We start from the raw sequence: 230,686 nt of genomic DNA, 5'->3' as shown, positions 1-230,686 counted from the left end.
TATAGGCCCGGTCTTGTGAGCTACTGTACTGCTCTTCACGTTCATTGGTTAGGTTCAGCGCTTCTGCTTGCAATTGCCATTGGTCATTCAATTTAAAACGTACACTGGCATCAAGGTACATGGTTTGATGAAACCCTGTTTCATCTTCGTCTATTAAATTCGCACTGTTAACACGATATATATACCTATCACGATAAGTAGCCGAAAGACGGGCGTTTAGCCGCTCGGTTTCATAATATAGGGTGAGTGACGCAGTATGTTTTGATAAATTTGGAATGGCTTTATCAAACAGAGGCTGTGCGGTTAATTCATTGTAATAAGTCATCTGACCATCGGTGAAAGCATAGTGACCAATAAACCCCATATTCCCCCAAGGCTTAGGCAAGTCAGGGCGCTCATAACGCAGCATAGTTTCAATACCGGCGATGCTTGCCCGTTCCTGATTGGTTTTATTGACCAAGGTGACAAGGGTTGAAGCGTCTAAGTTGGTATCGGCCCAATGATTAGGAAAATTTGTTTCGCCAAAGGTGAATTGGGTAGCTTGCGGTACAATAAAATCGGTAATGTTTTTATAAAAAGCGTTAACCGAAATGGAGGTATGTTGTTCAATATACCGTTCTACGGCAATGTCGACATTGTTTGATGTATACGGCGACAGTTGATGATTGGCGCCATACACAATCTGATTTTGCTCATCGTATGTTAACTCGCTGCTTAAATCGTCAAACGACGGAAAGCCAATATTACGTGACAAGCCTAAACGCAGTATCCATTGTGCGCGAGGTTGAAAAACCAGATTTACACTAGGCAGCCATTGTTGATGCTGCTCTGCAGAGCAACATGCTTCAATTGAATCAAGCGTAACGTTGATTTTCTCTTGTTGATAACGCAAACCTGCTTGTATTGTTAACCTATCCGTTTGCCAATTGGCGCTAATATAAGCTGCACTTTTGTCTTCCCTTAGCTGGCTTTTTTTGTTTGTTATGGCATAGGGATTTGCGGTTAAATTATATGGGTTTAGGGAAAAAAACTGAATCGCTTGATTCGTTTTTAACCCTAACCAACTGACGTTCGAATGACTATTTAACAGCCGCGTCATGTTGGCAGGTAAGGCGGTGTCATTGCTTGCCCATTGCTCTTTTAATAGGTCTGTCTGATAGGTCGACGATGAGAACGTTGTAAAGCGATTAAACTCTAGGCCCCACTCAATATTAAGCGAATCAAAAAGCTGTTGGCTAACAGAGGTTTGAGCATGACGGTAGCGCGTGGCGGAAGCATATTCTTCAAGGTCGATTTCACTCATGTGCCACATACTGTCTTGGCGTAAATCGCTAGCATATTGGATATCAGCAAAGTAGCGGTCATCGCGATAATCAATGCTGACATCACTGATCCCCCGGGTATAAATTTTATTGCTAATGGGTATGTTAAAGGTCGATTTTTCTTCCCCTATAAGTATTTTCCAGCGACGGTATTGGGATACGTTAAGCGTTGCGCTTACAACGACTTGGTTGTAATCAGTTTGGGTTTGTTGATAGCGGCTTTCCGTAGCCACCCGACCATTTTGATAAGCGCTATATTCCAATTCGCTTTGTTCATTGATTTGGGCATCAGACAATTGCGTTACGCCCACAATGATGGGCGTAGATTGATCGCCTCTGGGATATAAGTGGAACTCATCGCGCTGTGAATCTAGTCTGGCGTGCAACAGATCTACATTCACCTTTACCTTTTTCCCGTTATATTCAAGGCCACCTCCTATGCCCAATCGACTTTGTTCACTGCGCCAAATAGAATAGCGATTGCCTCTGGGAATAATAACTTCCCCCTGAGTGAAAGCTGATTGCAGCTCAGGCGACAATAATGCGACTGAACTCTGCGGTAAGGAGATTTTGCGCCATCGAATAGTATTTGCGCCTTGCTCTTCAACCAACCGCTTGCCATATGACACAGATAAAATCGCTCCCCATTCGCCCCACGTATTCGACACCATACTGGAGAACCGCTCAGCGGGCTGTTCAGTGTATTGGTTGTAGCTCACTTGAGGTGTCAGCACGAAGTTGAAACCTTCTCGATCAAAGGGTCGTGTTGTGCGCAGCGCCAATGTGCCTGCTAAACCACCAGCAGGCTGGGCAACAGAGTATGCTTTAAACACCTGGGTTTGACTAAACAGCTCAGCAGAGAAAAGGTTGAAGTCAAACGAACGATCATGCTGCTTTTGTACACGGCTATCCATGGGGGAATCATTGTTGGCTAATACGGGCATACCGTTGACTGTTACTAAAGTAAAATCAGGGGAGAGCCCGCGCAATGACACTTGCCGACCTTCCCCCGCTTCTCGGGTAATAACAACCCCTGGGATCCTTTGTAGTGCTTCAGCAGTGTTAATGTTGGGATAGGTGGCGATATCTTCGGCTACGATGACGTCTGAAATTTCTACCGTGGCTTTTTTTAATGATTGAGCACGTAAGAGTGATGCTTGAATACCGGTAACAACCACTTCATCTATGACGCTATCTTGTTTGGCAGGCTCAGAAGCGACGCTGGCAGTAACAACGATTCCGTATTCTGTGACTTGGTAAGAATACGGCGTCTCTTTAAGAATTTTTTGCAGCGCCTGCGTGACACTATATTGGCCCACTAGATCAATCGCTTGCGGCTTAGTGTAAGTTCCTCGAGATGCTACAAACGCCACACCAAATACTCGCGAAAGCTGATTAAATGCATCTGCAAGGTTGTTTACTTGCAAATGAATATATTGTTGTTTTGCTAACTCGTCGGCATGCACTGTGGGGCTGACACAGGATAACAGAGTCAGAAGAAGTAATATTTTACGCATAATGCTGCTAATTTTAACCACTGCCTGGTAGCCAAAAATAACTGGAGGGCTCTATCCTAGGGTGAAGTGACCCAACTGAGACACTAATTGCGCTGAAGCACAAAGCGCTCAGGCTCACTTACTAACGCTAGTTGATGAGCACTGGCGAGTAATGTTAAAGCCTGTTTTGGGTCGTCTAACGAGAAACGGCCGACTATAGGAATATTCTTTAACTCGGGTGAAGAAAGCTCAACAGGCTTGGTTAAATAACGTTGCAATTTTTCGACGACTTGAGCCAAAGGCAGATCATTCGCCTCAAGCCAGCCACTTCGCCATGAAGGCAACATACCCAAGTGACCGTCGCGTTCTAAGCGTACGTCGTCATTCGTAATTTTAAGGGTTTGCCCTGCCGTTAAATTGATTCTTTTTCCTGCCGTGACTTGCACATGGCCTTCGTAAACACTAATGGTGGTAAGTGACGCTGAATAATCAATATCAAAAGCGGTGCCTAACACAGTGACGGTGGCTTGCCCTACGTCAATCACAAATGGTCGATTGGGGTCTTTTGCTACATCAAAATACACTTGGCCACTGATTAATAGCGCATGCCTTTGCGCGATGTTTTGCTGTATTTGCACCGCACTGTTGGCGTTGAGATGTAATTGGGTGCCGTCGATGAGTACCTTCGAGCTGCGTTGTGCTAAGGGCGACTCGAGTTCCAGCTGATACACGTTGGGCGAAGCCACAATGACGGTGGGGTTAGATTTTTCTGGCTGTTGCCCTGAAATGAAATATACCAACACCCCCAAACAGGCAACAGTTGCCGCCATAGCTAAATGCGACATATATTTTACAGGCTGCTTTTGTATGCTGACGTCCCGCCGCTGTGCAGAAGATGTGAAAGCCGTTTCGAGTACGTCAGATGACATCACTGCTTTCATTTGCTGATAGGCTGCGGCATTTTCTGGGTCATTCATCCACGCTAGGAACAACGTGTGCTGTTGTTCGCTCAATTCATTTTCTTGGTCAAGCCAGTCGGCGGCTTGTGCAAGTCGTTGTCTATTCATATTTAATCTTACGTGCTGTTAGTTATCGAGAAGAACTACTCATTTGTATAACGGAAATTGGCAAAAAAAGGTGACATTTATCGCTAAAATTCCCAGCCATGTTTTTGTGCACAAAAGGTTACGTCTACCATCGCGCGATTGATGTGTTTTTTCACCGCTTCAACAGATAGATCTAATTCTTGTGCTATATCTTCTCGACTCTTTCCTTCTAAACGCCTCATTTGAAATACTTTACGTCGCAATGGCGGCATGCTGTCTATTAACTGGGCGACTATCTTTACTTTTTCGCTATTTAAATATTCGCCTTCAATATCCGCATGATGTGCTTGGTGCTCAGTTAGCTCTTCTGTCATTTGGTGCTTTTTTTCGATGCGCCAATGATCAGACAGTACGGATTTTGCCACAGTCATCATATATGCGAGGGGGCTTTGCAACGTTTCGCTAGGTGCTCGGCGAAACGTTCTGAGCATCGTTTCTTGAATCACATCATTGGTTAAGTCAGTGCTTTTGGTTTTATTCTGTACAAACCTTCTCACCTTGGGCATAAAAGGAATGAATGATTCGTTTTGTTTCACAAGAGTCACTGCCTAAACGCGATTGAGCACAACCTAATCAGCGTTATGCATTTTGAAAATTAGATTTCTTCCTATACTGCCATATTCGACAATGCCAAATGCACAGACTAATAAGCTTTTGCATCCAACGGAAAAACCCTTTTAATTCAGCTGGTTAACCACTCATCTTAAAGATTAATTATGACAAGTTTATGACTATTATCCTTTTTTAAAAAATATAAAAAACTTTGTCCCCTTATCTGATTTCAGCTCGTCTGTTGCACATGATCTTCAAGTAAAGCTTGAGGAGAACCCTAAACCACACGACCGTATTGATGATAAAGGAAACCTGAATGAAGCTTCGACATTTTGTACTTTCACTGGCGGCCATTAGTGTCCTAAGTGCATGTAATTTAACCGACGACAACGATAAAGAAGTGGACGCGCTTGAAGAACAAGTTGCTGCGTTGCAGGCGCAACTTACTTCACTCAATGCTGCTAGCGAAACCGACCTAGCAACCTTACAGGCCACTGCTGATGCCATGCAGGCTGAACTAAGCACCATGGAAGCTGCGCTAGCAGCCCTTCAAGCTGAGACGAATGCTTCTACCACAAGTGATGACATTGTTGCTCTGCAAGCAGAGATTGATACATTACAAGCGACTTTAGATGCATTGATGGCTGCTGCGCCTGTGCTAGGCAGTGCAGGTACAACAGGTGCCAATGTGTTAACTAAAAACGCCGATAAGATTTTACGTTTTGCCATATTCCCTGATACACAGGGTCGTGACGACGACAACATGAGCGTATACGCTGAAGTCGATCGCGACGGCAATGCCTTAGCGGTAAAAGAGTATATAGGCGTCGATTATAACGGTGATGGCTATTACGACGCTGGAACAGAAAGCCAAAACGACAGCGTAAAGGCTGGGGATTGGGACGAAGACGGTATTAGTTACTTGGTAAATGTTTCTGACCCGTATCATCCATTTATAGAGACCGACGATTCTGGCGAACCCATTGTGGTTGCCCCAGAAGATCGCAAAGACTTTGGTCCAGACTGGAAGGTACTGCCTCTACCATTGGTTGAAGCCGTTACTGACAAAATGATCGAGCTCGATGTAGATATTGTATTAGCCACCGGTGATATCACCGAGTATCGCGCTGAATCAGATTACGTGCAGTGGATGGAAAAGGTCGCCCAACCGTTAAAAGCTGCAGGGGTGAGTATATTTCCTGCTCGTGGCAACCATGAAATAGTTAACGGGCGTAACTGGCCGGCTTGGTTTACCAATGAACAAGAGTGGGAACGCCAATCGGTTAATAATGTGTATAACGATATCAATCCTTACGATGGTTACGAAGCCGTTGATTTCGATCAAGGGTATCGTCTATATCAATCTTATACTGGCGCCTTGGTGCAAGAACATTTAGATGCGGGCACAGCAATTGGCTTCCCTGGCGCTGAGGACTTGGTTTATTACGTGATCCAAGACAAAACCTTATTTATCGCGTTAGATTTTTATTTTGCTGAGTTATATAGCAGCGCTTATCGAGGTACGTGGACCATTCTGCGTGACTGGTTAACTGAGGTCATTACCACCAACGCAGCAAATGTTGATCACATCGTTGCTTTTGGACACGAACCCTTATCCACCAAAAAGCGCCCACAAACGTATCAAGTCGAAATTTATGATGCTTATGTTGCCGAGCGTTTATCTCTTGAAGCGGCATTAGAAGAAGCACAGGCGACATTGGATAATGCTGTTGACGGCGGCGCATCGGCTGAGGAAATCGCGGTCTACTCTAATGCGGTTGAAGCTGCCACCAGTGCCTATGAAGAGCTAGAGGAGCCTAGTTTAAATGGTTACGATATTGGCCAATTAGGTTATCTGCAACTACAGGATGAAGCAGAACCGGGCTTGGCCAGTGATATATTAAACTTATTTAACGATTATAAAGTGACCTATGTGGCAGGTCATGACCATCAATATGCTCGCAGCCTTATTCACCCATCAGCGGAGGATAAAGATAGTGCAAATGGCTTTACCCAAATTATTGGCGGTAACGCGTCATGGAAGGCCTATGAAGACTTGTACGGCATGCACGACGAGCATGAAACAGGTTTGTTTATTAATAACTTTTACGACACCATCACCGGTGGCAATCTAACCAACAGTGAAGGCACAAACTACGCAAGTGTAACCTCTGATTTGGGCAATGGTATTTCATTTGTGGTGGTTGAGATCAATGGACGTCAAATTACCACTAAATCCTATTTTGCTGAGCATACGCTAACCGAAGTAGATATGAACTTAGGGGCACATTACGACTACGCCCAAAATGCGTGGTGTACCTACAGCGGTGATTATATGGTGACAGGTTCTACCACCACAGAAAGCTGCGCTGAAGTTGAGTGGCAAGTGCTGGATGAAAATACGCGTACCACAGATGCAACCGTGCGCGTTGTAGCACCAGATCAAAACTACTATGCACATTCAACAGCCAGTGCAGACGACGGTTATATCGGCTCAGAAGCAACGATAATTGACGGTTACAACCTTACCTACAACAGCTCATATGCTGCCACTGTCGGTGAAGTAGAACGCTTACGTGAATTACTTTCGTTGAGCTGGTTTGTAGATGATGATGCAACCACCCTTTCGGACGTCTTGTTGATAAGTGGCAACCAAACTCAAGAGGGCTCGTACTTTGACCAATACGGTTACGTTAGCTTACCCACTGTCGATGTTGACAATGGTACGTTAGCTCAAGGCGAGTCGGCTTCATTAACCTATGTTAACCAAAATGGTGAACAGGTGAACAACGCCACTCACGTAGCTCGGGATGGTGTGTTTAATAAAGGTACTGATGTTGAAGCATCACTTAACCCAGATATTGCCAACGGTAACCCTAGTGGTAACAGTGCCAATTGGACAGAGCGCTACCTTGACGATGGGTTAGATTTTGCTGATGCCATGACATTGGTCTTCGCCGCGCCAGAGGGGACAACCCTTACCGATTTAACCATTGGTCGTTATGACGAAGCGAGCGAGTCATGGGTGCCCGCTTTTACTGATGAGTGCTATATTGAAAGCGGTTATTCAGACCATTACTCTGTTTACTATCGCTTAACAGATCAACACCCCGAAGGTGGATTTCAGGTCAGCAACTGCCAGCAGCGCTATTGGGGTTATGTGAAAGACAGCCACACCATTTGGGGCTTTATTCACACCGACGGTAAATTTGCAGTGATCGAAAAATAACGTTTTAGGCTTCAACCTAACAATGTAAATACCTAAAGGAAAAACAAAGCCTTTTGCTAATATCTTGGCAAAGGGCTTTTTATATTGCGCGAGCATTAGACTTGGAAAAAAAGCACCTCTATCGCCTGCCACATAAGGTTTATAGATAACAGCGATAGGACTATCTGCACTGCGCGCTGAAACTTTTCGGCGGGGATTTTATGTAAAAGCTTCAGCCCTAGCCAGGTGCCAACTGCGCCAGAAGCAATCATGGCAATCACCAAAGGCAACCATTGCCAAAAGGCAAAACCCGCTGCGCCGTACACCAGCGCTTTCAATGAATGTTGCATGGTCATGCTTGCTGAGAATGTGCCGGTAAAACGCATTTTGTCGTAGCCTTTACTGTGTAAGTAGCTGCCGACCAATGGCCCGCTTGCACCGACAAACATAGATAAAAATGTGGTTATCAAACCTGCTAGGGCTTTACCCAAGGGGCTTGATTCTTTTATTTTTGGTTTCTGGCCCCACAGCAAAAATAGGACAAACCCGCCCACAGCGAGCTTCATCCAATCCAAAGGTAAATCACTGACCACAAACGATGCCGCTAATGCACCAATAAGGCCACCAGCGATGAAATAGAGCAGCATGCTTTTATCGATATATTGGTAGGTCAGTAGCATACGATTGGCATTAGAGCCTAGCTGCACCAAGCCATGTACCGGTATTACAGCGGCCATGGGTATAAAAGACGCCATCGCGACCAACAATAATAAACCTCCACCGGCCCCTAAAGCGGCGGTCAAAAAGGACGTAAAACCCGCCAAGACGATTAGGAATAGGCTCAGTAGAGGGGTTATGAATTCACTGCTGAAAAAGTCCAAAGTGGCAACATACAATTAAATAAGGGTGTTGCATCATAGCGTGATGCCGCCCTGCCATTCAAACTAGCTTGCTGGTAAACCCAACTTAAAAAGGTAGCCAAAACTAACACGCATTAAGCTCAATTAAGGTACTGACCCATTAATGAGCCTCGATTAACTCGTGCTATATGGATACTACTTTTACCGGTGGATTCGCTATAACAGGCTTGAATACAGGCATTAAACTCAAAAGCGATTGACACATCCCATACTTATAGTATTTTGTTATATAAGAATTTTTTAACCACACAAATAATAGCCCTATTCAAATATGACCCACCGATTTTCGCTTTTTATCTCAGCATTCTGTTTGCTCACGCTTAGCTGGGCAACCACACTTAGCGCTGAAACCGAGGATAAACTAAAGTTCTCAGGCTTTGCTCGGGTCATTATGGGTTACCTTGATGATGAAAACGCCGAGTATGTCGGCTACGACAACAGCGTTAACCTTAATCAACAGTCGCTATTGGGTTTACAAGCGGACTATAGATTAAGCGACGATTTTTCTGTTACAGGCCAAGTTGTGGGGTATGCGAGTGACCAGCGTAATTCTGGGCTAGAATGGTTATACCTGACTTACAGCCCCGACAGCGCACTGCAAGTTAAGCTTGGCAGACAACGAATTCCTTTTTTCACCTACAGTGACAGCCTTGATATTGGCTTTGCTTATCCTTGGTTGACCCTACCGCAACAGGTTTACGATACAGCTTTCTTTTCTACGTTCGATGGTGCATTAGCCAGCTACGAATTTGCTATTAGCGACTGGGTTATTAACTACGAAGGCTACTGGGGCCGGTTCGACGACAAAATATATTTGGCTAGTCAGAATATTAATACCCAAGTAATTGGTCTCTTTGGTGTGAATGCTTCCGTGGGATATAAGAATTTCATTTTGAGGGCATCTTATGGTCAAGGCGATATTGATATTGAACAGGATGAAGTTGAACAATTTAGTCAATTGCTACGTCAATTTGGGTTTACTAAAAATGCTGATTGGCTGAACGCGAATGGATTACTGCAGTTTTATCAATTAAGTGCAAACTATGAAGATTTAGATTATTTCGTGCGTAGTGAGTTTGCAATGGTGAAAGGTGAAGGTGGTTTATTCGCAGATATTAATAGTTTTTATATCTCCGCAGGGTATAACTTCTACCCCTACACAGTTTATATCTCGTACAGTAAAAAAGATCTTCATTTTGACCATATAGCCAGTGAAATACCCTTTGGAATTTCGACTGATTTAGATGTACTCGCAGCAACTTATCTTGGGGTACTCGCAGCCTTCCCTGATGATAAATCAGCCGGTACAAAGCTTGGTTTACGATGGGATTGGCGTACCAACTTAGCATTTAAAGCTGAAATGACCTTTGTTCAAGCCAAGGATACCATCAGTAATGATTATGCCGTAAGAGACTTAGGCAATTTTGATGGTCAGGCCGTTTTATATCAGCTTGGCATTGAATGGGTATTTTAATGAAAAAATATCTTACCCTACTCATTTTATGTTCAATTAGCTTTGCAAAGATAGGGTCTGCAGAGGCCATTGTCGTGTTGGCGAATACCGCAGATAAATCCATTCAACTCAATCGTCAGCAAGTGCGTAACCTCTTTATGGGTGGCGTAATACCCTATGACTTACAAGCGGTTGCCCTGCCTCCTAAAAATCAGACTCGGGTATTGTTTAACACTAAAGTTGTTGGCTTAACAGAATCACGCATTCAGTCATATTGGGCGCAAATGCGCTTTACTGGTCGTAAAAGAGAGCCCAAAGAAATCGATAACGAAAGCTCGGTTCTGGAATATCTTAAAAACAACGAAGGTGCTGTGGGTTATTTACCTGCGGGGATCTCTATTCCTGCTAACTTAACTGTGATTTACACCATAAAATAAGGCCAATTAATCACCCTACAGACCGTGTGCTACTTCAATATATACGTAGTTCGGTTTAATGACATAACCATTGCAAAAAGCTAGCTAAGCTAACAAATCAGCGTTCTTTAAACATTCCTACCCATGAGGTTACAGATAATAAGATTTTGGCCGATATTACCTTTGGCACTTCAATAGGAATATGTCGGTAATTATATGATAAGCGACAGTAAGTAGTCAGAAGCGAATGGCCCTATTGTCATAGCAGTTTGTTTATTAAGCACGTATTTACCCTGAAAAAGTCAAACGGATTAAAAGCATGATCAGACGAGTATTTCATCTTATATCAGCAAGTTGCATTATTTTGCTGAGCTGGGCACCTGCAGTACATGCAGAGGATGAAGATAAACTCCAGTTCTCAGGGTTTGCGCGCGTGATCATGGGCTATTTGGATGACAAAAATGTTGAGTATGTTGGTTACGACAATAGCGTTAGTTTTGACCAACAGTCATTATTGGGGCTGCAAGCAGATTACCAGTTGAATGAAGATTTTTCTTTTACTGGCCAATTGGTCGGGCACACAGGATCCCAGCGCGATTCGGGTTTAGAATGGCTTTACCTTACCTATAAACCCAACAATTCTTTTCAAGTTAAACTCGGTAAACAGCGTATTCCGTTTTTCAATTACAGCGACAGCCTAGATGTCGGTTTTGCCTACCCGTGGTTAACGTTGCCCCAACAGTTTTACGACACGGCTTTCTTTTCAACATTCGAAGGTGTGTTAGCCAACTACGAGTTTTCGCTCGACGACTGGGTGATTAATTACGAAGGATATTGGGGTTATTATAACGACCAGTTTTACTCTGGTAGTCGTACGATTGATATCAAAGCCACCGGACTTTATGGTATCAGCACGACTTTGGGCTATAAGCATTTATCTCTCAGAGCGTCATATAATCAAGGGGATGTACAGCTGGGTTTTCCAGAAGCCAGTCAACTTTCTGAGCTATTAGACCAATTAGGCTTTAGCAACAATGCAAATTGGTTGAACCCAAATGGGCCCTTTCAGTTTTATCAATTAAGCGCCAATTACGAAGATCTAGATTATTTTGTGCGTAGTGAAGCGGCTAAAATAGCCGGTGAAAGTGGTCTGATACCTGATGTCAACAGTTACTACATTTCCGCAGGTTATAATTTCTACCCTTACACGGCTTACATCTCCTATAGTGTAAGGGATGTTAAATATAGGCACATTCCAAACGAAATCCCTTACGGGGTGTCGGATCAGCTGGATGTACTTGCCGCGACGTATGATCTCGCTTTATCCCAATTCCTCGATGAAAAAACTAATGGAAGCAAAATCGGTATTCGCTGGGACTGGCGATCTAATGTCGCTCTGAAAGCAGAAATAACCTTAGTCAGGGCTGATAGCAAGGTCAGTAATGATTCCGCCTTACAGGATTTAGGTAACTTTGACGGCCGAGCTGTTTTGTATCAGCTGGGGATAGATTGGGTATTTTAATGGCAAAATATCTTATTTTATTTATTTTCTCTTCCCTGAGTTTTGTATACAACGCGAGTGCTTCTGAGGGCATTATTGTGGTGGCAAATACAGCTGACAAATCAATTAAACTCAATCGCCAACAAGTGCGAAATCTATTTATGGGAGGGGCTGTGCCCTACGAATTAGAGGCGATTTCGCTGCCCTCTGATAATCAAACGCGTGTTTTATTCAACACCAAAGTGGTGGGCTTAACAGAATCACGCATTCAATCATATTGGGCACAAATGCGCTTTACTGGTCGTAAAAGAGCACCGAAAGAAATGGATAGCGAAAACTTAGTTCTGGAATACCTTAAAAACAATGAAGGTGCTGTCGGTTATTTGCCTGCGGGTATCTCTGTACCTGACAGTTTGACGGTGGTCTATACCATACAATAAGGGTAGTTAATGACACTGAATACGCGTAGTGTGTTTGTCGACACAACCATTTCGATAAGCAACGTAAGTTAACAAATGAGTGTGCCTTAAAAATACCTTCGCTTGGGTGTTACAGATAATAAGATTACAGCCGATATTACCTGTTGTGCCCCAATCGAACTATCTCTGCCATCATCCTGCAAACTACTACAGGAGTCAGAAGATAATGATAACTCTTGCCAGAGTAGTTTGTTTATTGGGCACGTATTTACCCAGAAAAATTCAAATGGATTGAAAACATGATCAGACGAATATTTCCTCTTATATCAGCGAGTTGCATTATTTTGCTCAGCTGTATACATGCAGTACAGGCGGAAGATGAAGATAAACTCGAGTTCTCAGGGTTTGCGCGCGTGATCATGGGCTATTTAGATGATAAAAACGCTGAGTATGTGGAATACGACAACAGTGTTAGCTTTGACCATCAGTCATTGTTAGGGTTGCAAGCAGATTACCAGTTCAATCAAGATTTTTCTGTTACCGGCCAAGTAGTAGGACATACCGCAACCCAGCGCGCTTCAGGTTTAGAGTGGCTTTACCTTACTTATAAACCCAACAATAGTTTACAAATTAAACTCGGTAAACAACGTGTTCCTTTTTTCAATTATAGCGATAGCCTAGATGTCGGTTTTGCTTATCCGTGGTTAACCTTGCCCCAACAGTTCTACGACACGGCTTTCTTTTCAACATTCGAAGGTGTGTTAGCCAACTACGAGTTTTCGCTCGACGATTGGGTGATTAGTTACGAAGGTTATTGGGGTTATTTCGACGACGAATTTTATTCTGGTAGTCGTACCATTGATACCAAAGTAACTGGCTTATTTGGCCTCAGCACAACTTTAGTATATAAGCATTTATCCCTTAGAGCGTCATATAATCAAGGGGATGTGCAGCTGGAGTTGCCAGAAGCCACTCAGCTGGCAGAGCTTTTAGACCAATTCGGCTTCAGCAACAATGCAAATTGGTTGAATCCAGATGGGCCCCTACAGTTTTATCAATTAAGCGCTAACTACGAAGATTTAGATTATTTTGTGCGTAGCGAAGCGGTTAAAATCGTTGGTAAAAGTGGCCTAATACCTGATGTTAACAGCTACTATATTACCGCAGGTTATAATTTCTACCCTTACACCGCTTATATTTCCTATAGTACGAGGGATGTTGAATTTAGGCACATTCCAAATGAAATCCCTTATGGGGTGTCAGACCAGCTGGATGTACTTGCCGCGACGTACGATTTTGTTTTATCCCAATTCCTCGATGAAAAAACCAATGGAAGCAAAATCGGTATTCGCTGGGACTGGCGGTCTAATGTTGCCCTGAAAGCAGAAGTAACCTTAGTCAGAGCTGATAGCAAGGTCAGTAATGATTCCGCCTTACAGGATTTAGGTAACTTTGACGGCCGAGCTGTTTTGTATCAGCTGGGGATAGATTGGGTATTTTAATGACAAAATATCTTATTTTATTTATTTTTTCTTGCCTAATTTTTATACACGACGTGAGTGCTTCTACGGGCGTTATTGTAGTGGCAAATACAGCAGATAAATCGATTAAACTCAATCGCCAACAAGTACGAAATCTATTTATGGGAGGGGCTGTGCCCTACGAATTAGAAGCTATTTCGCTGCCCTCTGATAATCAAACGCGCGTTTTATTCAACACCAAAGTGGTGGGCTTAACAGAGTCACGTATTCAGTCATATTGGGCACAAATGCGCTTTACCGGTCGTAAAAGAGCACCAAAAGAAATGGATAGCGAAAGCTCAGTTCTGGAATATATCGAAAATAATGTGGGCGCGGTAGGCTACCTACCTGAAGGCACTGCTATACCTGATAATTTAACGGTTATTTATTCCATTTCTCTTGAATAAATAAACGCGCAGAACACACCGTTAGATTGTCGATATGAAATGTTGCGGTCCGTAGTATGAGCCTTCTAAAAAAGTAACATAGCGCAAAATAGTTTTTTAAAGCATTTAGCTTAGCTAACGTAATTGCGCTATTTTTTAAGCACAACAACAAGTTTGGTAAATGTATTCAAAATTGATATCAGTCGTTCAATTACCAAGCAAAAATACAGGGTGTTTTAGCCTTACTACTTACCCAGTTAAATGCTAAAAATACTTGTAAATTAGTCTAGTTTTGAGCAAAAAACTTTGACACTCGATTGGGCTATAGTATTTTCATTAGTAAGAATTTTTTTAACCATACAAAAAGCAGACCTATTTAAAATATGACGTATCGCATTCCTTATTTGTTGTTGGTAAGCAGTTTAGTCTGGCTTTTTTTTACTCCCTCACTTTATGCTGAAACCAATGATAAGCTTCAACTTTCTGGTTTTGCTCGGGTAGTAATGGGCTATCTTGACGATAAGGATGCCGAATACCTTGGTTATGATAATTCAATCAGCGTCGACAAAGAAAGCCTTATCGGCTTGCAAGCTGACTATCAGATTTTAGATAACCTTGCCATTACCGGGCAACTTATTGGGCATACGGCTGAGCAACGAGACTCAGGCATCGAGTGGTTATATTTAACGTATACCCCCACAAATTCACTGAGGTTTAAGCTAGGCAGACAACGTACCCCCTTTCTAAATTATAGCGATGTAATTGATGTGGGGTATGCCTACCCTTGGGCTACCTTGCCGCAACAAACTTATCCTCGACACTTCTTTTCTACATTTGACGGCTTGATGGCGAATTATGAGATATCTAACAGCCTATTTGTGATGGATATCGAAGGTTATTGGGGCTATTTTGAAGATGACGTCGTCATAGCAGAGCGTCAGATGAAGGCAAAAACGGACGATTTTCACGGTTTAATCAATACTATTCACGTTAACAATTGGACGTTTAGAGGCTCGTATCATCAAGGTAAAACGAGTGTTGAAATTGACGATATAACACAATTCAGTAACCTTCTTAGTCAGATTGGTTTTAGCGAAAGTGCAGAGTCCCTGGCAACGGATGGTACAACAGAAGTGTTTCAATTAAGCGCAAGTTATGAAACCCTAAATTACTTCGTCCGGGCTGAGTTAAACCACATACACGCTGATCTTGTTTTTGTGCCCGAAACCGACGGTTATTTCATCTCCACCGGATATAATTACTTTCCCTTTACGTCTTATATTTCTTACTCAAAAAATGTCACCGAGTATGAGCAACCTGCCAGTGATATTCCCATCGGTCTGAGTCCACAACTGGATCAACTAGCCTATGGTTACCTCGCCATATTTGATCAATTGCCCGTTGATAGCTCAGAAGCTTTTACCCTTGGTACCCGATGGGATTTACAAGCGGGATTAGCCTTAAAAGGCGAAGTAAGCTTAATAAGAGGTAAAGCCGATGACAACGCGTTCTTTACTTTTGATGATGCTGATTTTGATAGAAAGGCCCTGTTATATTTATTAGCATTGGAGTGGGTGTTTTGATTAAAACCTCTTTATTGCTGATTGGCACCATATTTAACCTAACTGGTAATATTTGCTTTGCAAATGACGCTATCACTGTTGTTGCCAATACCCAAGACAGATCAATACTTTTAAATCGCCAGGAAGTGCGCCATTTATTTATGGGCGGGGCACAGCACTATGGCTTACACGTGATTGCTTTGCCGCCTGAAAACCAAACTCGAGTATTATTTAACACTAAGGTTATTGGCTTAACCGAGTCTCGCATTCAATCGTATTGGGCACAAATGCGCTTTACCGGTCGTAAAAAGGCCCCTAAAGAAGTGGATACTGAGCGCTTAGTAATCCAATACATAAAAGATAACGAAGGGTCTGTGGGTTATTTGCCTGCGGGTGTATCTCTGCCTGACGAATTAACTGTAATTTACACCGGTTTATAAAGCCTTGGCAAAAATGAAAATTTGAAAAGTGATTGAAAAATAGCCATAAAACACTTCAATAGTGAGATTATTTGCCACTGAATCAGCCTAAGGTAGTTTGAATAGTGGGCGTTGAATTTTAATTAGATTGGAAAAGTCATCATTTAGAGTATGAAAAAGCAAATTGGGAATTTAATTTTCGTCTGTGGTGTGTTGCTTTTTAGCCGCGTGGAAATATTGCATGCGCAGACCGAAGACAAACTAGCGCTTTCTGGATTCGCCAGAGTGGTGGCAGGTTATCTTGATGAAGATAATGCTAACTTTATCGGCTACGAGAATGAAATCAGCCTAGGAGAGCAATCGCTTTTAGGTTTGCAAGCAGACTATCAACTCACCGATCGTTTTTCAGCTACGGCTCAAGTTATAGGCCGTACGGGTGGTGACTCAGATTCCGGTATCGAATGGCTTTATGTTACGTATACACCAACTAAATCATTAAGGTTTAAACTCGGTCGGCAGCGTACACCGATGTACAGCTACAGTGATTTTTCAGATGTAGGCTTTGCTTATAACTGGGTCTCGTTACCACAACAGGTTTATCGCCAATTCCTATTTCCAAATTATGATGGATTACATGGTCAATATGATTACGTTGGGCGGAATGTGTCTTTATCGATTGAGGCCTATACAGGCGGCATTGATAAAACGTTTATGGTCGACGGTGAATCTTTTACCACTGATATTCAAGATTTGTACGGCATTGTTGGCACTCTAGGTTATAAGGGCTGGACATTTAGAGCCTCTCACCACGGTGGCGACGTGGATATAATACGCCAAGAATTAACTGACTTTACATCACTTTTAAGAATGTCTGGTTTTGTTCAAAGTGCTGATTCTCTGTCAATGTCAGGAAAGGGTAAATTCTCTCAAGTTAGCGCATTTTACGAAGACCTAGACTATTTCTTTCAAACTGAGATGATGCAGATAAATACCGAGTTATTTTTAGCGCCCGATACAAGCGCTTATTTCATATCTGGCGGCATGAATTTCTATCCAATATCTGTGTATGTATCTTTTTCAAGAGACACTAATCGCTACAGTAAACCGAGCGCTGAAATTCCCTTAGGCGTAAATGCCCAATTGGATCAACTCGCGTATGGTTATCAACAAGTATTCAGTCAAGTAGGCGACAATAGCAGCGTCAGTTATACAGCTGGGGCTCGTTGGGATTGGAAAGAAAATGTAGCCCTTAAAGCGGAAGCGACTCTTTTAAAACAAAGAGAGGGAAATCAAGACCTGTTTAACAATATAAAGGGTGGCTTTGACGGTAAAGCGATGTTGTATCAAGTTGCTTTGGAGTGGGTATTTTGATGAATATCAATCTACGCCCAATAGTTTTAACGCTTACATTGTTTTGTCATTTTTGTTGGGCGAATAGTCCTATTATTGTTGTCGCGAACACTCAAGATAAAACGATTACTTTAAGCCGGCACGAAGTGCGTAATTTATTTATGGGCGGCGCACTAGGCCATGATTTTAAGGCAGTTGCGTTACCTCTTGAAAACCACACACGCATCTTGTTCAACACCAAGGTCGTTGGGCTAACTGAATCACGTATTCAGTCCTACTGGGCACAGATGCGCTTCACTGGGCGTAAAAAAGCCCCTCAGGAAGTCAACAATGAGCAATTAATGCTGGAATACCTCAAGAATACTGCAGGTGCGGTGGGGTATTTACCTGCTGGTATTTCAATTCCTGAAGAGTTAACGGTGGTGTATACTGCTCCTTAGTGTTTAAGCAATGCCAGCAAGCTCATAGGTTTAGCAAATAAGTAACCTTGCAGCTGATGGCAACCGTTAGCAATTAAAAAATCTGCTTGTTCACGGGTCTCTACCCCTTCTGCACAAATTTGTAAGTTCAATTGCTTGGCCATTTCGATGATCGTTTTGGTGACCAGCGTGCTGCGTTTTGAAACATTCAGGTTATCGACAAATTGTTTATCGATTTTCAGCGTATTGAGATGAATTTGTGTTAAATATCCTAAAGACGAATACCCTGCCCCAAAGTCATCAAGGGCGATTGAGCAGCCCATATCGCGTATTTGCTTCAAAAACTCATTCGCTATATCAAAGTTTTCTAAATATGCCGATTCTGTTACTTCAAACTCAATATGGGAGGTTTGTACGTTATAACGCACGAACATAGAACGAATGTAATCAATCAATAAGGTATTTTTAATATCGTGAGCAGATAAATTTACCGACACGACTATCTCCCCCGGATGTATAGCCAGTAATTGATCCAGCTCTTGACAGACTTTTTTAATCACCCATTTGGTGATAGAGAGAATTTTTCCGCTCTGCTCAGCAATGGGAATAAATTCAGCTGGCGACACCGTGCCCATGGATTCGCTATTCCAACGGATCAGGGCTTCGTAGCCTACTATAACTTCATCAGCGGACACTTTACCTTGATAGTGAACACTAAACTCATTGTGCTTAATCGCATTGGAAATCGAGTTAGCAATAAGTAAGCGACGCTTGTTATCTTCCATCATGTCGGGCACAAAAACGGTATGCGTGCTGCGACCGGCCATTTTAGAGCGGTACATGGCAATATCTGCATTGCTAATAAACTCGCTCACGTTGAAATTCGAATCACTGGCGCGAGCGATGCCGATGCTGACACCAATTTGCACCTCCCAAGTCTGGATGGCAAATGGCACGTTCAACCCATTAACTAACCGTTCGGCTATTTCAAATAGCTCTAATTCATTCGGCTCGTTGTGCAAAAGAATCAGAAATTCGTCACCACCTAGACGTGAAATAAGGTCGCCGTCGCGTAAAATGGATTTAGTGCGTCGGCAAACCTCCATTAACAATAAGTCACCGACTTCGTGACCAAATGCATCGTTAACACCTTTAAATCCATCTAAATCGAAGTACATTAAAACCAAGTTACGTTCATCTCGCTTGGCTTTGGCTAGCTCTAGCCTGAGGGTTTCCATAAAAAATTGGCGATTGGGCAAGCCGGTTAACCCATCAAAATTAGCGAGGCGCTCCATGGCTTTCTGTTGCTCTTTGAGCTGATCTGTATACTGACTGTTCTTCTGGGTTTCGCAATTGATGGTTTCCATCATACTGTTGATATCTCGGCTTAATTCTGTCACTTCTTGCTTGCCATCGATATTAATTCGCAATGAATAGTCATGGGTTTCTTGAATTTTTTGGGCGAAACGAGATAACCGGCTAAGAGGCAAAAACAATTGTCGTTGAATAAACAATGAACCCACAATTGCTACAAAAAGAACCAACAACACGAGAGGTAAAACGCGTTTTAATAGCGTGAGTTTACTTTTGTTAAGCGGGCCTACAGCATCGTTAACAATCAGTAAATAACCAAGTGGTAAACGAGCATCGCCCACTAACTTTAAGGCAATAAGCTCACCGTCTTTCACCCTTACTCCTAAGGGACTTAACTTAAGCCTATCGAGGTCGATATTAATTTCGGAAGCACTAGGCGTGAATAAAGGGCCGAAATACATATTTAGACGCTGCCAGTGACTGTCATATACTACGGCATATTTCACATTCTCGTAGCGGTCTAGACGTAATAAAGTCGCCGTCACTTCAAACGTGTCGGGCTCTGTAGTAATAAGAGAAACAAGATCGTTCGCTAAATTTTCAGATAAACCTTCAAGATCACCTCGTGTCGATTCCAGATACAACTTCTCGTATTCCTCAACAGAAGACACCAAAACTGCCGCACAGACTAAAAAAATAGCAACAACGGTAAGGGTAGTTGTGGTGTTCTTGATTGTTCTAAACAGCATGTATCAATCCTTTATTACACCAATTTTCGACTCGCTACTAACGACAATATGTACAGTTTGGTTTGACTTATCAATTCATTATAAGTCTTACACTATCTGAACAACTAGAAAAAATGGAAACGTTAATCTCGTTATAGTGTAGTGATTATCGCCAACTTGCGATATTAATCAAATGGTTAACTTTTGAAATTAAATTTACCTTTCTTATTCTTCAAAAATACATCGCTGCAAAGCGCTGTGCAAAGTTAAAAATAATCGAGGCTTGTTATTCACGCCCCTTATTTTTACCCAAGCAAACCTCTTCAATTGAACTAAACTCACTAAATGCAACGTAAATACACATTTTCGCAACATTTATAACAAATATAAATAGTTGAATTTATTGAATTTAATTTTTATTTGCTATAAATGTGAACTTTTTGTAAGCGAAAACAGTTGACGATGTTAAAGAGTTAAGGGAATATGCTCATCAAGCGGGCACATACTCACATTAAAGACGTTAAATCAGAGTTTGGGCGTATGCCCCGAGTTCTAATGGCGGTTAAAGGATGTATCGGCGTTAGATGATTTCCATTGAAATCTTTACTACCACACACAAAACTTACTTTAATAGGACTCTATTATGTTAAAAAACATACGAAAAACACTAGCTTTGTCAGCCGCCAGAACAGAACTTCATACCCCTAACATTCAACGCATAACTAAATTAGGCGTAGTCGCTGCAGCCGTTATGGCTGCGTCTGCTCCTTCATACCTACAAGCTGCAGAGTTTCTTGATGGACGTGCTGAGGTTAACTTCCTCGCAATGCAAAACTACCAAGCAATACAAGCCAAAGAAGGGGCATTTCGTCCGGTGGACGAAGAACAGTCATCTGGCTTTGGCCGTATCAGAGCCAACCTAATGCTTAAGTTCCACATCACTGAATTCATCTCAGCCGATATCGACATCGCTGAAGAGCCAAATGATTTCGGTAACAACGGTGACCGTGATTTCTCATTCCACAATGATTACTCGGGTATCGAGTTTGACCTATTTGGTCTTACTGAGTACGAGCGTGAAAACGCCAACCTAACGCTTCGTTTAGGTAATATAGGCGGCTCGCCTTTCCAATTTAAGGGCTTTCAAGACGGGGCCGACAACCAAGGCAATGCCCTTATCGGTAATGGAATAACAGATTACGCAACAGCAGAAAATGGCGCGCAATTACGATACACCCAGACATACGATGAAGGTGTGGTTCGCAGTTTCAACGTTGTTGGTCATGTTACCACCTCAAGTTTTGGCGAAGCGTTTCAAGAAGACCGAGGTTTTAACTACCTATTACAAGGTGCCGTCGAGTTTACGGGTGGCTTTAAAGTCGGTTTGAATTTCTTACAAGCAAATCAAGGTGATCAGTTACGTTTTGAAAACGGCGTAGCAAGCCTTGATGGTTTAACCACCACAAACTATCGTTTTGGTGATGGTGAAAACTATAACTTCTCAGCTTCACCTAGCAGCGAGCGTGATACCCATGTGGGTGTTATGCCAGGGCTTGACCAAACAACCATTCAGTTAAACTTAGCGTATCAACCGTCACCTGAAACTAGCTTGATTTTTATGATTGGTAAATCCAGTGACGATTTTACCTTCGCAGATACAGCAGGAAACGCAGTAGCCGGTATTACTTACTTTGGCATAGACGGCGTGGTTGATCCGACAGGAACAACTTTCGATTCAAATAGCGTGATCAAAGGCGATACGTCGGTTGAGTACTGGACAGTTGAGGCTCAGCATTATGTTATCCCTGGCAAATTCTATGTAGCCGCGCGTTACGCAGAAGCTGAGAACACCTCAGATCTTATCGCCCAAACAGATAACACTGTAGAGCGCCTTCAAGTAGCAGCAGGTTATTGGTTTAACGATAAAACGCTTTTGAAAATCGAATATGTTGACCAAGACGAAGGCATTAACTCAGGTGGCCAAATTGGTACTGGGTTTGACGGCATCACATCTGAAATTTCGGTTAAGTTTTAGGTATCAGCCGACTTCTGTCGGCTTTATCTAATTGTAAGCTAATATAAATTATAACAACTGTCTCATTTACCTATCGAGTGAATGAGACATCTAACTTTGTACATAAGGGGAATGCCCGATGTTAAACAAATTGACTATGCTGACTTGCGTCGCGTTAGGTATGAGCGCAACAGTTGCCGCTGAAACCATCACCATCGCCACGGTAAATAACGGCGACATGATCACCATGAAAGAACTCAGTAGCGATTTTGAAAAGAAAAATCCTGATATTGACCTTCAGTGGGTCACGCTAGAAGAAAACATTTTACGCCAACGCGTTACCACAGATGTTGCCACTAAGGGCGGTCAATATGACGTCATGACAATTGGTACGTACGAGGTGCCTATCTGGGGTAAGCAAGGTTGGTTAACTGAACTTGACGGCTTAGGCGCGGATTACGATGAAGAAGACTTACTTCCCGCTATCAGAAGTGGCCTGTCGGTAAATGACAAATTATATGCAGCGCCTTTTTACGGTGAAAGCTCAATGGTCATGTACCGTAAAGACTTGATCGAAAAAGCAGGTCTTGAAATGCCCACCAAACCTAGCTGGGAATTTATCCGCAAAGCGGCTAAAGCCATGACAGATAGTGACGCTGGTGTATATGGGATCTGCCTGCGAGGTAAAGCTGGCTGGGGTGAAAACATTGCGTTGATTACCGCCATGTCAAATTCGTTTGGTGCCCGCTGGTTTGATGAAAATTGGAAGCCACAATTTAACACACCCCAGTGGAAAGACACCCTGCAATACTATGTTGACATAATGACAGAATCTGGCCCTCCTGGCGCATCTTCAAACGGGTTCAATGAAAATTTGGCATTGTTTCAAACAGGTAAGTGCGGCATGTGGATAGATGCCACTGTTGCTGGTGCCTTTGTGACCAATGAAAAAGATTCTGAAGTCGCCGATAAAGTAGGCTTTGCCATGGCACCGGATATGGGCTTAGGCAAGCGTGGAAACTGGTTATGGGCTTGGACACTTGCGGTACCTTCTAGCAGCGAAAAAAGCGCAGCAGCCATGAAGTTTATTAGCTGGGCAACATCTAAAGAGTACCTCGCTCTAGTCGCAAAAGAAAAAGGTTGGGCTAACGTACCCCCAGGAACGCGTACATCTTTGTACGCTAATCCTGAATACCTAAATGCAGCACCTTTTGCTGAAATAACTCTGGCGTCTATCGAGTCAGTTGATCCGAAAAATCCAACCGTGCAACCCGTGCCTTATGTGGGCGTGCAATTTGTTGCCATACCTGAGTTTCAGGGTATTGGTACTGCCGTAGGCCAACAATTTGCCGCTGCATTGACTGGGCAGATGACGGTAGAGCAAGCATTGGCTAGTTCGCAACGCTTGGTCGAACGCGCAATGCGTAAAGCACGTTATCCAAAATAGTTAATTTTTGATGGGGGGTAAGTGCATGTCACTTACCCATGGTTTTCACTTGAAGAAGGTCTAGATTATGGCGACGATGCAATCTCGTAACTTAGCTAGAATGATGTTATTTCCATCCGTCGTATTGTTGTTGGCATGGATGATAGTACCGCTGTGCATGACATTGTATTTCTCATTTTTAGATTACAATCTACTCACACCCGGAAGCGAAGAATTTATTGGTTTTCTAAACTATGAGTTCTTTCTCACAGATCCTGCTTTTTTTGCCTCTTTTTTCAATACACTGTTGCTCGTAGGCGGTGTACTGCTTATCACCATTTGTGGTGGTATTGGCCTGGCCATTTTGCTTGACCAAGCTATTTGGGGACGAAATTACGTTCGCATTATGGTGTTAGCGCCGTTCTTTGTTATGCCGACCGTTTCTGCTTTAGTGTGGAAAAATATGCTCATGAATCCGGTGAATGGGTTATTTGCACACTTTGCCATGTGGATTGGTGTCGAACCCGTCGACTTCTTTGCGCAGATACCGTTGTTGTCAATTATCATCATTGTGTCATGGCAGTGGCTACCGTTTGCAGCATTAATATTACTCACTTCTATTCAGTCCCTTGACCGTGAGCAATTGGAAGCCGCGGATTTGGATGGTGCCGGTCCGTTTAGTAAATTTATTTATATCGTTATGCCGCATTTATCTCGCGCTATAACAGCCGTAATTTTAATCGAAACCATATTTTTACTGTCGATATTCGCTGAAATATTGGTCACAACCAGTGGTGGGCCGGGCTATGCTTCGACCAATCTTACCTACTTGATTTACACGCAATCATTACTTCAATTTGATGTTGGCGGAGGCTCAGCGGGAGGTATTGTCGCAGTCATCATTGCAAATATTGTCGCTATTTTCCTTATGCGCCTAATTGGCAAAAACCTGGAGGACTAAATTATGGCTATGAATAACAGTAATAAATCTAAAATTATTTATACCGCTTTAGCCTGGGGCATAAGTGGAATGATCTTTTTCCCCATTTTATGGACCTTGCTAACCAGCTTTAAAACGGAAGCTGAGGCAATATCAGCCAACCCCAGTCTATTTATGTTTGATTGGACACTTGAAAACTATTCAGACGTACTGGCGCGTTCCCCCTACTTTAACCATTTTTGGAATTCTGTAGTGATTTCAATTGGTTCTAGTTTACTAGGTTTAATCATAGCCATACCCGCAGCTTGGTCCATGGCGTTTGTGCAAACTAAACGCACTAAACATTTATTAATGTGGATGCTGTCGACCAAAATGTTACCGCCGGTCGGTGTACTGATCCCTATTTATTTGATGTTTAGAGATTTCTCTTTGCTCGACACTAAATTGGGCTTGGTCATTGTTATGACACTGGTCAACTTACCGATAATGGTGTGGATGCTTTACACCTATTTTAGAGAGATCCCACATGAAATCCTTGAAGCATCACGTATGGACGGATGCAGTATTGGTGAAGAGATATTTCATGTGTTACTACCGCTTGCACTGCCAGGTATTGCTTCTACGCTACTGTTAAACGTTATTTTAGCGTGGAATGAGGCTTTTTGGACGCTTATATTGACCGCAGCAAATGCAGCGCCGCTAACGGCATTTATTGCCAGTTATTCAAGTCCAGAAGGATTATTTTACGCCAAGTTATCAGCAGCATCGGTGATGGCCATTGTGCCCATACTTATACTTGGTTGGTTTAGTCAGAAACAATTAGTGCGCGGATTAAGCTTCGGCGCAGTAAAATAGGAGCGTTATCATGGGCAGCATTACTTTAAAACAGGTCACGAAAAATTTCGGCGACGTAAATGTAATTAAACCAATAGATCTACAAATTCACGATGGCGAATTTATCGTATTTGTTGGTCCATCGGGTTGTGGTAAATCAACTTTGTTGCGGATGATCGCAGGTTTGGAAGATACCACCAGCGGTAATATTGATATAGACGGAAAAGACGCCACTAATACGCCTCCGGCAAAGCGCGGCTTAGCCATGGTGTTCCAATCCTATGCGCTGTATCCACATATGTCGGTACGTAACAACATTGCGTTTCCATTAAAACGCGCAAAAGTGCCCCCTGCTGAAATTGAGGCAAAAATTGCCTCTGCGGCAAAAATACTGAATCTGGGGGATTATCTGGATCGTAAACCCGGACAGTTGTCAGGCGGTCAGCGTCAACGAGTTGCAATTGGCCGTGCGATAGTGCGTCAACCTTCTGCATTTTTATTTGATGAACCACTGTCTAACTTAGATGCATCATTGCGCGTTAACATGCGCCTAGAAATTTCTGAGTTACACAAAACCCTTGATACTACGATGATTTATGTCACCCACGATCAAGTAGAAGCGATGACCATGGCAGATCGCATTGCGGTATTTAACGCCGGTGTGATTGAGCAGGTCGGGACCCCCCTCGAGTTGTACCAAACTCCGGTCAATCGCTTTGTTGCTGGTTTCATTGGTTCGCCAAAAATGAACTTTATTGATATTGAACCGGTTGACGGCGATCCAACCAGTTGCGTTGGTGTACGTCCGGAGCATTTAAAAGTGACACAAGATAAAGGTCTTTGGACGGGTAAAGTGGGTGTAATTGAGCATCTGGGGTCAGAAACCTTTCTACATATTCATGTTGATGGCGTGGGTCCGCTTACGCTTAAAGCTGATGGTGATTGCCCATTGAAATACGGCGACGATGTGAACTTGACCGCACCGCAAAACAAAATCATGCATTTTGATGCCGCGGGTAAGACTCTGCCACCCACTCCATTTTCGGGTAACTAGACTAAACAGCGAGACACACCCTTTTTAGGTTTGTCTCGCTATTTTCAACCGCGAAATTAACCAACCTGATTTGTATTAGCATTTTGCTACATAGCATAGGAGCTCAATTCAATGACTATTAAACTTGGCCTTGACACACTTGATGCCTTACCACCAAACGTGTCTAAACCCAATTATCAACGCGCAATGCTTTCACCCGGTATTATTCACATTGGTGTTGGTAATTTTCATCGTGCTCATCAAGCGGTTTATTTAGACAAACTATTTAACGCAGGTCTGGCCTATGATTGGGCTATCAGAGGAGCAGGCATTAAATCCTACGACTCGGTTATGCGTGAGAAGCTGAAAGCTCAGGACTGGTTAACGACCGTGGTAGAACTAGACGCAAAAGGACTCACCGCTAGGGTTTGCGCTTCAATGCTCGATTTCATCGAAAATGATGCCAGTACGTTAATTGACGCGCTCACCGATAGTCAGATCCGCATAGTGTCGCTGACGATTACCGAGGGTGGCTACTTTATGGACGATAAAACGGGCGGGTTCAACCTTGCCCATGATGAAATCCAAAGGGATATCGCTAATATTGACTCCCCCACAACCGTATTTGGCTTAATGATAGCCGCGCTTAAACGTCGTAAGGAACAAAACAAACCGGCTTTTACCATTATGTCCTGTGACAATATTCCTCATAACGGTAAAATTGCCAAACGCGTAGTGAGTGAAATGGCAGCAGCGATCGACGGCGATTTAGCCCAGTGGATCGACCAAAACGTTACCTTTCCGAATTCTATGGTTGACTGTATTACCCCGGCAACATCAGAGCAAGAGCGCCAACGTCTGGTGACTTTATTTGATATAGAAGACCAAGCCCCTGTTTTTTGCGAACCATTTAGACAATGGGTACTAGAGGATGACTTTGCCAATGGACGCCCTCCCCTAGAAGAAGTTGGTGTCGAATTTGTTGCAGATGTAGCCCCTTTTGAACTGATGAAGTTACGTATTTTAAATGGTGGCCACGCGGCAATTGCCTATCCAGGGGCTCTATTCGGCATTCACTTTGTACACGATGTTATGGCCCACCCGCTTATAAGCTTGTACTTGAAAAAACTGGTTACCCAGGAAGTTATTCCTACTTTACCTAGTGTACCTGGGGTCGATTTTGATGACTATTTTGCCGTTATCGAATCTCGATTTGCTAATCCTGAGGTGTGCGATACTGTGCCGCGCCTCTGCCAAGATGCATCAAACCGCTTACCCAAATTTATTTTGCCCACTATTGTGGCGAATTTAGAACAAGGTAGAGATTGTGCTGGACTAGCGTTAGTTGTGGCATTGTGGTGTCGACTTTGTGCTGAAGGCGATGTTGCCAATAGCAAAATAACTATTGATGACCCACAAGCTAAAAGGCTTATAAAACAAGCCTCTATGGCAAAAGTGGAACCAGCAATATTTTTGCAAATGACGGACATATTTGGGACACTCTCACGCAACACCGTATTTGTTAATCATTTTACGTCGATGTTAGAAATGCTCTGGGCTTCAGGTACTGAAAAGACCTTAGAGTGGTATTTAAAACAATAATAATAATTGTCGGTTATTGAATGACTCCTTCCCACACATCACTTTTGCAGTACCCCATAGAATTAATCATTTTTGATTGCGATGGGGTACTGATAGATAGTGAAATTATCAGTAAACGCGTATTGCTACAAATGCTCTTGGAGCTTGATGTGGCCATATCCGATGAATATTTTGAAGCGAACTTTCTTGGACATAGTTTTGAGCATGTCACGGCCAAAATTTTCGCTGACTTTAACGTAACATTGGCAAATTCGTTTTCCCAAGACTATCAAACTAAATTAATGCAGGTTTTCGCTTTGGAGCTTGAACCCACAGTTGGACTAGAGCAAATGTTATTAGAGCTCAAAGTACCTTATTGCGTGGCGACCAGTAGCAGCCCTCAGCGAGTCAGTCGAGCGCTAGATATAACGCGTATTGGCCACTACTTTGGGGATAACGTTTTCACTGCTTCTGAAGTAGAAAACGGTAAACCCGCTCCTGATTTATTTTTATACGCAGCAGAAAAAATGGGGGTTGATCCTCAATATTGCCTAGTGATTGAAGATTCCCCTGCAGGCATCGAGGGGGCCAAGGCCGCCCAAATGCAGGTTATCCGGTATGCTGGCGCAGGCCATATGCAGCAATGGAGGCAACCCGTCGAACCCTCTGTTGATAATTTGACGACAATCCAAAATTGGCAAGATCTCTATGCGCTTGCACCGACGCTCAACACAATACCTAATATGCGAGATAAACGTGGTTAAGCTTTCCAGTGCCGAAAATAGACGATTAGACGACGCCGCTCGAGCCGGCTGGTTATATTATGTTGCGGGTAATACCCAAGATGACATCGCAAAAAAGCTCGGAATTTCTCGCCAATCTGCTCAGCGCATGGTGGCATTATCCGTCAGCGAGAAGTTAGTAAAAGTAAGACTCGATCATCCCATTGCTAAGTGCATGGACTTGGCTGAAAAAATTGCTAACCGGTTTGGACTACTTTCTTGTGAAGTGGTGCCAAGTGACCTTAGCGATCCTACTTCGACCGTGGGTTTAGCCCAAGCTGGAGCTAACGAAATTGAACGCCATTTAAAATCAACAGAACCCAAAATATTGGCTATGGGAACTGGCCGAGTATTGCGCGCCTGCGTAGATGAGTTGGCCCCACTTGATTGCACCCAGCATAGAATTGTTGCCTTACTTGGTAACATGACATCTGATGGAGCGGCGTCTCCTTACGATGTAGTCGTGCGTATGGCCGAACGCGTAAACGCTAAGCATTATCCTATGCCGCTGCCCGTATTACCGCAAAGTGTGAAAGCAAAAAATCAGTTACATGTTATGCCGCATATTGCACAGAATATGGCATTAGCTCGACAAGCTGACGTAACCTTTGTAGGTGTAGGGAATTTAGGCACTAATTCGCCACTACATTTAGATGGTTTCGTTACGCCTAAAGAGTTAGACGAGTTGCAAACTGGCGGCGCAGTCGGTGAAATTATCAGCTGGGTTTTTGACAAAAACGGTCAGTTGCTTGACTGTGGCATCAATCAACGGGTCGCTAGTACGCCCCTTATTGTTGCCTCCAGCAAACCTGTATTTGCCATAGCTGCCGGTGAAGATAAGGTTTTCGCAATTCTAGGCGCCCTGCGTTCAAAGTTAGTTAACTCATTGATAACCAATGAATATACCGCAGAGCGACTTTTAAGCATCGACTAAATTTGCTGTATTTAAAAAAGCCAACATTAAAAAGGGACCATCAGTTACTGAAGGTCCCTTTTTAATGGTTAATTTAATACTAACCATCTGATTAGTATTAAATTTTATCTATGCTTTGTTTTTAACTACGAACGTCATGGCATTAACTTCAGGTAAGGTGGGTAACGCCGTCATTGCGCCAATTTTAGCGCATACTAAACCACTTACTTTTCCGGCAAACTCAATAAAACCTTTGAAGTCGTCCTGATAGAAGTTTTCGCCTGGCGCACTTTTCGCCATTTGAAATAATATTGCGCCAATAAAAGAATCTCCGGCACCAGTGGTGTCTACTGCATTAATCTCATAGGCTGGGACAATATATTGCTGACCATTTTGTGAAATTAAGCAGCCATCTGGACCTAGCGTAACCAATACAACTTTGACACCTAAATCATGAAAGTACTGGCAACCCTTTGCCATATCATCCTGATGTGAAAGCAAAACTAGTTCTTCGTCACTGACTTTTACAATATCAGCTAAGGCAAAGTAAGTATTACAGATATCTCTGAATTCAGCTTCGCGGCCACGCCATAAATCTATTCTGAAATTAGGATCGAAACAAATAATATTGCCATTCTTCTTGGCTTGCTGAGCGATACGCAAATAACTGTCGCCTAGTTCACCACCTAACAATGCAGTGGCTGAACCAAGATGTAAAATTGAGTCACTCAACAATGTGTCTATCGTTGCGTCATCTAGATTAAGCTGTTCGTCAGCCCCTCTATTAAAGGCAAATTCACGCTCGCCATTATCACCTAATGATACAAAGGCCAAAGTAGTAGATGTGGACAAAGACGCAACATGATCAGTGTTAACCGCATAACGTTTTACTTCTTCAATTAAAAACGCGCCGAACGGATCATTACCAACTGAACCAACTAAAATTGGCTCACCACCTAATTTACCGATGCAAGCTGCAACGTTTGCTGGCGCACCACCTGATTTTTTTACGTAATTAACGCCATTTACCAAACCCTTGTTGGTATCTGTACACACAAAATCGATGAGCATTTCACCAATGCAAATTACCTTCATAATCTTTTTCCGTATAAAATATTGCACACTATGGATATGACGAGAAACTGCATAAAAGAACGCCGAACGTATCGGTGTTACAGACCTTTAAAAACTGATTGCATACACCTCGATTTAATCAAACATCGACAGTGAAAAGCTACTTTTACAATGCAGCCAACAGTTGCGTTTTTCGTTGCGTAGACCAATTAAGATTATACGCAAAACAAAAACCAATTAATATCTTTAGCCCTTTGTTTATCTATATTTTACAATTATTAATAAGATTAAAAGGAAGCTCAAATTACAGCATGTTTAACACACATTAACGACAAGCAGTATGTTAGTTTAACGTTATCCGAACTTTCCGTTATTTACCAACTGAGTAATAGAATTTAGAGGATCTTAGCGACAGATTTTGCTTCGTAAATATAATTCAGTAGGCACGCCCGAACGATATAACCAAGGGGTGAGGTAATGCGCTTCAATACAGCCTATTCTTAGCGTAAGCACGTATGAATAGGCAGAAAAATAATATTAAGTCGGCAATTAAGAATTACGTGGAAAACTCGTTAATGCTAATTTTGCTACGTCAACGAGTTGGTCTTCGGTGGCGCCACTGCTGGCTTGAATGGCTATTCCTTGTATAACGGTACTGATAAAACGAGCCAATGTGCCAACGTCAATATCTTTTGCTAAGTCACCCTGTTCTTTGGCTAATTGGAAACGATCACGCACTTGCTCTTCATTTTGCTGACGGCGCTTAGTTAACTCTTCTTTTACACCAGCAGCAGCTTCACTGCAGGCCAACGCACCTTGCACCATAACGCATCCTTGAGGATGCGATGGGTCAGACATATTTTTAGCCGCGCCTAACAACATATATTCCGCTACTTCATAAGCGGTTGGTTGCGCTAAAGCGGGCTTAAAAAAACCACAAGGGCGATTTTCATAAAACTCTATCGATTTTAAAAACAGCTGCTCTTTGTTACCAAATGCAGAATACAAACTGGGCTTGTTGATACCCATCGCACTGGTTAAATCAGACAGTGAAGCACCGTCGTAACCTTTGGCCCAAAAAACCTCTAACGCTCTTTCAAGCGCAATTTGCATGTCAAAAGCGCGTGGTCTACCCACTGCAGCATTACAACTAACAGCACTCATTATTCGGCTCCTGATATAATTATGCTCACATAATAAACAGGTAATTAACCCTTGTCTATAAGGGGTTATTTACTAGTAAGTACAGAAAATTGGTTATTTCCAATTTATAGAATTAGGCAATAATCTTGCAGCTTTCGGCATTCATATCACCCAGCCCTTTGCGTACTATGCGTTTCATGGTTAGTCAGACTAAATGAAGCAAAGTTCAAATTTCACGGCGCCTATCAATCAAATACTCTCGTTTAAAAGAGAACTCATCAAAACGGTTATTAGTTAGCACAAAAATAAATTACCAATCGGTACATAAATAGATTGACTGTGTAAATCACATCTATATTCTTACCGACCAGTACATAAGTATCAAATTTTACAAAGAATCAAATTACCAACAGCGTAAAAATTAGGAAAACTAGGCTCATGAGCACAAAACACAGCATGAAAAATTGGATATTAGGCATAGCCGCTAGCATTGTTTTGGTAGCTTGCGGCGATCCAGATACACCTAAACAACCCACAGCTCCAGCGGCACCTCAAGTAACCGTTGCTAAAGTCGTGCATGAACGCATTACTGAATGGGACGAATTTACCGGCCGCCTTCAGGCGCCGCAAACAGTAACCTTGATTCCACGTGTATCGGGTTACATTGAAAACGTTTTGTTTGAGGAAGGTGCGGTTGTTGAAAAGGGTGACGTTCTATTTCAAATAGACCCACGCGCTTTTAAAGCAGAAGCTGATCGCCTAAAAGCAGAACTTCAAAGTGCGCAAAGCGCATATATACAAGCACAAAACGATTTTAATCGAGCTAAAACCCTAAGCGAACAACGCGCTGTATCAATAGAAATTCTCGATGGGCGCTTAGCGCGTAAGCAACAAACGTCAGCAACTGTCGCATCAGTATCGGCGGCATTGGTACGTGCTGAACTTGACTTGTCTTATACACAAGTAACAGCCCCTATTTCAGGCCGTGTTTCTTATGCTCAGATAACTCAAGGTAACTTTGTGACAGCGGGGCAAAGCATACTAACCAGCTTGGTATCAATGGATAAAATGTACGCCTACTTCGATGTTGATGAGCAAACTTATCTTAAATACGTTCAGCTCGCTCAGTCGGGAAAACGCAGCAATACCCGCGATGCTAGTGGAAACCCTGTGTATATGGCTTTGGCTAACGACATTAACTTCGACTATGCAGGTAACATTGATTTCGTTGACAACGCAGTGAATCAACAAACTGGCACCATACGTATTCGCGCGACGTTCCCTAATCAAGATCATGCATTGCTACCAGGTTTATTTGCCCGAGTTAAGTTGGTTGGCAGTAACTCTTATCAAGGTATTTTAATTGATGAAAAAGCGGTGGGTACGGATCTAAACAAAAAATTTGTGTTGGTTGTAAAGCAAGATAATCAACTTGAATATCGCAACGTTGTTTTAGGCGAAAAAATCAATGGATTACGCATAGTCACCGACGGTTTATTCCCCCAGGACACCATCGTAATAAATGGCTTACAGCGCGTACGAGCCAATATGCAAATACAACCCAAAGTTGTCGATATGACCTCGCAAGAGATCCTTACCGCACTGCGCCAGCAACAAAAATCACTCGACCAAACTAGCAATGAATTGACGGCGCAAGCCAACGAAACACTTGTAGATCGCGGTTAAGGGGACGATTATGTTTTCGCAGTATTTTATACGTCGTCCCATATTTGCGGCGGTTATATCTCTTATATTCTTTATCGTGGGTGCAATCTCAGTATGGCAACTGCCTATTACTGAGTACCCTGAAGTAGTACCACCTACCGTAGTTGTGACCGCTAATTATCCGGGTGCCAACCCTAAAGTTATTGCCGAAACGGTGGCTTCGCCACTGGAACAGGAAATTAACGGCGTTGAAAACATGTTGTATATGTCTTCTCAGGCCACATCTGATGGGCGCATGACCTTAACCATCACATTTGCTATTGGCAGTGACGTGGATTTAGCCCAAACCCAAGTACAGAGCCGGGTTGAGCGCGCTAAACCGCGCCTACCGGAAGAAGTTCAGCGCTTAGGTGTAGTAACCGAAAAGTCGTCGCCAGATTTAACTATGGTCGTGCATTTAACCTCGCCAGATAAACGCTACGATATGTTGTACTTATCAAACTATGCGGTGTTAAACGTAAAAGACGAATTAGCACGAATAGAAGGCGTTGGCCAAGTACGTGTATTTGGTGCAGGCGACTATAGTATGCGCGTATGGCTAGACCCCAACAAAGTCGCGGCCTTAGGTTTATCACCAGGTAACATTGTTAGCGCTATCCGTGAACAAAACCAACAAGCTGCCGCCGGTAGCTTAGGCGCGCAACCAAGTGGGAATAGTGATTTTCAACTTTTAATCAACGTCAAAGGTCGCTTAACCAATGTTGAAGAATTTGAAGACATAATTATCAAAGTTGGTGAACAAGGCCAGATAAGCCGGTTAAAAGATGTAGCACGAGTAGAATTAGGCGCTTCGTCTTATGCATTACGTTCAATGTTGGACAATCAAGATGCTGCTGCAATGCCTGTTTTTCAAGCATCTGGCTCAAATGCGATTCAGATTTCAAACGATGTACGCAGTAAAATGACCGAATTATCGCAAACCTTCCCTGATGGTTTAAGTTACGACATTGTTTATGACCCAACGGTATTCGTGCGCGGTTCGATTGAGGCAGTCGTTAAAACCTTATTTGAAGCCTTGTTGTTAGTCGTTCTGGTAGTGGTGTTGTTTTTACAAACGTGGCGCGCTTCGATCATTCCATTAGTGGCGGTACCCGTATCATTGGTCGGCACATTCGCCTTTATGCATCTGCTAGGCTTTTCGTTAAATGCGTTATCATTATTTGGCTTGGTTTTAGCCATAGGCATAGTCGTGGATGATGCCATAGTGGTGGTAGAAAACGTCGAGCGTAACATTGAAGAAGGTTTGTCTCCTGTTGCTGCTACCCAAAAAGCCATGAAAGAAGTCACTGGCCCTATTGTGGCAACGACATTGGTACTCGCTGCGGTGTTTATTCCAACAGCGTTTATGTCTGGTTTAACAGGTCAATTCTACAAGCAATTCGCGTTAACGATTACTATTTCAACTTTTATATCAGCAATTAACTCGTTAACGTTAAGCCCTGCTCTATCAGCCTTACTACTTAGAAGCCCTCACGAGAAAAAAGATCTTTTGACTCGTGCCATGGACAAATTATTAGGCCGTTGGCTGTTTAATCCGTTCAATCGTTTCTTTACGCGTTTATCAAACGGTTACGGCTGGGTAGTTAAAAAAGTGTTGCGCTTCGGGTTGTTGGTAGGTGTGATTTATATTGGCTTAGTTGGTTTGACGGGCTTGCAATTCGCAACCACGCCAACGGGATATGTACCCGGTCAAGACAAACAATATCTAGTGGCGTTCGCCCAATTACCTGATGCTGCATCACTGGAACGCACCGAAGCGGTCATTAAAGAAATGTCTCGTATTGCCCTTGAGCAACCCGGCGTTGCCCACTCAGTTGCCTTCCCTGGTTTAAGCATCAATGGTTTAACTAATAGCACTAATAGTGGGATTGTGTTTACTCCGCTCGATGATTTCGCAGATCGCACCGACCCATCGTTATCGGCTGGCGCTATAGCGGCTGCGCTTAATCAAAAATTTGCGGCCATTGAAGATGCCTACATTGCCATATTCCCGCCCCCGCCAGTACAGGGTTTAGGCACGATAGGTGGCTTTAGATTGCAAATTCAAGACCGCGCAAATTACGGTTACGACGAGCTCTATAAAATCACCATGCAAGTGATGCAAAAAGCATGGGCTACCCCTGAATTGGCGGGTGTTTTCTCAAGTTATCAAATTAATGTACCGCAATTAGATGTGGACATCGATCGCACTAAAGCAAAACAACAATCTGTTTCTTTAGATGAGTTATTTACGACTTTGCAGGGATATATGGGCTCGGTATACGCCAATGACTTCAACCAGTTCGGTCGTACATACCAAGTTAATGTACAAGCAGATGAGCAGTTCAGACAAACCCCTGAGCAAATTGCCCAACTGAAAGTACGTAACAATCGCGGTGATATGGTGCCAATTGGCTCGTTTATTAGCGTTAACAATACCGCAGGCCCTGACCGAGTTATGCATTACAACGGCTTTACCACTGCGGAGATTAACGGGGGTGCCGCGCCAGGATTCAGTTCTGGTGAGGCCCAAGCGGCTATTGAGAAGATCTTAGCCGAGACCTTACCTAACGGCATGAGCTATGAATGGACAGAACTAACTTATCAACAAATTCTGGCGGGTAATGCGGGTATGTATATTTTCCCGTTGATCATATTGTTGGTGTTTATGGTGTTGGCTGCTCAATACGAAAGCCTTAGCTTACCGCTGGCCATTATTTTGATTATTCCCATGACGTTATTGTCAGCTTTAAGCGGTGTACTTATCGCAGGGGGTGACAACAATATATTCACCCAAATCGGATTTATTGTACTGGTGGGGCTGGCAACTAAAAATGCAATCTTGATTGTGGAGTTCGCAAAAGATTTACAAGACGAAGGCAAAACCGCCAGAGAAGCCATATTAGAAGCCGGTCGACTGCGTTTACGTCCCATTTTGATGACATCAATTGCATTTATTATGGGCGTAGTGCCAATGGTGCTATCAACGGGCCCAGGGGCTGAAATGCGTCAAGCTATGGGCGTAGCAGTGTTCTCAGGCATGATCGGCGTGACCCTATTTGGCCTATTGCTTACCCCATTATTTTACTACGTACTGGCTAAACGCGGTGAGCAAAATGCACTTAGTTCCACTCAATTAAACACTGCCAAACAGGAGGCTGACCATGGGTAACATTAAAAAAATCGGCACACTCGCGGGACTACTTGTAGTCCTTAGCGCCTGCGCTGTAGGGCCTGACTATCAAGCCCCAACTAAGGTAAAAAATATTGCGTTAACAGACTCATATCAACAAGCAGATAAGCTAACCAATTGGTGGCAGGCTTTTGGTGATGAAGATCTGAATCAGTTAATTAATGTCGCATTAGAAGAAAATCGTACGTTGTTTCAAGCTCAAGCTAATGTGCTGCGTGCCTATGCGATATTTCGTAACAGCGCTAACGATGTATTGCCTAAAGGTACCTTGGACGCAGGCTACCAAGCGGCTAAAAATCCAACCTTACTAAGTACCGATAATAATACCATCACACGTGGTTATAATACGGGCGCTAATTTGACTTGGGATGTGGATTTATTCGGTAAAGTACGCCGAGCGATTGAAGCATCACTGGCCGAAGCAGAGCAAGCCGACATTTTATGGCACGATGCTCAACTACAAATTATCAGTCAAGTGGCAGCGAGTTATGGTGACTATCGAGGTGCACAATTCCGCTTAAAAGTGGCCGAGCAAAACCTCGCTAATTTGCGCCAAACACGCACCATAGTCAAAGCACGTTTTCAGGCGGGCTTTGCCTCTGAATTAGAAATTGCGCGCATTGATGCGCAGGTATTTCAAGTTGAGGCCAGCCTGCCTCAGATGCAGACATTGTTAGCGCGCGCCGATGCAACGTTATCTGCCTTGCTGGCAAAAAAACCGGGGCATTTAGCTCTGATTAGCGAACCGAGTTTACCTCAATTATCGCAACCCGTTGCGTTGGTACAAGGTGAAAACTATCTTCGTTATCGCGCTGATGTAGCCAGTTCAGAACGGGCTTTAGCCGCCAGTACTGCTCGTATTGGTGTAGCGACCGCAGATTTATACCCGAACGTTTCAGTGAATGGTTTTTTAGGTTTTTTGTCTGGTCCAGGACTAACTCTCGGTGGTAACACAAAAAGTTGGAGTGTCGCCCCGACTCTAAGCTGGCAAGCTGCTGACTTGGGTTCGGTTAAAGCGCGTATTCATCAGGCCGAAGCAAGTTCAGATATTGCTCTAGCCCAATTTGAGCAACAGGTTTTTGATGCCCTAGCTGATATGCAGTTTTCATTGCAAAGCTATAACTTTAGTCGCCAACAGCAATTAAGCACAAAACATCAATGGCAGGCTAGCGAAAAGGCCATGACTATCGCTAAACAACGTTTTGAAGTAGGTAGTGGCGAGTTTATTGAGCTATTAGAAGCACAACGTGATGTATTGCAAAGCCGCGATCAACTTGCCTTGCTTGAGCAACAAAGCTTCAACAGATTAGTAGATATATACCGCGCATTTGGCGGCGGAATAAGCGTTATTTAGGCTTATGTTGCCATCATGCAAAGACATAATGACAGAGCAAGGTAGTAAATGCAGAGCATTATGTCGAAGCAGGTGATTGTAGACAATCGCCACTAATCACTGGTGGCTTTGTTGAATTTAGCAATCAAAAGACCTAGCAAATCACCAGAGCTGAATTCACTTACTGATCGCAAAATCGCTTCAGAGGGTCTGAAGTAGCGAGAAGCTTAAGCAACAACCTTTTGCGGGCATATCAACGCGCGAATAATTGGGCACTAACGGCGGCAAATAGATCGTCATCGTTCATTGCTTTACTAACCAACATGGCACCTTCAAGCAAGGAAATAGCAGCGACAGCCTGACTTTTTGCTTGCTGCTCAGTGTTGTCAGTGCCAAGTGTATATGCATGGGTTAACCACTGGATGTTTTGCTCAAAGAAACGTCGAGTCTGTAGCTTAACCTTTTCAGGTAAGCCGTCAGTCTCCGCCCCCAACAAACCACAAAGGCACATTTTTTTATCTTGCGTTAATGCATGTTGGAATTGTTGAGAGTACACCTCAATGGGGTTTTTACCATGGGTAATAAGCTCGTCGGGCGAGCCCAGATTTGCAATAAAATTATCCGTGTATTGGCGCGCTAATTCTGCGCCCAAATCAGCTTTGGTAGGAAAGTGATAATGCACGCTGGAGCTTTTGATACCGATTTCATCCGCTAATTCTCGAAAGCTAAAGTTGTTGTAACCACCGGTTCTAACTTTATTTTCGGCCGCTTTAAGTAACTGCTGCTTTTTGCTCATGCACACTCCCTTTTTCGGCAATTATCTATCAGTAGATACATGGGTACAAGTCGAAACATCTCCTTGACCGTTTTCCGTTATTTTCTACCGATAACCCTGCTTAGCTAAGCAATTTCCATCAATACGCGTATCGATTACCTATGGATAATTCACGTGTATAGCTTTTTGGTTAGGTGGTTTGCCCATAAATTAAAACAAGCTAATCATGACTTGTAACCATCTGAATTTATTATAATAAAATATTTTTCAAAAACTTCATCACGCCAATTTTGATAAATTTTGACCTAATAAATTTGACACCAGTTAATTAGATCCCTATAACTACCTACCAGTAGATAGGTATAGTAATGATTTCCATATTACTACTAAGATAATTATTTGTAACCAACCCATTTTATTTACTTTAAGGTAGACCCTATGATTATTCACGATGTAGAAAATTTCCCTAATCCTCTTCGCGTTCGTATCGCTCTAGCTGAAAAAAATGCACTTGATGCAGTGACTTTCAAGTCTGTCGATCTCATGAATGCAGAGCATAGAAGTGAAGCTTTTTTAGCAAAAAACCCCTTTGCTGGCGTGCCGGTGCTTGAACTTGACGATGGCACATTTATCGCTGAATGCCCTGCTATCATCGAATATATTGACCATCATTTTGCTGGGCCATCTCTTACTGGCGTGACGCCTAAAGAACGTGCGGTTATCAGTATGATGCAGCGCCGTGCTGAAACCCAAGTACTGGATGCCATTGCCAGCTATTTTCACCATGCGACAGATGGTTTAGGCCCAGCACTGGAAACAAATCAAAACAAAACATGGGGCCAAGATCAGCAAGCTAGAGCTTTCAAAGGTCTGGCATACTTTGATTCCGTACTGGCTAAACATGCTTATGCGGCAGGTGAGGAATTTAGCGTAGCCGATATCACCTTGTGGTGTGGGTTAGTGTTCGGGGGTTTCTGTAATATACAGATACCTGCTGACTTAACGCACCTACAAGCTTGGCACGATGGTATGGCTGTGCGTCCAAGTATTGCGGCTTAATGTGAAACGCACAGATTTTTGTGCCTAATAGGAGCCTGAACATGAATATAAATGCAGATTTTAGCCAACGCGTCGTTGTTCACAGTCAGCAGCAACCGTGGATAGCCTCACCTATGGTAGGCGTTGAACGTCGTCCATTGGATCGCGTGGGTGATGAAGTTGCGCGAGCGACGACTATTGTCCGTTACGCGTCTGGCAGCCACTTTTCGCCCCATGTTCACAGTGGGGGTGAAGAGTTCATTGTGCTGGAAGGCGTATTTCAGGACGAGCACGGTGACTATCCCGCTGGCTCTTATATCCGTAATCCGCCACAATCATCACACACACCGGGCTCGGCACAAGGGTGCGTGATCTTTGTAAAGTTGTGGCAGTTTGACCCGCAAGACAGACGGCATGTGAATATAGGTGTTACAGCTTATAATTCGCACCTAAGCTACGAATTCGTTCCACCAGCCCAAGGTTACAGCCAAAAAAATCTATACAAAGATGCATTTGAAACCGTCACGATATTTGAATTAGCAGCCAATAATGTACTGAACCTAGATGCCTCAAACGGTCTGGAGCTTTTGGTACTTGAAGGTGAATGCATTGAAGGAAACGACACCCTTATTAAATATAGCTGGCTTCGTTTGCCAATAGGTAGCACGTTCAGTGTAAGAGCAGGTAAAGAAGGCGTACGTTTGTGGATTAAAACTGAACATTTACCCTTTGTAGATGAGCAAATCAAGCGAGTAAAAAGCGCTCCGTCATAACCCATTATTCAAATATAATCCCTGATTACAGATGAAAACGCCCCCTAAACCGGGCGTTTTCAATTAACCAACAAGCAAAATATCACTCAACACCACCCACCTCCTTCTATGACTCTAATAATTTTTATCATGACACCCATAATAACTTTTGTGTCATTTGCGTCTATCTTTCCATAATTTCAATCAAGTTCACTCTTCTATAATTTTTATCATGACACCCATAATAATTTTCATATTATTTGCATTTATCTTTCCATCATTTCAATCAAATTAACTCTTCTATGATTGAATGATAATTCGGACGTTTCCCAAGAGAAGTAATTTTTATCATGACACCCATGATAATTTCCATATTATTTGCATTTAGCTTTCCATCATTTCAATCAAATTAACTCTTTCATGATTGAAGGATAATTGGGACATTTTCCAGAGGAATAGTGATATTCGTTAATGAAGGATACTTTGACTAAGGATTAGACACGTGTAGCCAAATCATGCGTTTTTTATGAGTGGTTTTACTCGGTTAAATCGCTAATACTAGATTAGCTTCGATTGAGTAACGCTTTTGCTTTACCCATGCCTCGTAATCGTTGATGTTGAGTGTGGCGTTTAAAAACGTGCATTATTTGCTCAGCCCCAGCGGCAGAAAAAAAATGTTTTTCAAACTCAGTAGTAAGGGACATCCATTGCTCAACAGTTAAACCAAGTGATGTTAATAAAGGACTTTGTTTTTGTTCTAAATAACTTTTTTTGCTGTATCTAATTTGGTTACCTGTCGCATCAACTAATTCACAATAATCCTTTAACGCAAATGCGATGCCTTTGGGCATATTAATTCTGTGGTTACCAACAAACGGCATAAGATTTTTAGGCTGCCGTTGTTTAGCCTTTAACGCGACTGTACGCATTTTAATGCTAGTGTATTGGGAGGTTTGCGCGCTTTCTTCGATACTCGCTCTTACTGGGTTTAAATCTACATAGGCCATACACGCTAATAGTGCGCTTTCGTCTAACAGGGCTTGTGATTTAAACCGACCTTCCCAAAATCGGCCTGTGCAACCGTCTTCCTTATTGGCCTGTCTAGCAATATTCTCGTTCAAATCGCGCATTAGCCAGCTAATGTCATACAATCTTCGGCGATAAATGTCAGCCGTTTCATTAAAAGTAATTCGCTCTGCCGCTGAGAGCTGATCACCAACGAGGTATCTTTGCGTTAACACAGTCCCTTTATGGATAAGGTGATAGCGTGTAAGGACTTCATCTACTCCCCAACTCATTGCACGAGCTTTATCTACGTGTAACACAAGGTGGGTGTGATTACTCATCACAGCATAAGCACATATATCTATCGCAAACACGGTTGATAAAAACAGCAATCTGTCTTCCACCCATCCCCGGCGGTGTTCGTAACTTTGGCCTGTGTATTTATCAAAACCACACAAAAATGTACGACGTACACAGCGAGAAACGCAATGGTAATAGGATGTGTCCGATAAACTAATTTGGCTTTTGCGAGTCTGGGGCATGACGCACCTTCCCGATATATGATGAAAGACCTGGTAAGTGTAGTTTATTAGGCGAAAATTACTGTTTTGCTATGGGTGTCATGCTTAGGAGAGCGTTTTGTTATGGGTGTCATGCTTAGGAGAGCGTTAGAAAGCTTATTTCTGGGTGGGGTGGTGGATATGAAAAAGCCTCGGCTGGGGAAAGCTGAGGCTTTAGATTACTGAGATGTTTTTATCACATGTTATCGATCCGTGAATGATTAAAATCACATGGATCTGCGGTAATAATCATTAATTCAGTGTGACAAATTCTTCTGCGCTGGTGGGGTGAATAGCTACACAAGCGTCGAAGTCGGCTTTAGTTGCGCCCATTTTCATGGCTACGCCGAAGCCTTGTAAAATTTCATCCATACCGTAACCGATACCGTGAATACCCACGACCTTTTGATTTTCGCCAACACAAATCAGTTTCATGCGTGTCATTTGTCTGTGGCTCGTCAGTGCAGTGTACATAGCGGCAAAGCTCGAGTTATATACTTTAACATTGTCTTTACCAAACTCCGCTTCGGCCTCAAGCTCGGTTAACCCCATAGTACCAATTGCAGGGTGACTGAAGACCACTGTTGGGATCAATGTATAATCCATATGCGCGTCTGTTTGACCATTAAATATGCGCTCTGACAATAAACGTCCAGCCTTTACCGCAACAGGGGTAAGCTCGACTTTCCCTATATTATCGCCAACGGCGTATATGCCGTCCACACTGGTGTTTTGATATTTATCAACCGCGATATACCCTCGCTGATTAACTTTTACACCTGCTTTTTCAAGCCCCATATTATCGTTTGCCGGAGCACGACCTATTGCCCAAATAACACAATCAGCTTCAAGCTTTTCGCCACATTCAAAGGTCAACGTCAGACTATCATCATCATTTTTTTCCAGTTTTTCTGGAATACGATGAGTATGCAAAGTTGGGCCATCTTGCGCCATCGTTTCGACTAACGTCTCACTCAACATCGTATCGAAGGAGCGTAGCGGCGCATGCTTACGCACCACCAAATGGGTTTCGCTACCAAGTGAGTGCAAAACGCCAGCTAGTTCAACAGCGATATACCCTGCTCCTACTACCACTACGCGCTTAGGTTGCTCAGTTAGCTCGAAAAAACCGTCAGAATCTATGCCTAAATCTGCGCCAGGAATACTCGGGGTAACGGGACGACCGCCGGTCGCGATAAGAATGTGATCTGCGGTGTAATGTTTACCATCAACTTCGACCGTATTTTTATCAACGAAACGCGCAAAACCGTTAATGACGGTAATGTCGTTGTTACCTAATACACGATCGTATGAGGCATGAATACGCTTAATATAGGCTTCGCGACTATCGACTAATTTTTTCCAATCGAATTTATTCACCGTTACATCGAAACCGTAATCTGCTGCATAATGATTTATCGCTTCAGCAACTTGGGCACCAAACCACATAGCTTTTTTCGGCACGCACCCTACGTTTACACAGGTGCCACCAATATGACGCGCTTCAATTAACGCCACTTTTTTGCCGTGTTTAGATGCGCGGTTCGCTGATGCAATTCCACCACTTCCACCACCGATACAAATATAATCAAAATCTGCCATTTCTATTTTTCCTAAATTAATTAGTTCTGACTACACGATATAAGGTTAGCCACCACAAAGACAAATGAATTTTCTAATCAGCTTAATCGTTATTGATAAACCAGTGCAAAATAGACCGAGCATCGATGAATTAACTTACACAGTAAATAAATGACGAGAATGCTTTGTTCAAACCACAATCATTTTAATCAAGTTTTAGCCAACCACTTGAATTTAAACCTCGCCCCCCTTATTTACTACTCATCATTTCGTCGACCAAAGAGTTCACTATGTCCCTAAGCCCGCTGCAAGATTTATCTGGATTACCGCGTTTTTCAGACATTACACCAGAGCAAATACAGCCCGCCGTTGAGCAAGCCATTAATGACGCAAAGCAAACGATAGAAACATTACTCGCCCAGCCGTCTTACACCTGGGACAACTTTGCCGCCAAGCTTGAGGATAAAGACGACGAACTCGGTCGTATGTGGTCGCCTGTTTCTCATATGAATTCAGTGGTCAGTAATGATGACCTAAGGGAAGCTCACGACGCTTGCTTGCCGCTCTTGTCTGATTATGGCACATGGATAGGCCAGCATAAGGGTTTGTACCAAGCCTACCTGCAAATCCAGAACAGTGACGAATTTGCTGAACTAGATGAAGCAAAACGTAAGGTCATTGAAATCACAGTCCGTGACTTTGAATTGTCAGGTGTTGGCTTAGACGATGAGAAAAAACAGCGTTATGGCGAAATCAAAAGCCGTCTGTCTGATTTGTCGTCCACCTTTAGCAATAATGTAATGGATGCCACTTTAGGTTGGCAAAAACATATTACTGATGAATCACAGCTCGAAGGCTTACCTGAGTCAGCCCTTGGCGCAGCTAAACAATTAGCTGAAAGCAAAGAATTAGACGGTTGGTTATTCACCCTAGATATACCCAGCTATCTGCCTGTAATGATGCATGCTGATAATCATCTACTGCGTGAAGAAATGTATCGTGCATTCACCACCCGCGCCTCGGATCAGGGTCCGAATGCAGGCAAGTGGGACAACGGTCCGCTTATTGATGAAACTATGGCTTTGCGCCAAGAATTGGCCCAGTTGTTAGACTTTGCTAACTATGCAGAGCGTTCATTGGCAACCAAAATGGCTGAATCGACTAGCCAAGTTAAGGGCTTTTTACATGACTTAGCAGCCCGCTCTAAGCCGCAAGCTCAGCAAGACCTCGCTGAACTAGCCGACTTTGCAAAAAAACAATTTAACAAGCCTGAACTTCAAGCGTGGGACTTTGCCTATTATAGCGAAAAGCTCAAGGAGCAAAAGTACGCCATTTCAGACGAGGCTTTACGCCCTTATTTCCCTGCTCATAAGGCGGTAGACGGATTATTTGAGGTAGTCTCTCGCTTGTACGGACTGCAAATCGCTGAACGTGACGGCGTTGACACTTGGCATGACGATGTTCGTTTTTTCGATATCAAAGATGCCAGTGGTGAACTTCGAGGCAGTTTTTATCTCGATTTATACGCTCGGGAGCATAAACGAGGCGGCGCATGGATGGACGAATGCCAGACCCGCCGAGCTAAACCAGATGGATCGGTGCAGTTACCGGTTGCTTACTTAACCTGTAATTTCAGTGGACCAGTTGGTAACAAGCCAGCGTTGTTTACCCACGACGAAGTTATTACCTTATTCCACGAATTCGGCCACGGAATTCACCACATGTTGACCCAAATTGACGTCGCTGGCGTATCGGGTATTAATGGTGTGGCTTGGGACGCAGTTGAATTACCGAGTCAGTTCCTTGAAAACTGGTGTTGGCAGCCTGAAGCCTTAGCATTTATCTCTAGTCACTATGAGACCGGTGAATCTTTACCTAAAGATTTACTGGATAAAATGTTAGCGGCTCGTAACTTCCAGTCGGCCATGCAAATGGTTCGTCAGCTGGAATTCAGTCTGTTCGATTTTACCTTGCACGAGAAATACAGTAGCGAGGAAAAAACGTCTGTTCAGGCCTTACTCGATGATGTGCGCAGTGAAGTTTCGGTGGTTATGCCTCCTGAATTTAACCGCTTCCAAAATAGCTTCGGGCATATTTTCGCTGGTGGTTATGCTGCAGGTTATTACAGCTATAAATGGGCAGAAGTACTTTCTTCAGATGCGTTCAGTCGTTTTGAAGAGGAAGGGATCTTCAACCAACAAGTTGGTCAAGATTTCTTGAATAACATTCTTGAAAAAGGGGGCAGCAAAGAGCCCATGGAGCTATTTGTTGCTTTCAGAGGGCGGGAGCCAAAAGTAGACGCACTATTAAGGCACAGCGGCATTGAAGAATAAGTAAAGTAAATCTAATTAAGCAGGAGTCAGGGTGAGCGAAAACGTTTTAGCAAATTTGGAAAATTATCAGGCCATTTATCAACGAGCCTGTGAACGAAAAGGCGGCCCTGACGCCGTCGAAAGCTTACTTAGTGATCCTTTATCAGCTCATGACGTCGCCCAACTGGGTGATGATCGTTTTTTGGCTGAATTTAGTAAAAAAGTTTTCCAATCCGGCTTTGTATGGCGTGTAGTACGTAACAAATGGCCGGAGTTTGAACGGTTGTTTTTCGAGTTTAATCTGGACAAAGTCTTGCTTATGCCAGAAGAGATGTTGGAAAAACGCGCTCAAGATCCGGCCATTATTCGCAACTATAAAAAAGTCAAAACAATTCAAGAAAACGCGATGATGATTGACTCGGTACGTCGAACCCACGGTAGCTTCGCGCAATTTGTAGCGAACTGGCCTGCCACCGATATCATTGGTTTATGGGCTTACCTTAAAAAACACGGCGCCCGATTGGGTGGTAATACTGGCCCCTACGCTTTGCGTGCCTTAGGCAAAGATACCTTTATACTCAGTCGCGATGTCAGCAGCTATTTTACTCAGCGCGGTATAATCTCCGGCGGGGTCAATTCGAAACGTAGCCTTAACGCAATCCAACAAGCATTTAATCAATTGCAACAAGAAAGTGGGCGTTCGATGCAGGCACTTAGTATTTTGATTGCTATAAGCGTTGGCGACAATCTCTCAGCGTAAAGTTTTAGACATAGATTATTGATGATAGTGGCTGGTTCGTAGGGTAAATAATCTTTTGCTACAAACTGCACGTATAACAATGTAATTTTTTTAGATTGGCACTGTTAATTTCGTTACACTAGCGCCAAGAGTTTATTAAGGAATTGACATGAGCGTCAGTGAGAACAATGCCACTACAGCGGCCAATCCAAGTGCTAGCCAAGAGCAAGCCTCGGAATCTTCAGAAAAAACCCATTTCGGTTTTCAGCAAGTAGATAAAAATGCCAAGGCTTCTATGGTTGCCGAGGTTTTTCAGTCAGTTGCAGCCAAATACGACATTATGAATGATGTGATGTCCATGGGTATTCATCGTTTATGGAAGCGTTTCACCATAGACTGCAGTGGTGCTAGAGCTGGCCACAAGGTGCTTGATTTAGCGGGCGGCACTGGCGACTTAACCGCAAAGTTCTCACGCATAGTGGGTGAAAGCGGCGAAGTCGTATTAGCTGATATTAATGATGCGATGTTGCGTGTGGGCCGTGACAAATTACGCGATAAAGGTATTGTGGGTAATGTTCAATACGTGCAAGCCAACGCTGAAGCCTTACCTTTTCCTGACAACAGTTTCGATATTATTACCATTGCCTTTGGGTTGCGTAACGTAACCGATAAAGACAAGGCCTTAGCATCTATGTATCGAGTCCTTAAGCCCGGTGGACGTTTATTGGTATTGGAGTTTTCCAAACCAACGAGCGAAGTATTAAACAAAGTATACGATGCCTATTCTTTCCATTTGCTGCCTAAAATCGGTGAGTTAGTGGCAAAAGACGGCGATAGTTATAAATATCTTGCGGAATCGATTCGCATGCATCCAGAACAAGACGTGCTTAAAGGCATGATGGAAGATGCTGGCTTTGAGCAAGTGACTTATCATAATTTAACCGGCGGTATTGTTGCGTTACATCGCGGGTTCAAATTTTAAATGTTAGTCGGGCAACTGCTAAGCGCAGGCATTGAATTCACCCTTAACCAGCTTATACAGCTCGACCCTGATTGCCAAGGACGACTGAAAAAGTTATCTAATAAGCAGCTGCAGGTCACAGTAAAAGAATTACCCTGGTCACTGCTGTTTAGTTTTTCCCAGCAAATTGACGTTAGCACGCTTACGCCTAGCGACCAGGAGACGCCATACGAATCGACAGCTGATTGCCATATCACGTTAGACATTAGTACTCTGGGCGAGCTGAAAGATAGCAGTAAAATCAGTCAACTTATTCAACAGGGGAAGTTAGATTTAGCCGGTGACATAAATGTCGCACAAGGCTTTAGCAACCTAATGAAAGAACTCGATATTGATTGGGAAGAACAGCTATCTAAATATACTGGCGATGTAGTCGCTCATCAAACATTTAGCAGCGTTAAATCATTTTATACCACCGCCCAACAAGAAATTGAAAAGTTAGCTGATCAGTTTAGTACACGGCTAACGCAGCCCGACGCAGTTGCCGTTACACCAGCAGAGGTGGAAAACTTCTGTGAGCATGTGAACACTTTACGCAGTGGCTACGACAGGCTTGAAGCCCGTATCGATAATTTAATAGCCTCACAACAGGACGACAAGTAACCCGTGCGGATCCTTCGTTTATACCAAATCAACAAAGTTTTTTTACAATACGGCTTAGATGAGCTCATTCCAGAAAAATGGCTACCTTGGTATGCCAAGCTCGGCCGCTTCGGTTTTTTTTGGCTGCGAAATAAACATAAAGATAAATCCCAGGGCACACGAATTAGGCTTGCTCTGCAGTCATTAGGTCCGGTATTTATCAAATTCGGCCAGATGCTGTCTACTCGTAAAGACTTATTAAGCCTTGATGTAGCCAACGAACTAGCTATATTGCAAGACCAAGTTGCCCCATTTGATAGCGAGGTAGCCAAGCAAACCATCCGTCACGCCCTTGGTCTGAAAGATTTAAGTGAGTTGTTCAGTGAATTCGATAGCACCCCCTTGGCATCAGCGTCCATTGCCCAGGTGCACGCAGCTAAACTAATTGGTCACAGCGAAGAAGTTGTTGTGAAGGTTATTCGTCCAAATATTGGCTCGGCTATTCATGCTGACATCCAATTAATGCGCACTTTCGCTAACGCTTTGCAAAAGTTATTACCTGATGGCAAGCGTCTTCGCCCAGTTGAAGTGGTAGCTGAGTACGAAAAGACCATCGTTGGCGAACTCGATTTACTCAATGAAGCAGCCAACGGTATTCAATTTAAACGTAATTTTGAAAATTCTACCGCCCTATATGTTCCACATATATACAGTGATTATTGTCATGCAAATGTGATGGTCATGGAACGAATTTACGGCACGCCCATATCAGATATAGCCACCTTGGAGGCACGTGGCACAAATATGAAAAAACTCGCGGAGCGTGGTGTTGAAGTATTTTTCACCCAAGTATTCAGGGACAGCTTTTTCCATGCGGACATGCATCCTGGAAATATTTTTGTCGCATTGGACAACCCCGAAGATCCACAATATATCACCATTGATTACGGCATTGTAGGCACCTTAAACAGTGAAGATAAGCGCTATCTTGCTGAGAATTTTATTGCCTTCTTCAACCGTAATTATCGTAAAGTTGCTGAATTACACGTGGATTCAGGCTGGGTACCTAGCAACACCAGTATTGACGAGTTTGAAGCGTCTATTCGCCGTGTATGTGAGCCTATTTTTCAAAAGCCGTTAGCGGAAATTGAGTTCAGTAATGTGCTATTACAACTGTTTAATACTGCTCGGCGTTTTAACATGATTATTCAGCCACAATTGGTGTTATTACAGAAAACATTGTTATATATCGAAGGCTTAGGCCGCCAACTTTATCCACAATTGGACTTGTGGAAGACCGCAAAACCTTTTCTTGAAAATTGGATGCGTGAGCAAATCGGCGTGAAAGCCATGTATAATAAAGTGTCAGCAAATTTACCATTTTGGTCTGAAAAACTACCTGAAATTCCTGATTTGGTGTACGACTCGCTGCGCCAAATGAAGCGCTACCCTGAACAGCAAAAGTTGCAATTTGAAAAGCAACAATGGCAGGTTAAACAACAACAACGTCGCTTAGTTTTTACCATTATCGGTGCCACCTTATTGATCGTGTCCAGTGTCATGCCTATCTATAGTCAACATTGGTGGTTACCCGCAGGTGTGGCAACAATAGGCATAGTAAGTTGGTTGATCGCATGGCGCTGCCGAGTCGCAGAATAATCTTAAAACGAAACGTGCGTGCCATAGTGACCTGCTGCCTATTTAATGCACGCTGCGTTTAGGTATGGCCGAAAAAGCCTTCAACTCTTAAAGCTAAACCATAAGATGGAGCAAAGTGCTCATCTCGCCGCATTAAAATAAAAGGTTCTACTTCATAAAATAGCCACTTTCTTAGGGCATTCTGACGCCAACGCACACTGACATAATGTTCGTTTAGTTGGTAGTTTGGCCGACTCAAACCCTCAATATAATAACCACTGATAATGGCTGTTTTCTCGTCAAACTGATGTAGGCTTTGCCAGCTATGCCGCCACAGCCAGTCTTCAGTTTTGTCGCGGTAGTAAAAATTATTGTCGAAGCGGTATAAGGTTGCTGCGGTTGCACTGTAATCAAATTTAGTTGAAAAGTGACTGCCAAAACCATCATCACTGTAATAATAAATTGAGCCTTCGACACGCATTAAGGTATCAGTCGTCAAAGAATAATGATTACGATAGCGACTTTTTACGAAAGTTTGGAATCCGCGGCCCACTCCAATTCGATGGGAAAACCCACTATTTGGCCGAGACCGCCAGCGTAGTGCGAGATTTAATCTGTCTTTATCACCAAAATTATCGTCTTGACCTAAACGTTCATTACCTAGCTCAGTTTCATCATCATAGTCTGACAACACCACATCTAAACGGTTTTTAAGATTCGGTAAACGCACCCTTACTCTGAAGCGATTTTGAAATTGATTGAGTGAACGAGTACGCGGCTCCCAGCCAAGCCGAATGCGGGCTTCAGCCTGAGCAGTTTCTTGATGCATTACCCCGTCGAGAAAAAAGAAATCATCAAACCATATCGCTGAATCTTGTACTGACTGAGCAATATTTTCATGCATATCATCGAGCCAAGGATAATCTGGCTGTGGCTCGTTTTCTTCCCCGTTGCAGTAAAATGCGCTAAACATAAACAGCAAAACAACGTGTTTTATTTTCAATACCGCACTCCCTGTTTTTTTAACTCTCACTGTGCATTGAAATGTTTGCTTAATCAAATCCAGTGACCTTTTTAATTTGCTACGTATAATGGGGCCAAATATTTAAGAGGAGTATGTTATGTTCGGTATTAGCCCAATGCAGTTGATCATCATTTTAGTGATTGTAGTTTTACTTTTTGGCACTAAAAAACTTCGTAATATGGGCGGAGACTTGGGGTCTGCAGTCAAAGGATTTAAGAAAGCAATTTCAGATGAAGACAAAGAAAAAGACGCTGATTTTAAAGCAGATGGAAAAGTCGAAGATACCACTACTGACAAAGAAAAAACGGTTCAAAATAATGTCAAAAGTGAATCAGATACAAAGGCTAAAAGTGAGTAACGCGAGCATTATCCATGTTTGATATCGGCTTTTTAGAATTATTAGTCATTGGTGTTGTTGCCTTGTTGGTGCTTGGACCTGAACGTTTGCCTGGTGCAATTCGTTCAACCCTGCGCACTGTGCGCAGTGTCAAAAGTATGGCCACTGGTTTTCGTCAGGAGGTTGAGCAACAATTTAAAATCCATGAGTTGCATGAAAACCTGAAGAAAGCTGAGCAGCAAGGTCTTGAAAACCTATCGCCAGAGCTGCAAAAATCCGTTGATGAACTGCGTGATGCAGCGAAGTCTGTTCAAAAACCTTACGAAAAAAAGTAGTCACGGATGTCAGATCCAAATAGCTTAATTGCCCACTTAGTTGAATTACGGGGCAGAGTTTTAAAAGCGGTATTGAGTGTGTTTGTGGTATTTTTATGTCTGGTGTATTTTGCCCAAGACTTGTATCACTGGCTCGCCACCCCGCTATTAGAGACTCTGCCAGAGCACGCAGAAATGATTGCCACAGATGTAGCATCACCATTTTTTGCCCCTTTTAAATTAACACTCGTACTATCATTTTTTATCGCCATACCTGTGGTGCTATATCAGATTTGGGCATTTATTGCGCCAGGCCTGTATCGCAATGAAAAACGTTTAGTCGCGCCGTTATTATTTTCCAGTACCCTGCTTTTTTACTCCGGTATGGCCTTTGCTTATTACGTGGTATTTCCTTTGGCTTTTGCGTTTTTTACTGGCGTTGCCCCCGAGGGTGTAACAATTAATACTGATATCAGTAGTTATCTCGATTTTGTGCTAAAAATCTTTTTTGCCTTTGGTTTATCGTTCGAAATACCGGTGGCTATTGTACTCATGTGTTGGACGGGAGTGAGTACCCCTGACGCTCTGCGGGCGAAGCGCCCTTACGTGATCGTAGGTGTGTTTACTTTGGGTATGTTGTTAACCCCTCCCGATATTATTTCGCAAACCTTGCTGGCCATTCCAATGTGGATACTGTTTGAAATCGGTATTTTGGTTGGGGGTTTTTATGCAAAACGCAAAGTAGAGCCTGAAGAAGAAGAACAAAAAGAAAACGAACAGGAGCCATTATGAAAATTTTTGTTATCACACTAGGATTACTTTTTAGTGCGGTATCCAGCGTCAACGCGCAAGATATCATTAGCGAATTAAACGTTTGCCGTGCTGAAAGTAGCAATACGCAGCGTTTGGCTTGTTATGACAAACTATCATCAATAAATCCGAAAGATATTAAAAGTCATGTCCAAGCGGATGTTATCAACAAAACGGATACAGCTGTTTCAGCCCCCTTACCTGTTGTAAAAAAAGAAACCGCAAAACCTGTTGCATCACAAAGCTACGCTAGTCGAGACAATCAGGTCAAAAACTTCGGCCTTGCAAAAATAATTGAACCAGAACAGAAAATCGAAAAAATCACTGCAGATGTTATTGATACTAAAAAAGATCCTTACGGTAAACTTATTGTTAGCTTAGAAAATGGTCAAGTATGGCGGCAAACGGGTAACTCTACCTTAAGAATCAGAACTGGTGATCAGGTTTACGTTGAAGAAGGCATGCTAGGTTCATATTTTTTAAGCAAGGAATCGAGCAATAAACGTATTCGAGTGAAGCGGTCTAAATAGCGTGCAATGGTTTGATGTTGGCGTAAATGTTCCTAGTGACGCAAGTACATTAGCCCCTATGCTTCAGCGTGCTGTTGATGTTGGTGTCACGCAAATAATGCTAACGGGTACTAACATCACTATCAGTCAGCAGGCTGCTGACTTGGCGCACCTGTACCCAGAGCAAGTTTTCAGTACTGCGGGCATTCATCCTCATTATGCTGAGCTTGCTCCCAATGACTTTATTCAAAAAATTAGAACATTAGCCAAGCAACCACAAGTTGTTGCTATTGGCGAGTGCGGTCTAGATTTCAATCGTGACTTTTCTCCTAGAGACATACAATTAGCGGTTTTCGAACAACAACTTATTCTCGCCTGTGAGTTGGGCTTGCCGGTATTTCTTCATGAGCGCGACGCATTTAATGCGCAATACAGGTTGCTTGAAAAATACAGCAAGCAGTTGAATGGCGCCGTAGTACATTGTTTTACAGGCAATAAGGAACAGATGCAGGCTTATTTGGCATTAGGTTTTTATATTGGGATTACAGGGTGGGTAACCGATGAGAAGCGTGGTACCGACCTTAGAGATGCCATGGCGTATTTACCCATCGAGCGTTTAATTTTAGAAACAGATGCCCCCTATCTCAAGCCGAAAAAATTATCCAGCGACAAAATTGTCGGCGTAAAGCAGAACGAACCTTGTTATTTGCCCGTTATCGCCAAAACATTGGCTGCGTTAATGGATACTTCAATCGAATCATTGGCTACGCACAGCAAACACAATACTCAACAGCTATTGGCGTTGGGTTAATTACATTGGCTATAAACGCGTTATTCCGCAACGTACTTACCCAGCGCGCTGCGGTTCAGTTGTTGTCAATTACCTGTATCTTATTATTTTTGAGTACGGTGTTTTCAATAAAACTGCAGACACCGGCACAATTATCGCAAAGCACATTGCTATATTTACAAGACGCTAAACAGCAATATCAAATACACACCTTACCAGAACCTTCGAGTAATGAGTGGCTCGTGGCCCAAGGGTTTCAGCTGGGTTTAGACATCTCAAAAACGCCGTATTGGTTAAGCTTTACCGTTCCCGCGCTTGATCCTGCCGAGCATTGGTTGTTGGAGCTAAACAACCCACTTATCGATCAAATATCCGTGTGGCTTTTAGAAAACGACCAGTTACTCAACTTATACCAAACCGGCGACGCATTAAAGTTTTCGTCTAGGCCTATGCCATACGAAACTTTTTTATTTCCACTGCCTAAATACGATCAACAATTACGAATTATTATGCGTATTAGCAATGAAGGAACGCTGCAATTGCCTATAAACCTATGGCCTGAATCACGATTTTTAGTTTTTAATGGTGAGCACAGCATTCTAATGGGGCTATTTTTTGGTGTGCTGGTCACTATGGGCCTAAGCAGTCTTTTCATTTTTGTTATTAGTCGCCAACCCGTATTTCTGTTCTACGCTGGTTATGTTTTTAGCTTCGCTTTACTCTTAGCCTCAATGCAAGGCTTGGGGTATAAATATGTATGGCCAGATAACCCATGGCTGCAGCAACACAGCGTGGCGATCTGGGCTAATGCCACTGCATTTTGTACCATCATATTCACCAATATATTGCTCGATATAAAAAGCATCAGTAAACGACTACATAAAATCCTGAATGGAATAGCTATATTTTTTGCTATTAGCTTAGTGCTTTCTTTATTAATACCAAAAGCCTGGTTTATGGCACCGTTTTTATTCGCTCTGGGCGCTATTTGTGTGCTTATGTATGGCTTGGGTATTTGGTGTTGGTACAAACAAGTCCATTTAGCACGCTTTTACACTTTGGCTTGGACGTCACTATTAATCAGTTGCCTGATTGCTTGTTTAGATCACCTAAACTTTATCTCGCTAGCTATTTCATCAAATTATTTATTGATGTTGGGCGTTATCATCGAAACGTTCTTACTCGCCTTAATGTTAGGCCTGAGTGTAAATCGTCAGCGCAGGCAATTGTTCAGCGTGCAAAAAGAAGCCCTGCGCAAAGAACGCGATATGCGAGCGGTGCAAGAGGAAGTGTTGGAGCAACAAAATAACGCTCAAGAAGCGCTTGAATATAGTGTGCAAGAACGCACGTTAGAACTAGAAATTGCTTTGCGTGAATTATCCGAAATTAACCGTGAACTAGAAGAAAAGAATACCCTCGATGCATTGACCGGTATTCGAAACAGACGTTATTTTGATAAAAAATATCTTGCAGAAGTGCGCCGTAGCCGTCGAGAACGCACAGAACTGGCGGTCGCTATGATAGATATTGATCATTTTAAGCGTGTGAATGACGAGCATGGGCATTTAGTAGGCGATGACTGCATTAAGTTTGTGGCTGAGCGCTTGAAAAAAGCCTTAAAACGCCCCACTGATGACGTATGTCGTTACGGCGGCGAAGAGTTCGCTATTATTATGCCTAGCACCGATTTAGCGGGCGCTAAAGATTTATTAGAGAGAGTACGAGCGGATATACATGATAGTCCCGTATACAGCGCTGGGGTATCTGTAAGCTTGACCGTTAGTATCGGTTTAACAAGCGCCGTAATGGATCCTCAGCAAAGTGAAGACACATTGATTGGCTTTGCCGACCAATTGCTCTATCAAGCCAAGAATAACGGACGAAACTGTATTATCACCACGCAGTACTCCAATACCGACCAATCTCAATAGGACAGCAACCATGGCCGAAACTTTCCCAAATATTCGTATGCGACGCATGCGCCGTCATACCTTTACCCGAGATTTAATGGCGGAACACCAGCTAAGTGTCAAAGATCTTATTTATCCTGTTTTCGTGTTAGAAGGTAAAAACCAACGTGAGAGCATTGCATCTATGCCCGGTGTTGAACGCTTATCAATTGATTTACTGGTAGAAGAAGCGAAAGAGTTATATGCCCTTGGCATTCCAGCGCTGGCGTTATTTCCCGTTACTCCCCTGGAGCGGAAAACTGAATGTGCTAGCGAAGCTTTTAACCCGGATGGTTTGGCTCAACGAGCCGTAAGAGCTATTAAAAGCGCACTACCAGATATGGGCGTTATCACTGACGTAGCCCTTGACCCATTCACATCACACGGCCAAGACGGGCTACTGAATGATGATGGTTATGTGTTAAACGATGAAACCATTGAAGTATTGATTCAGCAAGCATTGTCTCATGCCCAAGCAGGTGCCGACATTGTTGCGCCATCCGATATGATGGACGGCCGTATAGGTGCTATTCGTCAGGCACTTGAGAGTCATGGTTTTATCAATACATGCATCATGGCTTATTCCGCTAAGTATGCTTCCCACTATTACGGACCGTTTCGTGATGCAGTCGGCTCTGCGGGCAATATCAAAGGCGGCAATAAAAAAAGTTACCAAATGGATCCCGCTAATTCTAACGAAGCGATAAGGGAAATTGCGCTAGATATAGCGGAAGGTGCCGATATGGTAATGGTTAAACCTGGTATGCCTTACTTGGATATAGTGCGTCGCTGCAAAGACGAATTTTCGGTACCGACTTTTGCTTACCAAGTCAGTGGCGAATATGCCATGCACAAGGCGGCCTTTTTGCAAGGTTGGCTGGACGAAGAAGCAGTGATTATGGAATCATTATTGGCCTTTAAGCGCGCTGGCGCAGACGGCATTCTGACCTATTTCGCCAAACAGGCTGCGCAGATTTTAGCGCGAGATAAGTAACCTAGATTTAATATGAAGATTAGCTAAAAGGTTAGCTGAAAGATTAATGACAGGCTGTACGGTGCGCTGGCAAATTTGCCGGCGTTCACCTTCTTAAGGTCTTAACCCTACTCTCATTACTCGCAGGTTAAATGCCAGCCCATTTTATGCTGTTGAAACTTTTCGTTGGCTAACTCAGCATCAATCAAAGGATGAGCTTTAAGCCATTTTTCGGGGAAGGCAAGATGCCAATCATCGCCGTCAACATCTAACCTAAAGACGGGTAACAAGTTATCTTTGCGACGTATCGATAAAATACACGCTAAGCGTAAAACGCGCACAAGACTGCGCATTACGTCACGCACTTCACTGTGATTTTGCTTAAATAGGTTAGGACATATCTGCTGACGGTGATTCAACACTAAGGTTTTTATCCCGTCACGTTGTAAATTGGTAAACCCCACCATTGGCACATAACCTAAAATATACGCACCGTGTTTATGGTGTAACTTGTACTCTATATGCAAGCCTGTTTCATGTAGCATGGCGGCTGCCGTCAACATCGCTTCGCCATCAACGCCACTCACATCTACCTGCTCACTGAGTTGATGGAACAATAGCAACGCCACGTCTTTGACTCTTTCTGCTTGCTCACTATCAATGTGAAAATGCAGCATATGCTGATGAATAGTTTGCATACGTCGATCGTTTTGCTGCATGTTTTCAAGCATGCCGTAAATCAGACCTTCGCGCAGTGCACCGCCAGATATTTGCATATCTTTAATATTAAGAGATTCGAACAAGGCGATAAGAATAGCTAAGCCGCTAGGGAAAATAATCCGCCGGGACTCTTCGAGTCCCTCAATAATAAGATTATCTAAGGTTGCACAGTCGATGCATTGTTGGCGTAAATTATATAAATAATCGAGCCTAATAGCGTCACTTATACCTAGCGCGACTAATATTTCGGTAATCGCCTGAGGTGTGCCAGAAGCACCCAAACATTGCTGCCAGTCAAAGTTAATGAATTTGTCGGCTACCCCATCTACTAGTATTTTAGCAGCCTGAATCGCATTATCAAAATTGGTTTCACTGAGTATGTCATCCACAAAATAACGTTCTTTAAACGTTACACAACCCATGTTCAAACTAACTAGGTTAATGGGATCCATATCATTACCGATTATGATTTCAGTACTCGCCCCGCCTATATCAATAACAAGAGAATTACCTTGATTAGCAGAGGTATAAGCCACGCCCAAATAAATTTGACGAGCTTCTTCTTCACCACTAATTACCGTTAGTTTGTGCTTGAGGATTTTTTCAGCTTTGGTCGTGAAGACTTGAGCATTTTTTGCTAGGCGCAAAGTGGCTGTTGCCACCACACGAATATTATCACTGGGAATATCTTGCAGACGCTCGGAGAAGGTTTCGAGACAGCTCCAGCCGCGCTCTAAGCTTTCATCGTCAAGTATCATGTCATCGCCTAGCCCTGAGGCTAGGCGGACTTTTTGCTTAACTTTACCAATGATTTGTACATTACCCGCTACGACCCGAACGATGACCAAATGGAAGCTGTTTGAGCCTAAATCAACGGCTGCATATAACTCCTCAGGATGGCTCTGGGGCAAGCGAGTAGATGTAATCATGGCTTCCTACGGTTACGCGAACTCGATTGACGCTTCTGTGGGCTGCGACCATTTTGCATACGCTTTTTATGGCGCGGCTTAGGTGCCTCAACATCACGAAGAAGTGCATCCGGTTTGTATTCGGTTACTGGAATAGCATGTTCGATGTAGGTTTCAATCGCTGGTAAATTCAGTGCATAGCGCTCACACGCGAAGCTAATTGAACTTCCACTTTGACCGGCGCGACCGGTACGGCCGATACGATGCACGTAATCTTCCGCATCATCAGGTAGGTCAAAGTTAAATACGTGGCTTACCATAGGAATGTGTAATCCACGGGCAGCAACGTCGGTAGCCACTAGCACGTCTAATTTGCCTGAGGTGAAATCCTCAAGAATTTTCAAACGCTTGTTCTGCGGAACATCACCGCTTAATAAACCCACGCGATGTCCGTCAGATTGTAACCAATCAGATACTTTCTCGCAGCTGTGCTTGGTGTTGGCGAAAACAATGGCTTTATCAGGCCACTCTTCTTCCATCAAGCTTAGCAATAAGGCAATTTTATCTTCATCAGAAGGATAAAAAAGCTCTTCTTTGATACGTGTACCGGTTTTGCGCTCAGGCTCGACTTGCACGTGCGTGGGATTATCCATGTGCTCGTAAGCTAGCTCTTGTACTCGATACGACAATGTCGCCGAGAACAACATGCTTAAACGCTCTGTTGGTTGAGGCATACGATTGAAAAGATAACGGATATCTTTAATAAAGCCTAAATCAAACATGCGATCAGCTTCATCAAGTACTGCTACTTGAATACCAGCCAAAGAAAAGATGTTCTGTTTGTAATAATCAATGATCCTGCCAGTAGTGCCGATAATAATATCTACACCTTCTTGCAGTTTTTCCCGTTGACTTTGATAACCTTCGCCCCCATAAATCAATCCGAGAGACAAACCAGTGTGTTGACTTAGCAATTCTGCATCGTTAAAGATCTGAACTGCCAACTCTCTGGTTGGCGCCATAATAATGGCTCTTGGTTGTTTTTTAGTGGGCTGCGGGTTACTTAGCAAGTAATGAAAAGTTGCCACCAAGAACGCGATAGTTTTACCGGTTCCGGTTTGCGCTTGACCTGCTATGTCATGCCCTTCTAATAAAGGGGGCAAGCTTAACGCTTGTATGGGCGTGCAGTGACTAAAGTTTGCGGCGGATAACGCCTTAACGACTTGCTCATTAATTGGCAAGTCCGCGAAATGTGTTTCGGTTAAATGAGTTGTTTGCATAGCTTATAGCTTATCAGTGCTTGCATTAAAAAACAGTTTCTATATAACAATCACGATCACGCTGAATTAAATCGGCGCTAGAATAAATGACGGAGAAAAGAATGAGCGACAAAATTATCCAATTATCGGACGATAGTTTCGAGGCAGATGTTATCAATGCGACTGGTCCTGTACTGGTTGACTTCTGGGCGGAATGGTGCGGTCCGTGTAAGATGATTGCGCCAATTTTGCATGAAATTGCTGACGAATTCGATGGCAAGTTAACAGTTGGCAAGCTAAATGTCGATGAAAATAACGAAACACCACCTAAGTACGGTATTCGTGGTATCCCGACTTTACTTTTATTCAAAGGCGGTAACGTAGCTGCGACTAAAGTGGGCGCACTATCTAAGGGCCAATTAGAAGAGTTTCTTAACGAAAATATCTAATAATAGGTACTGAAATTAAGCCCGATTACTTCGGGCTTTTTTATACTTTGCGCAATCCATGTTCAATGTACGACGATTAAAAGCACTATTTTCACTAGACGTACTGTAATTTTGGTGCTAAATTTTCATTGTTCTCACCTGAACAGACCTGTATTTTCGTACCAATCAAAGATTTTAAAAGTAATTAACTTTGAACCATTCAATCAATTTTTGCTGTTACAGCGAATTTTCCAAGCATAAAAAGACCCACCAATATGAACCTAACGGAACTCAAGAATAAACCAATCAGTGAGCTAGTTGCACTGGCCGAGAAAATGGGCCTAGAAAACATGGCCCGCGCGCGTAAGCAAGACATCATATTTTCGATATTGAAAACCCACGCTAAAGGCGGAGAAGATATTTTCGGCGACGGCGTATTAGAAATCCTTCAAGACGGCTTTGGATTCTTGCGTTCTAATGACGCATCGTATTTAGCAGGTCCTGACGATATTTACGTCTCACCGAGCCAAATCCGCCGTTTTAACTTACGCACTGGCGATACCATTTCAGGTAAAATTCGCCCACCTAAAGACAGCGAGCGCTACTTCGCCCTGTTAAAGATTAGCGAAGTCAATTTTGATCGCCCTGAAAATGCGCGTAATAAAATATTGTTCGAAAACTTAACGCCACTGCATGCCAATGAGCGTTTAATCATGGAACGCGGAAACGGCAGTACCGAAGACATTACTGCTCGTGTACTTGATTTAGCAGCACCTATCGGACGTGGTCAGCGTGGTCTTATCGTCGCACCACCAAAAGCCGGTAAAACCTTATTATTGCAAAACATCGCTCAGTCAATTGCCGCTAATCATCCAGAATGTTTATTGATGGTGTTACTGATTGATGAACGCCCAGAAGAAGTCACCGAGATGCAACGCCTTGTTCAAGGTGAAGTTATTGCTTCTACATTCGATGAGCCAGCGAGTCGTCACGTACAAGTGGCCGAAATGGTTATCGAGAAAGCAAAACGCTTAGTTGAGCATAAGAAAGATGTGGTTATCTTGCTTGATTCAATTACCCGTTTGGCCCGTGCCTACAACACTGTTATTCCATCATCAGGTAAAGTACTAACCGGTGGTGTGGATGCAAACGCATTGCATAAACCAAAACGTTTCTTCGGTGCTGCACGTAATATCGAAGAAGGTGGCAGTTTAACTATTATCGCCACAGCGCTTATCGATACCGGCTCTAAAATGGATGAAGTTATCTACGAAGAGTTTAAAGGTACTGGTAACATGGAATTGCACCTTAACCGTAAAATTGCGGAAAAACGTGTTTTCCCAGCGATTGATTACAACCGTTCAGGTACTCGTCGCGAAGAGTTGCTGACCACTCAAGATGAATTACAAAAGATGTGGATTTTGCGTAAAATCGTCCATGAAATGTCAGAAATCGATGCGATGGAATTCCTTATTGGTAAGTTGTCTATGACCAAAACCAATGACGAATTCTTCACTGCGATGCGTAAGCAAAGAAGCTAAGCATGTAGCACAAATTGCATTATAAAATCCGCTGTTGGCTTGCCCACAGCGGATTTTTTGTTTTGCGCTTGGCCTGTTTCAACTCACTAAGGGCAAAGCACTTGAGCATGAGCTATTTTATGCTCAATTATTGATGGATTAACGCACAAACGGGACTCGCTCCGTGATTTGGGCTACAATCCGTTTCCAAAATTTTATGGCTGACGACATCTTGATTGTTAGGGCGACATTTTATGTGCCGACTCAAGTGCGTTGATACCTTTTAAACCGATGTTAAGTGAGAGTGAAAATGCCTCAAGTTGCGATTGTTATGGGATCCAAGTCTGATTGGCCCACTATGGCCCAAGCGGCAAAAATGTTAGACACGTTAGGTGTGAGTTATCATGCTCAAGTAGTATCAGCTCATCGCACCCCAGCACTGTTAACTGAATTCTCAGAAAGCGCTGCCGACAAAGGCTATCAAGTGATTATTGGTGGCGCAGGCGGCGCAGCGCACTTACCCGGTATGATAGCCGCTCACACTCACCTACCCGTTTTTGGCGTACCCGTGCGCTCAAGCCAGCTAAGTGGTGTGGATTCCTTATATTCAATCGTACAAATGCCCAAGGGTGTGGCGGTTGGTACCTTAGCCATCGGAGAAGCAGGCGCAGCTAATGCAGGCTTATTGGCCGCACAAGTCATTGCCTTACAAGATACAACTGTACGGGACGCCATCATTCAGTTTAGACAAAAGCAAACTGCTGACGTGCTTGCACAGCCCCCATTGGAATTGCCTGAATGAACGTACTGATCTTAGGCTCAGGTCAATTAGCCAGAATGATGGCATTAGCCGGCGTGCCGCTTGGTATCGAGGTACGCGCAGTCGACGTGAGCAATCACAAAGTGGTCAATCCGATAGATAAACAGGTGCTAAACATACACCTTGAAACTGCTATTGAAGCCGCCGACGCCATTTCAGTGGAATTCGAACATATTCCCGAAGCACTTCTTGAGCAAGTAAACCGCAGTGGTAAGCTAATGCCCAGTATCGAAGCCATCGCAGCGGGTGCTGATCGAGTTAAAGAAAAAGCCTTATTAGATAAACTAAATATTGCTAATTGCCCCTACGTGATTGTTGATAACGTTGATCAACTTGATCAAGCCGTTGAAACTCTTGGCGAAAAGCTGATTATTAAATCGAGCCGAGACGGTTACGACGGGTACGGCCAGTGGCGCTTATCCAGTAAAGACCAGCTACCTGAAATCAAACAAGCATTGGCTGAGCTGGATCTAAAAAAAGTCCCATTAGTCGTCGAAAAGATGCTCAACTTTGAACGTGAAGTGTCGTTAGTGGGTGCTCGGGGTAAAAATGGTCAACTGGCCTTGTATCCTTTGGTTGAAAACCTACACCATCAGGGACAATTACATACTTGTGTGGCCCCTGCCCCGGCTATTACGTCAGTATTAACAGCCCAAGCCAAGGATATATTCAGCGCACTTGCCAATGAGCTAAATTATATTGGCGTATTAGCGGTAGAGTTCTTTCAGATGGGCGATACTTTGCTAGTCAATGAAATTGCCCCACGGGTGCACAACTCTGGGCACTGGAGCATGCAAGGCGCGGATACCTGTCAGTTTGAAAATCACTTACGGGCGATTTGTGAGTTACCCCTGGGCTCAACCGAAGTTATTGCCTCCAGCGTGATGCTAAACGTGATTGGCTGCGATTTACCTTCTAGAGAACTATTAGCTGTACCAAGAACGCATTTGCACGGTTATATGAAAACCCCACGCGCAAAACGCAAAATGGGCCATATAAATATTACCGCGAGCAACTATGCTGAGCTTGGCGCTAAGATGCAAAAAATACAAAAATGGTTACCCGATAGCTATTTCCCAACTCTAAATAGTGAAGCGGAACGTCTTTTACAGATAAAATAAGATCTTTTGGTTGACAACAAAAGTGGAATCAATAGAATGTCGCCTCGCTCTAGCACATGGCTGCCTAGAGCGGGAATCTAGTGTGCCGACTTAGCTCAGTTGGTAGAGCAACTGACTTGTAATCAGTAGGTCACCAGTTCGACTCCGGTAGTCGGCACCATTTCCCTTCTTTGCATTAACTTCCCTATTTTTAAGCCCTTCGGGTGCTTTTTTGCTATCCACTTTGCGAACTTCATGATTTTCAGGCATTTATATACCGCGTTCACTTATGCGCGATGCTGTTAGCGCCACCGCCAATGAACGCATACTAGCCTTCGATGCTCTGGGAGACATCAGTCGAAAATAAAAATGCCCCTTCATCGATTTAAAATTTTTAATCTTGAGGGTCAAAGTAAACGTAGCACAACTCAAACATTAAAAAACGAGCTTGATTTAGCTGACTTCCAATACTTTGCATGGTTGCAACTGAATCGACTTATTGACTGAGCTCTATTGGGTCATACATGGCGAGAAATTCTTCTGGCGGCAGTGGTTTGGGAAGGGCCAAAATATATACGACTCGCTCTTCCACCGCCCCCTCTGCATGTAGCACTTTGGCTGGGATCACGATTTTATCCCCTGCTTTTACTTTCGTTCGGGTACCACTTTTGGCATCTAAGAAGTCGGTTTCACCTTCCATAATATAAGCATGTACTTCATCTGCATGCCAGTGTTCATGGAGCCCTTCAGACGGCCCAGACACAAATGTTGTCGGCCATGTATCGTTTTTTATTACGTCGTTAAGTACATCCGCTGTGGAGTTGAAAAAGTCAGTATAAAATTGCAAACTCATCGTATTTTCCCTAAAAGTTGAAACGTATATGGCAGACAACCAAGCCATTGCATGTAATTGAGCTTAACTATTGTTGCTCGTTTGATAAACCCACCTATACTCATGACTTTAGTGTACGGAATGCATGAATGGATTTTGAATCTGTACGAGTATTTGTAGATGTTATGAAGCGTGGTAGCTTTGCTGCCGTTGCTCGTCAACGCAACGTTGACCCTTCATCTATTTCCCGCTCTGTTGCGAGCTTGGAGTCTCAGTTGGGCTTCCGGCTTTTCCAAAGGACCACCCGAAAGCTCTCGCCTACCGAAGCAGGCAATGAGTATTTTTCTCGCGTTCAAAATCTCATGGGTGAATTTGACCGAGCCGGTGAAGCCGCTTTAGATTTGGTTAGCTTGCCTACGGGTACATTACGAATAACGGCTTGCACCTCCTTTGGGCAAAGAGTCTTGGCGCCGATTTTGCCAGAATTTCGCGCTTTGTACCCCGACCTGACGCTCGAACTATTATTAATGGACAGCCATGTGGATCTCGTTAAGGAGCAAATTGATGTTGCTATCCGGTTCGGGCAACGACCTGTGGGTGATTTCATTTCACATAAATTGGTTTCCAGGCGATTCCATGTTTGTGCGAGTCCTACGTATATTAAAACGCACTGTAAGCCGAAAGATCCTACTGCTTTGAGTGAGCTTGATTGTCTTTTGTTTTCGATGCCTGGGTATCGCAGCACATGGAAATTTCGCGATTTACACAATAATACGTTGGATGTGCCTGTGACCGGCCATTTACTGATTTCCCATGGGCTCACCATGACAGCTTGTACTGTGGCAGGCCTTGGTCCCGCTCTTCTACCCGACTGGCTTTGCCAAGATGAGATACAAAACGGGCTGCTTGTGGACTTGTTCCCTGATTACGCATGCACCGCAACAGAATTCGATACTGCCGCTTGGCTGGTCTATCAGAGTCGCTCATATTTGCCGTCAAAAGTACGGGTATTTGTTGATTTTTTAAAAGCTAAAGTCTCAGGTCAGGCCTAACGATATTTACTTGGTCGGGGGCACAGAGAACATAATATTTGTTTGTAAAACAGAAATTAACGGGACCGCCATGCTGAAACCCTTTTGATATATGGGTTTCTATTTGAGGTCGCTAGATTATTATGACAGCGAACTGTCGAATTTGAACGTATTGATACCGTGATATATAGGCAAAAAACACCTACCGTATTGGTAGGTGTTTTTTGATGATCACCTTTGCTAGATGACGACTGAATTGTATATCAGTCGGAATACGCCAAGCGATTAAATTTTTGCTGCTGGTAATCGGCATCACCGAAGGTGGTGTTAATTATCATCAGGCGCTTCACGTAATGGCCTACATCTAGCTCATCAGTTAGACCCATGCCGCCGTGTAATTGGATGGCTTCGTCACCAATCAATTTTCCGTTTCGGCCTATCATCACTTTTAATGCAGCAATGTTTTTAGCTAAATCATCTGCACCACTTTCTGCTGCACATACCGCGCGATACAATATTGACTTGGCTTGTTCGCCCGCCATAAACATATCGACCATACGATGTTGCAACGCTTGAAAGCTACTGATCGCCACGCCGAATTGCTGACGGGTTTTGGTGTATTCAATTGTGGTGGTATTTAATTTTTGCATGATGCCCATCGCTTCAGCACATAAGGCAATAATAACCTCGCCAACCACAGCTTCAATAATGGGGTAAGCTTTATCGACGTCACCTAGCACATGGTCGCTCGCCACGCGTACATCGGTGAGTTTAATATTGGCAACCAATTGGCCGTCCATTAAACGATAAGACGTACGTTCTACACCAGCAGCGTCAGTATCAATTAAGAACAGCGTAATGCCCTCTTCGTCGCATTGTTCGCCCGAAGTTCTCGCTGAAACCACCACTTTGTCAGCAGCGGCACCATTAAACACAACGGTTTTTTCGCCATTGAGTACAAAATCATCACCGTCGCGTTTGGCTTGAGTTTTCACATCAGCCAACTCAAAACGACTCTGACGTTCCAAGTAGCCAAATGCGCCCTGTAGTGAACCGTCAATAATTTTTTCGATATAGGTATCTTTTAATGCTGTATTGCCACTTTTATTAAGCAAGCCACCGAAGGTTAATACGGTTGCTATAAAGGGCTCAACCACTAAGCCTTTGCCCATCTCTTCCATTACGGCCATAACGTCGGTCGCACCACCGCCAAAACCACCATGGGCTTCGTCGAAGGGAATAGAAAGCCAGCCAAGCTCAGCAAAAGTTTGCCAATTTTCAGGGTTAAAACCTAGTTCGTGAGCAGCATTGCTGCGACGACTTTCAAAGTCATATTCGTCTTGCACAAAGCGCGCAACGCTGTCTTTGAGCATGTTTTGTTCTTCAGATAAATTAAAATTCATGATTAAAGACCCAGTACGTATTTAGCGGTAATGTTTTTCTGTACTTCGTTCGACCCACCGTAAATAGTGGCTGCTCGTCCGTACATGTATGCTTTTCTTGCGTCATGACCAAAGGCGTGACCGATGCTTTCAGCCGTTTCTTCACCGTGAATAATTCCGCTGTAGTAACCCGCCAAATCCATATACATTTGCTGGATTGCTTGTTGAATTTCAGTGCCTTTAACTTTTAGTAAAGATGATTCAACACCTGGCCCTTTGCCGTCAGCCGTAGATGCCAATACGCGCAATTCGGTATACTCTAATGCCATCAATTCAATTTCAGTGTTCGATAAACGATTCTGGAATTGAGTATCTTCAATAAGTGGGCGTCCACCAGTGATTTCTTCACTGAGTAGCTTGCGCAAGTCACGTAACCGGCGTTTTGAGTCAGCCACTGCTGCGATAGAAGTACGTTCGTGAGCCAATAGAGCCTTTGCGTAAGTCCAACCTTTGTCTTGTTCGCCAATGCGGTTAGCAACGGGTACACGGACATTGTCGAACACCACTTCGTTAAGGCTATGATGATCATCGATAGAAGAAATTTTATTAACCGTAATGCCCGGGCTTTTCATATCAATTAATAAGAAACTAATGCCATCTTGTCGCTTACCAGAAGAATCGGTACGTACCAAACAGAAAATCCAATCGGCATACTGGGCATATGTAGTCCAAACCTTAGCACCATTGACAATATAGTCATCACCATCCAATTCAGCCTTGGTTTTCAATGCCGCAAGATCTGAGCCTGCACCGGGTTCTGAATAACCCTGGCACCACCAATCTTCGCTTTTAAGAATGCGTGGTAAAAAGCGCTTTTTCTGTTCTTCACTACCAAAGCCATAGATAACCGGCGCAACCATTTTCAGACCGAATGGCACCACGTCTGGGGCGCCAGCTAATGAACGCTCTGTTTCAAATATGAAGTTTTCTGTTACCGACCAGTCAACACCACCGTGCTCAACGGGCCAGCCTGGAGCCAACCAGCCTTTGTCATTCAGTTTGTTCTGCCATTCAATTTGGGCAGCCTTAAACTCTTGGTCTTCACCACGAATTCTGGTGGCTAAATCTTGCGTCCAATTCTCAGACAAAAATGTGCGCACTTGGTCACGAAAGGCCAATTCCTCAGCCGAAAAGGTAATATCCACTTAATGTCTCCTCTTTCAATTGTTCATCTCGGGTATATTCCCCAAGTAAGCCACTACTCTACGCCCCTTCTTTCTCCTTGTACTTAGGGTAAAATGCCACATAATAAGGCATATGTGCCAAATAGCGTACGCGGAGTAAATTGTATGCCTAGAGCAAAATGGCGAGTGGCCTTACTAATTTTCAATGGAGCTTGGGCATCTACTGTATATGGCTCACTGGAGTTATTTCACAGCGCTAATTTACGCCAACCAAAAGATAGGCAGTTTCACTGTGACTTGCTAAGTGCAGACAGCAATCCGGTTCAGCTCTATGGTGGCCAGTCGATCCATGGCGATGTAATCATCGGAGAAGATGCATACGATCTCATTATGCTGGCGCATTACTGGGGGGATTTCGAACAGCTCACCAAGCAATATCCTGGTATTCCGCCTTGGTTGGCTGAGCAGCACGCAAACGGGGCACGTATCGCTGGGATCAATAGTGGAATCTTTTGGGCGGCTGAGGCAGGCTTGTTGAATGGGGGGCGAGCAACCACTTACTGGCGTCATTTGAGAGAATTCGAGCAACGTTATCCCGAAGTTCAATGGCAAGCCAACCAAGCGAGTGTCGAACATGCTGGCATCTACAGTTCAAATGGCCAAAATGCATCAATGGATTTAAGTATGCATCTACTGGAAAAATTTTGCGGTCCATCAATAGCAGCCAGCTTAGCCAGAGATATCAGTTTTGATAGCAGACGAACCTACGATTTAAACCTAATTAATATCGCTGGTTTTCGGCAACACAGAGATGTGGGTATTCACCGGGCTCAGGACTGGCTAGATGAGTATTTCACTCAAAGTGTAGAGCTGCAGCATCTCGCCAAAAAAATTGGTATGAGCAAACGCACCTTTATCCGTCGATTTCAAAAAGCGACGGGAGAGTTGCCCTCTCGTTATCTGCAGCGTCTTCGAGTCGAGGCGGCTAAACACCGCTTGGGCAATACGCAAGACAGCATTAAAACCATTGGCATGGGAGTGGGTTATCGGGATATTAGTTCGTTCTCAAAGGTATTTAAGTCGCTAACGGCTGTGACACCACGAGAATTTCGTTCTCGGCTTCGTCCGGCGGGTACTAGGAATATTTCAAAAGCCGATTAAAAATGCCTTCAATATCTTTTAGATTACGACAAGGTTCAACACTGGAGCACCATGGTGAATACTGCGACATAATTGAATCGCCAGAATCCCAACTATTGCGTTGTTCGGGGTTAAGCCATAATACCCGCTTACTTTGACGAAAAACCTTTTGCCAAATGTCTGTTCGACCATCGCCTTGGTTATTGCGCGCATCACCTAGCAGGATAACCGTCGTTTTTTTATCGATACTTGCCAAAACTTGTGTCTGAAAATCTGCCAGAGCCTTGCCATAGTCCGTTGATAAGCCGCCCCAGCGCTGCATTATTTCTTCCAGCGCTAACTCAATATTCTCTTGCTCCAATAGCTGTGTTACTTCGATCATCTCAGAAGCAAATACAAAAGAGCGGACTTTCGGCATGACGTCCTGTAGCGAGTAAAGAAACAATAAAAGAAAACGCGCAACACGGCTTACCGAACCGCTGACATCACAGATTGCGACAATTTTAGGTCGTTCTATGCGTGTTGCCTTCCAACGAGTGTGAAATAGAGCCCCGTCAAAAGCCGCATTAGCAGCAATAGTTTTACGCACATCTAACAAGCCTCGCTTACGTGTTAATCGTCGCCGGCTATGCTGAGCTGCTAATTTACGGGCAGATCGTTGCACCAAGCGTTGCATTAACGCGTAATCAACATGCTCAATTTGACTTAATTTTGCCTGCTGTAAGTGTTCTTCACGGAACTTAGCGCCCTTGTGTCGTGCAAAAATCAGGTATTGCTGTTCCACATAGTCTTTCACTTGCTCAAGCAAACGCGCTCGAAATTCTATCAATTCGTTCTGACTTTTTTTCTGCTCAGGATTCTGGGTTTCTGCGTGAATTTCAGCACTTAGGGCTTCGTCACCCATGCGTTGCATTATTTTGTAGGCAAAGTGATTTTTTTGGGTAAAGAAAACGATAGATGACAAATTCTCTGCCATTGCAGCCTGGGTAATTGCCAGGCGCATATCTTGCTTTTGACTAAGTGACTGGCCCAACGCTGAGCTAGCCGCGTACTCGTCAGCGCTACTTTCTTGCTCATTTTCGCCTAAGCCCGCCTCGCTTGTTGTTTTTTGCTCTTCAGGCACAAGCTGGTCGCTATCCGTTTGCTTAACTTGTTCAACACCAGTGAAATACAGATCAAACAATTGGTCATAAATAACTTGATCTGTCTGGCGTTTAACCAATGTTAAAGCCAAAACTGTTTTGGTCGTTTTACGGTTTTCGAGGCCTAACAACTTGATAGCGTTGAGCGCATCCAAAGACTCTGCTGGTGACACGGGCAATCCCGCTTCACGCAATGCCCCAATAAAGTCGGCAACAAAACGCACCTAAGATACCCGCTTCAACAAAGCTGCAATTTCAGGCTCGACCAATTCAATATCATCCTGAAACTTCAATAATAAATTCAAGGTTTCTTTTACCCAATGGGGATCAAGTGTTTCAACATTGAGTAAAAGCAGTGCCCTTGCCCAATCAATGGTTTCACTGACTGCAGGGGATTTTTTCAAAGGCATATTTCTCAGTTCGCCTATCAATGCCACGATCTGTTCTCTTAGCTGTGTCTCTAGCCCTTGCACTTGCGTTGCCAAAATACGGCTTTCTAAAGCCGCATCAGGAAAAGGAATATACAGATGCAAACAACGTCGCTTCAAGGCATCACCGAGCTCTCGAGTATTGTTACTGGTAAGCATCACTATGGGTGTCGATTTTGCTTTTACCGTACCAATTTCTGGAATAGACACTTGATAATCCGATAATAATTCTAGTAGGAAGGCCTCAAATTCTTGATCAGCCTTGTCTATTTCATCAATTAATAACACAGCGCCGTCGTCACTTTGCAAAGCTTGCAATAAGGGCCTAGGCTCCAAAAAATCCTGCGAATAAAAGATATCGCCAAAATCATGCAACCGAGCAATAGATTCGTCTAAACCGCGAGCGCCTCTGAGTACATCTCCCAGTTGCTCTTTAAGTACTTGGGTGTAAAGCAGTTGTTTGCCGTACTTCCACTCATAAAGTGCTTTTGACTCATCAAGGCCCTCATAGCATTGCATACGGATCAGCGGAGCATTTAGATAAGTAGCCGTTATTTTTGCCAATTCGGTTTTTCCTACACCGGGTGGCCCTTCAATTAAAATAGGTTTTTGCAAGTGACAAGCGAGGTAAATTGCAGTGGCAACCGAATGGCTGCATATGTATCCTAAAGCCTCGTATTGGCGTTGAATAACCTCTGGTGAGGCAATTTTTTCTTGATGCTTTATGATCACAAATATCCAGCATTTTGGGGGAATATGCAGCATTATTCGTTTAAAGCCCAGTCAAAAGCAAATCGTTCTGGCTGTTGATAAACAATCAATGCGCTTAATATATGCCGTACAAAATCACCCAAAAAGAGTTATTGTAAATGAGCTAAATAGTGTGCCAAATGACCAGAAGCGCCATACTAAATTGGTATTTATGGGTTAGCTTCCAAGCAAAAGCCGCAGATGATAAAATCAGTCTATCAAACCATTCGTTAATGCCATTTCGAAGACGTGGCTATGCTTCCATAGCCATTTTTCATTCGTACTACTATCACGTCTATTTACCCTTAAGAAGGTGGGAGCATTTTGGCCATACATTTAATAACAACCAAACAAACAGACAACTTTAACGACTCGTCTATTGTTGCTTCAATTAAAAATCTTTGGCAGAAAATCGAAAAGAACCATAAAAAAAACGATACAAAGAAGAAGAAAATAACGCAGCTGTATCAAAGTTTTCAGTCTAATGTGCTGCCTCACGAACAAGAAATGTGCATTCAAGTGCAAACCCTAATCACCACGTTAATACCTTTTGTTTCACGTAAATCTTTGAGTGAAGCACACCGTGAGGAGTTATTGGATTGGATCAATCAAGAACTGTATTTCATTGAATCGAATCCCTTTGCCCAGAATATTGAAATAGATAGTTTGCGTGATGCGCTGCAACAACAATTATTAATTTTGGCTGAAAGAAATCCTTTTGAAGAAAGTGCAGAGAATCTACAACAATTAGCCATGATGTTAGAAGATTTGTTTGGTGACGAACTAAATCTAAACGCCGAAGAGCTCAGTAACGTTGCCAGGGATCCGGACGAATTACAGCAATACATAGACCGTATGCATAAAAAATCACAAGAAGAGCAGGACGCTAAGCAGCGCGACGGTGATCACAATGAATGGCAAGACGAGCAATATGATCAGGTTGATCAGAATGGCCAACGAAAAAGTGAACGACTCGCGTTAGACAAATTGTTTAAACGCAGCGAGTTGAACAAAATTTATAAACGTTTAGCGGCCAAGTTTCACCCTGATAAAGAAATGGATGACGCAAAAAAAACCCATAAACATAAACTGATGCAGCAACTGTCAGAAGCTCGAAAAACCAACGATGCCTTTACCTTATTATTAATGTATCAACAGCATTATGACGACACCGACTTGATTTTTGATGACGCTACGATGCAAGCAATAGAAAAGTTACTGCGCCAGCGCATACATTTATTGGAGCGTGAAAATCATCAACTGTCATCAGCAAACACCCCAGAGGGCATGGTATGGCAACAATTATCTGGGCGAAGTAAAAAAGCCACTGCAAAAAACATCGAATCATTGATTACTGAGCGACAAGAAATTGCTGATAACTGCCAAGCAATAGTTAAAGACATCACTAACCTAAAAATGCTCAAGGAGTATTTGAACGAACGATTAGATAATGCGCCACTTGCGGATACAGACCTCGATACTTTTAATAAAATATTTTCCTGATGGTTGTTGTTACCAATCGTGGTTTGTACATAAATTAATAGTTGCACGATTACTTTGGTTTTTAATGCCGGTTTATTTAAACTGGTCGATTGTGGTTCGTATCTAAAATGAAATATAACGATAAAAGAGACCACCGAGACAAGTAGTACACGTTATTAAAATAATGTAATGCTACTGCCCATGTTTGCCTCATATCTCAAGGCTGAAAGCCTGCTTAGCATCATCCAAGAAGAAAAAGATAAGCGAAAGCGCTTGCTGAAATTGAGTGACACCGGCCAAAGGTTGAAGCTTAAGGCTACCGATATTTTAGATATAGTCCTGTGCAACTTTCCAGGGATCACGCCTTCACAAACTCTGCAGTTGATGGATTTGCTTGATTGGGTGATGGAGCCGTCACCTACTACTCTGATTAGCAGCTATTCTGTCTACTTTACATTTCGTGAAAACTTAAATTAAGCTATAAAAATCAGCAGGTAATAAGGTTACACTGTTATTCTATTTTAGTTTTAGGCGAGTGATTTCATTGTGCAGCAAGCGCTAACTTATTTGGGCACCTTAGACGATGTGGTGCAACGCTACCCATGGAACATTGAGATGGGCCAACAGCAATTCAATCAGATGTTGATCCGCAAGGCTTTATTGGGCGAAAAAATTATTATCAATGACGGATATCTGTTAAATCATCCGTTTGCACGCCACGCATTACTCAACCCGACCTCGTCTCCGCTAAAAGCACTAGTAGAAGCAAACTTTGTACAAATCATGTCACGCAGCGGTTCGCTGTTAGACGTGGCAGAGAAAATGTCTGCCCAGGGTGTCGAAAGCTTTCAAACATTACAAAAGAGTGCCGACTGGCCTGCGCTTCGAACAATGCTAAAGCAGTGGGAGCCGGGGTTACAGCGCATCGAAAACTTCATTCCTTGGCCGAAAAAACATATTAGTCATGGGTTTGATAATATGCTGTGTCGCAGTCGGCATTTACACGTTGAAAACCTAGGTATGACTGCAGTTACTAATGATGACTTTCAACGCGTATTTGATTTATATACATTGAAAAATAAGTCTGACAAAGAAGCAACGCGGACTCGCTGGGAGCAAGCCTGTATAAAAGTGTTAGGCGATACGCCTAATGCTAAGGAAAAAATAAACGAGCTAATGGGACTCGCCAGTGAAGCGTATCACTATAACTTTGCGGTCTGTCTGAGCGCACAATTTAGCCAGCGTAAAATCTTAGTTGAGACTCGCTATAGCCGTGCGTTCGCCGATTTAATTCAACTAGGGCAACCCACTGAATCAGAACTAATTGATATCCCGTCAATTCAAATTCCGCAAAAACTAAGCTTCGATCGCCCTCAACTATGGAAAGAGTTAGTCGACCCTTTTAGCGACGTAGCGGGCGTACAAAAAGAGTATCAGGATGTGATGGAACAGTTCTTCGCTGGCCAAGTAAACGCAAAGCTAGTAGAAGAGGTTTCATTAAAATACTCTAAAGCCCTGTCTGCACATTTTGAAAATGACGAGCAAGACGGCGGCATTAAAAAAGTTGCATTGAGTATTGGCTTTTTGGGCTTAGGTTTGGTGGCCGGTGGGCCTGTTACCGCAGGCTTACTATGGCTTGCTGAAAACAGCTTACTGCCCACCGTTACTCGGGTATTTAAGCTGCGAGATAAAGGCTTTTTTAAAAAAAAGACACCGAATCAGTCATTAGATCTCTCTCATCAAAACACCTTAAGTTCAGTGTCTATCTCATTGCCGCTAGCAGAAAAGTTAGCCAAAGATATTCCTGACTTTACTTAGGTTTATTGGGGGCATGGTTTTGGTTACTCAGCATGCCCCAAACAATTTAGATTGGCTGAATACCTGATTGACGTTCAACATTGAGTATTTCAATTAACGCATCGAATGCACGTTGGGGCTCAGTGTGGCGACATATTTTAACCGCTGGATTATTTCCGCCAATGTGCGTTATCCCGAAAGTAGCAGGGTCGTAATGAGAGCGCGTCTTGCCTGCTTCCGTGATTTTGGGCATGCTGGTGTCTGTCCATTTACCTCCTGATTTTACTTCACTAAATTCCACCCAGACTGATTGCAACTCTCCTTGACATAGCTCTGGCTCAACTACCACAAGCGCTGCTAGTACGTCCCAGAAGTAGTATTCTTCTGACTCGATAAACCAGTCATTGTCATCTAGCACTTTATCCCAGAACTTAGCGGCTGGTGTTCTGACTTCACTTTTAAAACGTTTGGCGTATTCGGGGGTCACTTTCACTTGGTTGGTTAAATCTAATCCGACAACTTCAACGGCCAAATTAGAGGCAAAAACCTGCTCTGCGGCCACTGCATCCACGTAAATATTCCATTCTGCCTTTTTGTTAGGGTGGTCCCCTGTAAAGCCTGGCACGATAATATTACCAGGCGCATCAAAGCCGCCGCCCATCATCACAAGGCGCGATACTTTAGACATATCTTCTGGGTATTTATGCAACCACTGGGCAATATTGGTTAAGCTGCCCGCACTGAGTAATACCACTTGCTCATTTTGTTGGCTAAGCAGGTGATGAATAAGCTCTACCGAGTCCATGTCAGTTGGTTGGCGATTTGTTTTTGGTACAGGTACACCCGAGAGCGTATCAGCCTGCTGACGCCAAGGAGCGGGAAAGGCAAAATAACCATCAATCGGGTAATGATCGCCGCAAGCAAAAGGCACGTCAGGTGAGTTTGACAGCGCAAGCAGTCCCGGAATATTCACCATATTTTCAGCACAATCGCCTTCCCCAACGCCATTAGACGTCACGCCAAGCAATTCAATTTCTGGGTGATTTGCCACCACTAACATAGCCGACCAATCATCAATACCCATATCGGTATCGTAAATGACCTTTTCGGCTGATACGGAAGAACAAAAAATAGCAAAAATAACTGCAAGTGACGCGTTTGATACGCGGGCAAAACGTTGGAACATCTCAATACCAATAACAATTTATAGAGGGGGCGGGAATGTAGCAAAAAAGACGCCACTATTCTCATAAAAAACAAGCCGTTAAATTAAAGGCTTTACACCATGCATAAAATACAAGCAATGCGACTTATGCACCAAGGAATCAAAACTTGCACCAAAAAAAAACCTAAACCATTGTCATGGTTTAGGTTTTTAATTCACTTTGCGTTTTGCAATGTGTCACCCGATTTATCAGCTAAGCACATTTAGCCAATAAACGGGGTACTTGGACTACTTACTCAGATGCATATCTGTGATGTATATACGGTTTCCTTGCCCGCCTCCCACACCAAAAATGGCAATTTGGGTAAGCTTCGATAGGTTTAGCGGTATATCCGCTAAATTGATGGTCACCTCATTCCAATTACTGTTTACTGAAAGTGGTACTTTGTGCTCTGAGCCATCAACAACAAAATCTAACGTGTATTCTGAGAACCCACCAGCAGCGGCGATTTTAAAGTTGAGGGTTTGATAAGCGGCAACATCGATGCTGTATTGCTGCACATCACCATATATATCACCCGCTAAGGCCAGTACCGCCCCCCAACTACCTGAGCCGCGCACTAACTCAAATGCACTTAGTCCGTTGTACATCACATCAGAGTTAAAGCTTGTGCCGGTTGACCATTCACCAATAGTCATATTGCCATTGTGCGCATAGTCATCACCGTCAAACAGCATATCGCTGTCTTCACCGCTTGATGAAAAGAATACAAACTTGTCATCTGAGCTGTCTTTATCAGCCAAGGCTACTTTGCCTGAGTCATACATAACCAAATCTGTAATGTATAAGCTTTGGCTAGCCGAGCCGCCGTCATACACGCCAAAGAGTGCAATTTGGCTAACATTGGATAAATCGACTCCGTACATACCAAGGTCAATGTCAATGTCATTCCAATCAGCTTGGTTCGTTAGCGCGAACCCGACTTCCTGAGCAGACTCTTTGCCGTCAATAGCAGAGACTATAGACACGGCGTACCGCTCAAAAGCACCCTGCGACGCCGCCTTAAAACGAAGGTTTGTGTAGGTCGAGAAATCCGTATCATAGTTATCAATACTATTACCATCTGAGATATCACCTTGTAAGGCCAACACTGCACCCCATGAGCCACCAGCAGAAAGTCGTAAGCCATTTAAACCATTATACTGGGTATTTGAGATCCCCGTACCCGTGCTCCACTCACCGAATATTACGTTACCCACATCGCTGTAATTATCGTTATCAACAATTAGATCAACACTTATGGACGCATCCGATGAGATAAACACGAAATCGTTAGTGGTGTCAGTTTCAAACTCGATGGCACTGTCTTTCACTAACGAGAAGTCCGTCACGTAAATGCGTGACACTCCGGCTTGCCCACCAATGCCATACACGGCAATCCAATCGACTTTGGATAAATTAAGTGGAATAGCTTTCGTATCCAATGAAATACTCTGCCATGTGGAAACAGATTCATTTACCGGTATCGCAATTTCCTTGCTAACACCGTTGGCCGAAATCGCCACTTTGTATCCGCCTGCGTAATGACCTGTCGTGGCGACTTTGAGGTCAATGCGGTTAAATAAACCGAAATCACCGTCTATTCCATTTTGAAAGGCCAATACCGAGCCCCAATTCCCTTGTTCCGGAGAGTTTGAGCTAGAAATCAACTCCCAACCACGCAGACCGTCGAACATAACGTCGCTTTGCAAGGTTGTACCCGTGCTCCATTCACCTACCGTATTGGGAGCGAAGTTGATATCTGTTTCTTCGGTCGCTGAAATCAAGACGAATTCGTCTTCAGTGACTGGCTCACCATCCCCGCCGCCATTTGTGGCTTGGAGCACCACACTCACATCATCGATTTGCACGATACCTATGTCAGCACCAAGGTCAAAGAATACGCGGCTGTTGTCATCTCCAAACCCATTCACAGTGAACGTGTATGAAAAAGTCTGCCAATCCGTTGTCAGTGCAGCATTCTCGGTTACGTTGCTCCAAGGATCGTGGTTTAGCCCAAGTCCAACGACGATATTACGCAAAATAGACGCCTTCGCTTTGAATGTCACCACATAGGTTTCATCCGCGATTAAGGTCATGACTTGGCTTAGGTTGACATCCCATGAGTTACCCGCAGCGGCAATATCCGCCTGGAACACATAGTTGCTTGCCTCTTGAATGACGTTCACGTCTCCCGTCCACCCTTGGACGCCATTGTCAAACGAACCATTGGCGACCAATTCATCACCGACTTCAGGATCGGTTACACCACCACCGTTATCCCCATCATCGCCGCCTGTGCCGTCATCTTCACCCTGCAAAAATTGCACGTTATCAACACGGAACACCGCGCCCTCTCCTTGTCCCCAATCGGGGAAAAGCATCACCACGTCTATTCCATTTAACATCAAACCGCCTTGTTTAAGGGTCGATAACGCAATGGAATAGTGCTGCCAATTCGCAGTCGGAGTAACAAGCGTAACAACCGCTTCACTGGCCGCACCGCCCTGCTCCACCTTCAAGTTCCAGGCTGCTGAAGTATTGGTGCTCGGCGTAACAAGTTTCAGATCAAATTCCAACGTACCACTATTGGCAATTGGGGATGCATCAAAAGGCGCTGGCACTGTGGCCAATGTGGTGTTGAATCCCAATACGGTTGGAATGTCACCTACCGCGAATTCAATCACCTGAGACTGAAGCTCATCATCGAACACCACCACTGGTGTTGACTCGCCACAACAATCCCATGCAGGCCAAGCATCGTTTAACATGTCGTCAAATATCACTAAATCACGAGCGATACCATCTGATTCCGGCACAGGGATAGGCGCCGCGCCATTTATTAAGGTTCCGCCATTTGCAACAGACTCTGCATAGCCATCCGTTACAGTCGCGCAGCCATGACCATTGCTAGGTGATGTTGAGCACTCATAAACCCGCACATAATCCACTTCGAAACGATTGGCTGCGCTAAATGCGGAAGCATCGACACCGCCTTGATTTACCGCTTCAGGCCAAGCGCCACCTACTGCGAAATTAAGCAATAAATGAAAGCGCTCATCGAAAGGCGCGTTATTCCACAAGGTTTCGCCGCTTTGCTCGGTGTACCATCCACGATGACTCAAACCATTCGCGGTACCGTTAGCGTCGTAACTGACGGTTGATTTACGCTGTGTTTCATACAAGACCCCATCCACATACCAGCGTAACTCACCTTCTTCCCACTCAAGTGCGTAAATATGAAAGTCATCTGCCGGATTAGCGTCTTCTGGTAAGGCATAACTAAGGCCGGAATTATCGTTATTGGGCCAACTTTGACCATAATGGATTGTGCCGTGTACATTCGATTCCACGGCACCTGTGCCATCATTCAATGGCACACCAAGATTCACTGCTTCAAATATATCGATTTCACCCGAGTGTGGCCAACCGCCGTAGATGTAATCTGTAGGCAGCATCCATATTGCAGGCCACGAGCCTTGTCCACTTGGAGCCTTGGCGCGTATTTCGAAACGACCGTATGTCCAATCACCTTTGTTTTTAGATATTAAACGGGCAGAACTGTAAGGCAAAGGTTGTCCCGTTTCTGGTTTGGCGACGATGGTTAACACACCGTTTTGGACAAATGAGTTATCACTGCTGGCGGTATAACATTGCTTTTCATTGTTGCCGCCACCGTCGCAATTGACCTCGTGAGACCATTTTTCTTGATCGATTGACGTGCCATTAAATTCGTCATTCCAGACTAAGTTCCAGTCTGACGTAACATTGACCACACAACCCGTGGCATCAACGATGCTATTGGCTGGCGTATTAAGACATTGGTCAATATCATCGGCTACACCGTCATTGTCAGCATCATTGCCGTTATCACCACCGTTCCCCTCATCTGAAGAAGCAGGCAAGGTCAGGTCATCAAAGTAGAACGTCCAGTTAGCTGGGTCTGCTTCGGCATTCCCCATTTCGCCCAAATCAAAGATTAAAGTGATAGCCGTCGTGCCGCTGCCGGTCATACCACTAAAATCAAAGCTGAGTTCTTCCCAGCCTAAGCCAGAATGTGGGGCGCTAATCTCACCCACAACGCCACCTTCCAATTTAAGCAATACATTAACCGCTCTTGGCGACCAAACTTTTAGAGTGATCACTGTGTTCTCAGCAATATCTATTGGATTGTTTAATGCTAATGTTGTGCCTCCCCAAGGTTGCCCTGCAAACTTCTGCATTTGTCCAACTTGCGCACTGGTATTAATGCCGGACATATCTGGATTTGCCGCGATAGTCGCCACCCCTCCATCGAAGTCAGTAAAAGCGTAGGTTGCCCCCTCAAAATCATGAACATCAGAGCCGGTAGCACCACCATTGCCGTTGTCACTTCCTGCGTCATTGCTATCAACTAAGCGTATGTTATCGAAATACACTACGTTGTTTTGCGTCCGTGTATTAAAATCAAAATCAGGGAAGACAATGATCTGGTCAATATCGATGGCTTCAACAAGACCAATGTAGCCGCTAAAATCAAAGGTAAGTTCTTCCCACTCGTTGATTTTAGTATTGGCCACTTTTATCTCGCCTTGAGCCCCACCGTTTGCGATCGCAAACTTGATACCCACATCGCTTAGCACACTTTTGTATACCATGATTTTAACGAAGCTATTGGATGGGTCTAGGGTGAAAGGTGTTATTTGGCCGTGCTGGATCTCCGTACCGACCCATGGCGCACCTTCAACTTGCGCGGTGAGTTTTGCCACTGTGGATGAGTTATTAATGCCAGAAGGATTGGGATTAGACACAAATTCGAGCGGGCTATTGTCGCCATTTTCAAATACGTTCCAATTCAATTGGGCACCAAAACCTTGTGCTTCAAAATCGAACGCGGTTAAGTCACTGCTCCCACCTTGGTCCCCACCACCATTATCTGTCGTATCTTTGACTGTGACACTCACATCATCAATATACACAGCACCGGTTTCTGCGCCTAAATCGAAGAACACTCGGCTGTTATCATCCCCAAAATCAGTCGGGGTAAGGGTATAGGTAAATGTTTGCCACTGGGTGCTCAGCGCCGTAGTCTGAGTTACATTGCTCCAAGGATCGTGATTAAGCCCCAACCCCGCTATCACGCTGCGCACAACCGACGCTTTTGCTTTGAACGTAAGCTCGTAGGTTTCGCCGGGCACCAAGGTCAGAATTTGACTGAGGTTAACATCCCAGGGGTTACCCGCAGCAGCTACATCGGCCATAAATACATTATTGCCGTTGTCTGTTATAACGTTGACTGCGCCAATCCAGCCATCAGTACCATTGGTGAAATCACCATTATTAACTAGCTCGCTTACCGGTATAGGATTTTCATTGCCGTCATCGCCACCGCCGCTTTCATCATCATCGCTGCCGAAGAATCGAATGTTATCGAAGTACACTATGTTGTCTTGTGCTCGGGTGCTGAAGTCAAAGTCGGGAAAAACAATAATTTGATCGATATCTATCGCTTCAACTAACCCAATATAATCGCTGAAGTCGAATGTAAGTTCTTCCCATTCATTGACTTTCTGATTAGCAACTTTAAGTTCGCCTTGTGCTCCGCCGCTGGCGATTGCGAATTTTAGGCCTACATCACTGATGACGCTTTTGTACACCATGATTTTAACCAGACTGTTACTGGCGTCTAACGTGAATGGTGTAAGTTGACCATGCTGTATCTCAGCGCCAACCCAAGGTGCACCAGCCACTCGCGCGGTAATTTTTGCTACCGTTGATGAGCCATTAATGCCTGCGCTATCAGGATTAGCAACAAGTTCTATCGGCGGGTTATCACTGTTCTCAAACACATTCCAGCTTAACGATGCGCCAAAACCATCTTGCTCGAAGTCAATGGCCGTTAAATCGCTTTCAACTTCTCCACCTGAATTCCCCTCGTCAGCTGACTGCAAAAAAGCGACATTATCAACTCTAAATACCGCGCCTTCTCCTTGTCCCCAATCTGGAAACAGCATAACGATATCAATACCATTTAGATTCAGACCCGCATTGCTAAGGGATTTTAAAGGGACTGAATAATGCTGCCAAGCAGCCGTTGGGGTAGCAATGCTAATTTCCCCGGCCGTTGCGGCGCCGCCTTGCTCAACTTTAAGATTCCAACCAGCTGCATTATTATTAGGGGGTGTAACGAGCTTCAAATCAAATTCAAGCACACCCGCTTCATACATAGGAGATGCATCAAAAGGGCTAGGATTCGTTGCTTGATTGGTATTAAAGCCCAGCACCGCCGGGGCACCATTTACTTCAAACTCAACCACTTGAGACTGACTTTCATCATCAAAAATCACACGCGGGCTTGTGTCTCCGCAACAATCCCAGGCAGGCCATGTGGGCAGCATTTCATCATCAAAGATGATCAAATCTCGCGCAATGCCATCTGACGGTGCGGTAGGAACCGGCGCTGCGCCATTGACTAAGGTGCCGCCGTCGGCAATAGGATCTAAATAGTTGTCTGTTACCGTCGCGCAGCCTTCACCTGTACTAGGTGAAATTGAACACTCATAGACCCGCACATAATCCACATCAAAGCTATTTTGCCCGTCAAACGCAGATGAATCGACCCCACCCTGATTGACCGCTTCAGGCCAACTGCCACCTACGGCAAAGTTGAGCAATAAATGAAAACGCTCATCAAAGGGTGCGTTATTCAATAAATTTTCGCCGTCTTGCTCGGTAAACCAACCTCGATGATCAAGGCCATCTGCTTGACCATCAGTGTCGTAGCTAACTTCTGATTTCAATTGCGTTTGGTACAACACACCGTCAACATACCAGCGTATTTCACCTTCTTCCCACTCTACCGCATACACATGAAAATCATTGGCGGGATTAGCGGCATTGGGCAATGCATAGCTTTGCCCTGTGTAGGAATTGTTCGGCCAACTGGCTCCATAATGCAGCGTGCCATGTACATTGGACTCAACAGCACCGCTGTCATCGTTCAAAGGCACCCCAAGGTTTACCGCTTCGAAGATATCGATTTCCCCCGAGTGCGGCCAACCACCGTACTTGTAGTCGGTAGGCAGCATCCATATTGCTGGCCATGCACCTTGGCCACTAGGCGCTTTTGCGCGTATCTCAAAGCGGCCGTAAGTCCAGTCACCTTTTTCTTTACTGATTAGGCGAGCTGAGCTGTAGGGTAAAGTTTGATTGGATTCAGCTTTGGCTACTATTTTCAGAATACCGTTTTCAAGATAGGCATTTTCTGCGTTGTCGGTGTAGCACTGTTTCTCGTTGTTACCCCCACCGTCACAATTTACTTCATGAGTCCATTTAGTGTCATCAATAACGCTGCCATTAAACTCATCACTCCACACGAGTGTCCAATCAGAGTCATTGGTTACTAGCGAGCAACCTGTCTCATCAACCTCTATGCCCGTGGGCGTTTCAAGACACTGATCGATGTCATCATTAACACCATCATTGTCTTCATCAAGCTCTGCATTGCTTTGTATTGCTAAATCGAAAGTTAGTCGTGTCCGTCGCTCGTACTCAAAACGCACGTTTACCGATATGGTTTCACCTGGGGCGATGTCTCCCAGTAAAAAATCAAAATATGGAACACCTTCGTCTGTCTGTCCGTCGGCGTCCTTTACGGTTAAGCTCGCGTTATCCACCAGCACTCTAAAAGGCCCACGAATGGATTGCGAACTGCTGTTGGTCGCTTTAACCTGCACTATATATGCGCCTTCACCGCGCACATATCGGGCGCTGGATTGAGATACGCTTATGGTATTGTCTAACGGACCCCACTGAGCGGATGCCGAACAAGACGCAAAGAGTAAAAGGGCACCGAGTACCCCGCTCATATCGTTTCTAATTTTCATTGGCTTATCTCAACAGTGGTTTGCGCGTTTAGAGATCTGGTTTGCAACGATTTACTGGAAAATGCTTGAGAGATTTTTTTACGACTCAACACACCTGCACAGCCCAGTAGTAAAAATGCTAAAGTTGATGGTTCAGGCACATCTGTCGCCACCTCTTCTAGGGCAGTAAAGCTAATAGATACAGAAGATTGATTATCATCGACAGCAAAACCGTCGAACATATAAAACGATAGTGACCAGTCTTGATTAACGTAACTGCTCAGCTCAGATGCTTGTATCGCTAATGATTCAGTAAAGCTCTGCATAGACACGATGGGCATGGAGAATAACTCCACATAGTCAAAATCTTGATTAAAAAGACTGATAGAAAACTCGTCATCGAATGTCGAGTCAATCAGCGTGGTGTCGACACTAAAATTAATATTTAAAAGATAATCAGTGCCACTAACTAATGACAATCCTTGTGATAGTTCGGCTTCAAAATCAACCGTATCATTGACACTTAAGGTCGCGGCACAATTACCTGGCGTGCCACTAACCGAGACATTTCCAAATTGATCCCAGGCACTGACATTACAGGTATTAGAGAAATCGCCACCTGTTAACAAAGTGGCCATTGCTTGGTTAGAGGTCAGCAAAATACTGGTGGCGAGAGCGATGTGTTTAATGGTTTTCTTCATGTGTTTCTCCTAGACTTATTTCTTGTGATCTGCCCTGTACAAGCGCATTTTTAATATCGACTACTTGTTAAACTAGGCTGGTCGAATCCGGCGTCCTGCCAATCACAGGATGTTTGGTAACACACGACAAAGCCCAAATATCGTTTCACTAATTTTTCTGTTTTAGTTAACCCCTAAGCACTTCATGCTTTCGTCTCTAAATTTGCTTCGTTAATTAAGGCGTTTAATATAAATATGAAAGCGCTTTCATTTTGCAACGTAGAGATAAACCTGCGTGAATAGTCGAATACTCACAGAGATAAATAATTAACAGCTAGGAAACAATATTTTTACAATAGCAAAGGCTTAACCTTAATGAAAGCGCTTTCATTGATCTTTATTTGACCATTAGGCAAGCGTGTTTACGCATTAGGTAATGACTAAGCTAGCTGGAGATCGATAAAAAATAACAAATAGAGGGTGTGCTGATGCTGATTACACATATCAATTAATGAACGAAAGTACATTGGTGCGTAAAGTGCTTTCTTTAAGTCACTATCAAAAAACAAGAGGAGGGAAAACAGAGCGTTGTGAAGCGTTGCCGTTACTTTGCGCGGACAGAATTAAAAAAGTTAATGAGAAAAATTTTAGCGTGGAATCCGCTAGGCCTACAAACAAGATTGCAGCCCTAGCGCAATAATGAATTAAATCCCTTTATTTACGCTTACCCGATACTCGAGCCCACTCCCCATCAATCTCGATAGGCTCCATGTCGAAATCTTGGCTGTAGAGGTCATTTATGTCTTGAGCTTGTTCAGCCAAAATACCGGACAATACTAGCTTGCCACCTGATTTACAGTAAGCCGTGATCACTTCTCGTAAGTCCCGCAGTGGTCCAGCAAGAATATTAGCCAGCACCACATCAGCTTGCAGTTCAGGTTGATGTTGCGGTAAATATAGCTCGATTTTATCACCAATGTGATTGCGGTCGGCATTGGTCTGGCTCGATAACAAGGCTTGCGGGTCGATGTCGATACCCACTACACGTTCAGCACCTAGTTTAATCGCGGCGATACCTAATATGCCAGAGCCACAGCCAAAGTCGACTACCAACTTATTCGTTAGCTCTAAGGCATCTAACCAACGTAAACAGAGAGCTGTTGTTGGGTGCGTTCCGGTACCAAATGCTAATCCAGGGTCGAGCATAACGTTAACCGCTGAAGGGTCAGGTACATCACGCCAGCTTGGGCAAATCCATAATCGCTCGCCAAAACGCATAGGATGAAAGTTATCCATCCATTCTCGCTCCCAGTCTTTATCTTCTAACTGGTCAAGTTTATGAGGAAAATTAGCGCCTAGCACTTTTGATTTACTAAGCCTGGCAACTACCCCATCCATATCGTGATCGGCTTCATACAAACCCACCACTTGGGTTTCAGGCCACAACATCACTTCGCCTGGTTTCGGCTCGTACATGGGTGTGTCTTTCGCGTCAACAAAGGTAACAGCTTGGGCACCATTGGCACTTAGCATGTCGCCGACTTGTTCAGCATCTTTGGCTTGTGTATCGATAATGAGTTGGATCCAAGGCATAGCGGGTCTTATCAAATGGCAAAGAAGCCAGTATAACATTAGTTATTTAGCGGATTCTGCGTAAACTAATATCTTGGCGCAGTTACATGAACTTTTATGCTAGTAAATGCGTTCTTATGCTTATCTTTTTTGTATTTTCGGAGCTATTTTGTCCTCATCTCGCGACTTAACTCGCCCGCCCGTTCACAAGGTATTGGCTAAACTCACTTTACCTATGATCCTTGGCATCATCGCTGTGTTATCGGTGTCATTAATTGATACCTACTTTGTTAGCCAGCTCGGTACAGAACATCTTGCCGCCTTGTCGTTTAGCTTCCCAGTTACCATGAGTATATCTAGCTTGGCTATTGGCTTAGGCGTTGGTGCAGCCTCTGCCGTGTCGCGCGCAGTCGGCTCGAATGATACAGATCACGCAAAACGCTTGTCTACTGACAGTCTACTGCTGGGTATAGTCGTAGTCATGGTGGTTGCTGTGGTCGGTTATCTCAATGTTAAACCGCTGCTTAGTTTGCTTGGGGCCTCATCAGACGTATTGGAGCTTGGTGCCCGCTATATGCGTATTTGGTTTATTTCAGTACCATTTTTAGTGGTACCCATGATTGCCAATGCGTTAATACGGTCTGTAGGTGATGCTTTTTGGCCAAGCTTAGTGATGATTGGATCAGCGGCCATTAATATTATTTCTACGCCAATTTTAATATTCGGCTGGGGCGTCATACCTGCCTTCAATATAGAAGGCGCAGCATTAGGTACTCTATTCGCTCAGGTACTCACTTTATTTGCTTCGTTAGCCATACTGGTTATCCGCGAAAAGCTAATAAGCTTTCATCTTGCCAGTAAAGAAGAGCTCTTAGCTTCATGGCGCTCGTTGCTATCAATAGCAGTACCTGCAGCAGCCGGCAATATGGTGAATCCACTGTGTATCGCCATTGTTACCGCCATTATCGCTTCGTTCGGCGAAAAATCTGTTGCGGCCTTTGGTTTAGCGACTCGAATTGAATTTTTTGCGGTCATTCCTATGCTCGCATTATCTTCAGCCATAGGTCCGTTGGCAGGACAAAACTGGGGAGCACATAAAATACTCCGCATCATCGATGGGTTAAAAATAAGCTATTGGGTATGTCTCGCCTGGACAGGACTGCTAAGTGTTTTTTTGTGGTTCTGGGCACCCGCCATCATCTCTGGATTCTCGTCTGATCCTGCGGTTACCGATGACGCACTTTTATATCTGCGTATTATACCCATCAGCGTCTGGGGTTACGGTATTGTCATTGTCGCAGCTGCTGCTTTTAATTCGATCGGTAAGGCGAAAGTAGGCTTAGGCTATTATATTATTCGCTCGGCATTATTTTATGTGCCTTTGTCATGGTTAGGCGCAATGTATGCCAAAGTCGCTTATGTCTTTATTGGCATAGCACTAGCCAACGTGGTGTCTGGCATTGCGATAGCTGTCTACTCGATATGGTGGTTAAAGCGCACTGCTGCAAAAAACTCACAAACGTAAAAATAAAAAAGAGCGCCGAAGCGCTCTTTAAAAATCATCAATGTGAAGAAGATATTAGTGACCGCCTAGGCCCAATTTCTTTTCAAGATAATGAATGTTAGCACCACCAGCGGCGAAGGCTTCATCTGCCATAATACGCTGCTGAAGTGGGATATTCGTTTTAATTCCTTCAATAACCAACTCACCCAATGCATGACGCATGCGGGCAATCGCCACTTCACGGGTTTCGCCGTAAGTGATCAATTTACCTATCATAGAATCATAGTTAGGCGGCACGGTATAACCCGCATATATATGCGAATCCCAGCGCACACCTAACCCACCAGGAGAATGGAACATATTGATTTTACCTGGGCTTGGAATGAAGGTATCTGGATCTTCAGCATTAATACGACATTCAATCGCATGACCACGAATATGTACCTGATCTTGAGTGATGGATAATTTTTGACCATCAGCGATACGCAGTTGCTCTTTAATCAAATCGATACCAGTGATCATTTCTGATACAGGGTGCTCAACTTGAATACGCGTATTCATTTCGATGAAATAGAACTCGTCGTTTTCAAATAAGAACTCAAACGTACCCGCTCCACGATAACCTATATCAACACAAGCTTGGCAACAACGCGCGCCAATTCGAGCACGCATCTCTTCGGTAATGCCAGGTGCTGGCGCTTCTTCAACGACTTTTTGATGACGGCGCTGCATAGAACAGTCACGCTCACCTAAGTGAATCGCGTTGCCTTGCCCATCAGCCAATATTTGAATTTCAACGTGGCGTGGGTTCTCAAGGAATTTTTCCATGTACACAACGTCATTATTGAATGCTGCACCAGCCTCACCTTTTGTCGCCGCAATTGATGAGATTAACTCATCTTCGTTGCGAACAACACGCATACCACGACCACCGCCGCCGCCTGCAGCTTTAACGATTATCGGGTAACCGATGCGCTTTGCAATTTCTTTGTTACGCTCTTCATTGTCGCCTAAAGGTCCATCAGACCCAGGAACACAAGGTACACCAGCGGCTTTCATTGATTTAATCGCTGACACTTTGTCACCCATCAAACTAATGGTTTCAGCTTTTGGTCCAATAAAGATAAAACCACTGCGTTCAACTGCCTCGGCAAAATCTGCACTTTCTGCAAGAAAGCCGTAACCAGGGTGAATAGCAACAGAATTAGTAATTTCTGCAGCCGCAATAATACGTGGAATATTTAAATAACTTTCGGTTGCGGATGCTTTACCAATACAAATGGTTTCATCAGCCAAAAGCACATGTTTCAAACTTTCATCAGCGGTGGAGTGCACTGCAACTGTCTTGATGCCCAGTTCTTTACAGGCACGCAAGATGCGAAGTGCTATTTCACCGCGATTGGCAATCAGTACTTTATCAAGCATTATCAGTAACCTGCTTATTCAATGATGAATAGGGGTTGATCGAATTCAACCGGCTCTTGGTTGTCGACTAAAATCTCTTTAATCACACCAGATTTATCTGACTCAATCTGGTTCATCATTTTCATTGCTTCAATAATACATAAAGTGTCGCCTACTTTGACACTTTGACCAACTTCAGCAAATGCTTTCGAGCCAGGAGAAGATGAACGGTAGAACGTACCCACCATAGGTGATTTTACACGGTGGCCACTAGTTTCAGCGACAACAGGCACGGCTTCAACTAGCGGTGCCGCTGCAGGTGCAGCATGTTGGATAGGCGCAGAATATTGTACTTGAGCTGCCGGTTGGCCGCTGCGATGAATGCGCACAGATTCTTCACCTTCGGTAATTTCAAGCTCGGAAATGCCTGATTCTTCAACTAACTCAATGAGTTTCTTTATTTTACGTATATCCATGATGTTATCTCTTTTTGATTTGTATACATAAGCGACCGGCAGCAAACCGACCACGGCAACTAATTAGGTTTACTATTTATATGTTGTTGTGCAGCGCTCAAAGCAAAAGCATAGCCTTGCTCACCCATACCACAAATAACGCCTAGTGCCACATCTGACAAATAAGAATGATGACGAAAAGGCTCGCGGGCATGAACATTCGATAAATGCACTTCGATAAAGGGAATCGATACGCTTAACAATGCGTCACGTAAAGCAACACTCGTATGGGTAAACGCGCCAGGATTGATAATAATGAAGTCAATTTTTTGATAAGCACTGTGGATAGCATCAATTAATACATGCTCAGCGTTAGACTGAACATGACTCATCGCTATGTTCAATTCGCCAGCACGTACTTGTAACGTGTCCACAATATCTTGTAGGCTACGTGAACCGTATACTTCAGGTTCACGTTTGCCCAACATATTAAGGTTGGGTCCATTAATTAATAAAACTTTCAAGAATAAGCCGCTATCTTCGTTAAAATAATAATTATCTTTCATTATTAGCAAATAAGTATCTGTTTGGCGACTAATTTCGCCTAAATTTCCTACTCATTGCACTCAATTGGGGTCATTATAGAGCTAACTTACAAATTAGCAGCAAAATACTGGTCTTATCAGCGAAGATTGCGCCCAAGTTTGCGTATTTTATCTCAATACTAGGTATATTTTTGCGCGCATTGACGCCAAAGCGATATCAAGGTCAAATATCACTATGAACTATATTGCACATATCCACCTCGCCAAACATACGCATACCAGCTTGGTAGGTAATTTTCTGGGTGATTTTATAAAGGGCAGTGTGTTAGACGATCTGCCTTTAAATCTGCAGCATGGCATCCGCTTGCATCGCCATATCGATGTATATACTGACTCACATCCGATTGTGCTTGCGTTAAAAAGTGACTTTCCTAAATCGATTCGTCGCTATGCAGGTATTGTGCTTGATGTATATTTCGATCATTTATTGATACAGCACTGGCAACAATTTTCTAGCCCTGCGTTGGAAAAAAATCAGCTATTCAGTGAGTTTTATCAAAACTTGGCACAATTAGATATGGATATAAGTCCCCATTTCTCGCGGGTTAGAAGCGGGCTTTTAACGCATCAATGGTTAGCAGATTATCACGAGTTAAGTGCATGCTTGCGTGCTATGCATGCCATTGAGAATCGCTTCTCACGTAAACTTCAATTCGCTGAACAAGCCATTATATATATCACTGCAAATGAGCATCAGTTAAAACAGTCTTTTTTACATTTTTATCCTGATTTACTTGGGCACAGTGAGCGGTTTGTCAGTAAACTTGAAAGATAGATAATATTTCACGTTCGAGGTACTTTGTGTCAGTTAAAGAAATCAATCATCCCTTGGTTCAACATAAATTAGGCTTAATGCGCGAAGCCGGTATTAGTAGTAAAAATTTCAGAGAGCTCGCCAGTGAAGTCGGCAACTTACTAACTTATGAAGCAACGCGAGAGTTAGAAACGGAAACGGTGGAAATAAACGGCTGGAACGATGAGCCTATCCTAGTAAAGAAAATCAAAGGTAAAAAAATCACGATTGTACCTATTTTACGGGCAGGCCTTGGCATGTTAGACGGCGTAATGCAGCTTATTCCTAATGCGAAGGTAAGTGTAGTTGGCTTATATCGCGATGAAGAAACACTACAGCCAGTCGCTTACTTTGACAAAGTGGTAAAAGACGTTGATGAGCGCACAGCACTGATCGTCGACCCAATGCTCGCGACAGGCGGCACACTCATCGCAACGATTGATTTGCTCAAACAAAAAGGGTGTCAGCATATAATGGGGTTATTCTTGGTCGCAGCGCCAGAAGGTATTAAAGCCGTTATGAACAAACACCCAGATGTAGATATTTACACCGCTGCGGTGGACGAAAAGCTTAACGAGCAAGGTTATATTTTACCGGGATTGGGCGATGCTGGCGATAAAATATTCGGTACCCGTTAAGGGCTAATGTCCGCACGTCGTAAAAATCATATCAAGTCGGTAATGACAATTTGTTATTACCGGCTCATCGCATAGCCACTTTTTATAAGGTATCGATTAACCACTGTAGTGTTTGTTTGATTACGCGCTCGTCATAATGACTTTTTGGATTATACGTATCGAAGATATGATCTGCGCCTTGCAGCACTCGCGCTTCAGCAAGCGCGGATGACGTTAATGGGAATAGGGTTTTCTCAATCGGTTTAACATAGTCCTCACTGCCTCGAATTGATAGCAATGGTCCCTTATAAGCGCTTAAATTTTGGTAAATATCGTAACCCATCATCCCTAAAACATGTTCTTTGGTGACCGTCAGTGTTTTCCATGTTGGCACTTTCACTTCACCTGTTTCAAGTACGTGACGCATTTGCTCTGGCGACAAAATACTTTGCCCTACCAGCGATGGGTCGCCAGCACTAGACCAGAGCACAACGCTGTTAATATCTGCTGGATGTAAGCCCATCAATCTGATCGTGGTAGAGCCTCCTAAACTGAAGCCGACCACCCCTGTTGGCTTATCACTGTACTGCTGTCGCAAAAATGCCAGCCCTGTCTCGGCGTCAGTAATGCGAGAAGCGAAAGTGCTGGTCAACCGATATCCAGTACTTTCACGTTCGCTCTCTCCGCGTATATTGATTCTAAGGGACGCAATATGATGCTCAGCTAACTGCGCCGCTAAGCGTTTATACATATCGCCCACTTCATCCATATTCCCAGCCCAACCGTGGATTAACAATACGCTGCCCTTTGCCGCCCCCACTGCTGATGTATGCGTAGCCTGTAATGAATTGTCCAAGGTAATAACTCGTTCAGTAGTCCCTTGGGCATTGAAGCATAAACTGGTCAAAAACAGGACGGCACTTAACCGCCTAAGTAACAGGCTGCTAAATAAGATTTTTATGCAAATGTTGTGATTAATCATACCTGTAGTCCTTACTCTTACCGTAATGGCGAGCTTCATTTTTATAAAATACTATTCACATGATTAGCAAATGCAGGAGCCTGCATAAAACCCGTTACCCGCGAACCACTTATCTCGTTGCCTTGGGTATCAAAAAACAAAATCGTCGGTAACCCCAGAATTGAAAAATGATCCTGAAACGCAATATTGGTCGCGGTATTATCTGTTAAATCTATTTGCATCCATACTGTATTACCAAGCGCTTCAACCACGTCGGCATCTGGAAAGGTATACTTTTCAAACTCTTTGCATGCTACGCACCAGTCTGCGTATAAATCGACCATTACCGTTTTACCTTGCGCATTAGCAGCAGCCAATTTTTGCTCGAAGTCGTTTAAATCTTTGACCACGTCAAAAGTAGGATGACTCTGTTGAACCTGATTATGAACAGCCGATGTTTGTGAGAACAGTACCTGATAGCCGTACATGGCAGATGCGAATAAACCCACAAATATCACCAGCGCTCGCGCGCCTTTGGCAAAACTAACTTGGCTAGCTTGATTCATCACAAAGAAATAACTAAACGTGACTAAACCTAATATTGCCCAAGCAATATCTGTTACAACGTGATTCACTAAGCGCTCTACGAACATTAAAGCCACCGCTAGCATCATAAAGCCAAAAGTGACTTTAACTATGTTCATCCACGCACCAGCTTTGGGTAGCAGTTTGCCACCGGTAATACCAAATAAAATTAACGGTATGCCCATGCCTAAACTTAATGCATATAACGCACTAAATCCCAGTAGCAGGTCTCCGCTTTGTGCAATATATAATAGGATCCCCGTCAGTGGTGCTGTGGTGCAAGGCGAAGCAACAAGACCCGATATAGCGCCCATAAGCAACACCCCAAAATAGCTTCCGCTTTTTTGTTTATTGCTCATACCGTTGAGCTTTTCTTGCCATCGTGACGGTAACTGCAATTCGTAGGCACCAAACATCACCAGAGCTAGCAGTACAAAAATAACGATTAATGCACCTAAAATTGCAGGATGTTGTAAGGCGGCTTGAAATTTCACTCCGGCCGATGCCACAACCAAGCCCAATAAAGAGTAAGTCAATGCCATACCCTGCACATAAACAAATGAGAGAATAAAGGCTCTTGAAGTGCTTATTCCTTTACCTTGGCCAATCACAATGCCGGATAAAATGGGGTACATGGGAAATACGCAAGGAGTGAATGCAAGCCCCACCCCTAAGGCCAAGAAAATCAATAACACCCATACTAGGCTTTGTTCACCGGTAAGTAAGTCAACTAATTCAAATTGCTGTGAGACAGACGTACTTGCGTCAGTTTTTTGAGCCGCAGCCCCAGACTGATCAGTTGTCACGCCCGCGACGGCATTCAGATACACCACTTGGGTCGTCGGGGGGTAGCATAAGCCGGCTTCTGCACAGCCTTGATAACGGATTTTTACGACGGAATCATCTTCTGACTGCAAGATCGGATAGGTTATAGACACACGATGATGATAGACCTCTTGAGGTTCATCAAAGAATTCATCTTCTTTCATTTCCCCTTGGGGGAAAATAGGTTCTGCTAAAGTGGCATTTTTTGCTACCGCTTTAAATTGCTGCTGATACAGGTAATAGCCATCAGCCACGTCCCAAGTAACGATAAGCTCATCGTTGTTTTGCACAAAATCAAACACGAATGCTTGTTCAACTTTTAAAAATTCTGGCTCATCGCTAAACAGAGAATCAAAGGAATTAGTCTGGGCTGCGTTAGCACATGACCACAGCAACATCAGCATAAACACTGAGAACGATTGGATTAACTTCATTTAAGACTACTTATCATCAGTTCAACATTTGTAATATAGATTAAGGCAGCATGCTTAAGCACACATTAAGCCTTCCTTTAGGAACGCCAATATAGACCTTATCACTCATCGCTGTCTTTCAAAAAGACCATAATTGAACAAAGTTTATCATTAAGCATGTACTCAAAGAGCGGTTGCCATACTTTGTAACACTGTTACTCTTGGGAAACGGCATTAAGACGCCATTACATTCTTTCATATAGTAAATAAAGAGACCGCTTTGGGTAAATTATTCTTATTGTTTGTATTGATACCGATCGTTGAAATATCATTATTGATAAGTGTCGGTGAGAAAATTGGCGGATGGAATACCGTCGCAATCGTCATTGCTACGGCGTTGATTGGCTCGTATATAGTACGCCAACAAGGCTTAACCACGCTTATTAATGCGCAGCAGAAAATGCAACAGGGCGAGATCCCAGGTCAAGAAGTTGCTGAAGGCTTACTGTTGGTTATTGCGGGTGTGATGCTAGTGACTCCTGGCTTCGTAACAGATTTTATCGGATTTTTATTCTGCTTACCTATGACCCGTCCACTCATTGCCAAAGGCTTATTATCAAAGCTTCAAATGCAAGTAGTGAGTCAGGCACAAGGTGGTTTTAATGCTCAGCAGGGATCGGCCAACCGTTCAGCGAATGATGACATCATTGAAGGTGAATTCGAGCGCAAAGATGAATACAAGGCTGATACAGAGCGTTTAGACAAACCTGACTAATGGATAAATGTGGGGCTATACTCTCGAAAGAGAAACAGACATAAAAAAAGCGGCTAAAGCCGCTTTTTTTATTTTAAAACATTACTATAACTTATACGTCGACGGTACCGCAGAATCGATAACCTTCACCGTGGATGGTCACGATTAATTCATCAGCATTAATCTCTGACTCGAAGTGCTTACGGATACGACGGATTGTAACGTCTACCGTACGGTCATTCGGACGTAATTCACGACCCGTCATTTCCATAATCAATTGCTCACGAGTCAGAATTTTTCCAGGGTTACTCAAGAACAAGTGTAACGCTCTAAATTCACTGCGCGGCAATCTGAACTCTTTTTTGCTGGGCGAAATTAAACTACGACTGTCGCTATCTAATATCCAGCCATTAAAGCTAACCCGGCTTGGCAAGTCATCATCTTCAGCGTTATTTAATGTACGCGTTAATAAGTTTCTTGCTCTAATCGTCAACTCACGTGGGTTGAACGGCTTAGTAATATAATCGTCAGCGCCAATTTCCAGTCCTAGGATACGGTCTACATCATTGTCACGACCAGTTAAAAATATCAGACCGATATTTTTGCGGTCACGAACTTCACGGGCCAAAATCAAACCATTTTTGCCGGGTAAGTTAATGTCCATAATAACTAAGTTTATTGCATGATTTTCAAAAAAATCGTGCATCTCACTGCCGTTTTCAGCTTCGAAGACATTGTAGCCTTCTGCTTCAAACAAACTTTTAAGAGTTGTTCTGGTAACAACCTCATCTTCTACAATCAAAATATTGGGCGTCAGCATCGTATTCACACCATGTTTAAAAAATATGGATAAAAGTCTATCAGAAAATATCTAAAAATCAGGGTTTTATCTAGATTAAATTTTAACTAATGCAAACAACCCACCTAACTCTGCATTTATGTTTGCAGATATCGTACCTGTTTACCACGTATTCAAGATATTTTCTGGCACGCAATTGATGTGGGGATTGTTATACAAAAAGCAATACAACCCAAAGTTTAGTTCAAATGAGATGTACTCTGTGTGGCTTTTTTAACGGGAAATAATATAGTGAATTCAACGCCCTGACCTTCTTCACTAGTAAGTGAAATTGAGCCGTTTAAAGCCTGAGTAATCAGATTATAAACTAAATGCATCCCTAAACCGCTGCCACCTTGTCCACGTTTGGTTGTCACGAATGGGTCGAAAATACGCTTGCGCAAATATTCAGGGATACCAGCACCATCATCAGTAAACACAATTTTAATCTTGCGCTGTGCCACCAAACTTATTGTAATGTTTATCACACCTTGGTCTTTACTTTCAAAACCATGAATAATGGAATTCATAATAAGATTAATAATAATTTGATTGATGGGCCCAGCTTTCGATTCAATATATAAATTTTCTGGGCATTGCACGTTAATTACATGCTTCATGCTTTTCAATTTAGGCCGCATCGATAACAGAATTTCATCCATTAATTTCGAAAATGAGAAAACACGGTCTAACTCAGATGATTGGTCTACCGCTACCTGTTTAAAACTGGAGATCAACTCGGCGGCACGATTTAAGTTGCGATAAATGATATTTAGGTTTTCTTGCCCCTCGGTAATAAATTTAGATAACGAACTGGCTTTTAACGTTTTGTTCTCGAAATCTTTTTCCATCGTCGCTAACCGATCTAACATCATGGTTGATGCTGTCACGCCAAGTCCGATTGGGGTGTTTACCTCATGCGCGACCCCAGCAACCATATCGCCCAGTGAGGCCATTTTTTCATTTTGCACCATTTGGCGTTGAAACTGATGGAGCTTCTCTAAGGTCTGTATCAGCTCACTGTTTGCTTCTTTTAGTGCAAGAGTGCGCTGAGTCACTTTTTCTTCAAGGCTACTATTAAGTCGGCGATATTCTTCTTCAGCTTCGTTTTGACGCTGCAAGTGCTCTTGCGTGCGTTGCATCATGGCATTGAAGGCTTCACCTAAAATATCCAGCTCTTTTACACCGCTGGGCTTGGCTCGCCCAGAATAATCTTTATGACGAGAAATTCGTTGAACTAAATGGGATAAATTGCTAATGGGTCCGGTAATCGCACTCTGTAATTTGAGCGTCAGCAAAAAACACAACAGTAACGATAGCAGTAAAACCCCAACCGCAATAACTATCGAGCGCGATATTAAACGCTCAAGGCCATCAGCAGAAGCACGTACGTACGTATAACCTAACAATTTCCCGTTATCTTGTTTAATTTCTCGGATAATTTCGACCGTACTGCCGTCAATAGTGGGCGTAGATAAAGAGTCAACGCGATCAAATTTGGCATTCACTGGGGCAACACCGTCTTTGTTATAACTGGCAAAAAATTCTAATTTTCCATCTTCCACAAAACGATAAATATGCACGTTTTCCAGGATATCGGAGGCACTGAGACTGCTTAGATTACGCTCTTCATTGAAATTCAACTCATCATCGATGGTAGATACTGCATTACGGCTGATAAGTTCAGAAAAAATATTGACGTTGCTAATCAGTTGCTGACGATAACTGCTAATTTGGCCATACAAATTAATGCATGTAGCCATAAGCAGTGCCAACGAAGTAATCGCCATTACAACCCAAATAATCAGGCTTTTAATCGACAAAAAGTTACTTTTAGCATCCATGTTTAGAATAATTATTACCCTTAGATAAGCTTAGTAATCATATTGAGCTAAACCATGTAAAAATGAAACTGTTAATCGTGCTTGAGGTGAGTTTCTTACGCTTTATCTCATAATATGCATCGACTATTTGCGGATCAACAACAGTAAATCTTGCTCCGTGAGTCCCCATTGTTGAGCGAAACGTGTCAAGGTAACTTGAAGCTCTGGTGTATTCAATTGGGCTTGATGTGCCGCACGTATGCCGCTTACGTCAGAGAGACACAAACACACCATATCGCCAGCAATAACGTTAAGTTCATCTATATCAACTGGTGATTTTTTATACATAAGATGGGCACAAGGCTCGCTTCGAGCTTTCGATTGCAAACATTGCTCGGGCAAAGCTTGAGCAGATGCACAAAACAAAAAATTTACGAGAAGTATTAACGCGGCTCGCATCATTTCCCCCTACTAGAATCGGCAAGACGACACCCGTTAGCACTATCCACCGATTGCTGCATGGTAAAGTGCCAAATATTGTTCAGCCGCTTGGTGCCAGGTAAACCGGCTGTGCATAGCACGGGTTTGCGTCGCTTTGAATTTATCGGGGTATTCGTGATAGAACAATAGTGCTCGATGAATACAGGCCAGCAGCGCTTGACTGTCAGGCTGTTCAAACACAAAACCGGTGGCGTGCTCTGGTGCATCGGCTAAATCGATAACAGTATCTTTTAAACCACCGACACCGCGCACGATTGGTAAGGTACCAAAAGCCAAGCTATACATTTGATTAAGCCCGCATGGCTCGAACAGTGACGGCATTAAGAAGAAGTCGCTTCCCGCCTCTAGCATATGTGCTTTTTGTACACTAAATGCCTCAATAAACGCAAACTTACTCGGGTAACGTTCTGCTACATCTCGTAACGTGCGACTTATTTGTGGATCGCCGGTACCAATAATAACCAACTGCACATTGTGCTGCATAAGCTGCTCAAGCATTGGCAAAATATAACCAAAGCCTTTTTGCTCAGTCAGCCGGCAAACCATGCCAATCAGCGGTATAGATAAATCTTCAGGTACGTTAGCTTCTTTTTGTAAGTCGATTTTGCAGCTAGCTTTGCCGCTCATATCGTCAGCCGTATACGTCTGAATAATATGTGGGTCATTGATGGGATCCCACTGACTGTAATCGCAGCCATTGAGTATGCCGCTTAGATCACTACGGCGCTGCTGAAACTCGTGGTACAGATGATGTGAGCCCAACGGCGATAACAACTCTTGGGCGTAATTAGGGCTAACAGCATTAATTTTATGAGCGTAGCGAATACCCATGCGAACAAAATTCAATGCATCACCGTCTAATTGTGAATGCAGTAAGTAATGAGGTTGTAAAAACGGAATATCCGAGAATCGATGTGTGCCTTGGTATGCGCCATTATGAATGGTGAAAATGCTGCGACTGCGATTGAAGAAGTCACTGTCATCAATACTCATAAAATAAGGTGTTAACGCTGTGTGCCAGTCGTTGCAATGCACTATGTCTGGCTGAAAATCTACCGCTTTAGCCACTTGTAGCGCGCCTTGAGCAAAAAAGGCAAACCGTTCAGCGTTGTCTGAGTATGCGTGGTAGTTATCTGAATATAAACCGTCTCGGCCAAAGTACTCAGGATAATCCAAGGCAAAAACGGGTACATTGCCAACTTGTAAGCGCTTTATACTGAAATTGTAGGGTTTATCGCTGGCAAATAGCACCTGTGGCTCAGCCCAATTTTCCCCTGGGTGTTGTTCGGCAAGTGTTTTGTAATAAGGCATAACGATACACACTTCATGACCCATTTCTTGCAAAGCGATGGGCAATGCTTTGGCTACGTCAGCTAGCCCGCCCGTCTTAACCAGATCTTCAACCTCTGATACAACGAATAATATTTTCATTAACACTATACCCCATTGGATTTTCGATTCATTGCCCTATTGGAAAATCATAGCGATACTGATTAACGTGGACTTTAAAACATATATATCTTTACAAGCACACTAATATAACTTTATTCAACGACGACAACAATAAACACTAAATTTGCTTGTTTCTGCCAGTGCGCGCACAGACTTAAACTGTTTTTCAAGCTCTTCGGCGTAGCGTAAAAACTTATTTGCTACCAAGATTAACGTTCCGTTATCTTGTAAATTACCTTTCAACTGCTGCATAAAATTCTCAGTAACTGAGTAATCTGTTTTAATACCCGTGTGAAATGGAGGGTTGGTGAAGACCTGAGCGAACTTACCCGATAAGGAACGTAAACCATTAGAAGGTATGATATAGGCATTCAGTTCATTCAGCTTAGCGCTTTGCTGTGAACAATAAATTGCCAGTGCACTCACGTCGCTCATGACCACTTGGCACTTAGGATTTTTGAGCCCAACAAAACAGCCAATAATACCGGCACCGCAAGCGAAATCTAATACACGTCCAGATACAACTCGGTCAATGCTGGTCAGCAACAACTCTGTGCCTAAGTCCAATTCGCCATGGCTAAACACCCCGGGAAGTGAACATACCTTAAAGGTTATTTCGGCGACTTTATGCTCAGAAATGCTCTGCCACTGAGTAATATCGAACGCTGCCACGGGTTTATCAATAACAGCGGCAAACATTGCGCAGTGACGGGCAGTATCTATTTTATTCACACTATCTGAGTATGGTGTTAACAGTTTCGCGGCGCTTTTAATACCGCCTTTATTTTCCCCTACCACCAATAATGTCGCACCAGGTTTCAAACATGCTGCAATGTTAGCCAATAACATTTGACCATGGGCTTTGGCTTTAGGTAAGTACAGCACCGCGCCATCGAATTGGGCATCGCTGTTATAGGCAGCTACAAATTGATGCTGTGTTTCGCGCCCGTTGGCAAGTGCAACACTTTGCTCGAAAACATCAAAGAACTGATGAAAACCATGTACGTCAGAATTATCCAATTCTGAGAAGACATACCCATCAGTTGGATTAACGATTAACCACTTACCTTGAGCGAGTAGCTCGGCACTGCGTAATAAAACTTGGCTTGCTGGTGTTAACATTAGGCGTCTCTCTCGAACATTAGATCCCAAACTCCGTGACCTAGGCGATGTCCACGTTGTTCAAATTTAGTCAGCGGGCGTTGCTCTGGACGTGGCACATAATCATTGGTGGAGGATAAATTTTTATAACCTGGCGCAACAGACATAATGTCGAGCATATGCTCGGCATAATTTTCCCAGTCGGTGGCCATATGAAAAACACCTCCCAACGCTAGTTTTTTACGCAATTTTTCTACAAATTCAGGCTGTACGATACGGCGTTTATGATGGCGTTTTTTATGCCATGGATCAGGAAAAAACAATTGCATACGGCTTAAACTGCCATCAGGGATACAATTCGCTAACACCTCAACCGCATCGTGCTCGTAAACGCGTAAATTAGTCACGCCTTGCTCTTCGGCATCGGCCAAACATGCGCCGATACCTGGGCGATGAACTTCGATACCAATAAAATCTTTATCTGGTTCATTTTTAGCCATAGTGACTAAAGATTTACCCATACCAAAACCAATTTCTAAGACCACAGGTGCAGTACGACCGAATACGTCTTCCATATTCAGTAAACCTGATTTGTGCTCTAAGCCCAAGGTTTCCCAATTGCTTTGAATGGCCTTCTCTTGGCCTTTTGTTAAACGACCTTCGCGCTTAACAAAGCTCTGGATCTTACGGATATAAACGCCGGATTCGGCGGCTTCTTCTTGGGTTTTAAATTGGCTCATGGCTCTTCTCATATCTCGCTGTACTTAGCAGCCGCGCATTATGCCGCCCAGAACAGGTATTGCAAGGCTATAAAGATAAATTAGCTGAAATTTTCAACAAAATAGTTGGCAAGTGCAACAGGCTGTTCAAGAGGTAACATATGAGCAGCATTATCAAAAATATGCAGTTGGCTATTAACTATCTGGTTACTCAAGCTGGATATTTTATCTGGAGGCGCTATTTGGTCTTGCTCACCCACCAGTAAATGCACTTTAAAAGGTGCGGTAGCAAGACGTGCTGTTAGGTCCTCTCGATCACTTAACGCACTCATCTGGGTTGCCAATACGCTAGGACCTAAATCGCTCTCCATGGCCTTTATGGCATGTAGCACTTGAACGTTATCAAGCGAGAAAACAAATTTTTGCATGCGAGCATCGCTCATTCCTTGATACTTTTTACTTTGAATGGTTTCAATGATCGATTTACGGGCTTGGCGTTCTTGTTCATCAAACTGACCTGGATAACTGCCAATAAGAGTTAGCGATGCAACTTTGCTGGGCTGCTGCAAAGCAGTTAACGCTGCCACATAACCACCCATCGAAAAACCAACTAAATGTGCGGGTTCGTCAAAATAATCCAATCTGTCGCCACTCAGTGCAAGCATCTGCTCTAGCGTTTCAGCCCATTGTAAAGGCACAAACGCGCGCTTAGGTATGTTCATAGCTTGCCAACAAGGCATGAAAACACGTTCGTCGCACAAAGTACCAGGGTAAAAAATTACAGGCTGTTCTAGGGGAATAAATAATGTAGGTGCGAGGCTAGTCTTTGTCATTTCAAGTGAACCATTTATCGATAATTAAGGTATGATCACGCTATTATTTTACAGCGCAGAAGCAGTATACCACCCGTGCAATCTCAGTCTCAGCTAACATCAACTTTTGCAAACCGAATTCTGGCTTGGTTTGATAACCATGGTCGCAAAGACTTACCATGGCAGCAAGATAAAAACCCATATTCCGTGTGGGTTTCCGAAATTATGTTGCAGCAGACCCAAGTTAAAACCGTGATCCCCTACTACCAGAAATTTATGCAGCGCTTTCCCAATATTTTAAGCCTGGCTAACGCCCCTCAAGATGAAGTGCTGCACCACTGGACCGGGTTAGGTTATTACGCACGGGCTAGAAATCTGCAAAAAGCCGCACAAATGATCCGTGATAATTTCAATGGGGCTTTCCCCCCTGTTATTGATGACGTTATCTCGTTGCCTGGAATAGGCCGTTCAACTGCCGGTGCTGTATTATCATTGGCTTGTGGGCAACATCACAGTATTTTAGACGGTAATGTAAAACGCGTTTTAGCCCGCTATTTTGCAGTGGACGGTTGGCCCGGTAAAAAGAATATTGAGCAAATTTTGTGGCAATACGCTGACTCACTTACCCCTGAACTGCGCACAGATGATTACACCCAAGCCATGATGGATATGGGCGCCACTATATGCACACGCAGCAAGCCCAAATGCGATAGTTGCCCTTTGCAACAAGACTGCTTAGCTTTTGCACAAGGTCGTCAGAGTGCTTTACCGTCGAAAAAACCTAAAACGACCATACCGGTCAAAAGCACAGTGATGTTGATCCCCATGTGGCAATCGCAAATACTCATTTATCAGCGTCCGCCCAGCGGTTTATGGGGTGGTTTATGGGGGTTTTATGAGGCGGATTCAATTGACACAGTAAACATACGCGCCCAAGAACTCGCATTGGCCAATTATTCAACCATCACCTTAGCGCCATTTCGCCATACGTTCAGTCATTTTCATTTGGACATTCAACCGGTGATATTACAACTTGAAACACCCGTGACGAACAAGATAAACGAGGCGCAGCAAATGTGGTACGACTTGCTATCCCCGCCAAATGTCGGTCTGGCTGCACCAACCAAAAAGTTACTTTCAGTGTGTAAAACGCAGCTTTAATGTCGAACCGAACATACTAGTCCATTTTAGCTATGCGCAAAAAGGGACTATTAATTAGCATATATAAAAAGTTATCCACTAACACAGCAGCACGTTCGCTCAGAGCAAAACTCGTGGGATTAAGTAACCAACTGCTAATAATCCCTGTAAAATAAACATTTTCCGTTACCGCAACGAGTTTAATATCAACGTCTGGGAATAACTGGCCACATTTAATGGCTTGACGGTATGCGCGCTCCATTCGCATTAAAAACTCTTATTGTTTTTCTATGTTTAGCCGCACTTTACGAAAATTGGAGTATTCCCATGACGGTCATATTAGTGGTTTGTGCTGGCTGTGTTCTTCGTTCCTTTATTTTTTGTTTTGGTGTACAAACTAGCGGGAGATCGCTCTCATAAGGAAACGCCATGATCGATCCCCAATTTTTACCTTTGATGTGCGTCACAATGGCACCTGTGTTGTTTTATTTTTTAGGTGCAATAATCGTCGGTCAGTTTTTTCGGATAAAAGAAAGCTGCTCTGTGCGCTAATGGGTAGAGTACAATCTCTCCCTCAAGGCGATGAATTTGCTAGAATGTACAAAACGAGGCTAGTGCACACTGGCCTTTCACTGACAATACGAGGATTAGTATGAGCAGAACGGTATTTTGCCAGCACTTAAAGAAAGAAGCAGACGGCTTAGACTTTCAACTTTACCCAGGTGAACTAGGTAAAAGAATATTCGATAATATTTCCAAAGAAGCATGGGCAGGTTGGCAGAAGAAGCAAACCATGCTGATAAATGAAAAAAAATTGAATATGATGGAGCCAAGCGCACGTTCTTTTCTCGAAACGCAGATGCAAGCTTATTTATTTGAAGGAAAAGAGCCTGATATTGAAGGTTACGTTCCCCCAAAAGCTTAGGAAGTTAGACCTAGATTCACAGTAATTGTGCATAACATAAGCAGCTCAGTATATTTTTCATGCAAACAGACCTAAAAGCGTAAATAATTTGCATAAAGTAGTTGACTTGAATGCCGAGAATCCGTTTAATACGCACCCACAACGAAGCAGGCACAAGCCAGCCAAGTTAACAGATTTGCCCGGATAGCTCAGTCGGTAGAGCAGAGGATTGAAAATCCTCGTGTCGGTGGTTCGATTCCGCCTCCGGGCACCATTATTAAAGAAAGCCTCAACGTTACCCGTTGAGGCTTTTTTGTTTTTGATGTCTCATTCTATAAAATACCGCTCAGAATCAAGCTAAAGCGAGTCATGTGTAGCCTAGCTGTATCAAGCTAAACACTCATGCATTACCCGGGGCCATACATACGTCGTAACCCCACCCGATTTCAGGGACGAGGCTAATTCAATCTCTAGTACGTTTATTGCCGAGAGCCACTCGTAGGCTCTATTTTGCAACTAGGGGGACTGAGGACTTACGTCAATATCGTCTGGAAAAATTATCCTCCTTCAATCTTGTAGTAAGTCCTACTTGATTCCACTAGCTAATTTTCGTCCCTTAGCGCAATACTATCAATGGTATTTTGCTGTGCTCAAGCATTTTCATAGTATTGCTACCTACAAAAAACTGCCGAAGTTTGGAATGCCCGAAAGCCCCCATTACAGTGAGTTCAATTTGATTGGTCTTCTGGTATGCCATTAATGAGTCATGAATATTACCTTCGATATAAGACGCAATGACATCAAATCCTTTTGCCTCTAATTTCTGTTGTGCTGAAGTAAATTTTTCTTTCAAGTTTGCTTCATTATTTTTCACAGAAACAAGATGACATTGAAGACCATGCAATAGTCCACCATCGATAATTCTTTGCAGTGCTTTGTCTGCGACCTCTCGACCGTCATAAGCAATCATAAATGAAACAGGCGCTTTGAATGCTTCAGGAATAAGCAATACTGGATTTTCAGCCTTACGCAGCAAGGTTTCGATATTCGACCCTAAAGCGCTGACATCATCGGTATGGCCCGTACCACAACGGCCGATAATAATAAGCCGCGTATCCTCTTGCATATCGACAATTGAATCTACCAGCTCCCCATGTCTTTGCAATGCGGTGACATTCTGAACACCTGCCACTTGTGCCTGTTCCACTGCGTCATCAAGTAAATGCTTGCCTAACTGCAGGGCAACTTTACCGCGTTGCTCATCTAGCTTTGTCATTTCCTCAAGCAGGGCTGAACGGGCACCGAGACCAATAGCACCAGTGTAATCGTCAGCACCATGCTGTTGTTCTTTCGCTAAGGTATGTAAAAATAGAATAGGTTTATTGAGTTTTTTCGATGCCCAAACAGCAGCGGTTGTCACTGCTGAAGTAATAGCGGAGCCGTCTAAACAGGTAATTATACTTTTCATCATTATCTCCTTAATGTCCGCCAAACAGTTTTTCAACTTCTTTGGGGTCATTGTGCACGCCAAACTTATCGACGACCGTTTCTGTCGCTTGATTCATGCCAACGATATTCACGGTAGCTCCTTCCCGGCGGAATTTAATAACCACCTTATCCAATGAAGATACAGCGGTAATATCCCAAAAGTGGGCGTGAGTAAGGTCGATAACTACTTTTTCAGCGACTTCTTTAAAATCAAATGCATTAACAAATTGTTCCGCGGAGGCAAAAAAGACCTGACCGACTACTTCGTATGTTCGAACATTGTCAGCTTCGCTATATAGCGATTTCACTACCATAAAGCGGCCGATTTTGTTGGAGAAGAACAAGGTAGCCAAAAGTACGCCTATTAATACCCCAATGGCCAGGTTATGTGTGGCCACAACAACGATGACGGTACTTAACATAACAATACTCGACGATAATGGGTGGGTACGTAAATCTTTGATGGATGACCAAGAAAACGTACCAATAGAGACCATTATCATGACGGCGACGAGCGCTGCCATCGGGATTTTTTGCACCCAATCATCAAGAAAGACGACCATAATAATCAGCACTAAACCAGCGACAAAAGTTGATAATCTTCCCCTACCGCCAGATTTCACATTAATAATTGACTGCCCTATCATCGCACAGCCCGCCATACCGCCAAAAAGACCCGCTCCGATATTCGCAATCCCTTGACCCCTACATTCCTTATTACCGTCACTGGTCGTGTCGGTAAGATCGTCAACAATCGTCGCGGTCATCATTGATTCAAGCAAACCAACCACTGCAAGTCCCAATGAATAAGGTAAGATGATCATCAGTGTTTCTACATTCAACGGCACATCAGGCCACAAAAATATCGGTAAGGTGTCTGGTAACTCTCCCATATCTCCCACTGTGCGAATATCTAAGCCGAGTGCTAGTGACGCGATGGTAAGAACAACAATACACACCAGTGGCGAGGGGATCATTTTTCCTACGGTGGGAATGTAAGGTAAAAGATAAATGATCCCGAGGCCCGTCGCAGTCATCGCGTATACATGCCACGTCACGTCCGTTAACTCAGGTAATTGCGCCATAAAAATCAGAATAGCCAACGCGTTAACAAATCCAGTTACCACTGAGCGTGAAACAAATCGCATCAGGTTACCTAGTTTCAGATAGCCCGCCACTATTTGCAGTACCCCTGTGAGTAACGTTGCCGCCAGCAAATACTCTAGCCCGTGCTCTTTGACAAGGGTGACCATGAGTAAGGCCATTGCACCAGTTGCCGCGGAGATCATACCTGGCCGTCCGCCTACAAACGCGATGATGACGGCAATACAGAATGAGGCATAAAGACCCACCTTGGGGTCAACACCGGCGATAATTGAAAAAGCAATGGCTTCAGGTATTAGGGCTAATGCCACGACAATACCGGCAAGCACATCACCACGAATATTAGAGAACCAGTCTCTTTTCATATGTTCGAGCATGTAAATAACCTAATGTTAGATGTTTCCTCAAGGTCGAGGAAAGTGGTTGTTTATATTTAAAAAACCGGAAGATATTCGCCAATTGCGCGATAAGTTTCACACGCAACTGTCAGCGCCTATGATAAAGACAAATGCTTAGGGTGGCGTAGGATTCAAGGTCATATTCCTTGGTTATTTAGCGGTATGAAGTAAATGATATCGCCTTTATATTGCTGTCACAAATAACGATATCGCTAAAGTTCGCACGAGCAATATCGTTGCTCGATTGAGCGTAGCTTGATCAAAAAAATTAATACAAATTATTCCAAACTAACACTTATGAACTAGGCTGTAAATTGAGTTACATCCATGGAAGGTTTGAATATGTTTCGTTTCCTGTTCGGTTTCATGCTGTATTCGTATGCACTTTATAGTTATCCACTTTTTGGCCAAATACCGCCCGCCATTGAACTGGCTAATCGCTATCATGAAGACATTGCAATAACGGATTACTTGGTCAGTGAAAAACTAGACGGCATTCGGGCCCGCTGGAATAACGGGCAGCTCATCACCCGTTCAGGCAATCCCATATCCGCACCTGATTGGTTTATTCGCGGTTTTCCCACCCAATTTTTAGATGGCGAACTGTGGATAGCACGTAAAAAATTTGAGAAAACCGCTTCTATCGTTTTAACGCAACAACCCGGCGACGGATGGTCTGACGTAAAATTTATGATATTTGATTTGCCTGAAGATCTAGGACCGTTTAGTGAACGGTTCAGTAAGTTAGAGGCGTTAGTAGGCCAAGCTAACCTACCTCAACTAAAGGCCATTGCTCAGCAACGATTTTCCAATACATCAGCTCTTATGGAGGCGCTAGACGACGTCACTGCAAAAGGCGGGGAAGGATTGATGCTACACCATCAAGATGCACTGTATGTATCGGGTCGTAGTAATAACGTACTAAAGCTTAAAAAACATTTTGATGCAGAAGCCACTGTGTTGGCGTATTTACCGGGAAAAGGTAAATACTTAGGCATGATGGGATCACTTATTGTACAAATGAGCAATGGAAAAAAATTTAAAATCGGCACCGGCTTTTCAGATGATGAACGGCTCCATCCTCCAGCGATAGGTTCGGTAATCACCTACAAATATTATGATTTCACCGTGAATGGGATCCCCAAGTTCGCCAGTTATATCCGACAAAAAACACTAAAGTAGGATAATTTGTGCAGTATAAATGGTTGTTCACACTAAATTAGTCGTTATAATCCAATTCATAATATTATCCGTAAGAATGACAGGACTACCCCCTGACGTGGAGAAAATAGTGAAACGTAAAATTTTGTTGTGCATGTTTGTTGGTTTAGCCTCGATTTTCACGGCGCAAGCTGCGATTAACTCCGATGACGATATAAAATCACGTATTGCACCTGTGGGCAAAGTACATATTGCCGGCGCTAAAGCAGAAACGGCTTCAGCAGGTGGCCCACGTTCAGGTGCGGACATCTACTCATCAGCATGCGTCGCATGTCATAGCTCAGGTGTATTAGGTGCGCCTAAGTTTCAGAATGCTGCTGACTGGGCCCCTCGCTTAGAGCAAGGCTTCGACACGGTATGGCAACATGCAATCAATGGCTTAAACGCAATGCCTCCTCGTGGTACATGTGGTGATTGTTCCGATGATGAAATTAAAGCCGCTATTGAACATATGATCGAAGGTCTATAATTAATCGTTTTAAAGCAAAAAATTGTTAGTAAAAAGGCCACCCTAAGGTGGCCTTTTTGTAACAAATAGTTTATTTTCAACTCTATAAAAATAATAAAAAATAGAATTTCTGTGCACGCAATATCGTCTCGTTCCGAAACTACCAACATCTCTGACAACTTATCTATTGAAGAGTTACGTGAACTGATCCCTCAGTTGCAACAACTCACCGATAAATATAAGCACTCAGAAGCTATTCAAAAATCACTTTTTGATATCTCTGAACTTGCGAGCTCAGTCAATGAATTATCCCGCTTATACCCTGCTATCCACGACATCATCGGACGCTTTATGAATGCCCAAAATTTCTATGTGGCATTTTATGACCAAATAAACGAAGTGGTTGATTTCGTTTATTTTGTCGATCAATTTGACGAAGTTGCATTACGGCAGATCCCTGCCAGTCAATTAATGGAAGGTTTTACCGGCTATATTCTGCGCAGCGGAAACCACCTTTTTTTAACGGAAGAAAATCGCGAACAGCAACTCAAAGAAATTAACGTCCAACAAATCGGTTCAGGCCCAGTAGATTGGATTGGTGTGCCATTAAAAAGAGGCAACCAAGTCATTGGCGCTATGGTGGTGCAGAGCTACGATAAATCGATACGCTATATCCAAGAAGATTTAGACATCCTATTGTTCGTCTCGCAACATATCGTCAATACAGTCGATCGCGTTAAAAGCCGCGAAATGAACGAATTAACGATCCGCGAACGTACCAAGCAACTGCAAAATATCAACGAAGAACTCCAAGAAGAAATAAACGAACGACAAAAAGTTGAGTCGCTACAAAACGCATTATTTGAGATATCAGAGTTATCAGCGTCTGTTGACGGCAACATGGCAGACTTCTACGCTTCCTTACACGAAGTTATCGCCAGATTAATTAGTGCACCGAACTGTTATATATCAACTATCAGCGCAGATAAAAAACGACTCGAATTTCCTTATTATTCTGATGAAATGAACTCTCAAATCGAATCACGCGAGGTGGGACTTGGCTTAACGGAATTCGTATTGCGCTCAGGTACTGCAGAGCTAATCAATCCTTCAAGAGTCAAAGAGTTAACCGCAAAAAATGAGCTCGATGCTGTTACAGCAAAGAACATGCTGGAACAAAATAATTCTTGGCTAGGCTCACCTTTAGTCGTTGACGGTGAAATATCTGGCGTCATTGCAATACAAAGCTATAGCCAAGATGAACATTACTCATTGCGCGACTTGGAGCTACTGCGTTTTGTCTCCCATCATATTGCGGTGGCATTGGAGCGCAAGCGCTCTTCAGACGCGATACATGCTTATAATCAGCAGTTAACTGAGAAAGTTAAAGAACGCACAGATGAGCTAAACAAAACCAATCAATATTTACAAAAGCAAATTGAAGAGCGCAAAGCAATTCAGCAAAAATTAGTACATGACGCCCATCATGATGCCTTAACAAATTTACCCAACCGCACTATGTTCAACGCTCGTTTAAGTCAGGCGTTAGCAAATAAAAAACGCTATCCACATAATAACTTTGCTGTGGTCTTTATCGATTTAGATCGTTTTAAACAAATTAATGATTCAATAGGCCACCACGCCGGCGACTCATTTTTGATTGAGGTAGCCAGGCGTATTGGTCTTTGTATACGTAGTCATGATTTACTCGCCCGTCTTGGTGGTGATGAGTTTGTTATCTTATTAGACAATTTCGACTCCCCAGATGACGTAGAAGTGATTTCTGCACGAATTATTAATTCTATCGCTGCGCCGTTTGTACTCGACGAGCGAGAGATTTTTTCTGGTGCCAGTATCGGTATCGCTTATATTGAAAGCGGTTATCAATCAGCCAGTGAAGTAGTACGTGATGCAGATGCTGCAATGTATCAAGCTAAATCCCAAGGCCGCGGCCAATTTGTGGTTTTCGATTTGACTATGCGCAAGAAACTACTTGAAGAACTGGAAGTTGAAAGTGAATTTCGTAATACATTAAAAATTGGCGCTTTTGAAGCTTACTCTCATCCTGTTTTCGATATGCGAGACTCCAGTCATCTGTATGACGAATGTCGCATTCGGTGGATGCACCCTAGGTTAGGTGCTATGGATCGCGATAGTTTCTGGCAAATTGCAGAGCACAGTGGCCTCGTAGTAGAGATGGACAACTACATGCTGAATTCAGCTTTTGCTATGTTAAGCAAAAAACTCACGCCTTATGCTAAACAAGAAAACTATCGAGTAGCGGTTAATCTTTCTATTCATTATCTAACGCAAGCAGAAGCTGCCGTGCAACTGATACAAGATATTAAAGCTAAGCAGATTGATCCTAAACGTTTAGTCTTTGAATTTGATGAAAACGATTTGAATCGCCGCGCCGAGTTTAGCCTACCAGCGATAAAGCACTTAAAACGCTCTGGTATAAAACTTGTACTTGATAACTTTGGTAGTGGTCTTGCCTCGTTAAGTTATTTGTATTCTTATCCGTTTGATTTTGTCAAAGTGGATCATCGGTTTGTTAAAACCATATCTCGCTCAGAACGGAATTTGAAGCTCATACAATCGGTGTTAGCGATGTCTCAGCACCTGAACTTTAAACTCATCGTTTCCGGTATTAGTGACAAAGAGCAAGCAGATTTATTGCGTTCGATCGGCTGTGAACTCGGCCAAGGATCCTATTTAGAGGAACCAACAGCCATCTCAATCGAGCGCTAAAACGTCACTTTTTATTCATCATATCCCGCAGGTGAGCAATGCCCGTATGGCCTTTTTGCTGGCGGGCTTCAGAGCTAACTTTAACTTTTTTTATCTCCCAGATGACATCATCAGCGGGTAGTTCATGTAGAAATCGACTCGGTTCGGGCTGAATCACTTCACCATATTGGCGACGCTCCTTAGCCAGGGTGAAAAAAAGCTCTTTCTGCGCGCGGGTTATCCCTACATAGGCCAAGCGACGCTCTTCTTCTATATTGTCTTCATCAATGCTGCTTTGATGAGGCAGCAAGCCTTCTTCCATCCCGACCATAAACACATACGGAAACTCTAAACCTTTTGATGAGTGTAACGTCATGAGTTGAACTTGATCGGTTTCTTCGGTGTCTTCACCGCGTTCCATCATATCGCGCAAAATTAGGCGGTTCACCACTTCTTGCAAGCTCATTGGGGGGTCTAACTCTCCACCTTCGAGCATGTCACTCACCCAGCCAAACAAGGTACTGATATTCGCCATACCCATTTCAGCAGCTTTAGGGCTAGTGCTGGTTTCGTAAAGCCATTCTTCGTAGCCTATATCTTTAATCATTTGACGAATAGCAGCTATGCTATCGCTACGTTTAATTTCGTCGGCTAGCTCTACAACCCACCGGGAAAAACGCTCTACTGCTTCTAACGACTTACCGGTTAATATGCTGGACAACATAGGAGAACATGCCGCCTCAAACATACCTGTGCGGTTTTCGTTAGCAAAATTACCCAGCTTTTCCAGGGTCACACGACCAATACCACGGGTGGGCGTATTGATGACCCGCAGCAAGGCATTATCATCATCTTGATTCACCAGTAAGCGTAAATAGGCCATGATGTCTTTGACTTCTGCACGGCCAAAAAACGAGGTGCCACCATTGATTTTGTAAGGTATGCGGTTGGCCATCAGGACTTTTTCAAACAAGCGTGATTGAAAGTTTCCCCGGTATAATATGGCGTAATCTTTAAAGCTAGTGCCTTGCATAAACTTATGGGCTATCAACTCGGCAACGACACGCTCTGCTTCATGCTCTTCATTTTTAGCCGTAATAATACGCAACTCATTGCCATAGCCTAGTTCAGAAAAAAGCCGTTTTTCGAATACGTGTGGATTGTTTTGGATCAGGATATTCGCGCAATGCAATATACGACCTGATGAACGATAATTTTGTTCTAATTTGATCACCCGCAAGTCGGGAAAATCCTTGCTCAGTAGAACCAGATTTTGTGGTCTTGCACCGCGCCAAGAATATATAGATTGGTCGTCGTCCCCAACCACGGTAAATCGAGCACGCTGGCCAACCAGTAAACGCACCAACTCATATTGACTCGTGTTGGTATCTTGGTACTCATCTACCAGCAGATAACGAATACGATTTTGCCATTTCTGTCGCACCGTTTCATTGTGCTTAATTAACAAGGTTGGCAGCAGAATTAAGTCATCAAAATCAAGGGCATTGTATGCTCGCAAATGATTCTGATAACGCTGATAAAACTCTGCAAATTCGGTTTCTCCTGCTGATGTGGTGCGTTTTAGCAATTGTTCTGGTAACAAAAGATCGTTTTTCCAGTTCGATATACAGCTTTGCAACAGTTTCAATTGATCTTTATCACCGCCCAGTTCAACATCCGTTAAATCCTTAAGTAGCGCCAAACTATCTTTGTCGTCGAACAGCGAAAATCCCGCCTTTAGTCCTAACGTTTTCACCTCAGCCTTAATAATTCTCAGCCCCAAAGTATGAAATGTAGAAACCTTTAACCCCCTAGCCTCCTTTTTACCTAACGTTTGCGCGACCCGCTCTTTCATTTCTCGAGAAGCTTTATTGGTAAAGGTTACCGCAGCAATATAGCGCGCCGGAATATCACATTCGCGCACAAGGTAGGCGATTTTGTTGGTGATTACGCGGGTTTTACCACTGCCTGCCCCCGCCAATACCAAGCAAGGGCCGGATATGTAATTTACTGCGTCATTTTGGCCTGGGTTGAGTTTCATGAATTTCACTTTTTTATTGGGCAGCGAATTGTAATATCAATCCACCCTAAAAGGCGAACAATCAGCCTCAAATTATGCATTTCTGTGTGTGATTTGTAGATTAACGGCACAGATAGTTTTTATGCTGCCAAGCGTCTTAGTATTCGCTACAATAGGGGTTCAATCTTATGACGGAGCCCAAGATGCTTGACCCAAAAAAATTAGAGGATATTGCTAAACAAATCACGGATGCCATTCCTCCTGGCGTGAAAACAATGGCTGAAGGCGCAGAGTCAAAGGTTAAACAAGTGCTACAAAGCCAGCTCAATAAATTGGATTTTGTGAGCCGTGAAGAATTTGAAATTCAAAGCAATGTGCTCATACGCACACGAGAAAAGCTCTCCGTTCTGGAAGCCAAATTCAACGCATTAGAAAAGAGCTTACAAGAAAAATAAGGTCTATTTACCGGCCTTTTTGTAGCTGAGCCAACTCATTTTTGAGGCTATTAACCACGACTAGCAAATCCTCTGCAGAGTGCTCAGTTTCTTGAGCCCCTTTCATAGTTGACTCAGATATGGCAGCAATTTCTTCGACTTGAGATGCAACGGAGTTGGTGACATTCGATTGTTGTGTCGCCAATTCGGATATCTCACCACTCATATTGTTGATAGTGCTGATCACTTCGGTAATGCGCTGTAACGATGCCTCAACCACCGCACTCTCTTGAACACTCACATCCATCTGAACACGGCTTTGCTCCATGCTCAATTCTGTGTCTTTCGTTGCCTGTTGTAGTTTACTGATAATGTCATGAATTTGATTGGTTTGGTCTTGAGTACGCTTAGCCAATGTACGTACTTCGTCAGCGACGACCGCAAACCCTCTACCATGTTCGCCTGCTCTAGCGGCTTCAATCGCTGCGTTGAGCGCAAGTAAGTTTGTTTGATCAGCAATGCCGTTTATTGCATTTGACACTTGACCAATATTTTTACTGTCTTCCACCAGCCGATTTATCGCTTCTTGTGAACGACTCGACTCCGATTGCATATCACGCATCACAGATTGTAAACGTCCGACTAACTGCTTACCCTGTTGTGCTTCACTTTGCGCCACCTCTGCGGATTCAGTAGCGGTTCCTGAGTTCTTATCAACAGCATGTGCAACTTGAGTTAATTGCTGCATAGATTGAGCAATTAACTCAGTCCCAGATTTTTGCTCTGTCACATCTTGCTTGGTCTTGGCGGTTATTCCTTTGAGGCTTAACGCCGACTGACTTAAGGTCTCTATAGCGTCACTGATACGCGCAACTAAGGTCTGTAAGTTCTCAGTCATATGATTCATATCATCGGCAATATCGCGCATTTCATCTTTACCGGACACCGCAACACGAGAGCTTAAATCGCCATCGGCAATACTGTGTACAGCCGTTACTACTTGTTTGATATTCTCGGTAACTGACAAATACATTCCAATAAACAGGTAAAAAGCCAACAAAACGGCGATCACTGACACACTCAAAATAACGTAATTTTTAAATTGAGCTTGGGCAACTCGCTCATATAGCAGCCCATCTAGGATTGGTAGCAAAGATGAAGCGAAATCACTTAACTGTTGATTTACCGCTTTGCTACTTAATAAGAGTTTGTTACTGGTGATGTTAATACTATCGGGGTCGAGAATTTGTTGCTGAATAACGCTTTGATGAGCAACCAAACTACTTTCAAGGGCTTGCCATTGTAGAGCAGCCGCTTTTTCTATCTCAGGGTTTGCCTGCAAGCTCACTTGAATGCTTTGTTCCACGCCCTCAAGCATAACGGGAAGCTTTTGATTGGCGTTTGATAACCCGATATATGAGTCTGGGGTAAAACTACCGGACTGGGTAACCTGCAGAGCTAATGAACTAGTTATGGCCAGCTGATCTTGCATTTGCGGTAAACTACGAACCAAAGTAGTAATGAGATAACTCGTGTCGAGGGCTAAATCAAGCTCCAGATTAGTCACATCTGAAATCGCCTGCGACAAAGTCGCTAATGCCTTAAATGCGCCTTCCTTATCACCGTTATCTAGTGCCTGCTGGTATCGTTCAACGCTTCCATTGACTCGCGTTGAAGCAAGCTCATCTAATGCTTTTTGCTGCACAGATAATGTAGAAGTAAAGACTGATTTAGCATCAATAATGTTGCTAGCTAGATTGAGCTGCTCGTCTTGCAGAGCTTGAATAAAAGCGACACCCTTACGCTCTTGATCAATAAAATTAATGTCTTCACTGTATTCGTATTGCAGTAAAGCTAGACTCAAAATCAATGGAACCAAGAAAATAATACTGATGATAGTGAATTTAACCGAGTAACGAAACTGCGACATTAATGTTTTAGCTGGGTTACAAATGGCCCCAATCAGGTTATTCATATCATCTCCGGTAGATGTGATGCTAACTAGCGTGTCACATAAAGTAATGTCCAGCTATACCCAACGCGATAGCCATGCCCACATAATTGTTATTTAAAAAAGCCTTAAAACAGGCTTGTCTATCTCGGTAAAAAATCAAACGCTGCTGATGTAAAAATAAACCTGCCGCTACCAAGACGCCAAGATAAAACGGCAGACTCAACTGCAAATATCGCCCTAGCACCATAAGCATCAAAACGACACTCAATTGCAGTAAACCAACTATAAACCTGTCGTATTGACCGAATAAAATAGCGGTAGATTTCACACCAATTTTTAAGTCATCACTTTTATCCACCATGGCATATTGCGTATCATAAGCAACAGTCCACAAAACATTAATGGCAAATACACCCCACGCCCAACTCGGTACTGTCGCGTTAACAGCCATAAACGCCATGGGTATTGCCCAACCAAACGCGGCGCCCAACACCACCTGAGGCAAATGGGTATAGCGTTTCATAAATGGGTAAACACTGGCTAATACGAGTGCACCTATTGATAAAACGATGGTCTGCCAATTTAAGGTCAGTACGAGTAAAAAAGCCACCCCTACTAAGGTCGCAAATAATCCCAGAGCTTGCTTTTCGGTCACAATGCCACTCACTAACGGACGCGCATTTGTTCGGGCCACCTTACCGTCTACCTTACGGTCAGCATAATCATTGATTACACACCCAGCTGAGCGCATAACAAAAACCCCAGTGACAAAAACTACTGTGATCGACCAAGGTGGTAAGCCTTGTGCAGCTAACATCAGTGCCCATAGCGTAGGCCACAGCAACAAATAGGAGCCTACCGGCTTATCAGCGCGCATTAACAACCAAAAACCGGTGAACGTAGTGCGATTAAACAGCTTACTGCTCAAAGCTTGCCCCTCTATATACCGGCGCCTGCGGCAAAAATAGTTCTGCAACCATCATGGCATAATCTTGATAATGAAAAACCGATCGTCGGCCCCACATCGTTGCAATAGCAGGTAAGTCATAATGGTGTAAAAACGCATCACTAGGTTGCATACACATCAACTGAAATGGTTGACGCTTAAACCTGTTATCGTTAAATATCAGATGTCCTAAAGGTTTATCGCCTAAATTTAGAAAATCTCTTTCACAAAGAGCTTGCGGGATCACTGAACGCGCGAGCACCCAAGGTTGAGTATCGCCATGCAATATCACCTCACGTATTTGCCAATCTTGCTTGCGGCACTGCTCAGGTTCCACTCCAAGCTGCCGATATTCATCTAGCGTTGCCAATGCTTGGTACTGACCGACCACTTGAACATTAAATTCTGCGCAATGAGTTTTTAAACGCTGAGTTAACGAGCCTGTATTCAGTAACCAACTTTCTAAATGGGAATTGGGGATAGATATGTGCCCTTGGTTATTCCAAGTCACAGCATCATCTAAAGGGAAGGCACTTTTATGAGTATTTTGCATAGCCACGCATAATAACAATTGCCGCAGCTAGACTAAAGAGCGAATAAATAGTTTTAACGATCTGGCTAAATATTGGTAAGCTATTGACACAATAGAAATTAAAACACCATCAGCAAAGAGGCAAAAATGCGTATTTTTCGATCGTTTTGCATTTGTTTAATATTGTTAAGTGCACTAAGCACCTCTGCTTTTGCTCAGGAGCCTGCTGGTAAGCAATTTGCCTATTTTGGTTTAGAGCCAGACATAGTGACTAACTACTTAGGTTCTAATAATCGCAAGTTAGGATATGTTCGCATCACGATCGAATTGATGCTTGAAGATGCAAGTGATCTAGAATTAGCTGCGCACCATGCACCGTTATTGCGTGCAACGGCCATTGAAATTCTGGGTCGTCAACCAGAAGAGCGAGTTAGATCGCTCACCGGACGAGAAGACATTCGCCGTAGTCTTATAGAAAATATGCGCAAGTTAATGAAGAAAGAAACGGGGTCAAATATGATAAAAGATGTTATTTTTACCAAGTACATTTATTACGGCTAAGTCTAGCTGTATTGAATAAGGCGACTGTTCTATTATCTCTTCAGACCGAATATCCAAGAGTCATAAAAATCAGTCGCGATAGCATTTATAGATATCAACTAATTCTCAGCACACCAGAGCCCTAAGCCATATTTAGGCTCTAGACTTTTTCACTGACAACCTGCTGAGCACAAATGCAAATGCGCAACCGGTAAATAAGCCGACGGTGTGAGCAGTATTTGCCATACTGACCCAAAGAATATCTGCATAACCAATCACTAGCCATACTAACAAAAAGCCCACCATGGGTTTAGGTATCATCAAACCCCAAGCTGGACGCAACCAACCTAACCACCAAACGCAGCCAACTAACGCATAAACTACTCCAGACAAACCACCAAAATTCGGCCCGCTAATCAGTAACTGCCCAATATTAGACAACAAAGCCGAAACCAAAAATAATACCGTTAAGGTCGTTTTACCTAAACGACGTTCAATTTGGCCGCCCAATGTCCACCACCAAAGTAAGTTAAAGACTATATGCAGCATTGAGAAGTGGATCAGCGCAGGACCGATTAAACGCCACCACTGATGATTATTCAACAAATCATCAATGGGTTGAATAACTAAGACTTCGTAGGGCCAAATGACGCCAACCATGGCAAATAAATAGATGCCTAAACACACTAACAACACACTGGTAGTGACAGGCGTATCACGAAGTTGTTGCCAAATACCGGTTAACGAAATACCTGATTGCCCCTGGCGTAAACTTACGGTTTGACCGCTATCCCAAGCTGCTTGCTGGTACTTGATGTCTTTGGGAGCTTGAATAAATTCACCCGCTATAACACTTGCTTGATCTTTATCTGCTTCATTTAACAGCTCTACGCCGTGTTCATGGCCATCGTGTTGCAAGGAATATTGGGCTGAAATCCCTTTGCTATTCAGATAATTAATCAATAATAACGCAGCACGTTCCTGACTAAATTTGACCAATAAAAAAGGCACTGACATCGTTTACTCACCGCTTATAATAGGAAGGCTCTGGCGCCACGCTTCAAACCCACCATCCATGCTGTACACCTCATCAAATCCTTGATGTATTAAAAACTGAGCAGCTTGTTGGCTGCTCACGCCATGGTAACAACATACAATAACGGGCGTATCAAAATCAGTTTCTTGAGTGAAATTAACTAAGGTGCCATTCGTTAAGTGTACGGCACCTTCAATATGACCCGCCACAAATGACTGCTCATCACGAATATCAACGAGACGAGCTTGCTTTGCTTCAAGTTTTTGCTGTGTATCCTGCACGGAAATATGTGCGAATTGATCCATGATCCTACCCTTTGATTACCAATTTAATATTACTTTGCCAGATTGGCCTGAGCCCATGGTATCAAATCCTTGCTGAAACTCATCGATATTAAATTGATGGGTAATAATCGGCCCGAGATTTAAGCCACCTTGAATAAGACTGGCCATTTTATACCATGTCTCAAACATTTCACGCCCATAAATACCTTTAATCACTAACCCTTTAAAGATCACCTTATTCCAGTCAATGGCAACGTCACCCGGCGGTATACCAAGCATCGCTATCTTTCCGCCATGGTTCATTTTGTCCAGCATATCGCGAAAAGCCGCGGGCACACCTGACATCTCGAGTCCTACATCAAAGCCCTCGGTCATGCCTAAATCATTCATCACGTCTTTAAGACTTTCTTTAGCCACATTAACTGCACGAGATGCTCCCATTTTACGTGCCAGCTCTAAACGGTATTCATTGACATCGGTAATCACCACATGGCGTGCACCAACATGTTGTGCAACTGCTGCAGCCATGATGCCAATGGGCCCGGCCCCTGTGATCAATACGTCTTCGCCAACCAAATCAAACGACAAAGCTGTGTGTACGGCATTGCCGAACGGGTCGAAAATTGACGCCAAATCGTCTGAAATATTATCGGGGATTTTAAATGCATTAAACGCTGGAATAGATAGATACTCCGCAAAAGCACCGGGGCGATTGACTCCAACGCCCGATGTATTGCGGCATAAGTGACGACGCCCCGCTCGGCAATTACGACAATGCCCACATGTAATATGCCCTTCGCCGGACACCCGATCTCCAATAGAGAAACCACGTACTTCTTCCCCTATCTCGACCACTTCGCCCACATATTCATGGCCAACAACCATAGGGACGGGAATAGTATTTTGTGCCCACTCATCCCAGTTATAAATATGCATATCGGTGCCACAAATAGCCGTTTTGCGAATTTTAATCAGCAAATCATTATGGCCGACCGTAGGTAAGTCACTGTCATGCAGCCAGATACCCTTTTCGGATTGAAGCTTCGCTAACGATTTCATTGGATCACCTTGAGCTCTTTACCCACTTCAATAAATGCGTCAATAGCACGATCAATTTGTACAATACTATGAGCTGCAGACATCTGCGTACGAATACGCGCTTGCCCCTTGGGCACCACGGGGAACGAGAACCCCACCACATAGATACCGCGCTCAAGCATTTTTTCAGCCATTTCACTGGCTAGTTTTGCATCCCCAAGCATCACTGGAATAATCGCATGATCTTTGCCAGACAACGTGAACCCTGCTTGCTGCATTCGCTCACGAAAATGCGCGCTATTACGCGTTAACTGGGCACGTAGTTCATGCCCTTGGGCGAGCATATCAAACACTTTTAGAGACGCCGAGACAATCGGAGGAGCTACTGAATTTGAAAATAAATACGGGCGAGAACGTTGGCGTAACCACTCAACTACTTCTTTTTTACCCGAGGTGTAACCACCTGATGCACCACCAAGTGCTTTGCCTAAGGTACCGGTAATAATATCGACCCGCCCCATTACATTGCAGTATTCATGGCTACCACGACCTTGCTCACCGACAAAACCGGTAGCATGGCAGTCATCGACCATCACTAACGCGCCATACTGATCTGCGAGATCACAAATACTAGCCAAATCAGCAATGACTCCGTCCATGGAAAACACGCCGTCAGTGGCAATCAATATGGTTTCAGCGCCATCGTTTTTGGCTTTTTCTAACTGAGCTGCTAATTCCTGCATATTGTTATTGGCATAGCGATAACGCTTAGCCTTACATAAGCGCACGCCATCTATGATACTGGCATGGTTAAGTGCGTCAGACACAATGGCATCATCTGGCCCCAATATAGTCTCGAATAAACCACCATTTGCATCAAAACAAGACGGATACAAAATAGTTTCTTGCATGCCGAGGAAGTCACTGATTTTGTTTTCTAAGGCCTTGTGAATATCTTGGGTACCGCAAATAAAACGAACTGATGCCATCCCAAAACCATGGCTATCTAATCCCTCTTTAGCTGCGCTAATTAACTCTGGGTTATTTGCTAAACCAAGATAGTTATTGGCACAGAAATTTAACACATTCTGCCCACCGGATACCTGTATATCGGCACTTTGCTGTGACTGAATGATACGTTCGGTTTTATAAAGCCCCTGAGCTTTGGTTTCGCTAATTTGCTGTGCTAAACGATCATAGAACGCTTGTTTCATGAGCTGACCTCTTGGAAAATTAATATGGCGGGATAATAAAGGATAACCCCCTGTGCATGCGAATAATTGGTGCAATTGGTATGCTCAATGAACAAAGGGAACGTCATAGATTTTTTACAACAACTGAAAACTAAAACTGCAGGTCGAGCTTATTCCACACACCGTCGTCGAGTTTCGTAGGCAATGCTTGATAGAGATCATCTTCAAATATAGGCTTAGAAATATAATAGCCTTGGGCCACATCACAACGCATTTCTTTAAGCATATTGAGTTGCTCAGCGGTTTCGACACCTTCAGCAACCACTTTCATACCTAACTTACGCACCATAGCCACTGTGGACTTCACGATCTGTTTATCAGCACTATTACCACTCATACCGGCAATAAAGCTACGATCAATTTTGATGATATCCACCGGTAACTGCGACAAATATGCTAGTGATGAGTATCCAGTACCGAAATCATCAATGGAAAAACTAAAACCTAATTCTTTTAATTCGTGCATTTTACGCAGCGTTTGCTCTATGTCTGCCACAACTGTGCGCTCAGTTAGCTCTAACTCAACCTGTTCTGCCCCTTGTTCGCTCTGCGCTAATTGCTCGCGCATAAAGTTAATTAGGTTGGGATCTAAAAACTGACTTGCCGATAGATTAACCGCAACGCGATAACCACGAAATCCAAGGCTTTCAAGATGCGCCAATATCGTAAAAGCACGTTTTATGCCCCAATAACCAAGGGTTATCATGCTCTCCGAGTTTTCCATGATAGGTATAAATTCGTCAGGCATAATATAGCCATTTTTCGGATGCAGCCAACGAACAAGCGCTTCAAAACCAATTAACTTACCCGTACTGATTTCTATTTGTGCTTGAAGGGCAAACTTGAACTGTCCATCTAATAAGGCATCTCTTACGTCGTGCTCAATCTCAATACGGCGCATAACTTTCGTGCTCATACCTTCGTTAAACATACTATAGCGATCGCCACCAGCATCTTTCGCAGCATACATCGCTATGTCCGCTTGACGCACTAAGTCATCTACTGTCAAGTTTTGTCCTTCACAGGTAGTGATCCCTAAACTTATGGAGGTATAAAAACGTTGAGCACCGATTTCAACCGGTTCACGAAATTTAATGACCAACTTCTCAGCAAGCGTGATGGCGTTACTGACGTCATCCATTTCCTGAAGCACAATAACAAACTCATCCCCACCAAAGCGGCTAATAACATCAGATTCTCGCAAACTGCTTCGCAAGCGTTGTGCTGCAACCATCAAGAATTCGTCACCTACACCATGCCCATAACTATCATTAATTTTTCTAAAGTTATCAAAATCTAGCAATATAACGACTAATGGTTTAGGTGTGCGCGCTAAAGCCGCTATTTTTTTGCGCAGTATAAAGTTCAACATATTACGATTAGGTAACCCTGTGAGCCGGTCATACATGGCGATATTTTCCAGCTCTCTGGTGTTTTGCTCAATCTTGCCGTCCATGGACTCCAATTGTTCTCCGAGCAGATTCGTTGAACGCTGAACTTCATCGATTTCATCCAGAAACATTAGGCTATGCTTGAATTTCATGTCATTGAATTCGTCATACTTCTTTTGTGCTAACAGTGGCAGACGTTTTGCTAGAATCAACAAACGCCTGCGTAAGCGCTCAGCCATCAAAAAAAATGTCAGCGCACATAAGGCTACAACAATAGCCGAGATGGTAATGACACCAAGCTGATAACTGTCGTGCCTTGCCCACTCTTCACTAATGTCATGTACTGCAAGTAGATAAGCCGTATCGGCAACATCGTTATCAACAGGTAATAAATTTATTAAGTAGGCTTGTTCGTTCATAACCAGCCGGTATCCCTTGTCTAGCACCATATCGAGGGTGATATCTTGAGGAATAAGCTTAAGTAAAGCATCGAGGTTCTGACGTTTTATGTAAGAAATAGGGGCTTGTATCTGTGCATCACGAAGTGGCGCCCCCTTTATTCCCGATGGCGTGACAACCAATGCAAGCTCAGCCGATGTGGAGCGATTCAATGCCGCCATCATTTCCAGTAAAGACGCACTGGCGGTTAACACCAATAAATCGCCATTCGCTGATAAAATCGGCATGCTAATCAACTGAAAACAGGACTGTACACAACGAATTTGTGACACGGAAGACTGGTTTTTTAGCGTTTGTGCTACACCATCTTTTACATAATCAGGTATGTATTGATGATTTGCATAAATCACCCGCTGTTCGCTATCAAATAACCATAGATTGTTAATCTGCCAATTTAGCTGCAGATAATCAAACTCTTCGCTAATAAAGTCTCTCGTTGCATCTGGATTATCAGTTATCCCTTGTTGCAAATGAATAAATGACTCAAACCAGAGCTCCAAGCGATTGCTTAGCATTTCTCTGATTAAATGCATTTGATTTAAATCTCTGTCGTGTAAAGCTTGATGCTGACGGAGGTAATCTTGATCGTTTTTATCAATCCAAACGATAGTCAATAAACTGCTGGCGATCAGTAAAAAACCGATCAACAGGCTCATGATTTTCCATGGAAGGCTGATAAAAATTTGCATGCTTAAAACCAATAAATAATTTGCAGCGCCCATATATCCCAATACTGGGAATCATTGGTCACAGTATCAGGAATAAAAACCGGCGCTAAACGAGCGCGCCCATCAATTTTGTGATATTCGGCCCGAACTCGCCAATTTGTTGAAAAATCCCATGACGCACCAAGTGTTAACTGATCTCGATAGGCAAAATAATTCGGAATAGTACCGCCGCTGTTCTGCTGATATTTGATTCCATTTCGGTCATCCCTATTGGCATCAAACGTATCGAACCTTACCAATAACGTCACATCAGGGTGAATAAAATATCGCCCCTGAATATACAAGCCTTCGGATATCCCATTTTCGTCTCTACCTTCAGGAAATAAACCTTTGAATTTGCTTTCTTCATGCATCGCTTCCGCATTGATATCCCAATATTCAGCGCTATAGGAAAGACTCAACATGATCCTGCTTAAACGAGCACTCCCATCGGTGAAAACATCATTATCACTCGAATGGTAACTAAATTTAGTTTTTAGCAGACTCATGCCCAATGATAAGCCACTGCTAAGAGGGCTAAAAGACACGCTAAACTGCGTATCAAAATCATGTTCAAGATCACCAGTAGCCAGTTTAGACATTAAATTTTCAGTTTGCTCATCCTTAACACGTGAGCTGCCGTGGCTCAATCGTACGTCCCATTCGCCAAGTGAATTCAAGTGTTGCGCAGTTAAGGAAAGACCATCGCTGCCTAAAGACACATCGCGAAATGCATCAAAATATGACGACTGAGGCAAAACAATAGAGGGCATGGTGTGTGGTACATCGCGTGTTGCGGAATATAACCAATGGTAATTTTTATAACGTCCTAGATGCGCGTTAATATTCCAACTGTTGGAGTTAAGCAGCTGATAATCTAGAAATAAATAGTCTATTCGCAATCCTTCACCAAACCGATTACCACCATTGATATAGATACCCTGAGCTGACACTCTTAGCTTTTGATTAATACGATAAGATGCATTAAGCCCCACTTCAGTTAAGCGTAACGATACATCACCGCTGTCATTAATATAATTGCTGTCGCTGGACTGGATAATGCCTTGCGCACCAAAGCCGTGCCATACAACGTCACCAGCCGAACTCACACTAGGGTGAGTAAGCGAGAAAATGAGAAACGAAAAAAGTATGCTTGATTTGATCACCTTACCCCTCCTTGAGAATACGTACAGCGTGTGTGCTTGGCGGTAATGTGTTCGATAGAATATAACCAATGGCGCCTGGTTGTTGACTAATCATCTCGATCATTTCTTGGCTATCACTCACCAAAATAGGTTTTTCTCCCAAACCAGAATAAGCTAATTTATTCCACGTACGCTCAAGTTGGTAAGGGAACATACCCAGAACGTTTTTACAAAAAAATTGATGGGCAGGATCTTGTTTATTTAGCACATACACTTTTATTGCAGAGCCATCCTCCCAGGTAGTTTGGCGCATTGAAAAAATCCAGCGCACGCGGCTTTCAGTCAATGAGGTTACATTGACACTACTATTGGCAATCACCTGTAATTTTGGTTGTTCAGCGTAGGTAGTATTGGCGCAAAACAACATCAATAAAGCGAGTGCGAATCGAAACCCTATGTGATGGATATTTTGCAAAAATGACTCCTAATCCAATACCGTTTCCGTGCGATAAAAAGCAACAGGGAGTATAACTCCTTTGATTCTTAGTAAGTTATAAGGTGAGTATTACTTGTTATGGTGATTTATTACAGGAAATTTTTTATCCTATTTAAAAGATTTAACAGATAACTATTGCTCACAAGCTTAGTCTAAAACTATTAGAATACTGTTAAAATGCCAATTGAACCTATTTGCTGGCGATATAATGAACATCACCTTATCCTCAAAACGAAAAGAGCGCTTCAGTCTATGGGGTTATACTCTAGTGCTGTGGATTTTGTTACCTTTTTTGTTTTTGCATTTTTGTTACCAATTTTTGACTAAAAAATTAGCCAATTCAAAAACTCGCATTCAACGCTTTGGATTCAATTTGAGCACAGCAGTACCCGGCGGCTTGTTGATCCATTGTGTCTCGGTGGGAGAAGTAGTCGCCGCAGCCAACGTCATCAGCGCAATTCGCAAAACACACCCAAACATCCCTATAACATTGACCACTACGACTGTTACTGGCGCCAAACAAGCTAACGATTTATTCAAAGATACTATTACCCACTGTTATTTGCCGATCGATACTGGCTGGATGATGCGCCGCCTCCTCAAGCGCGCCGCCCCATCTCAGGTCATCATCACAGAAGTAGAGCTTTGGCCCAATATGATTCACCAATGTTGGCGCCGAGATATTCCTGTATCGGTGATTAATGCACGCATGACAGATCGCTCAGCGCGTACCTATGGAAAAATATCAGCACTCTTTGTGCCTATGCTGCATAAATTGAGTAAAATCTGCGCCCAAGGCGAGCGAGATTTTAGTAATTATCAAATGTTAGGTGCGCCAACCAATACCTTGGTGCTGACCAATAATATTAAATTTGAGCAGCCTGCTCGGCCTGAGGCCCATCATCAAGCGGAAGATTTCGCCAATGCTTTTGGTATTTCCAAGCGCCCCATCATTGTTGCGGGCAGTACTCATGCTCCTGAAGAAAAAGTGCTACTCGTCGCCCACCAGCGAGTACTCGACCAACACCCCAATGTATTGCTAGTGATTGTACCCCGCCATCCACAGCGCTTTAATGATGTGTATCAGATTTGCCAAGCAAGTGGGCTGAACTGTATACGCTCGTCTGATGGCAGCCAGAATGGGGGGGATCCTGACAAAGCACAGGTATTGCTAGTCGATGAAATGGGCAAACTACAAGCCTTATATGCCTTAGCCATTATCGCTTTCGTGGGTGGCAGTATCGCCGATCGGGGTGGGCATAATGCATTAGAGCCTGCCGCCTATGAAGTCCCCATTTTAATGGGCCCCCATCGCTACAATAATCCTGCGATATGTCAGGTTTTAGCGGAAAAAGGCGCACTGTTCGAGGTCAATAATGCTGAGCAAATTTATCAGCTGGTAACGGCGTGGCTAACCGATGAAAGTGCACGTAAACATGCGGGACAAGCAGGAAAACGTGTATTACAAGAAAACAGTGGCGCGGTTAACGCCACATTAAAAGCCTTAGGATTTTCCTAAGCCAATACGCATATTGTTATTGCAAACTTTTGAATAAATCGACCAAGGCTTTTGCTTCACGCTCAACGGTATAATGCTCTAATACTCTAGCACGGCCAGCTAGACCTTTTTCATGTAACACTTTGGGGTCTGATAGTAGAGAATCCATTTTTGCCGTGACTGCCGGCAAGTCATTAACAGGCACTACATGGCCATCTATGTCTTCACGAATTATTTCTTCCCAAGCCCCCGCCTGAGTCGCCAAGACCGCTGCACTGCAACTCATCGCTTCAAGTACCGTTAGCCCAAAACCTTCATTATCACTTAACGCAGATACCATGGACAAGGCGCTAAAAATAGGTGGTATGCGTGCAAACGGTAATTCTCCAGTAAATACAATACGCTCACTCAAACCTGCTTTAGCAATTTTAGCTTTAAGCTCATCGACAAACTCTTGGTGACTGGATGATATCGCCCCCACTACCACAGCAGTGTAATCTGGGTATTTAGGCAATACTTCGATGCAGGCATCCACGAATAAGTGCACGCCCTTTTGCTTTCGCACTCGCCCTAAAATACCAATGCCGTATTTGCCCCCGTAACCTAATGCTTGCCAAGCCTGCTCTTTGTTGTCAGCAGGAGCGAAATTTTCAATTTGAATGCCATGAGGAATAATGGCATTTGGCGGCTCAGCTAAATACTTGGCAGATGCTTTACTTATCGCCACAACAGCGTCCATTTTTCGGGTCAGCCATAACGTAGAGCCAGAACGAAATCGCTGGGCAGCGGAGCTAAACACCATTTTAATTTTTGCGCCAAAGATATATTTGAGCACAACCGCTTGGATCATCTCATCCACTCGTCGCGCATGAAAAATCCGATACTTACCATTTTTCAATGGCTTACGGCACATTTTTGCCACTTGCCAAAATGTCATTGCCTGAGTTTCATCAGGCAAATAGTGTGTTCCCATAACCCGCAAGTTCATCAACTTTCGCTGATAAGACATAACCTGCAACATCGTTGAGGTCACACCAGAGAAATTGGAATTTGAGTTTCCTAAAATCAGCTCGACTTCTTCATTTCTCGAGACGTTTGCTTCACCGTGATCCATAGTTATTACATACTCACTAATTTATGATTGATTGTTGACAGCCATCGCTTGCCACCTTGCGCAGAAACTCGCATTCATACACGGTACAGGTATACACTAAGCCAAATTTTGCAACGCACCTTGTGTTTCATGCCCAACATTCAGCAAATAACCAAAGACAGCAGCACCATTATATTTGATGCTGAAATATTCGCAGCCCCTGATTTAACTATTTTTGATAGTCAATATTGGCGGTCTCAGCAGCAACTTACCGGCAGCGCCACTGGGCGTGGCACGACCTATTTTTTCGAACACGCTGACAACGAATATGTATTGCGACATTATCGCCGCGGGGGGCTCATTGGTAAACTGATCGATGACCAATACCTGTTTCGTGGAATTTCGCGTACCCGCCCATGGCGTGAGTTCAAATTACTAGGCGATATGTTCAACCTTGGCCTACCCGTACCTGAACCAGTGGCAGCCCTAGTTACGCGTCAAGGTTTGACGTATCGCGGCGATATTATTATCAAGCGAATTGCCAATAGTAAAGACGTATTTAGCCGGCTGTGTGAAGGTCCTCTACCCGATAAGATATGGCATGCTATCGGTGCCTGCATTCGCCAGTTCCACGATCATAACGTGTATCACCATGACCTGAATATTCATAATGTCATGCTCGATGAAAATAATAAGGTCTGGTTAATTGATTTTGACAAGTGTGCCATTCACGCCAGCAATAACTGGAAGCAAGCAAATGTAAAACGTCTGCTACGGTCATTACATAAAGAACAAAATAAACAGCCAACGTTTTATTTCAATGAACAAGACTGGCAAACGTTGATGGCAAGTTATGGTATTACCCCTTAACTAAAAAACATTCAGCCAAGCGCTCTGATTCATATGGTGAATACCCAATACAAAGCACAATACAATTTAAGAGCGAATTGTTACACTCGATTTTTTGTTACTTGTTCTTTTGGAATAAAATAATACATGGTTCGTTATTGGATACTCGGCTGTTTACTTGTGGCCTCACATGGATGGGCAAAAGGCTTATCACCTTATTTGCCATTACAAATTTCCCCTGAAGTTGAATCTCAAATCGAAAAGGTTATGGCGTTAACGCCAGGTCCCCCCTTGACCAGACCGTACAAAGCAATTGACGTGATGCGTCGCAATAAGCTTATTCAAACACGGTTTCCTGAGCTTCACCGGTCTGTTGAAGCTTATCTTGCAAGATACAAAGACACGTTTAGTCTGACCCATGTCAGTGCGTCAGTATCAGCAAGTGACGACGCGAGTGCTCCTCTACCCAATCAGCGTGGTATAAAACGTGATTCCAGTTATCAAGTTTCAGCATCAGGCGTAGCCTACATTTCACCCTTTGCTTATGTGGCAGCTGGGGCCGTTTATGCAAACGGCGAAGATATTACGTTCTACAATACTCACGTAGCTTTTGGGTATGAATATGCACAAATTGAGGCAGGCTACCGCGAACATTGGTTTTCTCCGATGCAGAATTCCGCGCTACTAACCAGTACCAATGCGAAACCTAGCATTTCGATAACGGTCAGTAATGCCACCCCTATATCCGACTGGGATATACGCTACGAACTGTTTTATTCAAAACTCGATGACACCATTGGCATTAGTCAACGAGGGGAGCTGTTTAGCGGTAAGCCTAATTTAGCGGGACTGCACTTGAGCGTATCGCCCGTTGAGGCATGGACGATTGGCCTAAGCCGCACAATTAAATTTGCCGGTGCGAATAACAATCTAAGTGTAGGAGATGCCTTGCAGGATTTGTTCAGCTCAACCAGTAAAGACCCATCCTCAGCGTTATCTCCTCAAGCCCTAGCCAGCGATCAAAAAACAGCGATATCCACTAAGATTAATTTACCTTTCGCTTTGCCTGTTTCACTCTACGGTGAGCTTGCCTTCGAACATGCCCCTGAACTTGATGAGCAAGAGCCTAATGACAAAGGCCTTGCTTTCGGGGTGTATTTCCCTATGGTAACCAACAACCTGTCGCTGCGTTATGAATTCACTCGCTTGGACGAACTGTTTTATCAGTCGGACTTTTATACTGCGGGTTATACCAATGAAGACCAATCACTTGGTCACTGGGTTAATGACTTGTTCCTTGGACAAGAACAGGTACAGAAAACCAGCCACTCGCTGAACATGAACTGGAAATTCGCCCAGGATCAAGTGATTGATGTGACATTCACAGCGGCAGATAGCGACACTAATTCTAGCGCCCAACAAGCGTATAAAGAATTAAATTTGCGCTATAGCTTCGCCACACGCTTTGGTTTTTGGGGCGTAGATCTTGATGTAGGTGAAGATCGTCTTGGGGAACAATTTAAACGACTAAGTGCATTTTACCGTTGGTAAGCATGTAACGATGCCACAGTTGCTGTAGAGCCATTAGCTAAATGGAATGCGGCAGAAGCGGCCATATTGATAAGGTATAAAAGTATGCACACAAAAGCTGTTTATCCGGGCACATTTGATCCGATTACAAATGGCCACGCAGATTTAATCGACCGAGCAGCCAACATGTTTGCTCACGTAATAGTAGGGATTGCAGCCAATCCCAGTAAAAAACCTTTGTTCAGTTTACAAGAACGGGTTGCGCTAATTAAAGAAGTCACCGCTCACTTGTCTAATGTTGAAGTCATTGGTTTTGAGGGTTTACTGGCCGATTTCGCGGACAGTCAAGGCGCTACAGTACTTATTCGTGGCTTGCGTGCCGTATCTGATTTTGAATATGAATTTCAGTTGGCTAATATGAACCGTCGTCTAAATCCCAACCTAGAAAGCATTTTCTTAACCCCTGCAGAAGAAAACTCGTTTATCTCTTCCACATTAGTTAAAGAAGTCGCATTGCACCGCGGTAAGGTTGATCAGTTTTGTCACCCAGCGGTACAGGCTGCATTAAAACTCAAGCTGCAAAAATAAATCAAAAGCGGCATTCGTTTACGCCGCATTAGATCACAATCACGTATCCTATGTTGCGCGCCTTATAAAAGCGCGCAACATCCAATGAGCATAAGAGGACCCATGGCTAAACGTTATTTATTTTACATATCAGAAAACTATGCCTTTCAAATACTGCGCCCCATGCAGGATGAAATTCATAAACGTGGCGATACTGTCGCATGGTTTGTAGAAGGGAGTAACATTAACCGAGAATACTTTAAACCCGATGAACAACAGTTAGCTAGCGTGCAGGCCGTTATAGACTACGAACCTTGCGCGGTATTTATTCCAGGCAATATGATTCCGTCGTTTATACCCGGGCTGAAAGTCTGCGTTCGTCACGGCTTTATTGGTTTTAAAACGCGCGTAAAAGACGGATTAAACTATTCTTTTATTATTCGTGATTGTTTTGATTTGTACTGCACTCATGGCCCGTCTATGACAGATACATTTAAACAACTGGAAGCGAAACATCAACACTTTAAAGTAGTCGAAACCGGTTTTTGTAAGATGGATCCATTTTTCAAAAACTCTGCTGCGGCTCATAAAACGGACGATCGTCCAGTAGTATTATTTTCGTCAACGTTTTCCCCTAGAATGTCTCAGGCGGAAGCATTGCTGCCAACGATTAAACGGTTGTCACAAGATAAAAAGTGGCGCTGGTTGGTCACTTTTCATCCCAAAATGGCACAAAGCACAGTAGACGCCTATAAGGCAGCTCAACATGAAAATTTAACCTTTATTGAAACCGATAATGCGATGCCACTAATGCTTGAGGCAGATTTAATGTTAGGAGATAACTCATCCATGTTGGTTGAGTTTTTGATGTTGAATAAACCTGTGGTCACAGTTAAAAACGAGCACCCCAAGCCACACCTAATTAATGTAACCGACCCAACTGAAATTGAAAGCAGCATAGAATATGCGTTAACTCGCCCAGTAGAGTTGATGTCTAAAATAGAAGACTATGCCGCCCAAACACACCCCTACACTGATGGCCTATCGAGCGCACGTATACTCGACGCCACAGAAGACATGCTAGCCAACTCGCCTCACTTAAAGAAAAAGCCGTTTAATGTGATCCGCAGCTTGAAAATGCGTAAAAAGCTCGGTTACTGGAAATGGTAAACCAGTGTTAAGCTGAAATAGATGACGGGCTAAACCAAGCCCATCACTCTGAGATTGCTTATTTTTGGCACTGTTCGCAGAAAAACGTATTCCGTTGACCCAGCGTGACTGATTGTATTTCACTATCGCACACTTCACAGGCCTTACCTTTACGCCCATACACGCGCAAGTGCTGTGCAAAGTAACCTGGGCGACCATCCGCTTGGGTAAAGTCTTTTAACGTCGTACCGCCCTGCTCTATGGCTTTGGTCAATACTTGCTTGATGATGACGCCTAAGGCCAAGTAACTTTTTTTACTGACCTTTTTCGCGGCCTTACGCGGGTCGATCCCCGCAATGAATAATGACTCGTTAGCATAAATATTGCCTACACCAACCACCACTTTGTTATCCATAATGAAGTTTTTCACAGCAACACTCTTACTGCGCGACAGATCATATAAACGCCGACCATCGAATTCGTCTGTGAGGGGCTCAGGCCCGAGGGCCGCTATCATACTCATTTCAGGCTCGTTGGCATTTTGCCATAAGCACGCTCCAAAACGTCTGGCATCGTTAAAGCGCAGGCACACACCGTTAGTTAATACGATATCCACGTGATCGTGCTTGATCACTGGCGTATCAATATTCACCACCCTCAGCTTGCCCGACATGCCTAAATGTAAAATGATGCTACCTATAGTTGTATCAATAAATAGATATTTAGCTCGGCGACGTACATTTTTAATGATAAGCCCTTCGGCTAAATGCACTTCTTCGGGCACTAGCCAACGTAACTGTCTGTGTCGCACAACGACCTGCTTTATTTGCTGACCGATCAAATGTGGGCTGATACCTAAACGGCTAACTTCGACTTCTGGTAACTCAGGCATGGGGTATATCCATCAAAAAAAGTTGCGGCCACGTCATGTTAGTGACTTTATATAATTGCGTGCCTAGCACAGGGTATTGTACGAACATGTCGCCAGCCATTTGGAAAAACAAATACCTGCGCGGCGCGCTTTGTCCAGCTAGCCAAACATTAACTACCTTGGCACCTGTCAGCGAATCGTGCTCAATGGGCTCAAGCTTAGCGCTCTGCCAATGACTTATCGCTTCACTTAGCACCTGATTATCAATCCCTTGCTCAGCCGGCAACAAACGCCAACCACGTCCTACTCGCTCAAGGGTGGTCGACCCCATGTCAATACTAGTAATCACTTCGCCACTAGGTATTAAATCCTCTAAGACCTTATCACTGGGGCGACTATCTGAAAAAATATTCCCCGTTAAGTTGAACATAATAATGAGCAACAGCATTGAAATAATAAGCACATTATTCCAGCCACGGGAGGTAAGTCTAATCATAATTTTGCTAGCGAAGGTAAAAGATTCATCTGGGGATTATGGCACGTTGAATACGTGAAAAAACAATCTATTTGGTGAGTTTAGCAAGATTAACATAACGCAAAAAACCCGACATAAGCCGGGTTTTTCGGGAGACAAAACAAGTATTAATTACTTAATTTTGGCTTCTTTAAACAAAACGTGCTGACGTACTTTAGGATCAAACTTTTTGATCTCCATTTTGCCAGGCATGTTACGTTTGTTTTTATCTGTGGTGTAGTAAAAACCGGTACCAGCAGAAGACACTAACTTGATTTTATCACGCATAATCTGTGTTCCTTAAATTTTTACGCCATTGGCACGGATATCAGTTAATACTGAATCAATACCTTTTTTATCAATAATACGCATACCTTTAGCGGTTAAACGTAATTTCACGAAACGGTTTTCGCTTTCAACCCAAAAACGGTGGGTTTGTAGATTTGGCAAAAAACGACGACGAGTCGAGTTTTTAGCGTGTGAACGGTTGTTACCTACCGCTGGACGCTTGCCTGTCACTATACATACTTTGGACATCGTATTTGTCTCCAAACAATTCTAAAAATATTTAGCTCTGACAAGCATGTAAATACACGTGCCAGCTTTAGCTATCAACAAGAGGGCGCATTTTATACAGCAAACAGCTAATTAATTCAACGATTAACTGATAAAAAGCCTAGTCTTTTATTATACCAAAAGCAGTACGGGTTAATTCCTGCGTTTTTGTCTCGGCTCGAATGGCTTTATTTCTGGCTAACATCTCAGGGGTAACGTAGCTGTGATCATGCTCTAAATGCAGACAAACTGCGGAGTAGCGCACTTGGATTCCCCGTACCCCAAAATTAATTAGTCGTTCGCCAAGCTCTCTGTCTTGACCACCGTATTGCATTCTCTCATCAAAACCATTCACCGCAAAGATATCTTCACGCCAGCCGGATGCATTATGGCCATTCCAGCTAGATTTTGCCGGAGTAACAGAATTCATGATGGCGCGTTTCCATTGTAACGTCGTCAATTTGCTTAATTTACGACTCCTTTTTACCCCGTTCTCAATCAACCAGTTGCGATCAAAAGCTTGGCCGTTTTGAATATGCTGTTGATTAATCAAAATACTGGTTGGCATCGGTAATTTACAATAACCTCCGGATAAAAACCGGCCTGGCTGCGCACGCGATTTATGTACTTGTACAAAGTCTTGCCGTGGAATGCAGTCGCCATCGGTGAACAAGACATAATCGCAGGTGCTTGCCAACAATGCTTTGTTCATTATGCGTGACTTTTGAAAGCCCTGGTCCTCCTGCCACACATGGGTTATCACCAAGTCAGACTGCTGCATAAAACGTTCAATACAGGCCTTGGTATCAGGCGTTGAGCCGTCATCGGCAATGATAAGTTCGAAATGTTTATCACTTTGATAATGGAAGCCCCACAACACTTTCTCTAGCCAAAGAGGGGAATTATAAGTCGTAAAAATAACGGATATTTTCATGATGCTCAGCCAAAAATAGGGTACGACTTCATATCTAATCGCAAGCAGTTGACAGCGACATGAACAAAGCATGACATTTTTGTGGCTCTGGCGATTTCAACTCAGAAAATTGTCGGCTAAATAAGTGATTTATTTAAATAAGTCCGCGTTCAGCAAACGACACTGCTACACCATCTCCCACAACTAAGTGGTCGAGCACCTTGATGTCCAGTAAATTCATGGCACTGATGATACGCCCAGTAATCTGCTCATCCGCTTGGCTTGGCTCAGCGATACCTGACGGATGGTTATGCGTTAATATAACCGCTGCTGCGTTGTCCTCTAACGCCTGTTTAACCAGCACCCGAGGATAAACCGAAGCGCTATCGATAGTCCCGAAAATAGTAGTCTTAAAAACATACTATTTAAGAATAAACTTATATAATTCAATTCCTTATATGTATTATCTGTACTATTTAACGCTTACTAAAGAATGAGTCACGGGATTTGCATTGTTTATTTTATTTCGCTCAATTGGAACGCATATGTGTGGGAATTTAACCTACTCATCTAACTTTATTCCAGTCACACCATGCATCCTCATGAAGGCACACCCAGATTCTGTTCCATACGGTAGAGTAATGTACAGAAATAAAATAAATAGATTTGTTGCTAAGTATCTAGATACTTTACAATAAAAAAAGGCTTCTGAATGTGGGATATATTGTCCATAAAAGCAAAAAATACGGATATAAAAGAGATTAAATGAGTAAAACTGCGAAAAAAAGAAATAAAAAAATTAATTCAAAGAGGGCATTAATATCCGAATCTTATAGGGATTTAAGAAGGGTAAAGAATGAGGATGTTTTTTTAATTTCGTTAAAAAAATTGATTAAAAACCCTTTCACTAGACCTAATTTTTTACCAAATAAAAAAAATTTCCAAGATAATCTAGTTGATGAAAAAATGTATTGTCGTGGAGAAAGTCTTAATAATGATTTAATCTGGACTGTCGAAGTAATAACGTATCTAGCAGAAAGCTTGAGTTCTTATATTTCTGTTAGAGAACAAGTTGAAGAGAAAATTCTAAACGGTGACTATTCAGGAGCCTTAATATTAGTTGAAGAAATAAAAGAGCGTTTTGGATTTTCATATTGGTACTTAGAGAATAAGTTCTCCTTATTAAGTCGCCTTGGAAGAGAAGAAGAATTATATGTTTATCTCCGTGAAATTAAGAAGAGTTTTACTGAATATTCAGGAAGAGACGCTTCATTACTGATGGAGAAGTCGCTTGTGAAAAAATCGACATCTCGATTTGAATTTATGATTCAATCAATTTTAGATAATGTTGAAGAAGATAGTATAGACTTTGATGCAATTAGCTTTATATTTAAGTTTGATGTAAACCAAAAATATAATTTTAGCAACTTATTCAGAACCGTAATACATTTAAATATTGTTGATATATATAACAGTTTTATACGAATAACATCTTATTCATTAGTCAATAATTTAAAACTCTCAGATGTTTGTATAGAATATTTAAAAGAAATAAAAAATATTTTAAAAGACCCAAAAGTAGATAATCTTTTACAATACACAAACCATGAATATGACACTTCTTCTGACTATCATGTAATGTGTGAAAACTACATATCAGGTGATTTTGAAAATGTAATAATATCTTTTGAACATATGGAAAAACCTCTAACATTCCGTGTTGTATTTATCGAGCTTTATGTAAAATCTTTAATTTATCTAAATAGAGAGCCAAAGCATTTTTTTGACGGGGTATTTGATGAGTTAATAGATTACGCGTACCAAATCACTTGTTCATTTGATGAGTGTCATAATCAAACACTTGACGATGTAGCTTGTCAATTTACCCAAAGTGATTATCCATACTCGTTGAAGATTCTTAAGTTGAAAATGACTAACAGTAGTAAAGAGTCTGTTGATCGAGAATATCGACTTGTAGATATATTAATAAATTATAACAACCCTTTTAGACCCGAAATTGAATTGACTAATAGCATTTGTTCTGGATATACAGCAAAAAATATTAATAATTTGAGTGATAAGATCCCAAAATTCAGATTTAACAAATGGAAAGGAGATGAGTTGTTTGATGCTTGTGCATATGTTGGTGCACTTGAACTTTATGAACAGATAAATGATGTGCCTAGATATCTGCAACTTGAAATACTTGAGAAAAGAATATTAATTCATTACGAATTAGGGAACGTGAACGACGTTGTTAGTATTATAGTCGATTTATATTTATCTGAAAATCTAACCTTAAAAAGGTTACCACTTTTTGATATTAAAGAAAAAGTACTAAATTCAGAGTCTTTAAATCGAAAATCAATAAACACGCCAATTTTTGCTTATGTTTTGAAATTAATGGGGTTATCTAATAATCAGAAAGTAGCATTGTTGTGTGACGATTTTATTTATCTCAATAAATTAACTACAGCAAAAGATATTACAATTATAGACGATAAGGTAGAGTTCCTATTTCTAAAAGTGATGTCTGTAGAGGTGCTAAATCGGCAGGACTTTAAAGATCGAAATCTAGATGATTTTATTAATCGAGCATTATTACTACATAAAGTTTTAAAACAAAGAGATAATTCCGAATCTCTCAGTAATGAGATAGAATATTTGGTTTCTCAATACTCACGAAAATTATTCAAAAATGAGCTAGGTAGAGGGAAGATAAGCATAAATATCGACGCTATAAAACTCATTATAAAAAATAAATTTAACAATGATTTTTTAGATATTCTTAAAACCGACCTCAATGTTGATAATGAAAACAATGTTGAATTTTCTAGTGCATATCTGAAAATACGGGAGTTTGTACTCAATGTTCGTGATTTATACGCAACACACGAGGCTTATGGGTTGGAGAATAGCTTAAATACAGATATTAGACATAATGGGATAGTGCCCACCTTAAGAGTAGTTTTTGAAGAAAATGAAGTTATTTGCAATAAGAAAAAAGACACATATCTGAATAATTTAAATTATGAAAAAAATTGCAAAAATAGCTTAAATTACCGAGGTTACAATTTATTTCAGAGTAAAATAAAAGAATTTTCGGAGCAAATTGATACTTTATTAAATAGTCTAAAAAGTAAATATTTACACGTTTTCACTAATGATTTAGATGAAAAAGAAAAACTATTTAAATTAACGATAGATCATAATGATGTTTTGGATGTAATGAAATTTGTAAAGTCGACTCAGGACTTAAGTTTGGCCATTGACTATATATTTGAATTGTTAAATAAAAAAACAGCCCAAGCTATGAATGCCGGGGCTGCCGTACTTCAATTAGGTATAAAAAATAAGGTTGACGGATTTATTAGCAGTTTGATTGATGGCCTAAACAAAAGCGCAAAAGTTAATAGTGGATTTATAGAAAACCTAAGACATGCCAAAAATCAATTTTCACATGTTATTTTTGAGGTCTCGGATTGGTTAGACTTTTCTAAAAAGTCTGCTGATGACTTCCCATTGCAAATTCCGATAGACGAAGCTTTAGATTTTGTTAAAAAGACTCACCCTATGATGAATATTACATTAGAATATTCTAATCATGAGAAACCATACAGGAATGATTATAAAGGTGAGTATCTAGCTACATATATTAGAATGTTTTTGATTTTATTTCAAAATGCAGCAAAAAGTAAAACTAAATCTTCAACTTGTAGGTTGAAAGTTGATTACGTCGTTAATAATAATGTTGTATCTATATCTGTAAGCAATGATTATGATTCTATTGATTTAGATTTAATTGATAAAATCAAGTCATCTTTGAATGAAGGTAAGATATTAGAAGGCGCATCGAAAGGTTCGGGAAGTGGTATATTCAAAGTTAAAAAAATGCTGGAGTATGAATTAAAGGTAGACAACAAATTGAATATCCGAGTCGATGAAGTCAACAAGATTTTTAATTTGGTGATTAGCTATGATTCAACTAAAATCCGTGAGGCATAAAGTATGAAGTTTCTTATTATTGAAGATGATGAAGATAAAGCTAACGCTATTAAGGAATATATATCTTCTTTAGAAGATTCTTTGGATGCTTCTTTTGATGTTAAATCTAATTACTTGGAAGGAAAGATAGCGCTTACAAATTCATACGATTTCTTAATTTTAGATATGACTTTACCTCTTGATGATACTTCACTAGATAATAAGGTATCTACTGCAGGAATTGATATTCTAGAAGTAATGAAACATCGAGGAGTATTAAAACCATGTGTTATTCTTACTGGGTATGACACATTTGGAAAACATCAAAATAGAGTTAATCTAGACTCTTTATCGAATAGAATTGAAAAGGAATACGGCGATATAGTTAAAGAAGTGCTTTATTATGAATCGAAAGATGGAGATTGGAGGGAAAAACTAAAATCAGTATTAGAGGAATTAAATTGATAACATTTTTGATTGTAGAGGACTGTCATAATAAACTGTCTGCCATAAAACAAAAACTAAATGGATTAGGCGTTAGTGAATTTAGGATAAAAGAAACTAATAATAAAAATGATGCATTGAACTTTCTGAAAGAAAGTATTTTTGATTTTCTAATATTAGATATAAATATATATGCTAGCGCGGATTGTGTAAGTATAACTAAAAATGCGGGAGTTGATTTATTAATAGCAATTGAAGACTCTATTTTTAGCCCTCGTAAAAAATATAATATTCCTAATACTATATTTGTCATGAGTGAGTATCCTGATGCTATTACTAATAATGGAGAGTCTTTTAATAAATGTAAAGTAATTCCCTGTCAATATAGTTCTGACTCTGAAGATTGGATGTTGGAATTAGATAGGGAGGTCAAGTTAGCTGAGTTAAAACAACAATCAGTTATTGATAGAAAATCTAACGATATTGTCGTTTATTCAGTACATGGAATTCAAACGTTTGGTGGTTGGCAAGGCAAACTAGACAGAGAGTTGAAATCGCATACCGAAACCAAAGTTCTTGAGCATATCCCTTATAAATACCATCACTTTCCAATAATTCATTTTTTGAGAACAGGTAAAAGACTTAACGAAGTTAATAAGTTTTCGAAGGAAATTAAATTATTAGCAAATAGATCACCTGATACTAGGATTTGTTTAGTTGGGCATAGTTTTGGCACATACATCATTGCAGAAAGCCTTAAATCCTTGGATGTCAGGATTAACGTAGAGAGCATAGTACTATCAGGAAGCGTTCTACGTTCAGATTATGACTGGTCAGAAATAATATCAAGGCATAACATCAAGACTATAATTAATGACTGTGCTTCCAATGATCTGGCTTTAGTGGCATCTCACTTTTTTGCTAGAGGTCTGGGAAAGGCTGGTATCGAAGGCTTTTCTCCTCATGGTGGCATAGTTCAAAACCGCTACTTTAATGGAGGTCACTCACAATTTTGCAATAATAAGACATTAAAGGAGTGGTGTTGTTTGATCCATGGTGAAGAAATAAATATTGTGGATGAACGAAAAGACGCTGGGTTATATGATTCGTTTATCAGTTGGTTTACGAAAACTTCTCGACGTTGGATTTATACCATTTTTTTTCTTATATTCATGTCAATATTATGTTTTTTTATCATATGAGCTGTGATCTTCCCCTAACTTTGTAGACACTTTTTACTTAGAAACTGAAGTAAGGTAAAAAGTGTTATGAATAAAAAATATCCCGATGAATTTAACCAAGAAGCCGTTCGCCAAGTGGTTGAAAAAGGCTATTCTGTACCTGACGTTTCTAAACGTTTAGGTATATCAGATAAGTCACTCTATTACTGGGTGAGTAAGGTAAAAGTACCCGCTAGCCAATCGGCAGAGCAAGAAGAAATACGCAAACTTAAAGCTGAAGTTAAGCGCCTGACAGAAGAGCGTAACATCCTAAAGGAGGCCGCCGTGTACTTTGCAAGCGAGTCAAAGAAAGGTACACGTTCATAAAATCCCGACTCCATGTTTATCGTGTCAGTACCATGTGCCGTGTGTTAAACGTTCATCGTAGTGGATTTTACGCCTGGTCGAAGCAACCATTATCAAAAAGTGCACAGGACAATGAGCGCTTGCTTGAACGCATCAAAGAAAGTTATGTGCAAAGTGGGCTGTTTATGGCAGTCCTAGGATCACGCATGATCTTAGGCGACAAGGTGAAAGGTGTGGTGTGAATCGTGTTGCTAAGTTGATGAAGCAGGCCAAGCTCAAAGCTAATATTGGCTATAAGCGACGCTACTTCAAGTCTTCTACACCTCATATTGCAGCAGATAACCATCTACAACAGCAATTTGTTGTGAGCGAGCCTGATACCGCTTGGGTATCAGATATAACGTACATCAAAACCTATGAAGGCTGGCTGTATTTGGCCGTGGTGTTGGACTTGTTCTCACGAAAGGTTATTGGTTGGTCGATGCAACCTACCATGACATGAGATATCGTGATTAAAGCGTTACTGATGGCGATATGGAGACGACCTGCGGTATCAGAGGTGATAGTACACAGTGATCAGGGCAGTCAATATGCCAGCGGTGACTATCTAGACTTTTTAAGTGTTCATAATCTGATACCCAGCATGAGCCGCCGAGGCCATTGTTTAGATAATGCGGTTGGAGAAAGTTTTTTTCACTCACTTAAAACGGAGCGAGTGAAACGAAAAGTGTACGTGAACCGAAGTGAAGCCAAAGCGGATTTGTTCGATTACATTGAGGTGTTTTACAATCGAACTCGACTGCATAGCCACCTTGGACATGTGCCCCCAGATGAATATGAAAATACATATTCACAGGCAAGTTAAGTGTCTACGAAACCGGGGGAAGTTCAGTTGTTACTTATCGCACTATATTATCAAGCGACTGTACGTCTCGCTGGAGATAAATATTAATCTCTTTGCTTACAAGCCTTTACCATTCTGTTGACGATACGCTGCTCGAATGGGATAAACGCTAATGCATACTTAGTCATTACGTGGTTAAAACGCCCTATATATTCACATCGGTATGGGAGATTAGGTGGGAGCCACTCATCAAGTCCTTTAGCCCCTTTTTGACGGTTTAAAGACGCCTGAACGAGTATGAGGTTTTCGACATCATTGGCAAATAATGCTTTGTGCTGTCTACTCCATTTATCTCCACCATGACCATGGGCAAATTTTAGCGGGACGATGTGGTCGAGATCTAACTCTTTGGACACACTATAAGTGTCACCTGAGTATGGGTCATACCACTGCCCTAACAGCACATTGCACAGCTTCTCCGATTTAAAAGAGACAGGTTTTGTTGATGTCTGAATGAGCAATTCATGTCTCGTATTCTGACAGTCTTTATCGCTGTCTAACCAGTGCGGCCAATCGCTTCTATCATAAAGCTCTACAAAGCTTCTGTTTTCTTCGATTGCTTCCTTAGTCGCCTTATCTATAGAGTTAGTTTTTGATTTTGGTAAACGACCTCCCCTGTTTATACATGCGGCAACAGTATCGAACGCCACGAATTTTTTCGTGCGATGATAAGATGAACTCGTTTTATCATGGCATATTCCAGAAGATGACTGTTTAACCATCGGAGAGGTTTGCGCTGAAATGTCAGCCTGACCACATGCGTTCAGGCTCAAAAGTACCGCTAGAACTGAACTGGTCAAAATAGTTTTCGTTTTCATTTTATTCTCAAAAAAAGCTTCATTTATAACGCTGTAGAATTCCCTCTCAGCGGCAATCTACCATTATCTCAGGCCTAGCTAAGAATAGGTAACTCATTTCCTGATATTCATTCCAATCTATGGTAGAAAAGCCAGTGACTGAGAACGTTACTCATCCGTTCGGGTTTGTTCATCTCGCTTCCGTTTTCTAAACACATTGTATATTTCGTGGGAATTGACCAATATAGGCAAGAAGAAAACATACTTGTAGCTGACTTCATATATTAGGAGTATGTCATGTACGAAGAGCTTATTTTTCTCATCCCTTTGGCAATACTAGTTATCGGTACAGCATTGGTTATACGCTATCCGAAGAAATCAGAGCGTGGCGACCGTCGCTAAGACCGCCCCACTATGTTGTTCTTAATTTATTTTATCTAACTAACAAATAATCTTGGGTATGTCGCTCCACTTGGTAGTGTATTGGGGCGAGAGGAACGCTCGTCGCATAGCAAACTTTTGCTCGAAGCCTTTTGCGGCTATTTGAACGGTCGAACGACCATACCTGGCATTAATATTATCCATACACGCCATAAGCTTGGTATTGTCATTCGATTGGCTGAATAGGTCGTATTGAAACAACCCTTCGTCATGTAAATCCATCAAACCGACACCGTATTTGTAATAGCGGACCCCTGACTTATAGAGTTGCCCTATGGCTATTTCAATCACTTTAACGATGTTGCAAATATCGTTGGTGGGCACCGTAAATCGATGAAAGTGTGAGCGCCGAAAATAGCCTTCAACGTCATGATGTGAGCTAGTAGCGAACAGCGTCATACTTCCGGTGAGACTCTTCTGCCTAAGTTATCTCAACTAAAAGCAGATACCATGCAGGCTATGAGTCATTTAGTTGCAAGACGAAATCAATTTCTCGTCATGCAAACGATGGAAAAAAACCGTCTTTAGATTATTCCAAAAGAACTCGCTATGACCATCAAAACTATTCTCACCGTTTTTAAAAACCAGATAACCAAAATTGAGAATAAAATCGTCGCGCTCATAGAATCGTGCCCTGATTATCAAGCGAAGAATTGCATCTTACAAAGCATGAAAGTAATAGGAAAAATAGCCTCCGCTTCCATCATCAGTAACCTGCCAGAGTTAGGTTATATGACCAACAAACAAGCCTCTACATTAGTCGGCGTGGCACCCATGAATCGGGAAAGTGGACGCTATAAAGGACTGCGGAAAATTCAAGGAGGCAGGCATCAAGTCAGAACCGTTTTATACATGGCGATGATGTCAGCGATACAAAGTAACCCCGTATTCAAGGAAACATATCAACGATTAGTCGCTGCGGGTAAGCCTAAGAAAGTCGCGATTATTGCCTGCATTAGAAAGATGGTCGTCATATAAAATTCAATGCTGAGAGATGGGGTCATGTGGGAAGCGCCAAAGGCTCCAAATTAGCTATTGACGCCATAGTCTTTTCTTATGCATTTCTAACCATTTCCTCCATAGCTTTTAATGTTCTCTCTTCAGAGATAAGGTCTGTTTCCATTCGAATGGTTAGGCGCTCCACATAAGCCAAAGCGGAATTTGATAATTCTATAGGCTTGCCTATGTTTGGATCGCTGAGCCATTTCTCTACTCTAGGTTGGTCTTTTTCTTGGTATTTCAGAGCATCAAGGCAAAGTATTAATCTCTCTTTCTCTTTTGGGTATTTTTCTTCCAAGCTTGGATAAGTCGAAAGTAGCTTATGTTTTTGCACTACTGCAAAAATTAATTTTTTCGTTACTGACAACTTTTTTTCCTCAGCAATCATCATGTTTTTTCTTCTCATAGCGGCTTTTTCGAGGTCGCTTTTTGCAGCATTTTGATTTGCTAATTTATTTGCTTTGTAAGAATTGAAGCCAGCATATAGTGAAACAATTAAAGCTAAAAAAGCGATTACCTCAGAAAGGTATTTTAGTAAAATCTCCAATGCTTAAATTTTCCTTTCATGCATAACGCCTTGCTCATTTGCGCAGCGGTTGTGGTGTATTTTTGTGCAACAATGAGCGTAGCGAGTGCACAAAAAGAACGTAGGCCGTTGCGTCAAATCGAGCAATTTGTTAGGTGATTCTGCTCTAGACATACAAACTAAGCATGAGTGCCAACCAAGTAAGAACAAATAAAATTAAACTCGTTTCTTCCACTTCGTTGTTAATATGTAGAAATAACAACGTAAAGAAGAAAGCTAGCGGAGTATTCACTATTACTGAATATTCAGCAGGTATGTCACGTTCGCTAAACCCCATGATAACTCGTCCAATTAACCCAAAGACTGACACGAGAAAGAAGGCCCGTATCATCCACAATCTCAAATTGTGATCAGATTCTATTGGACGAACCCTCTTCAACTGAAAGACGTCTTTAAGAATTACAATTATCTCTCGATCAATCTTGTTCATAAGGATACGACCGAACCATAGCTTCACCTAACACCCAAATAATGAGCAAATATCAGTTGGTTAAAATAAGCGACGCAGGAGCAAAAACCAACTGCTATTTGTCCTGATTAATTTGCTTGTTGGGTGCGATTATCGCGTTTTGTACCTTTTTAAAAAATATGAATACAACTATAAAGGCACCAGAAAATATATAAGTGTATATTGGAGATAAGCTATAAAAATAAGCCCCAAAGCCAATTAAATAGCTTAACAAGGAAATAAGTAGAACAAAATGGTGAATTGACGTTGCTTTATCATTGCTTGTATTACTAAGAACTATCATTTCTTTAAGTATGGATAGAGAACCAAATGAAAATGTTAGTGAAACTATAAATGCAATTAGAGAAACCATTTTAGCGTATACGTTTACCTCGCTGAGGCTTGGTATAAAAATCAATAAAGCAAGTGACGTAGCTGCAACCCCAGCACTTAACCAAGTGAAAAATTCTATACGTGGACTCGAAATCAATTTAGCACCTAACGCCCTGTTTAATAGGCAATAAAATTGTTGGCTAAAATTAGCGACGAAGGAGCAAAAGCCAACTGTTTTTTGTCCATGTTTGACAGCTTGTTAGACAATACTTTTATCTAACCCATCAAGATATTGAATATGAAATACTTTATATGATTTAGTATTACTATCAAAATATAATTTAATTCTCTCCGCACCTACTGAATTACTTTTAGAATCAGTACTTAGGAAGTCAATAGCGGTTTCATAGGCTTTTATAAAGTATTTTTCATTAAACGATTCTGCCTCAGATTCAGGAGAAGAGCGATCAGGAGTAAAATACAATTGAATTAAGTTAGAGCCATATTCGATATGCTGCACTAGGTCGACGGGGATTATTAAAGGAGTCCTATACGTGAATGGTTTTATTTCTGTTGTTTTTATTTCTGTTGTTTTGATCTCGTATTTGATTGTCATTTATTGATAGTTAATTCATTTATCTTGTAGGTACAATAAAGAATATTCTCACCATGTAAAATGTGTATAGTTAGAAAGTGGCACACATACTTCTGGCATCACACAGGGCGAACATCAGAGCTGCTTCTTAAAGGGTCGATGTAAGCGAATGGAGCGCGTCACCACGCCCTCTATCTGAAAGTCGTCACCTTCTTGCAAAAAGTACGGTGGAAATCGTTTACTGGAAGACAGCAAACAGCGCTGCACTTTATCAATTTTTTTACACACGAATACGCCGTTAAGGTTAGCCACCACCACGTCTTGGTCTTTAATTTCTTGCGCGCGGTCTACAATCAATAAGTCACCCGAGAAAATACCATCGCCTTTCATGGACTCCCCCTGGGCAAATCCGATATAGGTTGCAGAGGGATGGTCAATCAGTAGCTGGTCTAAATCTAGGCTAAGCTGTGTGTATTCTGCCGCAGGTGACTCAAAACCGACGATACCCGCAGAAGCTTTAATAGGAATAAATTTCAACATATACTGTTATTATATACAGTATCATTCTATTTAAAATTAACTTCGTTATACTTTTTTAGGTGAAATATGTGTGGAAGACTAAACATAACGGATGATGAGTTTGTAAGAGGGCAGTGTATCTCATTAGGTATTAACTTAAATCGTACACCTATCATCCCCAATCGATTTGTAAGGGCAGCTAGCGAGATGCAAAACTCTCCAATAAACTTGAAAGATATGCTATTTCGAAAGCGTTATTAATTTCCTTTTGGAAAAAACATCCTTTCAAGCTTTAGACTTTTATAAAAAAAAAGGCTAAGTTCTACTTACATAGATAGTAGATATGCCTCCAACTTTTACAAGTTACATTTAAAAAAATTTGCGTATACAAACCGTCCAAGGCAGAACGGCTAAAGTTTGTGTCGGTCTCGCTCCGCTACACCTTTTAGTCAAAAATTATCAGGGCGTCATGACCCTAAGGAGATAGTAATGGACTCAATTTCCATCAACAACTTTACAGAGGCTGCAAAGGGATGCCAAAAGACAATTTTGTTAGCCTCGGTTGTTTCCATAACTCTGATGTCCTTTGCACTTGCTATTGATTTTCAAAATGTAAACATACCTGGATTGGGAGTAGAGTTTGGCGGGAAGGCTGCGTTAGGGATGTTGTTTGCTGTTTTTTTCTCGCTCGGGGTATATTTAGGAATTCAACTAAGAATGGTCAAATCGAATTACGATGCCATTGATTGCGAGAAAACTCAGAACGCCCTACTAAGATTTCCATCAATTGTTTGTGGTAACAAATACCTAAGACAGTTTTTCATTTGGCTTCCGTCCACTCTGATGTTTTTAGCGATGTATATCGCGTTTTCTGGAAGTGTGCTTTTAGCTCTTATTTTGGTTTTTATATGCTCAATTCCCTATTTCTTCGCTGCTCAAATTGCGTTTAATACTGGAAAATAACATATTGAACAAATTAGTTGCAAAAAAGTGGCTAGAGAAACTGCTCATTCGGCTTCGGCTAACCATGTTCACATTTCCCCGTTTACTTTGAGAAATGCACTTATTATTTGAATTTCGGTTTACCTTATGAGATTACCTAAAACTACTGAGTCAATTCAAATTTTTAATTATGTTGAGCATGGAGACGTCATATTGCATCTTAATATCAACTGGTATGGCAGTGGAAATTCCGTTTAAAGTAACAAGTTTCATCGCCACCTCCCCACAGGATCTTTCCAATTCCCGCGCAACATCCGTGATCGTTAAAGAGTGTTGAATCATTTCAAATAAGATATCTTCTTCGTTAGGGTTCCATACTTTTCCACTATTTTCTGGTAAGAAAATCCTTTTAGTTATAAAACGTTGGTAGAAATCTTCTATTTCTCCTATGTAAAAATCAGAAATAGGTCGTCCATTGCAACATTTTTTATACTTTTTTGAGCGCGGCCAGATCATCCAGCTTTCTCCTCGACAGAAAATTAAATACCTTTCACTGTCTATCTTTTCCCAAGATACTAGAGAGTGATGAAAAATTTTTTTCATTGTTTGACGTCTTGACATAGATGAAAGCAAATATTATTGGCGAAAGTGAGTAAAATGAGAGTTATATCCCGTGGCCTTATAAACATCAAGTGTTGATAGTTCTGCCTTTTGGGCAAAACTTTAATGAAAGACGAAAGACTCGTAAATTTTGGTAGGTCTGTTCGCAATGTGAGAAAGTTAAAAGGGCTTTCACAAGAGGCATTGGCCAATTTGGCAAACATTGATAGAAGTTATATGGGCCATATAGAACGCGGTGAAAAAAATGTGACTTTAACGAAGATTTATCAGATAGCGGATGCACTAGACATTTCAGTGAGCAAACTGCTAAGTTAAGATATCTTCCGCATGCCCCAAGTGAGATATTATATGTTACCAATAACCCTGATGTATGGATTTTTGTTCCTTAATATTTTTAGCGGTTTAGTAGCCATTTTTTACGCTCACAGATATTTAAAAAGCACACGATTTTCCAAAGAATAATTTACTCTTAGGTAAAATTAGCACTCCTGCTAAAAATTTAAAGTTCCTAACTTTTTTGATCTCCCCATAGAGGAATATTAGATTTATCTGCGATTTCGTAGAACGTATCAGCTACAGCTCTAGAACGTTCAGGATCACACATATATCTTGATGACAGCTTTGATGATATTTTGTCTTTATACTTTTCTAAATTTTGCGCCACCCACTTATCCTTAAATATCTTCAAAGCTAAATGACTGCTTTTGTCTTGATTGCATTTTTTGTGAGCAAGCACGAAATTGTGAGCTAAATCATAATTATATTTTTTAAGTGGTATAAAATGATCGACGTGAGCGTCTCCCTTTATTTTTTTTTCACAGTAAAAACAGTAACCTCCCTGGATTTTTTCCAGTAGTTCAGACGCATACTTCAAAGATACCCGTTTACTGCCAAACAAAAAATCCGCTAACTCGCCGGACTTTCCCAAACTAGCTTGATTTGACTTAATAGATGCAATTTTATCAGCCCACCCTTGCCTTACGAGTTTTACGACTATGTCATGAAAAAATCGAAAACTATCAGCTACCCCCTCGTTCAACTGAATATAGCTTTTACCTTTTTTATGCTCATACAGAAATGGCACGATGTTATTTTCGATTAATTGTAAACGCCACAAAGGCCCTTCTCTAATGGATTTTTTTGCACTATTAAATAACTCAACCCACTTTTTTTCGTTTAATTTTTTAGCCACCGTCAGATTATCACCACCTCTACCTTTTAGTGTACGAATTGTTTTAATTACAGTTGGCTCCTTATTCGTACTTTGGTGCAAAATGCTTTCACGAGATATTATCTCTTTGGAATCATTAGTTTCTGAACTATCAATTTTGAAAGGTTTGGCATGTTGCCAATATAGACTGAAGATTCTCTCTACCAAGTCATCTACTTCTATTTTAAGTTTGGGTTTTTTACTTATATCACTCTCAATGCAGAGATCTGCTAAGGCATGTAATAAAGCAAATTTATAAGTTGAGGATGTTTCAGTATTTTCCAACAAACGTTGTATATAGGAAATGAATTCAATTCTTTTTTGATAGATACAAGTCATTCAAATTCCTTTAAAAATCTAAGCTTATTTAAAACAAGTCAAGGTAGTGTAATTAATTTCTCTAGATTATATAGTGTTAAACTTTAAGTCCAAAATTTTTTGGATTGCAGAAACAAACCCTCGCTCGAAAATGATACTTCCACTTTCATTTATGATTGCTCCTCGAGAAGTCTTGACCCACCTGTTTCGATCAATAAAGCTGTCATCTATAGCCAAACTAAGGGCATCGATTTCGCTTTCCGTCCAACTAAGTAATTTTTCGGTACTATGTAAATCAGAATTTTTTTGTCTTAAGTCAACTTCTAACGTTTTAACAGACTTGACGAGTTGTAATTCAGAGTACAGGTGCCGGTTTTTCGATAATAAATCGTATACTAAATATCGAATAGTTGGCTCCTTAATACGCTCTACCCACTCCCTACCTTTCACAGATTTTGTAACAGTATGTGGAGAGTAAGCCTCTTGCCAAGCTTTAATTAGCAATTTATAGGGTTGGCCCGATTTATTCCTAATAGATTGAGCTTGCGGAACGCCTAACTTGCCGCCGACGCGAGATATAGTAGAGATGGAAAAGTCTTTAGAACCCCGTTCCAACTGCTCTTCACATACTTGGTTTATTATTTTCAAAGTTTGCTTCACTCGCGCACTTTTTGTTTCTCGGAGCAATGTATTATAAACGTCTTCAATCATTATATATTTCCTTCTAGCAAAACTTTATTTGCTGAACTCATTAATCGATGAAATTTTGTCGATAATAATTTGCAATCATTACTGCGATCCAAGTCATCAAATAACAATTCTCCGCTAAACAACTTTTCAATATCTTGCCAACTGGAAACATAGCTTTGAATAAGAACAGACGCTTGATTTCCAACAATGAGTTGCTCTTCTTCTGACAATCGATATAGGAGTGGATTTAGACCATTCTGCGTAGCAAGTCTATCTATCATCTGAGAACGTTTAGGAATGGCTCTAGATGCACTCGAGGTGGAATAAATCGTTGCATTTTCACAAATTTCATTGAGTAGCTTAAAGTCAGTACCTGGCTCCTCTAGTCTGAAGTCCATTTCAACTAGTGAGGTAGGAGCAATTAATAGCTTTCTATCAATAGCATTTGACTCTCGCATGATAATCCGGCTTTCATTCATTAAATTTTGAGTAGCTGCAAAATCTGAAATAAATACATCAAGCTTCATTGTTTTTTCTTCAATATCAGCTTCATTTCGTCTTAGAATATTAGTCTTTAAAAAAAAGCCTCCGGCTTTCTCGACATCATACTTTTCATCTTTCAGAGCATCAGCTTGTCTTTGTAACTCTAGCTGTTCAATAGAAACCGTCTTTATTTCCAATAGCAGTTCGTTACACAAAGCTCCCAACCCCCCCAAAAAAGCGGGCCCGGTAATGAAATATCGACACCTTACACAGTTTCGCTTTCCTAGATAACCAATTAACACAGGGGAGTTATCAGCCTCTCCATATTCGTTTGTCCCACCAGTATCGCAACCTCCCCCACCCATTGCACAGATTCCCTTATCCGTAAATTGGTAACTTGCTTTGGGCCACGAGTCAGTAACGTCATTTAAAAAAACACTATCTCTCGCATAAAGTTCTCCTTTAGCTTTTTCGATGCTGTCACTAAGAATTGTGTCCTCTAAGCGATGCACACATTCTTTTAATGCTTTTTTCTCTGCTTTACAAAGCTCCTTACGCATTGTTCCGTGACCAATTTTCGTATAGTAAATAGTCATTACAATAGAGGCGTGACCAACTAATTTTGATATCACGTGTATCGGTACGCCACCGTCAACAACATACGCAGTAATCAAACTTGTTCTCATCGAGTGTGGTGTATATTGGCTTCTATAAATGCCTTTATCGATATGAGCTAAATTCTCATTTCCATTTTGTATTAGATACAATAAGCGGGGTAGTGAACGCGTAAAAGCCATGCTTGTATTTATCGGATCTCCATTTGGCTTTGCCGGATTTCTGAACAAAAACGCCGTTTCTCCTCTAGCTGTAAGGATTCGCTCATTAATTTTCCTAGGCAGCTCCACTTCAGTCCATTTGGTCATTTCTTTCAAAGGGTTATATTTTGACTGCCAATTCCTCAATCTGATAACTAATAGAGCTAAGTCGTGCGGGATGTAAGGTACGCTGTAACCGCCCTCTCTAGCTGAAGTTTTATTCGTAGTGATAAACATTCCTTCAGCACCGTCACTCAACTTTTTAATAAAACCTCGCTTGTTTACTCGGCAGCGAGATAAACCAAGAGAGTTTTTGACCCACTTTATTGCGTTAGGCGATACTTCTAAAGGAATCTCGTCGTCGCCTTCGCCAGAATCCAACCAAAGTATCTGCTGGCCTCTCAAAGGTACTTTTAACAAAGTATAAAGTGCTACCGCTTTTACAGGGCTCCATATCTGATATTGAAGTGTACTCTCAGGCTTAATTCTCCAAGCACAGTCATCATCTGCAAAATCAATAGATTTTTTATCGATATCTAACCAATCTTTCTCAAAAAAGTTATGAAGATGCGTAGCGGATTTGAATCCACTAAACTGGTTCCCAAACAGATACATCCTTGCAGTCTCTACAATGCTTAAAGGTAAGACCGGTCTGACCGATTCTGTCGGCACCCTTTTGGGTAAACCCATTTTTATATTACCCATTAGAGTTTTAAGAGGGTTCCTATATCCCGGTAGTACTAGCTCTTCGTATTCATCCTTATCTGTGCAGTAATTATCAATAATCCAATCAAAAAATAGCACCATGATATTATGAAACCGCAACTGGCTAGTACTTGCCTGATCGGAAATTAGAGCTTCATAACGTAATACGTCAAATTGATAATCACGATGGAGCATTTGTGAAGGCAGTTGAGTAGGCTCAGAATCCCTGAAAAAACAGTCATAATACTTTGAAATAACGCTATTTTTTGTGTCTATCCCTTGTTGTGTTCTTAGAAAGGCTTGGGTTGCTACTTTCCATCCTTGGTTAAACTTTAATAATACTTCTTTACTCAGAAAATTACGCCAATCAATCCAAGCATTAGGCTCATGAGTTTTAGGAATGCAATAGAGCCTTGGATCTTCTTTGTACCTGTGGCTATATTCTACAGATGACGATATATGTAATCTGACTGCAGAGACAGAAGCCTCTTTGAGAGTTTTATATTTCTCTGGTAAATTTAAAAATTTATTCCACGACTGCCATTCTACTTTATAAAACGTCTGTGGATGTCTAGGTAATTTGTTATCATCTTTACAATTTTTTAAGTATGACCTACATGAATCAATACCTAGAGCTAAGGTCGCTCGTGATGCCTCACGAATATTTTTATATTTGTGTATCTCTGTATTTAAGAAGGCGCCGAACCCATTCCATTCACTTAAATAATAATTACGAGGATCATAATGTAGTTTAGGATCACATTTAAATTTTTTTCCGTATTCTCTTCCTGTCTTGATTCCTAGCGAAATAGCAGAATCAGAAGCCTCTTTCAGAGTAATGTAATAGGTTTTTTTTCTATTCAGAAATTCACCCCACCCCTTCCATAATTTTGAATAGTAAAGCGCTGGACAACTGGGCAATCTAGGATCTTCTCGATATAATTTATAATAATCACTTTGACCCTGTATTTTTAATTTTATCGCCGCGTCTGAAGCTGTTTTCAAACAGGCATATTTCGAAACAGGCTTAACTTGTTTCAAAAATACAAACCAATTGACCCATTCTTTGGCATAGTCCTTATCTGGAGAATAAGGCAGACGAATATCTTTTTTGTATTGACGGTGATATTGCCATTCACTTCGAAAACCGAGCTTTATTGCCGCTTTGGAGGCTTTTTGTATAGTCTCGTAAATTGGGAACGCTGTTTTTAAGTAGACTTTCCAAGAAACCCAATCATCTTTATATTCCCTAGATGGATTACTTTGCAATTTGGGATCTTCTTTGTAGCGGCGCTTATATTCTTTTTGGGTTTTTATGTTGAGATTGAAACTTGCATTAGAGGCTTTAAGTAGAGTTTCGTATTTTTCAACTACAACAATTCCTAGATAGTGCGACCAACTAACCCACTCTTTCGAATAAGTACGGTCCGGACTCTTTCTTAATTTAGCATCTACTTGATAACCGAGATAATAGTCCTTACGCGTTTGAATGCCCAGACGCTGGGTTACTTTAGATGCCTCTTTTAAAGATCTATATCGAGGTTGCGGTTTTGTACGATTAAGCACTGCGTACATATCACATTTATAATTCCTCATAGGAGTCGAAGGCAGCCTAGGATCCTCTTTGTACCGTGTTTTATATTCGAGACCACTTTTAATACCTAATTTGGTACACGCGGCACGAGCTTCTTCTAAAGTCTGATATTTTTGCAGTCCAGTTTTGAAGAACTCTGGCCAACAGCTCCACTCATTGACATAGAATCTATAGGGATGTGCTGGCAACCTTGGATCTTCTCTGTATCGGATACGATATTCTTTCTCAGTTGAAATATTTAATTTGGTTACCGCTTTTGAGGCTAAATCTAACGTTGAATAAATTGGCCCTCTGTAGCTCTTCATTCTGGCATTACTACCGATGCAGTTAGGAGTTCTTCAGCTTCCACCAACTGTCTTCGAAGCTCTTTGTCGGATGGTTTAGTATAAGTGTGTTGGCTTTCAAGGCTTTTATGATGCATAGCATTACGAATAGCTACCGGTGAGACGCCACTTTCAGCTAAATTTTGCCCATATCGATGTCGGTCGCCATGGGGTGTTGTTCCTTCGTTTTTACAGTAAACAAGCCCAATTCTCTCTACGGCTCGCTTACGTGCCTCATAGTAAGACTTAATTGAGTAAGGTGAACCGTTTTTTGATGTAAAGGCATAGGGGTGCATTGCCGTCGAAGGAGCGCCAACCCTTTGATAAATAATATAAAGCCGCCAAAATTCAAAGAATAACTCACCGGCTTTTTCCGGAAAAAAGTATACAATGAAAAAACGATCTCTAGCATTGGAAAGTGACGGATTTTTCCACCCCGCAAATTGTTTTGAACTGACATCATAGTTACAGCGAGGTTCTAAGCTATATTGCTCTAGTAGGTATTGTCTTCTAGTAATATTTTCTTTGCATGGGGCCCTACCAAAAATAGGATCATACACTTTAACAACTTTTGATAGTGCTTGGTTTTTTACTTCGGCGATATCCTCAATGTATATATGGGCTGTCTCGCTAATTCGCAATCCACCGTAATACATGAGTAACGTTATTAACACATCTCTAAGGTTTATACGTTCATGGAGTTGTTCTTTGTGCTCGGATTTAGGAATTAGAAAACCTTTATAAAGTAACGCATTTATCTTTTCTTTAGGGAAGGCTTTTGAGTCATCATTAAAATGCGATGATGCCGTAAATCGTCTTAATCCTAACTGCCTCACTCGAAGAGTTGACTGGTTTACAAGTTCAGGTTTCCAAAGATGTGACAAAAACGCCTTATCTTTTTTGTTCAGAAGGGATGCCCATATCAGTTTTTTTTCAAAACTAGACGCTTTTCGAAAAGGATTTAACTGTAAATCTTTATTGTTATTAACTACCGACAACCAATCTGTGTAGTGGGTGATAAGACTAAGAATAAAGTTAGCGTCATCAGGTTTTCTAGATTTCCAAAAAAGATTAGAAGGATCCTGATTGGTTTTACTAATTGTTCCAGTAAATAATATGTGGCTAAACTCCCTGAAAAGATCTAGAGGTTGAGCAAACACATTTTTATTTGCGTCGATATAATCTATCAGTAGCCGATTTGCAAAGATCGATCGACTTTTCCAACTTTCGCTTTTATAGCGATTATCCAATAAATATTTGAGGTAGCTGAGCAAGACTCCTTCTCTCGTCACGATGCACTTTGAATTAACAACTTGACCAGTATTATCTAAGATAACATTCACTTTTAATGTAGAACTAGAGAGCATTTCAACTCCTCATACTCTAAAATGCACTTATATTTTCACCAGAATCATAACCCAAATTTTTGCGCTGAGCTTCGTAGAGAAAGACAATATGATGAACACTTTCAAGTTTTGTCTAATGGTAAATAAATAAACCCCATCATTTCAAAAAGAAATGAAAGGACATGTGGGGGAAGGCAGTGAAATTTCAACAAATAACGAAGATAAACTGCCTTAAAAAAAGAGAATGTGCACCAATGTCGGAGCAAAGTGAGTTGCGGTGCAGAAAGCCGACAAAAGCAAGCTTAGTACTTTAAAACAATAAGTTCAAATTGAATTTTCAAACCCGAAACGTGAATATTTCTCACCCACTTGTAACTAATTTTTATAGATTTTATATTACAGTTGAAATGTTATGAGGGGATAAATTTGAAAGAAATCTTAGAAAAAATCGAGAAAACTTTTTCTAATTTTAAGACATAATTCGTCACGAGTTACTCTTCGCTTTACCTATTTTTTACCAGTTATATAGTAGCTATTATCCGGTGCTATTAAGCAAATCGTGAAATTAAATATTACATTTTTTATACCCTAAGACAACTAAGTCCCACGATAGTTATTACAAATATTACATTGAGAGAAGGGTACTATCCGAAGAACATCTTGCGGAATTTAATTAACTGATGCTGGCTATCAAGTAATAACATGCCAAACACTTCGTTCGGTTCATCTCGTAGCTGGGCTATTAAAAAATGTTTTGTTTGTTGGGCGCTATTAAATACGGTTTCGCGTTGCAACTGCTCAGTGAAAAAACGCTGGCTTAGCTCTATTGATGCTTGTAATTGAACAAATTTTGCTTGCCCTAAGCCTTTAGCAAGACAAAAGTCTTGCTGACTTGCACCAATCAATCCGCGCAGCGAACCAAAGGTATTAAGTAAGTTACGAGCAAGATCAACAGCGCTAAGCCCTTTGGTACCCGTTCGTAAAAATATAGCCAATAGTTCTGCATCGGATAAAGCTGTAGGCCCTTGTGCTAATAGTTTTTCTCTTGGTCTTTCATGGCTTGGCCAATCGGTTATTTTCATACGTCCCTGACTATTCTCGAGTTTCTTTTTTGTGTCTACGAGGGACACAAAATCGAAAACAATTGAAAATTAAGCCTAGCAAAAGCGGTCTATTCCAGCCAATAATGACCACATAAAATACCTAAGACAGCAAAATGATCCCTATGCAATTAACTCAGCAAAAGATTCTTCTCGGCATAACAGGCGGTATAGCGGCTTATAAAACCCCAGATTTAGTCAGGAAATTAACGGCTCTTGGGGCACAAGTACGTTGTGTAATGAGCACTTCAGCAAGCGAGTTTGTAAGCCCCTTAGCGCTGCAAGCGGTCTCAGGGAATCCAGTCGGTGATAACCTGCTCGATCGAAATGCAGAAGCAGCCATGGGCCATATTGAATTGGCTAAATGGGCTGACAAAGTGCTTATAGCGCCAGCTACAGCGAATTTTATGGCTAAGTTAGCACACGGCCTAGCTGACGATTTACTCTCTACGCTTTGCCTAGCCACCAGCGCACCGTTATATATCGCGCCAGCAATGAATCAACAGATGTGGCACGCTCCAGCTACGCAAGCTAACTTAAACGTGCTTGTACAAAGGGGTGTCAAGGTTTTGGGCCCAGCTCCCGGTGAGCAAGCGTGCGGTGATGTGGGTTTAGGTCGTATGTTAGAACCTGTCGACATTGCTAACATGTTAGCCCAAAGTCCAATGGATCCCATTTTAGCCAACAGGCATATTGTGATTACAGCAGGGCCAACCCGGGAAGAAATAGATCCCGTACGCTTTATCAGTAATCACAGTTCAGGGAAAATGGGCTACGCACTAGCGCAAGCCGGATTAGCTCTTGGTGCTAAGGTTACCTTAATATCTGGACCGGTTAATTTACTTCGCCCAACAGGCGTTGAAGTAATAGACGTGGTTAGTGCCGAACAAATGCATAAAGCTGTGATGAAAGTGGTGCCGGATTGCGACATTTTTATAGGTTGCGCAGCTGTTGCTGATTACAAACCACAACAGAAAACACAACAGAAAATTAAGAAGTCCGATTCGGAGTTAACACTTACTTTTACTAGAAACCCTGATATTCTTAGTGATGTTGCACATTTAGCTCAGCCTCCTTTCACGGTCGGTTTTGCCGCTGAAACGCAAGACGTCGCCCATTACGCTCAAGATAAACTCAAACGTAAGAAGCTTGACATGATCGCTGCAAACGATGTGTCCCAAGCAGGTTTAGGTTTTAACAGCGAACAAAACGCGCTTAATGTTTATTGGAATAATGGTGAAAAAAATCTCGGCGTGGCCGATAAGAGTCAGTTAGCGTTAACGCTAATGACACTTGTTGCACAACGTTATGTACAGAAAACGACGTAAATAAACCAAGGACATGCTCTTTAGGTAACGAAGAACACAGAGGTCACTTTAGGATAGAAAATGGCAATAGCAAAAAAAATAAATCGCCGCGCACAAATATTACAAGCACTCGCCAGTATGTTACAAACCAATCCAGGCCAACGTATCACTACGGCTAAACTGGCTGCACACGTGGGTGTATCAGAGGCTGCGCTGTATCGCCACTTTCCCAGTAAAGCACGGATGTTCGAAGGATTAATCGAGTTTATCGAAGAAACACTCTTTTCGCGTATCAACAAAATCATAAACGAAGAAAAAGACTCTGAGACCCGTTGCCAGTTAATTCTGCGTTTAATACTAGGATTTGCCGAGAAAAACCCAGGCATAACGCGCATCTTAAACGGTGACGCATTAATGGGCGAACAAGACAGACTGCGTGACCGCATAACCCAACTATTTGAACGCTTAGAAACTCAGTTAAAACAAGTTCTTAGAGAACGAAAGTTACGAGAAGGTAAAACCTTACCAGCAGATGAAGCGATTATCGCCAACTTCCTTATCTGCTACGCGGATGGTCGCATTAACCAGTTTATTCGCAGTAAGTTTACGCGTCGTCCTACCGAGGGCTTTAACGAGCAATGGCAGTTTATTAGCACTCAGTTCTTTTTGAATTAATTTAATAGTTGGTATCACAATCAAAAAAGCCAGTTTAGTTACCTAAGCTGGCTTTTTATTAGCTAATAATTGAGAATTAATACGGCTTATTAGAGCGCCTTTTTCTCACTGACTACCCAAGCTTTTACTTTTTGCTCGAGAATATTCAGTGGCACTGGCCCATCTTTTAATACTTGGGCATGAAAGCCACGAATATCAAATTGCTCGCCTAGCTCATCACGCGCCCATTCACGTAACTCCATGATTTTAAGTTTACCGATCATATAGGCTGTTGCCTGTCCCGGCATCGCAATATAGCGCTCAATCGCTTTTACCGAATCATTTTTGGGGTTAGGGGTATTCTCAATTAAATAGTTAATTGCTTGTTCACGACTCCACTTTTTACTGTGGATCCCCGTATCGACAACTAATCGACAAGCACGCCATAACTCCATTGCCAAGCGGCCAAAATCAGAATAAGGGTCTTGATAAAACCCCATGTCTTTCGCCAGTTCTTCTGTGTATAGGCCCCAGCCTTCAGTGTAAGCAGTGAATGAACTGTATTTCTGAAACTCCGGAATGCCCTCGAGCTCTTGCGCTATAGCGCGCTGCATATGATGACCAGGAATGCCTTCATGGTAGGCTAAAGCTTCCATTTGGTAAGTCGGCATATCGTTCATATCGTATAAATTAGCGTAGTAAATACCTGGGCGAGATCCATCTTTGGCAGGGCTTTGATAGAAGGCCTTACCGGCTGATTTTTCACGAAACGGCTCTACTCGCTTAACCATCATTTCTGCCTGGGGGATCAAACTAAAATAATCGGGCAGCTTCTCACGCATAGTATCGATAAGCGCCTTGGCTTCAACTAAGTACGCTTCACGCCCGTCGTCAGTATTGGCGTAATAAAACTGTTTGTCTGTGCGCATAAATTCAAAGAAGTCTTGCAGGCTGCCTTTGAATTCGACCTTTTTCATGATGCTACGCATGGCTTGATGAATGCGCTCAACATTCTGTAAACCGATATTATGCACCTGATCAGCCGTTAAATCGGTAGTGGTAAACCATGCAAGACGGTTCTCATACCACTTTTCACCATCGGGTAGCCGCCACACACCATCCCCTTTAGGTGTTAAATCACGTTGTACGGCCAGTTCGCTAATTAACGCTTGGTAAGCTGGTTTTACAGACTGTAGTAACGCTGTTTTGGCATCATCAAGTAAAGACTTTCGCTCACTGACGGATATATCTAGCTTGGCGACCTTGTCTTGAAAATCTTGCCAAATACTGGATACATCATCGCTTTGCTCAAAAGGCGCACCTGAAATCACATTTTTTGATGCTTGTAACATTTGATCATATGACCATTTCGGCGGAAATACACCCATCTCTTGCCTGATACGTAGCTGCTCAATCACTTGCGCAAATAAGTTATCTACGCCTTTTAAGCGGCTAATATAAGCCTGCGCATCTTCTATGTTGTCAACGCGATGTACGTTAATTAAAAAGCTAGGCACCATAGTGTGATAAGCACTGAATTGATCCATGATGTAGGTATGATGGCGAAATTTGTCATTCGCTAACTGGCGCTCCAGCGACACTTTATTAAGCGCTAAGCTAACCTTCTCTGCTTGGCTTAACTTGCTTTCATCAAAACCGTTCAAAGCACTTAACTGAGCCTCAGCTAAGGCTTGGCTTTGCTGGGCAAAGCTTTCACTGATGTTATCCCACTTATCGTAATCCCATTTGTATCCCAAATAGCTTTGAAATAATGGCGAGCGGTGCAAGCGTTGTTCGAAGTTATCGGCAAAAAATGCGGCTAAACGTTCTGATTCTGTTTGCAGTGCTTGTGCCGTCTGTATATTTGCTATTTTATTTTGATTTGCTTGGGCTTGCACATTCAACGACGAAAAAGTCACTGTTGCTGCAGCAAGCGAAAGGGCAATTATTGATAGTTTCATATTGGCTCCCTGATATTTTTATTATGTATTTGCGTGTCCGGTGAAGTCGGCTTCAGGCCTGTCAGCAGGCATATGAATGACCACACAAAATAAAATGAGCACAAGGTTTGTCCTTGCGCCCTCTCATCTATTAACTGATTAGGCAATTGTTCGCCTTGCCACTCATTTACTTGGAGAATGTATCACCAAAAAAGTCGCCTTCGTTCCAACTTGAACGCTCAGCTTGATTAGCTAAGGTGAGACCGATGTAGTAATTCACTTCAGCAAATTTAGTGGCTGCCTTCCAATTAAATGGCTGATTAAAATCATCACCGGGTTTGTGATAATTAGTGGCCAGAAACTCGCCAAACTTTTTACTGCCATCAACCGCAGGATCAGCCGATTGTAAGCCTGGCACTAAAAAGACAGACGGTATGCCTTGTTTCACGAAGCTGTAATGATCAGAACGCGTAAATAAGGCTTGGTCTGGCCAAGGGTCAGGGCTAAGCGTTAACCCAACCTTTTGTGCCGCCAGGCTAACCGACTCTTTCAAATCACTGTGATCCGCGCCAAAGGCAATCACATCGTTAAATTCGTAAGTCAAAATCGGCATGTCTAGATTGACGTTGGCGATCAAGGCCTCTTTTGGCACAGTCGGGTTTTGGGCAAAATAATCAGAGCCTAACAAGCCTTTCTCTTCACCGGTTACCGCCACAAATAAAATGGAGCGCTTAGGGCGCTGTGGCATTTGACTAAATAAACGCGCGGTTTCAAGTAACACCGAAGTACCCGATGCATTATCCATCGCACCATTGTTGATTTTGTCTTTCTTAACGGTTTTGGCGATACCGATATGATCAGAGTGAGCTGAGTAAACAATATATTCATTTTTCAGTTCTGGGTCTGAACCTTCCAATATGGCGACCACATTGGGACTACTAATCGTTTTGTGCTCACTACGTTTACTAAAATCGATGCTAACAGGTAAAGCAAAACCTTTTGGAGATTGGTCTTCTTCGAGTAATTGATACACCTGCTCTAAATTCATATCTGCATTGGCGAACAAAATTTCAGCGGCTTCTTGACTCAAATACGCGCTGTTTTTAAGGGCGGGGTACACATTTGCGGGTTGACCACTTTTATCTAGCCAGCGCACCGTGGGAGTATGAATGTAATTCAATAAATTCTGATATGGGCGTACTTTTTCAGCCGTAGGGGTTGTAATGGTTATATAACCAATGGCACCGTGCTCTGCCGCATGACGTTTCTTTTCATTGGTTGAGCCAAAATGCGCACCTTCTTCGCTAGGGAAAGAGGCTGGCTTACCAGATAAAACAACCACGACTTTACCTTTAACGTCTAAATCAGCGTAATCATCATGTTCTAGTTCAGGTGCAACAATACCGTAACCAGCAAAAACCAGTTGGCCTTTGACGCTCGCAAGCTCACTGACGGGACTGGCACTGGTGATGTATTGCTTGGGATACGCTAAATCTACTTTACCTTTAGCTGTTTCAAGCACCAGAGACGGTGAAGATTGCTCGAGTGATGCTTGGCGAAACTGGGCGCGTTGCAAAAAACTGCCGTTGTCTCCCCCGGGCTTAAGGCCGTAACCTTCTAGTTCTGTAGCGATATACAAAGACGCAATTTCATGACCACGGGCGCCGGTGTCACGACCTTCCAATAAGTCATCAGATAAAAAACGTAAGTGAGATTTGATTCGCCCTGCATCCGCTTTTACGTTTTGTGCTGACGCGGCGGTTTCCGGCATTGCATTTTGATGTGAAGATTGACAACCAGCGAGCAATAGCCCTGCTGAAAGCATCCCTAAATACATGATTTGGCGCATTTTTATTCCTTTCTATCGGTGTATTTATATTATTTTGTCAATAGATTGACCAGCCCTGTGGGCGTTCGCAAGTTTACAGGGTAAATTAACGCTGACCCTGCTGTTAGCAAAATTGTACGATATCACTAGCAGCAAGCAAAACCCCCTGCGCTCAGTGGCAGATTATATCGGATCGCTTAACGGCAAAACTTAAGTGCAACGTGCAATACTGGCTATCAGGTTTATGTTTGGTTCGACCGATAGGGCTTGGCGATACGCATAGGACTGGTTAGACTGCAGCACTTTCATTTTCCACACCTTATGTAAAAGCATTATGTCGAATAACACCTCATTGTTTAGAATTCAATTTATCGCTAATGGCGTGCGCTACGAGCTGTATGTGCGCGAACTTTGTCAAGGCAGCCTATTTGGTTTTATCGAGATTGGAGATTTTGTTTGGGACAACCATACCAGCGTCGTCGTTGACCCAAGCCACGAAAAACTCAAAAATGAGTTTGCCGATGTCACCACCACTTACATTCCTATGCACAATGTTTTGCGTATCGATGAAGTAAAAAAACAAGGCACAGCTAAAATCAGCGAGTTATCTGATAAAGTAACCGCTTTCCCAAGCCCAATTTATACCCCGAAAAAATAAACGACTTGGCACTAAATAGATAACGAATGTAACGACTGAGTACGTTAGCCAAATGCATAATAAGGAATCACTATGTTCAAACGCGGTTTATTACTAAGTACGGTACTTTTTAGCCTATGTTTTCAAGCGCTAGGCGCGAGTGAGCCGTCACAATCTCGTAAATTAAGCGCTTTACTTGAGCAAATTTGGCAGTACGAATTATCAGTCGATCCCATAAAAGCCACTCGCTATCAAGACAATCGTTATAACGATAAACTCAAAGATCTTTCCCCTGAGGCATTAGAAGCAAATTATCAGCGTAATCAGCAGTTTTTAAAGCGCTTGCAAGCAGTAGACGACAACGCCCTAAACCACCAGCAGAAAATCAGTAAATTGATGCAATTGCGTGAACTGCAAAATGATATTGATTTGTACCGTTTTAACGCACACTACATGCCCATTACATCAGAGTCAGGCTTTTACAGTGCACTGGCTTTTTTACCTGCATCAGCACCGTTTAAAACGGAACAAGATTATCATCATTATTTAGCCCGCTTAGGGCAATTCCCACGTTATTTTAAGCAGCAAATAGCATGGATGAAAAAAGGCATAGAAACCGGACGAGTACAGCCCAAAGCTGTGCTAAATGGATTTGCAGAAAGTATTCAAAAATTTGTTACTGCGGAGGTACATGACAGTCAGTTTTTTACCCCCTTTAAGCGCCTTGCTGATTCAGGCTTTAGCCCAGCGATTCAAGCCAACCTTTATACTCAAGGTGAAACTACGGTTAATCAAAGTGTACTGCCTGCCTATCAAGAGTTTTATGATTTTTTAGTCGACGAATATATTCCTAGTGCAAAACAAAATATTGCAGCTAGCACTTGGCAAAACGGTGCCGAATTTTATCAAAATCGCAGCAACTATTACACCAGCACCACCTTGAATGTAGCCGACATCCATCAAACTGGTTTGTCAGAGGTAAAGCGTATTCGCAACGAAATGCAAAGCGTACTCAATACCCTTAATTTCGATGGTGACATTAACCAATTTATTCAGCATTTACGTTCCTCCCCTGAATTTTACACGACCAGCGCTGACGAATTATTAATGCGCGCCTCCTATATAGCCAAGCGTATCGATGCCACACTGCCGCAGTTGTTTTATACTCTGCCACGCATTCCCTACGGCGTGGCGCCGGTACCCGATAACATCGCCCCTAAATACACCACAGGTCGTTATATCGCCCCGACAAGAGACGACCAGCCGGGTTATTATTGGGTTAACACCTACGCCTTAGATAAACGCCCTTTGTATGCCCTACCCGCTTTGACTTTACATGAAGCAGTGCCGGGTCATCACTTACAAATATCTCTGGCGAGTGAAATGCAAGACTTACCCCCCGTGCGTCGTTATACCTATATATCTGCATTCGGTGAGGGTTGGGGTTTGTATTCTGAATATTTAGGTAAAGAGGTAGGAATATATACCACGCCTTATGAAGAGTTTGGCCGATTAAGCTACGAAATGTGGCGTGCGTGTCGCTTGGTGGTAGATACGGGCATGCATATGCAAGGCTGGTCTCGCCAGCAAGCTATTGATTACATGCTAGAGAACACTGCATTGTCTGAGCATAACGTTACCACAGAAGTAGACCGCTACATTTCATGGCCAGCCCAAGCCTTGTCGTACAAGATTGGGGAATTAACCATTAAACGCTTACGCGCAAGAGCCGAAAAAACCTTAGGGGATAACTTTGATGTGCGCGCCTTTCACGATGCCGTGCTTGCCTACGGCTCAGTGCCCTTATCCATTCTAGAGCAGAATATTGATATGTTTATTAAGGATAATCAGTTGCGGGATATTTCATAAATAGATTGGCTTTCATTTTGGATGAGTTGCACTATAAAACACTGAAATAAAAAACCTTTCACCATAAAAGTGCTTCAATAAAGAAATCGCTAAGCTAAGCAGTGCTCATCATTAAAAAACTGACTTAGCGCTAACCCGCGTACACAGCAATAGACCCATCGTTTCATAGCATATAGCCCTTATACCCACTGCTATCCTTTAATAGTGGTGCACTGCTTGCTTAACACAACGATTGATTATAGATCTTTGCCGCTTACATCTTCGGCGATGAAAAGAAAAATTTAATTTAAACATCTACTTATGGGCTTACTATGAGTAGGGCGTTGATTTGATTGAATCATAGTCACAGCAAATTATTTATCCCCTTAAGCAAGGAACACCCCTTTTGACCTCCCCTGATATCAGCTCTGTTTTACCCATTGTTTTGACGCTTATTTTTTCCCTATACACCCGAAATGTAGTTATTGGTTTATTTGCAGGGGTCGTAAGTGCCATCGTCATGCTGACCGGGTTTAATCCCCTTGCTGTATTATCAGAATTAGTTAAAACCCATCTAGTAGGCACAATAACCGACAGTTACAATGCAGGAGTAATTGTGCTGATGGTATTTATTGGCGGTTTTGTAGCGCTAATGGAAAAGTCAGGAGGCGGCCCCGCCTTTGCAGCCAATATAATGAAATGGATAAATACCCGAGCTAGGGCACAAATAGCAGCCTGGCTTGGTGGTATTTTTATCTTTTACTCTGACCTTGGTACCCCTTTAATTGTTGGGCCCGTTTTTCGCCCCTTATTTGATAAATTAAAGATATCCCGTCAAAAGTTAGCTTTTATCGTTGATTCCACTGCATCTCCTGTCGCCATTTTGGTTCCTTTTATTGGTTGGGGAATATACATCATGGGCTTGATGCAAAAAGAATTTGACAGTGCCGAGCAAACTATTTCTGCCTGGAGTGCCTTTATTCAAACCATACCTTTTCAGTTTTATGCCATTCTAGCCATAGTTATCGTACCTTTGTTGGTATGGCGAAAAGTCGATTTTGGGGCCATGGCTGCGGCAGAAAAAGACTGTCTTAATACACCAGAAGCAATATCAAACGAAGAAGTTCCAGCGAGTCAAAAAACTCCTTTGAGCCAAGAGAAATCTACAATAGCTCCTTTCACTCACCCAAATGCTCGGGCTTCATTTGTTTTTGTACCCTTAGCGATGATGGCTGGTGTATTAGCTATGATGCTAGTTCCATTAGGGTTTCCTTTCAACAGTGTGCCTGGTTCTGTATTTCGCGCAGCCTTAAGCAGTGCTTATTTTTTAGCCGCGGTATCCCTAATGGGGTTAATGGCTTGGTATAAAGTACGCAGCTTAAATAGCAGTGTAACTATGTATTTAAATGGCATGAGTAACATGATGCAGGTAGCTATTATTTTGGTACTCGCATGGACATTAAGCTCTTTAGGAAAAGAGCTAGGTACCGCCCAATATATTGCCGAGCAAGCTCAGCGAGGCTTTCCATATTGGTTACTACCCGCCGTCGCATTTATATTCTCTGGCGTAATTTCATTTGCCACGGGGTCATCATGGGGAACCTTTGCCATCATGTTACCTTTGGTTATTCCCACATCCTTTGCAATAGAAGCACCATTATTTGTGAGTATGGGCGCAGTGCTTTCAGGCGGGTTGTTTGGTGATCACTGCTCACCTATTTCAGAAACGACCATTTTATCGGCCACCGGCTCGAACTGTAATCAATTTGAACATTTTCGAACTCAACTACCCTATGCTTTATTAAATGGCAGTATTGCTCTATTAAGTTTTCTCATCGCTGGCATTTATCAGCACAGTGCCATTATTGTATTGTCGCTATTAATCCAAATACTCTTAGTGGTGGCGATTAAAAGGGCTAAGAATTAGCGATTCTTAGTCATATTATTTTGTTATGCATCATATTTACGCTCAAAACCTTCATATCAGCAAATTATTAGGGCTGTAAAAAAGCCTAGAGGAACAGTAATAACCAGTGAATGCAGAAAACTTTCCTTAACTCTGAAATGATCATTGCGAATTGAAAAAAAGTGATTGAATCATTCATTAACCGATCTAAAGATAGACAACGTCTTGAGCACAATGCTCTACGCTTTCGCTGCCTGCAGTAAAGCTGAAAATTCATATTCATTCACCGGCATGATCGACAAGCGGTGGCCTTTTTTGACTAAACCTACTTCGCTTATTTCGGGCATGGTTTTGATTTTTTTCAGGGGCAATATAGCAGGGAATTTTTCGATGAACTTTACATCAACCATCACCCAACGGGGGTTGTCGATGGTTGATTTTGGGTCGTAATAATGACTTTCAGGATTGAACTGGGTGTGATCAGGGTAAGCTTCTTGGGTCACTTCAGCTAACCCCGCAATACCCACCTCTTTACAGCTCGAATGGTAAATAAAGACCTTATCGCCGAGTTTCACTTGGTCTCGTAAAAAGTTACGCGCTTGGTAATTACGTATACCGTCCCAGTGCTCTGTTTGATTTGCTCGGGAAGCTAAATCGTCAATGCTAAAGGCATCAGGCTCTGTTTTAAATAACCAATATTGCATCTGGGTTCACTTATCATGAATGAAAGGGTAATTATGCCCCTTCATCCATGTATTTCAAGCGTTGCTGTTAGTGAATATCGTTGCGCCAGGTGCGAATGAGCTCAGCTAGCGGCGTTGCATCCACCAGCTTAAAGTTTTGATTATGACTGGGCATAATATTTCGTCCGTCTTGGACAACCATTAACCCTTCAGGAAAGATATCACCCAAGCCTGAAGCAATGATCTCAAGGCCATCGGTTTCTGATACGCCATCGACCTTAGCGGCCAAGTTCATGCCAATATCAAAACTGCCTAAATAGCGATTGTTATCGTCTAGAGCGAATACAGCAAAACTGTTGTTGCCTTGACTCGAAGCAATCAAATAGCGCTTTTTATCCACGTGATAAATACCGATGCCTTCCACATCTGCCACAAAGTGCTGGTTTAAAGGAGCGATAAGGATTGGCTGACTTTTGTTTGGAGCAGCACTTATTTGCCATATGCCTTTGGCTTCTTCACCAAAATACAGTTGAGCACTGTCGTCATCCACCACACAACCTTCTGGCTGACTAGCTATCTTGAACTGTCTAACAAGTTTACCGCTTATGCGGCTACCTTCAGCCTCAAGTTGATACTGCTCAAAGTGGCCGTCAGTGTCATTGACAAAAACATGATATTGCCCATTAATTTGCCCCATACACAATCCATAGACATCGTTAAGACCAGTGGCAATATCTTGCATGTAGCTCACCTTACCGGTGTGAGGCTCAATGGAGAATAAGCTAATGCTACGGGTGCTGCGATTGCTCGCGGCGGCAATATCAAATGTTTTACCTGGCAAGGTAAAGTCGTAACGTACATCAACATTATTGACTCGGCCTACCGGTAGGCTTTGCAATAACGTCCCTTTTAGATCATACACATTCAAACCGCGCTTTTTATTGGTGCCTAGAATGCGCGCCTTGTTTGGCTGAAGGCGGTTAAGCCAAATCGCAGGGTCATCTGCGGCGTCACCTGATGTTTCAACCGCTTGGGTTTCAGCAATAGGCAATACCGTTTTAAAGTGGCTGGCAACGGGTGATTGACGCCTGACAGTCAAAGGCAAAACAGCCTGTTGGTACAAGCCGGTTTCATCATCGAATAAGCCCACAAGTACGCCCTGTTTTGTGCTTATAACGTGGGCGCTTTCAATTCCTTGTGCACCTTTAATTTCTATTCGTTGCGGGCGGTTGGTTTGAGTCGAGTCAATATGCCATAAACCGCGCTGCTTAGGCGTTGCCACCAGCAAACTGCCATCCGCTAGCATTTCAACTGATGTCACCTCTCCCTCAAGCCCAAGGTTAGACGCGCTGCTCAAAATGCCTTGCTGAGCTGTTACGGCCACAAGTTCCCGTGTTAACTCCGCTTCTGGCACAGCAGAGTAACGCCATATACCGATATTTGCCTCGGTCACGTACAAAGATTGGCTGTCATCATCAACTACGCAGTCTTTGACTTGTGGCACACCCACAAACTGGCGCAATAAAACGTTGCTCACGCTATGTTGAGTACCATCAATAACAATACGTTGAGTCAGCATGCCGTCTTCATCTGCAATGACCAATACGATATTTTGCTGGAATGCTTGCCCTTGGGGGAGTGTTTGCAAACACAGTGCTTCAATACTAGAGGCATGAGAGATGCGTTGTAACAATGAAAACTGCCGGGTAGTCCAATCTAAGCCTATAAGTAACGCATTACCGCTTTTATTGTCTACAGTGGCCAATACATCCCAGGTGTTATCTGCAATTTGCACGTCAGACCGCCTATCAAGTAACTCAAAGTTACCAGGGTATTGAGCTAACGTTTTGCCATTTTTATCGGTAAGCAGTAACCCTTGTTGTTCGCTAGTTAACAACCAATACTGTTGCAGTTGATGCATGACAGGTAAAGCAACCTTACCTGCAATGTCGGCATTGTTATCCAAAGGAAAAGTTTCAACTTGCGCACTGTGAGATTGAGCATAAATAGCTGAGATCTCAAACGCTGCTTTCGGCTCCATTTGGCAAGCATTTAACACCATAGGTAAGCTTGCCCATAAAAGGATTTTTTTCACTTCTTGTCCTTATTCATTTGATATTGATAAAGCATTTGGCCACCAGCATCTATAAAACTGACTGTTAACTGATCTTTATTAATGCCCACACTGGCAAATCCCGCTTTTGATACAGCAAATTTGGTAAATTCACGCTGGGCAACGGGCCGTACTTCCGAGCCAGCCCCTGACACAAAATGTTCAACGTAGGTACCTGCAGGTTGATTATGCTGTAAGTCGTGTTCGTGACCGGCAAGGTACGCATCCACTCGATGCCCCTCAAGGATTGGCTCGAGTACATCACGAATGCCTCCGGTTTTACCGTAGCGTTTGCCGCTTGAATACAAAGGATGATGGCCGATCACTATTTTCCAAGTAGCACGAGTACTGGCAAGTTTGTGCTTCAACCAAGTTAACTGTTTAGCTGCGTCTTGCTGCTGAGTGGCCGCATATTTAGACTCGTATTTGTAGTCAGGATTAAGGGGGTTGGTATCAAGAAATACCAGAAGCACCGATGCACCGTCGTCTAGCTCAAAGGTTTTGGCGTAGTATTGCGCTGGCATTTGCCAACGACGACTGACTTGAGTGTAATCGATTTGTGCTTGCCAATTGCCTCGGTAGTCATGATTACCCAGTGTAGCGTACCAATCTTCGAATAAGTGCGGGCCTTTATATATTTGCTCAAACGAACTCTGCCAATAAGGGTCGCTCACCGATGCCACACCGTTCGAATAGAAGTTATCCCCTGTGGTGACAATAAAGTCACCTCCGAGTTGCTCCATGGCGATATCCATCCACATCGCGACTTGACGCTGCTGGTAATGACCATTCCGTCCCCAGTCACCCAATACTAAAAAATTGAGACCGTCTTGGGCTTCATCTACATTAGCGATTTGATGCTGTTGATAATACGCGTCATCGTATACCTGAGGGTTAATCTGTGCTGTTGCGGGTAGGCTGAGTAAGCAAAACAGGAAGTACGGCATTAGCTTTAGTTTTTTTAGTAACAAGGGAGTGACTCCAAAACCGCTAACATTAGGCAGTTTATTAAAACAGTTATTAAAGTAAGGCGTTTATCGGTAAACGCCTACCCCTCATTTACAACGTCCAATTAAACCCAAACTCTAGCGTGCGACCATATTCTTCATACTGGGCATTCACACTTGGTTTATCAAAGTAGTGGTAGTAAGGCTCATCGTTAATGTTGATGGCGTTAAAATAAACATGCATCTTTTGATTGATGAAATACTTAGCCATGAAATCTACCTGTTGATGGCTGTCTTCCATGCGAATTAAATTACCGTCAATTTCTTCCAGATTTTCGCTCTTGTACGACATGGTCAAGCGCAGGCTAAACAGTTCGCTTTCGTAGCCGAGTGTTAGGTTGCCAATTTTGTCTGATTGATTTGGCAAAGAGGTGTTATATAACTCACCATCTAACAAAGTCTCTGCGTCTGAGTCTGAAAAAGTGCCGTTGGCTGAGACTAATAAGCCGTTGTCAAATGCCTTGACCCAAGATAACTCTAGTCCACTGACTTGGGCAGTATTTCCGTTAATGGCTTGGGTGACTTCGTCGAAACCTTCCCACCCTTGTGTGCCTGCGACATCCGCGATGATCACAAAGTTATCGATGCGCTTATAAAAATACCCGGCAGACAATACGCCTATGTCTCCAGGGTAATACTCAAGAGACAAATCAATGTTATCGGACTCATAAGGTAGTAATTCAGGGTTGCCCACTTGCGCTTCGCGCTCAGTAACAAACTTACCATCATCTTCCTCGGTTTTACTTTCAATAATTTGAAATGCCGCCACATCTTCAAACTTAGGCCGAGAGATAGTTTGGGTGTAAGCAAAGCGCGCAATTAACTTGTCACTGAATTCATAACGCACATTCAGACTAGGCAGTAAATAATCGTAGCTGCGCTGACTCTCCCAAAGTGTATTGACGACTTCTTCTACATCGATTTGCTCGTTTTCAATCAACTCTACACGCATACCAGAGGTACTAAACTCGGTTTTTTCATAACGAAATCCCGCCACGATACGCAGGTCTTCAATGTCTATTTTTCCCATTAAATACAAAGCTAAAATGTCTTCTTCGTTACTGTATGTCGCACCGTTTGACTCAAGTTCTGAGTCAAGTTCCATTTGCTCAAGCACGCTTTGTTGCTGGTTAAAAAAGTCGCGCAAGTTGGCCTTGTTTAACCCAGGACCAAAATCGCCCAATCCCCAATCAGGGGTTGCAGCCGCAAACTGACTTGGGTCAAACTCGTCGAAATCCCCATCATAAAGAGAGACGTTCGCCTGATTGGTTTTTTCACGGTCGCGGTATTTACCACCAAATTTAATCTCAGCGCTGTGCCCTTGCACTTCTAACATGCGCGTGAAATCAATTTTGAAACTGCTTTCGCTATCTTGGGCGTCGTTTTTGCTTAGCTCTATTTCATCCAACTCGTAATTGCTTAAATTCATCGCAGCTGCATCTTGGGTGATGCTCGGAATGGGTCCTTGCATATCAGGTGAGATAGCCATGCCTTCGCCCACGAAGGTGTAATATAAGGAACGTGGCTCATCTTCTTTGGCTTTTGAGTAACCCAACTGGTATTCAATTAACCAGTCATTTACCTGGTGCTCAGCACCGGCAGTGAGGGACAAAATACTTTGTTCTTCAAAACGGTCTTTACTGCCGCGCTCAATGTCAGAATCATCACCATCAAAGGTAAACGTATTAGCCATGCGGTATTCATCATCAGTAAAGCGACTGTATAATGTTCGTAAGTAGTATTGATTGTTAAAATTCGGCCGGTAATCAAAGTTCACCGCAGCCCCCAAGCGTTCACGGTTAATGCTGTAATGACGCTGCTCTATTTCATCATCACCGTTTGACTCTATGTTGTCAGAGCCAAAATCACGGTCGAAATAAGAAATGGCAGCCGCCACGCCAAATGTGTCGTTAAAAACCTTGGTTACACTACCTGAAAGCTTAGGGCTGACTTCATCTCGTAAATCATTTTTACTGGCTTGAACCGTCAGGCTGGCACTCGCGCCTTTTTTGTCAAATGCACTGAGGCTTTTCACTTCAACTGAGCCACCAATCGCATCACCGTCCATGTCTGAAGTGACGGATTTTGACACCTCAAGGGTTTGAATCAACTCAGAAGGGATAACATCCAGCGCCACTGAACGCACACCTCCTTCAGGGGAAGGGACATTTAAGCCATTTATGGTCACGTTATTTAAATTCGGATCAATACCTCGTATACCAACAAAACGCCCTTCACCTTGATCTCGTTCAATAAATAAACCAGGTAAACGTTGCAGGGCTTCCGCCGCATTCTGATCAGGAAACTGACCAATCGCATCTGCTGACACAATAGATTTAATACTGTCAGCACTTCGTTGCTGGTTTAATGCACTGGCTTGCCCTGCCCGCTGACCATAAACAATAATGCTTTCAATATCTGGTCTATCACTGACTAACACAAAATCTTGCGCTAAGGTTTCGCCGGCTTCAATTTCGATGGGGACTTCGATGGTGTCTGCACCCAAATACTTGATTACAATGGTATATTTCCCTTGGGGTAAATTACCGAACCGAAATGAACCATCGCGACGTGATACCGTACTCATTCCCAGTTCTTTTAGACTAATCTCTGCGCCCGCGAAGTAGCTGGTTTGACTCGTGTCCGTTAACAAACCTTGTAGTGTACCGAGGTCTTGTGCTGCCCCGTGTAAACTGAATAGTGCGCTAATACAGGCGATTGTGAGTGAAGACTTTGTGATTGGCATCTTGATCCCTCGATCGTAAATTATCTCAGTGGTGTCACTGATGAATTGCCCGCCACGCTAGCCAGCCCATGTGACAGTTTCATGAACGCCTTTACCTTCAACGGGTACTTCAACCGTCAATTAGCTGAATAATGAGCCAAATTTCACTCTGAATGAGCCGATTTGACCTGCCATGTATTCGGCGAATATGCTTATTCGACTCTGGGTTTTAAACACGCATCGCTGCTCTGCATTCATTCAACTGTCACTTTGCTGAGCCAATATGACCCCTTAGCTATCATTGCTTTGTGTCAGGATTAGATTTTGTTGTTTGAGAAAGCCGTTATGAATTTATCGTTATTAGCCCGTCATCAAACTTTAATTTCGGTTATTGCCGCATGTCTGGCTCTTGCGGTCAGCTTAAGTTTTGGTCTTGGCCAGTTAAAAGATTGGCAAGAAATAAGCGGGTTAGATATTTTAGGAGAAGGCAGTATTGCCGCTTTTTCGCTGATTTGGCTGTTCTTTTTATTAATTAGTCGACCCCCAGGAAATGTCACCACAGGACTCGTGCTCGGTTTGAGTTGCTTTATGTTTTCGGCGCTACTCGATTTATTTGATGAAGTGGTGCATTACCAAGCGGCCGCGGCCGGTTTAAGCTTAATAGAATCTATACCGGCTGGCATAGGTATGTTTATCATGAGCTATGCCTTGTGGCGCTGGCATCACGAGCAATTAGCGTTAAATCGTCAGCTAAATCGCCGGGAAGCGAACCTGCGCGAACATGATCAGATTGATTTTATTACCCAGCTTTACCGAGCTGACTATATGCGCGGTCAAATAGACATGCAGTTGCGAACCAAAGACAGCAGTCCTTTTTCAATCATGATGCTAGACATTGACAATTTTGATGCCTTTAATCGCCAATTTGGCCCAGATGAAGGTGACCGATTACTACGTGAAATATCTGAGCTGATATTGATGAATTTACGCAAAACAGATTTAGCCTGTCGCTATGCAGGCGATCGTTTTATTTTATTATTACCCGATACTAATCTAGCGCTCGCAGATGAACTAGCACACCATATTCGCCAAGCCATTTCACATCTAGCGTTTAAACCCGCCCAACAGGACACGCCTGTTTATCATTCTATGACGATTGCCGCTGAGGCCGATCGAGTGGGCGATGCAGTAGATAACATCATTAACCGGGTAAATCAGCGCTTAGATAGTTATAAACAGTACGCGTAGATGAAAAACGCGCAACGTAATCATGTCGGCGTAGACGATAAATTTATGCCCGCCCATCAGTTAGCAGCCAGTTTGATGGACTTAGCCATTGCCCGAGGCGCAAATAAAGATCGCTTATTACGCGGCACGCAAATTTTTTATCAAGATATGAAATCAGGCGGTACGTTATTAAGCCCTGCTCAACTGTTGCGCTTAATTGCTAACGTACGAACGCAGGTGTCTGGGTATGATTGCTCATTCTTACTCGGTAGACGCGTATTCCCAGGTAACTATGGGCATATTTCTAACGCCCTTTTACATAGTCAAGACCTGCAAGACGCGCTTCGTTTATTGTACATGTTTCGCATGCAAATTTGCCCCTTCTTACATGCGTACAGCTACCGTGACAATCAGCAATTACACTTGGTGATGAATGATGCCCTAGGCTGTGGTGCTCAATGGCAGTTCATTGTTGAAAGCTACTTAACCGCTTTCGTGTCAGCCACAAGATTGCTACTTGGTCGCAGAGTACCCTTTCATTTCGACTTTCCGTTTGCCAGGCCTAGGCATATTCAAGAATATGAAGAGAATTTAGGGTTCAGACTTAACTTTTCTCAGCCACTTCTGCGCATCCGTCTTGATGTTCAATGGTTAAATATTCCTTTTATACTACAAAGCAAAAGCCTTAAATGGCATGCTGTGCAACAACTTACTCAACACGAGCAAATTAACTGCGGGTTTGTTGAAGCGCTTAGGAACTCTCTACGCAATAAGCGCCACCAAACGCTTCAGGAAACAGCATTAACATTCGGTATGAGTCCGGCAACCTTTAAGCGCAAATTAAAATTAAATAATATACGGTTTCAGCAATTACAAGATGAGCTTGGCGTGCAGCAAGCTATCCATTTGTTACAAGTCAAAAAACTCAATAACGAAGATACAGCCAGTTTAATGGCATTTTCAGACGTCCCCAACTTTAGACGGGCGGTTAAACGTTGGACCGGTTTTACTCCCAGTCAATTACGCCTATAAACCTCCTTCCTCTTTATGGCGGCATTTAGAAAAATAATCATATGTTGAATCAATTACATCCATAATCTGACCTTTACTGATTATGTGTAGGACTTGCATATCAACGCACGTTCAATATACTGTGTTTACATACAGTATAGGTGACATATGAAACCCACTATTGATGAACTTAAAAATAAGCGCCTACTTTGGCAAGCAAGCCAAGTAAGCGCTGCTCAAAATACACTTCCTAGTGGTTTCGAGGCATTAGATGCGCATTTACAAGGTGGTTTGCCCGAACAAGGCGTTGTGGATGTCAGTACGGCAATCGGCATCGGTGAGTTACGTTTATTACTGCCCAGTTTTGTACTGCGTCAGCAAAGTAGCGAGAAGTTACTCGTGTTTATTGCACCGCCCGTTCGCTTGAATGGCCCTATGCTATTGCAGCTAGGTTTTGACCTAACACGCATCCTCATTATTGAACCGAAAAATGCTAAAGATGCATTATGGTCAGCAGAGCAATGTTTAAAAAGTGGCTGTTGTGAAGGCGTTTTTCTTTGGCATCAATCTTTGGAAATCCATCAAGCGAAGCGACTGCAATTCGCCGCAGAAACGGGTGGTGCACTGAGTATCATTATTCGTCAGAAAACGCACGAACACTTCTCACTGCCGGTTTCATTGACGATGGATCTTGCAGCTGCACCGGAAGGTATTGACGTGACCATCACGAAACGCAAAGGCGGCAGTCACAGTGAGCCGTTTGTCGTTAACATGGTTAAGGCATGGCCAGCTCTCACGCGTCGATTGCCCATTAGAAAAAATATACCACTTGCCACCATTCATAGCCTGACTGGTTAGTCTGTAGGATGCACTCTTTATGGTTATATTTACATTTTCCTAATCTGCAGCTGGACTCCTACGCTCTTGAAGAACGAGCTATAACTTCTCCTTTGGTAATACTGGATTCAACTAACAGCATCGTACAGTTAAACCAAGCCGCACGAGATTTAGGCATTAAAATGCACATGAGTCTAGGCACCGCTGCAGCCTTACATCGTGATCTGCAAGTGGTGCCCTTTAATCCAAAAATTGAACAACAACAACTCAGCCTGATCGCCCAAAATCTATATTTAACCGTCTCTGATATTAGTTTTTTTAGCCCGCAGGGCTTACTACTTAAAGTCCATAATATGTTGGGCTTATATGGTGACTTAAGCACACTTTGGGGCATGATAAAAAAGCAACTGGCTTCCCATCATGTTCACTTTTCATATGCATCGGGTCACTCTCCTTTAGCAGCCAAACTACTGGCAGTAAGAGGGTGGAATAAAGTCACCCCTAAGCATGATGAAATAAGAGGGGCGCTCAAACATATCGATCTGGTTTTTACCGATCTCACTTCAAAAGAAATTGGGAAGCTAAACAGTGTTGGGATAAAAACGGTTGAGCAATTATTCTCTGTACCGTTTAGTGATCTCGCTAAACGTTTTGATACTCAAGTGATTACTTATCTTGGTCAACTCAGAGGGGATTTTAAACATCCCGTTGATTTTTTTCATCCCAAAGAGCATTTCCAACAATACATTGAATTGCTGTATGAGATAGAACGTAGTGATGTATTACTTAAGCCTATTCAACACCTACTGACGAGTTTGGAGAATTTTTTACTGCAAAGAGACGAACTCACTCAACAACTTCACCTGACCCTTTACCAACGAGATAAGACCCCTTTAAACGTTAACATTGGATCACAACAAGGTGAATACAGGGCGCGAAATTGGTCAGCCTTACTGACCTTAAGATTCGAAAGCCTGATATTGAGCGCACCGATTGTCGCTTTGCAACTAGCTACCGGTAAAACGTTTGTCCGCAGTCCTGACAAACAGGATTTATTTCTTGGAAGGCAAGGGGCGGTCTCACGCTTACAGCTGGTTTCGTTACTCAGTGCAAAATTAGGTGATAATGTGTTATTTAGCCCTGGTACGATGAATGACTATCGGCCGGAATGCGCATCAAAATACACCCCCCCATTAGAAATAAAAGAATCAACTCCTCTTTACAATTCACCTTTGCGGCCCAGTTTACTGCTACCTGCACCAATCATTTTGTCCGAAGTCGTGTCAATCATGCATGGCCCTGAACGGATAAGCACAGGTTGGTGGGACCATCATTCGGTGGTGAGAGACTACTTCATTGCAATGAGTCAAGATGGCCAGTGGTTTTGGATATTTAGAACGCCAGAAAAGCAGTGGTTTTTGCATGGTATATTCAGCTAATGCCTCAAAAAAACACTACCCAATATGCCGAGTTATTTTGCCAAAGTAATTTTAGTTTTTTACGAGCGGCCTCTCATCCTCAAGAGCTTATTTTACAGGCCAACTTTCTAGGTTATCGAGCACTTGCTATCACTGATGAATGTAGCGTAGCGGGTATAGTACGCGCTTACTCCGAAATTAAAAAAAAGCAACTCAATATTCGACTAATCGTTGGAAGTTTGTTTCATTTTAATGAGGAGTTAGAGATCATATTATTGTGCCCTAATCACAAGGCTTATTCCGAGTTATGTCGTATTATTACCAACGCACGCAGACGCGCTGAAAAAGGCTGTTATCACCTTGAATTATGGGATTTAAAAACGGCTAAACATTGCCTCGCCATTTGGATCCCCAAGGGAGATAAAAACCGAGACGAGTACTGGGCTAAGTGGTTAAGTAGGCACTATGCCAATCGCCTATGGATAGGTTACCAACGACATCTTACTTCAAACGAACAAGACTATTTAGCCCACTGCGAATTCTTACAGCATCATTTCCAGATTCCCGTCACCGCATGTGGTGGCGTATTAATGCATGCCCCCGATCGATATGAGTTACTCTGTGTACTAAATGCGATACACAAGGTTAAAAATATAGAACATGTAGTTAATTATATACCACAAAATACCGAACGTTCACTTCGACCGTTAGCTAAATTGAAACGATTGTACTCAACCGATTGGTTAACGGAGAGTGTCCATATTGCCCAATTATGCACTTTCGATATGAGTGAGTTAAGTTATCAATACCCTGCTGAGTTGATTCCTCAAGGTTCGACTCCAACGGAACATTTACGTAAACTTGTAAAGGCAGGAATGGCAATTCGTTTTCCAGATGGCGTCACACTTGCTATCAAGCGGATCATCGCCAAAGAGTTAAAACTCATAACTTTGCTTAAGTATGAGTTTTTCTTTTTGACTATTTCAGACATTGTACAGTTCGCAAAATCACAAAATATACTCTATCAAGGAAGAGGATCGGCGGCCAACTCAGTGGTCTGTTATTGCTTAGAGATTACCGCCGTGGACCCTAGGCAAATATCGGTTTTATTTGAACGATTTATTTCAAAAGAACGTAACGAGCCGCCGGATATAGACGTTGATTTTGAGCATGAACGTCGTGAAGAAATAATCCAATATATCTATAAAAAATACGGCCGTGAGCGAACAGCCATAGCAGCAACCGTGATCACCTATCGACATAAAAGTGCTATTCGTGACGTGGGTAAAGCATTGGGAATTCACGAATCTCAAATAGATTTTTTTATTAAAAACATTAACCAACGCGATAAATTATTGAATTGGCAAGCACAAATAACAGAGCTTGGGCTCGACCCAAGTTCCGGCAAAGGGAAACACTTCATTCAATTAGTTAACGAGATAAAGGGATTTCCTAGGCATCTATCACAACATGTAGGTGGCTTTGTCATTTCAGCCAACCCTTTATATCAATTGGTACCCGTTGAAAACGCCTCAATGGTGGACCGAAGTGTGATCCAATGGGATAAAGATGATTTGGAAAGTTTAGGATTACTCAAAGTCGACGTGCTGGCATTAGGTATGCTAACCGCCATTCGTAAAAGTTTCGATCTGATTACTAAACATCAGAGTAAGGTCATTAGCATTGCAGACATAACACGGTTACCAAGCGATGCTGACGTATATGCCATGATCCAACGTGCTGATACCGTTGGTGTATTTCAAATAGAGTCTCGGGCACAAATGACAATGCTTCCGAGGCTACGGCCAAAGTGTTTTTACGACTTAGTCATTCAAATTGCAATTGTCAGGCCTGGGCCTATCCAAGGTGACATGGTCCACCCTTTTTTACGCCGCCGTGATGGAAAAGAGCCTGTTGAGTATCCCTCTAAAGAGGTCGAAGCTGTTTTATCTCGCACTATGGGCGTACCAATATTTCAAGAACAGGTTATTAAGATAGCAATGGTCGCTGCTGGTTTTACTGGCGGTGAAGCGGATCAGTTACGTAGGGCCATGGCGAGTTGGAAAAAAACTGGTGAGCTGATTAAATTTAAAGATAAGCTTATCGACGGCATGCTTGCTAGGGGCTATAAATCGCAATTTGCCGAGCAACTGTACAAACAGATATGTGGGTTCGGTGAATACGGTTTTCCTGAATCTCATTCCGCTTCTTTCTCAGTTCTTGCCTATGTTTCGTCTTGGTTAAAATATTATTATCCAGAAAGCTTTTACTGCGGTTTGTTGAATAGCTGGCCGATGGGGTTTTATACACCCGATCAACTGATACAAGATGCAAAACGTCATCACGTAAAGATTCTTCCACTGTGCATTAACTCGTCAAGCTATGATCATATACTAGAAAATTGCCACGGTAAGTTGGCAATTCGATTAGGAATAAGACTCGTAAAAGGGGTATCTCGTAATCAAATTGAACATGTTATCGAAAACCGCCCCTTTGACGGATTTAAACAATTAAACGAACTAAAAGACAGCGGGTTAAATAGCGGGCACTTAGAAGCGCTGGCCAGCGCCAATGCTTTTCAATCGATCAGCAATAATAGATACACCACGAAATGGTTACTAATGAACGCTGAGCCCAATTTACCGCTATTTAATCAGCTCTCTTTAGTTGGCGATTACACACCAGATCAACCTACAACCTTAAATACTGTTCTTGAAGACTATCGTACGACAGGACTTAGCTTAACTTTACATCCTATTCGAATATTAAGTGATGCAAAGTTACTGGGTCGGTATACAGCTGCGAGTCAGCTCGAGATTATTCAACATAAATCGGTAGTATCCGTGGTAGGCCTTGTTAAAGGAAGGCAAAGCCCTGGAACAGCTGCTGGTGTCACCTTTATTACCCTTGAAGATGATACAGGCAATAGCAATGTGATCGTGTGGCAAGCGACAGCTAGGGCTCAAAAACAAGCTTATTTAAAAGCCACGATCTTGAAGGTGAGTGGTATCTTAGAGCGCGGAGATGGCGGTGTTACCCATATTATTGCCGGTAAGCTGCATGACCTAAGTCACCTCTTTGTAGAGCTCGAAACTCGTTCCCGAGATTTTCATTAATTTGCTAACTAGCCAATGCGACTGAAAAGTATGCGTTTGGTAATGCTATCCATTCGATTTTGAGCGTCACAAAGTACAGTAGCCCCTAACACTATAATGGCTAACGTCATCAGCACAATTAATACCTGACAACACCTGACCTTGAACTAAATGCCAGATATAAAAAAAAGGGCTACCCTGGTCGCGGCGGGATTAAGGATAGCCCTTTCTTTAATGGGAGTCGGCGGTGTCTTTCGGATATCGCGTATCGCGTCGAAGGCTTTTTTTTTAGCTGCATTGCAGCGCCTGCCTGAACGACATTCATGAATGAATGAATGGCTGGCAGGAAGATGCTACAGGCAAGTATGATACCTAGCCGCGTATCGGATACCGCGTATCGGATACCGCATATTACGTGAACCAGTATTGCATGGGATCCCCCGCGTAACACTCGATGGATTAGGTTTCTCATACGGGAGTGGCATTGCGCGATGGCGCTTTAGAATAAAGCCACCTTGATGATGCTGTGTAGATTGTCTTGGGTATTTTCATTAGCCCAGAAACGAAAAAAGCCACCCGATTAAGGTGGCTTTGTTCTAAATGGGAGTCTGGCAGTGTGCTACTCTCGCATGGGGAAACCCCATACTACCATCGCCGCTAATGCGTTTCACTTCTGAGTTCGAGATGGGATCAGGTGGGGCCGCATCGCTATGGCCGCCAGACATAAACTGTTATCTATCAAGCTTGCACTCAATAAATCAATATGTAAAAAGCTGATGCCGTTCCTTTTCAGGTCAGGCCGTAATCATCGCTAAATCTCTTTAGTCTTACTCTTGATTATCAATACTTGTCTTCATACTTACGCAAATAACATAAAGCTACTTGGGCGTTGTATGGTTAAGCCTCACGGGCAATTAGTACAGGTTAGCTTAACGCCTTGCAACGCTTCCACACCCTGCCTATCAACGTCGTAGTCTTCAACAACCCTTTAGGACAATTAAATTGCCAGGGATGACTCATCTTAGGGCTCGCTTCCCGCTTAGATGCTTTCAGCGGTTATCGATTCCGAACGTAGCTACCGGGCAATGCCATTGGCATGACAACCCGAACACCAGCGGTTCGTCCACTCCGGTCCTCTCGTACTAGGAGCAGCTCCCTTCAATCATCCAACGCCCACACCAGATAGGGACCGAACTGTCTCACGACGTTCTAAACCCAGCTCGCGTACCACTTTAAATGGCGAACAGCCATACCCTTGGGACCGACTTCAGCCCCAGGATGTGATGAGCCGACATCGAGGTGCCAAACACCGCCGTCGATATGAACTCTTGGGCGGTATCAGCCTGTTATCCCCGGAGTACCTTTTATCCGTTGAGCGATGGCCCTTCCATACAGAACCACCGGATCACTATGACCTACTTTCGTACCTGCTCGACGTGTCTGTCTCGCAGTTAAGCTGGCTTATGCCATTGCACTAACCTCCTGATGTCCGACCAGGATTAGCCAACCTTCGTGCTCCTCCGTTACTCTTTGGGAGGAGACCGCCCCAGTCAAACTACCCACCAGGCACTGTCCGCAACCCCGATAAGGGGTCAACGTTAGAACATCAAACATACAAGGGTGGTATTTCAAGGTTGACTCCACATCATCTGGCGACGATGCTTCGAAGTCTCCCACCTATCCATCCTACACATGTAGGGTCAATGTTCAGTGCCAAGCTATAGTAAAGGTTCACGGGGTCTTTCCGTCTAGGTGCGGGTACACAGCATCTTCACTGCGATTTCAATTTCACTGAGTCTCGGGTGGAGACAGCGTGGCCATGGTTACACCATTCGTGCAGGTCGGAACTTACCCGACAAGGAATTTCGCTACCTTAGGACCGTTATAGTTACGGCCGCCGTTTACCGGGGCTTCGATCAAGAGCTTCGCTTGCGCTAACCCCATCAATTAACCTTCCGGCACCGGGCAGGTGTCACACCGTATACGTCATCTTTCGATTTAGCACAGTGCTGTGTTTTTAATAAACAGTCCCAGCCACCTTTTCACTGCGGCCCCCATTCGCTCATGAAGCAAGTTCAATCACAAACAGGGGCGTACCTTCTCCCGAAGTTACGGTACGATTTTGCCGAGTTCCTTCACCCGAGTTCTCTCAAGCGCCTTAGTATTCTCTACCTGACCACCTGTGTCGGTTTGGGGTACGGTTCGATATATCATAAGTTTAGAGGCTTTTCCTGGAAGCAGGGTATTTGCAACTTCAATTCCGTAGAATCTCGTCTCGTGTCTCAGGCATGTAGAATCCCGGATTTACCTAAGATTCAACCCTACACACTTTCACATAGACTACCAACGCTATGCTTGCATAACCTTCTCCGTCCCCCCATCACTGATATACCAAGTACGGAAATATTAATCCGTTTCCCATCGACTACGCATTTCTGCCTCGCCTTAGGGGCCGACTTACCCTGCCCTGATTAGCATGGGACAGGAAACCTTGGTCTTCCGGCGTGGGAGTTTTTCACTCCCATTATCGTTACTCATGTCAGCATTCGCACTTGTGATATGTCCAGCAAACCTCTCAGTTCACCTTCAGCCACTTACACAACGCTCCCCTACCACGCAAAGTAAACTTTGCGTCCGCAGCTTCGGTATATTGCTTAGCCCCGTTACATCTTCCGCGCAGGCCGACTCGACTAGTGAGCTATTACGCTTTCTTTAAAGGGTGGCTGCTTCTAAGCCAACCTCCTAGCTGTCTTAGCCTTCCCACATCGTTTCCCACTTAGCAATAATTTTGGGACCTTAGCTGGCGGTCTGGGTTGTTTCCCTCTTCACGACGGACGTTAGCACCCGCCGTGTGTCTCCCGGATAGTACTCACTGGTATTCGGAGTTTGCAAAGGGTTGGTAAGTCGGGATGACCCCCTAGCCTTAACAGTGCTCTACCCCCAGTGGTATTCGTCCGAGGCGCTACCTAAATAGCTTTCGGGGAGAACCAGCTATCTCCCGGTTTGATTGGCCTTTCACCCCCAGCCACAAGTCATCCGCTAACTTTTCAACGTTAGTCGGTTCGGTCCTCCAGTTGATGTTACTCAACCTTCAACCTGCCCATGGCTAGATCACCGGGTTTCGGGTCTATACCTTGCAACTAAAACGCGCAGTTAACACTCGCTTTCGCTACGGCTCCCCTATTCGGTTAACCTCGCTACAAAATATAAGTCGCTGACCCATTATACAAAAGGTACGCAGTCACAGAACAAGTCTGCTCCTACTGCTTGTACGTATACGGTTTCAGGTTCTATTTCACTCCCCTCACAGGGGTTCTTTTCGCCTTTCCCTCACGGTACTAGTTCACTATCGGTCAGTTAGGAGTATTTAGCCTTGGAGGATGGTCCCCCCATGTTCAGTCAAGATAACTCGTGTCCCGACCTACTCGATTTCACTTAAAATTCGCGTTCGTGTACAGGGCTATCACCTTGTATCGCTGTGCTTTCCAACACATTCCACTCGCTTGTAATTAGCTTAAGGGCTAATCCCCGTTCGCTCGCCGCTACTAGGGGAATCTCGGTTGATTTCTTTTCCTAAGGGTACTTAGATGTTTCAGTTCCCCTCGTTTGCCTCGTACAGCTATGTATTCACTGTACGATACCGCCGAAGCGGTGGGTTTCCCCATTCGGATATTTGTGGATCAAAGCATTTTGTCGGCTCCCCACAACTTTTCGCAGACTTACACGTCCTTCATCGCCTCTAACTGCCTAGGCATCCACCGTATACGCTTAGTCACTTAACCATACAACCCCAAATAACCTTTTATTTATTTGACGTACAGACATTACCAACAACCGAAGTTATTAGCATTTCTGCTTTGTATGCGTGACAAGTATTCATTTTCAAATCAGATAGAGTAAGCTCTTAAAAGAGTTCTCTTAGTTTTGATTACTTTATCAGCTTTCCATATTGTTAAAGAACATTTAGCGTTTAAAAAACCCTAATCAATAGATACTTAATAAGTACGTATTGATTAAGGCTTAGCTTTGTGCGAGCAAGACCGTCCACATTAAGTGGTGGAGCCAAGCAGGATCGAACTGCTGACCTCCTGCGTGCAAGGCAGGCGCTCTCCCAGCTGAGCTATGGCCCCGCATAACTATGCAGGTCGATGCGGTCACATCGATATCTTTTCTAACTACGAAAAGATTTGGTAGGCTTGGGCAGACTTGAACTGCCGACCTCACCCTTATCAGGGGTGCGCTCTAACCAGCTGAGCTACAAGCCTATTCTTACGAACGCTTTCGCTTTCGCATTATAGTTGCTTGTTACCCAAGCATTCTTTTTTGCTCTTCTTTACTAACAACAAAATAATCTGTGTGAACACTCGACCTGATGAGGCCTAACCTAATAGTAAGGAGGTGATCCAACCCCAGGTTCCCCTAGGGTTACCTTGTTACGACTTCACCCCAGTCATGAATCACAAAGTGGTAACCGTCCTCCCGAAGGTTAAACTAGCTACTTCTTTTGCAACCCACTCCCATGGTGTGACGGGCGGTGTGTACAAGGCCCGGGAACGTATTCACCGCAACATTCTGATTTGCGATTACTAGCGATTCCGACTTCATGGAGTCGAGTTGCAGACTCCAATCCGGACTACGACGAGCTTTAAGGGATCCGCTTACTCTCGCAAGTTTGCTTCCCTCTGTACTCGCCATTGTAGCACGTGTGTAGCCCTACTCGTAAGGGCCATGATGACTTGACGTCGTCCCCACCTTCCTCCGGTTTGTCACCGGCAGTCTCCTTAGAGTGCCCAACTTAAGGCTGGCAACTAAGGACAAGGGTTGCGCTCGTTGCGGGACTTAACCCAACATCTCACGACACGAGCTGACGACAGCCATGCAGCACCTGTATCTAGATTCCCGAAGGCACCAATTCATCTCTGAAAAGTTTCTAGTATGTCAAGAGTAGGTAAGGTTCTTCGCGTTGCATCGAATTAAACCACATGCTCCACCGCTTGTGCGGGCCCCCGTCAATTCATTTGAGTTTTAACCTTGCGGCCGTACTCCCCAGGCGGTCTACTTATCGCGTTAGCTTCGCTACTCACGGATTAAATCCACAAACAGCTAGTAGACAGCGTTTACGGTGTGGACTACCAGGGTATCTAATCCTGTTCGCTACCCACACTTTCGCACATGAGCGTCAGTTACTGACCAGGGAGTCGCCTTCGCCACTGATGTTCCTCCAGATATCTACGCATTTCACCGCTACACCTGGAATTCCACTCCCCTCTCCAAAACTCTAGCCTGCCAGTTCTAAATGCAATTCCCAGGTTGAGCCCAGGGCTTTCACATCTAGCTTAACAAACCGCCTGCGTGCGCTTTACGCCCAGTAATTCCGATTAACGCTCGGACCCTCCGTATTACCGCGGCTGCTGGCACGGAGTTAGCCGGTCCTTCTTCTGTTGCTAACGTCACAGCTAACGGGTATTAACCGTTAACCTTTCCTCACAACTGAAAGTGCTTTACAACCCGAAGGCCTTCTTCACACACGCGGCATGGCTGCATCAGGCTTGCGCCCATTGTGCAATATTCCCACTGCTGCCTCCCGTAGGAGTCTGGACCGTGTCTCAGTTCCAGTGTGGCTGATCTTCCTCTCAGAACAGCTAGAGATCGTCGCCTTGGTGAGCCTTTACCCCACCAACAAGCTAATCTCGCTTAGGCTACTCTTTGCGCGGGAGCCGAAGCCCCCTTTGGTCCGAAGACATTATGCGGTATTAGCTATCGTTTCCAATAGTTATCCCCCACGCAAAGGCATATTCCTAAGTATTACTCACCCGTCCGCCACTCGTCATCTTCTAGCAAGCTAGAAATGTTACCGTTCGACTTGCATGTGTTAGGCCTGCCGCCAGCGTTCAATCTGAGCCATGATCAAACTCTTCAATTAAATATTTATCGAACATGAATTTTTTTTGGTAGACACTCATCAAGTGAGTGCCCACACAGATTATTTTGTTATTAATTGTTAAAGAGCAGTGCTACTTCGTAGCGTGCTTCCGAAGAAGCGGCTTAAGATACTGTCCGAAGACCCTCTTAAGCGGGAGGCGTATAATACGCTCTCAAGTTTCGATGTCAAGGCTTTAACTTCATTTAATTTCGAATCAATTTTTGACGTAAATCTCAAACCGAATCAGCAAACTAAACTGCCCTGCATCACGCTAACCACTTGACTCCGAAGAGTCCGCAATTACCTGGGTAAACCCAGTGTCGGTGCAGCTGTTTTAGCGGCTGTCCCGAAGCGAGAGGCGCATTATAGAGATCAAAACTGACAGCGCAACCCTTTATTGAATAAAACGATTCGACCGCTGGTTTTATACTCAATCTGCCTAAAATTGAGACGTTTCACTTCAAAATGAAGACTATTAGCTGATACGAGTGTTATATATGTTATGCGTAATAGCGAAAAATAATCGAATATAAACTGAGTAACATACGACCTACTTAAACAAACGCTATATTCGATCGGCAATACAACATTAAAAATGCTCAGCCTTTACCGAAAAAAATCATTAACCTGGATATGGATACTTAATAACTGGCTACTATTTTTTGTCATGACAAAGCAGAGCATAAATATCTTATTATTTAAAAGTAGATTAATGATTAATTTGGACCGTGAGCTTGTCTATTATAGATTGGGTAAATACAAATATTATTCAATATACGACGCACCAAAACCGGCGAACGAATGGAATACTCAACCCGAAAAAAAAGTCATGCCTAGAATGTATATATTAACGCAGATAATTTTTACGCTACTTATACCTTCACGCATTATGCATCCCACACTTTTATTAGGGTTCAACTTTGTGAATATACTCTCGAACAACTCCTGGCCATATCAAGAAACTTCAAAGCGACTTTACTAATGCAATAATCACATTCAGCCCCAAATATATTTCACTATGTAAAGGTACAGGCTATTTTATGTGTCAAATTGAAGCAGAGATTTATCAATCAATAACCTGGCGCGACTATAGTTAGTTATTAGAAGCCCCATGGCGGCAGCTAATGCGTAACTACCTACCAATGAATCGAGAAACAGAAGTATTACTGTGCTCGGCACGCATGATAAGTAATACAAATCTTTTATGCAGTCTTCAACAAATAAAAACCTATTCACTATGTTGTATTAATAATGCACGATTTAGATTAGCAGATTAATGAGATCATTAAGGAGTTAGACAATCTCGGAAATATGAATGTAATTACCCTAACCACCGGAGAGGAATGCAATAATAAAAGTTAGGCTGACTTCACTAAGAATCATTTAGCAAAACTATATTTTAGTGCCCACAACGACACTGTTTATATATATTTAGTCAGATAGACTATTTTTTGTGGCGACATAAATCTAAAACATCTCACCACACGTGTTCAAGTGACTGATTTGGACCCACCATTTGTAAATACAGATTAGTATTTACTAATAGATTCGATTTAGCTTGTGTTCATTTTTGACATTCACTTAACACGATAGTCTTTAGCACCATAATGGCTAATGTCATCGGCACAATTAATACCTGCCCATGAACTTTCATGGATGGATGAGATGCTACAGGCAAGTATGACACCTAGCCGCGTATCGGATACCGCGTATTACGTGAACCAGTATTACGTGAACCGGTATTGCTTGGGTTCCCCCGCGTAACACTCGATGGATTAGGTTTCTCATACGGGAGTGGCATTGCGCGATGGCGCTTTAGAATAAAGCCACCTTGATGATGCTGTGTAGATTGTCTTGGGTATTTTCATTAGCCCAGAAACGAAAAAAGCCACCCGATTAAGGTGGCTTTGTTCTAAATGGGAGTCTGGCAGTGTGCTACTCTCGCATGGGGAAACCCCATACTACCATCGCCGCTAATGCGTTTCACTTCTGAGTTCGAGATGGGATCAGGTGGGGCCGCATCGCTATGGCCGCCAGACATAAACTGTTATCTATCAAGCTTGCACTCAATAAATCAATATGTAAAAAGCTGATGCCGTTCCTTTTCAGGTCAGGCCGTAATCATCGCTAAATCTCTTTAGTCTTACTCTTGATTATCAATACTTGTCTTCATACTTACGCAAATAACATAAAGCTACTTGGGCGTTGTATGGTTAAGCCTCACGGGCAATTAGTACAGGTTAGCTTAACGCCTTGCAACGCTTCCACACCCTGCCTATCAACGTCGTAGTCTTCAACAACCCTTTAGGACAATTAAATTGCCAGGGATGACTCATCTTAGGGCTCGCTTCCCGCTTAGATGCTTTCAGCGGTTATCGATTCCGAACGTAGCTACCGGGCAATGCCATTGGCATGACAACCCGAACACCAGCGGTTCGTCCACTCCGGTCCTCTCGTACTAGGAGCAGCTCCCTTCAATCATCCAACGCCCACACCAGATAGGGACCGAACTGTCTCACGACGTTCTAAACCCAGCTCGCGTACCACTTTAAATGGCGAACAGCCATACCCTTGGGACCGACTTCAGCCCCAGGATGTGATGAGCCGACATCGAGGTGCCAAACACCGCCGTCGATATGAACTCTTGGGCGGTATCAGCCTGTTATCCCCGGAGTACCTTTTATCCGTTGAGCGATGGCCCTTCCATACAGAACCACCGGATCACTATGACCTACTTTCGTACCTGCTCGACGTGTCTGTCTCGCAGTTAAGCTGGCTTATGCCATTGCACTAACCTCCTGATGTCCGACCAGGATTAGCCAACCTTCGTGCTCCTCCGTTACTCTTTGGGAGGAGACCGCCCCAGTCAAACTACCCACCAGGCACTGTCCGCAACCCCGATAAGGGGTCAACGTTAGAACATCAAACATACAAGGGTGGTATTTCAAGGTTGACTCCACATCATCTGGCGACGATGCTTCGAAGTCTCCCACCTATCCTACACATGTAGGGTCAATGTTCAGTGCCAAGCTATAGTAAAGGTTCACGGGGTCTTTCCGTCTAGGTGCGGGTACACAGCATCTTCACTGCGATTTCAATTTCACTGAGTCTCGGGTGGAGACAGCGTGGCCATGGTTACACCATTCGTGCAGGTCGGAACTTACCCGACAAGGAATTTCGCTACCTTAGGACCGTTATAGTTACGGCCGCCGTTTACCGGGGCTTCGATCAAGAGCTTCGCTTGCGCTAACCCCATCAATTAACCTTCCGGCACCGGGCAGGTGTCACACCGTATACGTCATCTTTCGATTTAGCACAGTGCTGTGTTTTTAATAAACAGTCCCAGCCACCTTTTCACTGCGGCCCCCATTCGCTCATGAAGCAAGTTCAATCACAAACAGGGGCGTACCTTCTCCCGAAGTTACGGTACGATTTTGCCGAGTTCCTTCACCCGAGTTCTCTCAAGCGCCTTAGTATTCTCTACCTGACCACCTGTGTCGGTTTGGGGTACGGTTCGATATATCATAAGTTTAGAGGCTTTTCCTGGAAGCAGGGTATTTGCAACTTCAATTCCGTAGAATCTCGTCTCGTGTCTCAGGCATGTAGAATCCCGGATTTACCTAAGATTCAACCCTACACACTTTCACATAGACTACCAACGCTATGCTTGCATAACCTTCTCCGTCCCCCCATCACTGATATACCAAGTACGGAAATATTAATCCGTTTCCCATCGACTACGCATTTCTGCCTCGCCTTAGGGGCCGACTTACCCTGCCCTGATTAGCATGGGACAGGAAACCTTGGTCTTCCGGCGTGGGAGTTTTTCACTCCCATTATCGTTACTCATGTCAGCATTCGCACTTGTGATATGTCCAGCAAACCTCTCAGTTCACCTTCAGCCACTTACACAACGCTCCCCTACCACGCAAAGTAAACTTTGCGTCCGCAGCTTCGGTATATTGCTTAGCCCCGTTACATCTTCCGCGCAGGCCGACTCGACTAGTGAGCTATTACGCTTTCTTTAAAGGGTGGCTGCTTCTAAGCCAACCTCCTAGCTGTCTTAGCCTTCCCACATCGTTTCCCACTTAGCAATAATTTTGGGACCTTAGCTGGCGGTCTGGGTTGTTTCCCTCTTCACGACGGACGTTAGCACCCGCCGTGTGTCTCCCGGATAGTACTCACTGGTATTCGGAGTTTGCAAAGGGTTGGTAAGTCGGGATGACCCCCTAGCCTTAACAGTGCTCTACCCCCAGTGGTATTCGTCCGAGGCGCTACCTAAATAGCTTTCGGGGAGAACCAGCTATCTCCCGGTTTGATTGGCCTTTCACCCCCAGCCACAAGTCATCCGCTAACTTTTCAACGTTAGTCGGTTCGGTCCTCCAGTTGATGTTACTCAACCTTCAACCTGCCCATGGCTAGATCACCGGGTTTCGGGTCTATACCTTGCAACTAAAACGCGCAGTTAACACTCGCTTTCGCTACGGCTCCCCTATTCGGTTAACCTCGCTACAAAATATAAGTCGCTGACCCATTATACAAAAGGTACGCAGTCACAGAACAAGTCTGCTCCTACTGCTTGTACGTATACGGTTTCAGGTTCTATTTCACTCCCCTCACAGGGGTTCTTTTCGCCTTTCCCTCACGGTACTAGTTCACTATCGGTCAGTTAGGAGTATTTAGCCTTGGAGGATGGTCCCCCCATGTTCAGTCAAGATAACTCGTGTCCCGACCTACTCGATTTCACTTAAAATTCGCGTTCGTGTACAGGGCTATCACCTTGTATCGCTGTGCTTTCCAACACATTCCACTCGCTTGTAATTAGCTTAAGGGCTAATCCCCGTTCGCTCGCCGCTACTAGGGGAATCTCGGTTGATTTCTTTTCCTAAGGGTACTTAGATGTTTCAGTTCCCCTCGTTTGCCTCGTACAGCTATGTATTCACTGTACGATACCGCCGAAGCGGTGGGTTTCCCCATTCGGATATTTGTGGATCAAAGCATTTTGTCGGCTCCCCACAACTTTTCGCAGACTTACACGTCCTTCATCGCCTCTAACTGCCTAGGCATCCACCGTATACGCTTAGTCACTTAACCATACAACCCCAAATAACCTTTTATTTATTTGACGTACAGACATACCAACAACCGAAGTTATTAGCATTTCTGCTTTGTATGCGTGACAAGTATTCATTTTCAAATCAGATAGAGTAAGCTCTTAAAAGAGTTCTCTTAGTTTTGATTACTTTATCAGCTTTCCATATTGTTAAAGAACATTTAGCGTTTAAAAAACCCTAATCAATAGATACTTAATAAGTACGTATTGATTAAGGCTTAGCTTTGTGCGAGCAAGACCGTCCACATTAAGTGGTGGAGCCAAGCAGGATCGAACTGCTGACCTCCTGCGTGCAAGGCAGGCGCTCTCCCAGCTGAGCTATGGCCCCGCATAACTATGCAGGTCGATGCGGTCACATCGATATCTTTTCTAATCTACCGAAAAGATTTGGTAGGCTTGGGCAGACTTGAACTGCCGACCTCACCCTTATCAGGGGTGCGCTCTAACCAGCTGAGCTACAAGCCTATTCTTACGAATGCTTTCGCTTTCGCATTATAGTTGCTTGTTACCCAAGCATTTCTTTTTTGCTCTTCTTTACTAACAACAAAATAATCTGTGTGAACACTCGACCTGATGAGGTCTAACCTAATAGTAAGGAGGTGATCCAACCCCAGGTTCCCCTAGGGTTACCTTGTTACGACTTCACCCCAGTCATGAATCACAAAGTGGTAACCGTCCTCCCGAAGGTTAAACTAGCTACTTCTTTTGCAACCCACTCCCATGGTGTGACGGGCGGTGTGTACAAGGCCCGGGAACGTATTCACCGCAACATTCTGATTTGCGATTACTAGCGATTCCGACTTCATGGAGTCGAGTTGCAGACTCCAATCCGGACTACGACGAGCTTTAAGGGATCCGCTTACTCTCGCAAGTTTGCTTCCCTCTGTACTCGCCATTGTAGCACGTGTGTAGCCCTACTCGTAAGGGCCATGATGACTTGACGTCGTCCCCACCTTCCTCCGGTTTGTCACCGGCAGTCTCCTTAGAGTGCCCAACTTAAGGCTGGCAACTAAGGACAAGGGTTGCGCTCGTTGCGGGACTTAACCCAACATCTCACGACACGAGCTGACGACAGCCATGCAGCACCTGTATCTAGATTCCCGAAGGCACCAATTCATCTCTGAAAAGTTTCTAGTATGTCAAGAGTAGGTAAGGTTCTTCGCGTTGCATCGAATTAAACCACATGCTCCACCGCTTGTGCGGGCCCCCGTCAATTCATTTGAGTTTTAACCTTGCGGCCGTACTCCCCAGGCGGTCTACTTATCGCGTTAGCTTCGCTACTCACGGATTAAATCCACAAACAGCTAGTAGACAGCGTTTACGGTGTGGACTACCAGGGTATCTAATCCTGTTCGCTACCCACACTTTCGCACATGAGCGTCAGTTACTGACCAGGGAGTCGCCTTCGCCACTGATGTTCCTCCAGATATCTACGCATTTCACCGCTACACCTGGAATTCCACTCCCCTCTCCAAAACTCTAGCCTGCCAGTTCTAAATGCAATTCCCAGGTTGAGCCCAGGGCTTTCACATCTAGCTTAACAAACCGCCTGCGTGCGCTTTACGCCCAGTAATTCCGATTAACGCTCGGACCCTCCGTATTACCGCGGCTGCTGGCACGGAGTTAGCCGGTCCTTCTTCTGTTGCTAACGTCACAGCTAACGGGTATTAACCGTTAACCTTTCCTCACAACTGAAAGTGCTTTACAACCCGAAGGCCTTCTTCACACACGCGGCATGGCTGCATCAGGCTTGCGCCCATTGTGCAATATTCCCCACTGCTGCCTCCCGTAGGAGTCTGGACCGTGTCTCAGTTCCAGTGTGGCTGATCTTCCTCTCAGAACAGCTAGAGATCGTCGCCTTGGTGAGCCTTTACCCCACCAACAAGCTAATCTCGCTTAGGCTACTCTTTGCGCGGGAGCCGAAGCCCCCTTTGGTCCGAAGACATTATGCGGTATTAGCTATCGTTTCCAATAGTTATCCCCCACGCAAAGGCATATTCCTAAGTATTACTCACCCGTCCGCCACTCGTCATCTTCTAGCAAGCTAGAAATGTTACCGTTCGACTTGCATGTGTTAGGCCTGCCGCCAGCGTTCAATCTGAGCCATGATCAAACTCTTCAATTAAATATTTATCGAACATGAATTTTTTTTGGTAGACACTCATCAAGTGAGTGCCCACACAGATTATTTTGTTATTAATTGTTAAAGAGCAGTGCTACTTCGTAGCGTGCTTCCGAAGAAGCGGCTTAAGATACTGTCCGAAGACCCTCTTAAGCGGGAGGCGTATAATACGCTCTCAAGTTTCGATGTCAAGGCTTTAACTTCATTTAATTTCGAATCAATTTTTGACGTAAATCTCAAACCGAATCAGCAAACTAAACTGCCCTGCATCACGCTAACCACTTGACTCCGAAGAGTCCGCAATCACCTGGGTAAACCCAGTGTCGGTGCAGCTGTTTTAGCGGCTGTCCCGAAGCGAGAGGCGCATTATAGAGATCAAAACTGACAGCGCAACCCTTTATTGAACAAAACTGTTTGACCGCTGGTTTTATGTTCAATCTGTTTATAGTTAAAGCATTATGGGGGTTTTTACGTCAGCAATAGTACTTCTCAGCGGGAGTGAGTTTGTTATCATCTTCTTATAGAACTCTAAATTGGATTAAATATGAGCATTAGAAGTTATAAAGGTATACAACCAAAGCTTGCCGATGGTTGCTATATAGATGAATCAAGTGTGCTAGTGGGCGATATAGAATGTGGGGAACACGTCAGTGTTTGGCCGTTAGTTGCCGCCCGTGGTGATGTTAACTATATAAAGATTGGGGCGCGCAGCAATGTTCAAGATGGCACGGTGTTACATGTCAGTCGTGTAAGCAAAGAAAATCCGAAAGGTCATCCGCTTATTATTGGAGAGGATGTAACGGTCGGCCATAAATGCATGCTACATGGATGCGAGTTGGGTAACCGTATTTTAGTCGGTATGGGCGCCATTGTTATGGACGGAGCCATAGTAGAGGATGACGTTTTTATAGGTGCTGGTAGTCTAGTACCCCCTAATAAACGCTTAGAGAGTGGTTATCTATATGTTGGTAGTCCAGTAAAACAGGCTCGACCACTAAAAGAATCAGAGCGTGCTTTTTTGAAAATGTCCGCTAATAACTATGTCAGACTAAAAAATGAGTATTTGGAAGAATAGTTAATAAGGTACAAGAGCATAGTTCAGTTACTGCGTTGAACTAACTTCGAATTATTTGGGCGTTGATATGTATGATCCCATTTACGTCCCAATCCTCGTTTTCTACGAGGTCATTAATGTGGTCTTCGATGTCAAATTGGTAGTTCTGATAAAACAGTGCCATATCATCAACTACTAGGTTGTTAATATGGCACTGCATCATTAATCCCGAAACGATAACCTGTAAAATCATCATTTCGTCGTCCTGACTATATCCCTCTTGTACTTGGACTGCTTGATTCACAGCATTGCTCTTACAGTCTGAATGACCGGCTCAATTTGCGGCCTGACATTACGCCATAAATAGAAACTCTCTGCAGCTTGGCCAACTAACATGCCTAAACCGTCACTTATCTCAATTTCAGCGTTATGCTTTTTAGCCCATTGCATAAAGGATGTTTGCTGCGCCTTATATGTCATGTCATATGCAAATACAGCGTTTGAAAATATCTTGACGCTTATTTGCGGTATATCACCGTTAAGACTAGAAGACGTACAATTAATAATGCCATCAAAGGTGGCTTCAGGTACATCATCAAAACCCGAGCTAGATACTTTACCTTCTCCTTCAAACATAGCGGCAAGTCCGTGAGCTTTACTCGCCGTGCGATTGGCAATATGAATACTGGACACCTTAGCCGTTAGCAAAGGTAAAATGATCCCACGTGTGGCACCACCAGCACCAATTAGTAATATGCGTTTTCCATCAAGAGAACCCCATAAACGTTGCAGATCATGTACTAAGCCTTCTCCATCAGTGTTATCACCTAATACCGTTCCGTCGGGACGTTTATATAAAGTATTAACCGCTTCTGCTGCTTTGGCACGAGGTGTTAATTCATCAGCAAAACGAAATGCATCAAGTTTAAAAGGTGATGTAACATTTGCGCCAGTATATCCCTGCGCAAAAAATGCTGTGATTGCTGCGTTGAATTGATCGTCATCGGGTTGTTGACGCCCATACTCGATTGATTGGTGAGTTTGTTTAGCAAACAAACTATGGATTAAGGGGGATTTACTGTGCTCTATTGGATTACCAAAAACTGCGTATCGGTCCATAATCTCAAAATGAATGTCGAATTAGTTAAGCTAGGTTAGCCTAATTTTCAACATGACTGAACTGTAAAATACCTTTACTACAAAGAATTAGGCTTATACGTATAACAAATAGAAGACGACGCCACAGCGTCGTCTTCTTAAAAATCTAAAATTTGTAGCCTAGCATGACCGAATATACCCATGGGTCTACGTCAACAGAAACCTTAGCTGGCAAGTCTAATACATCAAAATTAGCTCGTGTATCAATATCAATATAACGCACTGATGCGTTTACTAACCAATGCTCATCAAGTTTGTAATCCATACCAATTTGCGCGGCGATACCGAATGACTCTTCAAGGCTTAAGTTATTGAAACTTTGGTTTTCGCGGCTACCCACAAACTCTTCGTCAAAGAAAACCGTGTAGTTCAAACCAAGCCCCAAATATGGCTGAATGGTTTCTGATACTGGCAAATAATAAATAACGCTCAAGGTAGGTGGCAACTGACGACTTTGAGCCAACTTACCATCACCTAAACCCAAGTCGTTGTCTTGTGTATCTGTCAGGTTAATATCGTGTTTGAAAGGACTAGCTGCAAGCAACTCAAGACCAATGTTATCAGAGAACATATAAACAACATTTAAACCCAATTGAGTATCACTGTTTACAGATGTTCCCATTCCCACATTGCCTACATCTTGAACGGTCACATTTGAACTTGATTCATCAGGCGCCACCGTAGTTAAACCGGCTCGAACAATGATATCACCAGGTTCGTAAGCATGAGCTGAGCCGAGCATGCCGGCGGTGAGTACTAAACTGCAAAAAACTGTATTTGAGACTTTCATTATTACCTCTGCGTATAAATTCTAACGGCAGTGTAATGAGCAGCTCTAAGGGTTTATTGATCTAGCTCAATGTTTTATATAGGCTGAAAGAGCTTCGTTATGAATGCGCTACTAAAACTGATCTGGATCAAAAATGGGTATAAATAACACCGAACCAGGGAAGAATGTCGGTGTTAATTCTCAGTAGTCCGAATTGAGAGCTATTCGTTTAACCAATCTCTAGCATGTAAATAGTCTTTATGTAACAAGGCTTCATTACTTTCAGGTAAAGGATTAAAATCATATTCCCATCGCGCGAGTGGAGGCATTGACATCAAAATAGATTCTGTTCGCCCACCAGTTTGTAAACCGAACAATGTTCCTCTGTCCCATACTAAGTTGAACTCCACATAGCGCCCTCTTCGATAAAGCTGAAAGCTACGCTCTTGTTCTGTGTATGATATGTCTTTACGTTTTTCTAAAATAGGTACATAAGCGTCTAAAAATCCATTGCCGACGGCCTGCATAAAAGCAAAGCTACGCTCGAAACCCCATTCATTTAAATCATCGAAGAATAGCCCACCCACGCCTCGTGTCTCATCACGATGTTTTAGATAAAAATATTCGTCACACCAATTTTTATATTTGTTGTAGACCTCGTCACCAAATGGATCGCAAAGCGTCTTTGCTGTTTGATGCCAATGTAATACGTCTTCATGAATTGGATAAAATGGCGTTAAGTCGAATCCACCACCAAACCACCAAATAGGATCTTCTCCCTCTTTTTCCGCCATAAAAATGCGTACGTTAGCGTGAGAAGTTGGCACATGGGGGTTTTTCGGATGAATGACTAACGATACGCCCATGGCTTGAAAACTGCGCCCAGCCAACTCGGGTCGAGAAGCTGTCGCAGATGCAGGTAACAGTCCTCCGTAAACATGAGAAAAGTTTACGCCACCTTGTTCTATCACTTGCCCATTGGTCAATACTCGAGTACGCCCGCCACCACCTAATTCTCTTTGCCAGTTATCCTCTCTAAAACTGCCTTTGCCATCAGCCATTTCTAAGGTCTGACAAATATTATCTTGCAGGTTAAGTAAGAACTGCTTTACCGATTCAATATCGGTCACTGTAGGTTGTGACATAATTAGTTATCTCTAATAGTTTGGCCACTATGACCATGGCGAATTTTACTTGGGCTTTTTGCGCCACCTAAGCTCCCATCAACAACGACAACTTGGTTGGAAAAGTACGTTTGGACTTGGCTTACCGACATTGCAGGTGAATGGCCAGCCGTGTTCGCACTGGTAGAAACCAAAGGCTTATTAGCTCGTACACACAAGTCTTTTATAACAGGGTGAGCACTGACCCTCACGGCAATAAAGTCTGAAGTCCCCGTAAGCCATGCTGGTGTATTCTTTGCTTTGGGCAATAGCCACGTAATAGGACCTGGCCAGCTTGAAAAAATCTCAGTTCGCTTGGTCATTTTTATTGCACTGTCATCCACATAAGGCAACAACTGAGAATAATTATCGGCAACCAAAATCAGCCCTTTTTTGACGTCACGCTGTTTTAAAGCAAGGAGTTTCAGCACCGCTTGTTCATTGTCAGGATCGCAACCTAAGCCATAAACAGCTTCTGTTGGATAAGCAAATATCTTACCCGCTGAAAAATCGAGCAGAAAGGGATCTTCAATATGATGTGATGTCATTTTATTAATATATGTACGTCAGGTGGTCCAGAGTGTAAAACATGATGCAGCGAGGATAAACCTAAAGCGGTTATTCAGCCGGTTGTTTATATCCACACTTACGTTCTGGACATTGCCAAATAAGACCTGCTGCGGCTTTCTTTTCTTGCATTATCGGCCATGCGCATTTTGCGCATGCATGGGCTACAGGTGGAAAATTTAACGCGTAGTGGCATTTTGGATATTGGTCACAAGGATAGAAGTTTTTACCGTACTTATTGGCTCGCTTGATTAAATGCCCTTTATGACATGAAGGACAAGCAACGTTGTCAGCCGTCTCTTCTTTGTTAGATTTTATATAATGGCACTCAGGGAAGTTACTGCAGCCGATGTACATGCCATAACGTCCCTTGCGGATAACTAATTCGGACTGACACTCCGGGCACTTTGAACCTTCAATTGCGGTTAGCTCTGTGTTATCGCTTTCATGCAGGGGCTTACTGTATTCGCAGTTTGGATAATCACTACAACCAATAAAAGCACCGTTTTTACTATGGCGTAATTTCAATGGTGATTGGCAAATGGGGCACATGCCTGGATCGAAGGCAGATTCCTGAGTATTAAAGAGGGAGTGATCTATCTTAGACATACAACTGAAGTGCCTTAATAATCACGGGTTTATCAAGTAAACCCGTGTTAATGAATCTAATGTAGCGGCCCTTCTGGCTCTTCAAATAATAAGTCTTCCATTTGGGCGTAGGCGTTTTCTTTACCTGGAACATTAAATAGCACCATTAACACGACCCATTTCATATCTTCCAAGCAAAATTCTTTTGAGTCGATTTCCATGACTCGATCGATAACCATTTCCCGAGTGGTTGAGTCCAGTACATTAATATGTTCTAAAAATATTAGGAAGCCACGACACTCTAAATCTAAGCGCATTTCTTCTTCTTGCGTGTAAATACGCGTAACAAAAGAAGTAGGGCCCTTGACCAAATACGGTTTAATGTCAGTTTCTTGTAATGCGGCAAGTTTCTCTAGCCAAGACAAAGCTTTATATATTTCGTCTTGATGAAAACCAGCTCGCACCAGTTCATCAGTCAACTCATCTTGGTCAACGCGGATTTCTGTTTCACTATGAATGAAATTTTCAAATAGATACATGAGGATATCAAACATACTATTTTTCCCCCAATTTAAGGTAACCACCTGGAACAGCTATCACTAAACCACGCAATTCATATTCTAACAATTGAGACATAACCTCAGCAACTGGCATGCCACATCGCTCAACAACTAAGTCTAACGGTGTGGTTTCAAATTCTACACTATCTAACAATTTGTCAGATGCCAAGCTTTGTCTCGCGCTTTTTTGCAAATCATTCTGTTGAGTATTCAAGAAATTAAGTGCTAAGTGTTGATATTCTTCGTTAATATCACTCACACTCTCTACTAGCTTAGCACCTTGTTTAATTAAGTAATGACAACCCTTAGACAAAATGTTGTGGATATTGCCCGGCACAGCGAATACATCTCTATTTTGCTCAATAGCATAACGGGCGGTAATTAATGACCCACTCTTTATTGCCGCTTCAATAATCAGAGTGCCTAAAGACATGCCACTGATGATGCGATTTCGGCGCGGAAAATTTTCAGGTCTAGCAGGCGTATCTGGGGCAAACTCCGACACTAACGCACCACTTTGATCAAGTATTCGACGCGCCATATTATTGTGTCGTTTAGGATAGATATTATTCAATCCGGTGCCAAGCACTGCAATGGTTTTGCCATTGGCTTGCAATACACCTTCATGTGCTAAGCCATCAATACCTAATGCTAATCCACTCGTTACTGTCCAGCCGCTTTGTGATAAACCTTGCGCAAAATACTTAGCATTTTGTTTTCCCGCCGCCGAAGGATTACGGCTACCGACTATGGCCAATTGATGGGTATTTAATAACTGCATGTCGCCACTTCCATATAATAATATGGGCGGTTTGTCAGTTTGCAACAGGGGTTGCGGATATAGCTGGGAGTCAACACTTATAAGCATATTATGTGGCTGACAAAGCCATTGTGTACTCTTATCAAGTAGGTACATATCAGGGCTTAACAAGCGCTGTGCTTGAACGTCAGAAAAGCCTATAAATTGTAATTGCTCATTGTCTATAGCGAATAAATCAGCAACTTGAAGGTTATTTGTTTGCAGGATAATGGCAAGTTTGGTTAATGAAAAACGGGGAAGTTGAGCTAACGTCAGCCATTGACGATCTGTCTCTTCATTCGATTTGCTATTAACATTTGCTGTTTCTCGCAACTTAGGGCTCCACTTATCTATGATTGCCCTAAGGTTTTGCAACAATAGCGCCTTTACGAATAACTGTAGACGAACGCGTGACGAGTGCATAACTCACCTTAGAAAAGACTTTAAATACCAGTAATTCACCTACTTTCATCCATGGCTGGGGTAAAGCGCCATTGAAGGAAAATGCGCGCTCTAATGCCTGTGTTTCGCTTAGATACTGTGCAGGTTCACTGTCCAAGACAGTAGCGCCCTGCTGATAGATCCCCATCACTATGCCAGCTTCTACGTCATTATCCCCTATATCGATAATAACAACGCTGTACTTACTTGATAGTTGATATTGTGAGAGATCGGCTATAATCTGCGCTTTTTGGTCAGTGGCAGCTTTGATCTGCACGATTGGATGGATATCATTAGCTTCGCTGACTTTCAGTAGTTTATCACCACGCTTAACTTCAAGATTGGCCCCTGAAAGCAACACCAAAGACTGCTTCGGTATTGAAGTTACAAGCGCCTGGCCATCAGCAATATGTCGAATCGCAATAGCTAAAAAGTCGCCCTCTTGGTTATATAGCGTTTGCTGTTTACGAACGACTTCATAATGGCCGCTGGTCATGCTTTCTTCATTAACTAATACCAAGTCGCCATTGGCAAAGTATTCAGAGCCTTCGGTACTGCCAATGATTGAGGGTAGCGCTGCATACTCTAGCTCACTGAGCACTTTCTCATGATTAAAATAAGGCGTAATTTTGTGCCAAGGGAGCACTGCAATTGGCTGATTATATTTTGGTATCTGCTTAGCGGTTGGTGAGCGCACAATGTAGGTTTTTTGCTGGCTTCTGACTAAATCGATAATAGGCTCTCCAGCTGCATTTTTAGTTAGCCTCAGCTCGTCACCTGGAAATATTAAATGAGGGTTAATAATTTGCGTATTAGTACGCCAAATTTCAGGCCAGTACCAAGGTTTGCTTAAAAAGAGATTGGAAATATCCCATAAGGTATCGCCAGCCTTTACTGTATAAACTGTTGGTGCAGTATCTTTCAGTTTTATCACTTCAGCATGAAGAAAAAACGGTATAAATAACAAGGCAATGCTATAGCTTTTTAAATTATTAAACATGGGGGAGGTGCTACCTTGTCTCTGTGGCTATTATGTTTTTATTCCATATCGGTTAGAATAGCTTGTTATCGCAAAGATTAAATAGCCTGATGATCAGGTTCGTATGATTATTAATACCAAGGACGTCCCTACCCTTCAATAAAAGTTTGCAGGAGTTCGGTGCTAGGTAAGATATTTTTTGAACACCTTCCCATTAAATTTCACAGATTGATCTTCGGGGAGCAAAACGAGTTAAATATAGAACATGGCCATATTAGACGTATTACAATTTCCAGATGAGCGCTTGCGCACAGTTGCCAAGCATGTTGAAACAATCGACAGCACCATTAAAACCCTTGTGAGTGATATGCTCGACACCATGAAGGATGAAAATGGTATCGGTTTAGCCGCAACGCAGGTTGATGTGCATAAACGCGTTGTTGTGATCGATGTCTCTGAGAAGCAAGACACACCACAAGTTTTTATCAATGCTGAAATCACCCATATGGATGGTCTAACAGTCAGTGAAGAAGGCTGTTTATCAGTACCCAATAACTATGCAAAAGTTGAACGTGCTGAAAATGTCACGGTTAAAGCGTTAAATGAACATGGGGATGAATTTACGTTGGACGCAGATGGTTTATTAGCAATCTGTATTCAGCATGAGTTGGATCATTTAAAAGGTAAGCTTTTTGTAGATTATTTGTCGCCATTAAAGCGTCAACGCATTCGCACCAAGTTAGAAAAAGAAGCACGTCTAGCAGCTAGACTCTAAGAGGTCACATTGAAATTAGGTCTTAATATTGTTTTTGCTGGAACACCGGAATTTGCAGCCACCCATTTAGCCGCGCTTATTCATTCTGAGCACAATGTCATTGCAGCCTATACTCAACCCGATAGGCCAGCTGGGCGCGGCAAAAAGTTGCATGCCAGTGCAGTGAAGCAACTTGCTGAGCAACACGGCATTCCTGTGTATCAACCCGCCTCCCTAAAATCAGACGAAGCACATCAACAGCTGGCGGATTTACAAGCGGATGTTATGGTCGTAGTGGCTTATGGGCTCATACTGCCACAAAACATCTTAGATGCGCCTAAGTATGGTTGTTTGAATGTGCATGGCTCGCTACTCCCAAAATGGCGAGGAGCGGCTCCGATTCAACGGGCCATTTGGGCCGGTGATAACCACACAGGTATCACCATCATGCAAATGGACAAAGGTTTAGACACAGGTGATATGCTTAGTGAGTTACGTATACCGATTGAGCCTGAAGATACCAGCGCAACGTTGTACCTGAAACTCGCTGAGCTTGGCCCTAAAGGTTTATTGGAAACCTTACAGAATTTGCATAATATTACTGCACAACCACAAGATAATAGCTTAGCAACCTATGCCGAAAAATTATCAAAACAAGAAGCTAAAATCGATTGGAACATGTCAGCCAAGCAGTTGGAACGTAATATCCGCGCTTTTGACCCTTGGCCCGTTGCGTATTTCGAAACCCAAGACGCAGCCATAAAAGTAAGGCGCGCCAAAGTGGGCCAATCTGCTTCGGATCACCCCCCCAAGGTTGGACAAATAATCCAAGCTGACAAATTCGCCATTGGCGTTCAGACCGGAGATGGTATTTTGCTCATTGAAGTATTGCAGTTACCAGGTAAAAAACCACTGGCATGTCAAGATGTACTTAATGGGCACAGCGACTGGTTTGCCAAAGGTAAAGTTTTGTCATGAATCATTCCAAAGGACGATACCAGCAAAATTTGCGAGCAGATGCTGCCCGGGTTCTTTATCAAATATTAGAGCAAGGTTTATCAGCGAGAGAATGCCTTCCTGCAGCCCAACTACAACATAATGAAAAAGACAAAGCTTGGTTGCAAGAAATGACCTATGGTGTATTGCGTCAACTTCCTATCTTGCAACATTGGTTGAGGCTATTGTTGGATAAGCCATTAAAAAAAGACGTTAAAGTGGTCGAGCATTTAATCATGTTAGGGTTTTACCAATTAGCTTACTCTCGAGTTTCTACTCACGCAGCCGTATCAGAATGCGTTAACGCATGCGCCCCTCTTAATGCTATTGCCACAAAAGGTTTAGTTAATGCTGTGTTGCGTAACTTTATTCGTCAGGATATGGCACAAAACCTACCTGACAGTGAACAAATTTTAAGCGGCCAACCCAAATGGTTATATAAGAAGTTAGTTAGTGCTTACCCTAATAATTACCCAGATATATTGGACGCGATGCAACACAAGGCTCCAATTTGGTTGCGTGTTAATGTTAAGCACAAAAGCGTTGCAGAGTATTGCCAGTTACTGGATCAGCAAGATATCGCGTATGAGTGTGAAGAGCAGCAATCCCAAGGGATTATCTTATCGAAAGGCTGTGATATTACGTTGCTTCCAGGCTACAACGAAGGTTGGTTTGCCGTTCAGGATGGCGCGGCTCAATTAGCTGCACCTTTTTTAAATTGCCAACCTGGCGATCGTGTATTGGACTGTTGCGCCGCGCCGGGAGGGAAAACGTGCCATATATTAGAACTTGAACCCGATATAACCCAATGTGTGGCGATAGATATAGCAAGTAGTCGCTTGCAGCGTATCGAAGAGAATTTAGCCCGTTTAGGCCATAAAGCAACACTAATATGTGGTGATGCCAGCGAACCAAATACTTGGTGGGATGATCAACAATTTGACCGCATATTACTGGATGCTCCTTGTTCCGCGACGGGTATTATTCGGCGACATCCGGACATTAAGTGGTTACGTAAATCTAGTGACATCGAGGTGCTTGTTGCTTTGCAGGCAAAAATCATCGATGCCATGTGGCCATTGCTAAAATCTGGCGGAACGATGCTTTACGCAACGTGTTCAATTTTACCGACAGAAAATCAGCTACAAATAACGGAATTTTTGAATAGAACACCTGATGCCAGCGTTGATGTTAGCTTTGATAACGATGCGCCGGACAAACCAGGCAGGCAAATTCTACCTGGTAATAAGCACATGGATGGTTTTTATTACGCACGACTAATAAAGTCCTAATAATTGTATATTACCTATACAGAGCAATAAGTTAGAATGAATCTATAATGAAAATAATTATTATTGGCGCTGGCCAAGTAGGTGCAACACTCGCTGAGAACTTAGTGGGTGAGATGAACGAAATCACCGTTATAGATTCTGATCACGATACCCTTAGGCATCTTCAAGACAGGTTAGATTTACGTGTCGTAAATGGTGTTGGCTCACATCCCGACGTACTGAAAAAGGCAGGTGCAGAAGACGCTGACATGCTCATAGCAGTAACGAGCAGTGATGAAAGCAATATGATGGCCTGTCAGGTAGCTTATAGCCTATTTAAAACGCCGACTAAGATCGCTCGGGTGCGCTCTGAACAATACATTATTTATCAAGAACAACTATTTAAGCATCAAGATGTACCGGTTGATCACTTAATTGCCCCTGAGCAACTTGTTACCAAAGCAATTAAACGCTTAATTGATTATCCAGGTGCACTGCAAGTTGTAGAGTTTGCTGATGGTAAAGCCAGCTTAGTAGCCGTCAAAGCTTATTATGGGGGCTTGCTGGTGGGACATGCTTTATCAACGTTAAAGCAGCATATGCCTAATGTTGAAACCCGTGTAGCAGCTATTTATCGGCGAGGACGGCCAATACGCCCACTGGGTACGACTGTTATCGAAGCAGATGATGAAGTATTCTTTATTGCTGCGACCAAGCATATTCGTGCTGTTATGAGTGAGCTGCAAAAATTGGAATCTAGCTACAAGCGTATCATGATCGCTGGTGGCGGCCTCATTGGTGCTGGGCTTGCAAAACTTTTAGAACATAATCACAACGTCAAATTAATAGAGTTCAGTCAAGAACGTGCCAAGTATCTATCGGCGCATTTAGACAAAACCATTGTCTTTTGCGGTGATGCTTCCGATCATGAACTACTCACAGAAGAGAATGTTGAGCAAGTTGACGCCTTTATTGCGGTGACCAACGATGATGAAGCAAATATTATGTCTGCCATGCTCGCAAAACGTTTAGGTGCACAGAAAGCGATGGTACTGATTCAACGAAGTGCCTATGTTGATTTAGTTCAGGGTGGCGAAATCGATATTGCTTTTTCACCGCAACAAGCAACTATTTCCGCTTTACTGACGCATATACGTCGTGGAGATATCGTTAATGTCTACTCATTAAGACGAGGGGCAGCTGAGGCTATAGAAGCGATTGCCCATGGCGACAAAAATACATCGAAGGTAGTTGGACGTGAAATTCGCGATATTAAGTTGCCGCCAGGCACGACTATTGGCGCTATTGTAAGAGAAGACGAAGTAATAATTGCCCACAGTGATACTAAGATAGAAGCGAATGATCACGTTATCCTATTTTTAGTTGATAAGAAGTTCATCAGCCACGTCGAAAAACTCTTCCAGCCTAGCGCTTTCTTTTTCGGCTAAGCAATAAAATGCACCTTAGCCTAAAGGCTAGATTGGCGAACGTGACGAAATAACCTAAAATCCGCCCCAAGATTAAAGGCAAATTAAAGGAATGATAATGAAAAAATTAAGTGTGGTTCTCACAGTAGCAGCATTAAGTATTCAACCTCAGGCACATGCTGAAGGTTGGTTAGACTCAATTAAAAATATGCTCGGTATGGAAACTCAGCAAGAAGCTGCAACACCTTCTATAACCGGCATGGTGTCTTCAGTGACTGATTCATTAGGCGTCACTCAAAGCCAGGCATCTGGTGGTTTAGGTGCAATATTTAACTATGCAAAAGATAATATTTCTTCTGAGCAATATAGTCAGTTAGCCGATGCCCTTCCTGGTGTAGGTGGATTACTCGAGTCAGTTCCAGATATCAGCAGTATGACCAGTGAAGGTGGTTTAGGGGGCATTTTAGATAAAGCGTCCAGTTACAATGACTCGTTAAAAGCACTCAATGACGTGAAAAAGCAATTCGAAGCACTGGGTTTAAAACCAGAAATGATTACCCAATTTGTTAGCAAGGCCCAAGCTTATCTAGACACACCTGAAGGACAGCAAGCGAAACAATTGCTTACTCAGGGTTTAGGCAAGCTTCTTACTAGTTCATAAAAGCAAAAGGCCTATTCGAGTCTTAATTGCTCATTAAAAAAAGCCACTTTGTGGCTTTTTTTATTTTAGTTAGTCTCATTTAGTTTCAAAAATTTACCCTATACTCAAACTTAGTGCCAAAACCTAAAAAATTAACATAAATGGACTTTGCTTTAAGCCAATTTAGAGTTAAGGTTTTTAAAGCTACTCAGGAAGAGGTCGTGTTAGCCAATTTGTCACGAAGTATTTATGGAGGAATATTATGCAAAATATCAAGTTACCCACCACAAAATTAATCTCAATACCGTTTTTACTATTTAGCATTTGCTGTATGTTTTTTTCGTCTTTGTCTGTTGCGCAAGAAGAGTCAGAAGAAGACGCTTTAGCCAAGATGCAAGCGCAACTCAATTCCGAGGTTATGTCTCGTCCATTTTTGGCCGAACGTCCCAAAGAGGTCGATAGCTATATCGACAGCATGCTTAAGAAAAATGTTAAACCTCAAGAATACCAAGGTACCTATTGGCGCCGAGGTTACACCTGTCGTGATTTATTACGTTATGACTGGACGCAATACCGCAACTGTCGATACTACCATCGGTACCACGGTCGCTATTATTACTAAAACCACAATTAATCAATAACATAAGTAAAGGTAATTACTATGAAAAACTATGCTCGTACAGTCAAAATGGCGTTTGTTGGATTAACGATTTTGACCTTAACAAGTTGTGCTGCTGTTCATACATCAATCGCAAAAAAGGACCTTGATGTTCAAACGAAACTCAGCACTTCAATTTTTGTTGACACCGTTGCTCCAGAAAAACGTAAAGTATATTTGGAGGTTCGCTCTGCTGTAATGGAATTTGATCGCAATGCGTTCAGAGTGGCCCTAAATGAACAGATTGCAGGTAGTGGTAATGGTTATACTTTCGTTGACAGCCCAGATGAGGCCCAATACACCATGAGTGTATTCGTACGTAACCTTGAAAAGGCTTCACCTAGCGCAGCTGAAAACTACCTTTCTAGTGGCTTCCAAGGCGTTGCTGCTGGATCAGCGATTGGTTATGCAACAGGAGGTAGTTATCGTGGTGCTGCAGCGGCAGGTTTGATAGGTGGATTAGCGTCAACCGCGGCAAATGCTTTTGTGAAAGATGTGACTTACTTATTAGTGGCTGATATTCAGATACGTGAACGGGCTAAGAAAGGCGTTATTGTGCGTCGCGACTCAAAAGTAAATACTAAAATTTCTGATGATGGCGGAACGACTCAAACTTATTCCGAAGCAACGAATCAGAAAGAGTATCGTACGCGCGTTGTAACAACAGCCAACAAAGCAAACTTAGAACTTGAAGAGGCTCAACCACTCATGTTCGAAAAGACTGCCTACGCTATGGCTTCGTTCTTCTAACGATACATTCAGCAGGATAAATTCTCTCGCTAAAATTGCAACGGCTAGCCAGTAATGGATAGCCGTTTTTTGTAAGTGTATTTTGTTGATAGCAATCAGTCACTAAACATTCGTCAACAGAAGGTTTAAAGTAGAAATATCGTAAATGAAACAAGCAACAAAAGTTATGTCTATTATTATCGAGTAAAGCAAATTTGATTGCTTAACTACGCCAAAATGTCGGTGAAAATAGCACGAGTAAAGAGAACACTTCTAAACGCCCAAACAACATCGCCAAAATCAATAACCACTTACCCATATCCGATACGTCCGCAAATGAACCGGAAACCGTGCCCAACCCAGGCCCTAGGTTATTTAGCGTTGCAGCGGTTGCAGTAAATGCAGATACATCATCCATACCCGTCGCAATTAAGCAGACCATAATAATGACAAAGATCATCGCATACGCCGAGAAAAAGCCCCATACCGCTTCCACTACCCTATCAGGTAATGCACGATCACCAAGCTTAACGGTATAAACTGCTTTAGGATGAATTAAGCGATCAACTTCACGCTTACCTTGTAGATAAAGCAAAAGAACACGTACAACCTTCAAGCCGCCACCAGTAGAACCTGCACAGCCACCAATAAAACTCGAAAAGATTAACATAATGGGCAAGAACGCTGGCCAATGTGAGAAATCAGTTGTAGCAAAACCAGCCGTTGTACTAAAAGAAACAGATTGAATAAGCGCTTGATCAAACGTAGTGCCTGCATTATCGAACCAATTAAAATCCATCAATACAATAAAGTACACAGCCACTAATACAAATTGAATAAGAAAAAATGCTCGAAGTTCAGGATCATAGAAATAACCCATTAGCGTTCGCCCACTAGCCGCTGCGTAGTGAAGTGCAAAATTCAATGCTGCGATCCATAAAAATATTACGCAGACTATATTGATCATTGGACTATCAAAATAGCCAATACTCGCATCGTAATTTGAAAATCCCCCTATGGCAACGGTAGAAAATGCATGACACAAAGCGTCAAACCAATCCATGCCAGCAAACCAATAAGCAACGCCGCAGCATATTGTTAGGGTCAAGTAGATGTACCATAAATGCTTTGCGGTATCTGCGATTCGCGGCGTCATTTTCGAATCTTTAACCGGTCCAGGTGTCTCAGCCCGGTATAACTGCATTCCCCCTACGCCTAGAATCGGTAATATTGCTACTGCGAGTACAATGATCCCCATTCCACCTAACCATTGTAACTGCTGACGATAAAACTGTACGGCCTTAGGTAAATAGTCAATCCCTTGGATAACTGTGGCACCGGTTGTTGTTAATCCTGAAAAGGATTCAAAGAATGCATCAGAAACCGACATTTCGGGTTGCTCAAGCAACAATAAAGGTAACGCACCAAAACTAGCGAGAACGGTCCAAAATAAAACCACGATAAGAAAACCTTCCTTGGCACGTAGATCTCTACGATGAAGGCGATTCGGGTACCAAAATAGTAAGCCAGTGCCGAGACACAGCAAGAAAGCGAGAAAGAATGGGAGGCCACTACCATCTTTGAAATACAAAGAAATAATTGCGGGGGGGACCATGGTTACACTAAACAGCGCAACCAGTAGGCCTAATATCCGAGTAATCGTTCGGTATTGCATCTCTTAATTATAGCCCACTAAAGTACGCAATCTAATGCGTTTCAAAAATACCAACATTAGTAATCGTTCTTTCTTAATTTTATTATTGACCAACAGATGTATAGGGATTGTCCACTCCAACAAAATCAAAAGCAATACACAAAGCTGAATAATACTCTAAACACGCTTTTATTAACGTTAGCAAACACTTAGCTATACTAGCTTTAAGGTATATAACAATTAATCGAAATAAGAAAAGCAGATCGACAGCTTTTATACCGTGTAACATTGAACTATGCGAAACTAAATTTTGCTATCGAACGAAAATTTACCAATTACTTCAAACCCCATCCTAAATATAACTCTTGATATATCACCTACAGATAAAAGTATTAGATACGACAATACACTTGTTATAGAACTGTTACATCACTTACCCTAGAAGCCTTATCAACTCGGTCTTATGCATTTACAGTAAGGTATTGTACAATTTTCAGACAAAAACAGTTTAACATTTCGCCTTCCCTCGCTGTTAATTTGCGTGTAAAGTCACCTCCCCTTTTGGATACCTAATAATATTTATTAATAATGTTATCCACATCGGGAAATTCTTCTAAGTAAGCATAATATATTTATAGCGATTAAATTCACCCCAATAAATTCAAGGGCTGTAGATCGACTTGTTGATCCAAAGAGATCCATCACGCACTCATCTAAAATTTTATTCAACAGAGTTATCCACAAATTGATCCGATCTCCGCGTGGATGAATAGTTCTGTGTGTGGCATCCTTTACGCGTTTACATAAATCCTGAGAATCCAATATCCATGAGTAATACAGACCCCTCTTCTACACCCGTTATTCCGAACAATCCGTTTATATTGGTTGACGGATCTTCGTATTTATTCCGTGCCTTTCACGGCATGCCGCCCTTAACGAACTCTAAAGGCCAAGATACTGGTGCAGTCTACGGCGTAATCAATATGCTGCGTAGTTTAATTAAACAGTTCAAGCCCACGCATATGGCAGTCGTGTTTGATGCAAAAGGTAAAACATTTCGCGATGATATTTATAGCGAATACAAGGCTAACCGTCCCTCAATGCCCGAAGAACTGCGAGGACAGATCGAACCGCTACATAACATCATTAAAGCAATGGGCTTACCGATCATTGTTGAATCAGGCGTTGAAGCCGACGACGTGATCGGAACACTGGCAGACCAAGCCAGTAAACTTGGGATCGCCACCTTGATCAGTACTGGCGATAAAGACATGGCTCAACTCGTAAATGAACACGTCACTTTAATCAACACCATGAACAACCATGTTATGGATCCTCAGGGTGTCATTGACAAATTCGGGGTCCCACCTGAATTAGTCATAGATTTTCTTGCTCTTAAGGGTGACAAGGTAGATAACATTCCAGGCGTCCCTGGCGTAGGTGATAAAAGCGCTCAGGGCTTGTTGCAAGGTATTGGTAGTATAGATGAGATCTATAAAAATCTTGAAAAGATTGCCGGTCTTGAATTTCGCGGAGCCAAAAAAATGGCCGATAAAATGCGTGAATATGAGGAGCAGGCTCGACTCTCTTACACCTTAGCTACGATTAAACTAGATGTTCAAATGGATTGTAGTCCAACTGATTTGAAGCCTATTGAAGCAGATTACGGCGCTTTAAAAGAATTATTCGCTGAACTTGAATTTAAGCGATGGCTAAAAGACGCTACCGACGCTTTAAACAACACTGAACAAAAAGTCGAATCTAATTCATTAGATGTCGATAAGAGCGACACAAGCGAACTTCAAGTCAGTTATGAAATTATATTGACTCAAGAAGCGCTTGATAGCTGGTTAACAAAGCTAAATTCAGCTGAGCTCTTCGCATTCGATACGGAAACAACCAGTTTAAATTACATGCAAGCCGAATTAGTTGGTATGTCGTTTTGTATCGAAGAAGGAAAAGCGGCCTATCTGCCATTAGCCCATGATTATGTGGATGCTCCAGAACAACTCGATCGTGGGCAAGTGTTAGCCCAATTTAAAGAAATTCTAGAAGATTCGAGCAAAGCGAAGGTTGGTCAGCATCTAAAATACGATAAAAATGTGTTAGCTAATTATGACATTACTCTTCGCGGCATTGCGTTTGATACGATGCTTGAATCTTATGTTCTTGACAGCGTAGCAACTCGTCATGATATGGACAGCCTCGCGCAGCACTACTTGGGCATATCTACAATTCATTTTGAAGACATCGCAGGTAAAGGTGCCAAGCAACTAACATTCAATCAGATTCCTCTTGAGCAGGCAGCACCCTATGCTGCCGAAGATGCAGATATAACCTTACGTCTACACAACCAATTATGGCAAAAACTTTCTAAAGAGCCCGAACTGGCCGCTGTATTACGCGACATTGAAGTGCCTTTAGCGTCTGTATTAGCCCAAATGGAACAATTTGGTGTTTTGATCGATAGCCAAAAGCTAAGTCAGCAGAGTCAGGATCTTGCAACTAGGATCATGCAATTAGAAACTGAAGTTCATGTAATGGCTGGAGAAGAATTTAATTTAGGCTCTACGAAACAGTTACAAGAGATACTGTTTAAAAAATTAGCCTTACCCATACTTAAAAAAACGCCCAAAGGCGCCCCATCTACGTCGGAAGAAGTGTTACAAGAGTTAGCACTTACATACCCTCTACCTAAATTGTTAATGGAGTTTCGCGGTTTAAGTAAATTAAAAAACACTTATACAGATAAGCTACCTAAGATGATAAACCCACGCACCGGACGCGTTCATACATCTTACCATCAAGCGATAACAGCAACGGGCCGATTGTCTTCGACTGATCCGAATCTGCAAAATATTCCCATTAGAACAGAGCAAGGTCGTAGGGTAAGGCAAGCTTTTATTGCACGCCCTGGTTATAAAATCGTTGCTGCAGATTATTCTCAGATAGAACTGCGGATAATGGCCCATCTTTCAAAGGATGAAGGGTTATTAACAGCATTCTCAAATGGTAAAGATGTACACACAGCAACCGCAGCTGAAGTTTTTAACGTACCACTAGAACGAGTAACGACTGAACAAAGACGTAATGCCAAAGCTATCAATTTCGGTTTAATTTACGGTATGTCAGCGTTCGGTCTAGCGAAACAGCTCAACGTTTCGCGCCATGATGCTCAACATTATATGGACCTATATTTTGAGCGATATCCAGGTGTACTTAAATATATGGAAAACTCGCGAATAATTGCTAAAGAACAAGGTTATGTTTCAACCGTATTTGGCCGACGTTTATATTTACCGGAAATAAATGCCAGTAATGGCTTACGTCGAAAAGGCGCCGAGCGAGCAGCAATTAATGCCCCAATGCAAGGAACGGCGGCAGATATTATTAAAAAGGCCATGATCAAAGTAGCAACGTGGATAGATTCATTAGCCTATGACGAAGTACGTATGATCATGCAAGTGCACGACGAGCTTGTTTTTGAAATAAAAGAACAAAACTTAGAAAAACACCAAGAAACTATTGTTCAACTTATGGAAAATGCAGTAGTTCTAGATGTTCCGCTTATAGTTGAGGCAGGTGTAGGCGAGAATTGGGACGAAGCCCACTAACTAAATCTTCAATAATTAGTAAAAATAAGCGCTTTATGTAATTTAATTACATAAAGCGGTTGGCATTTTGGTGATCTTTGCATAATATCTGTCCTGTAGGGTACAGAGGTATGTATTTTCAGACCTTTGCTTCAACCTCAGCACTTGCTGGGGTTTTTTTATGCTCTAAAGAAATTGATTCTTTACAATATTAATTAGAATGTAGTCATTTCAGGTATGAAATAACTATTTATAAAAATAATTTTACTTTGAATGAACTTATATAAAGTTCAACACTCTGATTTGGTGTGTGTTCTAGATGTTTTAAAACCTTGTCTTTCGACAAGGTTTTTTTTTGCCCTTATTCCTGCTCAGGCTCTTTATCTTGATTGTAGCCAAACCATTGGTCTAATACTCGTTCACAATTATCTAGCCCTAAACCATTTAATGATGAGAACAGATGGATCGTTACATCACCACAAAACGCCAATGAAGCTTCTCTAGCCATCAATAGTTGTGCTTTGCGTTTCCCTGACTTCAGTTTGTCAGCTTTAGTCAGTAAACCCAAGACGGGTAAATCTGCTGAAACGGCCCATTGTATCAACTCTTGATCCAAATCTTTAAATGGATGGCGTATATCCATCAGTACGACTAAACCTTTCAAGCTGTCACGCTTTTGTAGATATTCACCTAAAGACTTTTGCCATTTAAGTTTAATTGCCATAGGTACCTTGGCATAACCGTAACCAGGTAAATCGATAAGACGACGTTGCTCATCTAAGTCGAAAACATTAATTAGTTGTGTTCGACCAGGAGTTTTACTGGTGCGGGCTAAGCTTTTTTGGCGTGTCAGGCGATTAAGCGCGCTTGATTTACCTGCATTAGAACGCCCTGCGAAGGCAACCTCAACTCCCTCATCAGCGCACAAGTGGCTGATATCTGGAGCACTTAAATTAAACTTAGCTTGACTATAATGACTCACACTTACTCCTAGTCATAAAACGATTCTAGATCATTACCCTTATTGATTTGTCTATTATATCAGGTAAATACAAATCGAAAGTGGTTGTTATGTCGTATAATATTGCGCTAATAGTGTGGAATATATTTTACTGGCGCTGTAAATGTGTAAAATACACCAGTTACTATTCTGATAATGGTTAAATAATCAGCAGCTTAATGAGAAAGAATATGAAAATAATGGGTTTGTTAGTTAGCGTTTTTTTAGGTTTATCTGCTAGTGCGATGGCAGCCGGTGATATTGAAGCAGGTAAAACAAAGTCTGTTGCATGTGGGGCCTGTCATGGTGCCGATGGAAACAGCATGATAGACATGAATCCAAAACTGGCTGGTCAGCATGCTGATTACCTAGTTAAACAGCTACAAGAATTTAAGCTTGCCTCGCAAACGGCTGGAGAAGAAGGTCGCAATAATGCTGTAATGAATGGTATGGCGGCAGCCCTATCAGAACAAGACATGCAAGACATTGCGGCATATTTTTCAAGCCAAACGGCCAAAGAGGGCGAGACGCCCGAAGATGCAATTGCAGCCGGAAGCAAGTTATATCGCGGTGGCGATTTAGATCGTGGAATTACCGCATGTACTGCTTGTCATGGCCCACGTGGTAATGGAACTAGCCTTTCTGGCTTTCCCGATATCAGCGGTCAGCATACAACTTATTTAAAAGCCCAATTAGAAGCTTTTAGATCAGGCCAACGAGCAAATTCACATAATGGCATGATGGCAGATATTGCTAAACGCCTAAGTGACCAAGATATTGATGTGTTGTCAAAATACATAGCCGGCTTATATTAAAAATCACTTGCATTAGCAACGCCTAAAAAACGACCCAATCAGGTCGTTTTTTTTTATCTATCGGTAAAAGTAATAACTGAATACTATGTAAACGAGTTGTAAATATTTAGTTGTCGTGTATTCTATCTCCCAGAAAAACAACAGGGACAACAAACGAGAGTTTGCTCATGGAAGATTATTAGCAAGCAGTGCTAAAACTTTAAACCTTTGGTGAAAAGGCAAGGACGACAATAATAAAGCGTCAGGAAGACCCTAAACTATATACTGTTTTCGTTAAAATTAATAAAAAGAGAAAACATGAAGGACCACCACTAACTGTTCAGGATGAACGACTGTCGAGATCGGTGTCTTACGACACATCTGTGATTTGAGGGCAATAGCTTAGGCTATTGCCCTTTTTATTAGCTAAATTTCACTCCTTATCTTGTGAACCATATTTAACCAGTCTGTTTTAAGGTAAAATCCGCGCAAATATTGTGGAGGTTATTTATGCCTAGAAAAAAGAAGTCTCGGAAAATCGGTCAAATTGGAACACCCCTAGCACCGAAAACAAAACGTAAATCAGTACCGGCAGCACCTAAACGAAATAAAAAAACGTTGGGCAAGGCTTCTGGTAGTCGAAATAATCCAGAACAAACTAGTTCGTCAAATCAACAGAAGAAAGCTATTAAGGATCCTAGAGTAGGCAGTAAAAAACCAATCCCTTTGATCATAGATGACAAACCAAAAGCTAAGGTAGCGAAACCTAAGTACTTCTCCCCTGCTCAGGAACTTGAAAGTATCGAGCAAAATGAACGCTTCGGAATGTTACTTGAAAAACTCGATGCTGATCAAACACTAAGCAAAGAAGAGCGTGCATTTGTTAATAGATTGACAGCAAGACATCAGGAACTATGTGAGTTATTAGGCATATCAAATGAGGAAGACGAAGCTGCAGATTCATCTGAAGATGCTCTATATGCGCAATTCGAGTCTATTGATATCAACAAATTTAAATAAGTTTTTAAAATGAGCTACTTTGCTATTTCACTTATCGTTATTGCTCTATTGATCATCGCCGGTCTGGCTTTTTATGCCGGCAAGCTCTTGTTTATGCTTAACAAGCAAAACAAAAAAATGGCGCAAACGAAACAACAGCGAATTACACGGCTAATGGAAAGTATTCGAACAATTGCCATGGCCGTGGAACAGCAACAATGCAATTTATCGGAAGGTAGTATTCGTTTGTATCATTTACACGAAAGTCTACCTATTGATAACAAGCCTGATTATCAATCTCAATATCCAGGGCTTTATACCTTGTATATGAAGGTCAGTAATTTTCCAACCCATGAAGCTAGAGATAAGCTTTCATCCCTTGAACGAAAAATACAAGACGATGAGAGAGAAGCTGCTGAGGTAGAACTTGAAAGCCAAATCCTGCGTGATGTCACTAAATTGCGAACCTTCACGCCTTAGAGGCGTTTGGGTTTGTAGGATAGCAGAAGCAGTCTGTAGTGTGGTCATTCACTAATCCCACGGCCTGCATAAACGCATAACAAATAGTACTTCCTACAAAAGAAAAACCCCGTTTTTTTAGCGCCTTACTCATTGCGTCTGATTCGCTTGTTGTAGTCGGCACCTCTTTTTTGTCCACCCAAGCGTTTACTGTCGGTTGGTCGTTTACAAATGACCAAATATAATCTGCGAAGCTTATGCCTTCCCGCTCAATCTCAAGAAACCCTTTAGCATTCTTAATAATGGCATTTATTTTAAGGCGATTGCGTACTATGCCTTTGTTTTGCAACAAACGCTCAACATCGTCTTCAGTCATAACACTTATAAGCAATGGATCAAAGTTATGAAACGCTTGATAGTAATTTTGCTGTTTTTTCAAAATAGTTAACCAACTCAGACCAGCTTGCTGGCCATCCAGGCATAATTTGGCGAATAGTGCGTATTTATCCTGAACGGGGCGTCCCCATACATTGTCGTGATAATCTTGATAAATCGGATCTTGAGAAACCCAAGCACAACGAGTCTGGTGCATTTTTTCGTCCTTTAATAACCTATTGAGGCATTAATATGGTTATTTAACCTACATTGATCGGTATACAGCAGGTATACTAACCGGCGTTTTTTCGGATTATTTTTGTGGCAGCAATTAATGAATAAGTTTGATAGTAAAACCTTTCAAGGACTGATTTTATCACTCCAAGACTACTGGGCAAGACAAGGTTGCGTAATCATTCAACCTTTAGATATGGAAGTCGGCGCAGGCACTTTTCACCCTATGACATTCCTACGATCCATTGGACCAGAGCCAATCAGTAGTGCATATGTTCAACCCTGCCGTCGACCTACTGACGGCCGCTACGGCGAAAACCCAAACCGATTACAGCATTACTACCAGTTTCAAGTAATGCTTAAACCCTCACCGAGCAATATTCAGGAGCTTTATTTAGGCTCACTTAAAGAGCTCGGTTTCGATCCTCTGGTGCACGATATTCGCTTTGTGGAAGATAATTGGGAGTCGCCTACGCTAGGTGCATGGGGACTTGGCTGGGAAGTCTGGTTAAATGGAATGGAAGTTACTCAATTTACCTATTTTCAACAGGTAGGCGGAATTGAGTGCTCACCCGTTACTGGTGAAATTACCTATGGGTTAGAACGTTTAGCTATGTATATTCAAGGTGTAGATAGCATTTATGATTTAGTTTGGACAGATGGCCCCTTAGGCAAAGTGACTTATGGCGATGTTTTCCATCAAAACGAAGTTGAACAATCTACCTATAACTTCGAATACGCAGATGTTGACGCTTTGTTTGGCACGTTCGATCACTGTGAAAAAGAAAGCCAAAAGATGATCGAAGCAGGATTACCCTTACCCGCTTATGAGCAAGTAATGAAAGCATCGCATGCGTTTAACTTACTAGATGCTCGCCACGCCATCTCAGTAACGGAACGTCAACGTTATATACTTCGCGTTCGTGCGCTGTCTAAAGCGTGTGCAGAAGCCTATTATCAAGCTCGAGAAAAGCTTGGATTCCCAATGTGTAAAAAGGAGGCTTAATTCATGCGTTACGAAAATTTATTAGTTGAAATTGGTACCGAAGAATTGCCACCTAAAGCACTCGGTAAGTTAGCCCAAGCATTTGCAGACAATGTTCAAGCCGCACTAGATGACGCTGAGTTAACATACTCATCAGTCAAATGGTTCGCGTCCCCTCGCCGTCTTGCAGTGAACGTGTTAGGTCTAGCAGAGCAACAAGAAGATAAATTAATCGAAAAGAAAGGCCCTGCTGTTTCAGTTGCGTTTGATGCATCAGGACAATCGACTAAAGCAGCTCAAGGTTGGGCTCGTTCGAACGGAATTACGGTAGAACAAGCAGAGCGCTTAACCACGGATAAAGGCGAATGGCTATTATTTAAGGGCCAGGCAAAAGGCGAACAAATTGCCAAGCTTTTACCTGCAATGATTGATTCTGCACTCAAGAAACTACCGATCCCTAAGCCAATGCGGTGGGGAAGCAGTTCAACACAGTTTATTCGTCCTGTGCATACGGTTTGCATGTTGTTTGGTAACGAGGTAATCGCCGGGAATATATTAGGTATAGACTCAGATCGCGTAGTCTATGGTCATCGTTTTCATGGTGAAAAACAGTTCAGTTTGGCACATGCGGATGATTACTTAGCGCAGTTAGAAGCACATTATGTATTGGCTGATTTTGCAACACGTAAAGCGAAAATACAGCAGCAAGTTAATGCTACCGCGCAAAAAGAAAATGCAACTGCCGATATGAACGACGCTTTACTAGATGAAGTAACTGCGTTAGTTGAGTGGCCTGTGGTATTGACTGCCAGTTTCGACGAGTCTTTCTTAGAGGTGCCTAAAGAGGCGCTAATATACACCATGAAAGATGACCAAAAATACTTTCCATTGCTTGATCAAAACGGTCAACTCAAATCGCGTTTTGTGTTCGTGACTAATATCGAGAGTAAAGATCCAAGTCAAATAGTTAGTGGTAATGAAAAAGTAATCCGCCCTCGCCTAGCGGATGCGGAATTTTTCTTTAATACTGATAAAAAGAATACCTTAGAGTCGCGCCTTGATAGTTTAAAAACCGTTTTGTTCCAAAAGCAATTAGGTACGCTATATGAAAAATCTCAGCGCATATCTCAGTTAGCAGGCAGTATTGCAACGATGTTAAACTGTGATTCAACGTTAGCAATGCGCGCAGGCTTGCTATCAAAAACAGATCTAATGACCAACATGGTTATGGAGTTCCCTGATGTTCAAGGCATTATGGGAATGCACTACGCTAAATTTGACGGTGAGGATGATGACGTAGCTTTAGCTCAAAACGAGCAATACATGCCACGTTTTGCCGGAGATAAACTCCCTACTTCTCATATCAGCTGTGCCGTTGCATTAGCAGACAAAATAGACTCATTAGTAGGCATATTTGGTATCGGTCAAATGCCCAAAGGCGATAAAGACCCTTTTGCTCTAAGACGAGCCGCTATCGGCGTGTTGCGTATTACAGTTGAAATGAAGTTACCGTTAGACCTTGTTGATTTGGTTCGCGCCTCTATCAGCTTGTTTGGCGAGAAGTTGACCCATTCAGATAATTTAGAATCTCAAGTCGTTGATTTCATCTTAGGGCGCTTCAGAGCATGGTATCAGGAGCAAGGAATTGATATAGATGTAATTCAAGCCGTTGCTGCTAGACGCCCAACTAAGCCAGCCGATTTTGCGGCCCGAATTGAAGCTGTGTCTGGCTTCAAGCGTTTAGCATCCGGTCTTGCTCTTGCTTCAGCAAACAAACGCGTCGCTAATATTCTCGCTAAGAATAACGTGACGGGCGTTCATAATATCAATCCTGCATTGTTTGACAGTGAACAAGAGAAAGCATTGGCTGAAGCCCTTAACGGCATTGAAGGAAATGTAACGGCTTTCGTAAATGATGGTAACTATCAGGGCGTATTTACCGAGTTAGCTACGCTACATACTCAAGTAGACAACTTCTTCGATAACGTTATGGTCATGGCCGAAGATGAGCTGGTACGAAACAATCGCCTCGCTTTATTGTCCAAGTTGAGAACGCTGTTCTTATTAGTAGCTGACATTTCTATTTTGAATCAGCAGTAACATTAGGATTGACTGAATATATGAGTTTTAGGTACCCATTTATGTCCAAGCTTAAACATCTTTACTCCGCCTGTGCAGTTTGTCTTATTAGTAGCTGTGCTAGCTATACGGTAGAACCCTATAAAGATATTCAGCAACTTCCTGATATGTACTTACGGGGTGTGTTTACTTGGTGGGAAGCCGATCCTCAATATCAGCTGACACTTAAAGGTGGTAGCACTTATGCTACCACCATTGAATTGATTGCTGATGGTCAACCCTATGACTTTAAATTTGCAGATAAGGATTGGACACCAGGTTCTAGTTGTGGATACAAAAGTCAGTATAGGGATCAAAGCGTTACATTGGGTAAAACAGTCTATGCTGATTGTAATACCACTGACGAAAATTTTAGGTTCGTTCCTAAAGAAACTGGCTTATACGAATTTACAATTAATTTCTCCAATATCGACAAACCGGCAGTTACCGTAAATAGATTATGATTTGATACTCATTTTTCATTATTTGATTTATTTTTATAGATATCAATAACTTAAATAACTGTACTAATAGGTGAATTTCTATTTTGAAAAGTATTAGCGGAAAAATTTATATCAAAGTGGCGTTAGCGATTGCTATCGGTGCCATTGGTACGTCACTTGTTACATCGGTTTTATTGTATGTCAACGCTGTGAGCAGTGAGCAAAATAAAGCCCAGGCGTTAATCGAGCAGATTGGGGCCACTATACGCAGCACTGCTTCGATTGCACTATATGTACAAGATCAAGAATTAGGGCAAGAAATTGTTCAAGGCTTGGTTATAAACGATCTTATTGCCGGCGCAAAACTTTCTGACTCTGTAAGTTTAGATGTTAGTTTTGGCATTCTTAGTGGTAGTAAAGGTCTTATAAAGACTGAGGTCCAGCACCCTTTCATTCCCAATCAAACGATTGGCGAGCTTCTGATATACCCTAATCGTAATTATATTCAAAGTATTGCCAAACAAAACGCTATCAATGACGCACTTTTATTACTTCTTTACTCTGCGATTGTGGCACTTTTTGTGTCGGTTTTTGTGCATAAACTTCTGACCCAACCATTACAAAAGTTAACCGCAAGTTTCTTGAAGATTGACCCGCGCAATACTGAAACTATGCGCACATTAATTCATAATGAAAATGACGAAATTGGTCAGATGGTTCAAGGCATCAACGATCTTATGGGAGAGCTTAAAAGTACATTGGAAAATGAAACTGACTTGCGTATTCAAACCCAAGCCTTAGAGAGTAAGTTTCGCCTAATATTTGAACAAGCCAGTGCCGGTATATGTCTAATAGACGCCGATAATAAGATTAGTGCATCAAACCCTGCTTTCAACAATATGCTACCAAATTCATTAACTGACACTACGTTTATTGAGTTGTTTGAGCATGTAGATCAACTCGCTAGTTTACTAATCAGGATACGTAATGAGGAATCCGTTAACCATCTATCTATCGATCTAAAGTGTAAATCACTTTCGGGCGAAAAAAAGAAATGGGTTCATTGCTTATTTTCTAGGGTTACTACGCAACGTTCCGAAGTGCGTCAGTCTGACACTGGCGCCCAAGGACCACTTATAGAAGTTATCATGTATGATGTGACTGCACGTGTTGAAAAGGAGCATAAAACACGCTTCGAAGCAGACCATGATGCATTGACTCACCTTAAGAATAGACGTTCCGGTGAAGCAGAAATAGAGAACTTGCTCCAGACCGTAAGCTTTTTAGATTTAAGCTTAGTCGTTTTTATGATTGATCTTGATAATTTTAAACCCGTCAACGATGTCCACGGCCACGATGCAGGTGACCGAGTTCTTATCGAAGTTGGTAAACGTTTACAGTCCGTATTCGATGGTAAAAATGAATTCTGTAGTCGCTGGGGTGGTGATGAGTTCGTAGCCGCATACGTAGTCAACGAAGTAAATATAGATGAAATTTGCGCATTGGCGCAATCTACGCTTGATAGTCTGCGCTATCCTATCGATATATCCGATGATATCAACTGCACTATAGGTGGCAGTATTGGTGTGGTAATTGCCCCTACTCATGCTGATAATACAAAAGACTTAATCGCTTGTGCTGATAAAACGATGTACCAAGTAAAACAAAACGGCCGTGGCCATTTTGAAATTTTTGACCCTAATTGGTTATAACGTACGTTTAATACATATTAATTAACGATATAATGCTAATCGCACCGCAGCGTCAGCATGGATTGCAGTAGTGTCGTAAAGTGTCACATCTGTATCATCTTGTCGAACAAGCAAAGAGATTTCAGTGCATCCTAAAATCACACCTTCGCAGCCTTGTGAATACAATTCATCAATAATATCCAAAAAACGTAGTTTAGACTCCTCAGAAAAGATGCCTTTACACAATTCTTGATATATAACTTTATGAACAAACGCCCTATCCTCTTCGCAAGGGACTGTCACTTCGATACCAAATTTCTCGTGGATTCGTGTTTTGTAAAACGCTTGTTCCATCGTAAAAGCAGTACCTAATAAACCAACTTGCCTTATATTTGCAGTACACAACACTTCTGCCGTTGCATCCGCTATATGTAGAATAGGTAACGGGGTAAAGCGGCTTATTTCATCAACTACCTTATGCATAGTGTTAGTACATATAATTATAAAATCTGCTCCACCTTTCTCTAATTCAATAGCTGCGTGACCTAAAATAAGCCCTGTATCCCTCCAATTCCCCGTTCTTTGTAGTTGTTCTATGTCTTGGAAGTTAACGCTATTAAGTATGATTCTAGCGCTATTGAGGCCACCTAAAGCTTCGTTAACTCCTTTATTTAGCAGTTGATAGTAATGGGCGGTAGATTCCCAACTCATTCCTCCTAACATTCCGATCGTTTTCATTAATCTTCTCTTATATTTTTAGTCAAAATTGAATTTTTTAGTAGGTATAGTTTCATAGTTGAAATACTGAGTTAGGATAATTGTGATATGGGTAAATGGGTCCAGGGTCCAGGGTCCAATCCACAATAACCTTATTCGGATTTTCCCAAAAATAACCAAAAAAAAGCCCGCGTTCTAAGCGGGCTGATCATTATGTTACGGGCTTATTCTATAACATCAAAGACGCTATACATCTAAGTTCGCCACTCTTAAGGCGTTTTCTTCGATAAATGCCCTTCTTGGCTCTACGTGGTCACCCATTAGCGTAGTGAATAATTGGTCAGCTTTAATAGCATCTTCAATCTTAACCTGAAGCATGCGGCGCGAACCTGGGTCCATTGTCGTTTCCCAAAGTTGACTTGGGTTCATTTCACCTAGACCTTTATAGCGCTGTATATATTGACCTTTTTTAGATTCGGCCATTAGCCAGTCTAAACCTTCAGCAAATGAAGTGATAACTTTAACTTTATCATTCCGTTTAACGTAACCACCCTCTTCAATCAGTCCATTAATAGATTCATTTAACTCCCGTAGACGAGTGTATTCGATAGATTCTATAAATTCTTGATCGATTTTGTATTCTGTATCGATACCGTGCAAACGGATTATCAGCGCAATATACCAGTTGTTACGCTCGCTATTTTCCCTTATATCATAACGATACGTTGCACCATCAACTTCATTACGTGTCAGGCTTTCGCTGTAGCTATTTGCAATAACTTCGAGTTTAGCCTTGTCTTGTAGGTCAGATAAAGTAATAACCTTACTGTATATTAAGCTACTTAAAATGACTTCTGGCATAAGACGACTCATGCGTTTGATCATTTTCATAGCGTTTTGATATTGATTAACCAGTTTTTCAAGGCTAATACCGCTAAGACCAGGTGCCTCTTCATTAACGTGTATAGATGCATTATCTAAAGCAATAGTCGTTAAATACTTTGTTAGTGAATCGTCATCTTTTAAGTATTGTTCTTGTTTGCCTTTTTTAGTTTTATATAAAGGCGGTTGAGCAATATAAATATATCCACGCTCGATTATCTCAGGCATTTGACGATAGAAGAAGGTCAGCAACAAAGTACGAATATGCGACCCATCAACATCTGCATCCGTCATAATAATGATACGGTGGTAACGAAGTTTTTCAGGATTATATTCATCGCGACCGATACCGCAACCTAAAGCTGTAATTAGCGTTGCAACTTCTTGCGAAGATAACATTTTATCGAAACGAGCTTTTTCAACATTAAGAATCTTACCTTTCAACGGCAGTATAGCTTGGTTTTTTCTGTTTCTTCCCTGCTTGGCTGAACCGCCAGCAGAGTCCCCTTCCACTATGTATAACTCTGAACGAGAAGGATCTTTTTCTTGGCAATCGGCTAATTTACCCGGTAACCCAGCAAGGTCAAGAGCACCTTTACGTCTCGTCATATCACGTGCTTTACGCGCCGCTTCACGTGCTCGAGCCGCATCTATAATTTTGCCTATAATGATCTTACTGGCTGCGGGATTCTCTAATAAGAATTCATTCAGCTTCTCACCCATTACTGTTTCCACGGCAGGGCGTACTTCTGATGAAACTAATTTGTCTTTTGTTTGTGACGAAAATTTAGGATCTGGCACTTTAACGGACACAACAGCTGTCAACCCTTCTCGAGCATCATCACCGCTTGCGTTAGTTTTATTTTTCTTATTATGACCTTCTTTTTCCATAAAGGTATTTAGAGTACGAGTGAGTGCGCCACGAAATCCTGCTAAGTGACTCCCCCCATCGCGCTGTGGAATATTATTGGTAAAGCAATAAACATTCTCTTGGAAAGAGTCATTCCATTGTAGAGCAACCTCTACTGAAATTCCGTCCTCACGCTCACTGTTAAAGTGAAATACTTGCTGATGGACTGGTGTTTTGTTTTGATTTAAATACTCAACAAATGCTTTAATTCCACCCTCATACATGAAGTGATCTTTTTTACCGTCACGTTCATCTTCCAGGGTAATACTTACACCTGAGTTAAGGAATGATAATTCACGGAGACGTTTTGCTAAAATGTCATAGTGGTACTCTATTCCATTAAAAGTACCTTCACTTGGCCAGAATCGAATAGTCGTTCCTGTTGAATCAGTTTCACCGATGGCCTCTAAAGGTTTTTGAGGCACCCCGTGTCGATATTCTTGCTCGTGCACCTTACCTTGGCGGCGAATCATTATCTGTAATTTGCGAGATAACGCATTCACTACCGAAACACCCACGCCGTGTAAACCGCCTGACACTTTATAAGAGTTATCATCAAATTTACCACCGGCATGAAGTACGGTCATAATAACTTCAGCTGCAGAGATACCTTCTTCTTCGTGTATTTCTGTAGGGATACCACGGCCATCATCTTTGACAGAAACAGAGCCATCAGTATGAATTTTTACGTTTATATTGGTACAGTGCCCAGCTAACGCTTCGTCGATTGAGTTATCTACAACCTCAAACACCATGTGGTGTAAACCTGTACCGTCGTCAGTATCACCTATATACATACCAGGGCGTTTACGTACTGCATCTAAACCTTTTAATACTTTAATACTCGACGAATCGTACTTATGCTCTTCTGCCATTTGATTAAATCTCCTCTCTCACCTGGCCATGTTCCACGTGAAACATTTTTTTATTTTGGTATTTATCTATAAATTCTAGCTGATGCTCTTCTATCGCAGTGACGAAAAGTTGGGTGTTTGATTCAAGAAGTTTATCAATAAAAACTTCTCGTTTTGCTGCGTCTAATTCAGCCCCAACATCATCTAGTAAGAAAATACAGGTCTTTTCGGTATAGGACATTAAACACTGAGTAGTAGCGAGTTGTAGTGCTGCTACCAGCATTCTAAGCTGTCCTCGGGACAAAACCTCATGAGCGGGTTTGCCGTCGATTCTAAATCTAACATCGGCCTTATGGGGGCCAACGCTTATGTAACCATTTTTATAATCCCGGTCTGCAGATTTAACTAGCGCTTCGCTAATGCTAAGACCTTTTTCCCATCCCCTATAATACGAGATTTCAACACAAAACTCAGGTAAAAAATGCTCTAGATTCGAAGTAATTAAAGGTATTAAGCTGGACATTATCTGATTTCTAAAATTAGTCAGCTCATTAGCATACTTTGCCAATAATTCTGTCCAGTAAACACGTTGTGGATTAGCGTAGCCGACTTGGTGCTGTCGGCATAGGGCATTGTTATGTTTTAGAAGTTTTGTATAACTGTTCGAACAAATTAGAAATGAATGTTCCACGTGAAACAAACACCAATCTAAATACTTTCTTCTAAGTTTAGGCGCGCCTATAAGAATATCCGAGCTCTGAGGCGTAAAAATTTGGACTGGAAGTTTACTGACTAATTCTGAGATTTTATTGCTTTTGAAACCATTGATACTCACGTTAACGGAATCATTAATATCGCGAGAAATGCCCAGGCGTTGATTAATATCTTGCTCTGAACACTCACAGAAAACAGTAAATGAATTAGCCTGGTTTTGAATAACGTGCTTGTGCTTTGCTGTTCTAAAAGAGCGACCAAAGCCTAAATAATGGATAGCCTCCAAAATTGAAGACTTTCCACTACCATTTTTTCCAAGTATAAAATTAACGCCGTGACTTGGTTTAAGTAATACATCTTGCAGATTTCGCAAATTGCGTATCTGGACGCTGTCCAGCTTCATATTAGTATCAACAAGGAATGTACTATAGCCTCATTGGCATAATAACGTACAAAGCAGAATCATCCGCCCCATCTTCAATTAATGCACTACTGTTAGAGTCCGCTAAAGTGAACTTAACCTCCTCGGCATTAACCGCATTGAGCACATCGATTAAGTAAGCCACGTTGAAGCCTATTTCTAAATCTCCGCCTTGGTAATTAACATCAACAATTTCTACTGCTTCTTCTTGCTCAGGATTGTTAGCGGTAATTTTCAATTCACCTGAAGATAGATTGAGACGTACACCTTTGAATTTTTCATTAGAAAGGATTGAAGCACGAGAAAATGCATTCTTTAAGGCAAGCTTACTGGCAACAATGTTTTTATCACCGTCTTTAGGTAACACTCTACGATAATCCGGGAAGCGACCATCGACTAACTTACTGGTAAAAATAAAATCATTAGAAAATATTCGAATGTGGTTAGAACCAACCTGAACTTTCAACGACTTATCGCTATCCTCTATTAGCCTGATAATCTCCATAACGCCTTTACGGGGGATAATGACTTGACGGTTGGGCAAAGTAGCTTCAGTGTAATTTAAGCGACACAATGCAAGCCTGTGTCCGTCTGTAGCAACGGTTCGAATAACATTATCTTCAGTTTCTAGCGACATGCCGTTTAAGTAATATCGAACATCTTGTTGCGCCATAGAAAAGTGCACACTGTCGATTAATCGCTTCAAATTTGATTGCGAGATTTCAAACTCTAGATCGCCCTGCCAATCCTCTAGGTTTGGATAATCTGTTGCTGATAACGTTGATAGACTATATTTACTGCGCCCACAGCGCAGAATCGCTTTATTCCCATCAAGCTGAAAACTAATTTCACTACCTTCAGTTAACCCACGAATAATATCTAACAGCTTCTTGGCAGGCACTGTAATCTCACCTTCCTCGAATTCACCGGTAAGAGTAACATTAGAAATCAACTCGACTTCTAAATCGGTACCTGTCAACCACAATGCATTTTCACTAACCTTTATCAATACATTAGAAAGAATTGGTAAGGTATGTCTGCGTTCTACAGCGCCAGAAACTAACTGTAGCGGCTGTAAAAAGTTTTCCCTGCTTATGCTGAATTTCATCTAAATTCTCGTAACTTTTTTATGAAGATAAGGTGCGAATTAAATTTTGATAGTCTTCTTTTATATCATGACTCTCTTCTCTAAGCTGCACAATTTTCCGACACGCATGCAACACTGTCGTATGGTCTCGTCCGCCGAACGCGTCACCTATTTCTGGTAAACTATGATTCGTCAATTCTTTTGACAAAGCCATAGCCATTTGCCTAGGGCGTGCAACACTGCGACTTCGACGCTTAGAGAGAATATCTGCCATTTTGATTTTATAATACTCAGCCACTGTTTTCTGAATGTTATCTATGGTGACGAGCTTTTCCTGCAAAGCCAATAAGTCGCGTAAAGCTTCTCGCACAAAATCTATTGTAATCGGTCTACCAGTGAAATTAGCGTTGGCGATAACACGGTTAAGCGCCCCCTCTAGTTCGCGTACATTTGAGCGCAACCTTTTAGCAATAAAAAACGCAACCTCATCAGGTAACACTATTTTATTCTCTAATGCTTTGCGCATTAGTATCGCTACCCTAGTTTCTAATTCTGGTGGCTCAATCGCAATTGTTAAACCCCATCCAAAACGAGATTTTAAGCGATCCTCTACTCCGTCAATTTCCTTGGGATATCGATCAGACGTCAGAATAATTTGCTGGTTACCTTCTAATAAAGCATTGAACGTATGAAAGAACTCTTCTTGAGAGCGTTCTTTATTGGCAAAAAACTGGATATCATCTATAAGCAATGCATCAACAGAACGATAATAACGTTTAAACTCTTCAATAGCGTTGTTCTGCAGGGCTTTTACCATATCTTGAACAAATCGCTCGGAATGCATATAAACTACCGTCGCATCTTTTTTATTATCAATAATACCGTTACCAACAGCATGCAAAAGGTGAGTTTTACCTAAGCCTGTACCGCCATAAATAAACAACGGGTTATAAGCCTTACCAGGATTATCAGCTACTTGTCGCGAAGCTGCCCGCGCTAACTGATTCGATTTACCTTCAACAAAATTATCGAATTTATAATTAAAGTTAATATTACTTTTATGAGACGCCACAATTTTAGGGTTTGGTGGACTTATCGTATCAGCTTGAACATTACTGCGCGCGGCCTGGTGTCTTTGTAGGGATTTAATACTGTTCTCTACAACCGAAGAACTGGCGCTTGCGCTGGGCGTTGAGCTGAAGGACTGACTTTGTTGAACATTCGCCGAAGATCTTACTTCTATCCTCAGCTGAGGTACAGAATCAGTGGCGCAGAACTCTGCGAATAGGGCCTCAATTTGTGCAATATATTTATCACGAACCCAATCTAATACAAACCGATTGGGTGCAAAAAGCGTAATAGAAGCTGTTTCCTCATTAGCAATTAATGGTCTTATCCACATACTAAATTGCTGAGTCGGCAAATCTTGCTGAAGCCTTTCAAGGCAACGATTCCATAAAGACATTAAAAAACTACTCCGAGCCAACAATATAGAGGAAAAAAACAAAGACCGATTTAAGAAGACAGAAAAAGAAGATTGACAAAAAAAGGCTTAAACGACTAAATATCCAACACTAAACACTGAATATACTTCAATTATCCCTTTAAACTGTGCATAAGTAAATATGGGATCCTAACTTCGATGAATGAAATTCAATTATACAAATAAACAATTGAATTTATTACATATTTTTATTTAATATAAAAATAACGACTCTAATAT

181 protein-coding genes, 6 tRNA genes, 6 rRNA genes and 4 pseudogenes (1 of these 197 cut by a window edge) are annotated in these 230,686 nt (G+C 42.6%); 96 read left to right on the top strand and 101 right to left on the bottom strand.

Annotated features, from left to right (window positions below; genetic code table 11):
- From GQR89_RS00990 to GQR89_RS00980, 3 genes are all read right to left on the bottom strand, one after another.
- Positions 1-2,839, bottom strand: the 5' portion of a protein-coding gene (locus GQR89_RS00990) for a TonB-dependent receptor (RefSeq protein ID WP_158768330.1). 53 nt of this gene lie to the left of the window's left edge; the window shows 2,839 of its 2,892 coding nt (coding positions 1-2,839); it begins with the start codon at positions 2,837-2,839; its stop codon lies off the left edge, out of view.
- A gap of 83 nt (positions 2,840-2,922) precedes the next feature.
- Entirely contained in the window at positions 2,923-3,885 is a 963-nt protein-coding gene (locus GQR89_RS00985) for a FecR domain-containing protein (RefSeq protein ID WP_158768329.1), read from the bottom strand.
- An 83-nt stretch (positions 3,886-3,968) separates the two neighbouring features.
- Positions 3,969-4,460, bottom strand: a complete 492-nt coding sequence (locus GQR89_RS00980) for an RNA polymerase sigma factor (RefSeq protein WP_158768328.1) — start codon at positions 4,458-4,460, stop codon at positions 3,969-3,971.
- Between the two features lie 332 nt (positions 4,461-4,792).
- Between GQR89_RS00980 and GQR89_RS00975 the strand changes: the two genes are divergently transcribed.
- Positions 4,793-7,705, top strand: coding sequence for a metallophosphoesterase (locus GQR89_RS00975; RefSeq protein WP_158768327.1), 2,913 nt, complete (start codon positions 4,793-4,795; stop codon positions 7,703-7,705).
- Between the two features lie 95 nt (positions 7,706-7,800).
- On the opposite strand, the gene GQR89_RS00970 is transcribed toward GQR89_RS00975, so the two are convergent.
- Complete coding sequence (locus GQR89_RS00970; RefSeq protein ID WP_158768326.1) at positions 7,801-8,565, bottom strand: sulfite exporter TauE/SafE family protein; 765 nt, start codon at positions 8,563-8,565, stop codon at positions 7,801-7,803.
- Positions 8,566-8,875: 310 nt separating this feature from the next.
- On the opposite strand from GQR89_RS00970, the gene GQR89_RS00965 reads away from it, so the two are divergent.
- The 10 genes from GQR89_RS00965 to GQR89_RS00920 all read left to right on the top strand — a co-directional run bounded on the left by GQR89_RS00965 (position 8,876) and on the right by GQR89_RS00920 (position 18,070).
- Positions 8,876-10,078 carry a porin gene (locus GQR89_RS00965; RefSeq protein WP_158768325.1) on the top strand — a complete coding sequence of 401 codons (1,203 nt, stop codon included), beginning with the start codon at positions 8,876-8,878 and terminating at the stop codon, positions 10,076-10,078.
- Positions 10,078-10,494 (top strand): hypothetical protein, encoded by a 417-nt coding sequence (locus GQR89_RS00960; protein WP_158768324.1) that lies wholly within the window; start codon positions 10,078-10,080, stop codon positions 10,492-10,494. The genes GQR89_RS00965 and GQR89_RS00960 overlap by 1 nt, the downstream gene beginning before the upstream one ends.
- Before the next feature lie 298 nt (positions 10,495-10,792).
- A complete protein-coding gene (locus GQR89_RS00955) occupies positions 10,793-11,995 on the top strand; it encodes a hypothetical protein (protein ID WP_158768323.1) in 1,203 nt (400 codons plus the stop codon).
- The gene (locus GQR89_RS00950; RefSeq protein ID WP_158768322.1) at positions 11,995-12,414 is read left to right on the top strand and encodes a hypothetical protein; all 420 of its coding nucleotides are present in this window, start codon (positions 11,995-11,997) and stop codon (positions 12,412-12,414) included. Before GQR89_RS00955 ends, GQR89_RS00950 begins: the two co-directional genes overlap by 1 nt.
- 278 nt (positions 12,415-12,692) lie before the next feature.
- Positions 12,693-13,895, top strand: a complete 1,203-nt coding sequence (locus GQR89_RS00945; protein ID WP_158768321.1) for a hypothetical protein — start codon at positions 12,693-12,695, stop codon at positions 13,893-13,895.
- Positions 13,895-14,320, top strand: a complete 426-nt coding sequence (locus tag GQR89_RS00940) for a hypothetical protein (protein ID WP_158768320.1) — start codon at positions 13,895-13,897, stop codon at positions 14,318-14,320. The genes GQR89_RS00945 and GQR89_RS00940 overlap by 1 nt, the downstream gene beginning before the upstream one ends.
- 362 nt (positions 14,321-14,682) lie before the next feature.
- Complete coding sequence (locus tag GQR89_RS00935) at positions 14,683-15,882, top strand: hypothetical protein (protein WP_158768319.1); 1,200 nt, start codon at positions 14,683-14,685, stop codon at positions 15,880-15,882.
- Positions 15,882-16,301, top strand: coding sequence for a hypothetical protein (locus GQR89_RS00930; protein ID WP_158772084.1), 420 nt, complete (start codon positions 15,882-15,884; stop codon positions 16,299-16,301). The genes GQR89_RS00935 and GQR89_RS00930 overlap by 1 nt, the downstream gene beginning before the upstream one ends.
- A 150-nt stretch (positions 16,302-16,451) precedes the next feature.
- Positions 16,452-17,651, top strand: a complete 1,200-nt coding sequence (locus GQR89_RS00925) for a hypothetical protein (RefSeq protein WP_158768318.1) — start codon at positions 16,452-16,454, stop codon at positions 17,649-17,651.
- The gene (locus GQR89_RS00920) at positions 17,651-18,070 is read left to right on the top strand and encodes a hypothetical protein (protein ID WP_158768317.1); all 420 of its coding nucleotides are present in this window, start codon (positions 17,651-17,653) and stop codon (positions 18,068-18,070) included. Before GQR89_RS00925 ends, GQR89_RS00920 begins: the two co-directional genes overlap by 1 nt.
- Here GQR89_RS00920 and GQR89_RS00915 read toward each other — a convergent pair.
- Positions 18,067-20,112, bottom strand: a complete 2,046-nt coding sequence (locus GQR89_RS00915) for an EAL domain-containing protein (RefSeq protein ID WP_158768316.1) — start codon at positions 20,110-20,112, stop codon at positions 18,067-18,069. The two genes, GQR89_RS00920 and GQR89_RS00915, sit on opposite strands and share 4 nt — an antisense overlap.
- Positions 20,113-20,842: 730 nt before the next feature.
- On the opposite strand from GQR89_RS00915, the gene GQR89_RS00910 reads away from it, so the two are divergent.
- The 8 genes from GQR89_RS00910 to GQR89_RS00875 all read left to right on the top strand — a co-directional run bounded on the left by GQR89_RS00910 (position 20,843) and on the right by GQR89_RS00875 (position 29,635).
- Positions 20,843-22,126, top strand: coding sequence for a hypothetical protein (locus GQR89_RS00910; RefSeq protein ID WP_370461063.1), 1,284 nt, complete (start codon positions 20,843-20,845; stop codon positions 22,124-22,126).
- Positions 22,127-22,244: 118 nt separating this feature from the next.
- Complete coding sequence (locus GQR89_RS00905) at positions 22,245-23,552, top strand: sugar ABC transporter substrate-binding protein (RefSeq protein WP_158768314.1); 1,308 nt, start codon at positions 22,245-22,247, stop codon at positions 23,550-23,552.
- 67 nt (positions 23,553-23,619) lie between these two features.
- A complete protein-coding gene (locus GQR89_RS00900; RefSeq protein ID WP_158768313.1) occupies positions 23,620-24,492 on the top strand; it encodes a carbohydrate ABC transporter permease in 873 nt (290 codons plus the stop codon).
- Positions 24,493-24,495: 3 nt separating this feature from the next.
- Positions 24,496-25,326, top strand: coding sequence for a carbohydrate ABC transporter permease (locus GQR89_RS00895; RefSeq protein WP_158768312.1), 831 nt, complete (start codon positions 24,496-24,498; stop codon positions 25,324-25,326).
- A gap of 10 nt (positions 25,327-25,336) precedes the next feature.
- Positions 25,337-26,359 (top strand): ABC transporter ATP-binding protein, encoded by a 1,023-nt coding sequence (locus tag GQR89_RS00890; protein WP_158768311.1) that lies wholly within the window; start codon positions 25,337-25,339, stop codon positions 26,357-26,359.
- A 111-nt stretch (positions 26,360-26,470) separates the two neighbouring features.
- Entirely contained in the window at positions 26,471-27,940 is a 1,470-nt protein-coding gene (locus tag GQR89_RS00885) for a mannitol dehydrogenase family protein (protein ID WP_158768310.1), read from the top strand.
- A 20-nt stretch (positions 27,941-27,960) separates the two neighbouring features.
- On the top strand, positions 27,961-28,683 hold the full coding sequence (locus GQR89_RS00880) for an HAD family phosphatase (RefSeq protein ID WP_158768309.1): 723 nt from the start codon (positions 27,961-27,963) through the stop codon (positions 28,681-28,683).
- Complete coding sequence (locus GQR89_RS00875) at positions 28,676-29,635, top strand: sugar-binding transcriptional regulator (protein ID WP_158768308.1); 960 nt, start codon at positions 28,676-28,678, stop codon at positions 29,633-29,635. Before GQR89_RS00880 ends, GQR89_RS00875 begins: the two co-directional genes overlap by 8 nt.
- Before the next feature lie 108 nt (positions 29,636-29,743).
- Here the strand turns inward: GQR89_RS00875 and GQR89_RS00870 are convergent, their stop codons facing one another.
- Entirely contained in the window at positions 29,744-30,709 is a 966-nt protein-coding gene (locus GQR89_RS00870; RefSeq protein WP_158768307.1) for a carbohydrate kinase, read from the bottom strand.
- Between the two features lie 528 nt (positions 30,710-31,237).
- Positions 31,238-31,852: a TetR/AcrR family transcriptional regulator gene (locus GQR89_RS00865; protein WP_158768306.1), complete on the bottom strand. Its 615-nt coding sequence runs from the start codon at positions 31,850-31,852 to the stop codon at positions 31,238-31,240.
- Between the two features lie 417 nt (positions 31,853-32,269).
- On the opposite strand from GQR89_RS00865, the gene GQR89_RS00860 reads away from it, so the two are divergent.
- Genes GQR89_RS00860 through GQR89_RS00850 form a run of 3 tightly spaced genes read left to right on the top strand, consistent with a single transcriptional unit; the run spans position 32,270 to position 38,082 of the window.
- The gene (locus GQR89_RS00860) at positions 32,270-33,517 is read left to right on the top strand and encodes an efflux RND transporter periplasmic adaptor subunit (protein WP_158768305.1); all 1,248 of its coding nucleotides are present in this window, start codon (positions 32,270-32,272) and stop codon (positions 33,515-33,517) included.
- A gap of 7 nt (positions 33,518-33,524) precedes the next feature.
- The gene (locus GQR89_RS00855) at positions 33,525-36,707 is read left to right on the top strand and encodes a multidrug efflux RND transporter permease subunit (RefSeq protein WP_199271407.1); all 3,183 of its coding nucleotides are present in this window, start codon (positions 33,525-33,527) and stop codon (positions 36,705-36,707) included.
- The gene (locus tag GQR89_RS00850) at positions 36,700-38,082 is read left to right on the top strand and encodes an efflux transporter outer membrane subunit (RefSeq protein ID WP_158768303.1); all 1,383 of its coding nucleotides are present in this window, start codon (positions 36,700-36,702) and stop codon (positions 38,080-38,082) included. Before GQR89_RS00855 ends, GQR89_RS00850 begins: the two co-directional genes overlap by 8 nt.
- A 232-nt stretch (positions 38,083-38,314) precedes the next feature.
- On the opposite strand, the gene GQR89_RS00845 is transcribed toward GQR89_RS00850, so the two are convergent.
- The gene (locus tag GQR89_RS00845) at positions 38,315-38,857 is read right to left on the bottom strand and encodes a TetR/AcrR family transcriptional regulator (RefSeq protein WP_158768302.1); all 543 of its coding nucleotides are present in this window, start codon (positions 38,855-38,857) and stop codon (positions 38,315-38,317) included.
- A 417-nt stretch (positions 38,858-39,274) separates the two neighbouring features.
- On the opposite strand from GQR89_RS00845, the gene GQR89_RS00840 reads away from it, so the two are divergent.
- Positions 39,275-39,895, top strand: coding sequence for a glutathione S-transferase family protein (locus tag GQR89_RS00840; RefSeq protein ID WP_158768301.1), 621 nt, complete (start codon positions 39,275-39,277; stop codon positions 39,893-39,895).
- Between the two features lie 41 nt (positions 39,896-39,936).
- On the top strand, positions 39,937-40,647 hold the full coding sequence (locus GQR89_RS00835; protein WP_158768300.1) for a cupin domain-containing protein: 711 nt from the start codon (positions 39,937-39,939) through the stop codon (positions 40,645-40,647).
- Positions 40,648-41,189: 542 nt separating this feature from the next.
- Here the strand turns inward: GQR89_RS00835 and GQR89_RS00830 are convergent.
- Together GQR89_RS00830 and gorA are read right to left on the bottom strand one after the other, a co-directional pair.
- Entirely contained in the window at positions 41,190-42,173 is a 984-nt protein-coding gene (locus tag GQR89_RS00830) for a transposase (RefSeq protein WP_158768299.1), read from the bottom strand.
- Positions 42,174-42,443: 270 nt separating this feature from the next.
- Positions 42,444-43,793, bottom strand: coding sequence for a glutathione-disulfide reductase (gene gorA, locus GQR89_RS00825; RefSeq protein WP_158768298.1), 1,350 nt, complete (start codon positions 43,791-43,793; stop codon positions 42,444-42,446).
- A 269-nt stretch (positions 43,794-44,062) separates the two neighbouring features.
- Between gorA and prlC the strand changes: the two genes are divergently transcribed.
- The 5 genes from prlC (at position 44,063) to ubiB (ending at position 50,085) form a co-directional block, all read left to right on the top strand.
- The gene (gene prlC / locus GQR89_RS00820; RefSeq protein WP_158768297.1) at positions 44,063-46,105 is read left to right on the top strand and encodes an oligopeptidase A; all 2,043 of its coding nucleotides are present in this window, start codon (positions 44,063-44,065) and stop codon (positions 46,103-46,105) included.
- A gap of 31 nt (positions 46,106-46,136) precedes the next feature.
- Complete coding sequence (locus GQR89_RS00815; protein WP_158768296.1) at positions 46,137-46,844, top strand: DNA-3-methyladenine glycosylase I; 708 nt, start codon at positions 46,137-46,139, stop codon at positions 46,842-46,844.
- A 148-nt stretch (positions 46,845-46,992) separates the two neighbouring features.
- Positions 46,993-47,805 (top strand): bifunctional demethylmenaquinone methyltransferase/2-methoxy-6-polyprenyl-1,4-benzoquinol methylase UbiE, encoded by an 813-nt coding sequence (gene ubiE / locus GQR89_RS00810; protein ID WP_158768295.1) that lies wholly within the window; start codon positions 46,993-46,995, stop codon positions 47,803-47,805.
- On the top strand, positions 47,806-48,447 hold the full coding sequence (locus GQR89_RS00805) for an SCP2 domain-containing protein (RefSeq protein WP_158768294.1): 642 nt from the start codon (positions 47,806-47,808) through the stop codon (positions 48,445-48,447).
- Between the two features lie 3 nt (positions 48,448-48,450).
- Positions 48,451-50,085 carry a ubiquinone biosynthesis regulatory protein kinase UbiB gene (gene ubiB / locus GQR89_RS00800; RefSeq protein WP_158768293.1) on the top strand — a complete coding sequence of 545 codons (1,635 nt, stop codon included), beginning with the start codon at positions 48,451-48,453 and terminating at the stop codon, positions 50,083-50,085.
- Between the two features lie 58 nt (positions 50,086-50,143).
- Here ubiB and GQR89_RS00795 read toward each other — a convergent pair whose 3' ends face one another.
- On the bottom strand, positions 50,144-51,067 hold the full coding sequence (locus tag GQR89_RS00795) for a hypothetical protein (protein ID WP_158768292.1): 924 nt from the start codon (positions 51,065-51,067) through the stop codon (positions 50,144-50,146).
- A 118-nt stretch (positions 51,068-51,185) separates the two neighbouring features.
- Between GQR89_RS00795 and tatA the strand changes: the two genes are divergently transcribed.
- Genes tatA through hemB form a run of 7 tightly spaced genes read left to right on the top strand, consistent with a single transcriptional unit; the run spans position 51,186 to position 56,791 of the window.
- Positions 51,186-51,446 carry a twin-arginine translocase TatA/TatE family subunit gene (gene tatA / locus GQR89_RS00790; RefSeq protein WP_158768291.1) on the top strand — a complete coding sequence of 87 codons (261 nt, stop codon included), beginning with the start codon at positions 51,186-51,188 and terminating at the stop codon, positions 51,444-51,446.
- A gap of 14 nt (positions 51,447-51,460) precedes the next feature.
- Positions 51,461-51,760: a Sec-independent protein translocase protein TatB gene (gene tatB, locus GQR89_RS00785; protein ID WP_158768290.1), complete on the top strand. Its 300-nt coding sequence runs from the start codon at positions 51,461-51,463 to the stop codon at positions 51,758-51,760.
- Positions 51,761-51,766: 6 nt separating this feature from the next.
- Entirely contained in the window at positions 51,767-52,531 is a 765-nt protein-coding gene (gene tatC, locus GQR89_RS00780; RefSeq protein WP_158768289.1) for a twin-arginine translocase subunit TatC, read from the top strand.
- Positions 52,528-53,079: a hypothetical protein gene (locus GQR89_RS00775; protein ID WP_158768288.1), complete on the top strand. Its 552-nt coding sequence runs from the start codon at positions 52,528-52,530 to the stop codon at positions 53,077-53,079. Before tatC ends, GQR89_RS00775 begins: the two co-directional genes overlap by 4 nt.
- A gap of 1 nt (position 53,080) precedes the next feature.
- Positions 53,081-53,869 (top strand): TatD family hydrolase, encoded by a 789-nt coding sequence (locus GQR89_RS00770; RefSeq protein WP_158768287.1) that lies wholly within the window; start codon positions 53,081-53,083, stop codon positions 53,867-53,869.
- Positions 53,758-55,779: a diguanylate cyclase gene (locus tag GQR89_RS00765; protein WP_233269041.1), complete on the top strand. Its 2,022-nt coding sequence runs from the start codon at positions 53,758-53,760 to the stop codon at positions 55,777-55,779. The genes GQR89_RS00770 and GQR89_RS00765 overlap by 112 nt, the downstream gene beginning before the upstream one ends.
- A gap of 10 nt (positions 55,780-55,789) precedes the next feature.
- A complete protein-coding gene (gene hemB, locus GQR89_RS00760) occupies positions 55,790-56,791 on the top strand; it encodes a porphobilinogen synthase (protein WP_158768286.1) in 1,002 nt (333 codons plus the stop codon).
- A gap of 116 nt (positions 56,792-56,907) precedes the next feature.
- Here the strand turns inward: hemB and GQR89_RS00755 are convergent, their stop codons facing one another.
- Both GQR89_RS00755 and rhlB read right to left on the bottom strand, forming a co-directional pair.
- Positions 56,908-58,419: a guanosine-5'-triphosphate,3'-diphosphate pyrophosphatase gene (locus GQR89_RS00755; protein ID WP_158768285.1), complete on the bottom strand. Its 1,512-nt coding sequence runs from the start codon at positions 58,417-58,419 to the stop codon at positions 56,908-56,910.
- Positions 58,416-59,678, bottom strand: a complete 1,263-nt coding sequence (rhlB, locus tag GQR89_RS00750; protein WP_158768284.1) for an ATP-dependent RNA helicase RhlB — start codon at positions 59,676-59,678, stop codon at positions 58,416-58,418. Before rhlB ends, GQR89_RS00755 begins: the two co-directional genes overlap by 4 nt.
- 101 nt (positions 59,679-59,779) lie before the next feature.
- Here rhlB and trxA point away from each other — a divergent pair, with 101 nt between their 5' ends.
- The 5 genes from trxA (at position 59,780) to GQR89_RS00725 (ending at position 63,706) form a co-directional block, all read left to right on the top strand.
- Positions 59,780-60,106 (top strand): thioredoxin TrxA, encoded by a 327-nt coding sequence (gene trxA / locus GQR89_RS00745; protein WP_040514341.1) that lies wholly within the window; start codon positions 59,780-59,782, stop codon positions 60,104-60,106.
- Positions 60,107-60,360: 254 nt separating this feature from the next.
- On the top strand, positions 60,361-61,626 hold the full coding sequence (gene rho / locus GQR89_RS00740; protein WP_158768283.1) for a transcription termination factor Rho: 1,266 nt from the start codon (positions 60,361-60,363) through the stop codon (positions 61,624-61,626).
- A 289-nt stretch (positions 61,627-61,915) separates the two neighbouring features.
- Positions 61,916-62,407 carry a 5-(carboxyamino)imidazole ribonucleotide mutase gene (gene purE, locus GQR89_RS00735; RefSeq protein WP_158768282.1) on the top strand — a complete coding sequence of 164 codons (492 nt, stop codon included), beginning with the start codon at positions 61,916-61,918 and terminating at the stop codon, positions 62,405-62,407.
- A complete protein-coding gene (locus tag GQR89_RS00730; RefSeq protein ID WP_158768281.1) occupies positions 62,404-63,546 on the top strand; it encodes a 5-(carboxyamino)imidazole ribonucleotide synthase in 1,143 nt (380 codons plus the stop codon). Before purE ends, GQR89_RS00730 begins: the two co-directional genes overlap by 4 nt.
- Before the next feature lie 84 nt (positions 63,547-63,630).
- A tRNA-Thr gene (locus GQR89_RS00725) sits at positions 63,631-63,706 on the top strand.
- A 315-nt stretch (positions 63,707-64,021) separates the two neighbouring features.
- Here GQR89_RS00725 and GQR89_RS00720 read toward each other — a convergent pair.
- Positions 64,022-64,378 (bottom strand): cupin domain-containing protein, encoded by a 357-nt coding sequence (locus GQR89_RS00720; protein ID WP_158768280.1) that lies wholly within the window; start codon positions 64,376-64,378, stop codon positions 64,022-64,024.
- A gap of 128 nt (positions 64,379-64,506) precedes the next feature.
- Between GQR89_RS00720 and GQR89_RS00715 the strand changes: the two genes are divergently transcribed.
- Positions 64,507-65,409, top strand: coding sequence for a LysR family transcriptional regulator (locus tag GQR89_RS00715; protein WP_158768279.1), 903 nt, complete (start codon positions 64,507-64,509; stop codon positions 65,407-65,409).
- Between the two features lie 242 nt (positions 65,410-65,651).
- Here the strand turns inward: GQR89_RS00715 and GQR89_RS00710 are convergent, their stop codons facing one another.
- Together GQR89_RS00710 and GQR89_RS00705 are read right to left on the bottom strand one after the other, a co-directional pair.
- The gene (locus tag GQR89_RS00710) at positions 65,652-66,791 is read right to left on the bottom strand and encodes an acyl-CoA dehydrogenase family protein (protein ID WP_158768278.1); all 1,140 of its coding nucleotides are present in this window, start codon (positions 66,789-66,791) and stop codon (positions 65,652-65,654) included.
- A 2-nt stretch (positions 66,792-66,793) separates the two neighbouring features.
- Entirely contained in the window at positions 66,794-67,975 is a 1,182-nt protein-coding gene (locus tag GQR89_RS00705) for an acyl-CoA dehydrogenase family protein (RefSeq protein WP_158768277.1), read from the bottom strand.
- Between the two features lie 144 nt (positions 67,976-68,119).
- Between GQR89_RS00705 and GQR89_RS00700 the strand changes: the two genes are divergently transcribed.
- Positions 68,120-69,115 carry a GlxA family transcriptional regulator gene (locus GQR89_RS00700; RefSeq protein WP_158768276.1) on the top strand — a complete coding sequence of 332 codons (996 nt, stop codon included), beginning with the start codon at positions 68,120-68,122 and terminating at the stop codon, positions 69,113-69,115.
- Here the strand turns inward: GQR89_RS00700 and GQR89_RS00695 are convergent.
- Positions 69,090-70,460 (bottom strand): VWA domain-containing protein, encoded by a 1,371-nt coding sequence (locus GQR89_RS00695; protein ID WP_158768275.1) that lies wholly within the window; start codon positions 70,458-70,460, stop codon positions 69,090-69,092. The two genes, GQR89_RS00700 and GQR89_RS00695, sit on opposite strands and share 26 nt — an antisense overlap.
- A complete protein-coding gene (locus GQR89_RS00690) occupies positions 70,461-71,396 on the bottom strand; it encodes a MoxR family ATPase (protein WP_158768274.1) in 936 nt (311 codons plus the stop codon). It lies immediately after the preceding gene.
- A 342-nt stretch (positions 71,397-71,738) separates the two neighbouring features.
- Between GQR89_RS00690 and GQR89_RS00685 the strand changes: the two genes are divergently transcribed.
- The 3 genes from GQR89_RS00685 (at position 71,739) to GQR89_RS00675 (ending at position 74,714) form a co-directional block, all read left to right on the top strand.
- On the top strand, positions 71,739-72,917 hold the full coding sequence (locus tag GQR89_RS00685; RefSeq protein ID WP_158768273.1) for a J domain-containing protein: 1,179 nt from the start codon (positions 71,739-71,741) through the stop codon (positions 72,915-72,917).
- 180 nt (positions 72,918-73,097) lie between these two features.
- Positions 73,098-73,373 (top strand): hypothetical protein, encoded by a 276-nt coding sequence (locus tag GQR89_RS00680; protein ID WP_199271356.1) that lies wholly within the window; start codon positions 73,098-73,100, stop codon positions 73,371-73,373.
- A gap of 69 nt (positions 73,374-73,442) precedes the next feature.
- Entirely contained in the window at positions 73,443-74,714 is a 1,272-nt protein-coding gene (locus GQR89_RS00675) for a hypothetical protein (RefSeq protein WP_158768272.1), read from the top strand.
- A 46-nt stretch (positions 74,715-74,760) separates the two neighbouring features.
- Here the strand turns inward: GQR89_RS00675 and GQR89_RS00670 are convergent, their stop codons facing one another.
- The 4 genes from GQR89_RS00670 to prmA all read right to left on the bottom strand — a co-directional run bounded on the left by GQR89_RS00670 (position 74,761) and on the right by prmA (position 86,015).
- Entirely contained in the window at positions 74,761-75,879 is a 1,119-nt protein-coding gene (locus GQR89_RS00670; RefSeq protein ID WP_158768271.1) for a nucleoside hydrolase, read from the bottom strand.
- 267 nt (positions 75,880-76,146) lie between these two features.
- The gene (locus GQR89_RS00665; RefSeq protein WP_233269040.1) at positions 76,147-83,763 is read right to left on the bottom strand and encodes a family 16 glycosylhydrolase; all 7,617 of its coding nucleotides are present in this window, start codon (positions 83,761-83,763) and stop codon (positions 76,147-76,149) included.
- Complete coding sequence (locus GQR89_RS00660) at positions 83,760-84,443, bottom strand: PEP-CTERM sorting domain-containing protein (protein ID WP_158768270.1); 684 nt, start codon at positions 84,441-84,443, stop codon at positions 83,760-83,762. The genes GQR89_RS00665 and GQR89_RS00660 overlap by 4 nt, the downstream gene beginning before the upstream one ends.
- Before the next feature lie 693 nt (positions 84,444-85,136).
- Positions 85,137-86,015, bottom strand: coding sequence for a 50S ribosomal protein L11 methyltransferase (gene prmA / locus GQR89_RS00655; RefSeq protein ID WP_158768269.1), 879 nt, complete (start codon positions 86,013-86,015; stop codon positions 85,137-85,139).
- A 148-nt stretch (positions 86,016-86,163) separates the two neighbouring features.
- On the opposite strand from prmA, the gene GQR89_RS00650 reads away from it, so the two are divergent.
- Positions 86,164-87,519 (top strand): MATE family efflux transporter, encoded by a 1,356-nt coding sequence (locus GQR89_RS00650; protein ID WP_158768268.1) that lies wholly within the window; start codon positions 86,164-86,166, stop codon positions 87,517-87,519.
- 54 nt (positions 87,520-87,573) lie between these two features.
- Here GQR89_RS00650 and accC read toward each other — a convergent pair whose 3' ends face one another.
- Genes accC through aroQ form a run of 3 tightly spaced genes read right to left on the bottom strand, consistent with a single transcriptional unit; the run spans position 87,574 to position 89,923 of the window.
- Complete coding sequence (gene accC / locus GQR89_RS00645; protein ID WP_158768267.1) at positions 87,574-88,923, bottom strand: acetyl-CoA carboxylase biotin carboxylase subunit; 1,350 nt, start codon at positions 88,921-88,923, stop codon at positions 87,574-87,576.
- A gap of 14 nt (positions 88,924-88,937) precedes the next feature.
- Entirely contained in the window at positions 88,938-89,378 is a 441-nt protein-coding gene (gene accB, locus GQR89_RS00640; RefSeq protein ID WP_158768266.1) for an acetyl-CoA carboxylase biotin carboxyl carrier protein, read from the bottom strand.
- Between the two features lie 59 nt (positions 89,379-89,437).
- The gene (gene aroQ / locus GQR89_RS00635) at positions 89,438-89,923 is read right to left on the bottom strand and encodes a type II 3-dehydroquinate dehydratase (protein WP_158768265.1); all 486 of its coding nucleotides are present in this window, start codon (positions 89,921-89,923) and stop codon (positions 89,438-89,440) included.
- 214 nt (positions 89,924-90,137) lie between these two features.
- Between aroQ and GQR89_RS00630 the strand changes: the two genes are divergently transcribed.
- The gene (locus GQR89_RS00630; protein WP_158768264.1) at positions 90,138-90,737 is read left to right on the top strand and encodes an ACP phosphodiesterase; all 600 of its coding nucleotides are present in this window, start codon (positions 90,138-90,140) and stop codon (positions 90,735-90,737) included.
- 26 nt (positions 90,738-90,763) lie between these two features.
- A complete protein-coding gene (gene upp, locus GQR89_RS00625) occupies positions 90,764-91,393 on the top strand; it encodes a uracil phosphoribosyltransferase (RefSeq protein WP_158768263.1) in 630 nt (209 codons plus the stop codon).
- 82 nt (positions 91,394-91,475) lie between these two features.
- On the opposite strand, the gene GQR89_RS00620 is transcribed toward upp, so the two are convergent.
- Positions 91,476-92,354: an alpha/beta hydrolase gene (locus GQR89_RS00620; RefSeq protein ID WP_158768262.1), complete on the bottom strand. Its 879-nt coding sequence runs from the start codon at positions 92,352-92,354 to the stop codon at positions 91,476-91,478.
- Between the two features lie 41 nt (positions 92,355-92,395).
- Entirely contained in the window at positions 92,396-94,177 is a 1,782-nt protein-coding gene (locus GQR89_RS00615) for a protein-disulfide reductase DsbD (protein WP_158768261.1), read from the bottom strand.
- A gap of 259 nt (positions 94,178-94,436) precedes the next feature.
- Here GQR89_RS00615 and GQR89_RS00610 point away from each other — a divergent pair, with 259 nt between their 5' ends.
- Entirely contained in the window at positions 94,437-94,931 is a 495-nt protein-coding gene (locus GQR89_RS00610; protein WP_158768260.1) for an FxsA family protein, read from the top strand.
- A 91-nt stretch (positions 94,932-95,022) separates the two neighbouring features.
- Here GQR89_RS00610 and arcA read toward each other — a convergent pair whose 3' ends face one another.
- The 7 genes from arcA to GQR89_RS00575 all read right to left on the bottom strand — a co-directional run bounded on the left by arcA (position 95,023) and on the right by GQR89_RS00575 (position 102,177).
- Positions 95,023-95,730, bottom strand: coding sequence for a two-component system response regulator ArcA (gene arcA / locus GQR89_RS00605; protein WP_158768259.1), 708 nt, complete (start codon positions 95,728-95,730; stop codon positions 95,023-95,025).
- Positions 95,731-95,948: 218 nt separating this feature from the next.
- The gene (locus tag GQR89_RS00600) at positions 95,949-97,592 is read right to left on the bottom strand and encodes a sensor histidine kinase (RefSeq protein ID WP_158768258.1); all 1,644 of its coding nucleotides are present in this window, start codon (positions 97,590-97,592) and stop codon (positions 95,949-95,951) included.
- Positions 97,593-97,715: 123 nt separating this feature from the next.
- A complete protein-coding gene (locus tag GQR89_RS21405; RefSeq protein WP_233269039.1) occupies positions 97,716-97,919 on the bottom strand; it encodes a hypothetical protein in 204 nt (67 codons plus the stop codon).
- 153 nt (positions 97,920-98,072) lie between these two features.
- Positions 98,073-99,503 (bottom strand): glycogen synthase GlgA, encoded by a 1,431-nt coding sequence (glgA, locus tag GQR89_RS00590; protein WP_158768257.1) that lies wholly within the window; start codon positions 99,501-99,503, stop codon positions 98,073-98,075.
- Between the two features lie 117 nt (positions 99,504-99,620).
- A complete protein-coding gene (locus GQR89_RS00585) occupies positions 99,621-100,646 on the bottom strand; it encodes a class I SAM-dependent methyltransferase (RefSeq protein ID WP_158768256.1) in 1,026 nt (341 codons plus the stop codon).
- Complete coding sequence (trmB, locus tag GQR89_RS00580) at positions 100,646-101,365, bottom strand: tRNA (guanosine(46)-N7)-methyltransferase TrmB (protein WP_158768255.1); 720 nt, start codon at positions 101,363-101,365, stop codon at positions 100,646-100,648. The genes GQR89_RS00585 and trmB overlap by 1 nt, the downstream gene beginning before the upstream one ends.
- Positions 101,366-101,445: 80 nt before the next feature.
- Positions 101,446-102,177: an alpha/beta fold hydrolase gene (locus GQR89_RS00575; protein WP_158768254.1), complete on the bottom strand. Its 732-nt coding sequence runs from the start codon at positions 102,175-102,177 to the stop codon at positions 101,446-101,448.
- A 75-nt stretch (positions 102,178-102,252) separates the two neighbouring features.
- On the opposite strand from GQR89_RS00575, the gene mutY reads away from it, so the two are divergent.
- Complete coding sequence (gene mutY / locus GQR89_RS00570; protein ID WP_158768253.1) at positions 102,253-103,317, top strand: A/G-specific adenine glycosylase; 1,065 nt, start codon at positions 102,253-102,255, stop codon at positions 103,315-103,317.
- 16 nt (positions 103,318-103,333) lie between these two features.
- On the opposite strand, the gene GQR89_RS00565 is transcribed toward mutY, so the two are convergent.
- Positions 103,334-103,564 carry a hypothetical protein gene (locus tag GQR89_RS00565; protein ID WP_158768252.1) on the bottom strand — a complete coding sequence of 77 codons (231 nt, stop codon included), beginning with the start codon at positions 103,562-103,564 and terminating at the stop codon, positions 103,334-103,336.
- A 384-nt stretch (positions 103,565-103,948) separates the two neighbouring features.
- Here GQR89_RS00565 and GQR89_RS00560 point away from each other — a divergent pair, with 384 nt between their 5' ends.
- Entirely contained in the window at positions 103,949-104,221 is a 273-nt protein-coding gene (locus GQR89_RS00560) for an oxidative damage protection protein (RefSeq protein ID WP_158768251.1), read from the top strand.
- A gap of 177 nt (positions 104,222-104,398) precedes the next feature.
- Positions 104,399-104,474 (top strand) — tRNA-Phe (locus GQR89_RS00555).
- 342 nt (positions 104,475-104,816) lie between these two features.
- Here GQR89_RS00555 and GQR89_RS00550 read toward each other — a convergent pair.
- Complete coding sequence (locus GQR89_RS00550) at positions 104,817-105,668, bottom strand: universal stress protein (RefSeq protein ID WP_158768250.1); 852 nt, start codon at positions 105,666-105,668, stop codon at positions 104,817-104,819.
- A gap of 10 nt (positions 105,669-105,678) precedes the next feature.
- Positions 105,679-107,169, bottom strand: coding sequence for a SulP family inorganic anion transporter (locus GQR89_RS00545; protein WP_158768249.1), 1,491 nt, complete (start codon positions 107,167-107,169; stop codon positions 105,679-105,681).
- 363 nt (positions 107,170-107,532) lie between these two features.
- Between GQR89_RS00545 and GQR89_RS00540 the strand changes: the two genes are divergently transcribed.
- The 3 genes from GQR89_RS00540 (at position 107,533) to GQR89_RS00530 (ending at position 111,610) form a co-directional block, all read left to right on the top strand.
- On the top strand, positions 107,533-108,372 hold the full coding sequence (locus tag GQR89_RS00540) for a DNA ligase (RefSeq protein ID WP_158768248.1): 840 nt from the start codon (positions 107,533-107,535) through the stop codon (positions 108,370-108,372).
- A gap of 109 nt (positions 108,373-108,481) precedes the next feature.
- Complete coding sequence (locus GQR89_RS00535; protein ID WP_304611185.1) at positions 108,482-108,880, top strand: cytochrome c5 family protein; 399 nt, start codon at positions 108,482-108,484, stop codon at positions 108,878-108,880.
- A gap of 111 nt (positions 108,881-108,991) precedes the next feature.
- Positions 108,992-111,610: an EAL domain-containing protein gene (locus GQR89_RS00530; protein ID WP_199271355.1), complete on the top strand. Its 2,619-nt coding sequence runs from the start codon at positions 108,992-108,994 to the stop codon at positions 111,608-111,610.
- 4 nt (positions 111,611-111,614) lie between these two features.
- Here the strand turns inward: GQR89_RS00530 and rep are convergent, their stop codons facing one another.
- The gene (rep, locus tag GQR89_RS00525; protein ID WP_158768247.1) at positions 111,615-113,630 is read right to left on the bottom strand and encodes a DNA helicase Rep; all 2,016 of its coding nucleotides are present in this window, start codon (positions 113,628-113,630) and stop codon (positions 111,615-111,617) included.
- Positions 113,631-113,812: 182 nt separating this feature from the next.
- On the opposite strand from rep, the gene GQR89_RS00520 reads away from it, so the two are divergent.
- On the top strand, positions 113,813-114,064 hold the full coding sequence (locus GQR89_RS00520; protein WP_158768246.1) for an accessory factor UbiK family protein: 252 nt from the start codon (positions 113,813-113,815) through the stop codon (positions 114,062-114,064).
- A gap of 7 nt (positions 114,065-114,071) precedes the next feature.
- On the opposite strand, the gene GQR89_RS00515 is transcribed toward GQR89_RS00520, so the two are convergent.
- From GQR89_RS00515 to GQR89_RS00505, 3 genes are read right to left on the bottom strand one after another with little or no spacing between them, the layout of a single operon-like run.
- Positions 114,072-116,018, bottom strand: a complete 1,947-nt coding sequence (locus tag GQR89_RS00515) for a methyl-accepting chemotaxis protein (RefSeq protein ID WP_158768245.1) — start codon at positions 116,016-116,018, stop codon at positions 114,072-114,074.
- Positions 116,019-116,052: 34 nt separating this feature from the next.
- Positions 116,053-116,874 (bottom strand): 4-hydroxybenzoate octaprenyltransferase, encoded by an 822-nt coding sequence (gene ubiA / locus GQR89_RS00510; RefSeq protein WP_233269141.1) that lies wholly within the window; start codon positions 116,872-116,874, stop codon positions 116,053-116,055.
- 40 nt (positions 116,875-116,914) lie between these two features.
- Positions 116,915-117,496 (bottom strand): chorismate lyase, encoded by a 582-nt coding sequence (locus GQR89_RS00505; protein ID WP_158768243.1) that lies wholly within the window; start codon positions 117,494-117,496, stop codon positions 116,915-116,917.
- A 126-nt stretch (positions 117,497-117,622) separates the two neighbouring features.
- Here GQR89_RS00505 and GQR89_RS00500 point away from each other — a divergent pair, with 126 nt between their 5' ends.
- Complete coding sequence (locus GQR89_RS00500; RefSeq protein ID WP_158768242.1) at positions 117,623-118,036, top strand: flagellar basal body-associated protein FliL; 414 nt, start codon at positions 117,623-117,625, stop codon at positions 118,034-118,036.
- A gap of 132 nt (positions 118,037-118,168) precedes the next feature.
- Here GQR89_RS00500 and glpG read toward each other — a convergent pair whose 3' ends face one another.
- From glpG to GQR89_RS00465, 7 genes are all read right to left on the bottom strand, one after another.
- The gene (gene glpG, locus GQR89_RS00495) at positions 118,169-119,032 is read right to left on the bottom strand and encodes a rhomboid family intramembrane serine protease GlpG (RefSeq protein WP_158768241.1); all 864 of its coding nucleotides are present in this window, start codon (positions 119,030-119,032) and stop codon (positions 118,169-118,171) included.
- Between the two features lie 3 nt (positions 119,033-119,035).
- Positions 119,036-119,356, bottom strand: a complete 321-nt coding sequence (glpE, locus tag GQR89_RS00490) for a thiosulfate sulfurtransferase GlpE (protein ID WP_158768240.1) — start codon at positions 119,354-119,356, stop codon at positions 119,036-119,038.
- Between the two features lie 15 nt (positions 119,357-119,371).
- Complete coding sequence (tdh, locus tag GQR89_RS00485) at positions 119,372-120,394, bottom strand: L-threonine 3-dehydrogenase (protein WP_158768239.1); 1,023 nt, start codon at positions 120,392-120,394, stop codon at positions 119,372-119,374.
- A complete protein-coding gene (locus tag GQR89_RS00480; RefSeq protein WP_158768238.1) occupies positions 120,391-121,587 on the bottom strand; it encodes a glycine C-acetyltransferase in 1,197 nt (398 codons plus the stop codon). The genes tdh and GQR89_RS00480 overlap by 4 nt, the downstream gene beginning before the upstream one ends.
- A gap of 130 nt (positions 121,588-121,717) precedes the next feature.
- On the bottom strand, positions 121,718-124,132 hold the full coding sequence (locus GQR89_RS00475) for a bifunctional diguanylate cyclase/phosphodiesterase (protein ID WP_158768237.1): 2,415 nt from the start codon (positions 124,130-124,132) through the stop codon (positions 121,718-121,720).
- Between the two features lie 35 nt (positions 124,133-124,167).
- On the bottom strand, positions 124,168-125,349 hold the full coding sequence (locus tag GQR89_RS00470; protein ID WP_158768236.1) for a TonB-dependent receptor: 1,182 nt from the start codon (positions 125,347-125,349) through the stop codon (positions 124,168-124,170).
- A gap of 1 nt (position 125,350) precedes the next feature.
- Positions 125,351-125,803, bottom strand: a complete 453-nt coding sequence (locus GQR89_RS00465) for a hypothetical protein (RefSeq protein ID WP_158768235.1) — start codon at positions 125,801-125,803, stop codon at positions 125,351-125,353.
- Between the two features lie 229 nt (positions 125,804-126,032).
- Here GQR89_RS00465 and GQR89_RS00460 point away from each other — a divergent pair, with 229 nt between their 5' ends.
- A complete protein-coding gene (locus tag GQR89_RS00460) occupies positions 126,033-127,343 on the top strand; it encodes a 3-deoxy-D-manno-octulosonic acid transferase (RefSeq protein ID WP_158768234.1) in 1,311 nt (436 codons plus the stop codon).
- A 16-nt stretch (positions 127,344-127,359) separates the two neighbouring features.
- On the opposite strand, the gene GQR89_RS00455 is transcribed toward GQR89_RS00460, so the two are convergent.
- Positions 127,360-128,436, bottom strand: a complete 1,077-nt coding sequence (locus GQR89_RS00455; RefSeq protein WP_158768233.1) for a glycosyltransferase family 4 protein — start codon at positions 128,434-128,436, stop codon at positions 127,360-127,362.
- Positions 128,437-128,565: 129 nt separating this feature from the next.
- Between GQR89_RS00455 and GQR89_RS00450 the strand changes: the two genes are divergently transcribed.
- The 4 genes from GQR89_RS00450 (at position 128,566) to GQR89_RS00435 (ending at position 132,531) form a co-directional block, all read left to right on the top strand.
- The gene (locus GQR89_RS00450; RefSeq protein ID WP_158768232.1) at positions 128,566-129,285 is read left to right on the top strand and encodes a 3-deoxy-D-manno-octulosonic acid kinase; all 720 of its coding nucleotides are present in this window, start codon (positions 128,566-128,568) and stop codon (positions 129,283-129,285) included.
- A 126-nt stretch (positions 129,286-129,411) separates the two neighbouring features.
- Positions 129,412-130,815: a capsule assembly Wzi family protein gene (locus tag GQR89_RS00445; RefSeq protein ID WP_158768231.1), complete on the top strand. Its 1,404-nt coding sequence runs from the start codon at positions 129,412-129,414 to the stop codon at positions 130,813-130,815.
- An 84-nt stretch (positions 130,816-130,899) separates the two neighbouring features.
- Complete coding sequence (gene coaD / locus GQR89_RS00440; protein ID WP_158768230.1) at positions 130,900-131,382, top strand: pantetheine-phosphate adenylyltransferase; 483 nt, start codon at positions 130,900-130,902, stop codon at positions 131,380-131,382.
- 102 nt (positions 131,383-131,484) lie between these two features.
- Entirely contained in the window at positions 131,485-132,531 is a 1,047-nt protein-coding gene (locus tag GQR89_RS00435) for a UDP-N-acetylglucosamine 2-epimerase (RefSeq protein ID WP_158768229.1), read from the top strand.
- 58 nt (positions 132,532-132,589) lie between these two features.
- On the opposite strand, the gene mutM is transcribed toward GQR89_RS00435, so the two are convergent.
- From mutM to GQR89_RS00405, 6 genes and pseudogenes are all read right to left on the bottom strand, one after another.
- Positions 132,590-133,402 (bottom strand): bifunctional DNA-formamidopyrimidine glycosylase/DNA-(apurinic or apyrimidinic site) lyase, encoded by an 813-nt coding sequence (mutM, locus tag GQR89_RS00430; protein ID WP_158768228.1) that lies wholly within the window; start codon positions 133,400-133,402, stop codon positions 132,590-132,592.
- The gene (locus GQR89_RS00425; protein ID WP_158768227.1) at positions 133,395-133,877 is read right to left on the bottom strand and encodes a hypothetical protein; all 483 of its coding nucleotides are present in this window, start codon (positions 133,875-133,877) and stop codon (positions 133,395-133,397) included. The genes mutM and GQR89_RS00425 overlap by 8 nt, the downstream gene beginning before the upstream one ends.
- A 150-nt stretch (positions 133,878-134,027) precedes the next feature.
- On the bottom strand, positions 134,028-134,183 hold the full coding sequence (gene rpmG / locus GQR89_RS00420) for a 50S ribosomal protein L33 (RefSeq protein WP_006993456.1): 156 nt from the start codon (positions 134,181-134,183) through the stop codon (positions 134,028-134,030).
- 12 nt (positions 134,184-134,195) lie between these two features.
- Positions 134,196-134,432 carry a 50S ribosomal protein L28 gene (rpmB, locus tag GQR89_RS00415; protein ID WP_007107352.1) on the bottom strand — a complete coding sequence of 79 codons (237 nt, stop codon included), beginning with the start codon at positions 134,430-134,432 and terminating at the stop codon, positions 134,196-134,198.
- Positions 134,433-134,571: 139 nt separating this feature from the next.
- Entirely contained in the window at positions 134,572-135,384 is an 813-nt protein-coding gene (locus tag GQR89_RS00410; RefSeq protein WP_158768226.1) for a glycosyltransferase family 2 protein, read from the bottom strand.
- A gap of 133 nt (positions 135,385-135,517) precedes the next feature.
- Positions 135,518-135,778 (bottom strand): annotated as a pseudogene (locus GQR89_RS00405) (JAB domain-containing protein); the annotation flags it as partial.
- A gap of 350 nt (positions 135,779-136,128) precedes the next feature.
- Here GQR89_RS00405 and GQR89_RS00400 point away from each other — a divergent pair.
- The 4 genes and pseudogenes from GQR89_RS00400 (at position 136,129) to GQR89_RS00380 (ending at position 142,182) form a co-directional block, all read left to right on the top strand.
- Entirely contained in the window at positions 136,129-139,368 is a 3,240-nt protein-coding gene (locus tag GQR89_RS00400) for a hypothetical protein (RefSeq protein WP_158768225.1), read from the top strand.
- Between the two features lie 3 nt (positions 139,369-139,371).
- Positions 139,372-139,812 (top strand): hypothetical protein, encoded by a 441-nt coding sequence (locus GQR89_RS00395; RefSeq protein WP_158768224.1) that lies wholly within the window; start codon positions 139,372-139,374, stop codon positions 139,810-139,812.
- Positions 139,809-140,993 (top strand): hypothetical protein, encoded by a 1,185-nt coding sequence (locus GQR89_RS00390; RefSeq protein WP_158768223.1) that lies wholly within the window; start codon positions 139,809-139,811, stop codon positions 140,991-140,993. The genes GQR89_RS00395 and GQR89_RS00390 overlap by 4 nt, the downstream gene beginning before the upstream one ends.
- A gap of 66 nt (positions 140,994-141,059) precedes the next feature.
- Positions 141,060-142,182: pseudogene (locus GQR89_RS00380) on the top strand (IS3 family transposase).
- An 83-nt stretch (positions 142,183-142,265) separates the two neighbouring features.
- Here GQR89_RS00380 and GQR89_RS00375 read toward each other — a convergent pair.
- Together GQR89_RS00375 and GQR89_RS00370 are read right to left on the bottom strand one after the other, a co-directional pair.
- Entirely contained in the window at positions 142,266-143,039 is a 774-nt protein-coding gene (locus GQR89_RS00375; protein ID WP_158768221.1) for an HNH endonuclease family protein, read from the bottom strand.
- A 420-nt stretch (positions 143,040-143,459) separates the two neighbouring features.
- Positions 143,460-143,858, bottom strand: coding sequence for a DUF4113 domain-containing protein (locus tag GQR89_RS00370; protein ID WP_158768220.1), 399 nt, complete (start codon positions 143,856-143,858; stop codon positions 143,460-143,462).
- Between the two features lie 6 nt (positions 143,859-143,864).
- Here GQR89_RS00370 and GQR89_RS00365 point away from each other — a divergent pair.
- Positions 143,865-144,491, top strand: a pseudogene (locus GQR89_RS00365) (transposase); the annotation flags it as partial.
- A gap of 22 nt (positions 144,492-144,513) precedes the next feature.
- Here GQR89_RS00365 and GQR89_RS00360 read toward each other — a convergent pair.
- The 5 genes from GQR89_RS00360 to GQR89_RS00340 form a co-directional block, all read right to left on the bottom strand.
- Complete coding sequence (locus tag GQR89_RS00360) at positions 144,514-145,005, bottom strand: hypothetical protein (protein ID WP_158768219.1); 492 nt, start codon at positions 145,003-145,005, stop codon at positions 144,514-144,516.
- A 145-nt stretch (positions 145,006-145,150) separates the two neighbouring features.
- Positions 145,151-145,321, bottom strand: a complete 171-nt coding sequence (locus GQR89_RS21250; RefSeq protein ID WP_199271354.1) for a hypothetical protein — start codon at positions 145,319-145,321, stop codon at positions 145,151-145,153.
- Positions 145,322-145,568: 247 nt separating this feature from the next.
- On the bottom strand, positions 145,569-145,982 hold the full coding sequence (locus GQR89_RS00350) for a hypothetical protein (RefSeq protein WP_158768217.1): 414 nt from the start codon (positions 145,980-145,982) through the stop codon (positions 145,569-145,571).
- Positions 145,983-146,084: 102 nt separating this feature from the next.
- Positions 146,085-146,345, bottom strand: coding sequence for a hypothetical protein (locus GQR89_RS00345; protein ID WP_158768216.1), 261 nt, complete (start codon positions 146,343-146,345; stop codon positions 146,085-146,087).
- Between the two features lie 210 nt (positions 146,346-146,555).
- Entirely contained in the window at positions 146,556-146,960 is a 405-nt protein-coding gene (locus GQR89_RS00340; protein ID WP_158768215.1) for a LexA family transcriptional regulator, read from the bottom strand.
- A gap of 468 nt (positions 146,961-147,428) precedes the next feature.
- Between GQR89_RS00340 and GQR89_RS00335 the strand changes: the two genes are divergently transcribed.
- Complete coding sequence (locus tag GQR89_RS00335; protein WP_158768214.1) at positions 147,429-147,902, top strand: hypothetical protein; 474 nt, start codon at positions 147,429-147,431, stop codon at positions 147,900-147,902.
- 150 nt (positions 147,903-148,052) lie between these two features.
- Here the strand turns inward: GQR89_RS00335 and GQR89_RS00330 are convergent, their stop codons facing one another.
- Positions 148,053-148,484 carry a hypothetical protein gene (locus GQR89_RS00330; protein ID WP_158768213.1) on the bottom strand — a complete coding sequence of 144 codons (432 nt, stop codon included), beginning with the start codon at positions 148,482-148,484 and terminating at the stop codon, positions 148,053-148,055.
- 123 nt (positions 148,485-148,607) lie between these two features.
- On the opposite strand from GQR89_RS00330, the gene GQR89_RS00325 reads away from it, so the two are divergent.
- On the top strand, positions 148,608-148,817 hold the full coding sequence (locus GQR89_RS00325; protein ID WP_158768212.1) for a helix-turn-helix domain-containing protein: 210 nt from the start codon (positions 148,608-148,610) through the stop codon (positions 148,815-148,817).
- Between the two features lie 193 nt (positions 148,818-149,010).
- Here GQR89_RS00325 and GQR89_RS00320 read toward each other — a convergent pair whose 3' ends face one another.
- The 5 genes and pseudogenes from GQR89_RS00320 to GQR89_RS00300 form a co-directional block, all read right to left on the bottom strand.
- Positions 149,011-150,051 carry an HNH endonuclease gene (locus tag GQR89_RS00320; protein ID WP_158768211.1) on the bottom strand — a complete coding sequence of 347 codons (1,041 nt, stop codon included), beginning with the start codon at positions 150,049-150,051 and terminating at the stop codon, positions 149,011-149,013.
- Positions 150,052-150,117: 66 nt separating this feature from the next.
- Entirely contained in the window at positions 150,118-150,741 is a 624-nt protein-coding gene (gmtX, locus tag GQR89_RS00315; protein ID WP_158768210.1) for a gamma-mobile-trio protein GmtX, read from the bottom strand.
- Positions 150,741-154,622, bottom strand: a complete 3,882-nt coding sequence (locus GQR89_RS00310; protein WP_158768209.1) for a VPA1269 family protein — start codon at positions 154,620-154,622, stop codon at positions 150,741-150,743. Before GQR89_RS00310 ends, gmtX begins: the two co-directional genes overlap by 1 nt.
- Positions 154,619-156,007: a gamma-mobile-trio recombinase GmtY gene (gene gmtY, locus GQR89_RS00305; protein WP_158768208.1), complete on the bottom strand. Its 1,389-nt coding sequence runs from the start codon at positions 156,005-156,007 to the stop codon at positions 154,619-154,621. The genes GQR89_RS00310 and gmtY overlap by 4 nt, the downstream gene beginning before the upstream one ends.
- Positions 156,008-156,633: 626 nt before the next feature.
- A pseudogene (locus GQR89_RS00300) lies at positions 156,634-157,068 on the bottom strand (UPF0758 domain-containing protein); the annotation flags it as partial.
- Positions 157,069-157,211: 143 nt separating this feature from the next.
- On the opposite strand from GQR89_RS00300, the gene coaBC reads away from it, so the two are divergent.
- Positions 157,212-158,414: a bifunctional phosphopantothenoylcysteine decarboxylase/phosphopantothenate--cysteine ligase CoaBC gene (gene coaBC, locus GQR89_RS00295; RefSeq protein ID WP_158772078.1), complete on the top strand. Its 1,203-nt coding sequence runs from the start codon at positions 157,212-157,214 to the stop codon at positions 158,412-158,414.
- A 60-nt stretch (positions 158,415-158,474) separates the two neighbouring features.
- A complete protein-coding gene (slmA, locus tag GQR89_RS00290; RefSeq protein WP_158768207.1) occupies positions 158,475-159,068 on the top strand; it encodes a nucleoid occlusion factor SlmA in 594 nt (197 codons plus the stop codon).
- 89 nt (positions 159,069-159,157) lie between these two features.
- Here the strand turns inward: slmA and GQR89_RS00285 are convergent, their stop codons facing one another.
- On the bottom strand, positions 159,158-161,008 hold the full coding sequence (locus GQR89_RS00285; RefSeq protein WP_158768206.1) for a DUF885 family protein: 1,851 nt from the start codon (positions 161,006-161,008) through the stop codon (positions 159,158-159,160).
- A gap of 166 nt (positions 161,009-161,174) precedes the next feature.
- Positions 161,175-162,836, bottom strand: a complete 1,662-nt coding sequence (locus GQR89_RS00280) for a M28 family metallopeptidase (protein WP_158768205.1) — start codon at positions 162,834-162,836, stop codon at positions 161,175-161,177.
- A gap of 313 nt (positions 162,837-163,149) precedes the next feature.
- Here GQR89_RS00280 and GQR89_RS00275 point away from each other — a divergent pair, with 313 nt between their 5' ends.
- The 3 genes from GQR89_RS00275 to GQR89_RS00265 all read left to right on the top strand — a co-directional run bounded on the left by GQR89_RS00275 (position 163,150) and on the right by GQR89_RS00265 (position 167,227).
- Entirely contained in the window at positions 163,150-163,473 is a 324-nt protein-coding gene (locus GQR89_RS00275; RefSeq protein ID WP_158768204.1) for a DUF1820 family protein, read from the top strand.
- A 72-nt stretch (positions 163,474-163,545) separates the two neighbouring features.
- Entirely contained in the window at positions 163,546-165,321 is a 1,776-nt protein-coding gene (locus GQR89_RS00270; RefSeq protein ID WP_158768203.1) for a DUF885 family protein, read from the top strand.
- A gap of 385 nt (positions 165,322-165,706) precedes the next feature.
- On the top strand, positions 165,707-167,227 hold the full coding sequence (locus GQR89_RS00265; RefSeq protein WP_158768202.1) for a Na+/H+ antiporter NhaC family protein: 1,521 nt from the start codon (positions 165,707-165,709) through the stop codon (positions 167,225-167,227).
- A gap of 218 nt (positions 167,228-167,445) precedes the next feature.
- Here the strand turns inward: GQR89_RS00265 and GQR89_RS00260 are convergent, their stop codons facing one another.
- From GQR89_RS00260 to GQR89_RS00245, 4 genes are all read right to left on the bottom strand, one after another.
- Positions 167,446-167,910 (bottom strand): EVE domain-containing protein, encoded by a 465-nt coding sequence (locus GQR89_RS00260; protein WP_158768201.1) that lies wholly within the window; start codon positions 167,908-167,910, stop codon positions 167,446-167,448.
- 67 nt (positions 167,911-167,977) lie between these two features.
- Positions 167,978-169,984 carry a phytase gene (locus GQR89_RS00255; protein WP_233269038.1) on the bottom strand — a complete coding sequence of 669 codons (2,007 nt, stop codon included), beginning with the start codon at positions 169,982-169,984 and terminating at the stop codon, positions 167,978-167,980.
- The gene (locus GQR89_RS00250) at positions 169,981-170,949 is read right to left on the bottom strand and encodes a tartrate-resistant acid phosphatase type 5 family protein (RefSeq protein ID WP_158772076.1); all 969 of its coding nucleotides are present in this window, start codon (positions 170,947-170,949) and stop codon (positions 169,981-169,983) included. Before GQR89_RS00250 ends, GQR89_RS00255 begins: the two co-directional genes overlap by 4 nt.
- A gap of 112 nt (positions 170,950-171,061) precedes the next feature.
- The gene (locus tag GQR89_RS00245; protein ID WP_158768200.1) at positions 171,062-173,755 is read right to left on the bottom strand and encodes a TonB-dependent receptor; all 2,694 of its coding nucleotides are present in this window, start codon (positions 173,753-173,755) and stop codon (positions 171,062-171,064) included.
- 324 nt (positions 173,756-174,079) lie between these two features.
- Between GQR89_RS00245 and GQR89_RS00240 the strand changes: the two genes are divergently transcribed.
- The 5 genes from GQR89_RS00240 to GQR89_RS00220 all read left to right on the top strand — a co-directional run bounded on the left by GQR89_RS00240 (position 174,080) and on the right by GQR89_RS00220 (position 181,343).
- Positions 174,080-174,982, top strand: a complete 903-nt coding sequence (locus GQR89_RS00240) for a diguanylate cyclase domain-containing protein (protein ID WP_233269037.1) — start codon at positions 174,080-174,082, stop codon at positions 174,980-174,982.
- Positions 174,983-175,993 (top strand): AraC family transcriptional regulator ligand-binding domain-containing protein, encoded by a 1,011-nt coding sequence (locus GQR89_RS00235; RefSeq protein ID WP_158768198.1) that lies wholly within the window; start codon positions 174,983-174,985, stop codon positions 175,991-175,993.
- 147 nt (positions 175,994-176,140) lie between these two features.
- The gene (gene imuA / locus GQR89_RS00230) at positions 176,141-176,830 is read left to right on the top strand and encodes a translesion DNA synthesis-associated protein ImuA (protein ID WP_158768197.1); all 690 of its coding nucleotides are present in this window, start codon (positions 176,141-176,143) and stop codon (positions 176,828-176,830) included.
- A gap of 8 nt (positions 176,831-176,838) precedes the next feature.
- A complete protein-coding gene (locus GQR89_RS00225; RefSeq protein ID WP_158768196.1) occupies positions 176,839-178,248 on the top strand; it encodes a DNA polymerase Y family protein in 1,410 nt (469 codons plus the stop codon).
- Positions 178,248-181,343: an error-prone DNA polymerase gene (locus GQR89_RS00220; protein ID WP_158768195.1), complete on the top strand. Its 3,096-nt coding sequence runs from the start codon at positions 178,248-178,250 to the stop codon at positions 181,341-181,343. Before GQR89_RS00225 ends, GQR89_RS00220 begins: the two co-directional genes overlap by 1 nt.
- Before the next feature lie 585 nt (positions 181,344-181,928).
- Here GQR89_RS00220 and rrf (GQR89_RS00215) read toward each other — a convergent pair.
- The 10 genes from rrf (GQR89_RS00215) to GQR89_RS00170 form a co-directional block, all read right to left on the bottom strand.
- Positions 181,929-182,044, bottom strand: a 5S ribosomal RNA gene (rrf, locus tag GQR89_RS00215).
- A 171-nt stretch (positions 182,045-182,215) separates the two neighbouring features.
- A 23S ribosomal RNA gene (locus tag GQR89_RS00210) occupies positions 182,216-185,104 on the bottom strand.
- A gap of 272 nt (positions 185,105-185,376) precedes the next feature.
- Positions 185,377-185,452: transfer RNA gene (locus GQR89_RS00205), tRNA-Ala, on the bottom strand.
- Positions 185,453-185,510: 58 nt separating this feature from the next.
- Positions 185,511-185,587, bottom strand: a tRNA-Ile gene (locus tag GQR89_RS00200).
- A gap of 126 nt (positions 185,588-185,713) precedes the next feature.
- A 16S ribosomal RNA gene (locus GQR89_RS00195) occupies positions 185,714-187,245 on the bottom strand.
- Positions 187,246-189,167: 1,922 nt separating this feature from the next.
- Positions 189,168-189,283, bottom strand: a 5S ribosomal RNA gene (rrf, locus tag GQR89_RS00190).
- A gap of 171 nt (positions 189,284-189,454) precedes the next feature.
- A 23S ribosomal RNA gene (locus GQR89_RS00185) occupies positions 189,455-192,339 on the bottom strand.
- A 271-nt stretch (positions 192,340-192,610) separates the two neighbouring features.
- Positions 192,611-192,686: transfer RNA gene (locus GQR89_RS00180), tRNA-Ala, on the bottom strand.
- A 60-nt stretch (positions 192,687-192,746) separates the two neighbouring features.
- Positions 192,747-192,823, bottom strand: a tRNA-Ile gene (locus GQR89_RS00175).
- A 127-nt stretch (positions 192,824-192,950) separates the two neighbouring features.
- Positions 192,951-194,483, bottom strand: a 16S ribosomal RNA gene (locus GQR89_RS00170).
- The 16S, 23S and 5S rRNA genes sit together here with 4 tRNA genes alongside, the layout of an rRNA operon.
- A 541-nt stretch (positions 194,484-195,024) precedes the next feature.
- Here GQR89_RS00170 and GQR89_RS00165 point away from each other — a divergent pair.
- A complete protein-coding gene (locus GQR89_RS00165; RefSeq protein WP_158768194.1) occupies positions 195,025-195,555 on the top strand; it encodes a gamma carbonic anhydrase family protein in 531 nt (176 codons plus the stop codon).
- A 40-nt stretch (positions 195,556-195,595) separates the two neighbouring features.
- Here the strand turns inward: GQR89_RS00165 and GQR89_RS00160 are convergent, their stop codons facing one another.
- The 9 genes from GQR89_RS00160 to GQR89_RS00120 form a co-directional block, all read right to left on the bottom strand.
- On the bottom strand, positions 195,596-195,838 hold the full coding sequence (locus GQR89_RS00160) for a hypothetical protein (RefSeq protein ID WP_158768193.1): 243 nt from the start codon (positions 195,836-195,838) through the stop codon (positions 195,596-195,598).
- On the bottom strand, positions 195,835-196,653 hold the full coding sequence (gene aroE / locus GQR89_RS00155) for a shikimate dehydrogenase (protein ID WP_158768192.1): 819 nt from the start codon (positions 196,651-196,653) through the stop codon (positions 195,835-195,837). Before aroE ends, GQR89_RS00160 begins: the two co-directional genes overlap by 4 nt.
- Before the next feature lie 145 nt (positions 196,654-196,798).
- A complete protein-coding gene (locus tag GQR89_RS00150; protein WP_158768191.1) occupies positions 196,799-197,482 on the bottom strand; it encodes an OmpW family protein in 684 nt (227 codons plus the stop codon).
- Positions 197,483-197,682: 200 nt separating this feature from the next.
- On the bottom strand, positions 197,683-198,606 hold the full coding sequence (hemF, locus tag GQR89_RS00145; RefSeq protein WP_158768190.1) for an oxygen-dependent coproporphyrinogen oxidase: 924 nt from the start codon (positions 198,604-198,606) through the stop codon (positions 197,683-197,685).
- A 2-nt stretch (positions 198,607-198,608) separates the two neighbouring features.
- Positions 198,609-199,172, bottom strand: a complete 564-nt coding sequence (locus tag GQR89_RS00140; protein ID WP_158768189.1) for a Sua5/YciO/YrdC/YwlC family protein — start codon at positions 199,170-199,172, stop codon at positions 198,609-198,611.
- Positions 199,173-199,242: 70 nt separating this feature from the next.
- Positions 199,243-199,800, bottom strand: a complete 558-nt coding sequence (locus GQR89_RS00135; protein WP_158768188.1) for a type I DNA topoisomerase — start codon at positions 199,798-199,800, stop codon at positions 199,243-199,245.
- 56 nt (positions 199,801-199,856) lie between these two features.
- Positions 199,857-200,333 carry a DUF494 family protein gene (locus GQR89_RS00130; protein WP_158768187.1) on the bottom strand — a complete coding sequence of 159 codons (477 nt, stop codon included), beginning with the start codon at positions 200,331-200,333 and terminating at the stop codon, positions 199,857-199,859.
- A gap of 1 nt (position 200,334) precedes the next feature.
- Positions 200,335-201,561 (bottom strand): DNA-processing protein DprA, encoded by a 1,227-nt coding sequence (gene dprA, locus GQR89_RS00125; RefSeq protein ID WP_158768186.1) that lies wholly within the window; start codon positions 201,559-201,561, stop codon positions 200,335-200,337.
- Entirely contained in the window at positions 201,500-202,579 is a 1,080-nt protein-coding gene (locus GQR89_RS00120; RefSeq protein WP_158768185.1) for a LysM peptidoglycan-binding domain-containing protein, read from the bottom strand. Before GQR89_RS00120 ends, dprA begins: the two co-directional genes overlap by 62 nt.
- Positions 202,580-202,823: 244 nt before the next feature.
- On the opposite strand from GQR89_RS00120, the gene def reads away from it, so the two are divergent.
- The 7 genes from def (at position 202,824) to GQR89_RS00085 (ending at position 209,054) form a co-directional block, all read left to right on the top strand.
- Positions 202,824-203,333, top strand: coding sequence for a peptide deformylase (def, locus tag GQR89_RS00115; RefSeq protein WP_158768184.1), 510 nt, complete (start codon positions 202,824-202,826; stop codon positions 203,331-203,333).
- Between the two features lie 9 nt (positions 203,334-203,342).
- Positions 203,343-204,290 carry a methionyl-tRNA formyltransferase gene (gene fmt, locus GQR89_RS00110; protein WP_158768183.1) on the top strand — a complete coding sequence of 316 codons (948 nt, stop codon included), beginning with the start codon at positions 203,343-203,345 and terminating at the stop codon, positions 204,288-204,290.
- Positions 204,287-205,600 carry a 16S rRNA (cytosine(967)-C(5))-methyltransferase RsmB gene (gene rsmB, locus GQR89_RS00105; protein ID WP_158768182.1) on the top strand — a complete coding sequence of 438 codons (1,314 nt, stop codon included), beginning with the start codon at positions 204,287-204,289 and terminating at the stop codon, positions 205,598-205,600. The genes fmt and rsmB overlap by 4 nt, the downstream gene beginning before the upstream one ends.
- A gap of 47 nt (positions 205,601-205,647) precedes the next feature.
- Positions 205,648-207,027, top strand: a complete 1,380-nt coding sequence (gene trkA / locus GQR89_RS00100; RefSeq protein ID WP_158768181.1) for a Trk system potassium transporter TrkA — start codon at positions 205,648-205,650, stop codon at positions 207,025-207,027.
- Between the two features lie 97 nt (positions 207,028-207,124).
- Positions 207,125-207,667, top strand: coding sequence for a DUF2780 domain-containing protein (locus GQR89_RS00095; RefSeq protein ID WP_158768180.1), 543 nt, complete (start codon positions 207,125-207,127; stop codon positions 207,665-207,667).
- 241 nt (positions 207,668-207,908) lie between these two features.
- Complete coding sequence (locus GQR89_RS21245; protein WP_199271353.1) at positions 207,909-208,268, top strand: hypothetical protein; 360 nt, start codon at positions 207,909-207,911, stop codon at positions 208,266-208,268.
- 39 nt (positions 208,269-208,307) lie between these two features.
- Positions 208,308-209,054: a complement resistance protein TraT gene (locus GQR89_RS00085; protein WP_158768179.1), complete on the top strand. Its 747-nt coding sequence runs from the start codon at positions 208,308-208,310 to the stop codon at positions 209,052-209,054.
- Between the two features lie 202 nt (positions 209,055-209,256).
- Here the strand turns inward: GQR89_RS00085 and GQR89_RS00080 are convergent, their stop codons facing one another.
- Positions 209,257-210,708 carry a TrkH family potassium uptake protein gene (locus tag GQR89_RS00080; protein ID WP_158768178.1) on the bottom strand — a complete coding sequence of 484 codons (1,452 nt, stop codon included), beginning with the start codon at positions 210,706-210,708 and terminating at the stop codon, positions 209,257-209,259.
- Between the two features lie 806 nt (positions 210,709-211,514).
- Between GQR89_RS00080 and polA the strand changes: the two genes are divergently transcribed.
- On the top strand, positions 211,515-214,301 hold the full coding sequence (gene polA / locus GQR89_RS00075) for a DNA polymerase I (protein ID WP_158768177.1): 2,787 nt from the start codon (positions 211,515-211,517) through the stop codon (positions 214,299-214,301).
- 340 nt (positions 214,302-214,641) lie between these two features.
- On the opposite strand, the gene yihA is transcribed toward polA, so the two are convergent.
- On the bottom strand, positions 214,642-215,262 hold the full coding sequence (yihA, locus tag GQR89_RS00070) for a ribosome biogenesis GTP-binding protein YihA/YsxC (RefSeq protein ID WP_158768176.1): 621 nt from the start codon (positions 215,260-215,262) through the stop codon (positions 214,642-214,644).
- Between the two features lie 209 nt (positions 215,263-215,471).
- Between yihA and GQR89_RS00065 the strand changes: the two genes are divergently transcribed.
- The 3 genes from GQR89_RS00065 (at position 215,472) to GQR89_RS00055 (ending at position 217,553) form a co-directional block, all read left to right on the top strand.
- The gene (locus GQR89_RS00065; protein ID WP_158768175.1) at positions 215,472-216,095 is read left to right on the top strand and encodes a cytochrome c; all 624 of its coding nucleotides are present in this window, start codon (positions 215,472-215,474) and stop codon (positions 216,093-216,095) included.
- A gap of 489 nt (positions 216,096-216,584) precedes the next feature.
- Entirely contained in the window at positions 216,585-217,094 is a 510-nt protein-coding gene (gene yihI, locus GQR89_RS00060) for a Der GTPase-activating protein YihI (protein ID WP_158768174.1), read from the top strand.
- 9 nt (positions 217,095-217,103) lie between these two features.
- The gene (locus GQR89_RS00055) at positions 217,104-217,553 is read left to right on the top strand and encodes a DUF2489 domain-containing protein (protein WP_158768173.1); all 450 of its coding nucleotides are present in this window, start codon (positions 217,104-217,106) and stop codon (positions 217,551-217,553) included.
- Here the strand turns inward: GQR89_RS00055 and GQR89_RS00050 are convergent.
- Entirely contained in the window at positions 217,543-218,124 is a 582-nt protein-coding gene (locus tag GQR89_RS00050; protein ID WP_158768172.1) for a DNA-3-methyladenine glycosylase I, read from the bottom strand. The two genes, GQR89_RS00055 and GQR89_RS00050, sit on opposite strands and share 11 nt — an antisense overlap.
- A gap of 117 nt (positions 218,125-218,241) precedes the next feature.
- On the opposite strand from GQR89_RS00050, the gene glyQ reads away from it, so the two are divergent.
- The 4 genes from glyQ to GQR89_RS00030 all read left to right on the top strand — a co-directional run bounded on the left by glyQ (position 218,242) and on the right by GQR89_RS00030 (position 223,399).
- Complete coding sequence (gene glyQ / locus GQR89_RS00045; protein ID WP_007102952.1) at positions 218,242-219,147, top strand: glycine--tRNA ligase subunit alpha; 906 nt, start codon at positions 218,242-218,244, stop codon at positions 219,145-219,147.
- Between the two features lie 3 nt (positions 219,148-219,150).
- Entirely contained in the window at positions 219,151-221,226 is a 2,076-nt protein-coding gene (gene glyS / locus GQR89_RS00040; RefSeq protein WP_158768171.1) for a glycine--tRNA ligase subunit beta, read from the top strand.
- 41 nt (positions 221,227-221,267) lie between these two features.
- Positions 221,268-221,708, top strand: coding sequence for a hypothetical protein (locus GQR89_RS00035; RefSeq protein WP_158768170.1), 441 nt, complete (start codon positions 221,268-221,270; stop codon positions 221,706-221,708).
- An 83-nt stretch (positions 221,709-221,791) separates the two neighbouring features.
- On the top strand, positions 221,792-223,399 hold the full coding sequence (locus tag GQR89_RS00030) for a sensor domain-containing diguanylate cyclase (RefSeq protein WP_158768169.1): 1,608 nt from the start codon (positions 221,792-221,794) through the stop codon (positions 223,397-223,399).
- Positions 223,400-223,420: 21 nt separating this feature from the next.
- On the opposite strand, the gene GQR89_RS00025 is transcribed toward GQR89_RS00030, so the two are convergent.
- From GQR89_RS00025 to dnaA, 5 genes are all read right to left on the bottom strand, one after another.
- Entirely contained in the window at positions 223,421-224,116 is a 696-nt protein-coding gene (locus GQR89_RS00025) for an aspartate/glutamate racemase family protein (protein WP_158768168.1), read from the bottom strand.
- A gap of 225 nt (positions 224,117-224,341) precedes the next feature.
- Positions 224,342-226,762 (bottom strand): DNA topoisomerase (ATP-hydrolyzing) subunit B, encoded by a 2,421-nt coding sequence (gene gyrB, locus GQR89_RS00020; protein WP_158768167.1) that lies wholly within the window; start codon positions 226,760-226,762, stop codon positions 224,342-224,344.
- A 4-nt stretch (positions 226,763-226,766) separates the two neighbouring features.
- The gene (gene recF / locus GQR89_RS00015; protein WP_158768166.1) at positions 226,767-227,858 is read right to left on the bottom strand and encodes a DNA replication/repair protein RecF; all 1,092 of its coding nucleotides are present in this window, start codon (positions 227,856-227,858) and stop codon (positions 226,767-226,769) included.
- A 22-nt stretch (positions 227,859-227,880) separates the two neighbouring features.
- Positions 227,881-228,984: a DNA polymerase III subunit beta gene (gene dnaN / locus GQR89_RS00010; RefSeq protein WP_158768165.1), complete on the bottom strand. Its 1,104-nt coding sequence runs from the start codon at positions 228,982-228,984 to the stop codon at positions 227,881-227,883.
- A 19-nt stretch (positions 228,985-229,003) separates the two neighbouring features.
- Complete coding sequence (gene dnaA, locus GQR89_RS00005; RefSeq protein ID WP_158768164.1) at positions 229,004-230,428, bottom strand: chromosomal replication initiator protein DnaA; 1,425 nt, start codon at positions 230,426-230,428, stop codon at positions 229,004-229,006.
- Positions 230,429-230,686 lie beyond the last annotated feature (258 nt).

Source organism: Paraglaciecola sp. L1A13, from assembly GCF_009796745.1.
Taxonomy (GTDB): domain Bacteria; phylum Pseudomonadota; class Gammaproteobacteria; order Enterobacterales; family Alteromonadaceae; genus Paraglaciecola.
This window is presented reverse-complemented; position numbering and strand designations above follow the sequence as displayed.

Coding starts and splice junctions, on each gene's coding strand:
- GQR89_RS00080 (WP_158768178.1), bottom strand. CDS start 210,708: ATGCAATACCGAACGATTACTCGGATATTAGGCCTACTGGTTGCGCTG.
- GQR89_RS00460 (WP_158768234.1), top strand. CDS start 126,033: ATGAACATCACCTTATCCTCAAAACGAAAAGAGCGCTTCAGTCTATGG.
- glpE (WP_158768240.1), bottom strand. CDS start 119,356: ATGGATCAATTCGCACATATTTCCGTGCAGGATACACAGCAAAAACTT.
- GQR89_RS00310 (WP_158768209.1), bottom strand. CDS start 154,622: ATGAAGAGCTACAGAGGGCCAATTTATTCAACGTTAGATTTAGCCTCA.
- GQR89_RS00715 (WP_158768279.1), top strand. CDS start 64,507: ATGGATTTTGAATCTGTACGAGTATTTGTAGATGTTATGAAGCGTGGT.
- GQR89_RS00325 (WP_158768212.1), top strand. CDS start 148,608: ATGAAAGACGAAAGACTCGTAAATTTTGGTAGGTCTGTTCGCAATGTG.
- GQR89_RS00250 (WP_158772076.1), bottom strand. CDS start 170,949: ATGCCGTACTTCCTGTTTTGCTTACTCAGCCTACCCGCAACAGCACAG.
- imuA (WP_158768197.1), top strand. CDS start 176,141: ATGAAACCCACTATTGATGAACTTAAAAATAAGCGCCTACTTTGGCAA.
- arcA (WP_158768259.1), bottom strand. CDS start 95,730: ATGCTGACGCCCAATATTTTGATTGTAGAAGATGAGGTTGTTACCAGA.
- GQR89_RS00680 (WP_199271356.1), top strand. CDS start 73,098: ATGTTTGCCTCATATCTCAAGGCTGAAAGCCTGCTTAGCATCATCCAA.
- GQR89_RS00480 (WP_158768238.1), bottom strand. CDS start 121,587: ATGAAACAAGCGTTCTATGATCGTTTAGCACAGCAAATTAGCGAAACC.
- GQR89_RS00880 (WP_158768309.1), top strand. CDS start 27,961: ATGACTCCTTCCCACACATCACTTTTGCAGTACCCCATAGAATTAATC.
- GQR89_RS00425 (WP_158768227.1), bottom strand. CDS start 133,877: ATGATTAGACTTACCTCCCGTGGCTGGAATAATGTGCTTATTATTTCA.
- GQR89_RS00260 (WP_158768201.1), bottom strand. CDS start 167,910: ATGCAATATTGGTTATTTAAAACAGAGCCTGATGCCTTTAGCATTGAC.
- GQR89_RS00245 (WP_158768200.1), bottom strand. CDS start 173,755: ATGCCAATCACAAAGTCTTCACTCACAATCGCCTGTATTAGCGCACTA.
- GQR89_RS00330 (WP_158768213.1), bottom strand. CDS start 148,484: ATGAAAAAAATTTTTCATCACTCTCTAGTATCTTGGGAAAAGATAGAC.
- glpG (WP_158768241.1), bottom strand. CDS start 119,032: ATGTCAGTGCCTTTTTTATTGGTCAAATTTAGTCAGGAACGTGCTGCG.
- GQR89_RS00935 (WP_158768319.1), top strand. CDS start 14,683: ATGACGTATCGCATTCCTTATTTGTTGTTGGTAAGCAGTTTAGTCTGG.
- dnaA (WP_158768164.1), bottom strand. CDS start 230,428: ATGTCTTTATGGAATCGTTGCCTTGAAAGGCTTCAGCAAGATTTGCCG.
- GQR89_RS00755 (WP_158768285.1), bottom strand. CDS start 58,419: ATGATTACATCTACTCGCTTGCCCCAGAGCCATCCTGAGGAGTTATAT.
- GQR89_RS00905 (WP_158768314.1), top strand. CDS start 22,245: ATGTTAAACAAATTGACTATGCTGACTTGCGTCGCGTTAGGTATGAGC.
- coaBC (WP_158772078.1), top strand. CDS start 157,212: ATGCAATTAACTCAGCAAAAGATTCTTCTCGGCATAACAGGCGGTATA.
- hemB (WP_158768286.1), top strand. CDS start 55,790: ATGGCCGAAACTTTCCCAAATATTCGTATGCGACGCATGCGCCGTCAT.
- GQR89_RS00730 (WP_158768281.1), top strand. CDS start 62,404: ATGAACGTACTGATCTTAGGCTCAGGTCAATTAGCCAGAATGATGGCA.
- GQR89_RS00095 (WP_158768180.1), top strand. CDS start 207,125: ATGAAAAAATTAAGTGTGGTTCTCACAGTAGCAGCATTAAGTATTCAA.
- GQR89_RS00585 (WP_158768256.1), bottom strand. CDS start 100,646: ATGTTAACACCAGCAAGCCAAGTTTTATTACGCAGTGCCGAGCTACTC.
- prlC (WP_158768297.1), top strand. CDS start 44,063: ATGTCCCTAAGCCCGCTGCAAGATTTATCTGGATTACCGCGTTTTTCA.
- GQR89_RS00885 (WP_158768310.1), top strand. CDS start 26,471: ATGACTATTAAACTTGGCCTTGACACACTTGATGCCTTACCACCAAAC.
- GQR89_RS00370 (WP_158768220.1), bottom strand. CDS start 143,858: ATGACGCTGTTCGCTACTAGCTCACATCATGACGTTGAAGGCTATTTT.
- hemF (WP_158768190.1), bottom strand. CDS start 198,606: ATGTCACAACCTACAGTGACCGATATTGAATCGGTAAAGCAGTTCTTA.
- GQR89_RS00055 (WP_158768173.1), top strand. CDS start 217,104: ATGAGCTACTTTGCTATTTCACTTATCGTTATTGCTCTATTGATCATC.
- GQR89_RS00870 (WP_158768307.1), bottom strand. CDS start 30,709: ATGAAGGTAATTTGCATTGGTGAAATGCTCATCGATTTTGTGTGTACA.
- GQR89_RS00035 (WP_158768170.1), top strand. CDS start 221,268: ATGTCCAAGCTTAAACATCTTTACTCCGCCTGTGCAGTTTGTCTTATT.
- GQR89_RS00710 (WP_158768278.1), bottom strand. CDS start 66,791: ATGAATTTTAATTTATCTGAAGAACAAAACATGCTCAAAGACAGCGTT.
- GQR89_RS00050 (WP_158768172.1), bottom strand. CDS start 218,124: ATGCACCAGACTCGTTGTGCTTGGGTTTCTCAAGATCCGATTTATCAA.
- GQR89_RS00135 (WP_158768188.1), bottom strand. CDS start 199,800: ATGTCTAAGATAGATCACTCCCTCTTTAATACTCAGGAATCTGCCTTC.
- GQR89_RS00835 (WP_158768300.1), top strand. CDS start 39,937: ATGAATATAAATGCAGATTTTAGCCAACGCGTCGTTGTTCACAGTCAG.
- GQR89_RS00575 (WP_158768254.1), bottom strand. CDS start 102,177: ATGACAAAGACTAGCCTCGCACCTACATTATTTATTCCCCTAGAACAG.
- GQR89_RS00150 (WP_158768191.1), bottom strand. CDS start 197,482: ATGAAAGTCTCAAATACAGTTTTTTGCAGTTTAGTACTCACCGCCGGC.
- GQR89_RS00890 (WP_158768311.1), top strand. CDS start 25,337: ATGGGCAGCATTACTTTAAAACAGGTCACGAAAAATTTCGGCGACGTA.
- rpmB (WP_007107352.1), bottom strand. CDS start 134,432: ATGTCCAAAGTATGTATAGTGACAGGCAAGCGTCCAGCGGTAGGTAAC.
- tatB (WP_158768290.1), top strand. CDS start 51,461: ATGTTTGATATCGGCTTTTTAGAATTATTAGTCATTGGTGTTGTTGCC.
- GQR89_RS00845 (WP_158768302.1), bottom strand. CDS start 38,857: ATGAGCAAAAAGCAGCAGTTACTTAAAGCGGCCGAAAATAAAGTTAGA.
- GQR89_RS00920 (WP_158768317.1), top strand. CDS start 17,651: ATGAATATCAATCTACGCCCAATAGTTTTAACGCTTACATTGTTTTGT.
- GQR89_RS00615 (WP_158768261.1), bottom strand. CDS start 94,177: ATGAAGTTAATCCAATCGTTCTCAGTGTTTATGCTGATGTTGCTGTGG.
- GQR89_RS00915 (WP_158768316.1), bottom strand. CDS start 20,112: ATGCTGTTTAGAACAATCAAGAACACCACAACTACCCTTACCGTTGTT.
- accC (WP_158768267.1), bottom strand. CDS start 88,923: ATGCTTGATAAAGTACTGATTGCCAATCGCGGTGAAATAGCACTTCGC.
- gmtX (WP_158768210.1), bottom strand. CDS start 150,741: ATGATTGAAGACGTTTATAATACATTGCTCCGAGAAACAAAAAGTGCG.
- GQR89_RS00945 (WP_158768321.1), top strand. CDS start 12,693: ATGATCAGACGAATATTTCCTCTTATATCAGCGAGTTGCATTATTTTG.
- glyS (WP_158768171.1), top strand. CDS start 219,151: ATGCGTTACGAAAATTTATTAGTTGAAATTGGTACCGAAGAATTGCCA.
- coaD (WP_158768230.1), top strand. CDS start 130,900: ATGCACACAAAAGCTGTTTATCCGGGCACATTTGATCCGATTACAAAT.
- GQR89_RS00165 (WP_158768194.1), top strand. CDS start 195,025: ATGAGCATTAGAAGTTATAAAGGTATACAACCAAAGCTTGCCGATGGT.
- GQR89_RS00860 (WP_158768305.1), top strand. CDS start 32,270: ATGAGCACAAAACACAGCATGAAAAATTGGATATTAGGCATAGCCGCT.
- GQR89_RS00065 (WP_158768175.1), top strand. CDS start 215,472: ATGAAAATAATGGGTTTGTTAGTTAGCGTTTTTTTAGGTTTATCTGCT.
- ubiA (WP_233269141.1), bottom strand. CDS start 116,874: ATGCGCGCTGATAAGCCGGTAGGCTCCTATTTGTTGCTGTGGCCTACG.
- GQR89_RS00830 (WP_158768299.1), bottom strand. CDS start 42,173: ATGCCCCAGACTCGCAAAAGCCAAATTAGTTTATCGGACACATCCTAT.
- GQR89_RS00375 (WP_158768221.1), bottom strand. CDS start 143,039: ATGAAAACGAAAACTATTTTGACCAGTTCAGTTCTAGCGGTACTTTTG.
- trxA (WP_040514341.1), top strand. CDS start 59,780: ATGAGCGACAAAATTATCCAATTATCGGACGATAGTTTCGAGGCAGAT.
- GQR89_RS00395 (WP_158768224.1), top strand. CDS start 139,372: ATGAAGTTTCTTATTATTGAAGATGATGAAGATAAAGCTAACGCTATT.
- GQR89_RS00275 (WP_158768204.1), top strand. CDS start 163,150: ATGTCGAATAACACCTCATTGTTTAGAATTCAATTTATCGCTAATGGC.
- GQR89_RS00455 (WP_158768233.1), bottom strand. CDS start 128,436: ATGGATCACGGTGAAGCAAACGTCTCGAGAAATGAAGAAGTCGAGCTG.
- GQR89_RS00910 (WP_370461063.1), top strand. CDS start 20,843: ATGGCTGCGTCTGCTCCTTCATACCTACAAGCTGCAGAGTTTCTTGAT.
- GQR89_RS00975 (WP_158768327.1), top strand. CDS start 4,793: ATGAAGCTTCGACATTTTGTACTTTCACTGGCGGCCATTAGTGTCCTA.
- GQR89_RS00985 (WP_158768329.1), bottom strand. CDS start 3,885: ATGAATAGACAACGACTTGCACAAGCCGCCGACTGGCTTGACCAAGAA.
- polA (WP_158768177.1), top strand. CDS start 211,515: ATGAGTAATACAGACCCCTCTTCTACACCCGTTATTCCGAACAATCCG.
- GQR89_RS00285 (WP_158768206.1), bottom strand. CDS start 161,008: ATGAAACTATCAATAATTGCCCTTTCGCTTGCTGCAGCAACAGTGACT.
- GQR89_RS00085 (WP_158768179.1), top strand. CDS start 208,308: ATGAAAAACTATGCTCGTACAGTCAAAATGGCGTTTGTTGGATTAACG.
- GQR89_RS00270 (WP_158768203.1), top strand. CDS start 163,546: ATGTTCAAACGCGGTTTATTACTAAGTACGGTACTTTTTAGCCTATGT.
- trmB (WP_158768255.1), bottom strand. CDS start 101,365: ATGAGCCAATTTAAAACCCAAGAAGAAGCCGCCGAATCCGGCGTTTAT.
- dnaN (WP_158768165.1), bottom strand. CDS start 228,984: ATGAAATTCAGCATAAGCAGGGAAAACTTTTTACAGCCGCTACAGTTA.
- GQR89_RS00240 (WP_233269037.1), top strand. CDS start 174,080: ATGAATTTATCGTTATTAGCCCGTCATCAAACTTTAATTTCGGTTATT.
- GQR89_RS00410 (WP_158768226.1), bottom strand. CDS start 135,384: ATGAAAATATCCGTTATTTTTACGACTTATAATTCCCCTCTTTGGCTA.
- GQR89_RS00700 (WP_158768276.1), top strand. CDS start 68,120: ATGCCTAGAGCAAAATGGCGAGTGGCCTTACTAATTTTCAATGGAGCT.
- GQR89_RS00960 (WP_158768324.1), top strand. CDS start 10,078: ATGAAAAAATATCTTACCCTACTCATTTTATGTTCAATTAGCTTTGCA.
- rhlB (WP_158768284.1), bottom strand. CDS start 59,678: ATGCAAACAACTCATTTAACCGAAACACATTTCGCGGACTTGCCAATT.
- GQR89_RS00865 (WP_158768306.1), bottom strand. CDS start 31,852: ATGAGTGCTGTTAGTTGTAATGCTGCAGTGGGTAGACCACGCGCTTTT.
- def (WP_158768184.1), top strand. CDS start 202,824: ATGGCCATATTAGACGTATTACAATTTCCAGATGAGCGCTTGCGCACA.
- tatC (WP_158768289.1), top strand. CDS start 51,767: ATGTCAGATCCAAATAGCTTAATTGCCCACTTAGTTGAATTACGGGGC.
- GQR89_RS00340 (WP_158768215.1), bottom strand. CDS start 146,960: ATGTTGAAATTTATTCCTATTAAAGCTTCTGCGGGTATCGTCGGTTTT.
- GQR89_RS00850 (WP_158768303.1), top strand. CDS start 36,700: ATGGGTAACATTAAAAAAATCGGCACACTCGCGGGACTACTTGTAGTC.
- gyrB (WP_158768167.1), bottom strand. CDS start 226,762: ATGGCAGAAGAGCATAAGTACGATTCGTCGAGTATTAAAGTATTAAAA.
- tatA (WP_158768291.1), top strand. CDS start 51,186: ATGTTCGGTATTAGCCCAATGCAGTTGATCATCATTTTAGTGATTGTA.
- rsmB (WP_158768182.1), top strand. CDS start 204,287: ATGAATCATTCCAAAGGACGATACCAGCAAAATTTGCGAGCAGATGCT.
- GQR89_RS00500 (WP_158768242.1), top strand. CDS start 117,623: ATGCGTATTTTTCGATCGTTTTGCATTTGTTTAATATTGTTAAGTGCA.
- trkA (WP_158768181.1), top strand. CDS start 205,648: ATGAAAATAATTATTATTGGCGCTGGCCAAGTAGGTGCAACACTCGCT.
- gmtY (WP_158768208.1), bottom strand. CDS start 156,007: ATGCTCTCTAGTTCTACATTAAAAGTGAATGTTATCTTAGATAATACT.
- GQR89_RS00955 (WP_158768323.1), top strand. CDS start 10,793: ATGATCAGACGAGTATTTCATCTTATATCAGCAAGTTGCATTATTTTG.
- GQR89_RS00280 (WP_158768205.1), bottom strand. CDS start 162,836: ATGCGCCAAATCATGTATTTAGGGATGCTTTCAGCAGGGCTATTGCTC.
- glyQ (WP_007102952.1), top strand. CDS start 218,242: ATGAATAAGTTTGATAGTAAAACCTTTCAAGGACTGATTTTATCACTC.
- dprA (WP_158768186.1), bottom strand. CDS start 201,561: ATGCACTCGTCACGCGTTCGTCTACAGTTATTCGTAAAGGCGCTATTG.
- glgA (WP_158768257.1), bottom strand. CDS start 99,503: ATGAAAATATTATTCGTTGTATCAGAGGTTGAAGATCTGGTTAAGACG.
- GQR89_RS00560 (WP_158768251.1), top strand. CDS start 103,949: ATGAGCAGAACGGTATTTTGCCAGCACTTAAAGAAAGAAGCAGACGGC.
- accB (WP_158768266.1), bottom strand. CDS start 89,378: ATGGATATACGTAAAATAAAGAAACTCATTGAGTTAGTTGAAGAATCA.
- GQR89_RS21245 (WP_199271353.1), top strand. CDS start 207,909: ATGCAAAATATCAAGTTACCCACCACAAAATTAATCTCAATACCGTTT.
- GQR89_RS00950 (WP_158768322.1), top strand. CDS start 11,995: ATGGCAAAATATCTTATTTTATTTATTTTCTCTTCCCTGAGTTTTGTA.
- GQR89_RS00120 (WP_158768185.1), bottom strand. CDS start 202,579: ATGTTTAATAATTTAAAAAGCTATAGCATTGCCTTGTTATTTATACCG.
- GQR89_RS00720 (WP_158768280.1), bottom strand. CDS start 64,378: ATGAGTTTGCAATTTTATACTGACTTTTTCAACTCCACAGCGGATGTA.
- rho (WP_158768283.1), top strand. CDS start 60,361: ATGAACCTAACGGAACTCAAGAATAAACCAATCAGTGAGCTAGTTGCA.
- GQR89_RS00140 (WP_158768189.1), bottom strand. CDS start 199,172: ATGACATCACATCATATTGAAGATCCCTTTCTGCTCGATTTTTCAGCG.
- yihI (WP_158768174.1), top strand. CDS start 216,585: ATGCCTAGAAAAAAGAAGTCTCGGAAAATCGGTCAAATTGGAACACCC.
- GQR89_RS00505 (WP_158768243.1), bottom strand. CDS start 117,496: ATGCAAAATACTCATAAAAGTGCCTTCCCTTTAGATGATGCTGTGACT.
- mutM (WP_158768228.1), bottom strand. CDS start 133,402: ATGCCTGAGTTACCAGAAGTCGAAGTTAGCCGTTTAGGTATCAGCCCA.
- GQR89_RS00475 (WP_158768237.1), bottom strand. CDS start 124,132: ATGAGCCTGTTGATCGGTTTTTTACTGATCGCCAGCAGTTTATTGACT.
- rep (WP_158768247.1), bottom strand. CDS start 113,630: ATGAAACTCAACCCAGGCCAAAATGACGCAGTAAATTACATATCCGGC.
- prmA (WP_158768269.1), bottom strand. CDS start 86,015: ATGCCTTGGATCCAACTCATTATCGATACACAAGCCAAAGATGCTGAA.
- GQR89_RS21405 (WP_233269039.1), bottom strand. CDS start 97,919: ATGTATAAAAAATCACCAGTTGATATAGATGAACTTAACGTTATTGCT.
- GQR89_RS00445 (WP_158768231.1), top strand. CDS start 129,412: ATGGTTCGTTATTGGATACTCGGCTGTTTACTTGTGGCCTCACATGGA.
- ubiE (WP_158768295.1), top strand. CDS start 46,993: ATGAGCGTCAGTGAGAACAATGCCACTACAGCGGCCAATCCAAGTGCT.
- aroE (WP_158768192.1), bottom strand. CDS start 196,653: ATGGACCGATACGCAGTTTTTGGTAATCCAATAGAGCACAGTAAATCC.
- GQR89_RS00400 (WP_158768225.1), top strand. CDS start 136,129: ATGAGTAAAACTGCGAAAAAAAGAAATAAAAAAATTAATTCAAAGAGG.
- GQR89_RS00805 (WP_158768294.1), top strand. CDS start 47,806: ATGTTAGTCGGGCAACTGCTAAGCGCAGGCATTGAATTCACCCTTAAC.
- GQR89_RS00965 (WP_158768325.1), top strand. CDS start 8,876: ATGACCCACCGATTTTCGCTTTTTATCTCAGCATTCTGTTTGCTCACG.
- GQR89_RS00660 (WP_158768270.1), bottom strand. CDS start 84,443: ATGAAGAAAACCATTAAACACATCGCTCTCGCCACCAGTATTTTGCTG.
- recF (WP_158768166.1), bottom strand. CDS start 227,858: ATGAAGCTGGACAGCGTCCAGATACGCAATTTGCGAAATCTGCAAGAT.
- GQR89_RS00775 (WP_158768288.1), top strand. CDS start 52,528: ATGAAAATTTTTGTTATCACACTAGGATTACTTTTTAGTGCGGTATCC.
- slmA (WP_158768207.1), top strand. CDS start 158,475: ATGGCAATAGCAAAAAAAATAAATCGCCGCGCACAAATATTACAAGCA.
- GQR89_RS00670 (WP_158768271.1), bottom strand. CDS start 75,879: ATGTTCCAACGTTTTGCCCGCGTATCAAACGCGTCACTTGCAGTTATT.
- GQR89_RS00940 (WP_158768320.1), top strand. CDS start 13,895: ATGACAAAATATCTTATTTTATTTATTTTTTCTTGCCTAATTTTTATA.
- GQR89_RS00025 (WP_158768168.1), bottom strand. CDS start 224,116: ATGAAAACGATCGGAATGTTAGGAGGAATGAGTTGGGAATCTACCGCC.
- GQR89_RS00895 (WP_158768312.1), top strand. CDS start 24,496: ATGGCTATGAATAACAGTAATAAATCTAAAATTATTTATACCGCTTTA.
- GQR89_RS00450 (WP_158768232.1), top strand. CDS start 128,566: ATGCCCAACATTCAGCAAATAACCAAAGACAGCAGCACCATTATATTT.
- gorA (WP_158768298.1), bottom strand. CDS start 43,793: ATGGCAGATTTTGATTATATTTGTATCGGTGGTGGAAGTGGTGGAATT.
- GQR89_RS00900 (WP_158768313.1), top strand. CDS start 23,620: ATGGCGACGATGCAATCTCGTAACTTAGCTAGAATGATGTTATTTCCA.
- GQR89_RS00565 (WP_158768252.1), bottom strand. CDS start 103,564: ATGCGAATGGAGCGCGCATACCGTCAAGCCATTAAATGTGGCCAGTTA.
- GQR89_RS00540 (WP_158768248.1), top strand. CDS start 107,533: ATGTTTCGTTTCCTGTTCGGTTTCATGCTGTATTCGTATGCACTTTAT.
- GQR89_RS00225 (WP_158768196.1), top strand. CDS start 176,839: ATGCACTCTTTATGGTTATATTTACATTTTCCTAATCTGCAGCTGGAC.
- GQR89_RS00435 (WP_158768229.1), top strand. CDS start 131,485: ATGGCTAAACGTTATTTATTTTACATATCAGAAAACTATGCCTTTCAA.
- GQR89_RS00220 (WP_158768195.1), top strand. CDS start 178,248: ATGCCTCAAAAAAACACTACCCAATATGCCGAGTTATTTTGCCAAAGT.
- GQR89_RS00550 (WP_158768250.1), bottom strand. CDS start 105,668: ATGAAAAGTATAATTACCTGTTTAGACGGCTCCGCTATTACTTCAGCA.
- purE (WP_158768282.1), top strand. CDS start 61,916: ATGCCTCAAGTTGCGATTGTTATGGGATCCAAGTCTGATTGGCCCACT.
- GQR89_RS00925 (WP_158768318.1), top strand. CDS start 16,452: ATGAAAAAGCAAATTGGGAATTTAATTTTCGTCTGTGGTGTGTTGCTT.
- GQR89_RS00130 (WP_158768187.1), bottom strand. CDS start 200,333: ATGTTTGATATCCTCATGTATCTATTTGAAAATTTCATTCATAGTGAA.
- GQR89_RS00840 (WP_158768301.1), top strand. CDS start 39,275: ATGATTATTCACGATGTAGAAAATTTCCCTAATCCTCTTCGCGTTCGT.
- GQR89_RS00520 (WP_158768246.1), top strand. CDS start 113,813: ATGCTTGACCCAAAAAAATTAGAGGATATTGCTAAACAAATCACGGAT.
- GQR89_RS00630 (WP_158768264.1), top strand. CDS start 90,138: ATGAACTATATTGCACATATCCACCTCGCCAAACATACGCATACCAGC.
- GQR89_RS00320 (WP_158768211.1), bottom strand. CDS start 150,051: ATGACTTGTATCTATCAAAAAAGAATTGAATTCATTTCCTATATACAA.
- GQR89_RS21250 (WP_199271354.1), bottom strand. CDS start 145,321: ATGGGGTTTAGCGAACGTGACATACCTGCTGAATATTCAGTAATAGTG.
- GQR89_RS00620 (WP_158768262.1), bottom strand. CDS start 92,354: ATGATTAATCACAACATTTGCATAAAAATCTTATTTAGCAGCCTGTTA.
- GQR89_RS00665 (WP_233269040.1), bottom strand. CDS start 83,763: ATGAAAATTAGAAACGATATGAGCGGGGTACTCGGTGCCCTTTTACTC.
- tdh (WP_158768239.1), bottom strand. CDS start 120,394: ATGAAATCGTTAGCGAAGCTTCAATCCGAAAAGGGTATCTGGCTGCAT.
- GQR89_RS00600 (WP_158768258.1), bottom strand. CDS start 97,592: ATGGATGCTAAAAGTAACTTTTTGTCGATTAAAAGCCTGATTATTTGG.
- GQR89_RS00235 (WP_158768198.1), top strand. CDS start 174,983: ATGAAAAACGCGCAACGTAATCATGTCGGCGTAGACGATAAATTTATG.
- GQR89_RS00515 (WP_158768245.1), bottom strand. CDS start 116,018: ATGAATAACCTGATTGGGGCCATTTGTAACCCAGCTAAAACATTAATG.
- aroQ (WP_158768265.1), bottom strand. CDS start 89,923: ATGAAAGATAATTATTATTTTAACGAAGATAGCGGCTTATTCTTGAAA.
- GQR89_RS00335 (WP_158768214.1), top strand. CDS start 147,429: ATGGACTCAATTTCCATCAACAACTTTACAGAGGCTGCAAAGGGATGC.
- rpmG (WP_006993456.1), bottom strand. CDS start 134,183: ATGCGTGATAAAATCAAGTTAGTGTCTTCTGCTGGTACCGGTTTTTAC.
- GQR89_RS00545 (WP_158768249.1), bottom strand. CDS start 107,169: ATGCTCGAACATATGAAAAGAGACTGGTTCTCTAATATTCGTGGTGAT.